Annotated in this window: 218 protein-coding genes, 2 tRNA genes and 2 pseudogenes (2 of these 222 only partly in view); 112 read left to right on the top strand and 110 right to left on the bottom strand. The window is 72.4% G+C overall.

The genetic code is table 11. The annotated features are described in order from the left end of the window. Positions 1–1,180, top strand: the end of a protein-coding gene (locus ACVW2K_RS08455) for a response regulator (RefSeq protein WP_457202206.1). The gene continues 1,334 nt to the left of window position 1, outside the view; 1,180 of the gene's 2,514 nt are visible here — the last part of the coding sequence; the start codon falls outside the window, past its left edge; the stop codon is at positions 1,178–1,180. A gap of 1 nt (position 1,181) precedes the next feature. Here the strand turns inward: ACVW2K_RS08455 and ACVW2K_RS08450 are convergent, their stop codons facing one another. Beyond that, a complete protein-coding gene (locus ACVW2K_RS08450; RefSeq protein ID WP_457202205.1) occupies positions 1,182–1,649 on the bottom strand; it encodes a DUF4383 domain-containing protein in 468 nt (155 codons plus the stop codon). A gap of 96 nt (positions 1,650–1,745) precedes the next feature. On the opposite strand from ACVW2K_RS08450, the gene ACVW2K_RS08445 reads away from it, so the two are divergent. Further along, positions 1,746–4,004, top strand: a complete 2,259-nt coding sequence (locus ACVW2K_RS08445) for a catalase (protein ID WP_457202204.1) — start codon at positions 1,746–1,748, stop codon at positions 4,002–4,004. On the opposite strand, the gene ACVW2K_RS08440 is transcribed toward ACVW2K_RS08445, so the two are convergent. Together ACVW2K_RS08440 and ACVW2K_RS08435 are read right to left on the bottom strand one after the other, a co-directional pair. Further along, a complete protein-coding gene (locus ACVW2K_RS08440; protein ID WP_457202203.1) occupies positions 3,994–4,455 on the bottom strand; it encodes a hypothetical protein in 462 nt (153 codons plus the stop codon). The two genes, ACVW2K_RS08445 and ACVW2K_RS08440, sit on opposite strands and share 11 nt — an antisense overlap. Continuing rightward, entirely contained in the window at positions 4,455–6,743 is a 2,289-nt protein-coding gene (locus ACVW2K_RS08435) for a molybdopterin oxidoreductase family protein (protein WP_457202202.1), read from the bottom strand. The genes ACVW2K_RS08440 and ACVW2K_RS08435 overlap by 1 nt, the downstream gene beginning before the upstream one ends. Positions 6,744–6,811: 68 nt before the next feature. Here ACVW2K_RS08435 and ACVW2K_RS08430 point away from each other — a divergent pair, with 68 nt between their 5' ends. After that, entirely contained in the window at positions 6,812–8,275 is a 1,464-nt protein-coding gene (locus tag ACVW2K_RS08430; protein ID WP_457202201.1) for an aminotransferase class I/II-fold pyridoxal phosphate-dependent enzyme, read from the top strand. Positions 8,276–8,381: 106 nt separating this feature from the next. On the opposite strand, the gene ACVW2K_RS08425 is transcribed toward ACVW2K_RS08430, so the two are convergent. Together ACVW2K_RS08425 and ACVW2K_RS08420 are read right to left on the bottom strand one after the other, a co-directional pair. Beyond that, the gene (locus ACVW2K_RS08425; protein ID WP_457202200.1) at positions 8,382–9,167 is read right to left on the bottom strand and encodes an SDR family NAD(P)-dependent oxidoreductase; all 786 of its coding nucleotides are present in this window, start codon (positions 9,165–9,167) and stop codon (positions 8,382–8,384) included. 51 nt (positions 9,168–9,218) lie between these two features. Continuing rightward, positions 9,219–9,806 carry a hemerythrin domain-containing protein gene (locus tag ACVW2K_RS08420; protein WP_028639117.1) on the bottom strand — a complete coding sequence of 196 codons (588 nt, stop codon included), beginning with the start codon at positions 9,804–9,806 and terminating at the stop codon, positions 9,219–9,221. 30 nt (positions 9,807–9,836) lie between these two features. On the opposite strand from ACVW2K_RS08420, the gene ACVW2K_RS08415 reads away from it, so the two are divergent. Further along, complete coding sequence (locus ACVW2K_RS08415) at positions 9,837–10,577, top strand: sulfotransferase family protein (protein WP_457202199.1); 741 nt, start codon at positions 9,837–9,839, stop codon at positions 10,575–10,577. Here ACVW2K_RS08415 and ACVW2K_RS08410 read toward each other — a convergent pair. From ACVW2K_RS08410 to ACVW2K_RS08400, 3 genes are read right to left on the bottom strand one after another with little or no spacing between them, the layout of a single operon-like run. Then, positions 10,574–11,407 (bottom strand): glycosyltransferase family 2 protein, encoded by an 834-nt coding sequence (locus tag ACVW2K_RS08410; protein WP_457202198.1) that lies wholly within the window; start codon positions 11,405–11,407, stop codon positions 10,574–10,576. The two genes, ACVW2K_RS08415 and ACVW2K_RS08410, sit on opposite strands and share 4 nt — an antisense overlap. After that, complete coding sequence (locus ACVW2K_RS08405; protein WP_457202197.1) at positions 11,404–12,351, bottom strand: glycosyltransferase; 948 nt, start codon at positions 12,349–12,351, stop codon at positions 11,404–11,406. The genes ACVW2K_RS08410 and ACVW2K_RS08405 overlap by 4 nt, the downstream gene beginning before the upstream one ends. Then, positions 12,351–13,634, bottom strand: coding sequence for a UDP-glucose dehydrogenase family protein (locus tag ACVW2K_RS08400; protein WP_457202196.1), 1,284 nt, complete (start codon positions 13,632–13,634; stop codon positions 12,351–12,353). The genes ACVW2K_RS08405 and ACVW2K_RS08400 overlap by 1 nt, the downstream gene beginning before the upstream one ends. Positions 13,635–13,746: 112 nt before the next feature. Here ACVW2K_RS08400 and ACVW2K_RS08395 point away from each other — a divergent pair, with 112 nt between their 5' ends. The 7 genes from ACVW2K_RS08395 to ACVW2K_RS08365 are packed head-to-tail and all read left to right on the top strand — an operon-like array spanning position 13,747 to position 22,055. Next, positions 13,747–15,393: a carbamoyltransferase family protein gene (locus tag ACVW2K_RS08395; protein WP_457202195.1), complete on the top strand. Its 1,647-nt coding sequence runs from the start codon at positions 13,747–13,749 to the stop codon at positions 15,391–15,393. Next, on the top strand, positions 15,390–16,877 hold the full coding sequence (locus tag ACVW2K_RS08390) for an HAD-IIIA family hydrolase (RefSeq protein ID WP_457202194.1): 1,488 nt from the start codon (positions 15,390–15,392) through the stop codon (positions 16,875–16,877). Before ACVW2K_RS08395 ends, ACVW2K_RS08390 begins: the two co-directional genes overlap by 4 nt. Further along, positions 16,877–17,896, top strand: a complete 1,020-nt coding sequence (locus ACVW2K_RS08385) for a glycosyltransferase family 9 protein (protein WP_036571754.1) — start codon at positions 16,877–16,879, stop codon at positions 17,894–17,896. Before ACVW2K_RS08390 ends, ACVW2K_RS08385 begins: the two co-directional genes overlap by 1 nt. A gap of 17 nt (positions 17,897–17,913) precedes the next feature. After that, positions 17,914–19,122 carry a glycosyltransferase gene (locus tag ACVW2K_RS08380; protein ID WP_457202193.1) on the top strand — a complete coding sequence of 403 codons (1,209 nt, stop codon included), beginning with the start codon at positions 17,914–17,916 and terminating at the stop codon, positions 19,120–19,122. After that, positions 19,119–19,742: a D-sedoheptulose-7-phosphate isomerase gene (locus ACVW2K_RS08375; RefSeq protein WP_457202192.1), complete on the top strand. Its 624-nt coding sequence runs from the start codon at positions 19,119–19,121 to the stop codon at positions 19,740–19,742. The genes ACVW2K_RS08380 and ACVW2K_RS08375 overlap by 4 nt, the downstream gene beginning before the upstream one ends. Before the next feature lies 1 nt (position 19,743). Continuing rightward, positions 19,744–21,105, top strand: a complete 1,362-nt coding sequence (rfaE2, locus tag ACVW2K_RS08370; RefSeq protein WP_028639126.1) for a D-glycero-beta-D-manno-heptose 1-phosphate adenylyltransferase — start codon at positions 19,744–19,746, stop codon at positions 21,103–21,105. Continuing rightward, positions 21,102–22,055, top strand: coding sequence for a glycosyltransferase family 9 protein (locus ACVW2K_RS08365; protein ID WP_036571758.1), 954 nt, complete (start codon positions 21,102–21,104; stop codon positions 22,053–22,055). Before rfaE2 ends, ACVW2K_RS08365 begins: the two co-directional genes overlap by 4 nt. Here the strand turns inward: ACVW2K_RS08365 and ACVW2K_RS08360 are convergent. From ACVW2K_RS08360 to ACVW2K_RS08335, 6 genes are all read right to left on the bottom strand, one after another. Further along, on the bottom strand, positions 21,997–22,968 hold the full coding sequence (locus ACVW2K_RS08360) for a UDP-glucuronic acid decarboxylase family protein (protein WP_028639127.1): 972 nt from the start codon (positions 22,966–22,968) through the stop codon (positions 21,997–21,999). The two genes, ACVW2K_RS08365 and ACVW2K_RS08360, sit on opposite strands and share 59 nt — an antisense overlap. A 1-nt stretch (position 22,969) precedes the next feature. Beyond that, positions 22,970–23,434 (bottom strand): DUF4383 domain-containing protein, encoded by a 465-nt coding sequence (locus tag ACVW2K_RS08355; protein WP_457202191.1) that lies wholly within the window; start codon positions 23,432–23,434, stop codon positions 22,970–22,972. 59 nt (positions 23,435–23,493) lie between these two features. Beyond that, positions 23,494–23,826: a YciI family protein gene (locus ACVW2K_RS08350; RefSeq protein ID WP_028639129.1), complete on the bottom strand. Its 333-nt coding sequence runs from the start codon at positions 23,824–23,826 to the stop codon at positions 23,494–23,496. A 67-nt stretch (positions 23,827–23,893) separates the two neighbouring features. Continuing rightward, complete coding sequence (locus ACVW2K_RS08345; RefSeq protein WP_457202190.1) at positions 23,894–25,567, bottom strand: SelB domain-containing protein; 1,674 nt, start codon at positions 25,565–25,567, stop codon at positions 23,894–23,896. Continuing rightward, entirely contained in the window at positions 25,567–26,847 is a 1,281-nt protein-coding gene (gene selA, locus ACVW2K_RS08340) for an L-seryl-tRNA(Sec) selenium transferase (protein ID WP_457202189.1), read from the bottom strand. The genes ACVW2K_RS08345 and selA overlap by 1 nt, the downstream gene beginning before the upstream one ends. Positions 26,848–26,879: 32 nt before the next feature. After that, a tRNA-Sec gene (locus ACVW2K_RS08335) sits at positions 26,880–26,975 on the bottom strand. A 27-nt stretch (positions 26,976–27,002) separates the two neighbouring features. Here ACVW2K_RS08335 and fdh point away from each other — a divergent pair. The 4 genes from fdh (at position 27,003) to selD (ending at position 33,508) form a co-directional block, all read left to right on the top strand. Beyond that, complete coding sequence (gene fdh, locus ACVW2K_RS08330) at positions 27,003–30,248, top strand: formate dehydrogenase (protein WP_457202188.1); 3,246 nt, start codon at positions 27,003–27,005, stop codon at positions 30,246–30,248. Then, a complete protein-coding gene (locus ACVW2K_RS08325; protein WP_457202187.1) occupies positions 30,248–31,123 on the top strand; it encodes a 4Fe-4S dicluster domain-containing protein in 876 nt (291 codons plus the stop codon). The genes fdh and ACVW2K_RS08325 overlap by 1 nt, the downstream gene beginning before the upstream one ends. Continuing rightward, positions 31,120–32,034, top strand: coding sequence for an NrfD/PsrC family molybdoenzyme membrane anchor subunit (gene nrfD, locus ACVW2K_RS08320; protein ID WP_457202186.1), 915 nt, complete (start codon positions 31,120–31,122; stop codon positions 32,032–32,034). Before ACVW2K_RS08325 ends, nrfD begins: the two co-directional genes overlap by 4 nt. A gap of 487 nt (positions 32,035–32,521) precedes the next feature. Then, positions 32,522–33,508 (top strand): selenide, water dikinase SelD, encoded by a 987-nt coding sequence (selD, locus tag ACVW2K_RS08315; RefSeq protein WP_457202185.1) that lies wholly within the window; start codon positions 32,522–32,524, stop codon positions 33,506–33,508. Here selD and ACVW2K_RS08310 read toward each other — a convergent pair. Continuing rightward, positions 33,451–33,735, bottom strand: coding sequence for a hypothetical protein (locus tag ACVW2K_RS08310; protein ID WP_457202184.1), 285 nt, complete (start codon positions 33,733–33,735; stop codon positions 33,451–33,453). The genes selD and ACVW2K_RS08310 overlap by 58 nt on opposite strands. A gap of 86 nt (positions 33,736–33,821) precedes the next feature. Between ACVW2K_RS08310 and ACVW2K_RS08305 the strand changes: the two genes are divergently transcribed. Further along, positions 33,822–34,595 (top strand): aldo/keto reductase, encoded by a 774-nt coding sequence (locus ACVW2K_RS08305; RefSeq protein ID WP_457204054.1) that lies wholly within the window; start codon positions 33,822–33,824, stop codon positions 34,593–34,595. 3 nt (positions 34,596–34,598) lie between these two features. On the opposite strand, the gene ACVW2K_RS08300 is transcribed toward ACVW2K_RS08305, so the two are convergent. Continuing rightward, positions 34,599–34,799 (bottom strand): hypothetical protein, encoded by a 201-nt coding sequence (locus ACVW2K_RS08300; protein WP_457202183.1) that lies wholly within the window; start codon positions 34,797–34,799, stop codon positions 34,599–34,601. A gap of 114 nt (positions 34,800–34,913) precedes the next feature. Between ACVW2K_RS08300 and ACVW2K_RS08295 the strand changes: the two genes are divergently transcribed. After that, entirely contained in the window at positions 34,914–35,060 is a 147-nt protein-coding gene (locus ACVW2K_RS08295) for a hypothetical protein (protein ID WP_155992409.1), read from the top strand. Continuing rightward, on the top strand, positions 35,057–35,827 hold the full coding sequence (locus ACVW2K_RS08290; protein ID WP_457202182.1) for a helix-turn-helix domain-containing protein: 771 nt from the start codon (positions 35,057–35,059) through the stop codon (positions 35,825–35,827). The genes ACVW2K_RS08295 and ACVW2K_RS08290 overlap by 4 nt, the downstream gene beginning before the upstream one ends. Before the next feature lie 307 nt (positions 35,828–36,134). Here the strand turns inward: ACVW2K_RS08290 and ACVW2K_RS08285 are convergent, their stop codons facing one another. Then, the gene (locus ACVW2K_RS08285) at positions 36,135–36,632 is read right to left on the bottom strand and encodes a hypothetical protein (RefSeq protein ID WP_028639139.1); all 498 of its coding nucleotides are present in this window, start codon (positions 36,630–36,632) and stop codon (positions 36,135–36,137) included. Between the two features lie 401 nt (positions 36,633–37,033). On the opposite strand from ACVW2K_RS08285, the gene ACVW2K_RS08280 reads away from it, so the two are divergent. Both ACVW2K_RS08280 and ACVW2K_RS08275 read left to right on the top strand, forming a co-directional pair. Beyond that, positions 37,034–38,701 carry an APC family permease gene (locus ACVW2K_RS08280; protein WP_457202181.1) on the top strand — a complete coding sequence of 556 codons (1,668 nt, stop codon included), beginning with the start codon at positions 37,034–37,036 and terminating at the stop codon, positions 38,699–38,701. A 961-nt stretch (positions 38,702–39,662) separates the two neighbouring features. Next, complete coding sequence (locus ACVW2K_RS08275) at positions 39,663–39,962, top strand: hypothetical protein (protein WP_457202180.1); 300 nt, start codon at positions 39,663–39,665, stop codon at positions 39,960–39,962. A gap of 170 nt (positions 39,963–40,132) precedes the next feature. Here ACVW2K_RS08275 and ACVW2K_RS08270 read toward each other — a convergent pair whose 3' ends face one another. Beyond that, on the bottom strand, positions 40,133–40,912 hold the full coding sequence (locus ACVW2K_RS08270) for a hypothetical protein (RefSeq protein WP_457202179.1): 780 nt from the start codon (positions 40,910–40,912) through the stop codon (positions 40,133–40,135). A 52-nt stretch (positions 40,913–40,964) separates the two neighbouring features. Beyond that, a complete protein-coding gene (locus tag ACVW2K_RS08265; protein WP_457202178.1) occupies positions 40,965–41,225 on the bottom strand; it encodes a hypothetical protein in 261 nt (86 codons plus the stop codon). Between the two features lie 59 nt (positions 41,226–41,284). Between ACVW2K_RS08265 and ACVW2K_RS08260 the strand changes: the two genes are divergently transcribed. From ACVW2K_RS08260 to ACVW2K_RS08250, 3 genes are all read left to right on the top strand, one after another. Beyond that, entirely contained in the window at positions 41,285–41,743 is a 459-nt protein-coding gene (locus ACVW2K_RS08260; RefSeq protein ID WP_457202177.1) for a hypothetical protein, read from the top strand. Then, positions 41,626–42,096 (top strand): tyrosine-type recombinase/integrase, encoded by a 471-nt coding sequence (locus ACVW2K_RS08255; RefSeq protein WP_457202176.1) that lies wholly within the window; start codon positions 41,626–41,628, stop codon positions 42,094–42,096. The genes ACVW2K_RS08260 and ACVW2K_RS08255 overlap by 118 nt, the downstream gene beginning before the upstream one ends. Positions 42,097–42,191: 95 nt before the next feature. Further along, positions 42,192–42,563, top strand: a complete 372-nt coding sequence (locus tag ACVW2K_RS08250) for an AAA family ATPase (RefSeq protein WP_457204053.1) — start codon at positions 42,192–42,194, stop codon at positions 42,561–42,563. A gap of 292 nt (positions 42,564–42,855) precedes the next feature. Here the strand turns inward: ACVW2K_RS08250 and ACVW2K_RS08245 are convergent, their stop codons facing one another. Next, a complete protein-coding gene (locus ACVW2K_RS08245; protein ID WP_457202175.1) occupies positions 42,856–43,482 on the bottom strand; it encodes a hypothetical protein in 627 nt (208 codons plus the stop codon). 83 nt (positions 43,483–43,565) lie between these two features. Between ACVW2K_RS08245 and ACVW2K_RS08240 the strand changes: the two genes are divergently transcribed. Next, positions 43,566–44,570: an ImmA/IrrE family metallo-endopeptidase gene (locus ACVW2K_RS08240; RefSeq protein WP_457202174.1), complete on the top strand. Its 1,005-nt coding sequence runs from the start codon at positions 43,566–43,568 to the stop codon at positions 44,568–44,570. After that, positions 44,563–45,240 (top strand): hypothetical protein, encoded by a 678-nt coding sequence (locus ACVW2K_RS08235; RefSeq protein ID WP_457202173.1) that lies wholly within the window; start codon positions 44,563–44,565, stop codon positions 45,238–45,240. Before ACVW2K_RS08240 ends, ACVW2K_RS08235 begins: the two co-directional genes overlap by 8 nt. Here the strand turns inward: ACVW2K_RS08235 and ACVW2K_RS08230 are convergent. From ACVW2K_RS08230 to ACVW2K_RS08200, 7 genes are all read right to left on the bottom strand, one after another. After that, complete coding sequence (locus ACVW2K_RS08230; RefSeq protein ID WP_457202172.1) at positions 45,229–45,777, bottom strand: hypothetical protein; 549 nt, start codon at positions 45,775–45,777, stop codon at positions 45,229–45,231. The two genes, ACVW2K_RS08235 and ACVW2K_RS08230, sit on opposite strands and share 12 nt — an antisense overlap. Position 45,778: 1 nt before the next feature. Then, positions 45,779–46,624 carry a bis-aminopropyl spermidine synthase family protein gene (locus ACVW2K_RS08225; RefSeq protein ID WP_457202171.1) on the bottom strand — a complete coding sequence of 282 codons (846 nt, stop codon included), beginning with the start codon at positions 46,622–46,624 and terminating at the stop codon, positions 45,779–45,781. Between the two features lie 258 nt (positions 46,625–46,882). Beyond that, positions 46,883–47,959, bottom strand: a complete 1,077-nt coding sequence (gene ychF, locus ACVW2K_RS08220; RefSeq protein WP_457202170.1) for a redox-regulated ATPase YchF — start codon at positions 47,957–47,959, stop codon at positions 46,883–46,885. 38 nt (positions 47,960–47,997) lie between these two features. Further along, on the bottom strand, positions 47,998–48,855 hold the full coding sequence (locus tag ACVW2K_RS08215; RefSeq protein WP_457202169.1) for an MOSC domain-containing protein: 858 nt from the start codon (positions 48,853–48,855) through the stop codon (positions 47,998–48,000). A 4-nt stretch (positions 48,856–48,859) separates the two neighbouring features. Further along, on the bottom strand, positions 48,860–49,093 hold the full coding sequence (locus tag ACVW2K_RS08210) for a hypothetical protein (RefSeq protein ID WP_457202168.1): 234 nt from the start codon (positions 49,091–49,093) through the stop codon (positions 48,860–48,862). Next, positions 49,039–49,260 carry a hypothetical protein gene (locus tag ACVW2K_RS08205; RefSeq protein WP_457202167.1) on the bottom strand — a complete coding sequence of 74 codons (222 nt, stop codon included), beginning with the start codon at positions 49,258–49,260 and terminating at the stop codon, positions 49,039–49,041. The genes ACVW2K_RS08210 and ACVW2K_RS08205 overlap by 55 nt, the downstream gene beginning before the upstream one ends. Positions 49,261–49,279: 19 nt before the next feature. Beyond that, positions 49,280–50,326: a WD40/YVTN/BNR-like repeat-containing protein gene (locus ACVW2K_RS08200; protein WP_457202166.1), complete on the bottom strand. Its 1,047-nt coding sequence runs from the start codon at positions 50,324–50,326 to the stop codon at positions 49,280–49,282. 40 nt (positions 50,327–50,366) lie between these two features. Between ACVW2K_RS08200 and ACVW2K_RS08195 the strand changes: the two genes are divergently transcribed. The 4 genes from ACVW2K_RS08195 to ACVW2K_RS08180 all read left to right on the top strand — a co-directional run bounded on the left by ACVW2K_RS08195 (position 50,367) and on the right by ACVW2K_RS08180 (position 52,980). Further along, positions 50,367–50,615, top strand: coding sequence for a multicopper oxidase domain-containing protein (locus tag ACVW2K_RS08195; protein WP_457202165.1), 249 nt, complete (start codon positions 50,367–50,369; stop codon positions 50,613–50,615). Positions 50,616–50,646: 31 nt separating this feature from the next. Then, positions 50,647–51,414: an exodeoxyribonuclease III gene (locus ACVW2K_RS08190; protein ID WP_457202164.1), complete on the top strand. Its 768-nt coding sequence runs from the start codon at positions 50,647–50,649 to the stop codon at positions 51,412–51,414. A gap of 103 nt (positions 51,415–51,517) precedes the next feature. After that, a complete protein-coding gene (locus ACVW2K_RS08185; protein WP_457202163.1) occupies positions 51,518–52,558 on the top strand; it encodes a DNA recombination protein RmuC in 1,041 nt (346 codons plus the stop codon). Continuing rightward, the gene (locus ACVW2K_RS08180) at positions 52,555–52,980 is read left to right on the top strand and encodes a DUF6542 domain-containing protein (RefSeq protein WP_028639147.1); all 426 of its coding nucleotides are present in this window, start codon (positions 52,555–52,557) and stop codon (positions 52,978–52,980) included. Before ACVW2K_RS08185 ends, ACVW2K_RS08180 begins: the two co-directional genes overlap by 4 nt. A 42-nt stretch (positions 52,981–53,022) precedes the next feature. On the opposite strand, the gene ACVW2K_RS08175 is transcribed toward ACVW2K_RS08180, so the two are convergent. Together ACVW2K_RS08175 and ACVW2K_RS08170 are read right to left on the bottom strand one after the other, a co-directional pair. After that, on the bottom strand, positions 53,023–53,649 hold the full coding sequence (locus ACVW2K_RS08175) for an L-threonylcarbamoyladenylate synthase (protein WP_028639148.1): 627 nt from the start codon (positions 53,647–53,649) through the stop codon (positions 53,023–53,025). Continuing rightward, entirely contained in the window at positions 53,649–54,650 is a 1,002-nt protein-coding gene (locus tag ACVW2K_RS08170) for a 4-hydroxy-3-methylbut-2-enyl diphosphate reductase (protein ID WP_457202162.1), read from the bottom strand. The genes ACVW2K_RS08175 and ACVW2K_RS08170 overlap by 1 nt, the downstream gene beginning before the upstream one ends. 45 nt (positions 54,651–54,695) lie before the next feature. Between ACVW2K_RS08170 and xseA the strand changes: the two genes are divergently transcribed. The 3 genes from xseA to ACVW2K_RS08155 all read left to right on the top strand — a co-directional run bounded on the left by xseA (position 54,696) and on the right by ACVW2K_RS08155 (position 59,918). Continuing rightward, positions 54,696–55,943, top strand: a complete 1,248-nt coding sequence (gene xseA, locus ACVW2K_RS08165) for an exodeoxyribonuclease VII large subunit (protein WP_457202161.1) — start codon at positions 54,696–54,698, stop codon at positions 55,941–55,943. Then, a complete protein-coding gene (locus ACVW2K_RS08160; RefSeq protein ID WP_457202160.1) occupies positions 55,924–56,142 on the top strand; it encodes an exodeoxyribonuclease VII small subunit in 219 nt (72 codons plus the stop codon). The genes xseA and ACVW2K_RS08160 overlap by 20 nt, the downstream gene beginning before the upstream one ends. Before the next feature lie 89 nt (positions 56,143–56,231). Beyond that, positions 56,232–59,918, top strand: coding sequence for an immune inhibitor A domain-containing protein (locus tag ACVW2K_RS08155; RefSeq protein ID WP_457202159.1), 3,687 nt, complete (start codon positions 56,232–56,234; stop codon positions 59,916–59,918). Positions 59,919–59,928: 10 nt separating this feature from the next. Here the strand turns inward: ACVW2K_RS08155 and ACVW2K_RS08150 are convergent, their stop codons facing one another. Then, positions 59,929–60,495 carry a DUF4245 family protein gene (locus tag ACVW2K_RS08150; protein ID WP_457202158.1) on the bottom strand — a complete coding sequence of 189 codons (567 nt, stop codon included), beginning with the start codon at positions 60,493–60,495 and terminating at the stop codon, positions 59,929–59,931. Positions 60,496–60,529: 34 nt separating this feature from the next. Here ACVW2K_RS08150 and ACVW2K_RS08145 point away from each other — a divergent pair, with 34 nt between their 5' ends. The 6 genes from ACVW2K_RS08145 to glpX are packed head-to-tail and all read left to right on the top strand — an operon-like array spanning position 60,530 to position 65,800. Further along, positions 60,530–61,771: an SLC13 family permease gene (locus ACVW2K_RS08145; RefSeq protein WP_457202157.1), complete on the top strand. Its 1,242-nt coding sequence runs from the start codon at positions 60,530–60,532 to the stop codon at positions 61,769–61,771. A 35-nt stretch (positions 61,772–61,806) separates the two neighbouring features. After that, on the top strand, positions 61,807–62,202 hold the full coding sequence (locus ACVW2K_RS08140) for a TOBE domain-containing protein (RefSeq protein ID WP_457202156.1): 396 nt from the start codon (positions 61,807–61,809) through the stop codon (positions 62,200–62,202). Then, a complete protein-coding gene (modA, locus tag ACVW2K_RS08135) occupies positions 62,199–62,972 on the top strand; it encodes a molybdate ABC transporter substrate-binding protein (protein ID WP_457202155.1) in 774 nt (257 codons plus the stop codon). Before ACVW2K_RS08140 ends, modA begins: the two co-directional genes overlap by 4 nt. Further along, positions 62,969–63,736, top strand: coding sequence for an ABC transporter permease (locus ACVW2K_RS08130; protein ID WP_457202154.1), 768 nt, complete (start codon positions 62,969–62,971; stop codon positions 63,734–63,736). The genes modA and ACVW2K_RS08130 overlap by 4 nt, the downstream gene beginning before the upstream one ends. Next, complete coding sequence (locus ACVW2K_RS08125) at positions 63,733–64,758, top strand: sulfate/molybdate ABC transporter ATP-binding protein (RefSeq protein ID WP_457202153.1); 1,026 nt, start codon at positions 63,733–63,735, stop codon at positions 64,756–64,758. The genes ACVW2K_RS08130 and ACVW2K_RS08125 overlap by 4 nt, the downstream gene beginning before the upstream one ends. A gap of 19 nt (positions 64,759–64,777) precedes the next feature. Continuing rightward, positions 64,778–65,800, top strand: coding sequence for a class II fructose-bisphosphatase (gene glpX / locus ACVW2K_RS08120; RefSeq protein WP_457202152.1), 1,023 nt, complete (start codon positions 64,778–64,780; stop codon positions 65,798–65,800). Here the strand turns inward: glpX and ACVW2K_RS08115 are convergent. Then, on the bottom strand, positions 65,765–66,595 hold the full coding sequence (locus ACVW2K_RS08115; protein WP_457202151.1) for an esterase/lipase family protein: 831 nt from the start codon (positions 66,593–66,595) through the stop codon (positions 65,765–65,767). The two genes, glpX and ACVW2K_RS08115, sit on opposite strands and share 36 nt — an antisense overlap. An 89-nt stretch (positions 66,596–66,684) precedes the next feature. Between ACVW2K_RS08115 and ACVW2K_RS08110 the strand changes: the two genes are divergently transcribed. Next, positions 66,685–67,593, top strand: coding sequence for an alpha/beta fold hydrolase (locus tag ACVW2K_RS08110; protein WP_457202150.1), 909 nt, complete (start codon positions 66,685–66,687; stop codon positions 67,591–67,593). Between the two features lie 82 nt (positions 67,594–67,675). Here the strand turns inward: ACVW2K_RS08110 and ACVW2K_RS08105 are convergent, their stop codons facing one another. Then, entirely contained in the window at positions 67,676–68,758 is a 1,083-nt protein-coding gene (locus tag ACVW2K_RS08105; RefSeq protein WP_028639161.1) for an ABC transporter ATP-binding protein, read from the bottom strand. A gap of 160 nt (positions 68,759–68,918) precedes the next feature. On the opposite strand from ACVW2K_RS08105, the gene ACVW2K_RS08100 reads away from it, so the two are divergent. The 4 genes from ACVW2K_RS08100 to ACVW2K_RS08085 are packed head-to-tail and all read left to right on the top strand — an operon-like array spanning position 68,919 to position 73,234. Further along, complete coding sequence (locus tag ACVW2K_RS08100) at positions 68,919–70,193, top strand: extracellular solute-binding protein (RefSeq protein ID WP_457202149.1); 1,275 nt, start codon at positions 68,919–68,921, stop codon at positions 70,191–70,193. Next, entirely contained in the window at positions 70,190–71,122 is a 933-nt protein-coding gene (locus ACVW2K_RS08095) for a carbohydrate ABC transporter permease (protein WP_028639163.1), read from the top strand. The genes ACVW2K_RS08100 and ACVW2K_RS08095 overlap by 4 nt, the downstream gene beginning before the upstream one ends. Beyond that, positions 71,122–71,994: a carbohydrate ABC transporter permease gene (locus ACVW2K_RS08090; protein ID WP_028639164.1), complete on the top strand. Its 873-nt coding sequence runs from the start codon at positions 71,122–71,124 to the stop codon at positions 71,992–71,994. Before ACVW2K_RS08095 ends, ACVW2K_RS08090 begins: the two co-directional genes overlap by 1 nt. A gap of 4 nt (positions 71,995–71,998) precedes the next feature. After that, positions 71,999–73,234, top strand: coding sequence for an ABC transporter ATP-binding protein (locus ACVW2K_RS08085; protein WP_051549553.1), 1,236 nt, complete (start codon positions 71,999–72,001; stop codon positions 73,232–73,234). Here ACVW2K_RS08085 and ACVW2K_RS08080 read toward each other — a convergent pair. Beyond that, a complete protein-coding gene (locus ACVW2K_RS08080) occupies positions 73,231–73,824 on the bottom strand; it encodes a DUF1707 SHOCT-like domain-containing protein (protein ID WP_051549554.1) in 594 nt (197 codons plus the stop codon). The two genes, ACVW2K_RS08085 and ACVW2K_RS08080, sit on opposite strands and share 4 nt — an antisense overlap. A 37-nt stretch (positions 73,825–73,861) precedes the next feature. Here ACVW2K_RS08080 and ACVW2K_RS08075 point away from each other — a divergent pair, with 37 nt between their 5' ends. Next, positions 73,862–75,556 carry a fumarate hydratase gene (locus tag ACVW2K_RS08075; protein ID WP_457202148.1) on the top strand — a complete coding sequence of 565 codons (1,695 nt, stop codon included), beginning with the start codon at positions 73,862–73,864 and terminating at the stop codon, positions 75,554–75,556. 10 nt (positions 75,557–75,566) lie between these two features. On the opposite strand, the gene ACVW2K_RS08070 is transcribed toward ACVW2K_RS08075, so the two are convergent. After that, entirely contained in the window at positions 75,567–75,779 is a 213-nt protein-coding gene (locus tag ACVW2K_RS08070) for a hypothetical protein (protein ID WP_457202147.1), read from the bottom strand. 41 nt (positions 75,780–75,820) lie between these two features. On the opposite strand from ACVW2K_RS08070, the gene ACVW2K_RS08065 reads away from it, so the two are divergent. Both ACVW2K_RS08065 and ACVW2K_RS08060 read left to right on the top strand, forming a co-directional pair. Beyond that, positions 75,821–76,504, top strand: a complete 684-nt coding sequence (locus ACVW2K_RS08065) for a spermidine synthase (RefSeq protein ID WP_457202146.1) — start codon at positions 75,821–75,823, stop codon at positions 76,502–76,504. Then, positions 76,501–77,892 (top strand): class II fumarate hydratase, encoded by a 1,392-nt coding sequence (locus tag ACVW2K_RS08060; RefSeq protein ID WP_457202145.1) that lies wholly within the window; start codon positions 76,501–76,503, stop codon positions 77,890–77,892. The genes ACVW2K_RS08065 and ACVW2K_RS08060 overlap by 4 nt, the downstream gene beginning before the upstream one ends. Positions 77,893–77,905: 13 nt before the next feature. Here the strand turns inward: ACVW2K_RS08060 and ACVW2K_RS08055 are convergent, their stop codons facing one another. The 3 genes from ACVW2K_RS08055 to ACVW2K_RS08045 all read right to left on the bottom strand — a co-directional run bounded on the left by ACVW2K_RS08055 (position 77,906) and on the right by ACVW2K_RS08045 (position 81,344). Beyond that, positions 77,906–78,568, bottom strand: coding sequence for an aggregation-promoting factor C-terminal-like domain-containing protein (locus tag ACVW2K_RS08055; protein WP_457202144.1), 663 nt, complete (start codon positions 78,566–78,568; stop codon positions 77,906–77,908). 255 nt (positions 78,569–78,823) lie between these two features. Continuing rightward, a complete protein-coding gene (locus ACVW2K_RS08050) occupies positions 78,824–80,116 on the bottom strand; it encodes a PhoH family protein (RefSeq protein WP_231496315.1) in 1,293 nt (430 codons plus the stop codon). A gap of 454 nt (positions 80,117–80,570) precedes the next feature. Beyond that, positions 80,571–81,344, bottom strand: a complete 774-nt coding sequence (locus ACVW2K_RS08045) for an isoprenyl transferase (protein WP_028639171.1) — start codon at positions 81,342–81,344, stop codon at positions 80,571–80,573. 97 nt (positions 81,345–81,441) lie between these two features. On the opposite strand from ACVW2K_RS08045, the gene trhA reads away from it, so the two are divergent. From trhA to ACVW2K_RS08030, 3 genes are all read left to right on the top strand, one after another. Beyond that, the gene (trhA, locus tag ACVW2K_RS08040) at positions 81,442–82,161 is read left to right on the top strand and encodes a PAQR family membrane homeostasis protein TrhA (RefSeq protein ID WP_028639172.1); all 720 of its coding nucleotides are present in this window, start codon (positions 81,442–81,444) and stop codon (positions 82,159–82,161) included. 58 nt (positions 82,162–82,219) lie between these two features. Next, positions 82,220–83,257 (top strand): serine hydrolase domain-containing protein, encoded by a 1,038-nt coding sequence (locus ACVW2K_RS08035; RefSeq protein WP_457202143.1) that lies wholly within the window; start codon positions 82,220–82,222, stop codon positions 83,255–83,257. An 82-nt stretch (positions 83,258–83,339) separates the two neighbouring features. Then, positions 83,340–84,692: a flavin-containing monooxygenase gene (locus ACVW2K_RS08030; protein ID WP_457202142.1), complete on the top strand. Its 1,353-nt coding sequence runs from the start codon at positions 83,340–83,342 to the stop codon at positions 84,690–84,692. Here the strand turns inward: ACVW2K_RS08030 and ACVW2K_RS08025 are convergent. Beyond that, entirely contained in the window at positions 84,668–85,900 is a 1,233-nt protein-coding gene (locus ACVW2K_RS08025) for an MFS transporter (protein WP_457202141.1), read from the bottom strand. The two genes, ACVW2K_RS08030 and ACVW2K_RS08025, sit on opposite strands and share 25 nt — an antisense overlap. Positions 85,901–85,955: 55 nt before the next feature. Between ACVW2K_RS08025 and ACVW2K_RS08020 the strand changes: the two genes are divergently transcribed. Beyond that, a complete protein-coding gene (locus ACVW2K_RS08020) occupies positions 85,956–86,933 on the top strand; it encodes a DUF5937 family protein (RefSeq protein WP_457202140.1) in 978 nt (325 codons plus the stop codon). Here ACVW2K_RS08020 and ACVW2K_RS08015 read toward each other — a convergent pair. Both ACVW2K_RS08015 and ACVW2K_RS08010 read right to left on the bottom strand, forming a co-directional pair. Continuing rightward, positions 86,911–88,845: a thioredoxin domain-containing protein gene (locus ACVW2K_RS08015; protein WP_457202139.1), complete on the bottom strand. Its 1,935-nt coding sequence runs from the start codon at positions 88,843–88,845 to the stop codon at positions 86,911–86,913. The two genes, ACVW2K_RS08020 and ACVW2K_RS08015, sit on opposite strands and share 23 nt — an antisense overlap. 52 nt (positions 88,846–88,897) lie before the next feature. Continuing rightward, complete coding sequence (locus ACVW2K_RS08010) at positions 88,898–89,341, bottom strand: hypothetical protein (RefSeq protein ID WP_457202138.1); 444 nt, start codon at positions 89,339–89,341, stop codon at positions 88,898–88,900. A gap of 186 nt (positions 89,342–89,527) precedes the next feature. On the opposite strand from ACVW2K_RS08010, the gene ACVW2K_RS08005 reads away from it, so the two are divergent. The 7 genes from ACVW2K_RS08005 to ACVW2K_RS07975 all read left to right on the top strand — a co-directional run bounded on the left by ACVW2K_RS08005 (position 89,528) and on the right by ACVW2K_RS07975 (position 95,387). Continuing rightward, positions 89,528–90,019, top strand: coding sequence for a DUF2231 domain-containing protein (locus ACVW2K_RS08005; RefSeq protein WP_028639178.1), 492 nt, complete (start codon positions 89,528–89,530; stop codon positions 90,017–90,019). A 46-nt stretch (positions 90,020–90,065) separates the two neighbouring features. After that, entirely contained in the window at positions 90,066–90,755 is a 690-nt protein-coding gene (locus tag ACVW2K_RS08000) for a response regulator transcription factor (RefSeq protein ID WP_028639179.1), read from the top strand. Then, entirely contained in the window at positions 90,752–92,101 is a 1,350-nt protein-coding gene (locus ACVW2K_RS07995; RefSeq protein ID WP_457202137.1) for a HAMP domain-containing sensor histidine kinase, read from the top strand. The genes ACVW2K_RS08000 and ACVW2K_RS07995 overlap by 4 nt, the downstream gene beginning before the upstream one ends. 79 nt (positions 92,102–92,180) lie before the next feature. Continuing rightward, positions 92,181–92,456: a hypothetical protein gene (locus ACVW2K_RS07990; protein WP_457202136.1), complete on the top strand. Its 276-nt coding sequence runs from the start codon at positions 92,181–92,183 to the stop codon at positions 92,454–92,456. Next, a complete protein-coding gene (locus ACVW2K_RS07985) occupies positions 92,453–93,352 on the top strand; it encodes an FAD:protein FMN transferase (RefSeq protein ID WP_457202135.1) in 900 nt (299 codons plus the stop codon). The genes ACVW2K_RS07990 and ACVW2K_RS07985 overlap by 4 nt, the downstream gene beginning before the upstream one ends. Further along, a complete protein-coding gene (locus tag ACVW2K_RS07980) occupies positions 93,349–95,193 on the top strand; it encodes an NADH-ubiquinone oxidoreductase-F iron-sulfur binding region domain-containing protein (protein WP_457202134.1) in 1,845 nt (614 codons plus the stop codon). The genes ACVW2K_RS07985 and ACVW2K_RS07980 overlap by 4 nt, the downstream gene beginning before the upstream one ends. Then, entirely contained in the window at positions 95,193–95,387 is a 195-nt protein-coding gene (locus tag ACVW2K_RS07975; RefSeq protein ID WP_028639184.1) for a ferredoxin, read from the top strand. The genes ACVW2K_RS07980 and ACVW2K_RS07975 overlap by 1 nt, the downstream gene beginning before the upstream one ends. 201 nt (positions 95,388–95,588) lie before the next feature. Here ACVW2K_RS07975 and ACVW2K_RS07970 read toward each other — a convergent pair whose 3' ends face one another. Beyond that, positions 95,589–96,062 carry a MarR family transcriptional regulator gene (locus ACVW2K_RS07970; protein ID WP_036571772.1) on the bottom strand — a complete coding sequence of 158 codons (474 nt, stop codon included), beginning with the start codon at positions 96,060–96,062 and terminating at the stop codon, positions 95,589–95,591. Positions 96,063–96,221: 159 nt separating this feature from the next. On the opposite strand from ACVW2K_RS07970, the gene ACVW2K_RS07965 reads away from it, so the two are divergent. From ACVW2K_RS07965 to ACVW2K_RS07940, 6 genes and pseudogenes are all read left to right on the top strand, one after another. Next, a complete protein-coding gene (locus tag ACVW2K_RS07965) occupies positions 96,222–97,967 on the top strand; it encodes a glycoside hydrolase family 15 protein (protein WP_457202133.1) in 1,746 nt (581 codons plus the stop codon). An 89-nt stretch (positions 97,968–98,056) separates the two neighbouring features. Continuing rightward, positions 98,057–99,058 (top strand): SDR family oxidoreductase, encoded by a 1,002-nt coding sequence (locus ACVW2K_RS07960; protein ID WP_457202132.1) that lies wholly within the window; start codon positions 98,057–98,059, stop codon positions 99,056–99,058. Next, positions 99,055–100,251 (top strand): annotated as a pseudogene (locus tag ACVW2K_RS07955) (FAD-binding oxidoreductase); the annotation flags it as partial. The gene ACVW2K_RS07960 and the pseudogene ACVW2K_RS07955, both read left to right, overlap by 4 nt. A gap of 115 nt (positions 100,252–100,366) precedes the next feature. After that, entirely contained in the window at positions 100,367–102,028 is a 1,662-nt protein-coding gene (locus ACVW2K_RS07950) for a (Fe-S)-binding protein (RefSeq protein WP_457202131.1), read from the top strand. Continuing rightward, positions 102,025–103,815, top strand: a complete 1,791-nt coding sequence (locus tag ACVW2K_RS07945; RefSeq protein WP_457202130.1) for a thiamine pyrophosphate-requiring protein — start codon at positions 102,025–102,027, stop codon at positions 103,813–103,815. The genes ACVW2K_RS07950 and ACVW2K_RS07945 overlap by 4 nt, the downstream gene beginning before the upstream one ends. After that, positions 103,812–104,906, top strand: coding sequence for an enolase C-terminal domain-like protein (locus ACVW2K_RS07940; protein ID WP_457202129.1), 1,095 nt, complete (start codon positions 103,812–103,814; stop codon positions 104,904–104,906). Before ACVW2K_RS07945 ends, ACVW2K_RS07940 begins: the two co-directional genes overlap by 4 nt. Positions 104,907–104,963: 57 nt before the next feature. Here ACVW2K_RS07940 and ACVW2K_RS07935 read toward each other — a convergent pair whose 3' ends face one another. The 6 genes and pseudogenes from ACVW2K_RS07935 to ACVW2K_RS07910 form a co-directional block, all read right to left on the bottom strand. Continuing rightward, positions 104,964–105,398 carry a hypothetical protein gene (locus tag ACVW2K_RS07935; RefSeq protein WP_457202128.1) on the bottom strand — a complete coding sequence of 145 codons (435 nt, stop codon included), beginning with the start codon at positions 105,396–105,398 and terminating at the stop codon, positions 104,964–104,966. Positions 105,399–105,418: 20 nt separating this feature from the next. Further along, positions 105,419–105,490: pseudogene (locus tag ACVW2K_RS07930) on the bottom strand (hypothetical protein); the annotation flags it as partial. Beyond that, positions 105,484–105,744 carry a hypothetical protein gene (locus ACVW2K_RS07925; RefSeq protein ID WP_457202127.1) on the bottom strand — a complete coding sequence of 87 codons (261 nt, stop codon included), beginning with the start codon at positions 105,742–105,744 and terminating at the stop codon, positions 105,484–105,486. The gene ACVW2K_RS07925 and the pseudogene ACVW2K_RS07930, both read right to left, overlap by 7 nt. Before the next feature lie 43 nt (positions 105,745–105,787). After that, a complete protein-coding gene (locus ACVW2K_RS07920; RefSeq protein WP_457202126.1) occupies positions 105,788–107,020 on the bottom strand; it encodes a sensor histidine kinase in 1,233 nt (410 codons plus the stop codon). A 65-nt stretch (positions 107,021–107,085) separates the two neighbouring features. Next, positions 107,086–107,751 (bottom strand): response regulator transcription factor, encoded by a 666-nt coding sequence (locus tag ACVW2K_RS07915; protein WP_457202125.1) that lies wholly within the window; start codon positions 107,749–107,751, stop codon positions 107,086–107,088. 74 nt (positions 107,752–107,825) lie between these two features. Further along, positions 107,826–108,239, bottom strand: coding sequence for a hypothetical protein (locus tag ACVW2K_RS07910; RefSeq protein WP_457202124.1), 414 nt, complete (start codon positions 108,237–108,239; stop codon positions 107,826–107,828). A 44-nt stretch (positions 108,240–108,283) separates the two neighbouring features. On the opposite strand from ACVW2K_RS07910, the gene ACVW2K_RS07905 reads away from it, so the two are divergent. Next, positions 108,284–109,237, top strand: a complete 954-nt coding sequence (locus ACVW2K_RS07905) for an alkaline phosphatase family protein (protein ID WP_457202123.1) — start codon at positions 108,284–108,286, stop codon at positions 109,235–109,237. A 10-nt stretch (positions 109,238–109,247) separates the two neighbouring features. On the opposite strand, the gene ACVW2K_RS07900 is transcribed toward ACVW2K_RS07905, so the two are convergent. Beyond that, positions 109,248–109,682: a hypothetical protein gene (locus tag ACVW2K_RS07900; RefSeq protein ID WP_028639192.1), complete on the bottom strand. Its 435-nt coding sequence runs from the start codon at positions 109,680–109,682 to the stop codon at positions 109,248–109,250. A gap of 63 nt (positions 109,683–109,745) precedes the next feature. Here ACVW2K_RS07900 and ACVW2K_RS07895 point away from each other — a divergent pair, with 63 nt between their 5' ends. After that, positions 109,746–110,333: a class I SAM-dependent methyltransferase gene (locus tag ACVW2K_RS07895; protein ID WP_457202122.1), complete on the top strand. Its 588-nt coding sequence runs from the start codon at positions 109,746–109,748 to the stop codon at positions 110,331–110,333. Here ACVW2K_RS07895 and ACVW2K_RS07890 read toward each other — a convergent pair. After that, positions 110,317–110,574 (bottom strand): hypothetical protein, encoded by a 258-nt coding sequence (locus ACVW2K_RS07890; RefSeq protein WP_028639194.1) that lies wholly within the window; start codon positions 110,572–110,574, stop codon positions 110,317–110,319. The two genes, ACVW2K_RS07895 and ACVW2K_RS07890, sit on opposite strands and share 17 nt — an antisense overlap. Positions 110,575–110,586: 12 nt before the next feature. After that, a complete protein-coding gene (gene mca / locus ACVW2K_RS07885; protein WP_457204052.1) occupies positions 110,587–111,438 on the bottom strand; it encodes a mycothiol conjugate amidase Mca in 852 nt (283 codons plus the stop codon). 65 nt (positions 111,439–111,503) lie between these two features. Here mca and ACVW2K_RS07880 point away from each other — a divergent pair, with 65 nt between their 5' ends. Together ACVW2K_RS07880 and greA are read left to right on the top strand one after the other, a co-directional pair. After that, positions 111,504–111,902 carry a DUF4307 domain-containing protein gene (locus ACVW2K_RS07880; protein ID WP_457202121.1) on the top strand — a complete coding sequence of 133 codons (399 nt, stop codon included), beginning with the start codon at positions 111,504–111,506 and terminating at the stop codon, positions 111,900–111,902. 179 nt (positions 111,903–112,081) lie between these two features. Next, positions 112,082–112,585, top strand: a complete 504-nt coding sequence (gene greA / locus ACVW2K_RS07875; protein ID WP_028639197.1) for a transcription elongation factor GreA — start codon at positions 112,082–112,084, stop codon at positions 112,583–112,585. A 110-nt stretch (positions 112,586–112,695) separates the two neighbouring features. On the opposite strand, the gene ilvA is transcribed toward greA, so the two are convergent. From ilvA to ACVW2K_RS07855, 4 genes are read right to left on the bottom strand one after another with little or no spacing between them, the layout of a single operon-like run. Further along, a complete protein-coding gene (ilvA, locus tag ACVW2K_RS07870) occupies positions 112,696–113,910 on the bottom strand; it encodes a threonine ammonia-lyase (RefSeq protein WP_028639198.1) in 1,215 nt (404 codons plus the stop codon). Next, entirely contained in the window at positions 113,903–115,228 is a 1,326-nt protein-coding gene (locus tag ACVW2K_RS07865) for an AI-2E family transporter (RefSeq protein WP_028639199.1), read from the bottom strand. The genes ilvA and ACVW2K_RS07865 overlap by 8 nt, the downstream gene beginning before the upstream one ends. A gap of 9 nt (positions 115,229–115,237) precedes the next feature. Further along, positions 115,238–116,563, bottom strand: a complete 1,326-nt coding sequence (locus ACVW2K_RS07860; RefSeq protein ID WP_457202120.1) for a glutamate mutase L — start codon at positions 116,561–116,563, stop codon at positions 115,238–115,240. Further along, positions 116,556–117,719 carry a cystathionine gamma-synthase gene (locus ACVW2K_RS07855; protein WP_457202119.1) on the bottom strand — a complete coding sequence of 388 codons (1,164 nt, stop codon included), beginning with the start codon at positions 117,717–117,719 and terminating at the stop codon, positions 116,556–116,558. Before ACVW2K_RS07855 ends, ACVW2K_RS07860 begins: the two co-directional genes overlap by 8 nt. Before the next feature lie 119 nt (positions 117,720–117,838). On the opposite strand from ACVW2K_RS07855, the gene ACVW2K_RS07850 reads away from it, so the two are divergent. Both ACVW2K_RS07850 and msrA read left to right on the top strand, forming a co-directional pair. Further along, a complete protein-coding gene (locus ACVW2K_RS07850) occupies positions 117,839–118,072 on the top strand; it encodes a hypothetical protein (RefSeq protein ID WP_457202118.1) in 234 nt (77 codons plus the stop codon). 68 nt (positions 118,073–118,140) lie between these two features. Then, positions 118,141–118,785 carry a peptide-methionine (S)-S-oxide reductase MsrA gene (gene msrA / locus ACVW2K_RS07845; RefSeq protein ID WP_457202117.1) on the top strand — a complete coding sequence of 215 codons (645 nt, stop codon included), beginning with the start codon at positions 118,141–118,143 and terminating at the stop codon, positions 118,783–118,785. A 187-nt stretch (positions 118,786–118,972) separates the two neighbouring features. On the opposite strand, the gene ACVW2K_RS07840 is transcribed toward msrA, so the two are convergent. Beyond that, positions 118,973–119,422, bottom strand: coding sequence for a hypothetical protein (locus tag ACVW2K_RS07840; RefSeq protein WP_028639203.1), 450 nt, complete (start codon positions 119,420–119,422; stop codon positions 118,973–118,975). Between the two features lie 503 nt (positions 119,423–119,925). Here ACVW2K_RS07840 and ACVW2K_RS07835 point away from each other — a divergent pair. From ACVW2K_RS07835 to ACVW2K_RS07820, 4 genes are all read left to right on the top strand, one after another. Further along, the gene (locus ACVW2K_RS07835; protein ID WP_457202116.1) at positions 119,926–120,678 is read left to right on the top strand and encodes a ZIP family metal transporter; all 753 of its coding nucleotides are present in this window, start codon (positions 119,926–119,928) and stop codon (positions 120,676–120,678) included. Between the two features lie 30 nt (positions 120,679–120,708). Beyond that, entirely contained in the window at positions 120,709–121,029 is a 321-nt protein-coding gene (locus ACVW2K_RS07830; protein WP_457202115.1) for a MarR family transcriptional regulator, read from the top strand. Between the two features lie 38 nt (positions 121,030–121,067). Further along, positions 121,068–121,427 carry a YciI family protein gene (locus tag ACVW2K_RS07825; RefSeq protein ID WP_028639205.1) on the top strand — a complete coding sequence of 120 codons (360 nt, stop codon included), beginning with the start codon at positions 121,068–121,070 and terminating at the stop codon, positions 121,425–121,427. Positions 121,428–121,554: 127 nt separating this feature from the next. After that, complete coding sequence (locus ACVW2K_RS07820; RefSeq protein WP_081790664.1) at positions 121,555–122,016, top strand: STAS domain-containing protein; 462 nt, start codon at positions 121,555–121,557, stop codon at positions 122,014–122,016. A 414-nt stretch (positions 122,017–122,430) separates the two neighbouring features. On the opposite strand, the gene ACVW2K_RS07815 is transcribed toward ACVW2K_RS07820, so the two are convergent. Together ACVW2K_RS07815 and ACVW2K_RS07810 are read right to left on the bottom strand one after the other, a co-directional pair. Then, positions 122,431–124,269 carry a CheR family methyltransferase gene (locus ACVW2K_RS07815; protein WP_028639207.1) on the bottom strand — a complete coding sequence of 613 codons (1,839 nt, stop codon included), beginning with the start codon at positions 124,267–124,269 and terminating at the stop codon, positions 122,431–122,433. 13 nt (positions 124,270–124,282) lie between these two features. Beyond that, a complete protein-coding gene (locus ACVW2K_RS07810; RefSeq protein ID WP_457202114.1) occupies positions 124,283–125,314 on the bottom strand; it encodes a chemotaxis protein CheB in 1,032 nt (343 codons plus the stop codon). A 111-nt stretch (positions 125,315–125,425) separates the two neighbouring features. Here ACVW2K_RS07810 and ACVW2K_RS07805 point away from each other — a divergent pair, with 111 nt between their 5' ends. Beyond that, entirely contained in the window at positions 125,426–126,685 is a 1,260-nt protein-coding gene (locus ACVW2K_RS07805) for an ANTAR domain-containing protein (protein WP_197025434.1), read from the top strand. An 8-nt stretch (positions 126,686–126,693) separates the two neighbouring features. On the opposite strand, the gene ACVW2K_RS07800 is transcribed toward ACVW2K_RS07805, so the two are convergent. Continuing rightward, positions 126,694–127,035, bottom strand: coding sequence for a hypothetical protein (locus tag ACVW2K_RS07800; protein ID WP_051549559.1), 342 nt, complete (start codon positions 127,033–127,035; stop codon positions 126,694–126,696). A 95-nt stretch (positions 127,036–127,130) separates the two neighbouring features. Between ACVW2K_RS07800 and ACVW2K_RS07795 the strand changes: the two genes are divergently transcribed. Then, a complete protein-coding gene (locus tag ACVW2K_RS07795; protein ID WP_457202113.1) occupies positions 127,131–128,498 on the top strand; it encodes an ABC1 kinase family protein in 1,368 nt (455 codons plus the stop codon). Here ACVW2K_RS07795 and ACVW2K_RS07790 read toward each other — a convergent pair. Next, a complete protein-coding gene (locus ACVW2K_RS07790) occupies positions 128,461–129,615 on the bottom strand; it encodes an MFS transporter (RefSeq protein WP_457202112.1) in 1,155 nt (384 codons plus the stop codon). The two genes, ACVW2K_RS07795 and ACVW2K_RS07790, sit on opposite strands and share 38 nt — an antisense overlap. Positions 129,616–129,668: 53 nt before the next feature. Between ACVW2K_RS07790 and ACVW2K_RS07785 the strand changes: the two genes are divergently transcribed. Further along, a complete protein-coding gene (locus ACVW2K_RS07785; RefSeq protein WP_457202111.1) occupies positions 129,669–130,496 on the top strand; it encodes a winged helix-turn-helix transcriptional regulator in 828 nt (275 codons plus the stop codon). Positions 130,497–130,548: 52 nt separating this feature from the next. Then, positions 130,549–130,935, top strand: coding sequence for a VOC family protein (locus tag ACVW2K_RS07780; protein WP_028639211.1), 387 nt, complete (start codon positions 130,549–130,551; stop codon positions 130,933–130,935). On the opposite strand, the gene ACVW2K_RS07775 is transcribed toward ACVW2K_RS07780, so the two are convergent. The 6 genes from ACVW2K_RS07775 to ACVW2K_RS07750 are packed head-to-tail and all read right to left on the bottom strand — an operon-like array spanning position 130,932 to position 134,400. Further along, complete coding sequence (locus ACVW2K_RS07775) at positions 130,932–131,402, bottom strand: GNAT family N-acetyltransferase (RefSeq protein WP_231496307.1); 471 nt, start codon at positions 131,400–131,402, stop codon at positions 130,932–130,934. The genes ACVW2K_RS07780 and ACVW2K_RS07775 overlap by 4 nt on opposite strands. Before the next feature lie 32 nt (positions 131,403–131,434). Next, entirely contained in the window at positions 131,435–131,947 is a 513-nt protein-coding gene (locus tag ACVW2K_RS07770) for a DinB family protein (protein WP_457202110.1), read from the bottom strand. Beyond that, a complete protein-coding gene (locus tag ACVW2K_RS07765) occupies positions 131,944–132,681 on the bottom strand; it encodes a VOC family protein (protein WP_028639214.1) in 738 nt (245 codons plus the stop codon). Before ACVW2K_RS07765 ends, ACVW2K_RS07770 begins: the two co-directional genes overlap by 4 nt. Continuing rightward, on the bottom strand, positions 132,678–132,992 hold the full coding sequence (locus tag ACVW2K_RS07760) for a pyridoxamine 5'-phosphate oxidase (protein ID WP_457202109.1): 315 nt from the start codon (positions 132,990–132,992) through the stop codon (positions 132,678–132,680). The genes ACVW2K_RS07765 and ACVW2K_RS07760 overlap by 4 nt, the downstream gene beginning before the upstream one ends. Continuing rightward, positions 132,989–133,621: a YigZ family protein gene (locus ACVW2K_RS07755; protein WP_197025435.1), complete on the bottom strand. Its 633-nt coding sequence runs from the start codon at positions 133,619–133,621 to the stop codon at positions 132,989–132,991. The genes ACVW2K_RS07760 and ACVW2K_RS07755 overlap by 4 nt, the downstream gene beginning before the upstream one ends. Further along, complete coding sequence (locus ACVW2K_RS07750) at positions 133,618–134,400, bottom strand: sulfite exporter TauE/SafE family protein (RefSeq protein WP_457202108.1); 783 nt, start codon at positions 134,398–134,400, stop codon at positions 133,618–133,620. Before ACVW2K_RS07750 ends, ACVW2K_RS07755 begins: the two co-directional genes overlap by 4 nt. 178 nt (positions 134,401–134,578) lie before the next feature. Here ACVW2K_RS07750 and ACVW2K_RS07745 point away from each other — a divergent pair, with 178 nt between their 5' ends. Genes ACVW2K_RS07745 through ACVW2K_RS07730 form a run of 4 tightly spaced genes read left to right on the top strand, consistent with a single transcriptional unit; the run spans position 134,579 to position 136,536 of the window. Continuing rightward, entirely contained in the window at positions 134,579–135,253 is a 675-nt protein-coding gene (locus tag ACVW2K_RS07745) for a hypothetical protein (protein WP_457202107.1), read from the top strand. Positions 135,254–135,273: 20 nt separating this feature from the next. After that, positions 135,274–135,621, top strand: a complete 348-nt coding sequence (locus ACVW2K_RS07740) for a hypothetical protein (RefSeq protein WP_457202106.1) — start codon at positions 135,274–135,276, stop codon at positions 135,619–135,621. After that, complete coding sequence (locus ACVW2K_RS07735) at positions 135,615–136,121, top strand: ABC transporter substrate-binding protein (RefSeq protein WP_457202105.1); 507 nt, start codon at positions 135,615–135,617, stop codon at positions 136,119–136,121. The genes ACVW2K_RS07740 and ACVW2K_RS07735 overlap by 7 nt, the downstream gene beginning before the upstream one ends. A 37-nt stretch (positions 136,122–136,158) precedes the next feature. Beyond that, positions 136,159–136,536 (top strand): DUF2695 domain-containing protein, encoded by a 378-nt coding sequence (locus tag ACVW2K_RS07730; RefSeq protein ID WP_028639219.1) that lies wholly within the window; start codon positions 136,159–136,161, stop codon positions 136,534–136,536. Here ACVW2K_RS07730 and ACVW2K_RS07725 read toward each other — a convergent pair. Genes ACVW2K_RS07725 through ACVW2K_RS07715 form a run of 3 tightly spaced genes read right to left on the bottom strand, consistent with a single transcriptional unit; the run spans position 136,533 to position 140,309 of the window. Continuing rightward, a complete protein-coding gene (locus ACVW2K_RS07725; protein WP_457202104.1) occupies positions 136,533–138,545 on the bottom strand; it encodes a vWA domain-containing protein in 2,013 nt (670 codons plus the stop codon). The genes ACVW2K_RS07730 and ACVW2K_RS07725 overlap by 4 nt on opposite strands. Beyond that, entirely contained in the window at positions 138,542–138,928 is a 387-nt protein-coding gene (locus ACVW2K_RS07720; RefSeq protein ID WP_457202103.1) for an OsmC family protein, read from the bottom strand. The genes ACVW2K_RS07725 and ACVW2K_RS07720 overlap by 4 nt, the downstream gene beginning before the upstream one ends. Further along, on the bottom strand, positions 138,921–140,309 hold the full coding sequence (locus ACVW2K_RS07715; protein ID WP_457202102.1) for a magnesium chelatase: 1,389 nt from the start codon (positions 140,307–140,309) through the stop codon (positions 138,921–138,923). The genes ACVW2K_RS07720 and ACVW2K_RS07715 overlap by 8 nt, the downstream gene beginning before the upstream one ends. A 176-nt stretch (positions 140,310–140,485) precedes the next feature. On the opposite strand from ACVW2K_RS07715, the gene ACVW2K_RS07710 reads away from it, so the two are divergent. Next, positions 140,486–140,848 carry a YchJ family protein gene (locus tag ACVW2K_RS07710; RefSeq protein ID WP_457202101.1) on the top strand — a complete coding sequence of 121 codons (363 nt, stop codon included), beginning with the start codon at positions 140,486–140,488 and terminating at the stop codon, positions 140,846–140,848. On the opposite strand, the gene ACVW2K_RS07705 is transcribed toward ACVW2K_RS07710, so the two are convergent. Beyond that, complete coding sequence (locus ACVW2K_RS07705; protein ID WP_457202100.1) at positions 140,832–141,635, bottom strand: enoyl-CoA hydratase; 804 nt, start codon at positions 141,633–141,635, stop codon at positions 140,832–140,834. The two genes, ACVW2K_RS07710 and ACVW2K_RS07705, sit on opposite strands and share 17 nt — an antisense overlap. Before the next feature lie 53 nt (positions 141,636–141,688). Between ACVW2K_RS07705 and ACVW2K_RS07700 the strand changes: the two genes are divergently transcribed. Next, on the top strand, positions 141,689–142,804 hold the full coding sequence (locus tag ACVW2K_RS07700) for an SGNH/GDSL hydrolase family protein (protein ID WP_457202099.1): 1,116 nt from the start codon (positions 141,689–141,691) through the stop codon (positions 142,802–142,804). A 7-nt stretch (positions 142,805–142,811) separates the two neighbouring features. Here ACVW2K_RS07700 and ACVW2K_RS07695 read toward each other — a convergent pair whose 3' ends face one another. From ACVW2K_RS07695 to ACVW2K_RS07685, 3 genes are read right to left on the bottom strand one after another with little or no spacing between them, the layout of a single operon-like run. Further along, complete coding sequence (locus ACVW2K_RS07695; RefSeq protein WP_457202098.1) at positions 142,812–143,126, bottom strand: universal stress protein; 315 nt, start codon at positions 143,124–143,126, stop codon at positions 142,812–142,814. After that, complete coding sequence (locus tag ACVW2K_RS07690; protein ID WP_457202097.1) at positions 143,092–143,691, bottom strand: universal stress protein; 600 nt, start codon at positions 143,689–143,691, stop codon at positions 143,092–143,094. Before ACVW2K_RS07690 ends, ACVW2K_RS07695 begins: the two co-directional genes overlap by 35 nt. Further along, complete coding sequence (locus ACVW2K_RS07685; RefSeq protein ID WP_051549561.1) at positions 143,688–144,416, bottom strand: universal stress protein; 729 nt, start codon at positions 144,414–144,416, stop codon at positions 143,688–143,690. The genes ACVW2K_RS07690 and ACVW2K_RS07685 overlap by 4 nt, the downstream gene beginning before the upstream one ends. Before the next feature lie 106 nt (positions 144,417–144,522). Here ACVW2K_RS07685 and ACVW2K_RS07680 point away from each other — a divergent pair, with 106 nt between their 5' ends. Both ACVW2K_RS07680 and ACVW2K_RS07675 read left to right on the top strand, forming a co-directional pair. Further along, complete coding sequence (locus ACVW2K_RS07680) at positions 144,523–144,963, top strand: pyridoxamine 5'-phosphate oxidase family protein (protein ID WP_051549562.1); 441 nt, start codon at positions 144,523–144,525, stop codon at positions 144,961–144,963. Between the two features lie 11 nt (positions 144,964–144,974). Continuing rightward, complete coding sequence (locus ACVW2K_RS07675) at positions 144,975–146,522, top strand: GAF domain-containing sensor histidine kinase (RefSeq protein WP_051549563.1); 1,548 nt, start codon at positions 144,975–144,977, stop codon at positions 146,520–146,522. A 67-nt stretch (positions 146,523–146,589) separates the two neighbouring features. On the opposite strand, the gene ACVW2K_RS07670 is transcribed toward ACVW2K_RS07675, so the two are convergent. Beyond that, the gene (locus ACVW2K_RS07670; protein ID WP_028639227.1) at positions 146,590–147,219 is read right to left on the bottom strand and encodes a response regulator; all 630 of its coding nucleotides are present in this window, start codon (positions 147,217–147,219) and stop codon (positions 146,590–146,592) included. A gap of 79 nt (positions 147,220–147,298) precedes the next feature. On the opposite strand from ACVW2K_RS07670, the gene ACVW2K_RS07665 reads away from it, so the two are divergent. After that, positions 147,299–147,469 carry a hypothetical protein gene (locus ACVW2K_RS07665; protein ID WP_457202096.1) on the top strand — a complete coding sequence of 57 codons (171 nt, stop codon included), beginning with the start codon at positions 147,299–147,301 and terminating at the stop codon, positions 147,467–147,469. Positions 147,470–147,474: 5 nt separating this feature from the next. Continuing rightward, on the top strand, positions 147,475–147,936 hold the full coding sequence (locus ACVW2K_RS07660; RefSeq protein WP_457202095.1) for an SHOCT domain-containing protein: 462 nt from the start codon (positions 147,475–147,477) through the stop codon (positions 147,934–147,936). Between the two features lie 4 nt (positions 147,937–147,940). Here the strand turns inward: ACVW2K_RS07660 and cydD are convergent, their stop codons facing one another. From cydD to ACVW2K_RS07630, 6 genes are all read right to left on the bottom strand, one after another. Further along, positions 147,941–151,120: a thiol reductant ABC exporter subunit CydD gene (cydD, locus tag ACVW2K_RS07655; protein ID WP_457202094.1), complete on the bottom strand. Its 3,180-nt coding sequence runs from the start codon at positions 151,118–151,120 to the stop codon at positions 147,941–147,943. Then, on the bottom strand, positions 151,117–152,133 hold the full coding sequence (cydB, locus tag ACVW2K_RS07650; RefSeq protein ID WP_028639230.1) for a cytochrome d ubiquinol oxidase subunit II: 1,017 nt from the start codon (positions 152,131–152,133) through the stop codon (positions 151,117–151,119). The genes cydD and cydB overlap by 4 nt, the downstream gene beginning before the upstream one ends. Before the next feature lie 15 nt (positions 152,134–152,148). Continuing rightward, entirely contained in the window at positions 152,149–153,606 is a 1,458-nt protein-coding gene (locus ACVW2K_RS07645; protein WP_457202093.1) for a cytochrome ubiquinol oxidase subunit I, read from the bottom strand. Positions 153,607–153,891: 285 nt separating this feature from the next. Then, positions 153,892–155,097 carry a lipid-transfer protein gene (locus tag ACVW2K_RS07640; protein ID WP_457202092.1) on the bottom strand — a complete coding sequence of 402 codons (1,206 nt, stop codon included), beginning with the start codon at positions 155,095–155,097 and terminating at the stop codon, positions 153,892–153,894. Next, positions 155,094–155,540, bottom strand: a complete 447-nt coding sequence (locus ACVW2K_RS07635; protein ID WP_457202091.1) for a Zn-ribbon domain-containing OB-fold protein — start codon at positions 155,538–155,540, stop codon at positions 155,094–155,096. Before ACVW2K_RS07635 ends, ACVW2K_RS07640 begins: the two co-directional genes overlap by 4 nt. 100 nt (positions 155,541–155,640) lie before the next feature. Then, positions 155,641–157,038 (bottom strand): cystathionine beta-synthase, encoded by a 1,398-nt coding sequence (locus tag ACVW2K_RS07630; RefSeq protein WP_457202090.1) that lies wholly within the window; start codon positions 157,036–157,038, stop codon positions 155,641–155,643. Between the two features lie 69 nt (positions 157,039–157,107). Between ACVW2K_RS07630 and ACVW2K_RS07625 the strand changes: the two genes are divergently transcribed. Continuing rightward, the gene (locus ACVW2K_RS07625) at positions 157,108–158,136 is read left to right on the top strand and encodes an SGNH/GDSL hydrolase family protein (RefSeq protein ID WP_028639235.1); all 1,029 of its coding nucleotides are present in this window, start codon (positions 157,108–157,110) and stop codon (positions 158,134–158,136) included. A 321-nt stretch (positions 158,137–158,457) separates the two neighbouring features. On the opposite strand, the gene ACVW2K_RS07620 is transcribed toward ACVW2K_RS07625, so the two are convergent. Beyond that, the gene (locus ACVW2K_RS07620) at positions 158,458–159,300 is read right to left on the bottom strand and encodes a Bax inhibitor-1/YccA family protein (protein ID WP_028639236.1); all 843 of its coding nucleotides are present in this window, start codon (positions 159,298–159,300) and stop codon (positions 158,458–158,460) included. A 100-nt stretch (positions 159,301–159,400) separates the two neighbouring features. Here ACVW2K_RS07620 and ACVW2K_RS07615 point away from each other — a divergent pair, with 100 nt between their 5' ends. Further along, positions 159,401–160,495 (top strand): hypothetical protein, encoded by a 1,095-nt coding sequence (locus ACVW2K_RS07615; RefSeq protein WP_036571782.1) that lies wholly within the window; start codon positions 159,401–159,403, stop codon positions 160,493–160,495. Here ACVW2K_RS07615 and ACVW2K_RS07610 read toward each other — a convergent pair. The 19 genes from ACVW2K_RS07610 to ACVW2K_RS07520 form a co-directional block, all read right to left on the bottom strand. Next, positions 160,435–161,250, bottom strand: a complete 816-nt coding sequence (locus ACVW2K_RS07610) for a class I SAM-dependent methyltransferase (RefSeq protein ID WP_028639237.1) — start codon at positions 161,248–161,250, stop codon at positions 160,435–160,437. The genes ACVW2K_RS07615 and ACVW2K_RS07610 overlap by 61 nt on opposite strands. An 18-nt stretch (positions 161,251–161,268) precedes the next feature. Further along, a tRNA-Leu gene (locus ACVW2K_RS07605) sits at positions 161,269–161,342 on the bottom strand. A gap of 59 nt (positions 161,343–161,401) precedes the next feature. Next, positions 161,402–162,241 (bottom strand): uracil-DNA glycosylase, encoded by an 840-nt coding sequence (locus ACVW2K_RS07600; protein ID WP_457202089.1) that lies wholly within the window; start codon positions 162,239–162,241, stop codon positions 161,402–161,404. Between the two features lie 34 nt (positions 162,242–162,275). Then, on the bottom strand, positions 162,276–162,578 hold the full coding sequence (locus ACVW2K_RS07595; protein ID WP_051549564.1) for a hypothetical protein: 303 nt from the start codon (positions 162,576–162,578) through the stop codon (positions 162,276–162,278). A gap of 8 nt (positions 162,579–162,586) precedes the next feature. Next, positions 162,587–162,790 (bottom strand): DUF3618 domain-containing protein, encoded by a 204-nt coding sequence (locus ACVW2K_RS07590; RefSeq protein ID WP_036571784.1) that lies wholly within the window; start codon positions 162,788–162,790, stop codon positions 162,587–162,589. After that, the gene (locus ACVW2K_RS07585; protein WP_028639239.1) at positions 162,787–163,182 is read right to left on the bottom strand and encodes a phage holin family protein; all 396 of its coding nucleotides are present in this window, start codon (positions 163,180–163,182) and stop codon (positions 162,787–162,789) included. Before ACVW2K_RS07585 ends, ACVW2K_RS07590 begins: the two co-directional genes overlap by 4 nt. Before the next feature lie 37 nt (positions 163,183–163,219). After that, positions 163,220–164,131, bottom strand: coding sequence for a Ppx/GppA phosphatase family protein (locus ACVW2K_RS07580; protein WP_457202088.1), 912 nt, complete (start codon positions 164,129–164,131; stop codon positions 163,220–163,222). Beyond that, positions 164,128–164,607 carry a DUF501 domain-containing protein gene (locus ACVW2K_RS07575; protein ID WP_457202087.1) on the bottom strand — a complete coding sequence of 160 codons (480 nt, stop codon included), beginning with the start codon at positions 164,605–164,607 and terminating at the stop codon, positions 164,128–164,130. The genes ACVW2K_RS07580 and ACVW2K_RS07575 overlap by 4 nt, the downstream gene beginning before the upstream one ends. Positions 164,608–164,723: 116 nt before the next feature. After that, positions 164,724–165,260 carry an FtsB family cell division protein gene (locus ACVW2K_RS07570; RefSeq protein ID WP_028639242.1) on the bottom strand — a complete coding sequence of 179 codons (537 nt, stop codon included), beginning with the start codon at positions 165,258–165,260 and terminating at the stop codon, positions 164,724–164,726. A 15-nt stretch (positions 165,261–165,275) separates the two neighbouring features. After that, positions 165,276–166,553 carry a phosphopyruvate hydratase gene (gene eno, locus ACVW2K_RS07565; protein WP_457202086.1) on the bottom strand — a complete coding sequence of 426 codons (1,278 nt, stop codon included), beginning with the start codon at positions 166,551–166,553 and terminating at the stop codon, positions 165,276–165,278. 101 nt (positions 166,554–166,654) lie between these two features. Further along, positions 166,655–166,834 (bottom strand): hypothetical protein, encoded by a 180-nt coding sequence (locus ACVW2K_RS07560; protein ID WP_457202085.1) that lies wholly within the window; start codon positions 166,832–166,834, stop codon positions 166,655–166,657. A 45-nt stretch (positions 166,835–166,879) separates the two neighbouring features. Next, the gene (locus ACVW2K_RS07555) at positions 166,880–167,464 is read right to left on the bottom strand and encodes a MazG family protein (protein ID WP_457202084.1); all 585 of its coding nucleotides are present in this window, start codon (positions 167,462–167,464) and stop codon (positions 166,880–166,882) included. Positions 167,465–167,475: 11 nt separating this feature from the next. Further along, positions 167,476–168,144: a hypothetical protein gene (locus tag ACVW2K_RS07550; RefSeq protein WP_457202083.1), complete on the bottom strand. Its 669-nt coding sequence runs from the start codon at positions 168,142–168,144 to the stop codon at positions 167,476–167,478. After that, a complete protein-coding gene (mfd, locus tag ACVW2K_RS07545) occupies positions 168,141–171,707 on the bottom strand; it encodes a transcription-repair coupling factor (RefSeq protein WP_457202082.1) in 3,567 nt (1,188 codons plus the stop codon). Before mfd ends, ACVW2K_RS07550 begins: the two co-directional genes overlap by 4 nt. Before the next feature lie 109 nt (positions 171,708–171,816). Then, positions 171,817–172,650: a sulfotransferase family protein gene (locus tag ACVW2K_RS07540; protein ID WP_457202081.1), complete on the bottom strand. Its 834-nt coding sequence runs from the start codon at positions 172,648–172,650 to the stop codon at positions 171,817–171,819. After that, positions 172,647–173,573 carry a glycosyltransferase family A protein gene (locus ACVW2K_RS07535; RefSeq protein ID WP_028639248.1) on the bottom strand — a complete coding sequence of 309 codons (927 nt, stop codon included), beginning with the start codon at positions 173,571–173,573 and terminating at the stop codon, positions 172,647–172,649. The genes ACVW2K_RS07540 and ACVW2K_RS07535 overlap by 4 nt, the downstream gene beginning before the upstream one ends. Then, positions 173,570–174,637: a sulfotransferase gene (locus tag ACVW2K_RS07530; RefSeq protein ID WP_457202080.1), complete on the bottom strand. Its 1,068-nt coding sequence runs from the start codon at positions 174,635–174,637 to the stop codon at positions 173,570–173,572. The genes ACVW2K_RS07535 and ACVW2K_RS07530 overlap by 4 nt, the downstream gene beginning before the upstream one ends. Next, positions 174,624–175,175: a glycosyltransferase gene (locus ACVW2K_RS07525; RefSeq protein WP_051549568.1), complete on the bottom strand. Its 552-nt coding sequence runs from the start codon at positions 175,173–175,175 to the stop codon at positions 174,624–174,626. The genes ACVW2K_RS07530 and ACVW2K_RS07525 overlap by 14 nt, the downstream gene beginning before the upstream one ends. Further along, positions 175,172–175,693, bottom strand: a complete 522-nt coding sequence (locus ACVW2K_RS07520) for a glycosyltransferase family protein (RefSeq protein WP_081790671.1) — start codon at positions 175,691–175,693, stop codon at positions 175,172–175,174. The genes ACVW2K_RS07525 and ACVW2K_RS07520 overlap by 4 nt, the downstream gene beginning before the upstream one ends. A 143-nt stretch (positions 175,694–175,836) precedes the next feature. On the opposite strand from ACVW2K_RS07520, the gene ACVW2K_RS07515 reads away from it, so the two are divergent. Next, positions 175,837–176,853, top strand: coding sequence for a hypothetical protein (locus ACVW2K_RS07515; protein ID WP_457202079.1), 1,017 nt, complete (start codon positions 175,837–175,839; stop codon positions 176,851–176,853). A 4-nt stretch (positions 176,854–176,857) separates the two neighbouring features. On the opposite strand, the gene ACVW2K_RS07510 is transcribed toward ACVW2K_RS07515, so the two are convergent. Beyond that, positions 176,858–177,661, bottom strand: coding sequence for a LamG-like jellyroll fold domain-containing protein (locus ACVW2K_RS07510; RefSeq protein ID WP_457202078.1), 804 nt, complete (start codon positions 177,659–177,661; stop codon positions 176,858–176,860). A 137-nt stretch (positions 177,662–177,798) separates the two neighbouring features. Here ACVW2K_RS07510 and ACVW2K_RS07505 point away from each other — a divergent pair, with 137 nt between their 5' ends. The 9 genes from ACVW2K_RS07505 to ACVW2K_RS07465 all read left to right on the top strand — a co-directional run bounded on the left by ACVW2K_RS07505 (position 177,799) and on the right by ACVW2K_RS07465 (position 192,508). Continuing rightward, entirely contained in the window at positions 177,799–178,755 is a 957-nt protein-coding gene (locus ACVW2K_RS07505; RefSeq protein ID WP_457202077.1) for a sulfotransferase, read from the top strand. Further along, complete coding sequence (locus ACVW2K_RS07500) at positions 178,752–180,122, top strand: hypothetical protein (RefSeq protein WP_457202076.1); 1,371 nt, start codon at positions 178,752–178,754, stop codon at positions 180,120–180,122. The genes ACVW2K_RS07505 and ACVW2K_RS07500 overlap by 4 nt, the downstream gene beginning before the upstream one ends. Next, complete coding sequence (locus ACVW2K_RS07495; protein WP_457202075.1) at positions 180,119–181,354, top strand: hypothetical protein; 1,236 nt, start codon at positions 180,119–180,121, stop codon at positions 181,352–181,354. The genes ACVW2K_RS07500 and ACVW2K_RS07495 overlap by 4 nt, the downstream gene beginning before the upstream one ends. Next, the gene (locus ACVW2K_RS07490) at positions 181,351–182,217 is read left to right on the top strand and encodes a sulfotransferase family protein (RefSeq protein ID WP_028639252.1); all 867 of its coding nucleotides are present in this window, start codon (positions 181,351–181,353) and stop codon (positions 182,215–182,217) included. Before ACVW2K_RS07495 ends, ACVW2K_RS07490 begins: the two co-directional genes overlap by 4 nt. Then, positions 182,214–183,068, top strand: coding sequence for a GumC domain-containing protein (locus ACVW2K_RS07485; protein ID WP_155992424.1), 855 nt, complete (start codon positions 182,214–182,216; stop codon positions 183,066–183,068). The genes ACVW2K_RS07490 and ACVW2K_RS07485 overlap by 4 nt, the downstream gene beginning before the upstream one ends. Further along, positions 183,058–184,623, top strand: coding sequence for a Wzz/FepE/Etk N-terminal domain-containing protein (locus ACVW2K_RS07480; protein ID WP_197025436.1), 1,566 nt, complete (start codon positions 183,058–183,060; stop codon positions 184,621–184,623). Before ACVW2K_RS07485 ends, ACVW2K_RS07480 begins: the two co-directional genes overlap by 11 nt. A gap of 213 nt (positions 184,624–184,836) precedes the next feature. Next, positions 184,837–186,246, top strand: coding sequence for an MATE family efflux transporter (locus tag ACVW2K_RS07475; RefSeq protein WP_457202074.1), 1,410 nt, complete (start codon positions 184,837–184,839; stop codon positions 186,244–186,246). Between the two features lie 55 nt (positions 186,247–186,301). Beyond that, the gene (locus ACVW2K_RS07470; RefSeq protein WP_457202073.1) at positions 186,302–189,361 is read left to right on the top strand and encodes a lamin tail domain-containing protein; all 3,060 of its coding nucleotides are present in this window, start codon (positions 186,302–186,304) and stop codon (positions 189,359–189,361) included. A gap of 84 nt (positions 189,362–189,445) precedes the next feature. Continuing rightward, positions 189,446–192,508 (top strand): lamin tail domain-containing protein, encoded by a 3,063-nt coding sequence (locus ACVW2K_RS07465; RefSeq protein WP_457202072.1) that lies wholly within the window; start codon positions 189,446–189,448, stop codon positions 192,506–192,508. Between the two features lie 36 nt (positions 192,509–192,544). Here ACVW2K_RS07465 and ACVW2K_RS07460 read toward each other — a convergent pair whose 3' ends face one another. Next, positions 192,545–193,504 carry a hypothetical protein gene (locus ACVW2K_RS07460; RefSeq protein ID WP_457202071.1) on the bottom strand — a complete coding sequence of 320 codons (960 nt, stop codon included), beginning with the start codon at positions 193,502–193,504 and terminating at the stop codon, positions 192,545–192,547. Between the two features lie 130 nt (positions 193,505–193,634). Then, positions 193,635–199,106: a PKD domain-containing protein gene (locus ACVW2K_RS07455; RefSeq protein ID WP_457202070.1), complete on the bottom strand. Its 5,472-nt coding sequence runs from the start codon at positions 199,104–199,106 to the stop codon at positions 193,635–193,637. A 221-nt stretch (positions 199,107–199,327) separates the two neighbouring features. Between ACVW2K_RS07455 and ACVW2K_RS07450 the strand changes: the two genes are divergently transcribed. From ACVW2K_RS07450 to ACVW2K_RS07435, 4 genes are read left to right on the top strand one after another with little or no spacing between them, the layout of a single operon-like run. Then, complete coding sequence (locus ACVW2K_RS07450; RefSeq protein WP_081790281.1) at positions 199,328–200,416, top strand: sulfite exporter TauE/SafE family protein; 1,089 nt, start codon at positions 199,328–199,330, stop codon at positions 200,414–200,416. A 40-nt stretch (positions 200,417–200,456) separates the two neighbouring features. Then, the gene (locus ACVW2K_RS07445; RefSeq protein ID WP_457202069.1) at positions 200,457–205,292 is read left to right on the top strand and encodes a PKD domain-containing protein; all 4,836 of its coding nucleotides are present in this window, start codon (positions 200,457–200,459) and stop codon (positions 205,290–205,292) included. A 36-nt stretch (positions 205,293–205,328) separates the two neighbouring features. Continuing rightward, a complete protein-coding gene (locus tag ACVW2K_RS07440) occupies positions 205,329–205,955 on the top strand; it encodes a DUF4956 domain-containing protein (RefSeq protein WP_231496134.1) in 627 nt (208 codons plus the stop codon). Between the two features lie 5 nt (positions 205,956–205,960). Further along, positions 205,961–206,914 (top strand): polyphosphate polymerase domain-containing protein, encoded by a 954-nt coding sequence (locus ACVW2K_RS07435; RefSeq protein ID WP_457202068.1) that lies wholly within the window; start codon positions 205,961–205,963, stop codon positions 206,912–206,914. On the opposite strand, the gene ACVW2K_RS07430 is transcribed toward ACVW2K_RS07435, so the two are convergent. After that, positions 206,880–207,605, bottom strand: a complete 726-nt coding sequence (locus tag ACVW2K_RS07430) for a LuxR C-terminal-related transcriptional regulator (RefSeq protein ID WP_457202067.1) — start codon at positions 207,603–207,605, stop codon at positions 206,880–206,882. The genes ACVW2K_RS07435 and ACVW2K_RS07430 overlap by 35 nt on opposite strands. Before the next feature lie 701 nt (positions 207,606–208,306). Between ACVW2K_RS07430 and ACVW2K_RS07425 the strand changes: the two genes are divergently transcribed. The 3 genes from ACVW2K_RS07425 (at position 208,307) to ACVW2K_RS07415 (ending at position 211,983) form a co-directional block, all read left to right on the top strand. Continuing rightward, a complete protein-coding gene (locus ACVW2K_RS07425; protein WP_457202066.1) occupies positions 208,307–209,662 on the top strand; it encodes a sensor histidine kinase in 1,356 nt (451 codons plus the stop codon). Beyond that, positions 209,659–210,357: a response regulator gene (locus ACVW2K_RS07420; RefSeq protein ID WP_457202065.1), complete on the top strand. Its 699-nt coding sequence runs from the start codon at positions 209,659–209,661 to the stop codon at positions 210,355–210,357. The genes ACVW2K_RS07425 and ACVW2K_RS07420 overlap by 4 nt, the downstream gene beginning before the upstream one ends. A gap of 270 nt (positions 210,358–210,627) precedes the next feature. Next, positions 210,628–211,983 carry an exopolysaccharide biosynthesis polyprenyl glycosylphosphotransferase gene (locus tag ACVW2K_RS07415; protein ID WP_457202064.1) on the top strand — a complete coding sequence of 452 codons (1,356 nt, stop codon included), beginning with the start codon at positions 210,628–210,630 and terminating at the stop codon, positions 211,981–211,983. Here the strand turns inward: ACVW2K_RS07415 and ACVW2K_RS07410 are convergent. Next, on the bottom strand, positions 211,980–212,396 hold the full coding sequence (locus ACVW2K_RS07410; protein WP_457202063.1) for a hypothetical protein: 417 nt from the start codon (positions 212,394–212,396) through the stop codon (positions 211,980–211,982). The two genes, ACVW2K_RS07415 and ACVW2K_RS07410, sit on opposite strands and share 4 nt — an antisense overlap. 434 nt (positions 212,397–212,830) lie before the next feature. On the opposite strand from ACVW2K_RS07410, the gene ACVW2K_RS07405 reads away from it, so the two are divergent. Then, the gene (locus ACVW2K_RS07405) at positions 212,831–213,547 is read left to right on the top strand and encodes a response regulator (RefSeq protein ID WP_081790285.1); all 717 of its coding nucleotides are present in this window, start codon (positions 212,831–212,833) and stop codon (positions 213,545–213,547) included. 33 nt (positions 213,548–213,580) lie between these two features. Here the strand turns inward: ACVW2K_RS07405 and ACVW2K_RS07400 are convergent, their stop codons facing one another. Next, positions 213,581–216,082, bottom strand: a complete 2,502-nt coding sequence (locus ACVW2K_RS07400) for a hypothetical protein (RefSeq protein WP_457202062.1) — start codon at positions 216,080–216,082, stop codon at positions 213,581–213,583. A 141-nt stretch (positions 216,083–216,223) separates the two neighbouring features. Beyond that, positions 216,224–216,970, bottom strand: a complete 747-nt coding sequence (locus tag ACVW2K_RS07395) for a lytic murein transglycosylase (RefSeq protein WP_028636308.1) — start codon at positions 216,968–216,970, stop codon at positions 216,224–216,226. Positions 216,971–217,250: 280 nt separating this feature from the next. Between ACVW2K_RS07395 and ACVW2K_RS07390 the strand changes: the two genes are divergently transcribed. The 5 genes from ACVW2K_RS07390 (at position 217,251) to ACVW2K_RS07370 (ending at position 221,612) form a co-directional block, all read left to right on the top strand. Next, the gene (locus ACVW2K_RS07390; protein ID WP_457202061.1) at positions 217,251–218,000 is read left to right on the top strand and encodes an ANTAR domain-containing protein; all 750 of its coding nucleotides are present in this window, start codon (positions 217,251–217,253) and stop codon (positions 217,998–218,000) included. Between the two features lie 326 nt (positions 218,001–218,326). Further along, a complete protein-coding gene (locus tag ACVW2K_RS07385; RefSeq protein WP_457202060.1) occupies positions 218,327–219,031 on the top strand; it encodes a LuxR C-terminal-related transcriptional regulator in 705 nt (234 codons plus the stop codon). Positions 219,032–219,254: 223 nt separating this feature from the next. Further along, entirely contained in the window at positions 219,255–219,968 is a 714-nt protein-coding gene (locus ACVW2K_RS07380; protein ID WP_457202059.1) for a GAF and ANTAR domain-containing protein, read from the top strand. A 40-nt stretch (positions 219,969–220,008) separates the two neighbouring features. Further along, on the top strand, positions 220,009–220,737 hold the full coding sequence (locus ACVW2K_RS07375; protein ID WP_036569508.1) for a GAF and ANTAR domain-containing protein: 729 nt from the start codon (positions 220,009–220,011) through the stop codon (positions 220,735–220,737). Positions 220,738–220,853: 116 nt separating this feature from the next. Next, positions 220,854–221,612 carry an AfsR/SARP family transcriptional regulator gene (locus tag ACVW2K_RS07370; protein WP_028636314.1) on the top strand — a complete coding sequence of 253 codons (759 nt, stop codon included), beginning with the start codon at positions 220,854–220,856 and terminating at the stop codon, positions 221,610–221,612. Between the two features lie 81 nt (positions 221,613–221,693). Here the strand turns inward: ACVW2K_RS07370 and ACVW2K_RS07365 are convergent, their stop codons facing one another. The 4 genes in view from ACVW2K_RS07365 to pstC are tightly spaced (at most 52 nt apart) and all read right to left on the bottom strand, a layout consistent with a single transcriptional unit that may run on beyond the window. After that, positions 221,694–222,089, bottom strand: a complete 396-nt coding sequence (locus ACVW2K_RS07365; RefSeq protein ID WP_028636315.1) for a VOC family protein — start codon at positions 222,087–222,089, stop codon at positions 221,694–221,696. Positions 222,090–222,141: 52 nt separating this feature from the next. Further along, a complete protein-coding gene (locus ACVW2K_RS07360; RefSeq protein WP_028636316.1) occupies positions 222,142–223,680 on the bottom strand; it encodes a phosphate ABC transporter substrate-binding protein PstS in 1,539 nt (512 codons plus the stop codon). Continuing rightward, positions 223,677–224,825: a phosphate ABC transporter permease PstA gene (pstA, locus tag ACVW2K_RS07355; RefSeq protein ID WP_081790287.1), complete on the bottom strand. Its 1,149-nt coding sequence runs from the start codon at positions 224,823–224,825 to the stop codon at positions 223,677–223,679. The genes ACVW2K_RS07360 and pstA overlap by 4 nt, the downstream gene beginning before the upstream one ends. Beyond that, positions 224,825–225,261 carry the 3' end of a phosphate ABC transporter permease subunit PstC gene (pstC, locus tag ACVW2K_RS07350; RefSeq protein ID WP_081790288.1) on the bottom strand. Its footprint extends 559 nt past the window's final position, so 437 of the gene's 996 nt are visible here — the last part of the coding sequence; its start codon lies off the right edge, out of view — the gene reads right to left on this strand; its stop codon occupies positions 224,825–224,827. Before pstC ends, pstA begins: the two co-directional genes overlap by 1 nt.

Genomic DNA, 225,261 nt, shown 5'->3' with positions numbered 1-225,261 from the left:
TCGGCTGCGCCAGGTCCTGCTCAACCTGGCCGCCAACGCGGTCAAGTTCACCCCGGCGGGCGAGGTCGTCATCCGGGCCCAGCTCGAGAGCCGGAACGGTGACGGCGTCGTCGTCCGCCTCGAGGTCGTCGACACCGGCATCGGCGTCCCCGACGAGCACCGGGCGCATCTCTTCGAGCCGTTCTCGCAGGCCGACTCGTCGACGACCCGGCAGTACGGCGGCACCGGGCTCGGCCTCGCGATCAGCCACCAGCTGGTGATCGCGATGGGCGGCGAGATCGGCGTGTCCAGCACCGTCGGGCGCGGCAGCACGTTCTGGGCGACGGTGCCGCTCCGCACGGCGGAGGAGCCGGAGGGCCTCGCGCGGCCGACGACCGAGGGCCTGGCCGGTCTCCGGGTCCTCGTCGTCGACGACAACCACACGAACCGCGTGATCCTGCACGACCAGCTGTCGGCCTGGGGCATGACCGTCGAGACCGTGGGCGGCGGCGACTTCGCGCTGGCGGTGCTGAAGGCCGCGGTGCTCGAGGGCCGCCGGTTCGACCTCGGGGTCCTCGACCTCTGCATGCCGGGCATGGACGGCCTCGAGCTCGGTCGCCGGGTCGCCGCGACGCCCGAGCTCGCCGGCACCCCGCTGGTGCTGCTCACCTCCGGGCCCGACGTCGGCCAGGGCGAGGCGCTGGCGGCCGGGATCGGTGCCTCCCTGACCAAGCCCGTGGCCCTGACCCGGCTGCGCACCACGCTCGCCGGACTCGTCGCTGCTCCGGCACCCGTGTCCGCCCCGCTTCCGCCGTCGCACGCCAAGGGCCGCGGCCGGGTGCTCGTCGTCGAGGACGGCGAGATCAACCAGCTGGTCGCCTTCGGCATCCTGGAGAGCCTGGGCTACGAGGCGGACGTGGCCGACGACGGGTACGGCGCGCTCGACGCCCTGAGCCGCGCGACGTACGACGCCGTGCTGATGGACGTGCAGATGCCGAACCTGGACGGCTACGCCGCCACGGCCGAGATCCGGAAGCGCGAAGGCACCGCCCGCCACACCCCGATCATCGCGATGACCGCGAGTGCGATCGAGGGTGATCGCGAGCGGTGCCTGGCGGCCGGTATGGACGACTACGTGTCGAAGCCGGTCGACCGCACCGCTGTCGACGCCGTGCTCGGCCGGTGGGTGCCGGCCCGATAGCTCAGGCGACCGGGTGCCGGTCGTCCCTCAGGGCCTTCAGGCCGATCGCACCGAGCGCGATCATGGCGACGGCGAGGACGAAGTGCAGCCAGTTGTCGGCGGTGTTGAGCGGCACGAAGTTCGCTGAGCTCTCGTCGCCCACCGCGATGCCGTACACCCACAGCACCGCGTAGACGATGCCGCCGATGAGCAGGAACTGCGCGGCCGCGGTGAGCGACGTCCGGGCCGCGAGCAGCCCGACCACGCCGAACAGCAGGTGGACGACGTTGTGCAGCACCGACACCTCGAAGATGCCCAGCAGCTTCGCGTCGCTGCTGTGGCCGGCGAAGGACAGGTCGTCGTAGCTCGTCGTGATGCCGGGGACGAACCCCAGGACGCCGACGAGGAGGAAGGTCGCGCCGACGACCATCGCTGCGGTTCGCAGCCAGGTCGGCAGCGCCTGGACGGATGGTTGGTTCCTGGTGGTCATGGCGCCCCGGTATCCGCGGGTGGGCGTCTCATGCGCGGGCGTGCAGCGGACTGTTCGGGGTACCGCACCGCGACCATCGGACACGGGAGGACGCACATGGATGCGAAGCAGCTCGCCAAGGAGACCTTCGAGAACGTCGTCGGCAAGATCGCCGAGAAGGCCGCGAAGCTCGCGGAGCCGCCGGTGCCGGGCGCGCCGGCTCCGGAGCCGCCGGCCCTCGAGGAGCCGACGGAGCCGCGCGAGCCGCTGCCGCCGCGACCCGACCAGGGCACGCCGGCGCCGCGAACGGCGACCGGCAACGACACCGGCGCGGACCCGAGCATGCGAGCCCAGCACCAGGCGTACCTGACGACGTCGACCGGCGCCCGGCTGCCGGACACCGACCACTCGCTCAAGGCCGGCGAGCGCGGGCCGACGCTGCTCCAGGACCACCACCTGCGCGAGAAGATCACGCACTTCGACCACGAGCGGATCCCGGAGCGGGTCGTGCACGCGCGCGGCGCCGGCGCCCACGGCGTGTTCGTCGGGTACGGCACCGCCGACACCGTGTGCAAGGCGGCGTTCCTGGGCGAGGGTGTCGAGACCCCGACGTTCGTGCGGTTCTCGACCGTGCTGGGCTCGCGCGGCTCCATGGACACCGCCCGCGACACCCGCGGCTTCGCCACGAAGTTCTACACGACCGAGGGCAACTTCGACCTGGTCGGCAACAACATCCCGGTCTTCTTCATCCAGGACGGCATCAAGTTCCCCGACGTCATCCACGCCGGGAAGCCGCACCCGGACCGGGAGATCCCACAGGCGCAGAGCGCCCACGACACGTTCTGGGACTTCGTCTCGCTGCACACCGAGGCTCAGCACCACACGCTGTGGAACATGTCCGACCGTGGCATCCCGCGCTCCTACCGGATGATGGAGGGCTTCGGCGTCCACACGTTCCGGGTCCAGAACGCCGAGGGCGCGACGTCGCTGGTGAAGTTCCACTGGAAGCCCCGACTGGGCGTGCACTCCCTCACCTGGGAGGAGGCGCAGCTGCTCGGCGGGCTCGACCCGGACTTCCACCGGCGCGACCTGTACGACGCGATCGAGTCGGGCGCGTACCCGGCCTGGGAGCTCGGTCTCCAGGTCTTCCCGGACGAGGAGGCGCAGCTCTTCGACGGCATCGACCTGCTGGACCCCACCAAGATCGTGCCGGAGGAGCTCGCGCCCGTGCAGCCGGTCGGGATGATGGTGCTCACCGCGAACCCGACCAACTTCTTCGCCGAGACCGAGCAGGTCGCCTTCCACGTGGGCCACCTGGTCCCGGGCATCGACGCCACCGACGACCCGCTGGTGCAGGCCCGGCTGTTCTCGTACGTCGACACGCAGCTCACCCGCCTCGGCGGGCCGAACTTCAACCAGATCCCCGTCAACCGGCCGCACACGGAGGTCAACGACATGCTCCGCGACGGCTTCCACCAGCACGCGGTGCACACCGGGGTGGCGCCGTACCGGCCGAACTCGCTGGACGGCGGCTGCCCGTTCCACGCGGACGGCGACCTCGAGGGAGTGTTCGAGCACCTGCCGGCGAAGGTGGCGGCGGGCTCAAAGGTCCGCGCCCAGCCCGCGTCGTACGACGACCACTTCAGCCAAGCCAGGCTGTTCTGGCTGAGCATGTCGCCGGTCGAGCAGGAGCACATCATCCGCGCCTACACCTTCGAGCTCGGCAAGTGCTACGAGCAGGCGATCAAGGAGCGCCAGCTCCTGTGCCTGGCGAACATCGACCCGCGCCTGTGCTCGGAGGTGGCGACCGGCCTCGGCCTGCCGGTGCCCGAGCCCACGCTCGAGCTGGTCGACAGCGAGCCCAGCCCGGCGCTGTCGCAGGTCGGCGAGGCCTGGCCGCCGGACGGCCGGATGGTCGGCATCGTCGTCGACCCCGACGGTGATCTGGCCGGCGTCGCCGAGGCGCGGACCGCGATCTTCGGGGCCGGCATGGTGCCGCTGCTGATCGGGCCGCACGGCGGCGAGGTGGGCGGGATGGCAGTGCAGCGGACCTTCGCGACCGCCCGGTCCGTCGAGTTCGACGTGGTCCTGGTCGCGGGGTGCCCCGTCCCGGCCCCGGACGCCCTGCCGGCGCGGGACGCCAAGGCCGGCGCCGCCGACACCACGGCGGTCGACCCCCGCGTGGTGCTGCTCGTCGAGGAGGCCTACCGGCACTGCAAGGTGATCGGCGCCTGGGGCGCCGGCACGTCGGTGCTCGACGCCGCCGCGGTGACCGGCACGCCGGGGGTGGTGCGCGGCGACAGCGCGGCCGAGGTCCTCGGGGGCGTGCAGGAGCAGATGGCGTTCCACCGGGTGTGGGAGCGCTTCACGGCGTGACGATGAGTGCCTGCGGCGCGGCGACCTTCAGCCGGGTCTCGAACCAAGCGATCTGGCGCGAGGTCTCCGCGTCGCAGTGCCGGGCGATCTCCAGCAGCTCCTCGTCGCGGAGGCCCTGGGCCCCCTGGGCGATCACCGTCCAGGTGGTGTGCACCAGGGTGGCCAGGAGGTGCAGGTCCTGCAGGTCGCGGAGCAGCCCGACCTCGCCCTCGCGGGCGGACTGCAGCACGTCGGCGCGCAGTCGCTCGGGCTGGGTGACGTCCTCCTCGCCGTACCGTCGCACGACGGGAGCCAGCCGCCCCCGGTGGTCGTCGGACCAGCCGGCGAGCTGCGAGCAGGTGTGGAAGACGTCGGCCAGGTGGGCATGGCCGTGCGCCACGGCCCGCAGCGAGTCGGCCAGCGTCTGCTCGCTGTGGTCGGCGAGCCCGACGTACGTCGCGAGGTGGGGCATCAGTCCTCCTCGAGGGGGACGACCCGACAGGCCGCCGTCTTGAACGTCGGCTGCTTCGAGACCGGGTCCCACACGGTCATCGTCAGCTCGTTGGCCTGCCCGGCGCCCGCGTAGTGGAACGGCGCGAACACGGCACCCTCGGTCACCGGGCCGATGCGCGCGGGCGCCTCGAGGGAGCCTCGCGGGGACTCGACCCGGACCCGTTGCCCGTCCGCGATCCCCAGGGCCCGCGCGTCCGCCTCCGACAGCTCGACCCACGGGTCCGGAGCGGCGTGGTGGAGGCGCCGCGACCGCCCGGTCTTGGTCCGGGTGTGGAACTGGTGGACGACCCGGCCGGTGGTGAAGATCAGGGGGTAGTCCTCGCTCGGCTCCTCGTGCGGCGGCGAGTACGCCGCGGCCTTGAGGAACGCCCGCCCCGCGGCAGCCGTGGCGCGGTGCTGCTGCTCGGTCGTCGTCGCTCCCGTGGCCAGGTCGTGCCCGTAGTCCTCGCAGTAGTCGGTGGACGTGGGGAACTCCGCGTCGGCGTACAGCCTGGTCGTGCCGAGCGGCCACTGGACGGCGCCCCGCTCCCGGAGCAGGTCGTAGGTGATCCCGCTGTAGTCACAGGGACGGCCCCTGCTCGCCTCCACCCAGGCGTCGTACGCCTCCTCGGGTGTGCGCCAGCCGACGAGCGGGGAACCGTCCCGGTCGGTGAGGCCCATCCCGTCGGCGTAGGCCAGGAAGATGTCGAGGTCGCTGCGGGCCTCCCCCGGCGGGTCGACCGCCTTCTCGGCGAGGTGCACGGTGCGATCGGCGTTCGTGAACGTGCCGGTCTTCTCGCCCCAGCCGGCTGCCGGGAGCACGACGTCCGCGAGCGCGGCGGTCTCGGTGAGGAACAGGTCCTGGACGACCACGAAGCACTGGTCGCCGCCGAGGATCCGCCGGATCCGCGCGGACTCGGGCATCGACACGGCCGGGTTGGTCCCGGAGATCCAGAGCAGGCCGATCGACCCGGTCTCGGCGTACCCGAAGACCTGCATGGCGTGGGTGGGCGGCGCCCAGTGCGGGATCGTCATCGGGTCCACGTTCCACAGCCGGGCGAGCTCCTCGACGTGCGCCGCGTTCTCCCAGTTGCGGAAGCCGGTCAGGTCGCCGTCGGCGCCGGTCTCGCGGGTGTTCTGGGCGGTGGGCTGGCCGTTCATCTGGAGCACGCCGCAGCCGGGACGGCCGAGCATGCCCCGGAGCAGGTGCAGGTTGTTGACGCCGCAGGCGGCCGCCGTCGCCTGGTGGGACTGGTAGAAACCCTGCAGCACCGTGGACAGCACCGCACCGGACTCGCCGAAGATCCGGGCGGCCCGGCGTACGTCGTCGGCATCGACCCCGCAGGTGCGCGCGGCCTCCTCCGGGGTGTACGGCTCCACCGTCGCGCGCAGCTCCCCGAGCCCGACCGTGTGGGCCTCCACCCAGTCGGCGTCGAGCCACTCGTGCGCGAGCAGCTCGCGGCTCAGCGCGTTCATGAGCGCCAGGTTGGTGCCGACGCGGGGAGCGAGGTGGACCCCGCCGGTGCGCTCGGCCGCGACCGCCACCTCGGTGCGGCGCGGGTCGACGCAGACCACCCGCGGCGGCTCGCTGCCCTCGATCCGGTCGAGGATCCGTGCCCAGAGCACCGTCTGCGTCTCCGGCATGTTGTGCCCGAAGAGGAAGAGGGCATCGCACTGCTCGATGTCGTCGTACGACGCCGGCTGCCCGTCGGCGCCGAACGACTCCTTGAGCGACGCCCCGGCGGTCGCGGTGCACAGCCGGGTGTTTCCGTCCATGTGAGGGGTCCCGAGGCCGGCCTTCCCGATCACCGCGAGCGTGTAGTACTCCTCCAGGAACAGCTGGCCGCTGGTGTAGAAGCCGTGGCTGAGCGGGCCCTTCTCGTCGAGCAGGGCCCGCGACCGCTCGACGATCCGGCCCATCGCCGTGTCCCAGTCGGTCTCGACCAGCCGGCCGTCCTCGCGGACCAGGGGTGTGGTCAGCCGGTCCGGCGACGACGCCCACGGGGTGCTGCCGTACAGGCCCTTCGGTCCCAGCCGACCGCGGTTGACCCGGTCCGCCGCGCGACCGCGGACGCCGACCATCCGGCCGTCCTTCACGGCGATCTCGCACCCGCAGCCGTTGCTGCACAGCACGCACGCTGCGCCGACCCACCGGTCGACCTCGTCCTCGCGGACCCCGTCGAGGTGGACGTCGACGCGCTCGGGCCACGCCGAGCCGCGGGCGGTCGGCGTACGGGCACCCCAGACGTGCACGGTGCGGTCCGCCATGCGGCGATGGTGCCCACCGGGGCATGCGCGCATGCATCGCCCGCGGTCTCTATGGGCACCGGGGCCGCATGGACCACTCCCGGACCCCTGTGCTCGATGCGCTCAGCGAGTTCCGCCACCGCGGCGACGTCGTCTTCGGGCCGCCGGGTCACCGGCAGGGCCGCGGTGTCGACCCACGCGTGCTCACGATCCTGGGCGAGGGTGTCTTCGCATCCGACGTGCTGGCGATGAACGGTCTCGACGACCGCCGCAACTCCCAGGGCGTGCTGCAGGACGCGCAGGATCTGATGGCCGACGCGGTCGGTGCCGAGCACGCCTTCTTCTCCACCTGCGGCAGCTCGCTCTCCGTGAAGTCGGCGATGCTCTCCGTCGCCGGCCCGGGCGAGAAGCTGCTGATCTCGCGCAATGCGCACAAGTCCGTCGTCAGCGGCGTCATCATCAACGGGACCGTCCCGGGCTGGGTGCACCCGAAGTTCGATGCCGAGCGGCACCTGGCCCACCCGCCCGAGCCCGACGACGTCCGTCGCGCCTTCCAGCAGCACCCGGACGCCAAGGGGATGCTGCTGATCACGCCGACCGACTGGGGCGTGTGCGCCGACATCCAGGGAGTCGCCGACGTCTGCCACGAGTTCGGCGTACCGCTCATCGTGGACGAGGCGTGGGGAGCCCACCTGCCGTTCCACGACGAGCTGCCCACCTGGGGCATGGACGCCGACGCCGACGTCGTGGTCACCAGCGTCCACAAGATGGGCGCGGCGGTCGAGCAGAGCTCGGTGTTCCACCTCCAGGGCGACCGCGTCGACCCGACCGTGCTCGCGCAGCGCGAGGACCTGCTGGCGACGACGAGCGCGTCGAGCCTCGTGTACGCATCACTGGACGGCTGGCGACGTCACATGGTCGAGCAGGGTCGCGAGCTGCTGACCCGGACGCTGGCGCTCGCCGCCCGCGCGCGGGAGGAGATCGGCGCCATCGACGGGATCGAGGTCTACGGCCAGGAGCTGGTCGAGGAGGGCTACGCGTTCGAAATCGATCCCCTGGTGCTGGCGATCGACGTGCGTGGCCTGGGCATCACCGGCTACCAGGTCACCGAGCTCGCACGGGCCCGCCACCACGTCGACTTCGGCGCGTCCGACACCTGCCGGATCAACGCCCGCCTCACGCACGCCGACGACGACGCGTCGGTCGACATCCTGGTCGCGACGCTCCGCAAGATCGTCGAGGACGCCCGCTCCGCCGAGACGCCTCCGCCGGTCGACTTCCCGAGCGCGGAGGGTCTCGAGCTCGAGACGGTGCTCCTGCCCCGCGACGCCTTCTTCGCCGAGGTCGAGCAGGTCCCCGCCGAGAAGGCCGTCGGCCGGGTCGCGGCCGAGATGGTCACGCCGTACCCGCCCGGCGTCCCGGTGCTCGCTCCCGGCGAGCGGATCAGCCAGGAGGCCGTCGACTACCTCCGCTCGGGCGTCGCCGCCGGGATGCTCATCCCGGAAGCGGCCGACCCGGAGGTGACGTCGCTGCGGGTGGTGCGCGAGTCCTGACACCGCAGTTCCACCATGGTCTCCAGGGACCTGCAGGTCCCATGGTGTGCTCGCCGTGGGAGGTGCAGGCTCAGCATCCCCTGGTGAAACCGGGACCGCCGGTCGCTCACTCCCCCTCGGGCCTGGTCATCCGCGCGAAGATCGGGTTCGCGATGGCGTCGGGCAGGTGCGTGCCCAGCTCGGCCTGGATGCGGTTCCTGAACGAGCCGGCCACCACGCTGGACCGTCCCGCCAGCATGGCGTCGACACCGTCGCGGGCCACCTCGCGCGGGTCGTCCTTGTCCTCCATCTGGCCGAGCTTCGTGTCGCCCATGTCCGCGCGGGAGAAGAACTCGGTGTCGGTCGGACCCGGCATCAGCGAGGTCACCGTGACGCCGGTGTCCTTGAGCTCCTCGCGGACGCCCTCGGCGAAGGAGTGCACGAACGCCTTCGAGGCGGCGTACGTCGCGTGGTAGGGCCCCGGCGCGACGGCGGCGATCGAGGACGTCACCAGGACGCGTCCCGCGCCGCGCGCGACCATCTCGCCGAGCACCAGGTGGGCGAGGTGGACGGTCGAGCGCACGTTGAGGTCGACCAGGCCGAGGTGCGACTCCAGCGGCGTCTTGTCGAAGCGCCCGCCGACGCCGACCCCGGCGTTCAGGACGAGCACGTCGAGCGGTCCGGCCGCGGTCGCCCGCTCGTGCAGGTGCTCGACGCCGGACGCGGTCGTGAGATCGACCTGGACGGCGAGGGCGCCGAGGTCGGCGGCTGCGGTCCGGATCGCCGGCTCCTCGGCCGCGACCACGACGTCGTACCCGCGCTCGACGAGCTCCTGCGCGATCGCGCGCCCGATGCCGGTCGAGGCGCCCGTGACGAGGGCGCGGCCGGCCTTGCTGGTCCCGGTCTGGGTCATGGCCCCCGGTAACCAGTAGCGGCCCGGGGATGCCTCGATCCGGTCGGTTCCCTACTGACCGGGCAGCACCTTCGACACCGCGTCGCGGGCGTGGTCGACGAGCGAGGCGATCGGGCCGACGGCGTACTGCGCCACCGGCGACCCCGCGGTCGACGGGTGCGGGCGCGTGGGCGCGATCGTCTCGACGACCTGGAACATCCGGCCCATGCCGAGCCGCCGTTCCTCGTCGCACGACCTCTCGATCAGCGGGAACTCGGCGGTCTCCTCGGCCTCCGCGTGCGCGTCGACCGACTTCTCGAGCGACGCCAGCAGCTTGTCGAAGTCCGCGTCGGTCGGCTCCAGACCGTCGAGCTCGTCGAGCACCTCGGTGGCCTCGGCCTCCTCCGCGTTGCGAGCGTCGGCGACCGCCTTGCCGCCGTTGTCGGTGACGACCGGACGGACGATCATCTCCTCGGCGGTCTCGTGCGCGACCAGTAGCGCGCGCAGCTCGGCGAAGAGCTCGGAGCGCTCGGCGCCCGCGGCCTCCCGCACCTCCGTGAACAGGTCCCGGATCCGTGCGTGCTGTGCGTACAGGACCCCCAGCACGTCGCCCTCGGGATACGTTGCGGCCTTCCTGCGGTCTTCGGTGGCGTCACCCATGAGCCACCGGTAACCGGGTACCGCCGCATCATGCCCCTGCCCACCCTGGTCGTGGTCGGTGCGATGAAGTGCGGCACGTCGGCGCTGCACCGGTACCTCGACCGGCACCCGGAGATCGCGATGGCACGGGGCAAGGAGCTCAACTTCTTCTACGGCCCGGAGCAGCCGCCGGACGACGACCCGGGCACGTGGTGGCGGTGGGGCCAGTGGCACCGCGGTCCGGAGTGGTACGCCTCCTGTTTCGACGGCCGCTACGCCGTCCGCGGCGAGGCGTCACCCGGGTACACCGACCCCGGCAACCCCGAGGTCGCCGCCCGGATGGCGGCGCTGGTCCCGGACGTGCGGCTCGTGTGCTTGGTGCGCGAGCCGCTGGACCGGGCGCTCTCGCAGTGGCGACACCACGTTCGCGACCGGACCGAGACCCGGCCCCTGGCCGCCGCGCTCCTCGACCCGGCCAGCCAGTACGTCGCGCGGAGCCGCTACCGCGCGTGCCTCGAGCCCTTCCTGCGGGAGTTCCCCCGACCCCAGCTGCTGGTGGTCGTCCAGGAGCGGCTGCTCGCCGACCGCCGACGGGAGCTCGCCCGGGTGTTCGCCCATGCGGGCGCGGATCCGGCGTTCTGGAGCAGCGACCTCGAGCCGCGTGTGCACGTCGGCGGGGGCCGGCCGGAGCCGGTGCCCGACGACCTGCGGACGGCGTTCGGCCAGCGGGTCGCCGCGGACCTCGCCGGGCTCCGTGAGCTGCTCGACGACGACCTGCCCGAGTGGCGCTAGCCGAGCAGCCGGCGACGCTGCTCCACCGAGCGGGGCACGACCCTGCGGTGCCGCAGCGCCTGCGGCGCCCGCCGCAGCCCCGCGAGGATGCCACGGCGCTCGGGCGAGCCGGTCCTCATGCCGCGCCGGGCGGTCTCCAGGACGGCCGGCCAGGGCAGCCGCATGACCGCGGTGAGCAGGTCGTTGCGCGCCAGCAGCGCGCGGCGCCCGGCGTGCGGCCCGCGCCGTGACGATGGGTGGTGGTGCGCGACGACGTCGTCGACGTACGACAACCCCCAGCCCCCGGCCGCCAGGTCGAGCGCGAGCCGCTGCTCCTCGCCGCCGAAGCCGATCACCCCGTCGAAGCCGCCGGCGAGCAGGAACGGCTCCCGGCGCACCACGGCCCCGCACGCGAGGAATCCGAGCACCGGGGTGCCGGGCAGGTCCGGCTCGTCCGGAAGGGGCGAGCCGGCCATCTCGGCGCTGGCCGGGTCGAGGTCCTCCTCCGGGCCCACCAGGATCCGGGCCGCGACGAGCGCCAGCCGCGGATGGGCGTCGAACAGCTCCGCCGCCCGGTCCAGCGCCCCGGGCTCCCACCACGAGTCGTCGTCCGCGAACGCGACGTACGGCGTGCTCGCCTCGGCGACGCCGAGGTTGCGGGCGACCGCCCCGAGGTTCTCCGGGAGCGCGAGGACACGCACGCCGGGGCAGGTCGCGCGGGCCCGCTCGGGCGTGCGGTCGGTCGAGCCGTTGTCGACGAGGATGACCGGCGGGCGGTGGCGCGGCAGGGACTGCACCAGGTCCGGCCAGCGGTTCCTGGTCGCGACGACGGTGGTGACCCGGTCGCTCATCGGGCCTGGGCGAGGAGCTCGTCCCAGTCGCGCAGGAACCGCTTCAGCCCGAACCGGTCCAGCGCGTGCTGCCGCGCGGCGCGGCCGGCCGCGGCCGCCCGGTCCGGGTCGTGGACGAACGCGGCGACGCCCTCCAGCAGCTGGTCGCGCCGGGTCGTCACGAGGCCGGCCTCGGGCGGTACCGCGAACGGCGCCTCGGTCGCCCCGACCGCCACGACCGGCATCCCCAGCAGCATCGCCTCGATCAGCGACAGCCCCAGCGACGTCCACCGCGCGGTGTGGACGTACACCCGCCGCCGCGGCAGCTCGGCGTGCATCGCGTCCTGCGACAGGTCCTCGTACGTCATCAGCCGCGGCGTCCGGTCGAGCAGGGAGACGCGCATGCCGAACACGTCCACCGGCGCCATGCCGGCGATCGGCGCGAGCAGGTCGGTGCCCACGAACCGGCCGCGGCGGACGGGGTCGTTGACGACGACCGCCGCGTGCGGCAGCTCGCCGGTGTAGCGGTGGCCGGGGTCGACGACGCCGTGCTCGACGACGGTGGTCGCAGCGGTCCCGCAGTCCCAGAAGAGCTCGTTGAACCCGGTGACGTGCACGACGGGGATCGCCCGCTGGTCGGCCATCGGGTGCCGTGTCTCGGGCACTTCGCCGGCCGGCGTGTTGTGCTCGACGTACAGCGCGGGCAGGTCCCGCCCGGGGCGGCGCCCGAGCCACCGCTCGGCGAGCTCGAGCTCGTGCGGCCGCTGGAGCACGACGACGTCGACGTCGAGGTCGCGCATCGCCGCCGGCTCCACCTCGCGCACGCTGGCCGGCCAGTCCCAGGTCCGGGCGCGCCCCAGGCCGTCCGGCCCGCGGTCCGGCGTGACCGGCAGGTGGTAGTCGTGGCCGCCCTGGACGAACGAGGTCGTCCACGAGCCGTGCACGTGCCAGAGCAGCACCCGCATCAGGCGCTCCGGCCGAGCGCGCGGAAGTCCCAGCCGGCCCCCACCCACTTCTCGGGGTCGAGCACCAGACGGGCGTCGAGGACGGTGCGCCGGCTGACCAGCTCGCCGACCTCGTGCGGATCGAGCGCGGCGAACTGCGGCCACTCGGTGAGCACCAGCACCAGGTCGGCGCCGCGGCAGGCGGAGGCGACGTCGTCGACGACGGTCAGCTCGGGCCGCTCGCGCCGGACGTTCGCTCCGGCGTACGGGTCGTGCAGCCGCACGGCAGCACCCGCACGGTGCAGCCGCACCGCGACGTCGAGCGCCGGCGAGTCTCGCACGTCGTCGGACTCCGCCTTGAACGCCCCGCCCAGCACAGCCACCGTCCCGGTGCCACCGGGCAGCAGGGACCGGGCCAGCTCGACGGTGCGGGACCGCTGCCGCAGGTTGACCCGGTCGACGGCGTCGAACAGCCCGGCCGACTCCACCACGCCGAGCTCGCGGGCCCGGGCGACGAACGCGCGGGTGTCCTTGGGCAGGCAGCCCCCGCCGTACCCCAGCCCCGGGGCCAGGAAGTCGCGGCCGATGCGCGGGTCGGCGCCGAGGATCGTCGTGAGGTCGCCGACGTCGGCGCCGGACGCCTCGCACACCTCGGCGAGCAGGTTGACCGTCGAGATCCGGGCGGCGAGCATCGCATTCGCCGACACCTTCGCGAGCTCGGCCGTCGGCAGGTCGGTGCGGATCACCGGCACTCCGGCGGCGACCAGGTCGGCGTACACCAGCAGCAGCGTCCGGTGGTCGTCGTCCGACTCCACGCCGAGGACGAGCCGGTCGGGGCTGAGCGTGTCGCGGACCGCGCGACCCTCGCGGAGGAACTCCGGGTTCCACGCGACGCGCGCCCCGAGCCGGTCACGCAGTCGGGCGGCGGTCCCGACAGGGACCGTCGACTTGCCCACGACCAGCGCCCGGTCGTCGAGGTACGGCGCCAGCGCGTCGGCGGCCGACCACAGCGCAGAGAGGTCCGCGCCGTCACCGTCGTCCGCCTGGGGGGTGCCCACGCAGAGGAAGTGCACCTCGGCGTCGGCGACATCGGCCGGGTCGTCGGTGAAGCGCAGCCGGCCCGACGTGACGCCGTCCCTGACCAGCTCGTCCAGTCCCGCCTCGTGGAACGGCGCCCGTCCGGACCGCAGCACCGCGAGCCGACCCGGGTCGCGGTCGACACCGATCACGTCGTGGCCCGAGGCCGCGAGGCAGGCGGCATGGGTCGCACCGAGGTACCCCGTGCCGAGGACGGAGATCAGCATGCGGCCCCGGTTCCCGCGACGGCACGGGTCATGCACACCGGAACGGGTGCGTTTGGGAAGCGGTGTCCGGGACACCGGAGGGCGAAGTCGCAACCGACCGAAGGGAGTACTGGTGGCGAAGGTCCTCGGGGTCAACGCGCTGTTCCACGACCCGGCGGCCGCCGTGGTCGTCGACGGCGTGACGGTCGCCGCAGCCGAGGAGGAGCGCTTCTCGCGCCGCAAGCACGGCCACCGGCCGGTGCCGTTCGCGGCCTGGGAGCTGCCGGAGCTCGCGGCGCGCTGGTGCCTGGCCGCGTCCGGCCTCGACGTGGCCGACCTCGATGCGGTCACGTACTCCTTCGACCCCGCGCTCGCGGCGCCGGCCGAGGAGCTCGGGCTCGACGATCCGTGGGACCACCTCCGCCAGACCTACGCCCGCGAGGCGGGCGGCTTCCTCGGCACCGCCCTGCCGGGCCTGGACCCGGCGGCCGTGCGGCACGTGCCGCACCACGTCGCGCACGGCGCCTCGGGCGCCCTGGCCTCGCCGTTCGTCGGCGGGGACGTCGACGTGCTCGTCCTCGACGGGCGCGGGGAGTGCGGCAGCCACCTGGCTGGCACCTACCGCGGCAGCGACCTGACGGTGCACGCCGCCCAGCGGCTCCCCCACTCGCTCGGCCTGCTCTACGAGGACCTCACCGATCACCTCGGCTTCCTGCGCTCGTCCGACGAGTACAAGGTGATGGCGATGGCGTCGTACGGGACGCCGAGGTTCCTGCCCGAGCTCCGGGACCGGGTGCACCACGACGGCGCCGGCGGGTTCCGCACCCTTCCGGTGCACTGGCAGGCACTGGCCAAGCGCCTCGAGCCCGGGGAGGAGTGGAGCGAGGACCACGCGGACCTGGCCGCCAGCGTCCAGGCGCGCCTGGAGGAGGTGCTCGTCGATCTCGCGCGCTGGCTGCGCGGCCGGACGGGCGGGACCCGGCTCGCGATGGCCGGCGGGGTGGCGCTCAACTGCGTCGCCAACACGCGGATCCTCGAGCTGAGCGGGTACGACGAGGTGTGGGTCCAGCCGGCCGCCGGGGACGCCGGGACCGCCCTGGGCGGCGCCCTCCACGTCGCCGGCGAGCTCGGCGACGAGCTGCGGCCGATGCCGGGCGCCGACCTGGGCCGGGGCTGGAGCGACGACGAGCTCGAGCGGTACCTCCGTACGGCGCAGGTGCCCTACGAGCGGCCGGCCGACGTGGCCGAGGAGGTCGCCGAGTGCCTCGCCGCCGACGGCGTCGTCGCCTGGTTCCAGGGGCGCAGCGAGTTCGGGCCCCGGGCCCTCGGCCACCGGTCGCTGCTGGCTCATCCGGGTCGCCGGGAGAACCTCGAGCGGCTCAACGACGTCAAGGGCCGCGAGCAGTTCCGCCCGGTCGCCCCGATGGTGCTGGCCGACCGCGCACCGGCCCTGTTCTCGCGCGGCCCGTTGCCCTCGCCGTACATGCTGTTCGTCCACGACGTGGCGGCGGAGTGGCGGGATCGGATCCCGGCGGTCGTGCACGTCGACGGCACGGCACGCGTGCAGACGGTGGACACCGCCGAGGAGCCGCTGGTGGCCCGGATGCTCGAGGCCTTCGAACGCCGGACCGGGCTCCCGGTCGTCGTGAACACCAGCCTCAACACGGCCGGCCGGCCGATGGTCGACGATCCCCGCGACGCGCTGGAGTGCTTCGGCTCGGCGCCGGTGTCGATGCTCGCGATCGGACCCTTCGCGGTCCGGAGGAGGGGCCGGCCTTGACCCCGATCCCCACGTCCATCGTCGTCCCGACGGTGGGCCGCCGAAGCCTCTCCGTGTTGTGTGACGCACTTGCCGAGCAGACCCGCCCTGTCGATGTCCCGGTGATCGTCGTCGACGACCGGCAGGACGGTCCCGACCTGCACCTCGACGCCGCCGGCCTCGACCTGCGCGTCGTCCGCTCCCGGGGCGGTGGCCCGGCGCGGGCGCGCAACGTGGGGTGGCGCATCGCGCGCTCGGAGTGGGTCTCGTTCCTCGACGACGACGTGGTCCCGGACCCGGACTGGTTCGAGGTGCTCGCCGGCGACCTGGAGCTCGCGGCCTCCGGTGTCGGCAGCACCGGCCGGGTGCGAGTACCGCTGCCCGCGGACCGCCGGCCGACCGACTGGGAGCGCGGGACCGCCGGGCTGGCGCACGCACGGTGGATCACCGCCGACCTGAGCTACCGCCGGGACGCGGTGTCCGCCGTCGGGGGATTCGACGAGCGGTTCCCCAGGGCGTTCCGCGAGGACGCCGACCTCGCGCTGCGGCTCGGGGCGGACCGCGGCACGGTCGTCGCCGGAGCGCGCAGGATCACCCACCCGGTGCGACCGGCCGACGACTGGGCCAGCCTGCGGCAGCAGGCGGGGAACGCCGACGACCGGCTGATGCGCGCTCTGCACGGGCCGGACTGGTGGACCCGTGCCGAGGCGCCGCGCGGGCGGATCCGCCGGCACGCCGCGATGACTGCCGCCGGGCTCGCGGGGCTGGCGGGCCTGGCCAGCCGGCGCCGTCGACTCGCGACGCTGGGTGCGGCCGGCTGGCTCGCCGGCACTGCGGAGCTGGCCTGGGCGCGGATCGCTCCGGGTCCGCGCGACGCCGCGGAGGTACGCCGGATGGTGCTGACCAGCGCCGCGATCCCGGCGGCCGCCTGCTGGCACTGGCTTCGCGGCGAGCTCGCCCACCGGCACGCCCCGCCGTGGCGCGGCCTGCCCGACCTGGTGCTGCTCGACCGCGACGGCACCATCGTCCACGACGTCCCGTACAACGGCGATCCGGCGCTGGTCGAGCCGGTCGCGGGTGCTCGCGCCGCACTCGACCGCCTGCGTGAGCGCGGCGTGCGCCTCGCGGTCGTCACGAACCAGTCGGCCGTCGGTTCCGGCCGGCTCGACCGCAATCAGGTCGACGCGGTCAACGCCCGGGTCGAGGAGCTGCTCGGACCCTTCGAGGCCTGGTACGTGTGCCCGCACGCCCCCGGCGAGGGCTGCTCCTGCCGCAAGCCGGCGCCCGGCCTGGTGAAGCAGGCGTGCGCCGAGCTCGGCGTCGACCCGGCGCGCTGCGTGCTGGTCGGCGACATCGGGTCCGACATCGAGGCGGCGGAGGCCGCGGGCGTGGCAGCCCATCTGGTGCCCACGCCGCAGACCCGGCCGGAGGAGGTCGCCGCGGCGCCGCGCGTCGCCGTGACCCTGTCCGCGGCCGTGGACCGGATCCTGCGGGGCGACTGGTGATGCGCACGCTCGCCGTCCGCCTCGACAGCCTCGGCGACGTGCTGGTCACCGGGCCGGCGATCCGGGCGCTCGCCGCCCGGTCGACGTCGCTGACCCTGCTGTGCGGACCCCGGGGCCGGGCGGCCGCGGAGCTGCTGCCGGGCGTCGACGAGCTGCACTGCTGGCGCAGCCCGTGGGTCGACCCCGAGCCCGGTCCGGTCGACCCCCGGGACATCGGCGACCTGACGGCCGCACTCGCGGCGGAGCGCTTCGACCGCGCGGTCGTGTTCACGTCGTTCCACCAGTCGCCGCTGCCCACGGCGCTCGTGTGCCGGATGGCCGGGATCCCCTGGGTCGGCGCGATCAGCGAGGACTATCCCGGCTCCCTCCTCGACGTCCGCCACCGGGTCGATGACGACCTGCCCGAGCCGGAGCGCGCGCTGTCGCTGGCCCGCGCCTGCGGCGCGACACTCCCCGCCGGCGACGACGGCCGCCTGGCACTCCGTCCGGGTGCGGTCCCATCGACGGACCTCGGCGAGGGGTACGTCGTCCTGCACCCCGGCACGTCGGTGCCCGCGCGGGCCTGGGTGCCGGCCGGCTTCCGGCGGGTGGCCGAGCTCCTCGGGCGCGACGGCCACCGCGTCGTCGTCACGGGCTCCCCGGACGAGCGGGACCTCACGGCCTACGTCACCGGCCGCTCGGAGGCCCGCGATCTCGGCGGGCGCACCGATCTCGCCGGGCTCGCCGGCGTGCTGGCGGGCGCCCGCGCCGTCGTGGTGGGCAACACCGGTCCGGCGCACCTGGCCGCCGCGGTCGGCACCCCGGTCGTGTCGCTGTTCGCGCCGACGGTCCCGCGCGTCCGCTGGGCGCCGTACGGCGTCCCGGTGGTCGTCCTCGGCGACCAGGACGCGCCCTGCCGCGACACCCGCGCCACCCGGTGCCCGGTGCCCGGCCATCCCTGTCTCGCGTCGGTCACGCCGGACGACGTGGTCGCGGCCATCGCGACGCTGAGCGGGCCAGCCCTCCGGCGGCTCGCATGACCAGAAAGGAGGATCCGATGAGACTGGCCCTGGTCTCCGAGCACGCGAACCCACTGGCCGTCCTGGGCGGCGCCGACGCGGGAGGACAGAACGTGCACGTGGCGGCCCTCGCCGCGGGGCTGGCGCGGCGCGGCCACGACGTCACCGTCTACACCCGTCGCGACACCCCGACCGGACCGGACCGCACGGAGACGGCCGACGGGTACGCCGTCGAGCTGGTCGCCGCCGGCCCGCGCGCCGAGGTGCCGAAGGACGAGCTGCTTCCCCATGTCGCCGACCTCGGCGACGGCCTCCGGGAGCGGTGGGACGACGAGCCCCCGGACCTCGTGCACGCGCACTTCTGGATGAGCGGGCTCGCGTCGCTGCGGGCGGCCCGGGGCACGCCCGTCCCGGTGGCCCAGACCTTCCACGCCCTCGGCTCGGTCAAGCGCCGGCAGCAGGGGCTGGCCGACACCAGCCCCCGCAGCCGGATCGACCACGAGCGGCGGCTATGCCGGGACGTCGACCACGTGATCGCCACCTGCTCCGACGAGGTCGCCGAGCTGCGGTCCCTGGGGCTGGCGCCGGGGCGCGCGAGCGTGATCCCGTGCGGCGTCGACACCGACCTGTTCCGGCCCGCCGAACGCCGTGACCCGGACGGGCCGCCCCGGTTGCTCGTGCTGGGCCGCATGGTTCCCCGGAAGGGCATCGGCAACGTCGTGGAGGCGCTCGCGCAGCTGCCCGGAGTCGAGCTCGTCGTCGCCGGCGGCCCCGCGGCGGACGCCCTCGACGCCGACCCGGACATCGCCCGGCTCCGCGAGATCGCCGACGGCGCCGGCGTGGCCGACCGGGTCCGCTTCCTCGGCGGTGTCGGTCGCGAGCAGGTCCCCGGCCTGATCACCGACAGCGACGTCGTGGTGACCGTGCCCTGGTACGAGCCGTTCGGCATCGTGCCGCTCGAGGCGATGGCCTGCGGCCGGCCGGTCGTCGGCGCCGCCGTCGGCGGCCTCCTCGACACGGTCGTCCCGGGCCGGACGGGCGAGCTCGTACCGCCCCGCGACCCGGATGCGCTCGCCGTCGCGGTACGTGACCTGCTGGCCGACCCGGACCGGCGGGCGGCGTACGGGTCGGCCGGGCGCGAGCGCGCGGTCGCCTGCTACGACTGGCGCCAGGTGGTCGAGCAGACCGAGACCACGTACCACGCCCTCGCGGCCAGCACCGACCGAGCGACGGAGGTGGCTCGATGACCTCGGCCCCGCAGTCCCTGGACACGCCGTGCGACCACGTCCACCTCGCCGAGCTGCGCGGCGCCCTCGACCGTTTCGAGGCGTGCGTCGACGTCGCCGACGACTGGGGCGAGCGACTGGCCGCGGTGCTCGACCGCGGCGGCCGGCTGCTGGCCGCCGGCAACGGCGGCAGCGCGGCCCAGGCCCAGCACCTGACCGCCGAGCTGGTCGGGCGCTACCGCGAGGACCGGCCGCCGTACTCGGCGATCTGCCTGACCGCGGAGACCTCCAGCCTCACCGCGATCTGCAACGACTACCCGGCCAGCGAGCTGTTCGCGCGCCAGGTGCAGGCCCACGGCCGGCCCGGCGACGTGCTGGTGCTGATGTCCACCAGCGGCACCAGCGAGAACATCGTCGCCGCCGCCCGCCGCGGCCGCGAGTGCGGGCTCGAGGTCTGGGCGATGACCGGGCCGGCGCCCAACCCCCTGGCGAGCGCGGCGACCGAGTGCTGCGCGGTCGAGGCGCCGTACACCGCCACCGTGCAGGAGCTGCACCTGGTCGCGCTGCACATCCTGTGCGCGGCACTGGACCGCACCCTCGACGTCGGCGTGTCCCGCACGCGGCGGCTGCGGAGGGCCTGAGGTGGACGGGCCCCTCGTCGTCCTCGGCGACGCACTGCTCGACGCGGACCTCGCGGGCCGCGCCGGCCGGATCGCGCCGGACGCGCCGGTCCCGGTGCTCGACGACCTCGAGGAGCGCCAACGGCCCGGAGGCGCGGCCCTCGCGGCCGCGCTCGCCGCGCGGGACGGCGCCGACGTCGTCCTCGTCGCCGCCGTCGGCGACGACGAGGGCGGTACGGCGCTGCGCGGACTGCTCGCCGAGGCCGGCGTCCGCCTGGTCGCGCTGCCGCTGCGCGGCGAGACGCCGGTCAAGCGCCGGGTGCGCGCGGGCGGCCAGTCGCTGCTCCGTCTCGACTCCGGCGGCGGCACGGCAGCCGACCCCGCGCCGGGCGCTCTGGACGTGCTGCACGACGCGTCGGCCGTGCTGGTCTCCGACTACGGCCGCGGCGCCACGTCGCTGCCCGCGGTGCGCGACGCGCTCACGGGGGTGCCGCTCGTCGTGTGGGACCCGCACCCCCGCGGCGCGGACCCCGTCCCCGGCGTCCGCCTCGCCACCCCGAACCGTGCCGAGGCCGCCGTCCTCGCGACCCGTCTCGGCGGCGGTTCACCGCGGCCCGGTCTGGGCGCCGTCGACGACGACGCGCGCACCTTGCTGGCCGGCTGGCGAGCACACGCGGTCGCGGTCACGCTCGGCCCGGGGGGCGCACTGCTCTCCCACGGCGGGTCCGCGCCCTCGGTCGTGCCCGCGCCGCCGGTGGCCGTCACCGACCCGTGCGGCGCCGGCGACCGGCTCGCGTCGGCCGCGGCCCTCGCGATCGCCGGCGGTGCCTTGCCCTCGGAGGCCGTGCAGGCCGGGGTGCTCGCGGCCTCGGAGTTCCTCGCCCGCGGCGGTGCCGCCGGGTACGCCGCCACGGACGTCACGACCGGCAGCGGGCTCGAGCGGGTCGACCGGGTCCGCGCGGCGGGCGGCACCGTGGTCGCCACCGGCGGCTGCTTCGACCTGCTGCACGCCGGCCACGTCGCGACCCTCCGGGCCGCCCGAGCCCTCGGCGACTGCCTGGTCGTGTGCCTGAACTCCGACGCCTCGGTGCGTCGGCTCAAGGGCGACACCCGGCCGCTCGTACCCGAGGCCGACCGGGCCCGCGTCCTCGAGGCGCTCGAGCCGGTCGACGCCGTCGTCGTGTTCGAGGAGGACACGCCGCTCGCGGCGATCCGCTCGCTGCGACCGGACGTGTGGGCGAAGGGCGGCGACTACGCGGGGGCGGACCTGCCGGAGGCCCCGCTGCTCGAGCAGTGGGGCGGGCAGACCGTGGTGCTGCCGTACCTCGACGGGCGCTCGACGACCGCCCTGCTCGCCACCGCCGCGGAGCGGAGCCGCCGTTGACCGGACGGGCCCTCTTCCTGCGGGCGCTGGGGCTGGGCGACTTCCTGACCGGCGTTCCCGCGCTGCGGGCGGCGCGCCGTGCCCTGCCCGGGCACGAGATCGTGCTGGCCGCTCCCGAGGTCCTGCGGCCACTCGTCGAGGGGTGCGGCGCCGTCGACACCCTGCTGCCGACCGGCGAGCTCGAGCCCGTCCCGTGGACGCCACCACCGCCCGAGCTCGCCGTCGACCTGCACGGCAACGGCCCTGCGAGCCGTCGGCTGCTCGACGTCCTCGGCGCGGATCGGGTCGTGGCCTACGCCGGTGACGGGCCCGCCTGGGACCCCGACGAGCACGAGCGGGCGCGCTGGTGCCGGCTCGTGTCCTGGGCGCTCGGCGTCGAGCCGGACCCGGACGACCTGCGTCTGCCGGCTCCGGGGCCGACCGCCGACGCGGGTGCGGTCGTCGTCCACGCCGGCGCCGCGTCGGCGAGCCGTCGGTGGCCGGCGGACCGGTACGCCGCGGTCGCGCACTGGGCGGCGGCGGCCGGGGAACGGGTGGTGCTCACCGGCGGTGCGAGCGAGGTCGGTGTCGCCGAGCAGGTCCGCTCGCTCGCCGGCCTGCCCGCCGACGCGGTGCTGGCCGGCCGCACGGACCTCGGTGGGTTGGCCGCCGTCGTCGCCCACGCCCGGCTCGTCGTCTGCGGCGACACCGGCGTCGCGCACCTCGCGTCGGCGTACGGTACGCCGTCGGTGGTGCTGTTCGGCCCGACCCCGCCGCACCGGTGGGGACCGCCGAGCAGTGGCCCGCACTCCGCGCTGTGGCACGGGTCCACGGTCGGCGATCCCCACGCGGGGCGGCCCGACCCGGCGCTGCTGCAGATCGGCGTGGGCGAGGTCGTCGACGTCGCGTCGGTCAGGCTGGAACGCGCTCGGGACGCCCTCGGGCGGCCATCCACTCGATCGTCCGCGTGAGGCCGTCGTCGAGCGGCGTGCGCGGCCGCCAGCCGAGCAGGCCCTCGGCCTGGGTCAGGTCGGGGCGCCGCACCTGCGGGTCGTCCTGCGGCAGCGGCACGTGCTCGATGGTCGACGAAGACCGGGTGATCTGGATGACGCGGCGGGCCAGGTCGAGCACGGTGATCTCGACGTCACCGCCGATGTTGACCGGGCCGGCTTCGCCCGATGCGGCGAGCCGCACCAACCCGTCGACGGTGTCGCCGACCCAGCACAGCGACCGGGTCTGGCTGCCGTCGCCGGCGACCGTCAGCGGCTCACCGGCCAGCGCCTGCTGGACGAACGCCGGCACGACGCGCCCGTCGGCCAGGGCCATCCGCGGCCCGTAGGTGTTGAAGATCCGGGCGATCGTGGTGTCCGTACCCCGGGCCCGGCGGTACGCCGCGGTGCTCGCCTCGGCGAACCGCTTCGCCTCGTCGTACACGCTGCGCGGGCCGATCGGGTTGACGTTGCCCCAGTAGCTCTCGTGCTGCGGGTGCTCGAGCGGGTCGCCGTACACCTCCGACGTGGAGCCGAGCAGGAACCGGGCACCGGTCCGCGCAGCCAGGTCGAGCGCGTGGGTCGTGCCGACGCTGCCGGTCCGCAGCGTCTCGAGCGGGAGCCGCAGGTAGTGCACCGGCGAGGCGACCGAGGCGAGGTGGAAGACCATGTCGACGTGGCCGTCGACGGGGATGCCGTCGCACACGTCGGCCCGCACGACCGTGAACCGCGGATGGGCTTCCAGCGATGCGACGTTCTCGCGCGACCCGGTGACGAGCGAGTCGACGCAGACGACGGTGGCGCCCTCCCCGACCAGCCGCTCGCAGAGCCAGGAGCCGAGGAAGCCGGCGCCGCCGGTGACGACGATCCGCGCGCCGTCGGCCTCAGCGACCACGTCAGACGCTCGTGGCGGTGCCGACGCTGCGGCGCACCTGCTGCAGCCCGACGGCGCCCAGCACGACCATGCCGACCGCGAGCACGAAGTGCAGCCAGTCGTCGGCGGTGTTCAGCGGCACGAAGTTCGCGCTGCTCCCCTTGTCGACCACGAGCCCGTAGATCCAGAGCACGGCGTACACGAGTCCGCCGATCAGCAGGTACCAGCCCGCCGAGGCGGCCGCGCGGGCGGCGGCCAGGCCGACCACGCCGAACGCGAGGTGCACGATGTTGTGGAGGATCGACACCTCGAAGATGCCGAACAGCTTGGCCTCGCTCTCGTGGCCCGCGAACGTCATGTCGCCGTAGTTCGTGGTGATCCCCGGGATGAACCCCAAGATGCCCACGAGCAGGAACGTCGCGCCGACGACCATGGCGGCGGTGGGCAGCCAGGTCGGCGGGTTCGTCAGGTGGTGGGAACTGCTCATGCCGTCCGGTAACCGCCGCCGGACATGCCATGCACACCCGGCCGGGTGGTGTGGCCCGGCTACTCCCAGAACGCCCGGAGCTCCAAGCGACCGGCCGCCGCCATCGGGTGCCGGGACGCGACCTCGACCGCCTCGTCGAGGTCGGCGCACTCGAGGACGTCGAAGCCCGCGATCCACTCGTTGGTCTCGGCGAACGGCCCCTCGGTGACGAGGAGCGAGCCCTCCCGGCGTCGTACGACGCGGGCCTCGGCCGCCGGGCGCAGCCGTTCTCCGATCACCCGGATGCCGGCCGCGTCGTTCTTCTCCACCCACTCCTCCACCGGCACGGTGCCGGTCGGGTCGGGGTTCTCGGGGCGGTCGGGATCCATGGCGACGAGCATCAGGAACTTCATCTGTCCTCCAGGGGTGTGTCGGTTGTACCTCGATGACGTGCGGGCCGACCGCGAATCGACAGCGGACTCAGCGCAGTCTCCGCCGGTCGTCCGCCAGCCGGACCGTCCGGCCGGTCGCATCGAGATGGGCGAGCAGCGGGAGCGCCACCCGGCGGCTGGTGCCCAGGGCCAGGCGGGCCTCGCTCGCCGTGAACGGCTGCTCGAGCTCCGCGAGCACGGCGACCGCGCGGTCGTCGGCGCCGGGCAGGAGCACCACGCGCTCGTCGACGCGCAGCAGCCGGCCCGCGCGGTGCAGGGTGGCCAGGGCGACGTGGTCGAGACCGAGCTCGTCGAGGCGACCGGCCTCGGGAGCAGCGAACCCGGACAGCTCCTCCGCGAGCACCGCCGCGGCCTTCGCGAGGTGCTCGGGCAGCCCACCGGGACCGACGACCCGTCCCCCGTCGATCCTCAGCGGGGGCGCGACCAGGGCGGTCACGATCGCGGAGTCCGGCAGGCCGAGCGCGTTCGCGGCCTCGCCGGGAGCGACCGGGCGATCGGCGAGCGCGGCCAGCCGGCCCCGCAGGTCGGCGACCAGGTGCGGCGCGACCAGCCAGTCCCCCGCGACGAGCGTGCCCGCCGGCAGCGGCTCCGCGGGCGCACCGATGCGCCGCAGCAGCGAGCGACGCACCACGCCGCGCAGCCGCAGCTCCGCGTCCGGCGTGCCGTCGTGGGTCGCGAGGTCGCGGGGCCGCCGCTCCGGCACGGGGTCGAGGACCTCGACACCCCACACCTGCCGGTTGCCGGGGTCGCGCAGGATGGCGCGGTCGGCGTACCGCAACGGCAACGGACGGTCGAGGACCAGCCGGGCCAGGCCGGAGCCGATGGACCGGGCGCGGGTGCCGACGTGCGTGGACCCGGCGTGCAGGACCGGGCGCTCCGGCGGCTCCCCGTCGCCGGTGAGGCGTACGTCGACCCGCGCCGCCGCCACGAAGGCCCCCGGCGTCACCAGCGCGTCGCCACGGGCGATCTCGGGTGCGTGGCCGCCGAGGTCGAGGGCGACCCGGGCGACCCCGGAGACACGCTCGCGCGGCGCTCCGAGCGCCTCGACCCCGCGGACCCGGGCCTCGGCGCCGTCGACCGCGAGCACGGTCCCCGGCGCGACCGTCCCTGCCGGCAGGGTGCCGGTGACCACGGTGCCCGCGCCGCGCACGTGGAACCTACGGTCGACCCAGAGCCGCACGTCGGCCGCCGGATCAGGGGCGCGCACCGACGCCAGGACCGTGCCCAGTGCCGACCGCAGCTCCGCGATCCCGGCACCGGTCCGGCCGCTCACCACCACCGCTGGGACGCCGGCGAGCGACGTCCTCTCCACCTCTGCGCGGGCCCGGGCGAGCGCGGGCGCGGGGTCGGCGAGGTCGGCCCGGGTCACCACCAGCACGCCGTGCGAGACCCCCAGCGCGTCCAGCGCGGCGAGGTGCTCGGCCGCCTGCGGCATCCAGGGGTCGTCGGCGGCGACGACCAGCATCGCGACGGGCACCGGCCCGACCCCGGACAGCATCGTGGTCACGAACCGCTCGTGGCCCGGCACGTCGACGAAGGCCACCTCGCCGACCGGGTCGACCGTGGTCCAGCAGTAGCCGAGCTCGATGGTCAGGCCGCGCCGCTTCTCCTCCGCGAGCCGGTCCGGGTCCTGCCCGGTCAGTGCCCGCACCAGCGTGGACTTCCCGTGGTCCACGTGCCCGGCGGTGGCGACGACGTGCATCAGCCCATCACCCGGCGGACCGCCTCCACGAGCACGTCGTCGAGGTCGACCGGGACGGTCAGCAGGTCGAGCAGCAGCCGCCCGTCGTGCACGTGCCCGACGACCGCCGGGTCGCCCAGCCGCAGCGCCTTCGCGAGGTCGGGAGGGAGCGCGACGGCCGCGGAGGAGAGGGGTACGCCGGGCGCGCCGCCGCCCCCGACCCGTCCCTCCGAGGCGATCGCGACGCCACCGAGCGCCTCCGCGATCCGCCGCGCCCGGGCGAGCAGCTCCCCGGGTCGGGTGGCGAGCGCGGCCGCGACGGGCGGCGGGGGTCCGGTGAGCGTGGCCTCGAGGGCCGCCAGCGTGAGCTTGTCGACGCGGAGCGCGCGGGCGAACGGGTGCCGGCGCAGCCGCTGCACCAGCTCCGCCTCCCCGAGGAGCAGGCCGCACTGCGGCCCGCCGAGGAGCTTGTCGCCCGACGAGGTGACGAGCGACGCACCGTCGCGCAGGACCGTGGCGGCGTCCGGCTCGTCGGGGAGCCGCGGGTGCGGGGCGAGCAGCCCCGAGCCGATGTCCACGACGACCGGGACGCCGAGCGCGGTCAGCTCGGCCACGGGCACCGAGGACGTGAAGCCCTCGACGCGGAAGTTGGAGGGGTGCACCTTGAGCACCAACGCCGTGTCCGGCCCGACCGCGGCCTCGTAGTCGGCGAGCCGCACCCGGTTCGTCGTACCGACCTCGCGCAACCGCACGCCCAGCGACTCCAGCAGCTCCGGGATCCGGAAGCCGTCGCCGATCTCGACCAGCTCGCCCCGCGCGATCACCACCTCGCGACCCTGCGCGAGCGCGCACGCGACCAGCGCCAGTGCGGCCGCGCCGTTGTTGACGACGTGCACACCGCCGGCACCGGGTACGGCGGCCGCCAGGGCCGCCAGGGCACCGGACCCGCGCGGGCCGCGGCGCCCGGTCGCGAGGTCGAGCTCGACGTCGGTCGCACCCGCGGCCACGCCGACCGCCTCGACCGCGGCGGCGGAGAGCGGCGCCCGGCCGAGGTTGGTGTGGACGACGATGCCGGTCGCGTTGATCACCGGACGCAGCGACGTGGGCGCCGCGGGCAGCCGGGCGAGCACGGCCGGTACCACGTCGGCGGGTGCGAGCGCGCCGTTCCGGCAGTCCTCCAGCACCGCGACGACGACCGCCTTCACGCGCCCCCGGCCGAGACGGCCGACGGCCGCGGCGACCCCGGGCTCGGCGAGCACCGCGTCCGTGCGCGGCGTGCTCCGGCGCGGGTCCTCGGACACGGGCGGCTCCCCAGGAGTGGGCACGGTTGACTTGGCGGAGGCGGACGGGAATCGAACCCGCCTGACCGGGAGTGCCCGGCCACTACGGTTTTGAGGACCGCGCCCGTCACCAGACGGGAAACGCCTCCGTGTAGAACCCTAGTCGGCTGGTTACTGTGGGCCTCGTGGAGTTCCTGGGCTGGCCGCTGGTGCGGCAGGTCACCGGTCGTGACCGGCTCGGCCGCGGTCACGCGGCGATGTCGCGCCGCAGCGAGACGCTGGAGCCCCGCACCGTCCAGGCCGACCGGGTCGTCGACTCGGTGTGCCCGTTCTGCGCCGTCGGCTGCGCGCAGAAGGTCTTCGTCAAGGACGGCGAGGTCACCCAGATCGAGGGCAGCCCGGCCAGCCCGATCTCGCGGGGCCGGCTGTGCCCGAAGGGCAGCGCGAGCAAGCAGTTGGTGACGAGCCCGACCCGCGTCACGAAGGTGCGCTACCGGCGCCCGTTCGCCACGGAGTGGGAGGACCTCGACCTCGACACCGCGGTCGACATGATCGCGGACCGCGTGATCAAGACCCGCAAGGAGTTCTGGGAGTGGGAGGCGGACGGCCGCCGCACCCGCCGCACGCTCGGCATCGCCAGCCTCGGAGGAGCGACCCTCGACAACGAGGAGAACTACCTCATGAAGAAGCTCTACACGGCGATGGGCGCGATCCAGATCGAGAACCAGGCGCGGATATGACACTCCTCCACGGTGCCCGGTCTGGGTACCTCGTTCGGCCGTGGTGGGGCCACCACCTTCCTGCAGGACCTGAGCAACGCTGACTGCATCCTCATCGAGGGCTCCAACATGGCCGAGGCCCATCCCGTGGGCTTCCAGTGGGTCATGGAGGCGAAGCGCCGCGGCGCGACGGTGATCCACGTCGACCCGCGGTTCACGCGGACGTCGGCCGTCGCCGACCTGCACGTGCCGATCCGCGCGGGCTCGGACATCGCGTTCCTCGGCGGGCTCGTCAACCAGGTCCTGAGCAACGACCTGGACTTCCGCGAGTACGTCGTGGCGTACACCAACGCCGCCAACATCATCGAGGACGACTTCCGGGACACCGAGGACCTCGACGGACTGTTCTCCGGGTTCGACCCCGAGACCGGCCAGTACGACCCGGACTCCTGGTCCTACGTCCCGGACAGCCGGCGCGACGTCGAGGACGAGGAGCGCCGGGACCAGGCGTACTCCGGCGGGAGCAGCCACGGGGAGTCCCACCAGGCCGCGCGCTCGGAGTCCCACGGCTCCGGTGGTGCGCCGGTCAAATGGAAGGGCCGGCGCGACGAGACCCTGCAGGATCCGAGCTGCGTCTTCCAGATCCTCAAGCGCCACTTCGCGCGCTACACGCCCGAGGTCGTGCAGGAGGTCTGCGGGATCGAGCCCGACCAGCTCCGCCGGGTCGCGGAGGCGCTGACGAGCAACAGCGGCCGCGAGCGCACGTCGGCGTTCTGCTACGCGGTCGGCTGGACCCAGCACAGCGTGGGCGCCCAGATGATCCGCACGGCGTCGATCCTCCAGCTGCTGCTCGGCAACATCGGCCGGCCGGGCGGCGGGATCATGGCGCTGCGCGGCCACGCGAGCATCCAGGGCTCGACCGACATCCCGACCCTGTTCAACATCCTGCCCGGCTACCTCCCGATGCCGAACGCCAAGCAGCACCAGTCGCTGGACGAGTGGGTCCGCGACGACGAGGGCAAGGCCGGCTTCTGGGGCAACATCCGGTCGTACGCCGTCAGCCTGCTCAAGTCCTACTGGGGCGACGCCGCCACGCCGGACAACGACTTCTGCTTCGACTACCTGCCGCGGATCACCGGCGACCACTCGACGTACTCCACCGTGCTGGCGATGATCGAGGGCCGTTGCAAGGGCTACTTCCTCGTCGGCGAGAACCCCGCCGTCGGCTCCAGCAACGGCAAGATGCAGCGGCTCGGGATGGCGGCGCTGGACTGGCTGGTCGTCCGCGACCTCCAGATGATCGAGTCGGCGACGTTCTGGAAGGACGGGCCGGAGATCGAGACCGGCGAGCTGGTCACCGAGGAGATCGGCACCGAGGTGTTCTTCCTGCCGGCGGCGACGCACGTCGAGAAGGCCGGCTCGTTCACGCAGACGCAGCGGATGCTCCAGTGGCGGGACAAGGCCGTCGAGCCACCCGGCGACTGCCGCAGCGACCTCCAGTTCTACTACGAGCTCGGCACCCGGATCCGGCAGAAGCTCGAGGGGTCCTCCGACGAGATGGACCGGCCGCTGCTCGACCTGGCGTGGGACTACCCGCTCGACGACGAGGGCGACCCGGACGCGGAGGCGGTGCTGCGCGAGATCAACGGCACCGGGCCGGACGGCGAGGTGCTGTCGGCCTACACGCAGCTGAAGCCGGACGGCTCGACCAGGTGCGGGTGCTGGATCTACTGCGGCGTGTACGCCGACGACGTCAACCAGGCGCGGCGCCGCAAGCCGCACTGGGAGCAGGACCAGGTGGCCGCGGAGTGGGGCTGGGTCTGGCCCGCGAACCGGCGGATCCTCTACAACCGCGCGTCCGCCGCCCCGGACGGCACGCCGTGGAGCGAGCGGAAGCGCTACGTCTGGTGGGACGCGGAGGCCGACGACGGCAAGGGGAGGTGGACCGGTGCCGACGTGCCGGACTTCGTGCCGGACCGGGCGCCGGACTTCGTGCCCGAGGAGGGCGCGAAGGGCCCGGACGCGATCGGCGGCCGGGACCCGTTCATCATGCAGACCGACGGCAAGGCCTGGCTGTTCGCCCCGCTCGGGCTGGCCGACGGTCCGATGCCGACGCACTACGAGCCGGCCGAGTCGCCGGTGCGCAACCCGCTCTACGGCCAGCAGAACAACCCGACCCGCAAGAGGATGGAGGTCCCGCAGAACCCGCTCAACCCCAGCTGGAGCGACGTGTTCCCGTACGTCTTCACGACGTACCGGCTCACCGAGCACCACACCGCCGGCGGCATGAGCCGGACCCTCCCCTACCTCGCCGAGCTCCAGCCCGAGCCGTTCTGCGAGGTGTCGCCGCGGCTCGCGGCCGAGCGCGGCCTGGAGAACGGCGGCTGGGCGACGATCGTCACCGGGCGTACGGCGATCGAGGCGCGGGTGCTGGTGACCAGGCGGCTCCGGTCGCTGCGGCTCGGGGACCGGTTCGTCGAACAGGTCGGGCTGCCCTACCACTGGGGGCCCAACGGCATCACCACCGGCGACTCCGCCAACGACCTGGTCAACCTGACCCTGGACCCGAACGTCTACATCCAGGACAAGGTCGGCACCTGCGACATCCGCCCGGGTCGCCGGCCGCGCGGCTCGGCGCTCACCGAGTACGTCGCGGAGTACCGTCGCCGCGCGGCCATGGACGTGCAGAGGGAGGAGACCTGATGGGCAGTCTGTGGGGCCGGCTCGACGACGTCCAGGGCGACGCGGGCTACGGGTCGCCGTCCGACCACCCGCCGCGGATGGGCTTCTTCACCGACACCTCCGTCTGCATCGGCTGCAAGGCCTGCGAGGTCGCGTGCAAGGAGTGGAACTCCGTCCCGGAGGACGGCTACCTACTGACCGGGATGTCCTACGACAACACCCAGGAGCTCGGGGCCTCGACCTGGCGGCACGTCGCGTTCGTCGAGAAGCCGCTCGACGTCCCCGCCGTCGACCTCGGCATGCCCGCGATGGGTGCCCCGGACGCCGAGGGCGTGACGTGGCTGATGTCCTCGGACGTCTGCAAGCACTGCACCCACGCGGCCTGCCTCGACGTGTGCCCGACCGGTGCGCTGTTCCGGACCGAGTTCGGCACGGTCGTCGTACAGCCGGACGTCTGCAACGGGTGCGGCTACTGCGTCCCCGCGTGCCCGTACGGCGTGATCGACCTCCGCAAGGACGACGGCCGCGCGTTCAAGTGCACGCTCTGCTACGACCGGCTCAAGGAGGGCCAGACCCCTGCGTGCGCGCAGGCCTGCCCGACCGAGTCGATCCAGTTCGGCGAGCTGACCGAGCTGCGCGAGCGCGCGGCCCGGCGCGTCGAGGAGCTGCACGACCGGGGCGTCGACGTGGCCCGGCTGTACGGCGCCGACCCGGACGACGGCGTCGGCGGCGACGGCGCGTTCTTCCTGCTGCTCGACGAGCCGGAGGTCTACGGGCTGCCGCCGGACCCGATCGTCACCACGCGCGACCTGGGGTCGATGTGGCGGCACGTCGGTGCGGCCGCCGCGACGCTGGTCGGCCTCGGCGTCGCCTCGTTCCTGGGGAGGCGCCGGTGAGGGAGCAGTCGATGGTCCCCGAGCCGGAGTTCGAGTCCTACTACGGCCGGCCGATCCTCAAGCAGCCGACCTGGAAGACGCCGGACGTCCCGCTGTACCTGTTCCTCGGCGGCCTGGCCGGCTGCTCCGCGCTGCTGGCTGAGGGCGCTGCCGCCACCGGCCGGCCGGACCTCGAGCGCGTGGCTCGGCTGACGGCCGCGGGCGGCGCGGCCGCGGGCACCGTCGCCCTGGTGCACGACCTGGGCCGGCCCGAGCGGTTCCTCAACATGCTGCGGGTGTTCAAGCCGACCTCGCCGCTCTCGGTCGGCTCGTTCATCCTCGCGCCGTTCAGCGCGCTCTCCGGAGCCGCGGCCGCGACCGAGGTCACGGGCCGGTTCCCCCGGCTCGGCCGGCTCGCGGGAGCCGGCGCCGCCGCGTTCGGGCCGCCGCTGGCGACGTACACGGCCGCGCTGCTCGCCAACACCGCGATCCCCGCCTGGCACGAGGCGCACCGGGAGCTCCCGTTCGTGTTCGGCGGGTCCGGCGCCCAGGCCGCCGGCGGCCTGGCGATGCTGCTGGTGCCCTGCGACCAGGCCGCCCCGGCCCGCCGGATGGCGCTCGCGGGCGCCGCGGTCGAGGTCGTCGCGGCCGAGACCATCCTGAAGAAGGGACTGGTCGCCGAGCCCTACCGGATCGGCCGGCCGGGCCGGTTGATGAAGGTCGCCCGCAACGCCACCACGGTCGCGTCCGCGATCACGGTGCTGGCGGGCCGGCGCTCGCGGCTGCTGTCGGCCGTCGCCGGTGCGACGTACGTCGGCGCCTCGCTCGCCACCCGGTTCGGGATCTTCGAGGCCGGGCTCGAGTCCGCGCGTGACCCGAAGTACGTCGTGGTCCCCCAGCGTGAGCGGATGCGCGCCCGCGCCGCGCACTGACGCCCGCGGCCGCCACTTCCCGGGCACTCCTGTCGCTTGGCGGGCGTTGCAACGGCCCATAAGCGCCGGGATCCCCGGCTCACCGGGTATCCATCCCGCGAGCGCCCGCGCCGCGCCCTGACCCCCCGGCGGCCGCCACTTCCCGGGCACTCCTGTCGCTTGGCGGGCGTTGCAACGGCCCATAAGCGCCGGGATCCCCGGCTCACCGGGGTATCCATCCCGCGAGCGCCCGCGCCGCGCACTGACGCCCGCGGCCGCCCCTTCCCGGGCACTCCTGTCGCTTGGCGGGCGTTGCAACGGGCCATAAGCGCCGGGATCCCCGGCTCACCGGGTATCCATCCCGAGAGCGCCCGCGCCGCGCACTGACGCCCGCGGCCGCCCCTTCCCGGGCGCTCCTGTCGCTTGGCGGGCGTTGCAACGGGCCATAAGCGCCGGGATCCCCGGCTCACCGGGTATCCATCCCGCGAGCGCCCGGCACAATGGCGCAGTGACGACTCACGCGCTCAGACTCACCCAGTTCGCGTCCGGCGGCGGCTGCGCCTGCAAGGTCCCGCCCGGTGAGCTCGAGCGGGTGCTCGGTGGCCTCACGCCGGCCGCCGGCGCCGACCTGCTGGTCGGGGTCGAGAACGGCGACGACGGCGCGGTGGTCCGCCTGGACGGGTCTCGTGCCGTGGTCCTCACGGCGGACTTCTTCACCCCGGTCGTCGACGACGCCTACGACTGGGGCCGGATCGCGGCGGCGAACGCGCTCTCCGACGTGTACGCGATGGGCGGCGATCCGCTGGTGGCGGTGAACCTGCTGGCCTGGCCGCGTGACCGGATCCCGTTCGAGCTCGCTGCAGAGGTGCTGCGTGGTGGCGCCGACGTCGCCGTCCTCGCCGGCTGCCACCTCGCCGGTGGGCACACCATCGACGACCCCGAGCCCAAGTACGGGCTGGCCGTCACGGGCATCGCCGACCCGGCCCGGCTGCTGCGCAACGACGCTGGCTCCCCCGGCGTACCACTCACGCTGACCAAGCCGCTCGGCCTCGGCGTCCTCAACAACCGGCACAAGGCCACGGGAGAGGTGTTCCCGGACGCCGTCGACGTGATGACGACCCTCAACCGCGACGCCTCCCGCGCCGCCCTCGCCGCCGGCGCCGTGTGCGCGACGGACGTCACCGGCTTCGGGCTGCTCGGCCACCTCCACAAGCTGTGCCGCGCCTCGGGGGTCTCCGCGGTGGTGGACTCCGCAGCGGTGCCGTACCTGGAGCCGGTGCGGGCGTCGTACGCCGCCGGCTACGTCCCCGGCGGCAGCCGGCGCAACCTGGAGTGGGTGCGCGCGCACCTCGACACCGCGGTGCCGGAGGACGAGCTGGTGCTGCTCGCCGACGCCCAGACGTCCGGCGGCCTGCTCGTCGCCGGCGAGGTGCCCGGCTACCCGGTGATCGGCGAGCTGGTGCCGGCGGGCGACGCCTCGATCGTGGTGCGCTGACGTAGCCAGGTGTTCGTCCCGGCAGCGAGGCCCTTGGCCTTCGGCCGCCCGGCGACCGGGGCGACGGCCAGCGCAGAGCCCTCGGGAAGCGACCACTTCAGCTCGTGGTAGACCCGCGACAGCGTCTCGTCGCTGTCGACGAACAGGAGGCCCGGCGCGGCGACGACCACCTCCCACCACGGGCCGGGCAGGTCCGCGCCGGTCAGGTCGGCGTCGGTCCACGCCATGAAGACGGCCATATCCGGCGGTTCCCCGATGCTCCGCTTGGGCAAACCGGGTACAAACTCGGGACATGACCGACATCGCACCCGCCCTGCCCGCCGACGCCGCCAAGCTCCCCGGCGGGAGCTCGATGCCGTTGCTGGGCTTCGGCACCTGGCAGATCACCGGCGGGGACGCGGTCCGCGCCACGGCCGCCGCGCTGGAGGTGGGCTACCGCCACCTCGACACCGCCACCGTGTACGGCAACGAGGCAGAGGTCGGGCGCGCCCTGGCCGAGAGCGGCGTCGCGCGTGACGACGTGTTCATCACGACCAAGTGCCCGCCCAACCGGGCCGGACGGGAGCGGGAGACGCTCGAGCAGAGCCTGGAGGCGCTGCGCACCGACCACGTCGACCTGTGGCTCATCCACTGGCCGGGTGACGGGGCCGTCAACAGTGACATCTGGCGGGCGTTCGTCGAGGCGCGCGACGCGGGCCTCGCCCGGGAGATCGGCGTCAGCAACTTCGACGTCACTCTGCTCGACGAGGTCACCGGCGCGACCGACGTCGTGCCGGCGGTGAACCAGATCGAGTGGAGCCCCTTCCTCTTCGACAGCGCGACGCTGGACGCGCACCGCGAGCGCGGGATCGTCCTCGAGGGCTACAGCGCCCTGCGGGGCGGCACCCTCGACGACCCCGCCATCGGCGCGATCGCCGAGCGCCTGGGGCGCACGCCGGCGCAGGTGATCATCCGCTGGCACCTCCAGCACGGCGTCGTCGTGATCCCGAAGTCGGTCCACGCGGACCGGATCCGCTCGAACGCCGACGTCGCCGGGTTCAGCCTGAGCGACGAGGACATGGCGGCGATCGACGCCCTGCGTCGCTGACGCTCAGCCGCCGGAAGGATCGCTGGACGGGTCGCTGGACGGGCGCCGCCGCAGGTACGCCGCGGTCTCGGCGTCCTCGACCCGCAGCCGGTCGACGATCTCCCCGCCGTCGCAGCGGCACAGGGCGACCTCGGTCGTGCCGACGGCGTACCAGGTCCCGCCGGACTCCTCCCACCGGATCAGCTGGTCGACCACACTGCCCATGGATCCACCCTAGACTTCGGGTGTCCTGGAGAACGATGCACACGGGGGTGCCTCACGGTGGACGTCCTTGGCGACCGACCGCGTCGCGTCATCACCGCTGAGCAGCGTCAAGCAGTGCTGGACGCCGCCGCCGTGCTCCAGGTGCGGCGTGAGCAGATCGCCGCGGAGCCGGCAGCGGACCGTGTCGCCGTCGACGTGCGGTCCCGGTCTGCCGCGGGCCAGCGGCTGCGGGAGTGGTCGGCGGAGAAGGTGCAACTGTGACGGACCTCGGATTCCCGCCGCGGCAGCTGCTCACCGAGTCCGAGAAGCAGGTTGTCCTCGACGCCGCGGCGCTGCTCCAGGTACGCCGCAGCGAGGTGGCGACGGCGCTGGAGGCGGGTCCGGTGCGGGATGCCGAGATCCTGGCCAGCAGCCAGGATCAGGTGGAGCTGAACCGACTCGTCATCGACCAGTCGTCGCGCTGGCGGGAGCTGCACTCGGTGCGCGCTTGGGCGAACGTCTCCCAGCTGCGGCGCAGCTTGCCGAACAACCGCAGGGTCCTCGAGGGCGGCCTCCGCATGGAGAGCGTCTTCGATGCCCAGGGCACCGGCGTCGGCGCGCTGCTGCTGCTGGCGAACGAGCCGATCGGCAGCTACCTGATGAGCTTCGCACCCGTCACGATGAAGATCGTCGACCGCACCGAGGTCATGCTCCAGGGGCCTGAGCTCGACGGGACCGCCTCGGTCATGGTCGTGCGGTCAGGGGCCTGCCTCGAGGCCGCCTGGCGTTACTGGGAAGCCGTCCGGCGGTTCGCGGTCCCGGCTTCGGACTGGGTCGGTGGTGTCGTCGACCTGACGCCTCGACAACGGCAGGTCGTGGCGCTCATGGCGAGCGGTCTCGGGGACGACGCCATCGCGACGTGGCTTGGCGTCAGCGTGCGGACCGTCCGTGCGGACGTGGCCACGCTGCTCGACCTGCTCGGCGTGCGAACGCGCTTCGCGGCCGGCGTGCGGCTCCAGTTCTGGTCCGACGCTGACGCCGACACCTGATTGCAGGATCCTGCAACGCGCGTGACATGCCGCGGGCGACGCGGTCTCATGACTGCGCAGCGGACCGGTCGACATTCGGGGGAGCCGACCGGGCCGCTGCGCCCTCGGGCGGCCGTCGGGCGGACTGGTCCACGGAACCGGTCCGCGCGACGTCTGCGGCCTGGGCGATCTCCCCACCCACCATGTCCCGAAAACGTGGGAGCCACGGACGGCGGCCTCGGCATCGGGCGCGAGGTGTCCGAGCCTGCGGTACGGCGACCTGCCCGACCACCTTCACGCGAGCCGCAAGCACTGCCGCGGTTGCCCCTCAGACGAGGACGCTCCTGGTGACGCAGTCGTTACCCGGGAAGTCGTCGGGAACCCCTGCCTCGTTCGAGGCGCAGACCCGGACCCTGACGTAGGCTGAGGCCACGTTGTCCGGTTGCACGATCACGACCATGCGGGTGTGCTCCCCTGGCGCCAGGTCGCCGAACTCGCACGCGGGCGAGTCGGGGTTGAAGCTGCTGCCGCTGGTGTTGATGCAGTATTGATCGACCACGGTGCCGTTCCGGACGGCGGTGTAGCCGATGTCGGCGGAGTTGTCGACGATGGCGGCAGGCCCGCGGTTACGCAGCGTGAAGACGAAGACCGCCAGGTGCCCGTACTCCAAGGTGCGCGCGCCACCGGCGACCGCGCCGCTGACTGCCAGATCGGCTGACTCGGGCGACCCGCTGGTGTGTCCCCGGGCACTGACCGCGCCAGCTGTGCTGGCGCTGAGCGCGACGGCGCACGTGGCGGACAAGATGATGTTGATGGACCGGCGCATAGAGCTCAACTCCCGGACGGAGGGTGGGCATCGGACGGTCGCCCGATCCCGGGCACTCGCGAGCACGCACGAAGGCGGCGCCTGAGTTCGGTCGCGAACGGGAAGTCGTCGGGGACGCCACGCACTCATTGCCAGCATCTTCGCCGGCCACCGGGGGCGCATCATCAATATGCGCGAGGCACGGGGCGCGGGCTCGGTCGGTGTCGTTGATTGCTGCTGGAGCTCGGAGAGCCCGCGTCAGGACGCGTCAGAGCGGGCATACACGCGCGGGATCATTCCGGATGCGCGCTCGTGACGCCATGGGAGAGCGCGCGTTTCGAGGTGACCCGTGCGGGGGACATACGTCAAATGGGCACCGGCGCGGGCCGGTCCGGGGGGCCCCCCGAACGAAGGGGACGTCAATGTCCGTGGATGCCACTTCGTCACAGCCCGGTCGGAGGCGCGACTTCGCGCTGAAGCGGGAAGTCGGTCTGATCGGCCTGATGTGGGCCTCGATGGGGTCCATCATCGGCTCGGGCTGGCTGTTCGGGGCCCAGGAGGGCCTCATCGCCGCTGGACCGGCGGTGATCTTCGCCTGGATCATCGGTGCGGTCTGCATGTTGCTCCTGGCGCTGGTCCATGCCGAGCTCGGGGCGATGTTCCCCGTCTCTGGAGGCACCGCGCGTTTCCCGCACTACGCGTTCGGAGGGGCGGTCGGTGCTTCCTTCGGCTGGTTCTCGTGGCTGCAGGCGGCGACGGTCGCGCCGATCGAGGTCTCGGCGATGATCACCTACGCCCAGCACTACAGCTGGGCGCAGAGCTGGGTGAAGCCCGAGAACGGCGTCCTCACCACCACCGGCATCATCGTCGCCGTGATCTTGATGGCGATCTTCACGGCCATCAACTTCCTGGGTGTCCGGCTACTGGCGACGACGAACAGTGCGATGACGTGGTGGAAGGTCGCCGTTCCGTTGCTGGTGATCATCGTGCTGTCGTTCAACAACTTCGACACCGGCAATCTCCACGCCGCGGACGGGTTCGCTCCGAGCGGACTCAAGGGCGTGCTCGAGGCGGTGTCGACCGGCGGCATCATCTTCAGCTATCTGGGCTTCGAGCAGGCCGACCAGCTAGCGGGCGAGGCGCGGAACCCCAAGCGCGACATCCCGTTCGCGATCATCGGCTCCATGCTCATCGGCACGGTCATCTACGTGCTGCTGCAGGTCGCCTTCCTGTTCGCGCTGCCCGACAGCGCGATCGGCAACACGTGGACCTCCACCAGCCAGGAGACGTACTACACGCTGTTCACCAGCCCCTTCGCGGAGATCGCCACGCTGCTCAGCCTCGGCTGGCTGGCGGCGATCATCTACGCCGACGCGATCATCAGCCCGGCCGGGACCGGCATCATCTACACGACCGGGTCATCCCGGGTGGCCTACGGGCTGTCGCGCAACGGCTACGTCCCTTCGATCTTCGAGTGGACCAACAAGCGCGCCGTCCCCTGGGTCGGGCTCATCGCCGCATTCATCACCGGCTGCATCTGCTTCCTGCCGTTCCCGTCGTGGCAGTCGTTGGTGGGTCTGATCACCAGCGCCTCGGTGCTCATGTACGCCGGGGCGCCGCTGTCCCTGAGCGCCTTCCGCAAGCGGCTGCCCGACCAGGAACGGCCCTTCCGACTGCCGGCCGCTGAGATCCTCTCGCCGGTCGCGTTCGCCGTGGCCAGCCTGATCATCCTCTGGACGACGTGGAACACCGACTGGAAACTCGGCGTCGCGATCCTGATCGGCTACGTGATCCTGATCGGCAACCGGCTGCTGCACCTCAACGAGCACCGGCCGATGATCAACTGGCGAGCCGCGGCCTGGCTGCCGGCGTACCTCGTCGGGCTGGGGATCATCATCTACGTCAGCTCGTTCGGTCCCCTCGACGACCCGCCCCTGCCGTTCCTGTGGGACATGCTGGTGACGGTGCTGTTCAGCTTCGCGATCTTCTACTGGGCGATGCAGGTCTGCCTGCCCCAGGAAGAGATCGAGGAGATGATGCGCGAGGTCGTGCTGCCCGAAGAGGAGGGTCTCGAGATCCCGGCCCACTGACCGGCCTTCTCCGGCCGGACGCGGGCGCGACCAACACCGCGCTGGCGGTGAACCGCACACCGCTGAGTCACCACCTCCACAGCGTGTCCACGCGCCCGGGCTCCGCCTCCCCCGGTCACCGCGGGTGAATGGGAGGATGCGGACCCCACGCGCGGCCCCGTCATGCCCGCGCGATTCCCACGGCGCGCCTCTGAAACCACCCGATCGGGCCTGGGTCACCAAATCTTTTTGCGGACTGGTGCGGACCTTGAGGGGTCACAGCCCATCTGGCCTGCGCAAACGCGTCGATTCACACGTTGAAGCGGAACGAAACCAGGGGTTTTGGTAGTCGTTGGTCGCTGCCGGTCGAGACCGAAAAATACGGTCTGACCTGCGAAAACGCGCTCGCGGGACCGTTGGACGTCGTCGGCAAGAATCGGCCTCGGCTGGACTTCTTGCGGACTATTTGCGGACCGCTGGGGTCACCTGAGCGTCTCGGGCAGGAGGGTGAAGGCCCTGGATGTGACTGGGCCGGACCGCAGTGAAGTGACGGCGGTCAAGGCTGGCCATCTCGCGGCCGCCGAACCGCTTGACCGCGCGGCGACGACCGGAGCATCTGTCGCCGACAAGGGCAGGTCGTTGAGCGCGGCGGCTCCGCACGCTCGCGGACTTCGACCTGGTCGCCGCGCGGCCGCCATCACAGCCCTGCCTCTGAGGCTCTGGGGCCGACTCACGGAGTTTAGGAACCTTTCGCTTCCTCGGTTTGACATTAGGTACCTTTAGGGTAACCTAGGCATGTTCCTAACAACCAGCCTTCGAAAGGAGCATCCCAATGAACGCCACTACTACAATCACAGTCACCGTGCCCACGAAACGCCTGTCGGACCTCTATGAGTACGTTGCCACGCTCTTCGCGACGAGTTCGCCAGAGGGTTCCTCTGAGGACGCGACGGTACCTTCAGCCGACCTGACCTACGACGACGTGAAGGACGCCTACCTCGGCGGGACCAACAATCAGCCGTGGAAGGACCTCCTGCTGGAGCTGTCGCTCCACCCCGGCGAGGAGGTCTTCTGGCCCGACCTCTGCGAGGCGGTGGGCTACAACCGCAAGGTGATGTCGGGCGTCATCGGAGCCGGCGAGCGGCGCACGAAGGACAAGCGGCCCTACAGCAAGCGCTACGTCGGGGACGACACCTACTTCCTGATGAGCGCTGAGGTCGCGAAGATGATCCACCAGGTCGCGACCATGGAGAAGGAGTCGCCGCCCGACATCGAGGAGTAGTAGCAGAGGAAGAAGCCTCGGACACCGGCACGGGTGTCCGGGGCTTTGACGTTGCCCTCCTTGGTTGGGGAAGGGGTCGCCTTCGTGGCGATGACCTACCTGCCCATCTCGCATGTGGCGGCGCGTGCACCCGCGAGAGTTCCAGCGGACTAGTTGCGAACCGCCGGCCGTCAGCTATCGGTCTCCACGTCGAGGATCGCGTTTGCGACCTCGGACGGGAAGAGCGTCGACCAGATGATCTCGCCCGAGCCAGGGCTCATCTCCACCACGGGCGACGGTTCGGGCTGCCAGTCTTCAGGCGCGACACCCGGGACGCAGTCGAGGAGCAGCGCGAACATCTGCGGGTCCGGCACTCCCTCGGCAATGATCGCGAGGTAGGCCTCGTGCCCGTTCTCTGCCCGGACGAGGGCCTTGATCCGATGGTTTCGGAACTCGGCGACGGCGAGATGGCCGCTCTTCAGCGACATCGCGACGAGCCGGATGACCATGCTCTTCATCTCGCGCCGCCACGCGACAGCCTGTTCTGCAGCGAGGCGCTTCCAGTCCCACTCGGCCGGGAGCAGGTGATCCGAGGAGACGGTCTTCCCCGTCGTGCACTCTCGCTGCAGCGTGGCGTAGAAGTCGCGCTGGGCGCTGTCCGCTTGGCGCCGGCCAGCGGCCCCGATCCACCATGCCCCTCGGTTCGGGCGCACCCATTCCGGGAGATCAGTGCCGCGGAGCTCGGTCACGGCAGCGCGGTGGTCGCTGGTCTTGACCTTGAACCAGACGCGATCGGTGAGCGCGACGACGCGCTCGGCGCCGCCTGCGTCCCGCTGCTCGGGGACCGCCTGGGCGCTCACGATGACCGGCTGATCGATCTCTTCCAGGCGGACCCCAAGGTCCGGCAGTTCAAGCCCAACATCACCGAGGCAGCGCTTCGTTGGGCGCACGCCGACCGGTTCCGAGACCATGTGGCGAATCTAGCGGTCAGGTCGGACGGTCCAGCGGAAGGCGATGCGTCGGTTACTTCGGCATGCCGCCGAGGTCGTCGAGCTCTTCGCCGCTGAGGCCGGTCATGAGCGACACAGCAGCGGCGTCGGTGCCATTGAGCTGGCCGAGCGCAGCCTTGATCCCGGCGTTGATCTCATCGCGGTGGGCGTCGATGTACTCGCGCACGGCAGCGTCAACGATGTCCTTCTTCGAACGGGACATGAAGTGAGCTGCGTGCGACACGAGTTCGTCGGTAGCGGCGTCAACCTTGATCGGCGCAGTAGCGGTAACCATAGGGCTGCCCTCCTTCTCGGGTACCAAAGTACCAACAACTACCGTCTAGGCAAATCCAAATGCCCAAGGTGAATGCCGGGCGATCGGGTGCATCATCGATCCGCCCGTACGCGCAGGCCCGCACCGATAACCTAGGAGGCACCATGAATCTCGGGGGCGACGCCAACCGCCTTGCCGCGGAGGCGCGCGCCCGCGTATTGATAGACCGCCAGCTCACCGACGCGGGCTGGTCGGTGCAGGACAGCAGGTCGCTCAACCTGTTCGCGGCCCAGGGCGTCGCGCGCCGCGAGGCAACCATGGCGACCGGGCACGGTCGAGCCGACTACCTGCTCTACGTCGACCAACGGGTCGTCGGGGTGATCGAAGCCAAGCCGGAGGGCACTCCTCTGTCGGGTGTCGAGTGGCAGTCGGCGATGTACGCCGACGGCCTCCCGCCCGACGTAAAGCTCGCAGCGCTGACGAAGGACGGTCGGCTCCCCTTCGTCTTCGAGGCCAGCGGCACCGAGACCCACACGTAACCGCTCACGGCACCACCGGCAAGAATCGGTGGCTCTTCGCCGGGGAGGGCGACGAACCACCGCACCAGAACACCGTCGGCTACTGGTGGCGCAAGACGCTGCGGGACGCCGGCCTGTCAGGAATAAAGCTCCACAACCTCCGCCACTTCTACGCCTCCGGTCTCATCGCCGCCGGTTGCGACGTCGTGACCGTCCAACGGTCGCTCGGCCATGCGAAGGCAACCACGACCCTCAACACCTACGCACACCTCTGGCCTACCGCCGAGGACCGTACGAGGAAGGCAGCGGAGTCGATCATGTCTTCGTCGCTCGGGCAGCAGGGAACGGGAGCCGCTCGCAGACTAGGCCCCTGAACTCCGACCCGAGCAAGATCCGCGCCCTGAAGGTGGTCCACGACGCGCAAGTTTCACCGCGCGACGTCGCGACAATCGATTTCGAGCAGAGTTGACTGCCGAACCGCCCTCCCCGCGAACCCACGGTCATCGCCAAGGCTCAAGCCCATGCGGCACCCGCGACCGGCAAGACCTCGGTGGCCGACTACCTTCGCGCGACCTACGGGGCGCGTGCATTCAGCTACGGACAGGCGCTGCGAGATCACGCCAGCTTGCACGGCATCAGCCATCAGGAGCTTCGAGATCAGTCATCGAACGTTGTGACCGCGGACCTTATCGCGGAGCTCGACGCCAGCTTGCCGATGCTGCTCGCCGGATGGCGTGAGGACGGTCCGGTGGTCATCGACTCGCACGCGGTCACCAGTGAAGTGTCGGGACTCAGGGCGCTTCCGTATAGCATCGACGCGCTCACTGCAATCGGCACATAACGCAGATCGTCTGCGTCATCGCAGACGGAGAGACCCTACTCGGACGCATCCGTGCGACGCCCGAAGGCAGGCGAGCCGACGATCGGTGGAAGCTGGAGCAGTTGAACAACACCCAACTGGCATTCTCTGCCGCGTACGCTCGCACACTCAGGATCGGGCTATCGGTAATTGACGCGCGCTCGTCCCGGGAGGACGTCTGTCGCGCGGTGGCCTCGCGCTGCAATCTCGTACCTTGAGCTGCGGGTCGGTAGGGAGCTTGGCGTGCACAGGATGCGGACAGTTGGCTCGGCGATCACGATGCGTCCATGAGTGAATGTTCAGTTAGTCGGACGAAGTACGGCGCCACAAGGTCGGCCGTGAACGAAACCGTGTAGCTCGAGGGGATCAGACCAAGGGCGCAGGCAATCCGACGCACCACTGACGTGACCTGCGAGGCGCCAACCTTGGAACCTGACCGCAAGTTCTGGACGTGGGTGGATGCGAAGGATTGACGTGGACGGACGCTGACACCAAGTGGCTGCTCGCTGCGACAGACCAGGGCATAGTGGTGGCTCTTGCTTGGACTGATCCGGCTCGTGACACGCCAAGAGTCCTGAAGCTCGAAAGGCTCGCCGTCGAGGCCGACCCCGCGATGCCACACCGCGACCTGCGCGGGTGCGACGTCGCGCGCTGCCGGTCGTGATCGCATCGGCGTAAAGACGACCTGAGGTTCGATGGCGTGCGCGAGGAGGGCTTCAACGGACGGGCCGATGGCGTTGCCAACTCCCCAGAGGAACGTGCCGCCGCTGGCCAACCGCTCGGATTCCTTACGCTCAAGGATCGCGCCAATGTCCTCACCGGCCTCGGTGCCGTACTTCGTCCAACAGAACAGATCGGGGAGGAGCTCTGCCGTACTATCCGTGTCGACATCGTGGAGCATGCCCCGACAATAGAGGTGTACCCGGGGTCACCGAGGCACCGGGACGGGTGTGTCCGGTCGTCGAGTACCGGGGAGGAGTAGTTGTGGCGCTTACTCCCAAAGCCCTACGCGTCGAGCTCAGTCGCGCCGGCATCGCCAACGCCGCTGTCGACGCCGCCTGGCCACAGTGGTGGAGCTCCGAGGCGGAGTCGTCGCTGTCAGCCACTGCCGAACTGACGTTCACAGTGGCCCGTCGCCTGGGCCTCTCGCCCCAGGACCTGCTTGACGGCGAAGCGCGCTTTGTCTGGCGCGACGAGACCAAATTCAAGCGTCTAACGGCGGCCGCATCCGCCGAGGAGCAAGCCCTCTCTTCCTTTGGCTGCGCCGTGGCACGGACGGCCGTCGCCGGCGCAGTTCCGGGTGACTCGAGCGCGACATACAGCGCCCACGAGATTCGTGATGCGGTTCTGCATGAGGCCCCGTTCGTTCACGCCGAGGCGCTGCTCGCGTTTGCTTGGGGCATCGGTATTCCGGTGCTGCAACTGCGCATCTTCCCGCTGGCGCAGAAGCGGATGCACGCGATGACCGCGGCAGTTGGTGGTCGGGCGGCCGTCCTGCTGGCCCGCGACTCGTCCTACCTCGCACCAATGACGTTCACGCTGGCCCACGAAATCGGTCACGTGATGCTCAACCACTTGATTGGCGCGACTGCTGTGGTGGACTTCGAGGACCCGCTGGTCTCTCCCGAGCCGGGTGACGACGAAGAAGCCGAGGCCGATCGATTCGCACTGGAGCTGCTGACCGGTCAGCCGGAACCCGTAGTGCTGACCGACATCGAGCGTTTCTCGGCGACTCAGCTCGCCAACGCAGTCGAGCAACAAGGCCCGCGCCTCGGCATCGAGCCGGGGGTGTTGGCCATGTGCGCCGGGCACACCACCAAGCAGTGGGACAAGGTCTACGGCTCACTGAAGATCATCGCCCCTGGCCAACAGGACGTGCCGCGTTGGCTCAACTCGATTGCAGAGCGGCAGCTGGACTGGCCAGCGATTCCGGAGGACAGCCAGGACTACCTCCGAGTCGTGATGGGGTTGCCACGCGACGATGTGTGAACTTCTGCTCGACGTCGACGTCGTCATGAAATTGGCCGCCTACGACCTTCTTGACGTGATCGCACACCCTGGATGTGCGCCGGACTGCAGCGGCCGTCGCGGGGTGATCGCCACAACTCGGTTTGTGGCACGGAAGCGCTTGAGACGGAAGACCGCCGATACAGAATCAGCCCAAGCCCGGCTCGCGGCCTTCCTAGGGGACGCTGTCGAGCTCGAGCCAACCGACGATGAACTGGGGCTGGCTGCCGACATCGAGGCGGAGGCGGCCATAGCTGGGTTGGAACTCGACTCTGGCGAGAGTCAGCTGTGCGCGATCGCCATCGCGCGAAGTATCCCTGCCCTGCTGACCGGCGACAAGCGGGCCATCGCAGCAGCCGAGGCACTCCTCGAGACAGTTGCCGAGTTGGCAGCGCTGACGGAGCGCATCGCGTGCCTCGAACAAGCCATGACCTTGGCGGTGCAGCGGCTCGGGGCGCTGCCGGTGCGTGCCCTGGTAATGGCCGAGCTGGGCATGGACACAGCGATCAACATCTGCTTCCAGTTCACGAACCCGGCGGTCGACGAGACCTTCGAGCCTTCTGGCTTGTCGAGCTATATCAACAGCGTTCGTGCAAGCGCACCGACGCTGCTGATCCCGGGGGACATGTTGGAACTGCCGTCAGTTGCGTAGGAACACCGCGTAGGGCGCGACGACGTTGGCCCGCAACCTAATCTGGACCATCTTGGGCTCACCGGCCGGCTCATCCGTAACCTCCAAGCACGCCTTGTCGACCCGGCCCTGGATGTAAGTCGCGCCGACCTTGCCTCGACTCGGGCCGATGGCAACGCGTGTCCGTGACAGATCAACCAGTTCATCGACCTCGTCGAGCGAGTCGACCAGCAGGGCGTACCGCGACCCGACGCAGTTGATGCCCTTGGGGACCGGCTTCCACCTGACGCCGTCCTCCGAGTACTCGTCAGCGCGCACGGGCTCAGCGAAGTGGTTCGATGTCATCGGCTGCATTGCCAGCACGATCGGCCCCACGCTTCCCATGGCGAAGGGCCGCACCATGGACGACGGGTGACAGGTGTTGCCGCCATAGCCCCAGAAGGCCATGCCTTCGGCCTCGATCTCGGCTCGCTTGCGGCCGATGATGTCGGACAGCTCCTCGCTGGCGTGGGTGCCGACCTTCATGTACAAGATGTTGTCGCCGGGCTCGATGGTCATCTCACTCCTCCTCGTCGAGCAGCTCGAACTCGTACTCGTTGGTGTTGGCCCGGCCGTAATCGACGCGCTGGCGCTCGCGGACGTAACGAACATAGGGGCTGGCCGACTTCCCATAGAAGTGGTCCAGCTGTTCGCGGCCACGGATTGCTTCGCTCTGCGGCACATGTCCGCTGTCGGGCAGGGATGCGATCATCAGGTTGCAGGACTTCAGATCGGGGGCGTCGTCCAGGTGATACGCGTGCAGCCGAGGCATCATGCGGCTGACAAAAAACTGCTGCTCGACGGCGAACTGCTGGACGCGGTGCAGCACCTGTTTGGGCCACGGCAGTTCGAGGTCGTCGGCGATCACGATCATGCCCTCGCCGCTGTAGTGCATCGCCTCCATGCCGCGCTGGGCGAAGACCTTGACGCTCTCGCCGGCGTTGCTCGCACCCCACGGCGGGTTGGTGTAGAAGCGGTCGTAGGGCTCGACGTCCGGGAAGGCGTCGAGGCAGTTGTAGAGCACGGCGTCAAGGTTGTCGAGGCGCTCCTTGTCGGCGAAGCGGGTCACCGCCTTGACGATGCGCTCGTCGAAATCGAACACGGTGATGTGCGCCGGCCCGGTGTCGAGGATCCCCTTGGCCGACAAGTAGGCCGTGCAGACACTGATGGCGTCGCCGTCGCCGATGAAGGCGAGCCGATTGCCGTCGGCCCAGCGGGAGACGAACTCGCTCTGCATGACCATGTCGCCGGTCTTCATGTAGATCTGATCGAACTCGCGCAAGGGCCGAGGGCGGTTCTGCACCACGTCGGAGACCGCATTGATGGCAGCCTTCAGGTCAATCTCGACCACCACTGCAATCACCACCTAGGTCGGACGCTCATTCTGGGCGCAGCAAGATCAGGCGAGCGCCACGTGGATCGCCCAGAAGATTACGCGGCGGATGGGTGTCCTCGCTGCGCAATTTCGCCATAGAGCCGCCCAAACGGACTCCGGCCATCCGCGCTCTCAGCCCCTGAGGGGCTCCTTCCGGCGGGGCCGCGTGAGCCATCCTGCTGAAATTCTTGCGGACTCTGTGCGGACTGGGAGGGGTCATACCCGTCTGACCTGCGCGAACGCGCCGACTCACACGTTGAAGCGGAACTCCACGACGTCGCCGTCCTGCATGACGTAGTCCTTGCCCTCCATGCGGACCCTGCCACTCTCGCGTGCCTTCAGCAGCGAGCCGGCCTCGAGCAGGTCGTCGAAGGAGACGATCTCGGCCTTGATGAAGCCGCGCTGGAAGTCGGTGTGGATCACGCCGGCGGCCTCGGGGGCGGTCGCGCCCTTCGGGATCGTCCAGGCGCGCGTCTCCTTGGGGCCCGCCGTCAGGTAGGTCTGCAGGCCGAGGGTCTCGAACCCGACCCGGGCGAGCACCTCGAGGCCAGGCTCCTCGACGCCCATCTCGCGCAGCATCTCGCGGGCCTCCTCGTCGTCGTCGAGCTCGACCAGCTCCGCCTCGAACTTCGCGTCCAGGAAGATCGCCTCGGACGGCGCCACGAGCTCCTGCATCCGCGCCTTGAGAGCCTCGTCGGCGAGCTCGTCGGCGTCGCAGTTGAAGACGTAGATGAACGGCTTGGCCGTGAGCAGCGACAGCTCCCGGACCAGCGTCCGGTCGACCTTCGTCGCGGTGATCGGAGTGCCGGCCTCCAGGTGGCCGAGCGCCTCCTTCGCGGCGTCCAGGTTGGCGACGAGCGACTTGTTGCCGCGGGCCTCCTTCTCCAGCCGGGGGATCGCCTTCTCGACGGTCTGGAGGTCCGCGAGGATCAGCTCGGTCTGGATCGTGGAGATGTCGTTGGCGGGGTTGACCTCGCCGTCGACGTGGGTGACGTCCTCGTCGCGGAACACCCGCGTCACCTGGCAGATGGCCGCGGACTCGCGGATGTGCGCGAGGAACTTGTTGCCGAGGCCCTCGCCCTCGGAGGCGCCGCGCACGATGCCCGCGATGTCCACGAACTCCACCGTCGCGGGCAGGATCCGGGCGGACCCGAACAGCTCCGCGAGCCTCGGCAGCCGGTCGTCCGGCACCCCCACGACGCCGACGTTCGGCTCGATCGTCGCGAACGGGTAGTTCGCCGCGAGGACGTCGTTCTTGGTCAGGGCGTTGAAGAGGGTCGACTTCCCCGCGTTGGGGAGTCCGACGATGCCGATGGTGAGAGCCACGGGCGGCAACTCTACGGCGCGGACGGACCGCGCCCGAATCAGCGCGGCGGCCGGATCGGGCCGCCGCCCGGCGGCACGGCCTCGAGCACCTCGAGGTCGTCACCGACCCGGATGGTCACTCCGGGGGTGTCCGGCACGAGGTTGATCCCGAACCAGGTGGCGCCGTCCCAGCGGCGGATCCTCGCGAGCGAGCGGATCGGCTCCTTCTCGCGTGCGGCGGTGTCGGGATCGATCGTGGTGAGCACGCATCGGTCGCAGCCCTTGACGGCCCGGAACACCGCGTCTCCGATCCGGATCCGGCGCCAGTCGTCCTCGGCCCACGCCCCGACGCCGCTGACGACGACGTTCGGCCGGAACCGCGTCATCGGCAGCGGCTCGCGGTCGAACGGCGACGACGCGAGCACCTCGTCGTTCACCGCGCCCAGCGAGGCCTCGGTCGCCAGCAGCAGCGGGTACCCGTCCGCGAACGACACCCGGTCGCCCGGCTCACTGAACTCGATGTTCGTCGGCCTGCGCATCGGGTCGTCGAGGTGCACGAGTCGCACGGCCCTGCCGAGGGCCTTGCTGAACCACGCATCGGCCTCCGGTCCGGCTGCGGCCGCGGTCAGCCGCGAGGACCAGATCTCCACCGGCACCTGGCCGGCGGGGTCCGGGACGCCCACCTCGAGGGCGGGCAGGTCGGGCGCGGTCAGGCGGAGTCCGTACGCCGTGATCTCGGGCGCGACGAGCACCAACCTGTTGACCTCTCGCGCGGTGACCACGACGCCCCGGTCGTCGACGACCATCCAGCGCCGGTCCCCCGCGAGGCCCCACGGGTCGACGGTCGCGACCTCGACGGCCGCACCCCGGCACGACTTGACCGGGAACCGGTGGATCGACGTCAGGCGGGCAGTCACGTCCTCACGCTACGGCGGGCTGCCGGGTCCAGGCGAACCGCAGCACGGTCACGGAGAACACCAGCGTGAGCGCCACGATCACGGCCTCGACGGCGCCACCCCCGCCGGAGGTGAAGATGCCGTGCTCGACGTCGTACAGGAAGTCCATCCCGAACAGGTACATCCCCGCCGAACCGGCACAGGTCAGCCAGAACGTCGCCGACCCGTTGTCCCGCACGAGCGCCACCAGGGCGAGCACGCACGCGAGGCCCAGCCAGAGGTCGGCGAGCGGGAGGCGTTCTCGAAGTCGTAGTACGCCTGGGTGTGCTCGCTGGCGAGCGCGTCGCGATCGGTGAACCAGATCGACCAGTACGCGACGTCGATCAGGATCGCGATGGCGAGCATCGCCTGCACGGTGCGCCTCATGGGCGCATCGTGGCAGACGTCAGTGCTTGACGAGGCGCACCACGACGCCCTCGGGTCCACTGCCCCAGCACGTGCCGGGCACGCACTGCACCGCGTCGAGGTCGAGCCGGCTGAAGCGCGTCCAGTGCTTCCCGCCGTTGCGGGTCAGGTCGCTGCCGGACGGCCCGACCGCGACGGCGACGTCGTCGGTCCGCCAGTCGACGCCGGAGCGGTAGCCGGAGAGATCGCCGCCGTTGCGCCAGTGGCGGCCGTGTGAGTGGGAGTACGCCGAGGCATGGGCCCCGCGGTTCTCGTGCTCGAAGTCGCCGCCCACGGCGAGACCGACACCGGAGCGGAACGCCAGCGAGAACACCCCGCCCGCGGCCGAGGCCGGGATCGTCGAATCCGTGGCGGTCCAGTGCTTGCCCCGGTCGTGGCTGGCGAAGACGCGCGCCACGGACCCGCCCGAGGCGAGGTAGGCGTCGTGCGCCCCGGCCGTGACCAGGCAGGTGCCGCTCGCGGCGAACCCGAACTCGCCCTTCTTCGCCCGCGGCATCCCGGCCGGGTCGACCCGCCGCCACGAGGCGCCGCCGTCGTGGGTGGCGATGATCCGGAACCTGCCGTTCACCGGGTCGCTCATCGCGAGCCCGTTCTTGCCGCCGGGGTACATCGCCATGCAGTCGTAGAACGCCTTCCTGTCCCGGTTGACGAAGGCCTTCGTCCAGGTCCGCCCGCCGTTGGTGGTGCGGTAGATCCGGCTGTCGCGGCCGTTGCCGATCGACATCACGAGCGCGACGTGAGCGCTTCGGGCCTCGACGTCGCGGAACAGCAACCCCTTCGCACCCGCCGGCGAGACGTTCTGCCAGGTGCGGCCGGCGTCCGTCGTACGCCAGACGCCACCGGCGCTGCCGCCGACCCAGGCGGTGCGCGCGTCGACCGCGTCGAGGCCGCGGAACTGCTGGTCGGTGTGGACGTCGACGTGCCTCCAGTGCGGCAGCGGCGCGGCGGCGTGTGCCGAGCCTGCGAGCGAGACGGCGAGGGAGACGGCGAGGAAGGCGACTGACAGGATGCCGAGAAGTCTGCGCATTCCAGCACTGTAAGCCCGATCGTCGCGTCAAGATGCCGGGGTGAGGCTCGCAAATCGACGAGACCACCAGGTGCACCTCCACGAGGAGCAGTGGCGCACCGCGAACCGCGACGGGCAGCCGCCGCCGGCCTGGGAACGAGGGCACGACGACACCTGGAAGCTGGACCCGGGCCAGGAGGTCGTGGTCGCCGCCCGGTTCGCCGACTACACGGTGCCGTTCAGGATCCACTGCCACATGCTGGAGCACGAGGACCACGGGATGACAACGACGTTCGAGGTCGTCCCGTAGCCGGTCGGCCTGCCTCACTAGGGTGGCCCGCGTGCGCATCGCCACCTGGAACGTCAACTCCCTCCGCTCCCGCATCGACCGCGTCGAGGCCTTCCTGGACCGGCACGAGATCGACGTGCTCGCGCTCCAGGAGACCAAGGCCCGCGAGGACCAGCTGCCGCTGATGGGCATCGAGGCGCGCGGGTACGACGTCGCGGTCGCCGGGGTGAACCAGTGGAACGGGGTCGCGATCATCAGCCGGGTCGGGCTCGACGACGTCGAGACCGGGTTCCCGGGACAGCCGGGATGGGGCGAGGTGGCCGAGCCGGAGTCGCGGGCGATCGGCGCGACCTGCGGCGGCGTACGCCTGTGGTCGTTGTACGTGCCCAACGGCCGCAAGCCCGACGACCCCCACTACGTCTACAAGCTCGACTGGCTGGCCAAGCTGCGGACCGCCGCCCACGAGTGGCGCGACGGCGCCACCGCGCTGGTCGGCGACTGGAACATCGCACCCCGCGACGAGGACGTCTTCGACATCGCGCAGTTCGCGACGTCGACCCACGTCACCCCGCGCGAGCGGGCGGCGTTCCAGGCGCTCCTCGACGACGGGTACGTCGAGGTGACCCGCGCCCACGCGCCGGGCTACACGTACTGGGACTACTACCGCCAGCGGTTCGAGCGCGACCGCGGCCTCAAGATCGACTTCGTGCTCGGCTCGCCGTCGTTCGCCGCCCGGGTGACCGGCGCCTTCATCGACCGCGAGGAGCGCGCCGGCACCGGCGCCTCCGACCACGCGCCGGTGGTCGTCGACCTCGACTGACGGGTCGGTCGACCTGGACCTCGACCTCGCGCTCGACCGCCTCAGGTTCACCGCGGACCCGAACAACGACCCCACTGTCGGTGGCCCCCGCCATGCTGGCGCCATGACCGCAGTGACGCTCTTCCTCACCCTGCTCGTCGGGCTCGGCCTGGGTGGCCTGCTCGGCGTGCTGTGGTCGCGTTCGCGCACCCCGTACGTCGCCGGCCTGGTCGACCAGGCCGAGGTGATGCAGGGGCTGGACCGCCTCAGCGACCAGATGCAGCACCTCGACCGGGCCCGCGCGACCTGGCAGGGCCAGTTCGACACCCAGGTCGAGCAGCTCCAGCGCGAGACGCGCTCGCTGTCGACCGCGCTGCGCAAGCCGCAGGTGCGCGGGCGGTGGGGCGAGCTGCACCTGCGCCGCGCCGTGGAGCTCGCCGGGCTCGTCGACCGGTGTGACTTCGCCGAGCAGGTGCGGCTCGACGACGGCGCCCGCCGGCCCGACCTGGTCGTCCACCTGGTCGGTGGTCGCAGCGTGATCGTGGACGCCAAGGTGCCGCTCGACGCCTACCTCGACGCCACCTCGACCGACGACGACGACCAGCGCGAGCACCACCTCCGCCGCCACGCCGGGCAGCTGCGCACCCACGTCGACGCGCTCGGCTCCAAGCAGTACTGGCGCTCGCTCACCGAGACCCCGGAGTTCGTGGTGCTGTTCGTGCCGGCCGAGTCCTTCCTCGCGGCGGCGCTGGAGACCGACGGGTCGCTCATCGAGTACGCCGCCGCGCGGCAGGTCGTGCTCGCGACCCCGACCACGCTGATCGCCCTGCTGCGCACGGTCGCCCACGGCTGGAGCCACGAGGCCCTCGCCGACCAGGCCCGCGAGATCCACCGGGCGGGCCGCGAGCTGCACGGCCGGCTGGCCGGCCTGAACGCCCACCTCGACCAGCTGGGCCGGTCCATCAACGCCGCGGTCGGCCACTACAACCAGACAGTGGGCTCGCTGGAGTCGCGGGTGCTGGTCAGCGCCCGGCGGTTCGGCGACCTGCCCGCACCCCGCCAGGTGGAGTCGCAGACCCGGTCGATGGCACCGGTCGACCTGCGGGTCGTGGACCGGCGCGCCGCCGACGGCGAGGAGGGCACGGACCATACCGTGGCCCTGTGAGCCAGCGCCGGACTCTCTGGGAGGAGGGGCGCGAGCCAGGCCGTCAGGTCGTCGCGCTCGGGCTGGCGCTCGCCCTCACCGCGGTGGTGCTGGACCAGGCGGTCTTCGGGCACGTCGGGCCGTTCTTCGACGTCTGCTACGTGCTGATCTGCATCGCGATGGCGCTCGCCGTCCGGCCGAGCGACTTCTTCACCGTCGGCGTGCTGCCACCGCTGCTCATGGTCGCGGTGTTCACGCTGCTCGGCCTCACCCGCCCCGACGTGATCGCGGACCAGGGCGACGGCGTGATCCAGGCCGTCGTCTCCGGGCTCGGCCACCACGCGGCCGCGCTGGTCACCGGCTACGCCCTGTGCCTGGGGATCCTCGCGGTCCGGCAGCGGGTGCTCACGCAGTCGCGGCCTCCGGCCCGCAGCGCCCACTGACAGCGACCACTGACGGCGCCCAAGTGACAGCGCCCACCGGCGTCAGGCGGCCTCGAAGCGCGCGGGGTCCCCGGCGCCGAGGCGCACCACCTCGGGGTAACCCTCCGACCAGTCGATCACCGTCGTCGGCTCGGCGAGCGTCTCGCCCGCCTCGACGACGACGTCGACGGCGTGGTCGAGCTCCTCCTTGATCTCCCAGCCCAGGCTGCGCGGCTCCGTCTCGCCGGGCAGGATCAGGGTGCTGGTGAGCAGCGGCTCGCCGAGGGTGTCCAGCAGCGCCTGCACGAAGACGTGGTCGGGGATGCGGACGCCGACCGTGCGCTTCTTCGGGTGCATCAGCCGGCGCGGCACGTCCTGGGTCGCGGGGAGCACGAACGTGTACGGCCCGGGCGTCGCCGCCTTGATCGCGCGGAACGCCGAGTTGTCGAGCTTCACGAACTGCCCGAGCTGGGCGAAGTCCTTGCACATCAGCGTGAAGTGGTGCTTGTCGTCGAGCCCGCGGATCCGCAGGATCCGGTCCCGTCCGTCGCGGTTGCCCAGCTGGCAGCCGAGGGCGTAGCCGGAGTCGGTCGGGTAGGCGATGAGCTGGTCCTCGCGCAGCGCGTCCGCGATCTGCTGGACCAGCCTGGGCTGCGGATTGTCGGGGTGTACGTCGATGAAGCGGGCCATCAGACTCGGCCGGCCGCCTTGAGGTCGCGGCGCAGCTCCGGTGGCAGCGCGAAGATCAGCGACTCCTCGGCACTGTGCACGGCCCGGGCGTCCGGGTAGCCCCGGTCGGAGAGGAACGACAGCACACCGTTCACGAGCTCCTCCGGCACGCTCGCCCCCGAGGTGACGCTGACGGTGCTCACACCCTCGAGCCAGGCCTCGTCGATCTCCGAGGCGTCGTCGACGCGGTACGCCGCGTGCGCGCCGGCCTCGAGCGCGACCTCGACCAGGCGCACCGAGTTCGAGGAGTTGCCGGAGCCCACGACGATGACGAGATCGGTGCCGGCGGAGATCTCCTTGACCGCGAGCTGGCGGTTCTGGGTGGCGTAGCAGATGTCGTCGCTCGGGGGGTCCAGCAGCTCGGGGAACCGCTCCCGGATCGCGGCCACGGTCTCCAGCGTCTCGTCGACCGAGAGCGTGGTCTGCGACAGCCACGCCACGCGAGAGGGGTCACGCACCACGATGCCGGCGACGTCGTCGGGTCCTTGCACCAGCTGGATGTGCTCGGGCGCCTCCCCCGCGGTGCCCTCGACCTCCTCGTGGCCAGCGTGGCCGATCAGGAGGATGTCGTAGTCCTCGTTCGCGAAGCGCTTGGCCTCGTGGTGCACCTTGGTCACCAGCGGGCAGGTGGCGTCGATGGTCTTGAGCGAGCGGGCCTCCGCCTGGCGGTGCACCTCGGGCGAGACGCCGTGCGCGGAGAACACCACGGTCTCCCCCGCCGGCACCTCGTCGAGCTCCTCCACGAAGATCGCCCCGCGACCCTCGAGGTCGGCGACGACGTGCTTGTTGTGGACGATCTGCTTGCGCACGTAGACGGGGGCGCCGTACAGGTCCAGCGCCTTCTCGACGGTGATCACGGCGCGGTCGACACCGGCGCAGTAGCCGCGCGGCGCCGCCAGCAGGACGGCCCGGTCGGCGTCCTCCGGCGACAGGATCGGCGGCATGCCCATGTCGGTCGTCATGTGGCCAGTCTAGGAGCGTCGGCGCTATCCCCTAATCTCGCCCGCATGGCCCTGGAGACCTCGCTCGAGTCGCCGGCCCCGGTCCGGCAGGTCGCGAACGCGATCGCGGGCTGGGTCGACCGGCTCGGCGCCGTCTGGGTCGAGGGCCAGGTCGCGCAGGTCAGCCGCCGTCCCGGCATGAACACCGTCTTCCTCACGCTCCGCGACGCGGTCGCGGACATCTCGGTCCCGGTGACCTGCTCGCGCACCCTCTTCGACGGGCTCAACCCGCCCCTGGTCGAGGGCGCCAGCGTGGTCGTGCACGCGAAGCCGTCGTACTACGCCAACCGCGGCACGCTCTCCCTCTACGCCCGCGACATCCGGATGGTCGGCCTCGGCGAGCTGCTCGCGCGCCTCGAGCGGCGCCGCCAGCTGCTCGCCGCGGAGGGGCTCTTCGCGACCGAGCTGAAGCGTGCCCTGCCGTTCCTGCCCGGCACCGTCGGCCTGGTCACCGCACCCAACAGCGCCGCCGAGCGCGACGTGCTGGAGAACGCTCGCCGCCGCTGGCCGGCGGTCCGCTTCGAGGTCGCGTACGCCGCGATGCAGGGTCCACGCTCCGCCGCCGAGGTCATCGAGGCGGTCGAGCGGCTGGACCGGCACGCCGACGTCGAGGTCATCGTGGTCGCCCGCGGCGGCGGCTCGGTGGAGGACCTGCTGCCGTTCTCCGACGAGGCGCTGGTCCGCGCGGTCGCGAAGGTCCGCACGCCGGTCGTCTCGGCGATCGGCCACGAGCCCGACCAGCCGCTCCTCGACCTGGTCGCGGACGTCCGGGCGTCCACGCCGACCGACGCCGCGAAGCTCGTCGTACCCGACGTCGCCGAGGAGGCCCGCAACGTCGTGCACGCCCGCCAGCGGATCCGCGCCGCCCTCACCGGCTGGCTGGCCCGCGAGCAGGCCGGCCTCGACGCGCTGCGGTCGCGCCCGGCGCTCGCCGATCCGCGGACCCTGCTCGACGCGCGCCTCGAGGAGGTCCACCGGCTCCGCGACCGGGCCCGCCGCACCCTCGGCCACGCCCTCGACCGCGCCGCGGACGACGTCGGCCACCAGCGCGCCCGCGCGCGCGCCCTGTCGCCGCTCGCGACGCTGCAGCGCGGGTACGCCGTGCTCCAGGACGCCGACGGCCACGTCATCACCTCCGTCGCCGGCGTCGCCGCGAAGCAGAAGATCAGCGTCCGGGTCGCCGACGGCCGCATCCACGCCACCACCACCAGGACCGAGCAGCTCGAGGAGACCGATGGCCGAGAAGAAGACTGAGACGCCGTCGTACGAAGAGGCGCGCGAGGAGCTGGTCGAGGTGGTCCGCGCGCTCGAGGCCGGCGGCACCACCCTCGAGGAGTCGCTCGCGCTGTGGGAACGCGGCGAGAAGCTCGCCACGATCTGCCAGGACTGGCTCGACGGCGCCCGCAAGCGCCTCGACGCGGCCGTGGAGAAGGACGCCGGCCCGGACGTCTAGACCTTCCCGCGTAACCCGGTGCGGACAGGAGTCGTTGCGGCGTCGGCGGGAAACCCCCGTACACCTGTCGTTTCGCCCCTGGAGCCACCATGCCCCTGCGCGCCCGCATCGCCGCCCTCGCCGCCCTCGCGCTGATCGGGAGCGCCGCCGGCGCCGCGGTCCCCGCGACCGCGGCCCGCCACCACTCTCACCCGGTGGCCGACCCGGGCGTGACCGTCCCGTACTCCCAGGTGCTGCGGCAGCCCGGTGGCTACCAGTTCCGGGCCGTGCTCACGGACGCGAGGGCAGGCGGTCTCTTCGAGGTCGACGGCTACAGCGTGAGCCGCGACCGGGCCGGCACCTGGCACTACGTGTCCGGCCGGGACGCGCACGGCCGGGTCCAGCTCGCCCGCGCGGTCGGCACCGCCGGCCCGCCCGCGTCCGTCGCACCGCACGCCGGCCGGCAGCAGACGCGGGTGAGCGCGAAGGAGGAGGCGGCCCGCGCCAGCATCCTGCGCCAGCTCCAGGTCGCGTCCTACCGGGCCCAGCTCGCGGCCGCCGCCGAGGGCGAGGAGCGGGTCTTCCACGTGCCCGCGCTGATGCTGGCGACCTGGTACGACGAGGACGCCGGCGAGACGACGCCGCAGTTCCACGACGGCCACGACGCCGCGTACTTCAAGAAGATCCTCGACGGCTTCGGCGGCAACCCGAACGGCTCGGTCACGCAGTTCTACTACGAGGCGTCGTTCGGCCAGTTCCTGGTGGAGATCGACGTGTTCGGCCCGTACACCTCGGCCGAGTCGATCGGCGACCCGTGCCACTACGGCACGCCCGACGACGGCGACCTCAAGGTCACCGACCCGGCCGGCTCGGTGCTCGGCGTGGGCGGCGCGGGCGCCCTCGGCATGGCGGTCGAGGCGGTCCCGCAGACGTTCGCCGACCCGGGCATGGACTGGTCGAAGTACGACAACGACGGCGACGGCCAGGTCGACTTCACGATCATCATCCACTCCGGCTCCGACCACGCGTTCACCAGCGACCCGTGCGACACGCACTCCCACGCGCTGCAGGCGACCCTCGGCCTGCCATCGACCGCGGAGAGCACGCTCGGCCTGCCGGCGGGCACCCTCAAGGCCGGCATCCCGACCAACAGCCCGGGCGTCTTCGTCGACCGCGTGGTGACCATCCCCGAGCGCGGCTCGCTCAAGGACCCGCTCACGATCGGCGTCGCCGCCCACGAGATGGCGCACGCCCTCGGGGAGCCGGACTACTACGACACGGCGTACACCTCGAACGGCACCGGCGACTTCGACATCATGGCCGGCGGCTCGTACATGGGTGACCCGGCGGGCTCGAACCCGACGATGTTCAACCCCGCCACCCGGGTCTTCCAGGGGTGGGTCACGCCGACCGTCGTGCACGGCGACCTGCCCGGCTACACCCTGGCGCCTCGCACCGCGCTGCCGGCGAAGGGCTACCACGTCGGCATGGTCGACCCGAACCTGCTGCTCGTCCCGACCTACGAGGTAGCAGTCGGCGACACCGACTCCCTGGGCCACACCTGGACCCAGGAGGACGTCTACGGCCTCGCGACGGACCCGAAGACCGGCAAGTTCGTCGTCGAGGGCTACTACGTGGAGAACGTCAGCCGCGACGCGGTGACGACGAAGCTGTCCCCGCAGAACCCGTCCGGCTCGATGTTCGACCACCGGCAGCACGCCTCGGGCCTGCTGGTGTGGCACTTCGACTACTGGCGGCAGTCCACGACGTACTTCGGGCACGGGAACGACGCGCAGAGCGACCCGAACCGCTACCAGATGGACGTCGAGGAGTTCGACCAGAACGACAACACCCAGGAGCTCCAGCTGAACTACAGCCGCGGCAACCCGGCCGACTTCCTGGTCGGCGCCGCGACCGGCATCACCTCCGGCACCCACGAGGCGCCGCCCGGCGTACCGACCACGTCCGGTGAGCCGCAGGACCCGGTCGAGCTGACCGGCACATCCGCGCCGGTCGCGGGCGGCTCGGTCCAGTTCGACGTCGAGGACAACCCGAACAACCAGGTGATGACGGTGACGGTCGCGAGCGACAACATGGGCGACTGCAAGCTGTCGCTCACCGACCCGTCGGGCACGACGACCGCCGAGTCCGACGCGGGCAGCTTCGGCGATCCCGAGTCGATCACGGTCAAGAAGCCGGCCGCCGGGACGTGGACCGCCAACGTCGGCGACTTCGCGGCCTGCCTCCAGTTCTCCGGCCGCGCCGTCTTCACCGGGGCCAGTGCGTTCAACACCCAGGGCGCGGCCGACACCTGGTCGAGCTGGACCGAGAAGCCGACGGGCTGGGCGTTCACCAACGTGTCCGGCTACGGCAACGGCATCGACAACAGCCCGGAGTCCGGCGACACGAGCACGATCACGCTCGACGTGCTCGACCTGTCCGGCGACAAGGACGTCTCCCCCGGCTTCGTCACCGGCCGCCTGAACGCCGGCCGCGACAACGTCCTCACCGTCCCGGTCTTCTCCAACGGCGGCAAGGCGCCCGGCAAGGTCGACGTCGTCGTCCACTCCCGGACCGTCAACGGCCCGGTGGTCGCCCGCAAGCAGGTCGGCCTCGGCGCCTACGAGCGCAAGGACGTCCGCTTCACCTACCGGCCGGCGCGCGAGGGCGTCACGAAGCTGGTGACCGTCGTGGATCCGGCCGACCGGATCAGCGAGGGCAGCGAGCGCAACCAGGCGCAGGTCACGACGCTGTGGTCCGGCCCGAAGGACCCGAGCGTCCTGGTCGTCGACGACGACCAGACCCTGGCCCACGAGCGTGCGATCGCCGGCGCCCTGGCGGCGCTCGGCGTGCCGTACGCGATCACCGCCGAGTCCCCCAGCGCCACCGAGATGGGCAGGTACGGCGCGGTGATCTGGGAGAACGGCACGGACCGCGGACCCGGCGTCCTGGCGCCCGGTGACGTGGCCGCGCTGAAGCGCTACCTCGACGGTGGCGGCCGGCTGCTGCTCAGCACGAACCGCCCGGACGGCGTGTCGAGCGTGGTCGACCCGACGTTCGCGGGCCAGTACCTCGGCATCCGCACGCCGGAGGGCAACGCGTCGTACGTCGCCTCGCAGTCCGGAGCCCTCACGTTCAGCGGTGCCGGCCTGCTGAAGGGCACCCAGGTGACCAGCCTGCAGGCCCCGGCGCGGCCGTTCTTCGGCCTCTCCGGGCTCTCCTCGGCCGGCAACGGCGCCCTCGGCACCGCGATCGACCCGCTGGGCACGGCGACCGGGATCCTCACCGCGCCGGAGTCGGCCCTGGCCGCGGTCGTCCCCGCCGAGGACCCGCCGTACGTCGGCATCGCGGTCGACGGAGACGCGGCGCACCACTCGTTCCGGACCGTGACGCTCGGGTGGAACCTCGGCGACGACGCGAAGGCGGCCGACACCGTCGACCTGCTCGGCACCGTGCTCAAGCACTTCGGGGTGAGGACCGGCCGGTACCACCCGGCCGGCAAGCCGGTCGTCTACACGACCGCGGTCCGCGACGACATCGTCGGCCGGGCGATCCCGGTGACCGCGGTGGTGCTCGGGGGGCGGGCGGCGCCGGTGGTGCTGCACTACCGGACGCACGACGGCGTGTGGAGGTCCGCGCCGATGAGGTCCACCGGGTACGGCACCTACCAGGGGAGGATCCCGGGCAGCGTCGTCACCTTCCACGGCGTCGACTACTACCTGACGGTCCGTGGTCGCTCCGACCTGCCCGGCTATCCCGGACCCCTGTTCCACGGAGTCGGTGTCGCCATCGGCTAGGCCGACAGGGCTAGGGCTTCAGCGGCTCGGTCGTCAAGGACTCGACCAGTGTCTGCAGCTCCGTCTGGGGGGCGGAGCCATAGACGAGGACGGTCTGGCCACCGACCTCGGCGGCGTACCCATGGTCGCCGCCGGGGTCGGAGAACGTCAGCCACCGGGACGCGACCGCGCTGTCGAGCGTGACCGGGTCGCCCTCGATGGCGTCGGTGCCGACGTAGGTGTCGACCAGCTCGGCGACGTCCTCGTCCTCCTCGTGCAGCCCCGCGAAGTGGTCGTCGGACGTGGTCATCGCGAGGTCCAGCACCGGGCGGTCGCCGGTGTCGAACGTCGCGTCCTTGACGAACCAGCCGTCCGGCAGCTCGGCGGGGTACGCCGGGGTGATGCCGGCCTGCTGGATGCTGACGACCAGGGACCGGTAGTCCACCGGCTGCGGGTCGTACTCCGGGGTGTCCCGGAAGGCGGCGCGGAAGACGACGATGCCGAGCACGACGAGCACGAGCACGATCATCGAGCCGGCGAGCCCGCCGAAGCTCCGCTGGTACCGGCTCGGCTGACCGGTGTCTGACGCCTGGGTCACCGGCCCATCCTCGCAAGTCCTCTAGGGTCGCCGCGTGCCGCCCCTCGACGCGATCCCGCTGGCGGCGCTCCTCGTGCTGCTCGTGACCGCGTACGTCCACCCCTCGGCGCGCACCGAGCTCGCTGTCGGCCTCGCCGCCGCCGCGGCCACCCTCGCGACCGGCATCCTCGACGCCGGCGACGTCGAGGCGGTGCTGCGCCACCTCGGGCCGGTGGTGCTCTTCCTCGTCACGATCCTCGTGGTCGCGGACGTCTGCGCGCGGGCCGGGCTGTTCGCGGCCGCCGCCGCCCGGATCCGGCACGCCAGCTCGGGCCGCCCGGTCCGGCTGTTCACGGGCGTCTTCCTGCTCGCCGCCGTCGTGACCTCGGTGCTGAGCCTGGACGCGACCGTCGTGCTGCTCACCCCGGTCGTGGTCGCAGCCGCCGCGGCCGCGGGGACGTCGGTCTGGCCGGGCTCGCACGCGTGCCTGCGGATGGCCAACTCCGCCTCGTTGCTGCTCCCGGTCTCGAACCTGACCAACCTGCTCGCGATGCCGCACCTCGACCTCACCTTCGGGGGATTCGCCGTCGTGATGGCGCCGGTGCTGCTCGCGGTCCTCGTGGTGGAGTACGTCGTCCTGCGGCTGCTGTTCCGCCGCGAGCTCGCCACCCCCGGCGAGCCGGCGGACGACGGCCCGGACCCGAGGCTGGAGCCGGTGCCGCTGGTCGTCGTCGCGCTGATGCTGGCCGGCTTCGCGGTCGGGTCGCCGCTCGGCGTCGACCCGTGCTGGATCTCGGCGGCAGCCGCCGTGGCTCTCGTCGCCTGGGCGCGACACCGTGGGCTGGTCACCCCGAGCCAGGCGGGTCACGCCGCGCACCCGGCCTTCGCGGTGTTCGTGCTCTGCCTCGGGATCGTCGTCGCGGCCCTGTCGACGGGGTTCCTCGGCGACCTGGTCGCCGACCTGGTGCCCGGCGGGACGTCGTACGCCGACCTGCTGGCGATCGCCGTCCTCGCCACCGTGCTCGCGAACCTGCTCACGAACCTCTCGGCCACGCTGCTGCTGGTGCCGCTGGTCGCCCCGCTCGGCGACACGGCGGTGCTCGCCGCCCTGCTCGGGCTGAACATCGGGTCCGGCCTCACCTACACGGGCTCGCTCGCGAACCTGCTGTGGCGGCGCACCCTGGTCCGCCTCGACACCCGGCCGTCCCTCGGCCGGCTGCACCGCGTGTCGATCGTCGCGACCCCGCTCAGCCTGCTCGCCGCCGTGACGGTGCTCTCCGCAGTTGCGGGCAACTAGATCCATACTCTCCGCAGATGCGGCATGATGGCAGCATGAACACCTTCCGGGTCGCGGAGGCAGCAGAGCTGCTCGGCGTCAGCGACGACACGATGCGGCGCTGGATCGACGCCGGCCGGGTCCCGAGCGCCCGGCACGACGGGCGCACGGTCGTGCGCGGCACCGACCTGGCGGCGCTCGCCGAGTCGCTCGCCGACCAGCCCGACCGCGAGGCGACCCGGGCCGCCTCGGTCAGCGCGCGGAACCGGCTGGCCGGCATCGTCACGAAGGTCACCAAGGACACGGTCATGGCCCAGGTCGAGATGATCTGCGGGCCGTACCGGATGGTCTCGCTGATGAGCTCCGAGGCCGCCCAGGAGCTCGGGCTCGAGCCCGGCGTCCGCGCGATCGCGTCCGTGAAGTCCACCAACGTCGTCGTGGAGCGTCCGTGACCCGGCGCGCCCGCGGGGTCCTGCTCGGGATATCCCTGGCCGTCCTGGTGCTGCCGAGCGCGTCCTGCGGGAGCGACGACGAGACCGGCGGGGGCACGACCACGCTCACCGTGTACGCCGCCGCGTCGCTCACCTCGACGTTCGAGGAGATCGGCAGGCGCTTCGAGGCGGAGCACGACGGCGTCCAGGTGAAGTTCAGCTTCGGCGGCTCCTCCGACCTCGTCGCCCAGATCCAGAACGGCGCCCCGGCCGACGTCTTCGCCTCTGCCGACACCGCGAACATGGACAAGCTCGTCGCTGCGGGGCTGGACGGCGGCGACCCCCAGGACTTCGCGACCAACGTCCTCGAGATCGCGGTGCCGCCCGGCAACCCGGCGGACGTGCACTCCTTCCAGGACCTCGCCGGACCCGACGTCAAGGTCGTCGTCTGTGCCCCCGAGGTGCCGTGCGGAGCGGCGACCAGCCAGGTCGCGCAGCGGGCGGGCGTCACCGTGCACCCGGTGAGCGAGGAGCAGTCGGTGACCGACGTCCTCGGCAAGGTCACCTCGGGTGAGGCCGACGCTGGCGTCGTCTACGTCACCGACGTCCTCGCGGCCGGCGACAGCGTCGACGGCATCGAGTTCCCCGAGTCGGCCGAGGTCGTGAACACCTACCCGATCGCGCCGGTCGAGGGCACCGACGACGCCGACCTGGCGCGCGAGTTCATCGAGCTGGTGCTCGGCGACGCCGGCCAGCAGATCCTCCAGGACGCGGGCTTCGGACAGCCGTGATCCCCCGCTGGCTCTACGCCCCTGCCGCCGTCGGTGCCGCCTTCGTGCTGCTGCCGCTCGTCGCGATCGCGGCGCGGGTGGAGTGGACCGACCTCTTCGACCTGGTCACGTCCCAGGCGTCGAAGGACGCCCTCTGGCTGAGCCTGCGCACCTCGGCGACCGCCACCCTGCTCTGCCTGCTGTTCGGTACGCCGATGGCCGTGGTGCTCGCCCGCACCTCGTTCCCGGGGCAGGGCGTGGTGCGGTCCCTGGTCCTGCTCCCGCTGGTGCTGCCGCCGGTGGTCGGCGGGATCGCCCTTCTCTACACCTTCGGCCGGCGCGGGCTGCTCGGCCACGAGCTCGACGTCCTGGGCCTCCAGGTCGCGTTCTCGACGACCGCAGTCGTGCTGGCGCAGACGTTCGTGGCGATGCCGTTCCTCGTCGTCAGCATCGAGGGCGCTCTCCGCACGGCCGGCCAGCGCTACGAAGTGGCAGCCGCGTCCCTGGGCGCGCGCCCGACGACGGTGTTCCGCCGGGTCACGCTGCCGCTCGTGCTGCCCGGGCTGGTGTCGGGAGCGGTGCTCGCGTTCGCGCGCTCACTGGGCGAGTTCGGCGCGACGATCACGTTCGCCGGCAGCCTGCAGGGCGTGACCCGGACGCTTCCGCTGGAGATCTACCAGCTCCGCGAGACCGACGTGGACGCCGCCGTCGCGCTCTCGCTGGTGCTCGTCGTCGTGGCCGTGCTGGTGATCGGCCTCGCCCGACAGGGCCGGAGCGCGGCGTGAGCCTGCGGTTCGAGGCAGTCGTGGCGGACCGCGGCGTCGACGTCACGCTCGACGTCGCGGATGGCGAGACGCTGGCGGTGCTCGGGCCGAACGGTGCGGGGAAGTCGACCCTGCTCGAGGTGGCCGCGGGCCTGCTGCGGCCCGATCGCGGTCGGGTCACGCTCGACGACCGGGAGCTCACCGCGCCGGGCACCTTCGTCCCGACGCACGACCGCCGGATCGCGATGCTCGCGCAGGACCCACTGCTGTTCCCTCACCTGACCGTGCTGGAGAACGTCGCCTTCGGCCCGCGCAGCCGCGGCGCCGGCCGCCGGGACGCGCACGCCGCTGCCCGGCACTGGCTCGGCGAGGTGGGCGCCGCGGACCTCGCCGATCGCCGGCCCGGCCAGGTGTCCGGCGGCCAGGCCCAGCGGGTGGCGCTCGCCCGCGCCCTCGCCGCCGACCCGGTCCTGCTGCTGCTCGACGAGCCGATGGCGGCGCTCGACGTGGCCGTGCTCCCGGCGCTCCGGCAGACGCTGCGCCGGGTGCTCGCCGGCCGCACCGTCGTCCTGGTGACCCACGACGTGCTCGACGCCCTGCTGCTCGCCGACCGGGTGGTCGTCCTCGAGGGCGGCCGGGTCGTCGAGGCCGGCCCGACGTCCGCGGTGCTGGAGCGGCCGCGGAGCGCGTTCGCCGCCCGGATCGCCGGCCTGAACCTCGTGTCCGGCAGCTGGCGCGACGGCGCCGTCGGCGGCGTGCGCGGCATCCCGGTCGGTCCGGAGCCCGCGTCCGGCGCCCCGGCGGTCGCGGTGTTCCGGCCCAGTGCGGTCTCGGTGTTCCGCGAGGCACCGGGAGGGAGCCCGCGCAACAGCCTGCCGGTGACCGTGACCGACCTCGAGCCGCGCGGCGACCAGGTCCGGATCCGGGCGGACCACCTGGCGGCCGACGTCACCGTGCAGTCGGCCGCCGAGCTCGACCTCGCTCCGGGGACGCCGGTCGTCTTCGCGGTGAAGGCGAGCGAGGTGGCGGTCTACGGGACCTGAGGCTCGGTACAGTCACCCCATGACCGAGCCCGACAGCCTCTCCGTCGCCCCCGAGTCACCCGACCGCAACCTGGCGCTGGAGCTGGTGCGGGTCACCGAGGCGGCGGCGATGGCCGCCGGCCGCTGGGTGGGCCGCGGCGACAAGAACGGCGCCGACGGCGTCGCGGTCAACGCGATGCGGGTGATGATCTCCACGATCGGCATGAACGGCACCGTCGTGATCGGCGAGGGCGAGAAGGACAACGCCCCGATGCTCTACAACGGCGAGGCGGTCGGTGACGGCACCGGTCCCGAGTGCGACGTCGCCGTCGACCCGATCGACGGCACCACGCTCACCGCGAAGGGCATGACGAACGCCGTCTCGGTGATGGCCGTCGCGCCGCGCGGCTCGATGTACGACCCGTCCGCGGTCTTCTACATGGAGAAGCTGGTGACCGGTCCGGAGGCCGCCGGGGTCGTCGACATCCGCTACCCGGTCGCCGAGAACATCCAGCAGGTCGCCAAGGCGAAGGGGAAGCGGCCCACCGACGTCACCGTCGTACTGCTCGACCGTCCCCGGCACGCGCAGCTCGTGGACGAGATCCGCGCGACCGGGGCGATGATCAAGTTCATCACCGACGGCGACGTCGCCGGCGCAATCATGGCGGCGCGCCCGGAGACCGGCATCGACCTGCTGCTCGGCGTCGGAGGCACGCCGGAGGGCATCATCACCGCCTGCGCGATGAAGTCGCTCGGCGGCACCATCCAGGGCCGCCTCTGGCCGCTGGACGACGAGGAGCGGCAGAAGGCCCTCGACGCCGGGCACGACCTGGACCCCGACAACGTGCTCACCACCGACGAGCTCGTCACCGGCGACGACTGCTTCTTCGTCGCCACCGGCATCACCGACGGCGAGCTCCTTCGCGGGGTGCGCTACCGCGCCGGGGGCGCCACCACGCACTCGCTGGTGATGCGGTCGCGCAGCGGCACGATCCGCTCGATCACCTCGGAGCACCAGCTCCAGAAGCTACGCGCTTTTGCCGCGATCGACTTCGACAGCTGAGGTGTCGGTGCGCAGCAGCGCACCCACCACCACGTCGATCACCCGCGGGTCGAAGGCCATGCCCAGGTGCGAGGCGCTCACCTCCACCGCGACCGCGGCCGGGTCGATGCACGCCCGCCAGTCGACGATGCCGTCGCGCCTGCTGTAGATCGTCGTGAGGCCGACGCCCACGGGCACCGGCTGCCGGCTCTCCCCGAAGCTCTGCCGAGCACAGTGGCCGCGCACGCAGTCGGCGGACATCAGGCCCGGGATCCCTGCTCTGCTGAGCCGCACGAGCAGGTCGACGCTGGCCGCCAGCGAGACGTGGTGCGCGCCCGGCGCCAGCATCGGGCTGCCCATCGTCACGACGTTGGACACCAGGTCGGGCCGGCGTACGGCGATGCCGCGCGCGAGCATGCCGCCCAGGGAGTGCCCGACGAGCTGCACCCGCGAGCCGCGCCGCGTCGCGATCGACTCCAGCCGCGCCTCGAGCTGTGCGGCGGCGTTCAGCGTGCAGCCGATGTTCGAGTGGATGTGCGAGCGGTAGGTCCGGAAGCCCTGCGCCCGCAGCGACCGCGCCATCAGGGCGAGGGTGCCGTCCCCGGCGAGGAAGCCGGGCATCAGCAGCACCGGGTCACCCAGCCGTGAGCCGGGGCGGGCGGCGTACGGCGTGCTGCGGCGGGCCCGGCGGTCGGCGGCGGCCCGCAGGGCGTACCGGCCGAACTCGGTGGCCGCGCTCCCCTCGCGCAGCACGGCGGCCGGGTGCGGGGCCGCGAACCCCTGCGGGAGCAGGAAGTCCGCCAGCGTGGACGACATGTGACTCACGTTACGTCCTGTACCCGAACGGCGGCCGGTGAATCGGGGGTGTCGCGTCCCTTTCTCGCCCGGCTGGTTCACTGGGGGGCATGCCAGCCCCCGCCGCCGTCCCGGTCTCCGAGGAGCTGTTCGCCCCCGTCGGCCGCGGCATCGAGCTCTGCTACCAGACCTTCGGCGACCCCGACGGCGACCCGCTGCTCCTGGTGATGGGGCTGGGCGGGCCGATGACCTGGTGGGACCCCGAGCTCTGCGCTGCCCTGGCCCGGGCGGGGTTCTACGTGGTCCGCTACGACAACCGTGACGTCGGGCGGTCCACGGTCCTGGACGCCCGGGTGAGCCGGTCCACGCTGGTGCGGGCCTTCGCCGGCGCGCGGGCTCGCACGCCGTACTCGATGGCGGACCTGGCCGGTGACGCGTTCGGCCTCCTCGACCACCTCGGGCTCGAGTCGGCGCACGTCGTGGGCGTGTCGATGGGCGGCATGATCGCCCAGACCATGGCGATCATCCGGCCCGACCGGGTCCGGTCGCTGACCAGCATCATGTCGACGACCGGGAAGCGCACCGTCGGCTGGCAGCACCCCTCGCTCATCCCCGGCCTGATCGGTGGCCGCAAGCCCGGCCGGGAGGCCTACGTCCGCGCGAGCGCGGAATTCTGGAAGCTGATCGGCTCGCCCGGCTACCCGCAGACCCGGGCGCAGGTCGAGAAGCGTGCGGGCGACACCTTCGACCGGGGCGTCAGCGCGAGCGGTGTGACCCGCCAGATGCTGGCGGTCCTCACCCAGCCGAACCGCGGCGAACGGCTGCGCTCGGTGCGCGTCCCGACCCTGGTCGTGCACGGCCTCGCGGACCGGATGGTGCACGTCTCCGGCGGCCGGGCCACCGCCGCGGCCGTCCCCGGCGCGGAGCTGCTGCTGATCGCCGGCATGGGCCACGACCTCCCGCCCGCGCTGTTCGAGACCTTCGTGGCGGCCATCCGCCGCACTGCCGATCGATCCTGAACTGCCGAGTCGGCGCAGTCTCAGCTGAGACTGCGCCGACTCGGCGTCTGGTCAGGCTGAGACTGCGCCGACTCGGCGTTGGTCACTCGGAGAGGCGGTGACCGGTGTCGCTGTCGAACACGTGCACGTTGCGGGGGTCCGTGGTCACGTACATCGTCTCGCCCTTCATCGGGTGGTCACGACCCGCGACCCGGATGATGATGTTGTTCGGCGTCCCCTCGACACCGCAGGTGCCGTAGACGAACGCGTCGGCGCCGAGGTCCTCGACCACGGTGACCTTCACCGGCAGGCCGTCCTCACTGTTGCCGACCACGCGCCAGGCCTCCGGGCGTACGCCGACGGTGATGTTGCCCGTCATCTTCTTGGCGGCGGTCGGGTCGACCGGGACCAGGTAGTCGCCGATCTTGGCCTGGCCGTTGTCGGCCTTGGCCTCGATCAGGTTCATCTGCGGCGAGCCGATGAAGCCGGCGACGAACAGGTTGACCGGCCGGTCGTAGAGCGCCAGCGGGGTGTCGACCTGCTGCAGGTAGCCGTCCTTCATCACCGCGACCCGGTCGCCCATCGTCATGGCCTCGATCTGGTCGTGGGTGACGTAGACGGTGGTGACGCCGAGGTCGGACTGGAGCTTCGCGATGTCGGTGCGGGTGTGCACGCGCATCTTCGCGTCCAGGTTCGACAGCGGCTCGTCCATGCAGAACACCTGTGGCTGGCGCACGATCGCGCGGCCCATCGCGACCCGCTGCCGCTGGCCGCCCGACAGCGCCTTCGGCTTGCGGTCGAGGTACTCGGTGAGGCCGAGGATCTTGGCGGCGTCCGCCACCCGCCGCTGCCGCTCGTCGTGCGGCACCTTCGCCATCTTCAGCGCGAACGCCATGTTGTCCGCGACCGACATGTGGGGGTAGAGCGCGTAGTTCTGGAACACCATCGCGATGTCCCGGTCCTTCGGCGGGGTGTGGGTGATCTCGCGGTCACCGATGAAGATCTTCCCCTTGTTGACCTCCTCCAGCCCCGCGAGCATCCGCAGGGTGGTGGACTTGCCGCAACCGGAGGGGCCCACGAGGACCATGAACTCTCCGTCGCCGATCTCCAGGCTGATCCCTGGTACGGCGGGCTTGTCCGCGCCGGGATACCAGCGCTGTGCCTCTTCGAACCTGACTGTGGCCATGCTTCGACAACTCCTTCACCGGCAGGTACGTGCCGGACGATCCGTAGTAAAGGTGAGCGCGGTCACAGTACCTCGCGGTGCCAGTTGGTGGCCGGCGTGGGGTTTACAGACCCCCCTCAGGGGGCTAAGTGTGAGGTAGACCACAAGGGAGGGAGAGCGCATGTCTCGGGTTCGCGCACTGGCCGCGACCGCGGCCCTCGTGACCGCCGCCGGTCTGCTCGCCGCCTGCTCGGCCAGTGCGAACGACGGGAAGACGCAGCTGATCTGGTACATCAACCCGGACTCGGGCGGCCAGGCGAAGGTGGCTGCGAACTGCAGCACCGACGACTACACGATCACCACTCAGGTCCTCCCGCAGGACGCCAACGAGCAGCGCATCCAGCTGGCCCGGCGGCTTGCCGCCGGGGACTCCGGCATCGACATCATGAGCATCGACCCGCCCTTCACCGCGGAGTTCTCGAACGCCGGGTTCCTGGCGCCGATCCCCCAGGACCTCCAGGACAAGCTGAAGCAGCAGTCCTTCCAGGGCGCGACCGATGCGGCCACCTGGAACGACCAGCTGGTGGTGGCGCCGTTCTGGTCGAACACCCAGGTGCTCTGGTACCGGAAGTCCTTCGTGCAGAAGGCCGGCATCGACATGAACCAGCCGGTCACCTGGGACCAGATCATCGACGCCGCGGCCAAGAACGGCGGCAAGGTCGCCGTCCAGGCGAACAAGTACGAGGGCTACGTCGTCTGGATCAACGCCCTCATCGCCGGCGCTGGGGGCGAGCTCGCCACCGACACCGACAAGGGCATCGACCTCAAGCTCGAGATCGACTCGGACGCGGGCGACAAGGCCGCCGCGGTGATCCAGAAGCTCGCCCACTCCGCGGCCGCACCGGCCGACCTGTCGGTCGCCCAGGAAGGTCAGGCCGGCAGCACGTTCGGCGGCCCGCAGGGCGCCTTCATGGTCAACTGGACCTACATCTTCAACAGCTACGAGGCGACCAACCCGGGCTTCAACAAGGACATCGGCTACACGCGCTACCCGCAGACGGTCCAGGGCCAGGAGTCGCACCCGCCGTACGGCGGGATCGGGCTGGGCGTGAGCGCCTACTCCAACCACGTCGACGAGGCGATGCAGGCCATCGAGTGCCTCACGAGCCCGGAGAACCAGGAGGTCAACGCCGAGATCACCGGCAACATGCCGGCGAGCCAAGCGGGCTACGGGGCCAACGACAACGCGCTGCAGAAGATCTACCCGGCCGACCTCCTCAAGCTGTTCCAGGACAGCCTCGACGGCGCGGCGCCGCGCACCGTCACGCCGTACTGGAGCGACATCTCCGGCGGCCTCCAGTCGACGTGGCACCCGCCCTCGGGCGTGAACGCCGGCACCCCGGCGGAGTCGCAGAGCTTCGTCGACGACGTCCTCCACGGAAGGAGCCTGCTGTGAGTGCCATCGCGAAGGCACCGGGCAAGCCGGTGGTGAGCGACCGGGCGAGGGCCGAGAACCGGCTCGGGCAGAAGCTCGTGCTGCCCGCCGTGATCATCATGCTGCTCGTCACGGCGTGGCCGATGATCCAGGCGATCTACCTGTCGCTGTTCCGCTACCGGCTGACCACGCCGGACGACAAGGCGTTCGTCGGCCTGTCCAACTACGGGACCGTCCTGACCGACTCGCTGTTCTGGCAGGACACCCTCAACACCGTGATCATCATGGTGTTGACCGTGGCCGTCGAGCTCGTCATCGGCTTCGCGTTCGCGATGGTGATGCACCGCATCGTGTTCGCCCGGGGCGCGATCCGGACCTCGATCCTCATCCCCTACGGCATCATCACGGTGGTCTCGGCGTACGCCTGGCAGTTCGCGTTCAGCCTCAACAACGGCTTCGTGAACGCGTGGTTCGCCTGGCTGCCGTGGATCACGCCCGACACCAACTGGTTCGGCAGCCACTGGCCGGCGATGTTCGCGATCATGGTCTCGGAGATCTGGAAGACGACGCCGTTCATGGCCCTGCTCCTGCTCGCGGGTCTCTCGCAGGTGTCGGAAGACATGATCGAGGCGGCCGAGGTCGACGGCGCGACCTGGTGGCAACGGCTCTGGAAGGTGATCCTCCCCAACATGCGGGCCGCGATCATGGTCGCGGTGCTCTTCCGGGCGCTCGACGCGTTCCGGATCTTCGACAACATCTACGTGATGACCCGAGGCGCCCAGGACACCGAGTCGTCGTCGTTCCTGACCTATCGCCAGGTGATCCAGCAGTTCCAGCTCGGCCTGGGCTCCGCGCTCTCGGTGCTGCTCTTCCTCACCGTGCTCCTGCTGGCGTACCTGATCGTCAGGCTCTTCCGCGTCGACCTGGCGCAGGCGAGGGGTGAGGCGTGATGGCGGCCCGTAGCACGCGCACCCAGGTCGGCACCGGGGTCGGCTTCGTCCTCGTCCTGGTGTGGTGCCTGCTCCCGGTGGCGTGGATCCTCTCGCTGTCGTTCAAGGGGCCGGGCGAGACCGCCGCCGGCAGCCCGCAGTTCCTGCCCAAGGTCTGGACGCTCCAGAACTACCGGGACATCCTCGGCTTCGGCACGGTCACCCCGGGCCAGGAGAACACCCACAGCGACTTCCTCGACGCGCTGCGCAACTCGTTCGGCATCGCGGCGATCTCCACTCTGCTGGCGGTGCTCTTCGCGACGCTGGCGGCGTACGCCATCGCCCGCCTGGAGTTCAAGGGCAAGCGGCTGGTGCTCTCCCTGGCGCTCGCGATCGCCATGTTCCCGGTCGTCGCCCTGGTCGGCCCGCTCTTCGACCTCTGGCGGACGCTGCACCTGTTCAACACCTGGCCCGGGCTGATCATCCCGTACATGTCGTTCACGCTCCCGCTGGCGATCTGGACGCTCTCGGCGTTCTTCCGGGAGATCCCGTGGGAGATGGAGCAGGCGGCGCAGGTCGACGGCGCGACGTCCTGGCAGGCCTTCCGCAAGGTGATCGTGCCGCTCGCGGCGCCCGGGGTGTTCACCGCCGCGATCCTGACGTTCTTCTTCGCGTGGAACGAGTTCGTGCTCGCGATCTCGCTCACCTCGACCACGCAATCCCGGACGGTGCCCGCGCAGCTGTCCTTCTTCGTGGGACCCGACCCGTTCAACCCGCCGTACGGACTGCTGGCCGCCGCCTCCGTGGTGGTCACCGTCCCGATCATCATCATCGTCCTGCTGTTCCAGCGAAAGATCGTCGCCGGGCTCACCTCCGGCGCCGTGAAGGGGTGACCTCGTGGCTGCCATCGACATGAAGAACATCGTCAAGAAGTACGGCGACGGCTTCCCGGCCGTCAACGACGTCAGCATCGACGTGCAGGACGGCGAGTTCATGATCCTCGTCGGCCCGTCCGGCTGCGGGAAGTCCACGCTGCTGCGGATGATCGTCGGCCTGGAGGACATCACCTCGGGCGACATGATCATCGGCGACCGGCGGGTCAACGACCTGGCGCCGCGCGACCGGCACCTGGCGATGGTGTTCCAGAACTACGCGTTGTACCCGCACCTGACCGTCTACGAGAACATCGCGTTCCCGCTGCGCCTCGCCAAGGTGCCGGACGCCGAGGTCGACGAGAAGGTCCGCGCGGCGTCGAAGACCCTCGAGCTCGACGAGCACCTCGAGCGCAAGCCCGGCAACCTCTCCGGTGGCCAGCGGCAGCGGGTCGCGATGGGCCGGGCGATCGTGCGCGAGGCCGACGCCTTCCTCTTCGACGAGCCACTGTCGAACCTGGACGCCAAGCTGCGCGGTCAGATGCGGACCGTGATCGCCCGGCTGCAGAAGAGTCTCGGCATCACCACCGTCTACGTCACCCACGACCAGACCGAGGCCATGACCCTCGGTGACCGGGTCGCCGTGCTCAAGCGCGGCATCCTGCAGCAGCTCGCGACGCCGCGCGAGCTCTACGACCACCCGGGCAACCTCTTCGTCGCCGGGTTCATCGGCTCGCCGCCGATGAACTTCCTCCCCGTGACCGTCGAGGGCACGTCCGCGAAGCTGCCGTTCGGCACCGTCCAGCTGCCCCCCGACAAGGCGAGCAAGGCGGACGGCAAGGGGCTGCTGATCGCCGGCATCCGGCCCGAGCACTTCGAGGACGCCTCGGTGAAGACCGACCAGGGCAGCGGCTCGACGTTCCGCGCCACGGTCGACGTGGTCGAGTGGCTCGGCAACGAGACGTACGCCTACATCCCGTTCGAGGCGCCCCCGGAGGTCGACGCGCAGCTGCGCGAGCTCGAGCGCGACCTGGACGGCGAGCCGATGGGCACCCAGCTCGTGGTGTCGCTGGACGGCGCCAGCCGGATCCGCGAGGGCGAGGAGGCGGAGATCTGGGTGGACGGCTCGAAGATCCACCTCTTCGAACCCGCCACCGGCGAGAACCTCACCGTCGACCGCGAGCGCTGCGGCCGGATCCCCCCACCGGTCGCGGAGGCGGAGGCCGTGTCGCGGGCGCAGGCCGAGCCGGAGGCCGTCTAGGCCTTCCGCTCGACCGAGACGCCGCCCCAGACGGCGACGCCGCGGACCCGCACGGTCGGGGAGCTGTCGTCGACCTCGGCCGGCGTACGCCGCCCCGGGCCGGAGTAGCCGCCCATGATGCCGGTCCCCTCCATCACCACGTTCACGTGCGGGCCGACGGTGATCTGGGCGCCGCCCATGAAGCAGTTGACGGTGATCGTCACCTCCTGGGCGGCGAACTTCGCCTCGCGCAGGTCGAGGTCCGCACCGCCCATCATCGCGAAGATCGAGAGGTGCTGCGGGACGATCCACGCGCCCTTCCGGTCGAAGCCGCCGAGGATCGCGACGTGCCGCTCCCCCACCGGTCCAGGCACCACCGGGGACGGCCGGCGTGCCGGCTGCGGCGGCGAGCCCTGGACCGGCAGGTCGTGGGTGATCGGGACCAGGTCGGCATAGGTGCGCGCCGCGTACGTCGCCTCGAGGCGCTCGTCGAGCTCGGTGAGCTCGAGCCGGCCCTCGCCGGCGGCCTCGCGGAGGATCTCCGCGACGCGGTGCCGGTCGGCGTCCGAGATGCGCATCCGGGCGGGGTCGGGCTCGAGCGGTCCCTCCATGCCGGTCAGCGTAGTCGGGCCGATATTCTCGACGCTCGTGAGCGAACCCCAGAGCCAGCCGGAGTTCCGGTACAGCGACCTCCTCCCGACCGGGACCGACGAGACGCCGTACCGGCTGGTCACGACCGAGGGCGTGTCGACGTTCGAGGCGAACGGCCGGACCTTCCTGCAGGTCTCGCCCGAGGCGATCCAGCGGCTGACCGCCGAGGCGATGCACGACATCTCCCACTACCTCCGACCGGCGCACCTGGCCCAGCTGCGCAAGATCATCGACGACCCGGAGGCGTCCGGGAACGACCGCTTCGTCGCGCTCGACCTGCTCAAGAACGTCAACATCTCCGCCGGCGGCGTGCTGCCGATGTGCCAGGACACCGGAACCGCGATCGTGATGGGCAAGAAGTCCGAGGGCGTGCTCACCGGGGCCGACGACGGCGAGGCGATCTCGCGCGGCGTGTACGACGCCTACACGAAGCTGAACCTGCGCTACTCGCAGCTCGCGCCGCTGACGACGTACGACGAGAAGAACACCGGGACCAACCTGCCGGCGCAGATCGAGATCTACTCGACGCCCTCGCACGGGTCGCCGGAGTACAAGTTCCTGTTCATGGCCAAGGGTGGGGGCTCGGCGAACAAGTCGTTCCTGTTCCAGGAGACGAAGGCGATCCTGAACCCGCAGCGGCTGCTGCAGTTCCTCGACGAGAAGATCCGCTCGCTCGGCACGGCCGCCTGCCCGCCGTACCACCTGGCCGTGGTCATCGGCGGCACCTCGGCGGAGTTCGCGCTGAAGACCGCGAAGTACGCCTCCGCGCACTACCTCGACACCCTGCCGACCTCGGGATCGATGTCCGCGCACGGCTTCCGCGACGTGGAGCTCGAGCAGCGGGTCTTCGAGCTGACCCAGTCGTTCGGCATCGGCGCGCAGTTCGGCGGCAAGTACTTCTGCCACGACGTGCGCGTGGTGCGGCTGCCGCGCCACGGCGCCTCCTGCCCCGTGGCCATCGCGGTGTCCTGCTCGGCGGACCGGCAGGCGCTCGGCAAGATCACGGCCGAGGGCGTCTTCCTCGAGCAGCTCGAGACGGACCCTGCGCACTACATGCCGTCCGCCGGCGTCGCGGAGGACATCGCCGGGGGTGAGGTCGTCTCGATCGACCTCAACCAGCCGATGCCCGAGATCCTCGCCGAGCTGTCGAGGCACCCCGTCAAGACCCGGCTCTCGCTCACCGGCCCGCTGGTGGTCGCGCGCGACATCGCGCACGCCAAGATCAAGGAGCGGCTGGACGCGGGCGAGGAGATGCCGGCGTACCTCCGCGACCACCCGGTGTACTACGCCGGCCCCGCGAAGACGCCCGCCGGCATGGCGTCCGGATCGTTCGGCCCGACCACCGCCGGCCGGATGGACTCGTACGTCGAGCAGTTCCAGGCCGCCGGTGGCTCGATGGTGATGCTCGCGAAGGGCAACCGGTCCAAGGTGGTGACCGAGGCGTGCGGGAGCCACGGCGGCTTCTACCTGGGGTCGATCGGCGGCCCCGCGGCCCGCCTCGCCCAGGACTGCATCAGGAGCCAGGAGGTCATCGAGTACCCCGAGCTCGGCATGGAGGCGGTCTGGAAGATCGAGGTCGAGGACTTCCCCGCGTTCATCGTCGTCGACGACAAGGGCAACGACTTCTTCACCGACCCGTCCGGAACCGTCACCGTCCCCGTCTCCGGACTCCGGGTGCGCTCGGCGGAGTAGGCGCCGCGCGTCAGCCGGTCGTCTCGACGTCGTCCTGGTCCGGGTGGCGGTGCTGGTCCGCCGCGAACGTCGGCGCGTCCGGACCGGTGGGGCCGTCGTCGACCTTCCCGCTCTCGCCCTCGGGCTGCCCCGAGACCGCGTCGCCGTCGGAGATCGACTCACCCGGGGCCTTCATCCCGCTGACCTCGGAGACCTGACCCTCGTCCTGCGTGTTCTCAGCCATGGCGGGCAGGTACCCACTTCGCGGTTCCGTACGGTTGCCCCGTGGAGTACGTCGAGATCGCGCGGGCCGAGTCGGAGCGGGGCGAGCTGGTGCTGCGCGAGCGCCGGAACGGCGCCGGGCCGACCACCCTCGAGCTGCGGGCGAACGGCGTGTTCGTGATGGACACCCTCGAGACCGCCACCGAGCAGGCGCTGGCCGAGTCGGCGCTCGCCCAGGTGGCCGACCCGCGGGCGGTGGTCGTCGGCGGGCTCGGCCTCGGGTTCACGATGCACGCGGTGCTCGCCGACAGCCGGGTCCAGAAGTGCGCGGTCGTCGAGATCGAGCAGGCACTGGTCGACTGGATGCGCGACGGGACGGTTCCCCACGGCCCGTCGCTGCTCGCCGACGAGCGGGTCACGGTCGTCGTCGCCGACATCGCGGTGGCACTCGCCGAGGCACCACCCGCGTCGTACGACCTGGTCCTGCTGGACGTCGACAACGGGCCCGGCTACCTGGTGCACGAGGTCAACGCAGAGCTCTACCGCGAGCCGTTCCTCCGGTCCGCGCGCCGGGCGCTGCGTCCCGGGGGCGCCCTCGCGATCTGGTCGGCCGCCGAGACCCCGGAGCTCCTCGACGTCCTGACCGCGGTCTTCGACGACGCACACGGGCACGGGCATCGGGTGCAGCTCCAGGACCGCGACGAGCGGTACTGGCTGTATGTCGCGCGGGTACCGTCCCGGACATGAGCGATGAGGGCGAGTTCAGGACCGAGCACGACAGCATGGGCGAGGTCCGGGTGCCTGTGGACGCGCTGTGGCGGGCGCAGACCCAGCGCGCGGTGGAGAACTTCCCCATCAGCGGTACGCCGATCGAGCCGGCCCTCGTGCACGCGATCGGCCGGGTGAAGGCCGCGGCCGCCACCGTGAACGGCGAGCTCGGCATCCTCGACGCCGACCGGGCCGCCGCCATCGTCGCGGCGGCGACCGAGGTGGTCGAGGGCCGGCACGACGACGGCTTCCCGATCGACGTCTTCCAGACCGGCTCCGGCACCAGCTCGAACATGAACGCCAACGAGGTGATCGCCACCCTCGCGCAGCGCGCCGGCCACGAGGTGCACCCCAACGACCACGTCAACGCGAGCCAGTCCAGCAACGACACGTTCCCCACGGCGATCCACGTCGCGGCCGCGCTCGCGGTCACCGACGACCTGCTGCCCGCGCTCGACATGCTGGCGAGCAGCTTCGAGCGCAAGGCCGAGGAGTTCGCCGGCCTCGTGAAGTCCGGCCGCACGCACCTGATGGACGCGACGCCGGTGATGCTCGGCCAGGAGCTCGGCGGGTACGCCGCCACGGTCCGGTACGCCGCCGAGCGGCTGGAGTCGGTCCTCCCCCGGGTCCGGGAGCTGCCGCTCGGCGGTACGGCGGTCGGCACCGGCATCAACACCCCACCCGGCTTCGCGGAGCGGGTGATCGCCGTGCTCTCCGAGACGGCGGGGCAGCCCTTCACCGAGGCGCGCAACCACTTCGAGGCCCAGGGCACCCGGGACTCGCTGGTCGAGCTGAGCGGCGTGCTGCGGACCTACGCGGTGGGGCTCATCAAGGTCTGCAACGACCTGCGCTGGATGTCATCCGGTCCCACGACCGGGCTCGCGGAGATCCACCTGCCCGACCTCCAGCCGGGGTCGAGCATCATGCCCGGGAAGGTGAACCCGGTGCTGCCGGAGGCGACCCTGATGGTCTGCTTCCAGGTGATCGGCAACGACGCGGCGGTCACCGCCGCCGGCGCCAGCGGCGCGTTCGAGCTGAACGTCGCGATGCCGGTGATGGCGCGCAACGTGCTGGAGTCCGTGCGGCTGCTCGCCGCCTCCTCACGGCTGCTGGCCGAGCGCTGCGTCGACGGCATCACCGCGAACGCCGAGCGGATGCGGCAGTACGCCGAGTCCTCGCCATCGGTCGTGACGCCGCTGAACAGGTTCATCGGCTACGAGGCCGCGGCGAAGGTCGCCAAGCAGGCGCTGGCCGACGGCGCGACGATCCGGGAGACCGTGCTCGCGCTGGGGTACGTCGAGCGCGGCGAGCTCACGGAGGCGCAGCTCGACGAGGCGCTGGACGTGGAGTCGATGACGCACCCGTGACTGCGTCGTACCCCTAGTACCAGCCGTAGGACTCGGAGTGACCCCAGGCGCCGCACGGGCTGCCGTACCGGTCCCGGATGTAGCCGAGGCCCCACTCGATCTGGGTGGCGGGGTTGGTCGCCCAGTCGGCGCCCGCCGACGCCATCTTGGAGCCGGGCAGGGACTGCGGGATGCCGTACGCACCGGACGAGGCGTTCTGCGCGGCGGGATTCCAGCCGCTCTCGCGCATCCAGAGTGAGTCGAGGCAGCCGAACTGGTCGGACGAGAAGCCGAACTGCGGCAGCAGCGCCCGGGCGATGTCGCGCGGGTCGCCGTCGGAGAGCTCGACCCGCTCGGTGACGGCCGGGCCGCCCTCCACCGACAGCGCCGCCTCCTTGGCCGGGTCGGCGGCGTCGCGCCGGTCGCCAGAGCGGGACACGACCGGGGCGCGGTCGCTGTCGGGGACGGATCCGCCCTGCAGGGGCGCCGCGGTGGTCGGCGAGCCGACCTGCTCCGCCGCCGTCGGCGAGAGGCCCGTGGCGTCCTTCAGGACGCCCCCGGACACGGCGACGCCGGTGACGGCCACCGCCACCGAGGACAGGACCACGGTGTTCTTGATGGCCTTCCTCGGCGCTTCGACGAGGGTCCGCTCAGGGACGTGCCGGTGCTTCGGAACGTACTTGGTGCGTTTCGACAAGGGCTCGTATTCGGGTAGACGACTCGGGCGTTCCGCTGTCCCCCGGCGCGCTGTCCCCGATGACGCTCGGCCGGAAGGTCACGAAAAGATCACGGGCCACCCTGCCTGACGAGGGAGGAGGTTGCAAACCGAACGGCCGGATCCGACCTCTGGTCTGCCAGAAGTTCCCGCCTCCCCCGTCACAGCAGTCACACTGGTCTCAGGAGTGGGGAGTTTTCCCCGGCCGACCGGGGAAACCCGCCACTGTCGCCGGCCTCACAGCGTGACGTTCTCCAGCATCTCGGTGACGAGAGCGGCGATCGGGGAGCGCTCGGACCGGGTGAGGGTGACGTGGGCGAACAGCGGGTGCCCCTTGAGCTTCTCGATCACCGCGACGATGCCGTCGTGGCGTCCCACCCGCAGGTTGTCTCGCTGGGCCACGTCGTGCGTGAGCACCACCTTGGAGTTCGCGCCGATCCGGGAGAGCACGGTGAGCAGCACGTTGCGCTCGAGCGACTGCGCCTCGTCGACGATCACGAACGCGTCGTGCAGCGACCGTCCGCGGATGTGGGTGAGCGGCAGCACCTCGAGCATGCCGCGGTCGAGCACCTCGTCGATGACGTCGCGGGACGTGATCGCACCGAGGGTGTCGAAGACGGCCTGGCCCCAGGGCGACATCTTCTCCGACTCCGAGCCGGGCAGGTAGCCGAGCTCCTGGCCCCCGACGGCGAACAGGGGCCGGAACACCACGACCTTCTTGTGCTGGCGGCGCTCCATCACCGCCTCGAGGCCGGCGCACAGCGCGAGCGCCGACTTGCCGGTGCCGGCCCGGCCGCCGAGGGAGACGATGCCGACCTCGGGATCCAGCAGCATCTCCAGCGCGATCCGCTGCTCCGCGGAGCGGCCGTGGATCCCGAAGGCCTCGCGGTCGCCGCGCACCAGGTGGACCTGCTTGTCCGGCCCCACCCGGCCCAGCGCCGTACCGCGGTCGGAGAGCAGCACCAGGCCCTGGTGGCAGGGCATGTCCCGCGCCTCCTCGAGGTCGACGACACCGTCGTCGTACAGCTGGTCCACGTCGACGGAGGCGACCTCGAGCTCGGCCATGCCGGAGTAGCCGCTGTCGGAGTCGCTGATCGCCTCGGCGCGGTACTCCTGCGCGTCCAACCCGACCGCGGACGCCTTGATCCGCAGCGGCAGGTCCTTCGAGACCAGCGTGACGTCGTACCCCTCGTTCGCGAGGTTGCACGCGACCGCCAGGATCCGGGTGTCGTTGTCGCCGAGCCGGAAGCCGGACGGGAGGGACTCCGGGTCGGTGTGGTTGAGCTCGACCCGGACGGTGCCGCCGAGGTCACCGACCGGCACCGGCTCGTCGAGCCGGCCGTTGGTGATGCGGAGCTCGTCGAGCATCCGCAGCGCCGTGCGCGCGAAGAAGCCCAGCTCGGGGTGGTGCCGCTTGCCCTCCAGCTCCGTGATCACCACGACCGGAAGCACGACCTCGTGCTCCTCGAAGCGCTTGAGCGCGCCCGGGTCGGCGAGCAGCACGCTGGTGTCGAGGACGTAGGTGCGCACGGTCGGCGCGGTTCTCGCGGGGGTCCGGGTCTTCGCGGTGGCGGAGGCGGAGCGCTGGGTCTTCGGAGCCTGGTTCGGCACGGTGACACCCCTTCGCAGGCCGACACGTGCACTCGCGCACCGGCCGTGTGGTCAAGCAGACGGACCGGTTCCGACCCGAGCGCCGGAGTGCCGGCTCCCGGTCGCGCGGCAGCGGAGCCACCGTGCTGTGCAGTCGCGATTTCTCACGAACGGGCCTCCCGATACGGAGAGCTTCCCCACTCCCCGATGTTTGGAAAGTACGCCGGTACCCGGTCGGTTCCCGGTCGACACGCCAGAACGCGTGATGAACCGTGGATGAGGCCCCGGACCCCGCCCGAGGAGGGGGTTGTCCGCCGAAACCCGACCGACACGCCGGGGGGCGCCGGCGTGTCGCGCGAGTTTCACCGGCTGACCGGAGAAACCCGACGTGTCGTCACGCCCCGAACCGCCGCTCCCGCAGCGCGTAGGCGCGGATCGCACGGAGGAAGTCGACCCGGCGGAAGTCCGGCCAGTACGCCTCGCAGAAGTAGAACTCCGACTTCGCGCTCTGCCAGAGCAGGAAGCCGCCGAGCCGCTGCTCGCCGGACGTGCGGATCACCAGGTCCGGGTCGGGCTGGCCCTTGGTGTAGAGGTGCTCGGAGATGTGCTCGACGTCGATGATCCCGGCCAGCTCCTCCATGGAGGTGCCCTGGGCCGCGGCCTCGGTGAGCAGCGAGCGGACGGCGTCGGCGATCTCGCGCCGGCCGCCGTACCCGACGGCGACGTTGACGAGCATCCCGTCGACCTCGCGGGTGGCCTCCTCGGCGGCCTTGAGCTTCTCGGCGACCGGGGCCGGCAGCAGGTCGAGCGCGCCGACCGGGTGGATCCGCCACTTCTGCTGGTCGGCCAGCGAGGCGACGGCCTCGCCGATGATGTCGAGCAGCGGCGCCAGCTCGCGCTCGGGCCGGTTGAGGTTGTCGGTCGAGAGCAGCCACAGGGTGACCACCTCGATGCCGACCTCGTCGCACCAGCCGAGCAGCGGCTCGATGTTCGCGGCGCCCGCCTGGTGCCCGTGCGCGGTGTCGCGGCCGACGGCCTTCGCCCAGCGGCGGTTGCCGTCCAGCATCACGCCGACGTGCTTGGGGACCGAGTCCGGCATCCGGCGCAGCATCCGCGCCTCGTACGCCGGGTAGAGCACCCGCCGGAGTCCGCGTTTCCAGTCCGCCACCCCCCGATCCTACCGGCGCGACGTTGCTCACAGGGTGACTCCGGCGATCCCCCGGCGTGGGGTTTCTCGTGACCGACCCGCCGGTAGGGTCGAGGACATGAACCAGTCGATGCGGGCCGGCGTCGACGCGCTCCAGGACGCCGTTGCCGACCTCCGGGCCGACATCAAGCCCCGGCTCCGCGGCTGGCTGCACCTCGGTACGGCGCCGCTCACGCTGGTCGCCGGGATCGTGCTGGTCTCCCTCGCCCCGACGACCGCCGCACGCCTCGGGTCGGCGGTCTTCATCGGATCCGCGCTGGTGCTGTTCACCGTCTCGGCGATCTACCACACCGGCACGTGGTCGCCGCGGGTGTGGGCGTTCCTCCGCCGCTTCGACCACGCGAACATCTTCCTGTTGATCGCCGGCTCCTACACGCCGTTCAGCCTGCTGCTCCTCGAGGGCACGCAGCGCACGGTGCTGCTCGCGACCGTCTGGGCCGGCGCGATCCTCGGCGTCGGCTTCCGGGTGTTCTGGACCGACGCCCCGCGGTGGCTCTACGTGCCGATCTACATCGGGCTGGGCTGGGCCGCGGTCTTCTTCATGCCGAGCCTGTTCGACGGGGCCACCCGGCTCGGCGTCGGCATCGGCATCGCGACGTTCACGATGATCTGCGTCGGCGGCGCGCTCTACACGTTCGGCGGCGTCGTCTACGGCTTCCGGCGGCCGGACCCGTGGCCGCGCTGGTTCGGCTTCCACGAGGTGTTCCACACGTTCACGATCCTCGCGTTCGTCGCGCACTACGTCGGCGTCTCGATGGCGGTCTACGCGCTCCGCTGACGAGCCGGGGCGACGGCAGGCCGTTGCCCGGACTAGAACATGTTCTTAGAGTGCGGGGGTGCCCGGAACCGCCCACTCCGCCTTCGCGCCCCTCGCCGAGCTCTTCGAGGCCAACCTCGCCGACGGCACCGACACCGGCGCCTCCCTCGCGGTGGTGCACGACGGTGAGCTGCTCGCCGACCTGTGGGGCGGCCAGGCGGCGCCCGGGCGGGCCTGGGACCGCGACACGCTCGTCCACACCTGGTCGATCACCAAGACCATGTCGGCGCTCACCATGCTCGTGCTCGCCGACCGCGGCGTCGTCGACCTGGACGCGCCGGTCGCGACGTACTGGCCCGAGCTCGCCCGCGACGACGTGCTGGTCCGCCACGTCCTCTCCCACACGTCCGGGTACGCCGGGTGGACCGAGCCGCTCGACGCCGCCGGGCTGATGGACCTGCCGTACGCCGAGGCGATGCTGGCGGCCCAGCAGCCCTGGTGGGAGCCGGGCACCGCGTCCGGGTACCACATGCTCAGCCACGGGCACCTGCTCGACGGGATCGTGCGCGGCGCCACGGGGTCGACGCTGGCCGAGCAGTTCCGCACGCTGGTCGCCGAGCCCTTGGGCGCTGACTTCCACCTCGGCGTGCCCGAGGACGCGCTCGGTCGTTGCGCGGATCTCGTCGCACCGCCGCAGGGCACCATCGACGTCGCAGCCCTGCCGGAGGGCAACCTGCTGGTGCCGACGCTGGCGAACCCCTTGATCGACGTCGGCGGCTTCTGCAACACCGCGCCGTGGCGCCGGGTGTCGGTGGCGGCCGCCAACGGCCACGGCAACGCCCGCTCGGTCGCGCGGATCCAGAGCGTCGTCTCCCACGGCGGCGAGGTGGACGGCGTACGCCTGCTGTCGAAGGAGATGCTGGACCGGATCTTCGAGGTCCAGGCCGACGGCCCCGACCTGGTGCTGCTGGTCCCGCTGCGGTGGGGCATCGGCTACGCGCTCCCCCACCCGACGGCGCCGGCGGTCCCGGAGGGCCGGTCTGCTGGTGGACCGGGTACGGCGGGTCGATCGTCGTCAACGACCTGGACCGCCGCACCACCGTCGCCTACGCGATGAACCGGATGGTCGGCCACTTCACGTCGTCGCCGCGCACGGACGGCTACCTGCGCACCGCGTTCGCCTGTCTCGAGGGGGTCCTGTGACCGTCAGCCCGCCCCTGGTCTGCATCATCGGCGCCGGCTGCTCCGGCATCACGACGGCCAAGCGGCTCAAGGAGCACGGGATCGACTACGACCAGTTCGAGCTGTCCGACGACGTGGGCGGCAACTGGTACTTCCGCAACCCCAACGGCCACTCCGCCGTCTACGAGTCGCTGCACATCGACACCTCCACGACGCGGCTGCAGTTCGAGGACTTCCCCGCGCCCGAGGACTGGCCGCACTTCCCGCACCACACCCTGATCCACCAGTACTTCCGCGACTACGTCGACCACTTCATGCTGCGCGACCGGATCGCGTTCAACACCGGGGTCGAGCGCGCCCGCCGCTCCACCAGTTCAACCGGGGCGGACGGGTGGGACGTGCAGCTCAGCACCGGCGAGACGCGGCAGTACACGGACCTGGTCGTCGCGAACGGCCACCACTGGCAGCCGCGGCTGCCCGACTACCCCGGCACCTTCGACGGGGTCCTCATGCACAGCCACGCCTACGTCTCGCCGTTCGAGCCGGTGGAGATGCGCGGCAAGCGGGTGATCGTGGTGGGGATGGGCAACTCGGCGATGGACATCGCCAGCGAGCTGTCCGCGCCCTGGATGGCGGAGAAGCTCTACGTGTCCGCGCGACGCGGCGTGTGGGTGCTGCCGAAGTACCGCAACGGCCAGCCCGCCGACAAGGTGATGGCGCCGCCGGACATCCCCAAGGAGCAGGCCCTGGCGGCCGCGCGCACGCTGATCCGCGAGCTGGTCGGCAGCATGAGCACCTACGGCCTGCCCGAGCCGGATCACGAGCCGCTCGCCGCGCACCCGTCGGTGAGCGCGGACTTCCTCACCAAGGCCGGCTCGGGCGACATCCACATGCTGCCGGCCATCGACCGGCTGGACGGGCACACCGTGCACCTCGCCGACGGCAACACCGTGGACGCCGACGTGATCGTCTGCGCGACGGGCTACGAGATGCGGTTCCCGTTCTTCGAGGACACCGAGCCGGACCTGCACCCCGACGACGAGCACCGCTACCCGCTGTTCAAGCGGATGATCAAGCCCGGCGTCGACCACCTCTTCTACCTCGGCCTCGCGCAGTCGTCGCCGACGATCGTCAACCTCGCCGAGCAGCAGTCGAAGCTGCTGGCGAGGCTGCTCGACGGGAGCTACGTGCTGCCGAGCGCCGCGGAGCAGGAGCGGATCATGCGCGCCGACGAGGCCGCGCACCTCGAGCAGTACTACTCAGCCCCACGGCACACGATCCAGATCGACTTCGGCCGCTACTGCCTGGACCTGATGGCCGAGATCGCGGCCGGCGAGGAGCGCGCTCAGGCGGCGAGCCCGACCGCCTGAGGGGTACGCCGCGCGGCCCGCGACGCCAGGACGCCGACGGCGGCTCCGGCGGCGGCGAACAGGACGGCGAGGAAGGCCCAGCCCGGGAACCCGTGGTCGACCGCGGTGGCCGTCACCAGCGCCGGCGCGACCATGCTCGCCAGCGCGTACCCGGTCTGCGTCAGCCCCTGGTAGGCGCCGGCGCTCGCGGCGTCGGCCAGCTCGAAGGCGAGCCCCCACCCGCCGGCCTCGCACCAGATCTCCGCCCAGGTCCCGAGCAGCTCCGCGGACACCAGCAGCGCGACGGCGGCCACGGCGCCGACGCTGCCGGCCGCGGCGTACAGCAGGCAGCCGGCCGCCAGCAGCAGGCTCCCCCGCCGGACCGTGCGGCCCGCAATCGCGATGTCGTGGGTGCCGCGCGCGGCGCGCACCTGGAACAGCGCGACCACGACCGTGTTGAGGACGAGCAGCACCGAGATGACGACGGTCGGCGCCTCGGTGCGCGTCACGATCCACAGCGGGACGCCGACGCTGGTCATCGAGAACTGCATCGCGATCACCGAGTTCAGCGCGACCGAGGTGACGTAGGTGCGGTCGCGCAGCGGTGACCGTCCCCGGACCCGGTCGGGGTCGAGGTGGACGTCCATCACCGCCGCGAAACCCGGGACCGTGCGCAGTGCGAGCAGCGGGACCGTCGACGCAGCGAGGAGCACGGCGACGACGACCATCGTGGTGCGGTACGCCGCCGCGGTGTCGACCAGCAGGGCGAGGGCGGCGAGGACCGTGCCGAGACCGATGAAGACGTTGGTGACGACGCGCAGCCGCGCGCGCACCTCCACCCGGTCGGCACCGGTGAACCACCGTGCCTGGAGCGCCGCCTTGGCGGAGCCCTGGAGGCTCCGGCTGCCCACGGCGACGCACGCCACGACGGTGAAGGCGAGCGCCGAGCCGGCGAACACGTAGGCGAGCATCGCCAACCCCTGCACGGCGTTGGCGACCAGCTGGAGCCGGTCGGCCCCGACCCGGTCGGCGGCGTACCCGCCGAGGAACGACGCCAGCACGCCGACCGCGCCGGCGACGGTGAGGCCGAGTCCGACCGTCGTCGCCTCGAGCCCGATGACGCGGGTGAAGTACAACGCGCTGACGCTGTAGAACAGGCCGGTCGCGAGCGACGCGGAGGCGGTCGTCAGGGTCAGCGAGCGGTGCACGGGTTCGTCGGGCAGGAGCACGGGACAGTTCTGTCACGGCCGACGGCAGCGCACCAACGATGTAGCGTATGGCTTCATGGCCGGGCTGATCGAGTACGAGCTGGCCGGTGCCGACCTCGGCGAGGTGCGCTTCGCGCTGTCGCCGATGAACGAGCTGGCACTGTCCCTGCGGACCTGGCGCGAGCCGGGCCGCTACCCGCTCATGCTGCCGTGGCTGCACCTGACCGAGCCCGCCCGCGCGGGCCTCGATCGCGAGCTGCTGCTCGCGCTCACCAACGAGAAGCTCTGGACGCCGGACTTCCTCACCCCGCGGCCCCGCTCGCCGCTGACCCGCTTCGACGACGAGCTCGCGGCCGTGGCGGCCACGCCGCTGGACGTGGTGCGCGACGACCTCGACGAGGTGCACCCCGGCGCCCGGCCGGCGGCGCTCACCGGGCGGCGGGACCGGCTGCTGAAGCGGATCGTCAGCGAGCTGGCGGCGTACTGGGAGGCCTGCTTCGAGCCGTGGTGGCCGCGGATGCGGACCGTGCTCGAGGCCGACATCGTGTTCCGCGGCCGAACCATCGCGCGCGAGGGCCTGGCCGCGATGTTCGCGGACCTGTCGCCGCGGATCCGGCTCGTCGACGACGTGGTGCGGGTGGAGATGACCTCGAAGGTCGGGTTCCGCCGGTCGACCGCCGGCGAGGGGCTCACGCTGGCGCCGTCGCTGTTCACCCGGAACGCGACCGCGCCGATCTCGGCGCAGGAGGCGCCGCTGATCATGTACGGCGCCCGCGGGGTCGGCACGCTCTGGGAGAGCGAGCCACCCGGCGCACGGGACGCGCTGGCGGACCTGCTCGGCGGCGTCCGGGCGCGGCTGGTCGGGCTGCTCGAGTCACCGGCGTCGTCGACCGAGCTCGCGGTGCGGCTCGGCGTGACCACGAGCGCCGTGAACCAGCACCTCCGCGCCCTGCGCGACGGCGGGCTGCTGACCTCGGCCCGGCACGGTCGGTCGGTGCTCTACCTGCGCTCCGACCTCGGCGACCGGCTGGTCAGCGCCTCAGCGCAGCGCTGAGCTCCTCGACCGTCGTCACCGGGCGCTCGCAGACGAGGTGGCGGCAGACGTACGCCGCCGGCCGTCCGTCGACCCGGTCCCGCCCGACCAGGAGCGGGACGTCGTCACGGGGACCCTCGGCGACGACCACCACGGCGTTCGGGTCGCGACGGGCGACCTTCTCCAGCGCGTCGCGGTCCTTCCCCGGCGCACCGACGATCGCCACCTCGACCGGGCCGTCGAGCATCGACTGCGCGGCCGCCAGGGACCAGCCGGCGAACCGTGGTGCCTGTTCGGCGAGCTGCGCGACCGTCGCCAGCGCGGCCTCGGCGGCGTCGCGGTGCCGCCCCGAGCCGGTGATCGCGGCGTACGCCGCCAGGGCGTGCACCATCGACGAGAGCCCGGACGGGTAGGCGTTGTCGGACGGATCCCGCGGGCGCGCCACCAGCACCTCGGCGTCGTCGGCGGTGTCGAAGAACCCACCGTCCTCGGCCGCGAAGTGCGTCAGCGCGACCTCGAGGATCGTCCCCGCGCGCTGCAACCAGTCCACGTCACCGGTCACCTGGAACAGGTCGAGGAACCCGGCCGCGACGCAGCCGTGGTCCTCGAGCACCCCGGCCGGCGTACCGACGACGCCGTCGCGGGAGACGCGGCGCAGGCGGCCGTCGACGACGTGCACCTCCCAGATCAGCTCGGCCGCCCGCTCGGCCTCCTCGACATACCCCGCCCTGCAGAGGCCGCTGATCGCGAGGCCGTTCCAGGAGGCGACGACCTTGTCGTCGCGAGCCGGCCTCTCGCGGCGCTCGCGGGCGGCGAGCAGCTTGATCCGACACTGCAGCCAGCGGTTCCAGTCGTCGGGATCGCGACGCAGCTGGAGCGTCGAGGCACCGCGCTCGAAGGTGCCGGCGTCGGTCACCGAGAGCAGGTCCGCGACCCAGGCCCCGTCCTCGGGACCGAGCACCTCGACGAGCTGCGCCGGCGTCCAGACGTAGTACGTGCCCTCCTCGCCCTCGGAGTCGGCGTCCAGGGCCGAGGCGAACCCGCCGTCCTCGGTCAGCAGCTCCTCGAGCAGGAAGTCGGCGATCTCGCTGGCGACGATGTCACCGAGCCGGGTCCCCCACCCGGCGTAGACCCGCATCAGCAGGGCGTTGTCGTACAGCATCTTCTCGAAGTGCGGCACCACCCAGTCGCCGTCGACGGAGTAGCGCGCGAACCCACCGGCGAGCTGGTCGTTGATGCCGCCGCGGGCCATCGCCTCCAGGGTCGCGCCGAGCATCCGGCGCTCGCCGTACCGGAGCAGGAACTCCAGGACCATCGACGGCGGGAACTTCGGGGCGCCGCCGAAGCCAGCCGACCGCGGGTCGAACTCCCGGGCCAGCGTGGCCACGGCCCCGTCGAGGACCTCGGCGGTGATCGGGCCCGCGGCGAGCACGGCGTGCTGGTTCAGGTGCTCGCGCAGCGTCGCGCCGACCCGGGCCACCTCGTCGGCCCGGTTGGCCCAGGCGTCGGTCAGCGCCTCGAGCACCTGCCGGAACGACGGCTGCCCGTGCCGCGGCTGGTCCGGGAAGTAGGTGCCGGCGAAGAACGGGTTGCCGTCGTGGTCGAGCACGACCGTCATCGGCCAGCCGCCGTGCCCGGTCATGGACGTGGTCGCCTGCATGTAGACCGCGTCCACGTCGGGTCGTTCCTCGCGGTCCACCTTGACGCTCACGAAGTGCTCGTTGAGGTACGCCGCGGTCGCCTCGTCCTCGAACGACTCGTGCGCCATCACGTGGCACCAGTGGCAGGCGGCGTACCCGACGGACAGCAGCACCGGCAGGTGCCGCCGGCGGGCCTCCTCGAACGGTTCCGGTCCCCACTCCCACCAGTCGACCGGGTTGTCGGCGTGCTGGAGCAGGTACGGCGAGGTCGCGTCCTTCAGGCGGTTGACCATGGACCCAGCATGGCTCAGCCGTGGTCGGGCGAGGGCCCCGCCGCCGCGCCGTTCAGGCGGCGGAGGTCTCCGTCGGCCCGTCGGTGGGCACGTCCGTCGGGTCGTCCGTCGGGTCGTCCGTCGGCTGCTCGCCCGCCTGGCAGTCGGCGAGGCGCTTCTCGGCGTGGGCGAGTCGCTGCTGCTGCGCCTTCTTGACGCCCTTCGCGGCCGCCTCGGCGGCCTTGGCGCGGGCGAGTGCCTTCCGGGCTGCCGCCTTCTCGCTGCCCGTGGCGGCGGCCACCGCCTCCTCGGCGTCGTCGGTCGCCTGCTGCTTGCGCTCGAACACCGCGGTGACGCGCGCCAGGGCGTCCTCGGCCTTCGCGACCTGGGCCTCCTGCCGGGCGCAGGTCTTGCCCGAGCCGCTCTCGTGCGCATCGGCCGTGGCGACGGCGGTGAGGCCGCCGACGAGGACGAGACCGGCGAAGGACGCGCAGAGCGTCCGGGTGATGGTGTGCATACAGGTTCCCTTTCCGAGTGTGCCCCCGATGTCTGCACATCGGTCGGTAGGACCGCGCACTTGAGCCCTCGACGTACCCGCGGGAGCCTCTCGGCCGCATTTGAGCCGATTTTGACGTTGCGTTGGGGACGGAATGAGTCTGGATGCCCCATCGTGCAGGTGCCACCCACCTCGAGGAGGAACTTCATGCCGTCCACGTTCTTCGGCCTCCCGCTGCACCCGCTGATCGTCCACGCGACCGTCGTGATGGTGCCGCTCGCGGTCCTGGCCGTGCTCGGCGCCGTGCTCGTGCCGCGGTTCCGGCGCTGGGCGGGCCCGTTGCCGATGGGGCTGAGCCTGGTGGCGCTGGTGCTCACCCCGCTGTCGACGGCGAGCGGGGAGAACCTCGAGCACTCCCTGCCCGAGACCCGGTTGATCGAGCAGCACGCAGAGCTCGGCGACCAGCTCATCTGGTTCACGGTCGCGCTATTCGTGTTCGCGGCGGCGTACTGGTGGCTCGACCGGCGGCGTACGGCGACGCCGGAGGCGGAGCAGTCGCGGGACCGGATGCGCACGCTGACCGCGGTCGTCGCCGTCCTCGCGGTCCTGACCGCGCTCGGCACCGGCGTGCAGGTCGCCCGGATCGGCCACAGCGGCGCCAAGGCGGCCTGGTCCGGGACCGGCAGCGCCGGCGGCTGACCGGACGAGCCGACCGCCCCGGCCGACCGGCAGTACGGTGACGTCCATGGTGCGCCTCCTGCTCGTCGAGGACGACCCGGACATCCGCCGCACCCTGACCCGCGGGCTCACGGAGCAGGGCGCGACCGTCGTCCCCGTCGAGACCGCGGTCGAGGCGATCAAGGCCGTCGGGACCGAGCGCCCGGACGCCGTGGTGCTCGACCTCGGCCTGCCCGACCTCGACGGCGCCGACGTGCTCGCGCTGATCCGCGCCAGCAGCGACCTGCCCGTCGTGGTCGCGACCGCCCGCGACGACGAGCGCGAGATCGTCCGGCTGCTGGACGCGGGCGCCGACGACTACCTGATCAAGCCCTTCTCCGCGGCGCAGGTGATGGCGCGGGTGCGGGCGGTGCTCCGGCGTACGACGCCCGCGGTCCGCGAGGACCCGCGGGTGGTGGTCGGCGACCTGGTCGTCGACCCCGTGTCACGGACCGCCGAGCTCGAGGGTCGGGAGCTGACGCTGAACCGCAAGGAGTTCGACCTGCTCCTCGCGCTCGCCTCCCGCTCCGGCGAGGTCGTCACCAAGCGGCAGCTGCTGGCGGAGGTCTGGCAGATGCCGTGGGGCGGTGCGGACCGGACCGTCGACGTGCACCTGTCGTGGCTGCGCCGCAAGCTCGGCGAGACGGCCGCGCAGCCGAGGTACCTGGTCAGCGTCCGCGGGGTCGGCGTCAAGCTCGTCGACCCGGGCACGGGATGAGCCTCCGGCAGCGGATCCTGGTGCTGGCGGTGGGCGCCACCGCCAGCGTGCTCATCCTCTTCGCGATCCCGCTGTGGCTGCTGCTCGACCGGGCGGCGACCGAGGAGAGCCGCGAGGGCGCCGTGGACGTCGCCCGCGGGGTGGCCGACTACGTGAGCACCGGCCCGACCGGGCACCAGCTGACGGCGTACGTCGACCGCCTCAACGGCCGCGACGACCGCGCGACCGTGACCGTGCTGCTGCCCGACGGGACCCGGCTGGGCGCCGAGCTGCCGGAGGGGCTGCACGGGGACACCGACCTCCGCGGGCCCCAGGGGGACGACGTCGGGCCGAGCGGGGACCCCGAGGGCGACGGCCTGATGCCGGTGTCCGAGCCGGAGATCCACGAGGTGGCCGGCGGCCAGCTCGTCGGCGTGCGCGCCACGACCGCGGACGGACCGGTCGTCGTCCTCGCCCACACCACCGCCACCGACGCCCGGGCCCGGATGACCGACCGGCTGCTGCTGCTCGGCGCTGCGGCCGTCGTCATCCTGCTCCTGGTGGCCGCTGCCGCCGAGCTGGTGGCGCGTCGCCTGGTCCGTGACCTGGACCGGACCGCCGCCGTCGCCGACCGGCTCGGCGACGGCGACCTCACCGCCCGCGCGCCGGAGGACGGGCCCTCGGAGGTGCGCCGCGTGTCCGCGGCCCTGAACCGGCTCGCGGGCCGGATCGACGACCTGCTCGCCGCCGAGCGGGAGACGGTCGCCGACCTGTCCCACCGCCTCCGGACGCCGCTCACCGCGGTGCGCCTGGACGTCGAGGCGCTGCCGGCGTCGGAGCGGACCGAGGAGCTCGAGTCCCACCTCGACCACCTCGAGCGGACCCTGACGGCGGTCATCCGCGCCGCGCGCCGGCCCGAGCGGGAGGGCGTCCGCCCGCGCTGCGAGGCCACGGAGGTGCTGCGCGCGCAGGTCGACTTCTGGCGCCCGCTCGCCGAGGACCAGGACCGCCCGGTCCGGCTCGACCTGCCCGCCTGCCCCGTCCCGGTGCGCTGCGCGGCCGACGACCTGCGGGCCGCGCTCGACGCCCTGATCGAGAACTGCATCGCGCACACCGCGGACGGGGTGGCGATCGCCGTCGTCCTCACCGACCCCGATCCGGACCACCCCGAGCTGGTGCGGGTCGACGTCCGCGACCGTGGTCCAGGGATCCCGTCGGGCGCCGTGCACCGGGGGCGCAGCGACCGCGGTTCGACCGGCCTGGGGCTCGACATCGCGCGCGTGTGCGCGGAGACCAGTGGAGGGCGGTTCGACGTGCTCCGGGAGGACGGCTGGTCCGTCGTCCGGCTGCGGCTCGGCCGGCCCTGACCCGGGTCACAGGATGATTTGACCTCGATTTGACCGGCTGTTCCGGCCCGCCTGAGCAGCCGCGAGCGACCGTGGTGCCATGAACGAGAACCCGCGTCGCCGGCTCCTCCGCCGGGCCCGCCTGACCACTGCTGGGATCGCGGTCACCGCGGTCGCCGGCACCGCGGCACTGACGGCCGTCGCCTCGAACGCCACCACCACCGGCGACGGCACGGGTGGCGGCAGCACCGGCGGCAACGGCGGACAGCGACAGGCCCCCGACCAGCAGGGCCGGGCGCGCTCGTCCCAGGGCGGCACCGGCGTCGTCCAGGCGCCCGCGAGCAGCCAGCCCCAGGCCGGGACCAACGCGTCATGAGCACCACCACCTGGCAGGACTGGTCGTGCACCGTCCGCGTCGTCACGCCCGGCCCCCCGCTCGACGGTGCGGCTGGGATCGTCCGGGAGCTGATGGCCGACGTCGACCGGGCCGTCAGCCGGTTCCGCTCCGACTCCGAGACCGAGCGGGTCAACAAGCTGGCCCCGCGGATCGTCCCGGTCAGCGGGCTGGCCCTCGGCCTGGTCGCAGCCGCGGTCGAGGCGGCCCGCGGCACCGACGGTGCCGTGGACCCGACGGTCGGGGCACACGTGGCGGCGTGGGGGTACGACGCCGACATCGCCGTCGTGCGGGCCCGTCGTGCGGACGTGCCGGAGCCGGGTCCGCCCGCCGACTGGCGCCGGGTCGTCGTCGACCGTGACCTGGGGCGGGTCGGCGTCGCCCGCGGCCTCCGGCTGGACCTCGGCGCGACCGCGAAGGCGTGGACCGCGGACGAGGCGGCCCGGAGGGTGGCGGCCCGCTACCGGCGTCCCGTGCTGGTCGAGATCGGCGGCGACGTCGCCGTGGCCGGAGCCGCCGACGAGCCGTGGCTGGTCCGGGTCGCCGAGGTCGCCGACGGCGCCGGGGGGGTCGTGGGCCTCACGCACGGCGGGCTGGCGACGTCCTCGGAGTCGGCACGACGCTGGCGCACCGGGTCCGGATCGGCGCACCACCTGATCGACCCGCGCACCGGAGCGCCGACCGACGGCGCCGTACGGACCGCCACCGTGTGGGCGCGGACCTGCGTCGAGGCGAACACGTTCAGCACCGCCGCCCTGGTCTGGGGGTGCTCGGCGGCCGCGCGGCTCGAGCTCGCCGGCGTCGCGGCCCGGCTCGTCGAGCGCGGCGGCGCGGTGCGGCCGATCGGCGCCTGGCCCGGCGAGGTGCGAGCGGCATGACGCTCTGGTTCCTCGCCCGCGCCGCCGGTTTCATGGCGCTGATCGGCGCGACCGCGGCCGTCTCCCTCGGCGCGATCGCGTCGGGCTCCTCCCCCGCGACCCGGCTGCGCCGCCGCGAGTCCCGGCTCCTCCTCCAGCTCGCCCACCGCTCCGCCGCCGTCGTCACCCTCGCGCTGCTCGGCCTCCACGGCGTGCTGCTGGTCGCGGACCGTCATGTCGCGATCTCGCTGCCCGGCGCGCTGGTGGCGTTCACCGCCGGCTACCGGGGCTGGGCCGTCGGCCTCGGCACCCTCGCGCTCTACTGCTTCGCGGTCGTCGCCCTCACCGGCGCCGTGCGCGGTCGGCTGGCGGGGTCGGCGGCGGCCGCCCGCTGGTGGCGGCCGGTCCACACGCTCGCCTATGTCGCCTGGCCGCTGGCGATGGCACACGGCCTGTTCTCTGGGCACCGACACCGCGACCTGGTGGGCGTGGCTGCTGTACGGCGGCTCGGCGCTCACCGTGGTCTGGGCGGTCTGGGTCCGGCTCGGCGCCGAGGAGGAGCACGTCTCCGGCGCGCTGGCCGCGACCCGCCACACCCAGCGCCGCCTGGCCGGGAGGGCCTGATGACGACCCTGCACCGGCCGGCCGCGCCGACGGCGTACGGTTCCGCACGGCTGCTCGCGGGAGCCACCCACGGCGTCCGGGCCGACCTCGCCGCGCACCGCGCGGTGCACGGCGCCCAGCAGCACCGCACCCGGGCGACCCTGGTCGAGGAGACGGGGGCCGTCCGGCTGCTCGGACGAGGCGGCGCGGCGTTCCCGGTGTCCACGAAGCTGGCCGCGATGCCCACCGGGTCCTCGGTCGAGGTCGTCGTCAACGGCTCGGAGAGCGAGCCGGCCAGCCGCAAGGACCGCACGCTGATGACCCTGGTGCCGCACCTGGTGGTCGACGGCGCCCTGGTCGTCGCGCGGGCGCTGCGCACCCGGCGGGTGACGATCGCCGTCCACGACACTGCCGCGCACGCCTCGCTCACGCTCGCGCTGGAGGAACGACGCGGGAGCGAGCCGCACCCCGAGCGCGTGTCGGTCCGGCTCCAGCCCGCCCGGTTCGTGTCCGGCGAGGTGCGCGCCGTGCTGCGCGGCCTCGACGGCCGGCCCGCCGTACCGCCGGGGCACCGGGTGCTGCCCACCCGGCACGGCCTCGGCGGTGCGCCCACGTTCGCGAGCAACGTCGAGACGTTCGCCCAGATCGCGGTCCTCGTCTCGCTCGGCGCACGGCGGTACGCCGAGGTCGGCGACCGGGCCGAGCCCGGGACCACGCTCGTCACCCTCCTCGGCGACGTCCCGGCCCCCGGCGTTGCGGAGGTGCCGACCGGCCTGCCGCTCGACGCGCTGCTGCCGGCTGCCGGCGGCCCGGTCCTGGTCGGCGGCTACCACGGGCACTGGGTCGCGGACGCCCGTGGTCTGCGCGTCACCCGCCCGTCGCTGCGCGAGGCCGGCGTCCCCCTGAACGCCGGCGTCGTCGCCCGGCTGCCGGAGTCGGGCTGCGCACTCGCGGAGGTGGCCGCCGTGGCTGCCTGGCTGGCCCGGCAGTCCGCCGGGCAGTGCGGCCCGTGCCTGTTCGGCACCGCCGCGGTCGCCCGCGACGTCTCGACGCTGCTGTACGGCCGCCCCGCGCCGGACGTGAGCGCCCGGCTCCACGGGCTGGTCCGGCGCGGCGCCTGCGCCCACCCGGACGGCACCGCAGCGTTCGTCGCCAGCGCGCTGACCACCATGACCGCCGAGCTCGACGCGCACGTCGACCGAGGCGGCTGCGGCCGGCCGTACCTCGCCGTCCTCCCGCTCGACGACGGAGTCCGTTGATGAGGATCGAGGTCGACTGGACGCGGTGCGACGGCCACGGCCTGTGCGCCCTGCTGCTGGCCGAGAACCTCGGCTCCGACCCCGACGGCTATCCGGTCGTCCACGACACCGCCGTGGCCCGGGACTCGGTACGTCACGCCCGCCGCGCTGTGGCGGCGTGTCCGGCGCTCGCGCTCCGCCTCGTGCGGGACTGACTCGGCGGCGCTCCCGGGCCGGCCGGACCCCCACGGGGGTTGGGGCCCGACCGGCGGTCGGAGGACTGCCCGATCCCGGGCGGCGCCAGTAGGGCCAGATCCTCCGCGGGCGAACCTGCCACCAACCTGACTGCGTCGGTGCCGATCAGCGCTGGCGCGTACCGGGCCCGTCCTACGGTCCCTCCGTGGCGACGCTGGGCGCTAGGACGGCTCGCGCCACTGGTCCCTACTGAGCTCCTGGGCGGCGTCGTTGAACGCCCGGAAGGCTGCGGTGAGGGCCGCCGCGTCGGCCAGACCCATCCGCTCGAGCACCTGCACGATGTCCTCGCGCCGCCGGGCCATGACCGCGTCCAGGAGGCGGGTACCGGCGCCCGAGATCTCCACGCGGACCACGCGCGCGTCCTCGGGCGAGCGACGGCGGGCGAGCAGCCCGAGGCGCTCGAGCCGGTCGCAGTGCCGGGTCGCGTTGGAGGGGTTCACCCCCATCCGGGCGGCGATCGCGCCGATGCTCTGCGGTCCGTGCGCCGCCAGGAGGACGAGGAGGCGGTGCTGGGCGACGGTGACCTCGACCGGCGCCGCTCCGACCGAGTCGATGGCGATCGCCACGAGGGCACGGCTCGTGGTGCCCAGCTCCTCGGCGAGCTCGCTGAGCGCCGATCCGGCCACGTGTCCCATCGTTCCTCACTCTCCTGGGCCGGCGTCGCCGCCCGCTTGTCCCTCACGACGTGCCGCGCTGTGGTTGCACCAGCGCATATTTGCGCAAGCGCATGGATACAGGGAGCGTAGCGCGGTTCGCGCTGCTGCGTGCGCATCACATCACGAACGGAGGACCAGGTGACCCGTCCGATCACGCATCCCGTGACGCTGCGCCAGTACGCGCTGGTGGCCGACGGCGAGCGGGGCGCCCTGATCGGCCCCCGCGGCGACCTCGCGTTCATGTGCGCACCCCGGTGGCACGACGACGCTGTCTTCAGCAGCCTGCTCGGGGGCCGCGGGGAGTACACCGTCTCGCCGATCGACCGCCGGTTCGTGTGGGGCGGGCACTACGAGCAGGACAGCCTGGTCTGGCGCAGCAGGTGGGTCACCACCCGCTCGGTGATCGAGTCCCGCGAGGCACTCGCGTTCCCGGGAGATCCGGGCCACGCCGTGCTGATGCGCCGGGTGGAGGCCCACGAGGGCGACGCGTACGTGCACGTCACACTGGACTGCCGCGCCGGGTTCGGGACCCGGGCGATGACCGTCTGCCGGCGCTCGAGCGGGGCCTGGGAGGGCCGCACCGGCGACCTCAGCTACCGCTGGTCGGGCGCGACCGAGCACGCCCGGCTCGACGACGACCGGCTCGCACTGGAGCTGGTGGTCCCGGCGGACGAGAGCCGCGACCTGGTCCTCGAGCTGGGCACCGGGCTCGCGGACGAGCTCCCCGACCCCGACCACCTGTGGGCGCGGACCGAGCAGGCGTGGCGCGACACCGCCCCTGACCTGACGAGCTCCGCCGCGCCGGGCGACGCCCGGCACTCGTGGGCGGTGCTGCGCGGGCTCACCAGCGGCGACGGCGGGATGGTCGCCGCGGCGACCACGTCCCTGCCGGAGCGCGCCGAGGCCGGGCGGAACTACGACTACCGCTACGCGTGGATCCGCGACCAGTGCTACACCGGCCAGGCGGCCGCCGTCGCCGGCGCGCACGACCTGCTGGACGCCGCGGTCCGCTTCGTCACCGAACGGGTGCTGGCCGACGGGCCCGACCTGAAGCCGGCGTACCGGGTGGCGGGCGGGCGCGTCCCGGACCAGCGCCGGCTGCCGCTTCCCGGCTACCCCGGCGCGCCGGTCCAGGTCGGCAACCACGTCAACGAGCAGTTCCAGCTGGACGCGCTCGGCGAGGCGCTGCTGCTGTTCGCCGCCGCCGACCGGGTCGACCGCCTCGACCGCGACGCCCACGACGCCGTCCAGCAGGTCGTGGCCGCGATCGAGAAGCGGCACACCGAGCCGGATGCCGGCATCTGGGAGCTCGAGGACCGGCGCTGGGCCCACTCGCGGCTGATCTGCGCCGCCGGACTGCGTGCGGTCGGGCGCGGCGAGGAGGCCGACCGGCTGGTCGCGTCCGTGGACGCCGACTGCCTGCACTCCAGCGGCCGCTGGCAGCGCTCCCCCGACGACCCGCTCGTCGACGCCGCGCTCCTGCTGCCGGGGATCCGCGGCGCCGTCCCGGCCGACGACCCTCGCCACGTGCGGACGTGGCGGGCCGTCGTCGACGAGCTGACCGACGACGGCTACGTCTACCGGTTCCGGCACGACCCGGAGCTCCCGATGCACCAGGCGGAGGGCGCGTTCGTCCTCAGCGGCTTCCACCTGAGCCTGGCCAGCCTGGGTCAGGGCCGGGTGACCGAGGCGGCCCGCTGGTTCGAGCGGAACCGCGGCTCGCTGGGTCCCCCCGGCCTGTTCACCGAGGAGTTCGACGTCGTGGAGCGACAGCTCCGCGGGAACCTCCCCCAGGCATTCGTGCACGCGCTGCTGCTCGAGACCGCGCACGAGCTCGGCCGCGCCGGCGTCGGCGTCGAGGGCTTCGCGGCCGAGGACAGGTGACACCAGCACCACACCCAGCACCACACCCGGCGGGACACCCGGCAGGACACCCGGCAGGACACCCGGCAGGACAGGAGGAAGGAGACCCCATGAGCAAGCGAGTGGTCGTGGTGACCGGCGCGTCCGGCGGGATCGGACGGGCGTCGGCGCGGGAGTTCGCCCGGCAGGGGGACGCCGTCGCGCTGCTCGCCCGCGGCGACGCCGGCCTGGAGGCCGCCGCCGAGGAGGTGCGGGCCGCCGGGGTGCGGACCCTGGCGATCCCGGTGGACGTCGCCGACCACGAGGCGCTCGATGCGGCCGCCGACCGGGTGGAGGTCGAGCTCGGCGAGATCGACGTCTGGGTGAACGTCGCCTTCACCTCGGTGTTCGCGCGCTTCGTGGACATCGGGCCCGAGGAGTTCCGGCGGGTCACGGAGGTCAGCTACCTGGGCTACGCGAACGGCACCCGCAGCGCGCTGCGCCGGATGCTGCCCCGCGACCGCGGCGTCGTCGTCCAGGTCGGCTCCGCGCTGGCGTACCGGGGCATCCCGCTGCAGTCGGCGTACTGCGGCGCCAAGCACGCGATCCAGGGCTTCAACGAGGCGGTGCGCACCGAGCTGCTCCACGACAAGAGCTCGGTCCGCGTGACGATGGTGCAGATGCCGGCGGTGAACACGCCCCAGTTCGGGTGGGTGCTGTCGCGCCTGCCCCGGCACGCGCAACCGGTCCCGCCGATCTACCAGCCCGAGGTCGCGGCCCGCGCCGTCGCGTACGCCGCCGACCACCCCCGCCGACGGGAGTACTGGGTCGGCGAGACCACGGCGGCGACGCTGATCGCCAACGCGGTCGCGCCCGGGCTGCTCGACCGCTACCTCGCGCGGACCGGGTTCGACTCCCAGCAGACCGACCAGCCGCGTGATCCCGACCAGCCCGAGAACCTGTGGGAGCCGGCCGACACGCGACGTGACTTCGGTGCCCACGGCGCCTTCGACGACCGCTCCCACCGCGGCTCGCCGCAGGTGTGGGCGTCGCAGCACCACGGCCTCCTGGCCGCCGTCGGGGGCACGGCCCTGGCGGCCGGCGCCCTCGCCTGGCTCAGGAGCGCGGCATGAGGGACCTGGGCGGGGCCGAGCGGCTGCTGCGCGAGCGGGTGGACGGCGAGGTCCGCTTCGACGCCGGCAGCCGGGCGGCGTACTCCACGGACGCGTCGAACTTCCGCCAGGTCCCGTACGGCGTGGTCGTCCCGCGCACGACCGACGCCGCGGCCGAGGCCGTCGCCGTCTGCCACGAGCTGGGACTGCCGATCGTCTCCCGCGGTGGCGGCACCAGCCTCGCCGGGCAGTGCACCAACGAGGCCGTGGTCCTCGACTTCTCCAAGTACTGCCACCGGTTGATCTCCGTCGATGTCGAGAACCGCCGCTGCGTCGTCGAGCCCGGGATCGTCCTCGACGACCTCAACCGGCAGCTCGCGCCGACCGGGCTGCGGTTCGGACCCGAGCCCGCGACCCACCCGAACTGCACCCTCGGCGGGATGATCGGCAACAACTCCTGCGGCGCCACGGCGCAGCGGACCGGCAAGGTCGTCGACAACGTCACCTCCCTGGACGCGCTGCTCCACGACGGGACCCGATTCGTGGCCGCGCAGCTCACCGACGAGCGGTACGCCGAGGTCGCGTCCCGCACCGACCGGGTGGGCGAGATCCACCGGGCGCTGCGGCGGCTCCGGGACGATCACGCCGACCTGCTGCGGGAGCGCTACCCCCAGATCCCGCGGCGGGTGTCCGGCTACAACCTCGACTCGCTGCTGCCCGAGCACGGGTTCGACGTCGCCGGCATGCTGGTCGGCAGCGAGGCGACCCTGGTGACGGTGCTCGCCGCCGAGCTCGAGCTGGTGCCGGTCGTCCGCGCCCGGACCCTGGTCGTCCTGGGGTACCCGGACATCGCGGCGGCCGCGGACGCCGTGCCGGCGATCGTGCGGCACGAGCCGATCGCGCTCGAGGGCGTCGACCACTACCTCGTCCGCGACCAGCAGCTCAAGGGCATGAACCCCGATGCGCTCGAGGAGCTGCCCGACGGCACCGGGTTCCTGATGGTGCAGTTCGGCGGCGACGACACCGAGGAGGCCGACCGGCACGCCGAGGACATGCTCGACGACGTCGGGAAGGGCGACCACTCCCCGGACGTCGCCTTCTACGACGACCCGCAGAAGGAGCACGAGCTCTGGCTGGTGCGCGAGTCCGGGCTCGGGGCCACGGCACACGTCCCCCACCGGCCGGACACGTTCGAGGGCTGGGAGGACTCGGCGGTGCCGGTCGACCGGCTCGGCGACTACCTGCGCGACCTGCGCCGGGCTGTACGAGGAGTTCGGCTACGCCAGCGACACCGGACCCAGCCTCTACGGCCACTTCGGGCAGGGGTGCGTGCACACGCGGATCCCGTTCGACCTCTACTCCACCGAGGGCGTCGCGACCTATCGCCGCTTCCTGGAGCGGGCGGCCGATCTCGTCGTCTCGTACGGCGGTTCGCTCTCGGGCGAGCACGGCGACGGCCAGACCCGCGGCGAGCTGCTGCCGAAGATGTTCGGCGACGAGGTCGTCGGCCTGTTCGAGGTCGTGAAGGGGCTGTTCGACCCCGACGACCTGATGAACCCGGGCAAGGTCGTCCACCCGGCGCGTCTCGACGAGCACCTGCGGCTCGGCGGTCACTGGGAGCCGAAGCGGCTGCTGCCGGTCGCCTTCGGCTACCCCGAGGACGGTCACTCCTTCGCCCAAGCGGCCAACCGCTGCGTCGGCGTCGGCAAGTGCCGCCAGCTCGAGCACACCGGCGGCACGGTGATGTGCCCGTCGTACCAGGTGACGCACGAGGAGGAGCACTCCACGCGGGGCCGCGCCCGGCTGCTGTTCGAGATGCTCGATGGCCACGGCGACGGCACGATCACCGACGGGTGGCGGTCCACCGAGGTCCGCGACGCGCTCGACCTCTGCCTGTCGTGCAAGGGCTGCAAGTCCGACTGCCCGGCGCACGTGGACATGGCGACGTACAAGGCCGAGTTCCTGCACCAGCACTACCGGCACCGGCTGCGGCCCCGGGCCGACTACGCCACCGGCTTCCTGCCGTCGGCCGCGATGGTGATCGACCGGCTCCGGATCGCACCGGCCGTGAACCGGCTCGCGGCGATGCCGAGACTGCGCCGGCTCGGCACCCGTGCCGCAGGCCTCGAGGACCGTGAGGTGCCGCGGTTCGCCCACCGGTCGTTGCAGCGCTGGCTGCGCGACCACCGGCCGGCGCCCGGGGCGGGCCGTCGCGGCACCGTCCTGCTCTGGCCGGACACGTTCACCAACCACTTCCACCCCGAGGTCGGCATCGCCGCCGTCCGGGTGCTCGAGGACGCGGGCTGGGCGGTCACCATGCCGAGCCGGCCGGTCTGCTGCGGGCTGACCTGGATCTCGACCGGTCAGCTCGGCGTGGCCCGGTTCCGGGTGCGCCACACGATCCGCGAGCTCGCGCCGCACGTGCGGGCCGGCGGCCTGGTGGTCGGCCTCGAGCCGAGCTGCACGACCGTGCTCCGCTCGGACGCCGTGGACCTGATGCCCGACGACCTCGACACCCGCCGGGTCCGCGACCACACCGTCACCCTGGCGGAGCTGCTCGGCGAGCACACCGACGGATGGGAGCCGCCGTCCGCCGCCGGGGTGACCGCCCTCGCCCAGGTGCACTGCCACCAGCACGCCGTCCTCGGGTGGGACGCCGACCGCACGCTCCTCGAGCGGGCGGGCGCGGACATCGAGCAGCTCGAGTCGGGCTGCTGCGGCCTGGCCGGCAACTTCGGCTTCACCGCCGGGCACGGCGAGGTCAGCGAGGCGTGCGCCGAGCAGGTGCTGCTGCCCCGGCTCCGCGAGGCCGACCCCCACGACCCCTCGACGGTGGTGCTGGCCGACGGGTTCTCCTGCCGGACCCAGATTCATGAGCTCGACAGCGGCGGGCACCGGGCATTGCACCTCGCGCAGCTCCTCGACGACCTCCGCACCGGGACGATCCGCGCGAACCACACGACCGACCCACGAGAAAGGAGCACCACATGACGACCACGACCGTGGCCGACCAGCTGCTCGCGCGACTGCGCGAATGGGGCGTGAAGCAGGTCTTCGGCTACCCCGGCGACGGCATCAACGGCATCCTGGGCGCGTTCTCCCGTGCCGACGACCAGCCGCGGTTCATCCAGTCGCGACACGAGGAGATGAGCGCCTTCGAGGCGGTCGGGCATGCCAAGTTCAGCGGTCGCCAGGGCCTGCCCGGCGTGTGCATGGCGACGTCGGGTCCGGGCGCGATCCACCTGCTCAACGGGCTCTACGACGCCAAGCTCGACCATGTCCCGGTCGTCGCGATCGTCGGGCAGACCAACCGCACGGCGATGGGCGGCAGCTACCAGCAGGAGGTGGACCTGCTGAGCCTGTTCAAGGACGTCGCGAGCGACTACGTCCAGATGGTCACCGTGCCCCAGCAGCTGCCGAACGTGCTCGACCGGGCCATCCGCGTCGCGATGGCCCGGCGCGCGCCGACCGCGATCATCATCCCCAACGACGTGCAGGAGCTGGAGTACGCGCCGCCCGAGCACGCGTTCAAGATGGTCCCGTCGAGCCTGGGCATCAGCTGGCCGACGGTCGACCCGGACGGTGAGGGCGTCCGGCGCGCCGCCGACGTGCTGAACGCCGGCTCGAAGGTCGCGATCCTTGTCGGCCAGGGCGCCCGGGGCGCGGCCGCCGAGGTCAGCCAGGTCGCCGAGCTCCTCGGCGCCGGTGTCGCCAAGGCCCTGCTCGGCAAGGACGTGCTGAGCGACGAGCTGCCCTGGGTCACGGGCTCCATCGGTCTCCTCGGCACCCGCCCCAGCTACGAGATGATGCGCGACTGCGACACGCTGCTGACCGTCGGCTCGAGCTTCCCCTACACCCAGTTCCTCCCGGCGCTGGACCAGGCCCGCGCGGTCCAGATCGACCTGGACGGCTCGATGATCGGGATGCGCTACCCGTACGAGGTCAACCTGGTCGGCGACGCCGCCTCGACGCTGCGCGCGCTGATCCCGCTGCTCGAGCGCAAGGACGACCGCGGCTGGCAGGAAGGCCTGTGCGCCAAGGTCGACGAGTGGTGGCGGACGATGGAGGCCGAGGCGCTCGTCGAGGCCGACCCGATCAACCCGATGCGGATCTTCCACGAGTTCTCCCGGATCGCCCCCGAGAACGCGATCCTCACCTCCGACAGCGGCTCGGCCGCGAACTGGTACGCCCGCCAGGTCCGGATGCGGGGCACCATGCGCGGCTCGCTGTCCGGCACGCTCGCGACGATGGGGCCCGCGGTGCCGTACGCGATCGGTGCGAAGTTCGCCCACCCGGATCGGCCGGTGATCGCCTTCGAGGGCGACGGCGCCATGCAGATGAACGGCATGGCCGAGCTCCTCACGATCTCCCGCTACTGGCAGGAGTGGGACGACCCGCGGCTCGTCGTCGTGGTGCTGCACAACAACGACCTCAACCAGGTCACCTGGGAGCTGCGCGCGATGGGCGGTACGCCGAAGTTCGTCGAGTCCCAGGCGCTGCCCGACGTCTCGTACGCCGACTTCGCGCGCTCGGCCGGGCTGGGTGCGACCGTCGTGACCGATCCCGACCAGCTGGCCGGGGCGTGGGAGACCGCACTCGGCGCCGACCGGCCGTACCTCCTGGATGTGCACTGCGACCCCGACGTACCCCCGATCCCGCCGCACGCGACCCTCGAGCAGATGACCGACATGGCCAAGGCACTGATCAAGGGCGACACCAGTCGCTGGGGCGTGATCAAGGAGGGGCTGAAGACCAAGGCCCAGGAGCTGCTGACGTGACCGACCCGCCGATCGTCGCGGTCGAGGCGCGCGCCTACACCGTCCCGACCGATCGGCCGGAGGCCGACGGGACGCTGGCCTGGGACTCGACCACGCTGGTGGCGGTCGAGGTCCGTGCCGGCGGGGGGACCGGCACCGGCTGGACGTACGCGCCCGCGGCGGCCGTCGGCGTGGTCGACGGCCTGCTCGCGCCCACGCTGGTCGGGCACCACTCGCCGCTGGCCCCGGTCGACGCACACGCCGCGATGGTGCGGGCGGTGCGCAACGCGGGGCGTGCGGGCCTGGTCGGCATGGCGCTCTCCGCGGTCGACATCGCCGTGTGGGACCTCGGTGCCCGGCTCCTCGGCGTACCACTGACGCGCTGGTTCGGGGCCGCCCCCGCGCCGGTGCCGGTCTACGGCAGCGGCGGCTTCACGACGTACGGCGACGACGAGCTCACCACGGAGCTCGAGGGCTGGCTCGCGCGCGGGCTCCGACGCGTGAAGATCAAGATCGGCGAGTCGTGGGGTCGCGCCGAGGACCGCGACCTGCACCGCGTCGAGCTCGCCCGCTCGGTCGTGGGCGACGGCACCGACCTGTTCGTGGACGCGAACGGCGGGTACGACGTGGGACAGGCCCGCCGGGTCGGACGGCGGCTCGACGAGCTCGGCGTCACCTGGTTCGAGGAGCCGGTGAGCTCCGAGGACCTGCACGGGCTCGGCGTGCTGCGCGACGCGCTGGACGCCGACGTCGTGGCCGGCGAGTACGGGCACGACCTCGCCTACTTCCACCGGATGGCCCCGGCCGTCGACTGCCTGCAGGTCGACGTCACCCGCTGCGGCGGCTACACCGAGTGGCTCCGGATCTCCGCGGTCGCGGCCGCACACGGGCTCGACGTCTCCGGTCACTGCGCGCCGTACCTCACGGCTCCGGTCGCCGCGGCGACCCCCCGGCTGCGCCACCTGGAGTGGTTCCACGACCACGTCCGCATCGTCCGCGAGCTCGTGGACGGCTACACGGCCCCGGTCGACGGCGCACTGCCGGTGGGCGACGGGGCCGGCCACGGGCTGCGGCTCGACGCCGGGCTCGCGGCGCGCTTCCGCGTGGCGTGACGGAGCGCCGGGTCCCTGCGGGCGGACCTGCCACCGACCGGACCGCGTCGGTGCGGATCAGGCGCCGGCCGGCACGCGCCGGTCCTGGACGGTGAACCAGCCGACGCACGCCAGGATGACCAGGAGGAACACCGCGCTCACGGTGTTCGTGCCGAGGCCGAGCCCGCCGTCGCCGGGGTCGGCGGTCAGCAGGTCGCCGATCGAGGCGCCGAACGGGCGGGTCAGGACGTAGCCGACCCACAAGGTGAGCACGGCGTTCGCACCGGCGTAGTAGGCCAGCGTCACCGCGCCGATCACAGCGCCGAAGATCACGGCGGCCGTCAGGTAGCCGAGCGCGAGCTGCTCGGAGACCAGGTCGCCGGCCGAGGTGCCGAGCGCGAACGTGAAGAGGATCGCCAGCCAGTAGAAGGTCTCCCGCCGCCGGGTGACGATCGTGTGGATCGAGAGCGTGGCTGGGAGCGGTACCAGGTCACGAACGTCACCGCGAGGCACATTGCGAAGACGATCGTCGTCGTCCAGAGGCTGACCCCGAGGTTGTCGACCAGGTTGTCGGAGATGAGGGTGCCGACGATCGAGATCAGCACCACCGAGAGCCAGTAGACCAGGGCACGTAGCGGCGGGTGCGGAACTGGATCACGAGCGCGTCCCCGAGCAGCACCGCCATCAGCAGCGAGGTGGTCGTCAGGCCGAGCCCGACGTTGTCGGCGAGGAAGTCCGCAGCGGTCTCCCCCACCGTCGTGGACAGGATCTTCACGACCCAGAACAGCAGGGTGACCTCGGGCACCTTGTTGAGCAGCGTGACCGCGTCGCGGCGGCGGACCGTGGTGGCGTTGTCCATGGCCGCACCCTCACTGCCGCAACCTGCAGCCGACCTGACCGGCTCAGGCGCGCGGCAGCCGGACGCCGAACTCCGCCCCGGCCCCGGGCGTCCCGACCACGATCTCCCCGCCGAGCGAGCGGGCCACCCGCTGGGCGATGCCGAGGCCGAGGCCGGTGCCGCCGGTCCCCGAGGCGCCCACGTCGAAGAGGTGCTCGCGCAGCCGGTCGTCGACCCCGGGCCCGTCGTCGGCGACGGTGATCACCACGGCGTGCGGCAGGTCCACGGCGGTGAGCGTGATCTGCGAGCGCGCGTGGGAGACCGCGTTGTCCAGCACCGGCGCCAGGGCTCGCAGCACGAGGCTGCGCGGCCCGGCGATCCGCGCGGACGACGTACCGGTCCCGTCCACGAGGTCGAGGTGGGCCGGAACGGCGGGGCGCAGGGCGTCGACCAGCTCCGCGACGTGGCAGGTCGCGGCGGCGTCCGTCGCGGCCGCGTCACGGGCCACGTCGACCAGGGTGGTGATCACCTCGGCCATGGTGCGCGCCGCGCGCGAGATCTCGACGAGGTCGGCGCGCGTCTCCGCGTCGGCGCCGCCACGCATCAGCGCCAGGTCGGCCGATCCCTGGATCGCGGTCAGCGGAGTGCGCAGCTCGTGCGCGAGCTCTGAGGTCAGCCGCTGCTCGGACCGGATCGCCATCGCGACGCGGTCCAGCAGCCGGTCCAGCGTCTCGCCGAGCTGCGCCAGCTCGTCGTCGGCCGGGTCCAGGTCGAACCGGTGCGCGAGGTCGTGCTCGCTCCAGTCCGCCGCGCGCTCGGCCATCTGGGTCACCGGCGCGAGCGCCTGGGCGGTCACCCGGCGCGCGATCCACGCGGCGGCCGCGATCACCAGGATCCCGATGAGGACGGTCGCGAGCAGCGCGTACTTCTCCGAGCGCTCGTACGCCGCGGTGTCCTGGCTGACCACCACCACCCCGGACCGGCCGTCCGTCGTCGTGAAGGGGCGGGCGAGCAGCCGCAGGGCCTCGTCGACGTCGACGCTCGTCGGAGTCGTCACCGTCGAGAGGTCGTCGGCCTCGTCCCGGGCGCCCTGCTCGATCGAGCCGGCCACGAGGTCGCCGTTCTCGTCGTAGACCCGCACGCCGGGGTCGAGGTCGCGTGAGGAGACGGGCCCGGCCTCGAGGACGCTCACGACCGCGTCCGCGCGGTCCGCCAGCACCCGGTCGACGTCGCGCTGAGCGGTGTACCCGAGCAGCAGCTGGAGGCCGACGCCGACGACCAGCATCACCGCGGTCATCAGCGCGACGGTGGACGCGGTGATCCGGCCTCGGAAGGTCCGGGGTGCGAACCTGCGCTGCGCACTCACCGCAGCGCGAGCCCCACGCCGCGGACCGTCTTGAGGTGCAGCGGCGACTCGACCTCGGCGAGCTTCACGCGGATCCGCCGGACGTAGGAGTCGACCGTGTTCTCGCTGACGACCGCGCCGTCCGGCCACGCGGCGGCGACGACCGCGCGGCGGCGCACGACCTCCCCCGGACGGGACGTGATCGCCGCGAGCATCCGGAACTCCGTCGGCGTCAGCAGCACCTCGCGGCCGCGGCAGACGAGCGCGTGCCGGGCCGGGTCGAGGAGCAGGTCGGCGTCCGATCCACCCGTGACCAGGCGTCCGCGCCGGGCCAGCGCCTCGACGCGGGCGATCAGCTCCTTCACGTCGAACGGCTTGGGCAGGTAGTCGTCGGCGCCCGCGCTGAAGCCCGCCAGCCGGTCGTGGACATCGCCCAGCGCGGAGAGGAACAGCACCGGGGCCGGCTGCCCGGCCGAGCGCAGCGCCTGGCAGACGTCGCGGCCGTCCGCGTCGGGCAGCCCGATGTCGAGCACGACCACGTCGAGGTCGTCGTCGTCGGCGAACAGCCGCAGGGCCTCGCGCCCGTCGTGCGCGGCCACCCCGTCGTGGCCGGCGTGCCGCAGCGCGGCCAGCACGACCCGGCGGATCGCGGGGTCGTCCTCGCACAGCCCGATCCTGGCCACCAGGGACCCCCTCTCGGCGCGAGGATGCGCCGACGAACCTGCAAGGTACCTGACCGCGACCTGACCCCACCCGGTCAGCGGCCGAGCAGCAGCACCCCCGCGGTGACGAGCGCGGCGACCTTGACCAGCTCGAGCCCGACGTACCAGAGGTGGGCGCGGGAGCGCGGCCCGTCGTCGCCCGCGAGCACCGCGTCGGACCGGCGCGAGACGAACGGTCGTACGGCGAGGACCTGCACGACCAGCGCGGCGGCCGCCACCAGGAACGCGACGACCGCCGCCCGGCCCGGCGACCCCGCGAGCAGGCCGACGACCACCAGCACCGCGAGCACGGCCTCGACGGCGTTGAGCGCCCGGAAGACCAGCCGCCCGATGCCGAGCCCGATGGGCAGGGTGACCCCGGGTGCCCGGAACTTCAGCGGCGCCTCGAGGAACGAGACGCCCACAACCATGCCGAGCCAGACGAACGTTGCCGCGACTGCGAGGTCCACCCCGTCAGGTTAGGCGACCCTCGGTCCCGGTTACCCTCGGTCGCATGCGACGACCAGCAGATGCTCGGACACGTCGGTGGACCGCGCTGGCCACACGACTGGTGCCGGTCCTGATCGCGCTGGCCGCGGCCGCCGCGCTGGACGACTGCGCGTCGGCGACCACGACCGACGCGGCTCCGGCCGCCCCCACCACCGCCCGGGCCGCCGGCCGGGACGCGCCCGCAGCCACGTCCGTCACCAAGCTCCTGGTCTTCGTGGTCGAGAACCACTCCCTCCACCAGATGCGGGCGGGCATGCCCTGGCTGAGCGACCTGGCGGACCAGTACGGCTACGCCACGCGGTACGGCGCCATCACGCACCCCTCGCTGCCGAACTACCTCGCGATCGCCGGCGGTGACACCTTCGGCATCGCCGACGACAGCCGGCCGGCCGACCACCCGATCCGCAGGCCGAGCGTCTTCGGCCGCGCCGTGCGCGCCGGGAGCACCGCCACGACGTACGCCGAGGGCATGACGTCGAGGTGCCAGCAGGCTGACGGCGGGGAGTACGCCGTCCGGCACAACCCGTGGGCGTACTTCCGCTCCGAGCGCCGGCTCTGCCGCCAGCACGACGTCCCGCTGCGCGCGCTGCAAGGCGACATCGACGCCGGGACCCTGCCCCAGGTCGGCCTGGTCGTGCCCGACGTGTGCAACGACGCGCACGACTGCACGCTGGCGACCGCGGACGTGTGGCTGCAGCGGCACGTCGGCCGGGTGCTCGACGGCCCCGACTTCACCTCCGGGCGGCTCGCGGTCGTGGTCACCGCCGACGAGGACGACCGGCACCACGGCAACCGGGTGCTCACGGTCGTCGCCCATCCCAGCCTGGACGGCGTGATCGTCGGTCGCGCCCTCACCCACTACGCCCTGTCGCGCTCCTATGCCGAGGTGGCTGGAGTCGACCCGGTCGGCCACGCGGCCGACGCCCGCTCGCTGCTGCGGGTGTTCGGGCTGGAGTAGGCCGGCGGGCTCAGCCGGCCGCGGGAGCCCTCCCGATCCTGACCAGGACCCACCCCAGCAGCATCAGCACGACGCCCATGACGGACACGAACGCCGCCACCCCGAACGCCACGACCGAGGTGAACAGGCTCGCCTGGAGGAACGACGCCGTCATCACCGTGTCGCGGTTCGGGTCGTCCTGGGGCAGCTCCGCGTAGGTCTTGCCGCCGCCGATCTCGAGCGCGTGCTTGTTGATGATGTCTGCCTGCGCGTAGGCCGTGAACGGGCCCTTCACGTCCTTGCCGGCGAAGTGCGCAGCGTCGTCCGACACGGTGATGTGCTGGTCGGCGAGCGTCGAGGAGACGGTGGCGTAGGTCACGACACCGGCGACCAGGAACACGACGCCCAGGACGGCGATGATGATCCCGACGACGCGGATGCCGCGGTTCGCAGAGGTGGTGGCCATGCGGTCACGCAACCATCGCTCCGGCGTCGACGGGTCACCCGGAATGCGTGATTGACTCGGTCCGTGGACGCACACGCGTGGGACGAGAGGTACGCCGCCAGCGACCTGGTCTGGTCGGCGGAGCCAAACGTCTTCGTGGCGTCCGAGCTGGCCGACCTCGAGCCCGGCCGGGCCCTGGACCTGGCGGCCGGCGAGGGCCGGAACGCGATCTGGCTGGCCCGCCGGGGCTGGGAGGTCACCGCCGCCGACTTCTCCCAGGTCGCGCTCGACAAGGGCCGGCGGCTCGCCGGCGAGACCCCGGTGCGCTGGGTCCGCGCGGACGCGACCCGGTGGGACGAGCCCGCGGCGTACGACCTCGCCGTCGTGGCCTACCTCCAGCTCGCGGCGCCCGAGCGCCGGGCCGCGCTGCGGGCGGCGTACGACTCGTTGGTCGAGGGCGGCACGCTGCTGCTGGTCGCGCACGACTCCTCGAACCTCGACGAGGGCACCGGCGGCCCGCAGGATCCGCGGGTGCTGATGACGGCCGCGGACGTGCTCGAGGACCTCGACGACCTGCCCTTCGACGTGCTGCACGCGGGCCGGGTCGGCCGGAGCGTCGGCGACCTGACGGCCTGGGACTGCCTGGTCCGGCTGGTCAGGCGCCCGGGGTAGGCGGCTGCTCGCTCGGTTGGTCCACGGGGAGCTCGACGGGCTTCTTCTTGTCCGAGGGGTCGTAGAGCCCGGCGTCCTCGGCGGCCTGTGCCTTGCGCAGCTGCTTGACCAGGCTGAACCCGAGGAACGCGACCGCGAGGATCAGGCCGATGAAGATCGCGAACGCGAGCCAACCGGCCTTCACGTCCTCGTCCTTCGGCACCTCGTCGGCGAAGGAGACCACGAGCGTCAGGAACTGCATGCGACCAGTGTGTCAGGCGGGGTCGTGGATGCCGGCGAAGAGGTCGTCCTCGGGCAACGGGCTGGTGACCTTGCTCTCCACGAGCTCGAAGTCCTCGGTCGGCCAGACCCGCTCCTGGAGCTCCCGCGGGATCGCGAACCAGAAGCCGTCCGGGTCGATCTGGGTCGCGTGCGCCAGCAGTGCCTGGTCGCGCACGCCGAAGTAGTCGGCGCACGGCACCCGGGTGGTGATCCGGGCGTCCCACTCCGGCTCCTCCTTCCACTCCTTGAGCCGCTCGGCCCACGGCGACTCGAGACCGTGCTCGAGCATCGCGTCGTGGATCGCCTGCATCCGGGGGCGGTTGAACGAGTGGTGGTAGTAGAGCTTGAGGACCTGCCACGCCGGGCCGAGCTCGGGGTGCCAGTCCGGGTCGGCGGCCGCCTCGAACGCGAAGACGCTGATCTCGTGGCACTTGATGTGGTCCGGGTGCGGGTAGCCGCCGCGCTCGTCGTACGTCGTCATCACGTGCGGCCGGAACTGCCGGATCAGCCGCACCAGCGGTGCGGCCGCCTCGTCCAGCGGGATCAGCGCGAAGCAGCCCTCGGGCAGCGGCGGCTTCGGGTCGCCCTCCGGCCAGCCGGAGTCGACCCAGCCCAGCCAGTCCTGCCGGATGCCGAGGATGTCGCGGGCGCGCTCCATCTCCTGGCGGCGGATCTCGGTGATGTTCGCCAGGACGTCCGGGCGGTCCATCTTGGGGTTGAGGATCGAGCCGCGCTCGCCGCCGGTGCAGGTGGCGACGTGCACGTCGACCCCCTGCGCGACGTACATGGCGGTGCTCGCCGCACCCTTGCTCGACTCGTCGTCGGGGTGGGCGTGCACGTGCATGAGGCGGAGGCCGGCGCGGGAGGGGTGCTGCTTCACCCGGACATCCTAGGTGGGACCATTTCGCGGTGACCTCGACCGACCTCGACGACCGCTACGGCGCGCCGTCCGCCTGGCGCACCCGGGCGCTGCTCGGCGTTGTCGTCGTGGTGGTCGCGGCGTTCCTCGGCTGGCTCGGCTGGACGATCTGGTCGCAGTCGACGCCCCAGGTCACCTCCGACCTGCTCGGCTGGCACGTCACGGACGAGCACGCCGCGACCGCGACCGTGCAGGTCCGGCTGACCGACGAGGACGTGCGAGCGACCTGCACGCTGCGGGCGTACGCCGAGGACCACTCGGTCGTCGGCGAGCTCAGCTTCACCCCCGACGCGAGCGGCCGCACCGACCAGACGGTCCGGACCGAGCGCGAGGCGACGTCGGTCGAGCTGGTCGGCTGCACCGCGCCGGGCCAGAACCGACCGCGCTGACCGATCTGCGTCCCGGCGGCACCTGTGGTTAGACTTGTCGATCCGACTGTCCCGCAGGGCCGTCCCGAAACCGGCCCCGCGCACTGACGCACACCCGTTTCGGACGGTGCCGCGCTGGGCACCACCCGACGACCGGCGGACGGATCCGTCGCACCTCGAAGCAATGCAGGAGTAACCCCATGACGCAGTCGACCGAGCAGGGCACGATCTGGCTCACCCAGGAGGCCCACGACAAGCTGACGGCGGAGCTGGAGCACCTCAAGGGCCCCGCCCGCCAGGAGGTCATCGCCCGGATCAGCGCCGCTCGCGACGAGGGCGACCTCAAGGAGAACGGCGGCTACCACGCCGCCCGCGAGGAGCAGGGGAAGCTCGAAGGCCGGGTCCGCCAGCTCGAGGACATGTTGCGGCGCGCCGAGGTCGGCGAGACCCCGCCGGACGACGGCATCGTCGAGCCGGGCATGAAGGTCACCTACAAGTTCGTCGGCGACGCTGACGACGAGGCCGAGACCTTCCTGCTCGGTGCCCGGGAGATCGAGCCCGAGGGCCTCACCGTGTACTCCCCCGAGTCGCCGCTGGGCGCGGCCATCAACGGCCGCAGCAAGGGCGACACCGTGAGCTACCTGGCGCCGAACGGCAAGGAGCTCAAGGTCGTCATCCTCGACGCGGTGCCGTACACCGGCTGACCCACCGCCGAGTCGGCGCAGTCTCAGCCGACCCACCGCCGAGTCGGCGCAGTCTCACCCGACCCACCGCCGAGTCGGCGCAGTCTCAGCTGAGACTGCGCCGACTCGCGCTACTCGTAGACCCGGTAGCCGCGCTCGCGGAGCCGGGCCAGCAGCTGCTGGGTGTGCGGCTCGCCGCGGGTCTCCAGCTGGAGCTGCACCTCCACCTCGTGGAGGTGCAGCGACGGGGAGATCCGCTCGTGGACGACCTCGAGCACGTTGGCGCCGACGGCCGAGATGTCGCCGAGCAGCTGCGCGAGGCCGCCGGGCAGGTCGGGGATGCAGACGCGGAGGTTCAGGTAGCGACCGGCCGCGGCCATGCCGTGGGTGATCACCTTGCCGAGCAGCAGCGGGTCGATGTTGCCGCCCGAGAGCACCGCGACGGCCGGCGTCTCGAACGCGTCGGGGCGCTCGAGGATCGCGGCCACGGCAGCGGCTCCGGCCGGCTCGACCAGCATCTTCGCTCGCTCGAGCACGGCGAGGACGGCCCGCGAGAGCGACTCCTCCGAGACCGTGACGACCTCGTCGACGTGGTCGCGGACCGCCGCGAACGTGATCTGGCCCGGCAGCCCGACCGCGATCCCGTCGGCCATCGTGCTCATCGACGCCAGGGGCACCGGGCAGCCCGCCGCCAGGGACGCGGGGTACGCCGCCGCCTCGGCCGCCTGCACGCCGACGACCCGGATGTCCGGGCGCAGCGCCTTGACCGCGATCGCGATGCCGCCGAGCAGCCCGCCGCCGCCGAGCGACACGAGCACCGTCCGGACGTCGGGGGCCTGCTCGAGGATCTCCAGCCCGCAGGTGCCCTGGCCGGCCACGATGTCGACGTGGTCGAAGGGGTGGATCAGCACCGCGCCGGTGCGCTCGGCGAACGCCTTCGCCTCCACCATCGCGTCCTCCAGGTAGCGGCCGTGGAACGACACCTCGGCGCCGTACCCGCGGGTGGCCTTCTCCTTCGGGATCGGAGCACCCTCGGGCATGAAGATGGTGGCGCGGATGCCGAGCATCTGGGCGGCCAGCGCGACGCCCTGCGCGTGGTTGCCCGCGGACGCCGCGACGACCCCGTGCGCGCGCTCCTCCGGTGAGAGCCGGGAGATCCGCACGTAGGCGCCGCGCGCCTTGAACGAGCCGGTGCGCTGGAGGTTCTCGCACTTGAGCTGCACCGGCCCGCCGGCGAGCTGGGAGAGCCAGCGCGACTCCTCCATCGGTGTCTCGATCGCCACCCCCCGGAGCAGCTCGCGGGCGGCCTCGATCTCGGCCAGCCCGACGGTCTCCACGTCAGTCATCGTCACCCTCCTCGGGAGCCTCGACGGTCGCACCGGTCTCGACGTAGTCCTCCTCCAGCTCCTCGACAGGATCGTCCCCCGGCTCGGTGTTCGCCGCCAGGTGCTGCACGACGGCGTTCAGCGCCGCGGCCAGGGGCACGGCGACCAGCGCGCCCGCGATGCCGGCCACGATCACGCCGCAGCCGATCGCCACGATCACGCCGAGCGGGTGCAGCGAGACCCAGCGGCCCATGAGGAAGGGCTGGAGCACGTGCGCCTCGAGCTGCTGGACGCCGATCACCACGGCGAGCATCAGCAGCGCGGTGAACGGCCCCTGCGCGACCAGGGCGACCAGGACCGCGATGGTGCCGGCGACGGTGGCACCGACCAGCGGCACGAACGCGCCGAGGAACACCAGCACGCCGATCGCCAGGACGAACGGCACGCCGAGGATCGCCGCGCCGATCATGATCCCGATCGCGTCGACGGCGGCCACGATGACCGTGGCTCGCACGAACTGGGTCAGCGAGATCCAGGCCACCCGGCCCGAGCTGTCGACGTGCGGACGAGCCGCGCGGGGGGCGATGCGGACCGCCCATGCCCAGATCCGCTCGCCGTCGGCGAGGAAGAAGTACGTCGAGAACAGCACGATGAAGAGGCCGGCGAAGACGTGGCCGACCGCGGTGCCGACCTCGGTGACGTTCCCGAGGTCGACGTGCGTGCCGGCGTTCTTGAGGGCGTCCTGGGCGCGCTGGATGTAGTCGTTGATCTGCGAGTCGCTCGCGTGCAGCGGACCGGTCTTGAGCCAGTTCTTGATCTCCTCGAGGCCGGCCGACGCCTGGTCGGCGAGGTCCTGCGCCCCGGTCGCGACCTGCTGGCCGGCGAAGGTCAGCAGCGCCGCGACGAACGCGAGGCCGAGGATGACCACCAGCAGCGCGGCCACCCCGCGGGGCAGGCCGACGCGGTGCAGGCCGTCGACGACGGGGACCGCCAGCGCGGAGATGAGCAGGGCGACCGCGACCGGGATCGCCACCACCGCGAAGAACGCGACCAGCCAGAGGATGACGTACGCCGCGGCCGCGATGACCAGGAACCGCCACGCCCACGAGGCGGCGAGGTCGATGCCCCACGGCACCTGCGCCCGCTCCGAGCGGGCGACCACGATCGGGACCGGCGCCGGCATGCGCTCGTCGCGCCGGGTCGCCCACTGGTGCGCCAGCCGCGCGGCGATGCCCTCGCTGGACTCGTCCGAGGCGGGTCGCGGCCGCAGATGGATGATCGGGAGCCGACGCCTGGTCTCGGGGGTGCCCTCGGAGGGGTCGTCAGCGCCGTTGCTCACCGCGACAGGCTATCCGGCGTCCGGCCGGATGAGCGTCATGGCCAGCCGGTACGCCGCATCGGGGTGGGCGTCCGCGAGCAGTCCGACGGCGGCCAGCACGTACGCGGTGTCGACGACGACGCGCGGCGACCGGGGCAGCTGCCAGCCGCCGCCGACCTCGCCGGTGCTGCCGGCCAGCACCCGGTCGGCGACACCCGGCCGGCCGTTGCGCAGGACGCCGCCGGAGCCGACCAGCAGGTCGACCTCGCGGAGATCCTTGCCGGTGCGCTCGACGACCCGGCCGTCGGGTCCGACCACGACCTTCGCGCGGCCGGCGTGGCGGCGCAGCGCGGTGCCGACCGCGGCCCGGGCGATCGCCTCGTCGGCGTCCCGCTCGTCGTCGGTGTCCGGCAGGAAGCCGGGGTCGTCGTGCCGGCGGGCGGCGGCCTCCGCGAGCTCGGGCAGGTCGGCGACGGTCGTGACCGCGGACCAGCGCATCCCGAGGTCGCCCTCCACCGTGCGGGTCACCCGGGTGGTCGCGACCACCTCGCGGCCCACCGAGTCAGGGTCGACGTCGACCACCGAGTGCACGTCGGTGGTCGCGCCGCCGACGTCGACGACCACCACGTCGCCGGCGCCGCGGGCGAGCAGCTCGACACCGGTGAGGACGACGTCCGGGGTGGCGCCGCGGACCATGGCGGTGAAGTCGGCTCGCGTGCTGAGGTGCTTGCCGCCGATGACGTGCGCCAGGAACATCTCGCGGATCGCGGCCCGGGCCGACTCGGGTGCGAGCACGCCGATGCGCGGCACGACGTTGTCGGCCAGCACGTGCGGGTTGCCGGCCAGGATCGCCGCGACGTCCTCCTGCGCCGCCACGTTGCCGGCGACGACGACCGGTCCGTGCCAGGTCGTCGCGAGCTCGCGGGCGGCCGCGAGGAGCACCTCGCTGTTGCCGCCGTCGGTGCCGCCGGTCAGCAGCACGACGTCGGGGTCGCCGAGGTCGCTCAGGCCCCCGCCGGCCATCGCGACGACGCTGACGACCTTGCCCCCGCTGGACAGCGCGACCCGGCGGCCGGCCTCGGCGGTCACGAGCTCCTCGTTGCCGACGACGGCGATCCGGAGCCCGCCGCCGGCGCTGGAGCAGGCCAGCACCTCGGCGGTCGCGGCGCGCGGATCCTGCTCGGTGAGCACGGCCAGGCAGGCGTCGTACCCGTCGAGCACGTCGCCGGCCCCTCCCGGTGTGGGGAGCGTGGTCGGGTGGCCGGCCTGCGCCGTGATGCGGCCCCGGTCGAGGTCGACGAGCACCGCCTTCGTGAACGTCGACCCGAAGTCGACGCAGACCGCGACGTCAGTCAAGCGCGCGCTCGAGGTCGGCGATCAGGTCCTCCGCACTCTCGATGCCGACGCTGAGGCGGACCAGGTCGCCGGGCACCTCGAGGTCGGTGCCGGCGACGCTGGCGTGGGTCATCCGGCCGGGGTGCTCGATCAGCGACTCCACGCCGCCGAGCGACTCGCCGAGCGTGAAGACCTCGGTGCGCTCGCACACCTGGAGGGCGTGCTGCTCACCGTCGGTGACGCGGAAGGACACCATCCCGCCGTACCGCTTCATCTGGCGCTGGGCGACCTCGTGGCCGGGGTGCGTCTCAAGGCCGGGGTAGATCACGTCGCCGACCTTGGGGTGGGCGGTGAGGAAGTCCACGACCTTCTCGGCGTTGTCGCAGTGCCGGTCCATCCGCACGGCCAGGGTCCTCAGGCCGCGCAGGGTCAGCCAGGAGTCGAACGGGCCGGCCACCGCGCCCATCGCGTTCTGGTGGAAGGCGACCTTCTCGGCGAGCTCGAGGTCCTTGACGACCAGCGCGCCGCCGACGACGTCGGAGTGGCCGCCGCAGTACTTCGTGGTCGAGTGCACCACCACGTCCGCGCCGAGGGTCAGCGGCTGCTGGAGGTACGGCGAGGCGAAGGTGTTGTCGACGACCAGCAGGGCGCCCGCCGCGTGGGCGAGGTTCGCGAGCGCGGCGATGTCGCCGATGTTGAGCAGCGGGTTGGTCGGGGTCTCGACCCAGACCAGCTTCGTCCGGCCCGGCTGGATCGCGGCGGCGACCTTCTCGACGTCGGAGACGGGCGCCGGGCTGTGCTCGAGGCCCCAGACCTGCTCGACCTTGTCGAAGAGCCGGAACGTGCCGCCGTACGCGTCGTCCGGGATCACCACGTGGTCGCCCGGCTTGCAGAGGCTGCGGACCAGGGTGTCCTCCGCGGCCAGGCCGGACGCGAACGCGAAGCCCCGCTCGCCCTCCTCCAGCGCCGCGATGTTGCCCTCGAGCGCGGTGCGGGTGGGGTTCGCCGAGCGGCTGTACTCGTAGCCGCCGCGCAGCCCGCCCACCCCGTCCTGCTTGTAGGTGCTGGTCGCGTAGATCGGCGGGATGACCGCCCCCGTCGCCGCGTCCGGCTCGTACCCCGCGTGGATCGCACGGGTCTCGAAGCCTGACTTGTTCCGGTGCTGCTGCTCGCTCATGCGGTCGAGGCTAGCGGGGGCGGGTTTCTCCGGCTGACCGGGGAAACCCGCGCGACACGCCGGGCCACAACGGCGTGTCGGTCGGGTTTCGCACGACAACCCCGGGGAAATCGACCGAGGTGAGTGACCGCGCCTGCACCGCCTGCCGCTCCGTCGCGCTCGAGGCAGGGTTCCTCGAGGACATGGGCGAGAGCTCCCAGGGCTACTCGCGCTGGATCGCGGGTCCTCTGGAGCGGGGGCTGTTCGGCGGCGCCAAGCGGATGGGCAGGAAGAGGTACCCGGTCGAGGCGCTGCGGTGCACGGTCTGCGGGCACCTCGAGCTGTACGTCGGCAAGCCCGACCGGGAGGCCTGAGCCGGGAACGCCACGGGCTCCGCCGGTGTTACAGACTGTGCAACATCACTCCGAGAGAAGGAGACCCCGTGTTCCTCACCCGCAAGGCCCAGATGGTCGCCCCGGAGCAGACGCTCCCGGGCCGCGACGAGCGCCGCTTCGCGCTCACCGACAAGCACCTCGTGCTCGGCACGCCGCTCGTCACCGACGAGGTGCCCGAGGGCTACGAGGTCGCGCTGTTCGGCCTGGGCTGCTTCTGGGGTGCCGAGGAGATCTACTGGCAGGTCCCCGGCGTCTGGTCGACCTCCGTCGGGTACGCCGGCGGCACGACCCCGCACCCGACGTACGAGGAGGTCTGCAGTGGCGCCACGAACCACACCGAGGCGGTGCGGATCGTGTTCGACCCCCAGCAGGTCTCCTACGCCGACCTCGTCAAGACGTTCTTCGAGGTCCACGACCCGACCCAGGGCTACCGCCAGGGCAATGACGTCGGCACCCAGTACCGCTCCGCGATCTACTACACGACGCCCGAGCAGGAGCAGGTCGCCCGCGAGCTGACCAAGGTCTACGGCGACGAGCTCACGCGCCGGCGCCTCGGTGACATCACCACCGAGATCCGGCCGGCCGCCGACACGCCGTACTTCTACGCGGAGGACCACCACCAGCAGTACCTGGCGAAGAACCCGTTCGGGTACCGCTGCCACGCCAACACCGGCGTGAAGTTCCCCGCCTGACCCCGACGCCTGACTTCAACGACGGGCCCCGTGTCGAACGACGCGGGGCCCGTCGTCGTCTCCTACCCGCCTGTCGGCTCGCGCCTGGAACTTCGAACGCCCGGACAGCGGCCATGTCCGGGTGGGTTGTGCTCGGGGGAATGGTCCATGGCCGCGCAGCGGTCGCCCTCGCGGTCGCTGCCGCGCCTCAGGAAGAAGGCAAGGCGTCGGCGAGGGCCGGCCTGGTCCAGCTCCCGTTCACGAGGCGAAGAATGACCCAGGGCTGGAGCAGGACGACCGCCGCCAGACCCGCCACGCAAGCGCCGAGCCCCAACTGGTGGAGGGCCGTGAGGCCGTTCGCGTTCGTCACCTCCTGGATGCCGATGCTGGTCGTGAAGAACCCGAGCATCAGCGTGCCCAATGCTCCCGCGGCGAGCCGGGCGCCCCGGCGCGACGTCAACTTCGCCGTCACGCCTAGCGGCACCGCCGTGATCGAGAAGATGAGCATGATTCCGAGAGTGGCCTCGACACTGAACGCCGGGACCTGCTCGGTGGCCAGAGCCACCCCCCGCATCAGCAACCGGGCCATGCCCCCGTCGAGAACGCCGGCGACGACCGCCACAACAAGACCGAGACCGATCCGCATGGCCACGGTCATGTGGCACCTCCCTGGAGTCGAGTCACCACCGCAGAAATCGTCCCACCGGTCGCCCACGTGCGGGAATAGCACCCTTGGGCTGGGTTGCCGACCGCCCCGCTACTGTGCCGCGAACACCCAGCCGGCCGGGCACCGATGCGTCCGACCGTCGGCTGCCAGATGCGTGCGCTCCTCGTCCCGGTGCCGTCCGCGAGTTCTACGTGGGGAGAGCTACCAGCAGTACCTGGCAAAGCACGTAAATGGCTACCGCTGCCGCGCCAACACCGGCGTGAAGTTCCCCGCCTGACCTCAACGCCTGACCCCAACGCCTGACCTCAACGACGGGCCCCGTGTCGAACGACGCGGGGCCCGTTGCGTCGGTGCGAGTACGGCGAGGCCGACCGTCGAGGCGGCGTGCGCCTGGTCGAGCTTCGGCGACCTCCACCACCTGTCGCTGCGCATATATGCTCATGCGCAAACACGTTGGGACGGGCTGGCAGCCCCGGATCGGAAGGAGCGGGCCCGTGCCGATCTGGCTCCAGGCCGGCCTGTGGGGGTTGCTGGCGGGAGGCGCGCTGGTCGTGGGCGCACTGGTCGCCTGGTTCGTCCGCGTGCCGCGCCCGGTCGTGGCGTCGGTGATGTCCTTCGGCGCGGGCGTGCTCATCTCGGCGCTGGCCTTCGACCTCGTGGCGGAGGCCGAGTCGACCGGCGGGCTGACGGCCACCCTGATCGGCTTCCTCGGGGGCGCCTTGGTGTACGTCGTCGCCAACGTCGCGCTCGCGCGGCACGGCGCGCGGCACCGGAAGCGCTCGGAGGACCAGCAGCCCTCCGAGAGCGAGCAGGCAGGGAGCGGGACCGCGATCGCGATCGGCGCGCTGCTGGACGGAGTCCCGGAGTCCATCGTGCTGGGACTCACGCTCCTCACCGGTCAGGGCATCGGGATCCCGGTCCTGGCGGCGGTCTTCATCTCCAACCTGCCCGAGGGCCTCTCCAGTGCCGCGGGCATGAAGCGGGCCGACCGACGACCGCTCTACGTCTTCGGCGTGTGGGGCGGGATCGCCGTCCTGAGCGGCGCCGCCGGCGCGCTCGGGGTCCTGCTGCTGGCCGGTGCGTCACCGGCGCTGGTGGCCGTGATCACCGCCGTCGCCGCCGGGGCGATCCTCGCGATGGTCGCGGACACGATGATCCCCGAGGCGTTCGAGCAGACGCACCTCTACGCGGGGCTGGTGGCGACCGTCGGGTTCGCGCTGTCCTTCACCCTGGAGCACCTGGGCTGAGGGGCCGCCCAGCCACGCCGGCCCAAGCACGTGGCGTCCGGACCTCGACCAGGACGGAGGAATCTCACCGCGGCAGATTCCCAGGAGCTGGCAGACGCGTTCGTCACCGAGAGTCGCGCGCTGATCAGCGTCGCCGTGCGCCCGATCCTCGACGCTCCCGTCGATGTCACCGTCGCCCAGCACCGCGTGCTCGTCCTCCTCGCCGCGCGCGGCGACCTCACCGTCGGAGACATCGCCGGGGGTCTCGGGGTCAACCCCTCCAACGCCACCCGGTACTGCGACAGCCTGCAGCCGCGAAGTCCTCGGCCCGACGCTGTCGTACCGGGCGCCCCCCGTTCGTGGATAGGTTGAAGCGGGCGCCAGGTCCGCGGCCGAGACGAGGAGCAGACATGACGGAGTACCTCATCTACTTCAACCAGCAGTGGGTCGGCGACCACACCGAGGAGTGGTTCCGGGAGCGGGGTCCGCTCTCCCGGGCGGTGGTCGACGAGATCGAGGCCGCGGGCCAGCTCGTGTACGCCGGCGGGCTCGAAGAGGAGCTCGACGTGGCCTTCAGCGCCGACGCCACCAGCGGGACGCTGATCCTGACCGACGGGCCGTTCGTCGAGACCAAGGAGTTCCTCGGTGGCCTGACCATCGTGGACGTGCCGGACCTGGAGACCGCCCGGACGTGGGCCGGCAAGATCGCCGAGGGGTGCGGCTGGCCCCAGGAGGTCCGCCCGTTCAAGCCGTTCTCCCGCCGGGCCTGAGTGGTCGTCGGGGCACGACTTTCACCCGTTCGGGCGCATCGGCCGACGATGCGACGGGGGTAGCCTCGAAGACAGGTGCCGCCACTGAGACCAGGTGTATGCGCACCGTTCTCGGAAGCGACCTGTCATGGGAGCAACCTTCAGGGCGACGTACGTCGACCGAACGGCGTTCTTCAGCGTCCAGGGTGAGCTGGATCTCGCGGTCCGCGAGCAGCTGCGGTGGTGGCTGACCGATCTGACGGACATCGGCCTGGACGCGCTCCTCGTCGACGTCTCCGGCGTCACCTTCGTGGACTGCTCGTGCCTGCGGACCCTCGACGAGGCTCGGCGTCGACTGGAGCGCGGGCACGCACGGCTCGAGATCGTGGCGTCGTCCTACAGCTTCGGACTGGTGAGCGGCCTGGCGGGCTACGGATGGCCGGCGCCTCCTGTTCCCGCTCGGTCCGCCGCGTCCCCGCCGTCACACCGGGCGGTGCAGGATCGCCAGGATCACGTCGAAGGCGTCCGCCGCACTGATCGCGTCGACGTCGAGCGGGTAGCCGGCCGCGGCGGTCTCGACGGCGAGGCCGCGCACGGCGTCGCCCACTGACAGGCCGTGGTCGTCGACGAGCATCACGAACAGGTCCGTGATCGGTACCGGCCCGAGACAGGGAACCTCATCCTCCACGTCGACCTCCTGGGCCGCGGGCAGCGGGGGGAGCGCGGGCGGGGCGCCGAGGTCCGACAGTGGCGGCCGACGACCTCGGGCAACCCGCCGCGAGGCCTGCGACCTGGCGCGCGCAGCTCGGCTCCAGGCCCGCAGGGTGGTTGCGTGCTGGCGGAGCGACTCGCTCCTGAGCGCGATCTGTCCGCCGGTGCCGCTCGGGATGTCGATGGATGTCATTGGCGTGCCTCGCTGGGAGTTGGCTGACTGCCCGACCTCCTGGCGGTACCCAGGTGGCGACGGGCCATGAGCGCGACGACCGGTCCGGTGACCGGTCCGGTGACTGGTGCGGTGACTGGTCTAGTCGACCGCATCCATGACGTCCATCGCCAGCATCGCCGCCGGCGCCAGCTGCCCGTGGTCGCGGATGCGCGTGAGCGTCACCTGGACCTGCAGGGATCGGCCCCGCCGGTTGACGGCGTCGAGCACGAGCTGTGCGGGTTCGGTCTCCTCGTCGTTCAGCTGGACCCGGATCGGCTGTCGCAGCTGCTCCACCGGTAGCCCGATGTCGAGGTTCATCAGGTGCGCGCCCACGGCCTCGTCGCTCCGGACCCCCCACAGGTCCTCCGCCCGGGTGTTCCATGCCAGGACCTGCATGTCACTGTCCACGACGGCGACCCCGGAGTTCATGCTGCCGAGCACGGCCCTCATGAACCGGTTCAGGCGCTCCACCTCGTCCTGGCCGTCGCGCAGCGCGTCGTTGGTGAACTGCAGCTCGTCGTTCATCGACTGGAGCTCCTCGTTCATGGTCTCGAGCTCCTCGTTGGTGCTCTGGAGCTCCTCGTTCGTGGTCTCCAGCTCCTCGACCGTGCTCTGCAGCTCCTCGTTGGTCGTCTCGAGCTCCTCGTTGGTGCTCTGCAGCTCCTCGTAGGCGACCTCCAGCTGCCGGTTCGCGTAGGTGAGCTCCTGCTGCAGCTTGCGGTACTGGGTGACGTCGTTGAAGATCACCGTCAGCCCGAGGTCGTTGCCCGCGTCGTCGGCCAGCGGGACGAACTGGATGTCCAGGGAGCTCGTCTCCCCCGGACCGCGCACCTGGTCGACGTCGCGGACCCAGACCGCTCGGCGCTCCTGCTGCGCCTGCTCCAGGTGCGCACGGAGCTCGACCGGACGGTAGGACACCTCCAGGTCCTGGATCGGCCGTCCCACGTCCCGGGCAGTCAGGCCGAACAGGTGCATCGCCCGGTTGTTGCTCAAAACCAGCCGACCCTCGGTGTCGAGGACGATCTGCGCGGCGGCCGACGACATCAGGGCGGCGTGCGCGAGCCCGACCTCCGCCCGCTCCTCGACCGCCGGGCCGGCGGCACCGGGCGTGGACAGCGAGCGGCGGTCACGCGGCTCGACCGGGATCTTCTTGAAGAAGCGGCGCTTCAGCTCGATCGGACGGAAGTACGCCGCGTGGGTCAGCAGCATCTCCGCCTTGCCGAGGAACAGCACCCCGTCGGGGCGGAGCGCGAAGTGCATCCGGTTCAGGACCTGCGCCTGGGTCTCGGCGTTGAAGTACATCAGGGTGTTGCGGCAGGTCAGCACGTCGACGTGCGAGATCGGAGCATCCTGGACCAGATCGTTGCGGCCGAAGATGACCGACCTCCGGAGCTCCTTGCGGAACGCGAAGAGGTCGCCGGCGGGCTCGAAGTACTTCTCCCGGTGCCCCGCGGGCAGCGCCTCCAGCTCGCGCGCGGGGTACATCGCCTGGCGCGCCTGGGCGAGCGCCTCCTCGTCCACGTCGGTCGCGTAGATCTTGACCCGCTCGCGGAACTCCTCGATGCCCAGGAGCTCGGCGAGGACCATGGCGAGGGTGTACGCCTCCTGGCCGGACGCACAGCCCGCGCTCCACGCGCGGATCGGCTGGTTCTCGCGGCGGTGCAGCAGCGCCGGCAGCAGGTCGTCCTGGAGGTGGCGCCACGAGTCGGGGTCCCGGTAGAAGGCGGTGACGTTGATGAGGATCGTGTTGAACAGCTGGGTGAACTCGTCGGGGTGGAGGATCAGGTGGTCGAGGTACTCGTCGTACCCGGACAGTCCGACCGCCTCCATCCGCCGCTGGATCCGCCGAGCGAGGCTCGCCCGCTTGTAGCCCGTGAAGTCGAATCCGCGCTGCTCCTTGATGTGGCGGAGCAACGCCTCGAAGCCGGCATCGGTCATCCTCGGCCTCCCTTCACGCCTCGCGCTCCTCCTCGATCGCCCGACCGACGTCGGCGATCAGCTGACGCACCAGCTCGGCCGCACGCCGTGCGTCGTCGGCGCTCTCCGCGAAGCGCGCCGCGGTGCGGACCCGGCTGTCCCTCCGGGCCCGCTCGGCGAGGTCGGTGTTCAGCACGGCCTTCTCCTCCAGGCTGCGCAGCGCCATCCACAGCGCGCTCTCCATGGCCACGGTCTGCCGCGCCGCCAGGCTCTCGGGCGACCAGGCGTGGCCGACCCGGCACCGGTACCGGTGCAGCACCCCCTCGCTGATCTCGAAGAGCGCACCCGCGCAGTCGGGACACCCGAACCCGGACGGAGTGCCCGGCCGCTCGGCGTCGTGCAGCGCATCGGGATCCAGCTCCGCCATCTCGACCTCCATCTCCAGCGCGACCAGCACGCCCTCGCCCGCCGGCTCCGCCGGCAGCTCCTCGCACCAACGCACCAGCAGCCCCGCCATCGCAGCGACCGGCGACCGGACCGCGTCCGGCACCGCCCTCGCGGCGGATCGCGGCATGCTGTCGTAGAGGGCCTCGTCGAAGTCCTGGACCACGACCCGGCCGCCCCGCGACGCCACCGCCAAGGCTCCCGCGGCGCCGTCGTCGAGCGCCCCGGACAGGACGACGCCCACGACCCGGGGGCCGGCTGCGCGGGCAGCCGAGCGGAAGAGGACGTCGATCGCGGGGCGGTGTCCGCTCTCCGTGGGGCCACGCGTGAGTGCGACGGTCCCGTCGATCACCACGACATGGTGGTCCGGAGGGGCGACCAGCACCTCCCCTGCCCGGACCCGATCGCCGTCGGATGCCTGACGGACCGGGAGGGGGGCGACGCGCCGCAGGATCGACGGGAGCGCGCTCGCGGCGTCCGGCGGCATGTGCAGGACGATCAGGACGCAGGCAGGGAGGTCCGACGGAAGGGTGGCGACCAGGTCACGCAGCGCCTCCACGCCTCCCGCCGAGGCACCCACGACGACGAGTGCGGGCGGGGAGGGCATCCCGGGCGTCGTCATGGGAACACTCTCGCGTACCGCCTCGCGCCTGTCACCGACGTGCGCGACAATGGACCGGTACCCGGGGTGAAGCAGACGCCCCTCACGGGTGCTCGAGCTGGAATGTCCGAGATGGAATCACTCTCCTCATCATCGCCCGACGAGCTGGCCTACCTGCGCGGGCTCGGGGACCAGCTGCGCCAGCTGGAGTCGCGGCTGGACCGCGCCCGCTCGTCCTCCGATCCGGAGCTCGTCGCCGACCTGGAGACCGCCTACGAGGAACTCCGGGTCGCCGACGAGGAGGTGCGTACCCAGCAGGAGACGATCGCCCGCCTGGTGCGGTCGACCCAGGACCTCCGGCTGCGGCAGGAGCAGGCGCTGGCCACGCTGCCGGTGCCCATCCTGGTCACCGACATGCACGGCGTCATCCGGTCGGCCAGCGCCGCGGCCGCCCAGCTCGCCGGCGCGCCGTTGGCGCGACTGCTCGGCAAGCCGGTGTTCGCCCTCATCGCCCTGGACGACCGGCCGGCCCTGCGTCGGCTGGTCTCGGATCTCGGGCGAGGTGGCGCACCGATCCGGTACGCCGCCACCCTCGTGCCGCGCACGGGCGAGCCGGTCGGCGTCGAGCTGATCGCCTCTGCCCAGGTGCCGGGCGCGGGCACGGAGGAGATCAGCTGGCTGCTCCTGCAGCCGGGCCCGCGGTCGGACCGGCTCGACGGGTCGTTGACCGGGGCGCTGACCGAGCTGGCCCTGCTGCCCTGGCGGGGCGGGGACCGCGCCCGCGTGCTGTCCGCCGCGGCGGACATCTGCGCCCGGCTCACCGCGGCCGAGGTCACGATCGCGCTCGGCCCACCGGCCGAGCCCGCTGCCGTCGCGTCCGCGTCGGCGGTCGCCCAGGAGTGCGACGGCGTCCAGGTGGCCGCCGGCACAGGTCCTGCCGTCACCGCCCACGAGGAGCGGGCAACGGTGACCAGCCCGTCGGTCGGCGACGACGACCGGTGGCCGGCACTCCATGGTCTGTGGCCGAGCTCCGCGCCGGCGGCCACGGTGACGTCGATCGAGACGGGTGGGAAGGTGCTCGGGACGCTCGCGGCCTACGGGCACCCGGAGCCCGGCGTCCCGGTGGAGATGCTCGAGGTGCTTGCCGTCGCCCTCGGGGGCGTGCTGCACGAGGTGGAGCTGGTCGAGGAAGTGGAACGACTGGAGCTCGACATGCAGCAGGCGTTGAGCTCGCGCGCGGTGATCGACCAGGCGAAGGGCGTGCTGATGGCCGCCCGCGGCATGGACGCCGACCAGGCGTGGGCGCACCTGGTCGCGATCAGCAGCTCGGAGCAGCGCAAGGTCCGGGACGTGGCCCGGGACATCGTCGCCCGAGTCACCGGCACGTCGTGACCGCCGGGTCAGGCCTCATCGGCCTCGGCGGCGGACAGGTTGCGGACCGCGGCCTCGTCGTGCTCGACCGCCTTGGCCCGGTGGAGCTCCGCCGAGGACGCGTCGCCGAGGTCGTCGGCGCGGGTCGCGGCCCGGCGGTGGAGGAGGGCGGCCTGCCGATGAGCTGCGGCCGCACCTCTGTGCGCGTACGCGGCGCGCGCCCTGGCGTCCCTGGCGGCCCCCCGCGCGTGCTCCAGGCCGGCGCCGGTGGCGGGGCTGCCGGCCCGCAGCTCGGTGAGCCGCTGGTGGAGCGCAGCGAGTCGTGGCGAGACCGGGTCGTCCCATCGGTCCTGGGAACCTGCGCTGCCCATGGGACAGTCCTACACCCGGCCCGGCAGCAGGGCGGCGCCCGGCCGGTCGCCGGGCCCGACCACGGTCTCCTGGGTCGAGCCGTCACAATGGCTTCGTGACCGAGGAGCCCCGGAAGGCCCCACCCAGCACCGCCCTGCCCCGCAAGGCGGCAGCACGGACGGCGAAGCTGGCCGCGCTGCCACTGGGGTACGCCGGGCGCAGCGCCCTCGGGCTCGGCAAGCGGATCGGCGGCAAGCCCGCCGAGGCGGTGCTCTCGGAGATCCAGCAGCGCACCGCCGAGCAGCTGTTCCGCACGCTCGGGGAACTCAAGGGCGGGGCGATGAAGTTCGGCCAGATGCTGTCCGTGCTGGAGGCGGCGTTCCCGGAGGAGCTGGCCGGGCCGTACCGCGATCAGCTCACCCGGCTCCAGGACGCCGCTCCCCCGATGCCGACCCAGACCGTGCGCGAGATCCTCGAGCACGACCTCGGGCCGGACTGGAAGGAACGGCTGGTCTGGCTCGACGGCGGTCCCACCGCGGCCGCGTCGATCGGCCAGGTGCACCAGGGGCACTGGGCGGACGGCCGGGAGGTCGCGGTCAAGGTGCAGTACCCCGGCGCCGGCGAGGCGCTGATGTCGGACCTGCGCCAGCTCTCGCGGCTGGCGCGCACCGCGGCCCCGCTGGTGCCCGGCGTCGACCTGAAGCCGCTGGTCGCCGAGCTCCAGGCACGGGCGGCCGACGAGCTGGACTACCACCTCGAGGCGGAGGCGCAGCACACCTTCGCCGAGGCGTTCCGCGACGACCCGGACATGGTCGTGCCCGACGTGGTCGAGGTCGGCGACACCGTGCTGGTCACCGAGTGGCTCGAGAGCCCCGCGTCGATGGCGAGCGTCATCGCCGACGGCACCCACGAGGAGCGCAACCACTACGGCGAGCTGTTCGTGCGGTTCCTGTTCTCCGGCCCGGCCCGCACCGGGATGCTGCACGCCGACCCGCACCCCGGCAACTACCGGATCCTGCCCACCCCCGACGGCGCGCCCGGTCGCCTCGGCGTCCTCGACTTCGGGGCGGTCGCCCGCCTGCCGGAGCGCGGCCTGCCCGAGGCGATGGGCCGGCTGCTGCGCATCGCCGCGGACGAGGACGAGGCCGAGCTGGTCGAGGGGCTGCGCCGCGAGGGGTTCATCAAGGACCGGATCACGGTCGACCCCGCCCAGGTCCTCGACTACCTCGCGCCGTTCGTCGAGCCGACCAAGGTCGAGCGGTTCCGGTTCAGCCGGGCCTGGATGCGCACGCAGTTCGCGCGCGTCAACGACCCGCGCAGCCCGGCGTACACGGTCGGCATGAAGCTGAACCTGCCGCCGTCGTACCTGCTCATCCACCGGACCTGGCTCGCCGGCGTCGGGGTGCTGTGCCAGCTCGAGTGCGAGGCGCCGTTCCGGCAGATCCTCACGGAGTCGCTACCGGGCTTCGCCGAGCGGAGCTGAGCACGAGGCCGGCAGCGACGACGCAGAGCACGCCGCACAACGGCCACAGCGCTGCCGGGGCGACCGCGTAGACGATGCCGCCGACCGGCCCCGCGAGCAGCGAGCCGCTCGTGGACGCGCCCGTGTAGAGGCCCTGGTACTGCCCGACCAGGTGGTCCGGGGCCGCGTCCAGCACGTGCGCGGTCGCGGTGGTCTTGTAGAGGATCTCGCCCGCCGTCAGCACCACCATCGCGAGACCCGCGCTCAGCACGGAGACCGGCAGCCCGAACATCGCCGTGCCGACTCCGACCAGGGCGTAGCCCGCCGCGATGATCGGGTACGACGACCGCCGCCGGAGCGCGAGGGCGACCGGCACCTCCAGCACCAGGATCAGCCCGGACCCGAGCGCGATGAGGGTCGTGTAGAGCACGACCGGCTGGCCCTCGTCGCGCAGGTGCACCGGCAGCGTCGTGTACAGCTGCCGGTAGACCAGGTCGACGAGCACGACCCCGGTGAGGAGGGTCATCAGCGCGCGGTCGCCGCGCAGCGCCCCCCACAGCCCGGAGGGGCCGTCCACCGCACCGGCCGGCTCGTCGCGAGGCAGCACCGTGCGGACCGCGAGCGCGACCAGCGCCGTCAGCGCGCCGTCGAGGACGAACAGCGCCGGCCAGCTGTGCGCCACCACCAGCGCGCCGAGCGGCGGGCCGATGACGAAGCCGGCGTTCGACGCCGCCCTCCCGATCGCCACGGAGGTACGCCGGTCGCCGCGCGGAACCGCCAGGGCCACGAGTGCCCCCGTCGAGACGCCGGCCGTCGCGGACACGTAGGAGAAGGCCGGCAGCCCGAGGACCAGTGCCCAGACGGGCAGCCACGGCACGGACACCACGCCCAGCCCGGCGACGGTCGAGGCCGCGAGCAGCACCCGCCGGTGGCCATGCCGGTCACCCCAGCGGCCACCGGTGAAGTTGCCGAGCAATAGCCCGACCCCCGACGCGCCGGCGACCAGGCCCGCCCCGGCGACCGGCAGCTCGCGGGGGCCGGTGAGGTACAGCGTCAGGAACAGCATCAGGAACGCGCTCATCGAGCTCACGAACCGGCCCGCCGCCAGCGCCCACACCACCCGGGGCACGTTCCGCACGTCCGCCTCCTCACCGGTCAGTTTCTTTTCGAAACGCACTCTAGGATGTCGGCATGGCCGTGCGCATCCCGGACGACGACTGCGGGGTCGCGCACGCGCTCGGCGTCCTGGGTGACGCGTGGTCGGTGCTCGTGCTCCGCGACGTCGCCCGTGGCCGCGGCCGCTTCGAGCGGCTGCTCGCCGAGAGCGGCATCTCCCGCAAGGTCCTGGCGCAGCGGCTGGCGTCGCTCGTCGCGGCCGAGGTGCTGGCGAAGGAGCGCTACCAGGAGCGACCGGACCGGTTCGAGTACCACCTCACCGAGCGCGGCCACGCCCTCCTCCCCGTGCTCGCCGCACTCCAGGAGTGGGGCGACACCTGGGTCCTCGGCGACGGCACGACGACCGCGACAGCAGGCACCGACGGGGCCGAGGCGCACCGGGTGGCGGCGCTCACCGGCACCCGGGTCCCGCCGCTGCGGACCGACCCGGTGTCGGCGGCGGCGTACACGGTCGTCTACTGCTACCCCGGCACCGCACTGCCGGCCATCGACGCCGTACCGGGTGGGCCGGGCTGCTCGCTGGAGTCGTGCACCTACCGCGACCGGCTCGACGAGTTCGCAGGCCTGGGCGCCGCGGTCGTCGGCGTCAGCACCCAACGCCCCGAGGAGCAGGCGGCCTTCGCGTCGGCGAACGGCATCCCGTTCCCGCTGCTCTCCGACGCCGACCTGGAGCTCGCGACCGCCCTGCGGCTGCCGACGTTCCGACACTCGGGCGCCACCCGGCTCAAGCGGCTGACGCTGGTCGTGGACGCCGACCGGGTCGTGCGCGGGACGCTGTTCCCGATCCGCGACGTCACCGGCAGCGTCGAGGACGCGCTCGCCCTGGTGCGGTCGATGGGGTGACCGGCCCGTTGGTGCCATTGCCGACACGGCACGGCGGGCGCACGCTGGGGAGATGGCACTGACCGAGAGCGCCGTTGCGGTGATGCTCCCCACCCGGGACGCCGCGCGAGCACAGGAGTTCTACGAAGGCCGTCTCGGGCTCGCCTTCGACGGGACGAACGAAGCGAGCGGCGAGACGATGTTCGGTCTCGCCGGAGACAACAAGCTGGTGCTGCGGCTGCTGCCGGACGCCCAGCCCTCACCCAACACCGCGATGAGCTTCGAGGTGCACGACATCGCCGCCGAGATCGCCGCCCTGAAGTCGAAGGGCGTCGCGTTCGAGGACTACGACCAGCCCGGGTTCACGACCGTCGACCACGTCTTCGACGACGGCGGCATCAAGGCGGCGTGGTTCCTCGACCCCGACGGGAACGTCCTCTGCCTGCACCAGCCGGGCTAGAGGCGCAGGAACATCACGTGCAGGCCGACCCGGCCGTGCGCGCGGGAGTCGAACGCCTCGGGCACGGTGCCGACGACCTCGAAGCCCAGTGACTGCCACAGGCGTACGGCGGCGGTGTTGGTCTCCACCACGGCGTTGAACTGGATCGCGTGGAAGCCGGCCTCGCGGTGCCACTCCACGACGTACTCCCCCAGGGCGCGGCCGACGCCGCGGCCGCGGGCCAGCGGCGCGACCATGAACGAGCCGGTGCCGACATGACTGCCCCGGCCGGGCCGGTTCGGCCCCATCGTCGCGCTGCCGAGGACCGTCCCGGACTCCTCGAGGACCACGGTCTGCCCGGGTGGGCGCATGGTCCAGAGCTCGCGCGCCTGCCCGGACGTCAGGTCGAGCGGGTAGGCGTAAGACTCGCCGGCCTGCACGGTCTCGTCGAAGAACTCCCAGACCTGCGGCCAGTCGGCCTCGGTCATCGGCCGGATCGTCCCTGGGGCCATGCGCCGGGTCACTCGCCGGTCGTGCCGTCCACGGACTCGCGGATCAGGTCCGCGTGCCCGTTGTGGCGGGCGTACTCCTCGATCAGGTGCAGCAGGATCCAGCGCAGGCTGAACGGCTCGCCCGTACGCCGGGACGGCTTCGCGGACGGGTCGTCGAGCCCGGCGGCGGCCACGACCGCGTCGGAGTCGGCGACCATCGCGTCGTACAGCGCCCAGAGCTGCTCGGGAGTGTCGTCCTTCGCGCTGTGCCAGTCCCAGTCGTGGTCGGCGTCCCAGTCGACCGACGCCCAGGGCTCGCTCATCGGCTCGCCGAGAAACACTTCGCGGAACCAGCTGTTCTCGACCAGCGCCAGGTGCTTCACCATCCCGCCGAGCGTCATCCCCGAGGGCGGCAGCGCGGTGCCGAGCTGGCCTGCGTCGAGCCCGCCGGCCTTCTGGCGCAGGGTCTCGCGGTGGTAGTCGAGGTACGCCAGCAGCAGCGTCCGCTCGTCGCCCTGCGTCGGCGGGTCGACCCTGGTCATCGAGGCTTCCTCTCGGTGATGCAGTACGTCGTCCCGACCGGGTCGGTCAGCACCGTCCACTCGCCGTTCGCCGGCCCGACGGTCGCGCCGAGCGCGGCGTGCCGGTCGGTCTCGGCGGCGCGGTCGGTGCAGCTCAGGTCGAGGTGCGCACGCACCTCGGGCTCCTCGTCGTCGAGCAGCTGGACCAGCCACCGCAGCGGCTGCTCGTCCGGTGGGAGCAGTCGCGCGAACTCCCGGGAGACGTCGGGGTTCCAGTCCCAGCCGGTGAGCGCCTGCCAGAAGGCCACCTCCGCGTCGTACGCCGAGGGCGGTACGTCGAGGCAGACCTGGTCCACCTGCGACCGGCTGCCGTCCGGCCAGGTCGCCGCCGGTGGCCGCCGCGACGCCTGCGCGCGGACGAAGCAGAAGACGAAGCCCCCGGGCGAGCGGAGCACGACGTACCCGAGCTCGTGCCGCACCAGCACGTGCGCGCCGAGCTCGATGGCGGCCTCGGCGGCGACGGTCGGGTTCTCGACGTGGAGGTCGAGGTGGACCCGCCCGGGCCCGCCGCCGAGCGCCTGGACGCGCAGGTAGTCGTCACCCTCGGGAGGGACCAGCGTGGCGAACTCGCCGTCGACCCCGCGGCGGGGCGACAGCGCGTAGCCGGTGACGCCCTGCCAGAACGCCACCCCGCGGTCGAAGCCGCCGGGCGGGAGGTCGAGGAAGGCACTGACCCAGAACGGCGAGGTGCTCATGCGACCGGCCTGTGCAGGACGGCGCCGGTCGGGGTGACCCGGACGTCCTCACCCTCGGCCGTCGCGGTCCCGTCGACGAGCAGCGTCATGGCGTCGCCGTGCTCCGGCGGGAACAGCAGCGTGACGGTGGGGTTGAGCCCGACGTTCGCGACCGAGCCGCGGCCGGGCGTGGGGACCAGCACGGTGCCGTCGTCGGGCACCGCGCGCACCGAGACCGCCTTGACCGTGCCGTCCCGCGAGGTCAGCAGGTAGCCGCGGCCGAACTCCGCGAGCCGTTGCTCGAGGTCGGCGACCTCCACGGGGATGCTCATGGGTCGAGGCTATCGACCCAGCGCTCGCCCGCCACCCGCGTCTCCGCGGCGCCGGACGTCAGCTCGGCGACGACCGCCGCGAGCCGCTCCTCCTGGCCGGGCGGTACGCCGAGGCGCAGCGTGACGCGTGCGCCGTACGCGCTGTCGAGGACCGCGATCCCGCGCGAGCGCAGCTCGCTCTCGACCCGGCCGGCGTCGGCGTGGCCGAGGTCGAGCAGGTGCTCGCGCACCAGCGAGCGGCGCAGGGTGCCCGCGGGCACGAGGGCCGCGCGGACCGCGTCGCCGTACGCCCGGACGAGCCCACCGGCGCCGAGGAGGGTGCCCCCGAACCAGCGGGTGACGACCGCGACCACGTCGCTGAGCTGCTGGCCCCGGAGCACCTCGAGCATCGGGGCCCCGGCCGTCCCGGCCGGCTCGCCGTCGTCGGAGGATCGCTCGAGGTCGCGGCCGGGACCCAGGACGAACGCGGAGCAGTGGTGGCGGGCGTCCCAGTGCTCGCGGCGCAGCCGTTCGACGACCGCGCGGGCGGCGGGCTCGTCGCCGACCCGCTCGAGCGTGCAGAGGAACCGCGAGCGCTTGACCTCGATCTCGGCCTCCGCGGACCGCGCGATCGTCAGGTAGCTGCTCACGACCACAGCCCGAGGACCTCCCCGCCGATCCGCACGATGAACGCGGAGACGACGACGATGAAGAAGATCCGGACGAACCTGGTGCCGCGATTGACGGCGGTCCGGGCGCCGACGTACCCGCCGAGGACGTTGCATCCGCCCATCACCACCGCGACGTGCCAGACGACCGCTCCTTGCGGCGCGAAGACGAGGATCGCGGCGAGGTTGGTGGCCCAGTTCGCCAGCCTGGCCTTGGCCGAGGCCTCGAGGAAGCTGTAGCCCATCAGGCCGACCAGCGTGAAGACGAAGAAGCTGCCGGTGCCGGGGCCGAGCGCACCGTCGTAGAAGCCGATCGCGAGGCCGGTCGCCATCGCCGCGAGCAGGTGCCGGTGGCCCTGGAACCGCAGCGCGGTCAGCTCGCCGAGCTGCGGCTTGAGCAGGACGTAGGCCCCGACGACGACCAGCGCGACCAGCACGATCGGCTCGAACGCGTCCCGCGGGATCCGGCTGGCCACCGCGGCGCCGCAGGCGGAGCCGATGAACGCCAGCGCCATCAGGGGCAGGAACGTCCTCGGGTCCGGCCTGATCCGGCGGTAGTACGTCGAGGCGCTGACGGTCGTGCCGCAGATCGAGGAGACCTTGTTGGTGGCGAGGATCTGCACCGGTGCGGCGGTGGGCATCCCCAGCAGCAGCGCCGGCAGCTGGATCAGCCCGCCGCCACCGACGACGGCGTCGACGAAGCCCGCCGCGAGCGCTGCGAGTCCGAGCAGGGCCAGCACGGTCGCGGTGGGGTCGTCCATCCGCCCTCTGCTTTCGGTGGTCGGGGCTTTCGGTGGTCGGGCCTTTCGGTGGTCGGGTCGCGAGTCGGCGCCGCAGGCGCTGGCGAGCGTATCGAGACTCCAAGTCGGCTCCCAGCGGACCCCAAGTGCCCCGCGGCACGGTGCTCCCACCAAACTCCCGAACGGAAGAGAGAACACCATGCACCGCCGCTGGCTGACCCGGGCGCTGATCGCGCTCGCCGTCCCCGCCCTGATCGTCCCCGCCGCCTCGGCCGCCACCGCGGCCGCGTCGTACCCGGACGTCCCGACCATCGACGCCGTCGCGAAGATCTACCCGCACCTCGACGGTGGCTCCGCGAGCGAGAGCACCAGCAAGGTCTACGGACCGGGCAAGAAGTGCAAGCCGGGCAAGGCCATCAACCACGCCGGTGCGCGCTCCGCGTCGTACTCCCCCGACTACACCTCCGGGGACCCGGACGTGTACGTCATCGACGGCGAGCACCCGATGTTGTCGGTCACCGCGATGCGGTTCCCGACCACCAAGGCAGCGATCGCGTACCTGCACGGCTACAGCAAGACCGCCAAGGACTGCCCCTCCGGCGGTGGCGGCGGTGGCAACGGCGGCGGCAGCGGCGGCGTGACCTGCAAGACGTCGATGAAGAAGATCAAGTTCAGCCTCGGCGACGAGCGGTGGGGCTACCAGTACCGGTCGACCTGCAAGAACGGCGACCAGACCACCTCGTCGGTGTTCAACATGCTGTTCGCCCGCAAGGGCAAGTTCATCGTCTACGCGACCGCGATGTCGATGGACTCCTCGGCCCCGTCGATCCCGAAGTCGATCGACCTCACCGGCCTGGCCCTGAAGAGCGTCTGACCCCTCCCTAGGGTGGAGGGGTGCGGATCGTCTCCCTGCTCCCCTCCACCACGGAGATCCTGTTCGCCATCGGCGCCGGTGACGACGTCGTCGGCGTGACGTTCGAGTGCGACTTCCCCGCCGAGGCCCGGACCCGGCGGATCGTGTCGACCTCGGCGATGCCGCACGGACTGACCCCCGCCGAGATCGACGCGTACGTCGTGGGTGCGATGTCCCGGGGCGAGGACCTCTACCACCTCGCCGCCGACGCGCTCGTCGAGCTGGACGCCGACCTGGTGGTCACCCAGGACCTCACGCGGTCTGCGCGGTCGACGTCTCCGTCGTCGACGACGCCCTGTCCTACCTCGGCTGCCGGGCCGAGGTGCTGACCATCGACCCGCACACGATGGACGAGGTGTTCGCCTCGATCCTCGTGCTCGGCCGGGCGACCGGCCACCTGGCGTCGGCCGAGGCCCTGGTGTCGGCGCTGCGCGCCCGGCTCGAGGCCGTCCGGGCCCGGGTGGCCGGCCGGCCGCGGCCGAGGGTGATGCTGCTCGAGTGGACGGACCCGCCGTACGCCCCCGGCCACTGGGTGCCCGAGATGATCGAGGCCGCCGGCGGCGAGTGCCTGCTCGGCAAGCCCGGCGTGAAGTCCGAGCGGGTGCCGTGGGAGTCGGTCCACGAGGCCGCACCCGACGTCGTCGTCGTGGCACCCTGCGGCTACGACCTCGCCGGCGCGCGCGTGCTCGCGTCCGAGCTGGTCGCCTCCGGCGTGCTGCCGCGCGGCGTACCCGTGCACGCCGTCGACGCCAACGCAGCCTGGGCGCGGCCCGGCACCCGCCTGGTCGACGGGGTCGAGGAGCTGGCGGCGCTCCTGCACCCGCGGTGACCGCTTCACTGTCGGTGGCGGCCGGTAGACACGGGGCATGAGTGAGACGTCGGTGGCCGCGGGGGCCGAGCACTACCTCCGGGCGGTGGTCGAGGAGGAGCCGCAGGAGGGCGAGTGCCTGGTCTGCTTCGTCGCCCGGATGACCGGGGAGCACGGGTGTGACTCGACGTTCCTGTGGGCCCGCCGGTTCCGCGACCTGCGCTCGCCGACCGCGACCGCGCTGGAGAAGAGGTTCGGGCAGCGGCTGGTCGTCTGCGACTGCCTGATCGTGCACAAGGCGCACCGGCCCGTGCGCGAGCTGATGGTCCGCGACGTGCACACCGACGAGCTCGAGCGGCCGGACCCCCTGCCCCCGTGCGCCGGCGTGCGGCGGACGAGCACCCGTGCCTGCGCGAACTGGGAGCGTGCCTGCTAGTCGCCGACCCAGAAGCCGCGGCCGCCGAACCAGTCGCCGTACCCGCCGTACCCGCCGCCACGGGGACCCCGCGAGCCGAGGTAGGACCCGACGACCGCGGCGCCGAGATCGTCGAGCTCGGGCGCGACGACCCGGCCGCCGACCCGCTGGGCCATCGAGTCGATGAACCGGGCCAGGCCGGGGTCCTCGCCGAGGCGGAAGAAGGTCGTCTGCGCGCCGAGCCGCCCGGCGTTGTCGAGCTCCCGCACGGCGTACGCCACGGTCAGCGGGTGCGGCGGGTAGGAGAAGTAGACCTCGCCGTCCGGCTCGAGGTGGGACGTCGGCTCACCGTCGGTGACGATCAGCAGCACCGGCTGGGCGTTGGGGTGCTTGCGGAAGTGCCGGTTCGCGAGCAGCAGCGCGTGGTGCAGGTTGGTGCCCTTGTCCCACATCGCGTCCAGCGCCGTGAGCTCATCGATCTCCATCACCTCGGCGTGCCGGCCGAAGCCGATCAGCTGCAGCGCGTCGCCGCGGAACCGGGACCGGATCAGCGTGTGCAGCGCGAGAGCCGTGCGCTTCATCGGGACCCAGCGGCCGTCCATCGCCATCGAGAACGACGTGTCGACGAGCAGCGCGACCGCAGCCTGGGTGCGGGCCTCGGTCTCCTGGACCTCGACGTCCTCGATGGAGAGCATCGGCCCGGCCGGGTCCCCTGCTCGCCGGAGCACCCCGTTGAGCATGGTCCGCGGCACGTGCCACGGCTCGGTGTCGCCGAACGCCCACTCCCGGGTCGCGCCGGACAGGTCGCCCGCGGCACCGGCCTTCTGGAGCTCGCGCTGGCCCTGGCGGCCCGACATCCGCTCGGCGACGTCGCGGAGCAGCGCCTTGCCGAGCTGCCGCATCGCCTTCGGGGAGAGCCGGTACTGCCCGTCGGTGCCGCGCTTCATGTAGCCCGAGTCGCGCAGCGCCTGCTCGAGCCGCTGCAGGGTCCGGGCGTCGACCGCGGCCTGGTCGCCGAGCTGGCGCGCGAGCGCGTCGAGGTCGACGTCGTCCATGCGGGCGCCGCCGTAGGACTGCGAGAGCTGGTCGGCGAGGGTGTCGAGGTCCGCGATGTCCTGGAACACGCCGGTGCCGTCGCCGAGCCCGAGCCCCTCCTCGCCGCCCATCTGCTCCGAGCCGCCCCAGTCCTCGCCGGGACGCAGCGACTGGAGGTTCGCGTCCATCCGCGCGAGCTGCTCCATCAGCTCGGGCGAGCCGAACGCCTGCTGGGAGAGCTGCATCAGCTCCTCGCGCTGCTCCGGCGACATCGAGTTCAGCATCCGCTGCGCGGCCGCGGCCCGTTGCGCGAGGGAGTCGAGCAGCTCGTCGATGTTCGACGGGTTCTCGGGGAAGAAGTCGCCGTGCCGCCGCATGAACTCCTCGAAGTCCTCCTGGCTGTCCTCGCCGCGCTGGTGCTTCTCGAGCAGCTGGTTGAGGTCCTGGAGCATCGCGTTGACGGCCGCGCGGTCGGCGTCGGTGGCCCCCTCGAGCGCCTCCTTCATCCCCGCGAACCGCTGGTCGAGCAGCTCGCGCCCGAGCAGGTCCCTGATCTTCTCGTAGTCCTCGCGCGCCTCCCGGCTCTGCCAGTCGTACGACGACAGCTCGCTCACGGCGGCGGCGGTGTTCGGCGGCAGGTTCTCCAGCTGGAGCTCGCGGAACGCCCGCTCGCCGTCGTCCATCATCGCGTCGCGGGCGAGCTGCTTGCGCTCCTCCAGCAGTGCGTGGTCGAGCAGCTCACGGACCTCCTGGAGGGTGCCGTCCAGGTGGTGGCGCTGCACGAGGTCGCGCCGCCGTTCGGCGACCCGGCGGGCCAGGTCGTCGAGGCCGGTCTGGTCCCGGCCGCCACGGCGCAGGAACTCGCGCATCGCGCGCTCCGGCGAGTAGCCGGCCATCACGTCCTCGCCGATCGCGTCCAGCGCCTCGGCGATGTCGACCGGCGCCGCGAGCGGGTCACCGCCGTCGTACCGCCGGAAGCGGGTCCGGTCCTTCATCGTCGACTCACCGTGACCTCCCCGCGCACGACCCGCGGGATCTCCGCGAGCGCATCCACCTGCTCGAGGACCCGGGCGACGACGTCACCGGCCTCGGGCGAGTCGACGGCCACGTCGTAGGTGATGCGCGTGGTCGACCACGTCTCGTCGTCGAACCTGCCGTCCACGTCGACGAGCACGCCGTGCACCGGGATGTCGGCCTCGCGGTAGACGTCGTTGAGCAGGCAGCACGCGACCGCGGTGAGCAGCAGGTGCGCGCCCGTGCCGCCGCCCTCGACGGCGATGCCGCCATCGGTCCAGCGATGTGGGACGACGTACGACGGCTCCAGGCCGCCGGCCCGGGTGCCGGCCGCGACCCTGACGTCGACGGGAACCTCAGCCATACACGGTCTCCGAGCCGTCGGTGTCCTTCCCGATCTTCCGGCCCAGGTAGAGCCCCTCGAGCGCGAGCTCGATGGCGCCGGCCCGCTGCCCGTCGTTGGCGGCGTCGAGCCGGTCGCAGATGTCGTCGTACAACTCGGACTCGCCGAGCACCGGCAGCCCGGTCAGGAACTCGCGCGCGGTCACCCGCTCTCCGGTGGTCACCATCGCGCCGTTCTCGATCGCCTCCACCAGCAGTCCCAGGTCGAGGCCGCGGAAGTGGCTGCGGACCGTCTCGGCGGTCGCGGTGCGGAGCAGGTGGGTGAGGATCTCCGTCTCGCGGCCCTCCTCGCCGGACTCGAACTCGACCTTCCCGCCGAGGACGTCGATCGCGGTCTCCAGGTCGACCGGCCGGGCCACGGCCTCGTCCTCGCCCTGCGCGGTCGCCCGGTGCAGCGCGGCGGCGGCGATCGTCTCGGCGCCGGCGATCGAGAACCGGGCGGAGACGCCGGACCGCTGGTCGACCGCGGAGGACTCCCGCAGCTGGCGCGTGAACCGGGCCAGGATCTCGACGAGGTGGTCGGGCACGTCGGCGACGAGGTGCGCCTCCTGCCGGATCACCGCGACCTCGTCCTCGAGCTCGGTCGGGTAGTGCGTGCGGATCTCCGCGCCGAAGCGGTCCTTGAGGGGCGTGATGATCCGGCCGCGGTTCGTGTAGTCCTCGGGGTTCGCGCTGGCGACCACGAGCACGTCGAGCGGCAGGCGGAGGACGTAGCCGCGGATCTGGATGTCCCGCTCCTCCATCACGTTGAGCATCGCCACCTGGATCCGCTCGGCGAGGTCGGGCAGCTCGTTGATCGCGACGATGCCGCGATGGCTGCGCGGGATCAGCCCGAAGTGGATCGTCTCCGGGTCGCCCAGCGACCGGCCCTCGGCGACCTTCATCGGGTCCACGTCGCCGATCAGGTCCGCGACGCTCGTGTCCGGCGTGGCGAGCTTCTCGGCGTACCGCTCGTCGCGGTGCCGCCACGAGACCCGCAGGTCATCGCCGTACGTCGCGGCGGCCACCCGGGACGCGTGGGTGACCGGGTCGTACGGGTGCTCCCCGAGCTCGGAGCCGGAGATCACCGGCGTCCACTCGTCCAGCAGTCCGACCATGGTGCGCAGCAGCCGGGTCTTGCCCTGGCCGCGCTCGCCGAGGAGCACGATGTCGTGGCCGGCGATCAGGGCCCGCTCGAGCTGGGGGATGACGGTGTCCTCGAAGCCGTGCAGCCCCGGCCACGGGTCGCGGCCCTCCCGCAGGGCGTCGAGGAGGTTGTCGCGGACCTCCTCGCGCAGGGACTTCTGGACGTGGCCGGAGGCGCGGAGCTCGCCGACCGTGGAGACCGTGGGGGCGGAAGTCACCCCTTCACGCTACCCACGCCCCCAACAGATGGGGATCGTCTCCGTTTCCGGGACTTGGCGCGGGCGGGATACCCGGCTCGCCGGGTATCCCGTCGCTTCACAGGCGTAGCAACGGCCGGGAAGCGACAGGAGTGCCCGTGGAGTAGGCGGTCCCGACCGCGTCCTAGGCTCACGCCATGCAGCTCCAGCGGCCCTGCCCGTGCGGCTCCGGCACGTCGTACGACGCCTGCTGTGGTCGCCTGCACCGGGGTGCCGCGCGGGCGGAGACCGCCGAGGAGCTGATGCGCTCGCGCTACTCGGCGTACGCCGTCGGCGACCTCGACCACGTGTTCCGGACCTGGCACCCCGGCACCCGCCCGGACGACCTCGCTCCGGATCCTGCGCTCACCTGGACCGGGCTGCGGATCCTGGCCGCCGGCGAGGACTGGGTGGAGTTCGTGGCGTCCTACGAGCGGGACGGACAGCCCGGCGCGCTGCGCGAGTACAGCCTCTTCGAGCGGCGCGGCGGCCGGTGGGTGTACGTCAGCGCTCGTCCGTGAACCGCGGCGGCCGCCCCTCGCGACGGGCCAGCGTGGCCTCCTCGAAGTTGCCCGTCAACAGCCGGAGGTAGAGCTGCCCGATCCCCTCCGAGGACAGGTACGTCTCCAGCGACGTGGCCGACTGGCCGGCATGCAGCGACTTCTTGGTCAGCTCGACGCCCGGCTGGGAGAACCCTGCGATCCGCTGCCCGATCCCGACCGCGGCGGCGACCACGTCGTCGTGCACCGAGGACACGAGGCCGATCCGCTCGGCCTCCTCGGCGCCCACGTCCCGGCCGGTCAGCATGAAGTCGGCCGCCCGCGTCGAGCCGACCGCGCGTGGCAGCAGGAACGACAACCCGAGCTCGCTCGCGGTCAGCCCGTTGTTGATCCCGGCGGCGCGGAAGTACGCCGCGGGTGCCGCGATCCTCAGGTCGCACGCCAGCGCCAGGCAGAGGCCGCCGCCGATCGCCGCACCGTTGACGGCCGCGACGACCGGCTGGTGCAGACGCCGGATCGTGAGCACGATCTCCTCCAGTGCCTCCATCGCCCGGAGCGCGTACGTCGGCCGGGTGACCCCGGCGACGCCGGGCGGCAGGCCCGCCGACTCCTGGTCCGCTCCCGAGCAGAAGCCGCTCCCCGCGCCGGTGACGACCACCGCGCGCACCGCGTTGTCCTGGCCGAGGCCGAGGAGGGCCTCGCGGAACGGCACCATGACGTCGTACGCCATCGCGTTCATCCGCTCCGGCCGGTTCAGGGTCACCACCGCGACGGCGGGGTCCGGCCGGTCGACGAGCACGAAGGGCATGGCGACGCAGTCTGCCAGCGTTCCGGGCCGTTCCCTAGGGTCGGGACACGTCCGTGCCGATCACCGCCGACCTGGTCCGCGGCGCACTCGAGCTCGAGCCGACCGGTGCGGGGCTGCTCCCCCACCGGCTGCCCGCCCGGGCCCGCGCGCAGTGCGCCGACCCGCAGCTGGCGATGGCCGAGGCGCAGCCCTCCGGCGTACGCCTCGCGCTCCGCACCCGGGCCACGGTCGTCGAGCTCGACGTGCTGCCGACGCGGCGGGAGTACGCCGGAGCACCGGCTCGCCCCGACGGCGTCTACGACCTCGTGGTCGACGGCCGGCTCGCCGCCCAGCTGACCGCGCCCGGTGGCAGCACCGTGGTCGTCGACCTGATGACCGGGGCGGGCGAGCTGCGGCCGGGCCCGGTCGGCACGCTCCGATTCGGCGACCTGCCGGCCGGCGAGAAGACCGTCGAGGTGTGGCTGCCGCACGATGAGCAGACCGAGCTGGTGGCGCTGCGCACCGACGCACCGGTGACGCCGGCGCCTGCCGCGGACCGGGTCTGGGTCCACCACGGCAGCTCGATCAGCCACGGCTCGGTCGCGGCGAGCCCGACGTCCACCTGGCCGGCGTACGCCGCCCGGCGGGCCGGCGTGGACCTCGTCAACCTCGGGCTCGCGGGCAGCGCGCTGCTCGACCAGTTCACCGCCCGCACGATCCGGGACACCGCCGCCGACCTGATCAGCCTGAAGCTCGGCATCAACGTCGTGAACCACGACCTGATGCGGCGCCGGGCGTTCGGGCCGGCGGTGCACGGGTTCGTGGACACGATCCGCGACGGGCACCCGGACACGCCCCTCGTCGTCGTCTCCCCGATCCACTGCCCGATCCACGAGGACACGCCGGGACCTGCCACACCCGACCTGTCCGAGATGGCGGAGGGGCGGATCCGGTTCGTCGCGGTCGGCGACCCCGCCGAGGTCGCCGCGGGCAAGCTGACCCTCACCGTGATCCGCGAGGAGCTCGCCCGGGTCGTCGCCGAGCGGGACGACCCCCGGCTGTCCTACCTCGACGGCCGGGAGCTGTACGGCGCGGCCGACCACGACGAGCTGCCACTGCCCGACGGACTGCACCCGGACGCGGCGACGCACATCCGGATGGGCGAGCGCTTCGCGGCGCTGGTGCTGTAGCGGCTCGCTAGGGCTCCGGGACCACCGCGACGGTGCCGGACGACTGCTCGACGACGATCGACGCGGTGCGCCCGCGCACCAGCCCGGCGATGCCGCCACGGCTCCGGCGGCCGACGACCACGAGCTCGGCCTCCTCGGCGAGCCGCACCAGCACGCGGTCGACCAGCCCGCGGGCGAGCACGGTCTCGACCTCGACGTCGGGGTACTGCTCGGCCATCCCGGCGACGGTCTGGGCGAGGCGCAGCCGCTCGGCGTCGTACCCCTCCTCGTCCGGGCCGACCGGCTCCTCACCCTGGTGGGCGTCCCAGATCGCGTGCACCACGGAGCGGTCGTCGGCGCAGCGACGCCAGGCGGTAGGCGAAGGCCAGCGCCGCGGTCGAGGTGCCCTGCGCGTCGACGCCCACCACGATGCCGCGGCGTACGACGGACTCGGCCACCGGCCGCAGCACCACGACCGGGCAGGCGCCGTCGCGGCTGACCGCGTGCGCGACCGATCCGAGCAGGAGGCTCTTCACCGGGCCGCGGCCGCGCGAGCCGAGGACGACCATGACCGCGGACCGTGCCGTCTCGCGCAGGGCGTCGCGCGGGTCGAGCTCGGCGACCACGCCGTGCGCCGGCACGTCCGGAGCGAGCGCGGCGACCCGCTCGCCCGCCGCGGCGAGCAGCTGTTCGGCGTTCCGGCGCACCGCCTCGCGGGTGACCTCGCTGTCGACGCCGGCCTGGTCGAGCCACACCAGGGCCGCCGTGCCCATCGCGCCGGTGGCCTGGACCAGCGTCAGCGCGCGGCCCTCGAGCCGGGCCTGCTCCGCCGCCCAGTCGACCGCCCGGTCCGACGTCTCGGAGCCGTCGACCCCGACCACGACCGTGTTCGCCGGTACCTCGGTCATGCAGGCGACCCTGCCACGCCGATCGGTACCACCGCCACCGGGCACTCGGCGTGGTTGACGACGCCGCCCTCACCCGGTCCGACCACGAGCAGGTCCAGGTGCCGCGACCCGGCGGTGAGGTCACCGGCCGCGGTGCGCGACCGGACCTCCGGGAACTTCTCGGCCAGCCCGGCCACTGCCTCGGCGACCGCGAGCTCGTCGTCGGTCGTCCGCACGATGGTCAGTGGGAGGTCCCGCAGCGAGGCCTGGCGGTAGGCGAACTCGACCACCGGCCGCGACCGCTCGTCCGCCGCGACCAGCACCCCGTTGCGCACCGCGCCGGGGTGCTGCGGCCGCACCACGACGACCGGGCACGGGGCGTGCCTGGTCACCGACAGCCCGACCGAGCCGAGCAGCACGCTGCTCACCGGTCCGCGGCCGTGCGAGCCGACGACCACGGTCGCCGCGCTGTGTCCGAGGTCGAGGAGCGCGACCCTCGGGTCCGCCATCCAGAGGGCCACGTGCACGGCGAGGTCCGGTGCGACCTCGAGGCAGTGCAGACGGGCGCGGTCGAGCATGGCCAGCGCCTCCGCCCGCTCGTGCATCGGCTCCAGTCCGTGCACGAGGGTGAGCTGCCGGCGCTCACGCCGGGCGTGGTCGATGGCCCAGTCCAGGGCACGGTCGGCGGACGGGGAACCGTCGAGGCCGACGACGATGGTGCCAGCGGGGATCACGGTGTTGTCCATGTCCCCACCGTCCTCGCCCGCCGGCCCGCCGAGTACCGCCGAACGCCCCCACGTTCGGGACCATCGGCCCTGCACCGGGGCCGGACGGACACGCACCATGGAGTGCATGAACGAGGCAATCGACCTGACCCGCGACGAGTGCGAGCGGCTGCTGCGTTCCGGCGTCGGCGGCCGGGTCGCCCTGGCCTCGCCGAACGGACCGCACATCGTGCCGGTCAACCACTCCGTCGTCGACGACGCGATCATCATCCGGACCTCGCCGTACAGCGTGCTGGGGACCTATGGCCGGGACAGCATGCTGGCCTTCGAGGTCGACCAGTTCGACCACGAGCGGCAGCACGGCTGGAGCGTCGTCGCGCGCGGCCGCGCCGAGGCCGTCGTCCGCCCGGACGAGCTCGACCACATCCGCGAGACCTGGGAGCCGCGACCGTGGGCGTCCGGTGCCCGCACGCTCCACCTGCGCCTGCGTTGGACGGAGATCTCCGGGCGCAGGATCGGGGGCGGCTGGGACCTCACGGCAGCGCTGCCGGTCCGGCGCACCGTGTGAGACTGGCCCGCGTGCTGCCTGCTGCCACCCGCTCCCTGCTCGATGCCGTCACCGCGATCTCGTCCGACCTCGACCTGCGGGCGGTGCTGACCCGGATCGTCGAGGCCGCGACCGAGCTCACCGACGCGCAGTACGGCGCGCTCGGCGTGATCGGCAACGACGCGTTCCTGGTCGAGTTCGTGACGACCGGTCTCGACGACGACACGCGGGCGCAGATCGGCGACCTGCCGCACGGCCGCGGCATCCTCGGCCTGCTGATCCACCATCCGGAGCCGATCCGTCTCGACGACCTGACCCAGCACCCGCAGTCGGCGGGGTTCCCGCCGAACCACCCGCCGATGGGCACGTTCCTCGGCGTACCGGTGCGGATCCGGGGCACGGTGTTCGGCAACCTCTACCTCACCGAGAAGGTGGGCGGTGCGTCCTTCACCCAGGAGGACCAGGAGCTCGTCGAGGCCCTCGCGAGCGCCGCCGGCTTCGTGATCGACAACGCGCGCGCCTACGGCCTGAGCGAGCGCCGGCGCCAGTGGCTGGAGGCGTCGGCGACCCTCTCGGAGGCGCTGCAGCCGCCGATCCAGCTGGGTCCGGGCCTCGCCGAGGTCGCCCGGGTCGCGCGGTGGGCGACCGGCGCGGCCGCGACCGCCGTCCTGCACCTCGAGGAGGGCAACCCGGTCCGCACCGTCGACGCCCTCGACACCGCGGCCGCCGAGCTGGCCCTGTCCGGCCTCGAGGACCAGCCCTGGCCGCGGCTGGACTCCGAGCCCCTGGACACCCGGCTCGGCGAGTTCGCCGCGACCCTGGTGCCGCTGCGCACCCACCTGGTGAGCGCCGGGCTGCTGGTGATCCTGGTCGACCCCGAGACGACCCCGCTGCCGTACGACGAGCGCGTGCTGCTCGCGTCCTTCGCCGACCAGGCGGGCCTGGCGCTGGACCGGGCGCAGGCGATCGAGGACCGTGCCGAGCTCGCGGTCACCTCCGACCGCGAGCGGATCGCGCGCGACCTGCACGACGTGGTGATCCAGCGGCTGTTCGCCACCGGGCTGCAGCTCCAGGGCGCCGGCGCCATGTCACGCGTCCCCGAGGTCGCCGACCGGATCGACAAGGCGGTCGAGGCGCTGGACGTGACGATCCGCGACATCCGCAGCACGATCTTCGAGCTCCAGCACGTCGGCCGCGGACCGTCCCTGCGAGCCGACCTGCGCAAGCTGGCGACCGAGTACGCGCCGCTGCTGAAGTTCGACCCCGTCGTGCACACCGTCGGGCCGGTGGACACCGCCGTACCGGCCGAGGTGCGGGAGCAGGTGCTGCCGGTGCTCCGCGAGGCGCTCTCGAACCTGGCCCGCCACGCCGCCGCCGACCACGGCGAGATCACCCTCGAGACCGACAACCGGGAGGTGCGGCTGACCGTGCTCGACGACGGCGTCGGGATCGCCGCCGACGTCGCCGAGAGCGGGCTGCGCAACGCCCGCCGCCGCGCCCGGGCCCTCGGCGGCTCGCTCGAGCTGACCCCTCGGCACCCGCGCGGCACGTCGTTCGTCTGGCGGGTGCCGTTGCGCTGAGGTGCCGCTCGAGCCAACCGGCCAGCCGGCCATCCAGCCAGCCACCCGGCCAGCCGGCCAGCCGGCCTCAGCGCAGCAGCTTGCTCGCCAGCACCGCGGCCTGCGTACGCCGCTCGAGGCCGAGCTTGGCGAGGATGCTGGAGACGTAGTTCTTGACGGTCTTCTCGGCGAGGAACATCTGCTCGCCGATCTGCCGGTTCGTCATCCCCTCCGCGATGTAGCCGAGCAGCTTGAGCTCCTGCTCGGTGAGCTGCGCGAGCTCCGGTGCGGTGGTGGGTGGGTTGCGCACCCGTTCGAGCACCTTGGCCATCAGGCTCGGGTCGATGAGCGAGTTGCCCGCCGCCACCTGGCGGATCGCGTCGACCAGGTCGTTGCCGCGGATCTCCTTGAGCACGTAGCCCGCGGCGCCGGCCATGATCGCGGCGAACAACGCCTCGTCGTCGTCGTACGACGTCAGGATCAGCGCGCCGATCGACGGGTCGACGGCGCGGACGGCGCGACAGACCTCGATCCCGGAGCCGTCCGGGAGGCGGGCGTCGAGGACGGCGACGTCGGGCCGCAGGGCGGGGATGCGGCTGGTGGCCTCGGTGGCAGTCCCGGACTCGCCGACCACCTCGATGTCGCCAGCGCTCTCGAGCAGGGCGCGCAGGCCCTGGCGGACGACTTCGTGGTCGTCGAGGAGGTACACGCGGATCATGGGCCATTCCTATCAACGAACGGTGCCCTCCGGCAGGGACTGGGTGCCTCCGGTGCGGAATCCGGCCTAGAGTGCCGCCATGGTCCCGCTCGCCGCCCTCGAGTCGAACTTCCTGGTGCCCAACGGCACCTTCCTCGTCGTAGCCCTCGTCGTGCTCGGTCTGGTCGCCCTGCTGGTCGTGGTCGGCGTCCTCGTCATCGTCCGGTCGAACGCGCGGGCGCGCCGCACGGACCTCCAGCACCGGAACTGACCGCCGTGGCACACCTCGTGGCCGGGCCGGACAACCCACCCGACTGGTGCTTCCAGGCGAACGCCGACGGCCAGCTGCCGACCTGCACGTGGGACGGCGACAGCTGGCACCGCAGCTACGACGACGGCTCGATGGGGAGCGGGAACGGCATGGGCGGGTTCGCGGTGATCTTCGTCCTCGCCCTGCTCGTCGGCGTCGGCGTGACGGTCTGGAAGGTGTCGACCGCGCGCCGGATGGCCCGCAGCTCGGGCATGGACGAGGGGGACGCGACCGCGATGACGCTGCTCAGCGACGACGGGTTCGAGGCGACGTACCTGGCGTCGAACCTGCGCCCCCAGGTCCCCGCCCCGCAGCCGAGCGCGAGTACGGCGGACCGGTTGCGCAACCTCCGGTCGCTGCTCGACCAGGGGCTGATCACCCAGGAGGAGTACGACACGCGCCGCCGGGCCGTCATCGACGGCCTGTAGCGGCCTACAGGGCCAGGACCCGGTCCACGCGGTCCAGGCCCGCCTCGGCGTGGGTGATCCAGACGACCGTGCGCCCGTCTGCGCCGTTGAGCACCTCGGCGGCGAGCTCCTCGGCGGTGGCGCCGTCCAGGTGCGCCGCCGGCTCGTCGAGCACCAGCACCGGCTGGTCCGCCAGGAGGGACCGCGCGATCGCGATCCGCGCGCGCTCGCCACCGGACACCTGCGCGTGCCCGTCGCCGAGCCAGCTGTCCAGGCCGTCGGGCAGCGAGTCCAGCCACCCGCCGAGCCGCGCCTGGCGCAGGGCCGCGTCCACGTCTCCGTCGGAGGCGCCGGGCCGGGCGAGCCGGACGTTCTCGACGAGCGTGGTCGCGAAGACGTGCGGGTCGTCGTCGACCAGCCCCACGGTGCGGCGTACGTCGTCGAGCGCCAGGTCGGGGAGTGCGTGGCCGCCGAGCCGGATCACGCCCCGGGCCGGGTCCACGAAGCGCAGCAGGAGGGACGCGAGCGTGCTCTTGCCGGCCCCCGTGGGCCCGACGACCGCGACCCGGTCGCCCGGAGCGAGCGTCAGGTCGAGGCCGCGGAGCACGACCCGGTCGCCCCAGGCCGCGTCGACGTGGTCGACGGTGATCGCGTCCCCGTCGGCCAGCATCGGGGCGGCGGGTGTGGACACCACCGGCGTCCGCGCCGCCAGCTCGTCGAGCCGGTCCTCGGCGGCACGGGTCCGCGCGGCGACCGCGCCGGCGTCGGCGAGCGAGCTCGCGACCTCACCGAGCGCGAGCGGCAGCAGCACCAGCAGAGCGAGCACCGGCCCGGAGACCTGGCCGGCGAGCAGCATCGCAGCGACCGCGACACCGATCCCGGAGCACAGGAGCACCACCGCCCGGCCGGTCGCCAGCCAGGTCGCCGAGGCGGTGGTACGCCGGCCGAGCTCGGCGCCCACGGCCGCGACCGCACCGACCGCGCGCTCCTCGGCCTGCCACATCGCCAGCTCGCCGGCGGTCTGGGTCGCCTCGACGACCGCGTCAGACAGCCGGGCCCGGGCGTCGACCGCACCGCGCTCGGCACGGGCGGCGCCGGTCCGCGAGAGGAGGTAGCCGGCGCCGCCGGCGAGGCAGACGCCGGCGACCACGAGGGCCGCCGGCGGCTCGACCAGTGCGGCGACGAGCACCGCGAGGCCGCCGGTGATCGCGAACCCGTGCACGGGCATCCGCACCCGCAGCTGCCGGTCGAGCACGCTGTCGACGTCGTCGACGATCGCCGCGAGCACGTCGCCACGCCGCCGGCCCAGCGCCCCGGGCGTGAGCGGCACCACGGCGTCGTACACCTCGACCCTCCGGTCGGCGAGCAGGCGGAGGACGACGTCGTGGGAGCGGAGGCGCTCGACGTACCGCAGCACCGGGCGGGCGATCCCGAAGGTCCGCACCGCCACGATCGCGACGAGGAGCGTGAGGATCGCGGGCCGGTACGACGCCTGGACGATCAGCCAGCCGGCGGTGGCCGTGAGCGCGACGCCCGAGGCCGAGGCGAGGCCGCCGAGGATCGTCGGCAGCGCGAGGCCTCGTCGCCGCTCGTCGGCCGGCTCCGCGGGTGGGGCCGGGCGGGCCGCCACGGACACCGGCCGGACCGGGACGGCCGGCACCGGCGCGCTCAGCTCGACCACCCGGTCGGCGACGGCGGCCAGCGCGGGCCGGTGGGCGACCACGACGACGCCGCTCGTGCCCCCGAGCTCCCGCACCGTCGCGGCGATCACCCGCTCGGTCGCCGCGTCGAGGTGCGCGGTCGGCTCGTCGAGCAGCACGTACGGCCTGCCGGCCAGCACCACCCGCGCCAGGGCGAGCCGGGCGCGCTCCCCCGCGGACAGGGTGCCGCCGTCCTCGCCGAGCACGGTGTCGAGGTCGACGCCGAGCGCCACCTTCGCCAGGGCCGCCCGCAGCCGATCGTCGCTCGCGTCCGGGACGGCCAGCCGCAGGTTGTCGGCCACCGTGCCGGACACGAACACCGGCCGCTGCGGCAGCCACGCGATCCGGTCCCGGGCCGGACCTCGGACCGTGCCGCCGGTCGGCTCGAGCAGGCCGGCGAGCACGGCGAGCAACGTGGACTTGCCGCTGCCCGACGGCCCGGTGATGGCGAGCACGCCGCGGTCCGGGACGTCGAGGGAGACGTCCTCGAGGGCGGGTACGGCGCGGCCGGGGCGCAGCACCGTCACGTGCTCGACGCGCAGCGCGCCGGGGCGGCGTACCGGACCCTCGCCGGCGGCGTCGACGAGGTCGCTCGCGGCCTCGAACGTCGCCACCCCTTCGGCGGCGGCGTGGAACTCGGTGCCCACCCGGCGCAGCGGCCAGTACGCCTCCGGTGCGAGGAGCAGCACGACCAGCGCGGTCCGGAGGTCGAGGCTGCCCCCCGCGAGCCGGATGCCGACCGTCACCGCGACCAGCGCGACCGACAGCGTCGCCACCAGCTCGAGGACCGCCGAGGAGGCGAATGCGATGCGCAGGGTCTCGACGGTGCGGCGGCGGTAACGCTCGGTGATCGCCCGGATCGTCGCCGACTGCGCCTCGGCCCGCCGGAACGCGACCAGCGTCGGCAGTCCCCGCATCACGTCGAGGAAGTGGCCCGACAGCGAGGCCAGCGCCCGCCACTGGGAGCGCGCGCGGTCCTGGGTCGCGAGGCCGACCACGATGCCGAAGACCGGGATCAGCGGCAGCGTGCAGAGCACGACCAGCGCGCTGATCGGCTCCTGGGTGGCGATCGCGACGAGGGTGACGAGCGGCAGCACGGCCGCCAGCACCAGCGCGGGGACGTAGCGGGTGAGGTACGGCTCGGCCGCCGAGGCGCCGCGGGTCGCGAGCCCGGCGAGCTCACCGGTCGACCGGCCAGCGCCGCCGTCGCGGAGGATCGCGCCGACGACCCGGCGGCGGAGGTCGGCGCCGACCAGCGACGCCGCCCGGGCGGCGCTGGTGTCCGACGCCCACCCGGTGGCGGCCCGGACCGCGAAGACCGCGACCACGACCGCGGCCCAGGTGCCGACCGCGTCGTCGTGCAGCGCGGCCAGGATCAGCTCGGTGACCGCCCACGCCTGGCCGACCAGGAGCAGGCTGCCGAGCGCGCCGGCGCCGAGCACCACCGCGAGCGGACGGTGGGCCGGGACGAGGTGGCGGCGTACCCGGGGGTCGGTCGGCCTCATGCGACCGCCTCGAGCTCCTCGTCGGGGATGTGGTGGGTGGAGATCCGGCGGCGGAAGACCCAGTAGGTCCAGGCCTGGTAGGCCAGCACGATCGGCGTGAAGATCGCAGCCACGATCGTCATCACCGTCAGCGTGTAGTCGGTCGCGGAGGCGTTGGTCGTGGTGAGCGAGTACGCCGCGTCCGTGCTCGACGGCATCACGTCCGGGAACAGCGCGACGAACAGGCCGGCGACGGCCAGCGCGATGGTCGCGAAGGTGCCGATGAACGCCCAGCCCTCGCGTCCGGTCCGGGCCATCAGCACCCCGCCCACGAGCGCGAGCGCGGCCACCACGAAGAGGATCGCGGAGCCGGCGTTCCCGGTCAGGGACTGCGCCCAGACGAGGAAGACCACGGCGGCGACGGCCGCGAGGAGGCCGAGCTGGACGGCCGCGGCCCGGGCCCGGTGCCGGATCTCGCCGTCGGTCTTCAGCGCCAGGAACATCGCCCCGTGGGTGAGGAACAGCAGCAGGGTGACGAGCCCGCCCAGCAGGCCGAACGGGTTGAGCAGCGTGAAGATCGTGCCGGTGAAGTCCTTGGTCTCGTCGATCGGCACGCCGCGGACCAGGTTCGCGAACGCGACGCCCCACAGCACGGCGGGGACGTACGAGCCGACGATGATCGCCCGGTCCCACCAGGAGTGCCAGGCGGCCTCCGGGCGCTGGTGGCGGTACTCGAACGCGAGGCCGCGCACGATCAGCGCCAGCAGGATCAGCAGCAGCGGCAGGTAGAACCCGCTGAACAGCGTCGCGTACCACTCCGGGAACGCCGCGAACGTGGCGCCGCCGGCGGTGATGACCCAGACCTCGTTGCCGTCCCAGACCGGCCCGATGGTGTTGATCATGATCCGGCGCTCGCGGTCGTCGCGCGCCAGCCAGGGCAGCAGCATGCCGACCCCGAAGTCGAAGCCCTCGAGGCAGAAGTAGCCCATCCAGAGGACGGCGATCAGGATGAACCAGACGGTGGTGAGTTCCATGTCTCCGCTCCTCTCTCAGTAGGCGAACGCCAGCGGGCGGTCTTGGTCGTCGTCGCTGCCGCGCAGCGTCGGATCCGGTGGCTCCTCGAAGGGGTCGGCCCCCTTCTTCACGAACCGCACGATCAGGCCGACCTCGATCACCGCGAGGACGGCGTACAGCAGCGTCAGGCTGAGCACGGAGATCCACGCCTCCGTCGTGCTGACCCCGGGCGAGACCCCGTGTGCGGTGGTCATCAGGCCGAACACCACCCACGGCTGGCGGCCCATCTCGGTGAAGATCCAGCCGAAGGAGTTCGCGAAGATGACGAGGAGCGGCGTCGCCACCGCCATCCGCGCGAACCACCGCGACGTGGGCGCGCGACCCCGGCGGGTCAGGAACAGGATCAGCGCGGAGAACAGGGCGGCCAGCATGCCCAGCCCGATCATGTAGCGGAACGTCCAGTAGGTGACCGGGATGATCGGCGAGTACTTGCCGGACGGGTCGTAGTACGTCGAGCCCGGGTCCTGGCCGTACTTCTCCTGGTACTCCGCGCGCAGGTCGTTGATGCCCTGCACCTGGCCGTCGAAGCTGCCGGTCGCGAGGAAGGACAGCAGGCACGGGACCGTGATGGAGAACTTCTCCGAGCTGCCGTCCGGCGTACCGATGGTGAAGATCGAGAACGGCGCGCACGAGTCCTGCGTGTCGTACAACGCCTCGGCCGCCGCCATCTTCATCGGCTGGACCTCGGTCATGATCTTGCCCTGGTAGTCACCCGAGACCGAGACCACGACAGCGGCGAACAGCGTGACCCACGCGCCGAGGCGGATGCCCTTGCGGTAGAGCAGCCGGTCGTGCTGGTGCCGCTTGGAGACGTAGAGCCAGGCGCTGACGCCGAGCACGAACGCGCCGGCGGTCATGTACGCCGCGCTGATCACGTGCGGGAAGGTCGCGAGCTGGACCTTGTTGAACATCACGTCCCCGAAGTGGTGCAGCTCGGCGCGGCCGGTGTCGGGGTTGTACTCGTAGCCGACCGGGTGCTGCATCCAGGAGTTCGCGGCGAGGATGAACCAAGCGCTCGCGAGCGTGCCGAGGTGCACCAGCCACATGCAGCCGGCGTGCAGGCCGCGGGGCAGCTTGTCCCAGCCGAAGATCCACAGGCCGAGGAACGTCGACTCCAGGAAGAACGCCAGCAGCGCCTCGACCGCCAGCGGGGCGCCGAAGATGTCGCCGACGAAGCGGGAGTAGTCCGACCAGTTCATCCCGAACTGGAACTCCTGCACGATGCCGGTCACCACGCCGATCGCGAAGTTGATCAGCATCAGCTTGCCGAAGAACTTCGTGAGCCGGAGCCAGTCGGGCTGCTTGGTCCGCAGCCAGAGGGTCTCCATCACCGCGACCAGGGCGGTCAGGCCGATCGTGATCGGCACGAACAGGAAGTGGTAGACGGTCGTGATGCCGAACTGCCACCGTGCGATGTCGAGGATGCTGTCCAACGTGGTCTCCGCTCCGGACGTCGTGTGACGACGAGGAAACGCTAGGGAGGACTGTGCCTCCGCGACCCGGGCCGGGGGTCCCCCGGTTCGGGCCAAAGGTCCCGTCCCAGCGCTTGTGAAAACTTTCTCAAAGTCTCCATCGGGCAGAACAGGGCCGAATCGCGGGGTCTTCCCGACCCTCCGAAAAGGTGTCCCGGGTCTCACCAGCACGCCGAGTCGGCGCAGTCTCAGTCGAGAAGCCCGCCGAGTCGGCGCAGTCTCAGCTGAGACTGCGCCGACTCGGCGTCAGCGGGTGAGGAGGACCGACGAGCCGTGGCCGAACAGGCCCTGGTTGGCGGTGATGCCGACCCGGGCGCCCTCGACCTGGCGACCGGTGGCCTGGCCGCGGAGCTGCCAGGTGACCTCGCAGACCTGCGCGAGGGCCTGGGCGGGGACGGCCTCGCCGAAGCAGGCGAGCCCGCCGGAGGGGTTGACCGGGATCCGGCCGCCGAGCGTGGTCTCGCCGGCGCGCAGCAGCGCCTCGGCCTCGCCGCGCTTGCAGAGCTGGAGGTCCTCCATCCAGTCGAGCTCGAGCGCCGTCGACAGGTCGTAGACCTCGGCGAGGGAGACGTCGGCCGGGTCGATGCCCGCTTCCTCGTACGCCGCCTGGCCGATCGACTCCTTGAACGTCAGCTCGGGTGCGGCCACCGCCGTACTCGCGTCGGTGGAGAGGTTCGGCATGTCGAGCACGGTGTTGGGGAAGGTCGGCGTGACCGTCGAGATCGCGTCGATCCGCACCGGGTCGGCGAGGCCGTGGCGCGCGGCGTACTCCGTGCTGGTGAGCACGACCGCGGCCGCACCGTCGGAGGTCGCGCAGATGTCGAGCAGGTGCAGCGGGTCCGAGACGACCGCGGACGTCAGCACGTCCTCGACGCTGACCTCCTTGCGGTAGCGGGCATGGGGGTTCGCCAGCCCGTGCCGGGCGTTCTTGACCTTCACCCGCGCGAAGTCCTCGGCCGTGGCGCCGTAGAGGTCCATCCGGCGGCGCGCGTACATCGCGAAGTACGCCGGGTTGGTCATGCCGAGCAGCCGGAACCGCAGCCAGTCCGGGTCGTCCCAGCGCTCGCCCGCGTTGGGCGCGAGGAAGCCTTTCGGGGTCGTGTCCGCGCCCACCACGAGGGCCACCTCGGACAGGCCGGCCAGGATCCGGGCCCGTGCGGTGTCCAGGGCCTGCGCGCCGGTGGCGCAGGCGGCGTACGACGTCGCGACCCTGGCGCCGTTCCACCCGAGCGCCTGGGCGAAGGTCGCGCCGGCGACGTACCCGCCGTAGCCGTTGCGGACCGTCTCGCCGCCGACGACGAGGTCGACGTCCTGCCAGTCGATGCCCGAGTCGGCCAGTGCGGCCCGGGCCGCGTGCACGCCGTACTCGACGAAGTTGCGGCCCCACTTGCCCCACGGGTGCATGCCGACACCCGCGACGGCGACGCTCCCCTTGCTCCTGAGCGCGCTCACTGGTCGGCCTCCTCGCCCATCTCGGTGACCGGCTTCCAGCGCCAGATGGACCGGTCGCCGGACTCGTCGGCGTAGAGCGTCTCGACGACGAGCTCGACCTCGCCGCCCACGCGCAGGTCCACCACGCCGTACCCGTCGGCGACCTGGCCGACCACGACCAGGCCCTCGGCCAGCTCGACGGCGGCGAGCGCGAACGGCTCGTACGGCTTGGTGCGCGGGACGTACGGCGCGGGCGGCTGGTACTGCGCGTCCGTGTACGACCAGACGGTCCCGCGGCGGGACAGCTCCACCTGCTCGAAGTCCTCACCCGCGCAGCCGGGGTTGCGGCAGAAGCCGCTCGCCCTCGGGAAGAAGACCGTGCCGCAGGTCGAGCAGCGGTTGCCGAGCAGCGCCGGATCCGCACCGGTCGTGAACCAGCCCTCGATCGCAGGCGTCGCCGTCATGAACCCTCCGGAGAACTAGAACGTGTTCTCATCTTAACCGCATCGACCGGAGTCGTCCGCCTGAGGGCGGCGTATCGAGGTGCGGGAGGCGGACGACCCGTCAGCCGCGCGCCAGGTACGCCAGCAGGTCGTGGCGGGTGACGACGCCGACCGGCTTGCCGTCCTCGTGCACGAGCAGTGCGTCGGCGCCTTCGAGCGCACCGACCGCCTCCGAGGCCGGCTCGGTGGAGCCGATCGTCGGCAGCGGGGGCGACATGTGCTCGCTGACCGGGTCGGTCAGCCGCGCCGTACCGGTGAAGAGCAGGTCGAGCAGGGTGCGTTCGGAGACCGACCCGACGACCTCGGCCGCGACCACGGGCGGCTCGGCGCGGACGACCGGCATCTGCGAGACGTTGTACTCCTGCAGGATCGCGACGGCCTCCGCGATGGTCTCGTTCGGGTGCGTGTGGACGAGGTCGGGCAGCCGGCCGTCCTTGCCGCGCAGCACCTCGCCGACGTTGCGCGCCGGCCGCTCGAGGCCGTCGACCGGGAAGCCGTACTGCGCCAGCCACTCGTCGTTGAAGACCTTGGTGAGGTAGCCGCGCCCCGAGTCCGGGAGCAGAACGACGATGACCGCGTCCTCGCCCTCAGGCGTGCCCTCGAGCTCGTGCGCGAGCTGGATCGCGGCGTACGCCGCCATGCCGGACGAGCCGCCGACCAGCAGGGCCTCCTCGCGGGCCAGCTGCCGGGTCATCGCGAACGAGTCGGCGTCGGTGACCTCGATGATGCGGTCGGCGACCGACCGGTCGTAGGCGTCCGGCCAGAAGTCCTCGCCCACGCCCTCGACGAGGTACGGGCGCCCGCTGCCGCCGGAGTACACCGAACCGGCGGGGTCCGCGCCGACCACCTGCACGGACGGGTTCTGCTCCTTGAGGTAGCGCCCGGTGCCGCTGATCGTGCCGCCGGTGCCGACGCCTGTGACGAAGTGCGTGATCCGGCCCTCGGTCTGCGCCCAGATCTCGGGGCCGGTGGTCTCGTAGTGCGAGCGCGGGTTGTGCGGATTGGAGTACTGGTCGGGCTTCCAGGCGCCGGGCTGCGACGCGAGCCGGTCCGACACGTTGTAGTAGGAGTCGGGGTGCTCCGGCTCCACGGCGGTCGGGCAGACGACCACCTCCGCGCCGTACGCCTTGAGCACGTTGCGCTTGTCCTCGCTGACCTTGTCCGGGCAGACGAAGACGCACCTGTAGCCCTTCTGCTGGGCGACCATCGCCAGCCCGACGCCGGTGTTCCCGGACGTCGGCTCCACGATCGTGCCGCCCGGCTGGAGCTCGCCGGAGGCCTCGGCCGCCTCGATCATGCGGGTGGCGATGCGGTCCTTCACGGACCCGCCGGGATTGAGGTACTCCACCTTGGCGAGGACGATCGGTCCCTTCGCGCCGTCGAGGGAACCGGTGGACCTGGTGAGCCTGAGCAGCGGGGTGTTGCCGATCAGCTCGAGGAGGGAGTTCACGTACTGCATCCGCACAATCTAGAGGCGGTCGCGGCCATCGCCGCAAACGCCGTTGAGGCCCTCCGTAGAGTGAGCCGCGTGGGGAAAGCCGGTGCCGCTCGGAAGCTGGCCTCCGCCGCTGCGTACGGCGGGGGCGGGCTGTCCCTGCTCGGAGGCGCTCTGTACGGCGTGCTGCGCGTCGAGGCGGGCGTCGCCCGCAAGACGATCGGGCGCCTCGACCACGATCCGCCGGACGCGAGTGGCTGGTACGGCCGCGGCCGGCCGGGTCCCGCGATCAAGGTGGCGCTGCTGGGCGACTCCAGCGCCGCCGGGTACGGCGTGGACCGGGTCGAGCAGACCACCGGAGCCCTGCTCGCGAGCGGCGTCTCCGAGCGAGCCGGCCGCCGGGTCTACCTCCGCGAGGTCGCCGTCGTCGGGGCGATGTCGTCGGACCTCAGCAGCCAGATCGACAAGGTGCTGCCGACCGAGCCGGACGTCGCGGTCGTCCTGGTCGGCGCGAACGACGTCACCCACACGGTGCTCCCCTCCGCGTCGGTGCGGCACCTCTCCGAGGGCGTCCAGCGGCTCCAGGACGCCGGCGTCGCCGTCCTCGTCGGCACCTGTCCCGACCTCGGCACCGTCAAGCCGATCGCGCCGCCGCTGAAGCAGGTCGCCCGGGCCTGGTCGCGGCGGCTCGCGGCCGCGCAGACGATCGCCGTCGTCGAGCAGGGCGGCCGCACCGTGTCGCTCGGCTCGATCCTCGGACCGGAGTTCGCGGCCGCTCCCGCCGTGCTCTTCGGCCCGGACCAGTTCCACCCCTCCGTGGACGGCTACCGCTCGCTGGTGCAGGTGCTGCTGCCCTCGACGCTCGCCGCGCTCGGGCTGATCCCCGACGACGAGGCCGAGCCCGAGGCCTACCGCGGCGAGGGCGTCCTGCCGATCGCCGCCGCCGCCGTCCAGGCGGTCAACCAGCCCGGCACCGAGCTCGGCGGCACCGAGGTGGGCGGCTCGCGGCGCGGCGTACGCGGCCTCTGGGTCGAGATGCGGCACCGCCGCCGGCACCCGGGCGCCGAGGGCGAGGCTCCCGACGAGCACGACGAGGACTCGCTGGAACCGGTGGACGGATAGGGGAAACCCCACCCCCGCCGGCGGCCCAGGCCCCCGAGTCGACGTGACGGCATGGTGGTGCCCCCACGGCATTCGGGCGAACGACGCGCCGGAATCTGCGAGCCCTGTCCAGACGGCTTGGCACGTCGGCACGCGGGCCCGCACCTGCCACCGCGAGGCCCTCCCGTACCGACCTTGTCGGGGGAAACCCGACGGACACGCCGATCCCGCCCGGCGTGTCCGTCGGGTTTCTCCGGTCAGCCGGAGAAACCCGCCGGCGTGTCGCACCGAAACGACGACGGGGCCCGGATCGCTCCGGGCCCCGTCGTACGTCGTGCCTGGTCAGTCGCCCCGCATGATCGCGAGGATGCGCAGCAGGTTGGTGTAGATCCAGACCAGGCTGACGGTCATCGCGAACGCCGCGCGCCACCCCTCGCGGTCCGGCAGCCGGTTGGCGACGCCCTGCTCGACGAAGTCGAAGTCGAGCACCAGCATGAAGACGCCGAGCGCGAGGCCGACGACGGCGAAGAGCAGGCCGAGCTTGCCGTCGCCGAAGAGGCCCAGCTGGGCGCCGAACGCGCTCAGCACGACCTCGATGAGGCTGATCGCGACCACGCCGAGCATGGCGGCGATGACCATCCGGCGGAACTTGTCGCTGACCTTGATGTTGAAGAACTTGTAGACGGCGAGCGTGCCGGCGAAGGCGCCGAACGTGCCGATCACCGCGCTGGTCACGACGCCCGGGTAGGCCAGGTCGAAGACCTTGCTGATGGCACCCAAAGCGACGCCCTCGGCCGCGCAGAAGAGCAGCACGAGCGCGGGGCTGATCACGCGCTTGAACGAGTTGACCATCGACAGCACGAACGCCAGCAGGGAGCCGATCGTCGCGGCGGCGATGAGGCCGCTGATCGCGGACGCGTCGGTGTTCTGGTCGACGTCGGGGCTCAGCACCCAGGTGATCGCCGCGGTGATGATGACGACCGCCAGCGAGATGCCGGTCTTCATGACGACCGAGTCGATCGTCATCGGCTGCTGGACGGTGGTGGGCGGCGTGCCCGGCGTGCCCTGCGCGCCACCGGTGCTCCACGTCGAGGGGTCGGTGTAGCCCTGGTCGGCGTACGCGGCGGTGCCTCCGGGCCGGTTGAACTCCTCGGAACGCCGGAAGACCGGGTTGTTGCTCTGCATGGGTCTCTCCTCGAGGCCGCGACTGTGGAACCCATCCTAGGCGGGTTCACCCGGTTCAACGGAGGCCGGGACCGGAACGTTCCCGGCAGAATCGCTGGCCATGGACCAGTTCGTGTTCCTCCTGGTCGTCGGCGGGCGCTTCGTGCTGCCGCTGCTGATCCCGCGCTTCCCGCTGCCGGCGGTGATCGCCTGCCTGGTGCTCGACGGCGTCGACCAGACGATCTTCCAGCTGTTCGGGTACGACCCGCCGAACTACCAGTCCTACGACAAGGCGATGGACATCTTCTACCTGTCCCTCGCCTACCTGGCGGCGATGCGGAACTGGGACAACCTGCACGCCTTCGCGATCGCGCGGTTCCTCTTCTACTACCGGCTCTTCGGAGCGTTCCTCTTCGAGATGACCCACGAGCGCGCGGTGCTGCTGATCTTCCCGAACACCTTCGAGTACTTCTTCATCGCCTACGAGCTGGTCCGCACCCGCTGGGCGACCCGTCCGGTGCGCACCAGGGCGTGGCTGATCACCGCCGCGGCGATCTGGATCTTCGTCAAGCTGCCGCAGGAGTACTGGCTGCACGTCGCCCAGCTCGACGTCACCGACACGCTGCGCGACTACCCCTGGACGCGCTGGGTGCTGGCGATCGCGATCGTCGGCGGTACGGCGGTCCTCTGGTTCGTCGTCCGGCCCCGGCTGCCCGAGCCCGACCACCGCCTGCAGCTCGGCGCCGGACCGGTCCCGGACGCCGTCAGCAACGAGACGGCGGTCGCGTCGCTGCGGGTCGGCAACGGCTGGGTGTGGTCCTGGATGACGCTGGAGAAGGTCGTGCTCGTCGGCCTGGTCTCCGTGATCTACGCGCAGATCCTGCCCGGCATCGACGACTCCAACTTCCGGGTCTTCGTCTCCGTCGGGGTCCTGGTCGTCGTGAACGCCGGCATCACCCTGCTGGCATCGCGCCGCGAGTGGACGATCGAGTCGGCGAGCCTCGCGGTCGCGGAGCGGATCGTCGCGAACGTCGTGCTGGTCTTCGCCGCCGACCAGTTCTTCGGGCACAACGCCGCCGGGTGGGACACGTTCTTCTTCCTGTGCCTGATCAGCCTGATCACCACGCTGCACGACCGGTACCAGCCGGTCTACGCCTACCGGGAGCGGCTCTCCGACGTGGACAGCAGCAACGTGGCCCGGCGGCCGATCCGGTAGTCGCGGACCTGGTCCGCGTCCGGGTTGTCGCGGAGCAGTCCGTCCCAGTCCGAGAGCCGCTCGACGGCGTACCCCTGGGTCCGCGCGATCAGCTCCAGCGCGGCCAGCGTGGGCCGGCCGGTCAGCACCGTGTCGCCGTACGAGAACGCGTCGGCGACGGCGTTGCCCTCGCGCTCGACGTGCTCGTCGGCCAGGCGTACGACGGCCTCCGGGCTGCGGTGCAGCTCGGTGTCGATGACGACGTGGCGGGCCCCGGTCTGGCGGATCCTCGTGAGCAGCTCGGTGTGGCGGAGCGTGTGGTAGAGGAACCCCAGGCACAGCACCACGTCGACCGCGGGCCGGTCCCGCTCGAGGACCTCGAACACGTCACCGGCCACGAACTCCGCCCGTTCCGCGAGGTCGTACGCCGCGAGGTTCGCCGTCGCGTTCGCCACCAGCTCGGGCCGCGCCTCGACGCCGACGACCGATGCGGCTCCGGCCTGCAGCGCGGCCAGCGACCACCGGCCGTCGTGGCTGGCGATGTCGAGGACCCGGGCGCCGGGGAAGAGGTCGGCGTACTCGGTGAAGATCGCCTCGTGCCGCAGGTGCAGGCGCCACGGGAACGAGGAGGTCTCGCTGGTCTCGAAGAACCGCGGGTAGTCCTCGAAGAACCCCCGCTCGACCCGCCGGCTCCCGGCCGGCGCTCCGGACGGCGGCCCGGCGGGGCGGTCGCGCGGATCGGCAGCGGCGCGGTCGCGGGACCTGGTCCAGGGCATGCCTCAACCTAACGGTCGTGCCCCCGCTGGGACTCGAACCCAGACTGGGCCGCTTTTAAGGCGGCTTCCTCTGCCGATTGGGATACAGGGGCGCGGTCGCCGCGAGACCGACGACCACCGGGACATTCTGCCCAGTCGGCAGCCGCGCAGGTCAGCGCAGCGCGGCGGCGCGGGCGAGGACGTCGTCGAGCATCTGCTCGGTGAGCTTCCCGGTGAACGTGTTCTGCTGGCTGGGGTGGTAGCAGCCGAGCAGCGTGATCGAGCGGTCGCCCGAGACCAGGGTGGCCTCCGAGCCGTGGGTGAAGCGCGGCTTCGGGCGGGCCACGGTCCAGCCCAGGGCGGCGAACGTACGCAGGGCGGCGTCCCACCCGATCGAGCCGAGGGCGACGACCACCCGCACGTGCGGAGCGAGGAGCCCGACCTCGGCCTCCACCCAGGGCGCGCACGTGTCCCGCTCCACGGTCGTGGGCCTGTTCTGCGGCGGCGCGCACCGGACCGTCGCCACCACCCGGGTGTCGATCAGCTCCAGGCCGTCCGCGGCGTGCACGCTCGTGGGCTGCGTCGCGAGCCCGACCCGGTGCAGCGAGGCGAACAGCCAGTCGCCGCTGCGGTCACCGGTGAAGACCCGGCCGGTGCGGTTGCCGCCGTTCGCGGCGGGGGCCAGGCCGACCACGAGGATCCGCGGCGTCGGCGACCCCCAGCCCGGGATCGGCCGGCCCCAGTACGGCTGGTCGGCGAACGACGCCCGCTTCGCGTGCGCCACGTCCTCGCGCCAGCGGACCAGCCGGGGACAGGCGCGACAGACCGAGACGCGGGCGTCCAGGTCCTCCAGCGGGACGGACCGGGCAAGGCGTCGTACCTGCGCGGGGGTACCCGCGACGGGGGTCGAGGCGTCCGCGGGGTCACCCGGCCAGCCGGTGCCAGGCGGCACGGGTGAGGGGAAGAGCTCTCCGGTCAGGGGGTGCGGGAGGAGGTCGCTCACGCGGACCATCCTCCCGGCGCTCCCCCACGAGAGGTCGAGGGGATCAGGACCGTGCGGTCGAGGTACCCATCGTGGACGGGTCGCCGAGGTGGTCGCCGCCGTCGCGGTGCACCTTGTCGGCGACCGCGGAGGCCGCCGAGGTCGCCTTCTCCTTGACCGCCCCCGCGACGGCCGGCGCCTGCGTGGCGACGGTCTCCTGGGCCTTGCTCGCCGCCGACTGCACGGTCGGGTTCCCGGCGAGCCTGGTCGCGCCGGACTTGATCTGCTCGTAGCGCTCGCGGCCCGCGCGGGAGCCGAGCACGTAGCCGGCTGCGAAGCCGACCAGCAGGCTGGACTTGCTGAACATGGTTCCTCCTAGGAGTGATGGGTACGGCGCCACACGGTCAGCCCGACCAGCCCGACGAGGGCGGTGGCGGCGACGACCGCGGCGATCCTCGCGGTCGACCTGGCCTTCGACTCGAGCCGGCCATGGAGCTCGTCGATGGTGGCGGCGAGCTGCTCGCGCTGCCGCTCGATGTCGGCCTCGATCTGCTCCGGTGTCGTGCCGTTGGTGCTCATACGTGGGCCTTCACGGTGGCGACGTCCTGCTTGACGCCCGCGAGCGCCTGCTCCGGCACCGGCGGCACGGCCTGCTCGAGCTCCTTCCGGCCGCCGAGGGCAGCGCCCAGGGCGCCGATCAGCAGCACACCGGCCACGATCAGGCCGGCGGCCCACAGCGGCAGCACGAGCGCGAGCGCGATGATTGCCGTCGCGATCAGCACGCCGGCCGCGAAGAACGCCAGCAGGCCGGCGAGGCTGAACATGCCGATGCCCAGCCCGGCCCGTCTGCCCTTCTGGCTGAGCTCGGCCTGCGCCAGCCTGATCTCGCTGCGGACCAGCTCGGGGATCTGCTCCGACAGCCGGTGCACGATCGCCCCGAGTGGCTCGTCCGTGGTGGTCGGGTCGCTCATAGGGAGCCGGTGCCCAGCGGACCGGGACCGGAAACCGTCAGCTCTCGAGGAGTGACCAGGCGATCCCGTCCAGGATGTCCGCCTCGGACACGACGAGCGAGGGGACACCGGCGCGTCGAAGCACCCGCGAGAGGATCAGCACCCCCGCGTCGATGACGTCGGCACGGCCGGGATGCATCGACGGCAGCGCCCGACGCTCGTCGACGGTCATCGCGACCAGCCGGTCCACGGTCGCCTGGATCGTCTCGACCGGGAACACCGCTTGGTCCACGGCCGTCCGGTCGTAGGCCGGCAGGTCGAGCGCCACGGCCGCCAGCTGCGTCACGGTGCCGGCGACGCCGACCGCCGTCGCGGCGTCGGCGGGCGTCACCGGGCAGGCGTCGAGGTGCGCGTCGATGTCGGCGATGCACGCCTCGACCTCGGACCGCGTCGGCGGGTCGGAGTGCAGGTGCCGCTCGTGCAGCCGCACCGAGCCGATGTTCATGGAGTACGCCGCGTCCGGGGCGGAGCCGCCGAGGATCAGCTCGGTCGAGCCGCCGCCGATGTCGATCACGAGCACCGGCTCGGCGGGGGGCGTGCGGAGGTTGCGCACCGCGCCGTCGAAGGACAGCGCCGCCTCCTCGCTGCCGCTGACCACCTCGGGCTCGACGCCCAGCCGGGAGCGGACACCCGCCACGAACACGTCCGAGTTCGACGCGTCCCGGGTCGCGGACGTCGCCACGAACCGGACGCGGGACGGTGGCACGGCGTACGACCGGATGATCTCGGCGTACTCGTCGATGGCGGAGAACGCCCGCTCCAGGGCCTCGTCGGCGATCCGCCCCGTGCGGTCCAGGTCCTGTCCGAGCCGCACCATCCGCTGCTCGCGGACGTCGACCTCGGGCAGGGCGCCCACGAGCAGCTTGATGGTGTTGGTGCCGCAGTCGATCGCGGCCACGCGCCCGGTCATACGCAGGGCCCGGAGTCCCACCAGGCGCCGAGCCGGTCGAGCACTTCGTCGCCGAGCGGGTTCACGCCCCGGCCCTGCGCGAGCGCCTGCCCGGCCAGCACGTGCAGGCACTTGACGCGGTCCGGCATCCCGCCGGCGGAGATCCCCTCGATCTCGGGCACCTCGCCGAGGGTGGCCCGGTACGACAGGTAGGCCTGGTGCGCGTCCCGGTACGACGTTGCGAGCGCCTCGTCCTCGGACAGCCGGTCCTGCATCTCCTTCATCAGGCCCGAGCCCTCGAGGGTGCCGATCCGGGACGCCGCCCGGGGGCAGGTGAGGTAGAACGTCGTCGGGAACGGCGTGCCGTTCGGAAGCCGCGGCTCGGTGGTGACCACGTCGGGGTTGCCGCACGGGCACCGGTGGCCGATGTCGTGGACGGCTCGCGGCTCGCGGCCGAGCTGGGCCTCGATGGCGGCGACGTCCTCGGGCTCGATCACCCCTCGATCATGCCAGCACCCGCTGGCCGAGCAGCGAGCGCCGGCGAGTGCCGGCGAGCGCCGCTACTCGACCTGGCTGCCGCCTCCCGGCCTTCGCAGGCTCGGTCCGGGGCCGCTCACTTCTCGTCGATCTTCGACGGCGGCGGGGGCTCGGGCCGGGGCGGGTTCCCGGCCAGCTCGACGGACTGCCACGCCGTCGACCACCAGGCCGTGGGCGGCTTCCGCGCGACCGTCGAGGGGTCGGTGAGCTCGCTGCTCCGCTCGATCGGGTCCCCGTTCTCGTCGAGGACGACGTAGGACGTCTCGCCGGGCATCACGTAGTTCAGCTCCCGCGCCTGCTGCCGGACGTACGCCGGGTCCTCCCAGCGGGCCTTCTCCCGCTCGAGGTCCTCGATGCTGGCCTGGCGCAGCGCGATCTGGTCCTTGAGGTCGCTGATGTGCTCCCGCTGCTGCAGGTAGGCCCGCAGCGAGGACGCGTAGCTCACCGTGAGGACCGCGACCACGAGCACCAGGATCGCTGCCCGGCCGGTGAAACGCGGCCGGCGCGCCTCGACGGCGGCGGCCGGTCCGGCGGCGACCCGCGGTGCCGGTCGTCGGGGCACGCTCCGGCCACGGGGTCCGCGCGACGGCGTACGTCGGGACTCGGAGGGCATGCCTCCTAGGTTCGCTCAGGCACCGTACCGAGGGAACGCCGACGCGCCGGAGTAGCGCGCGGCATCTCCCAGCTCGTCCTCGATCCGCAGCAGCTGGTTGTACTTCGCGACCCGGTCGGAGCGCGCCGGGGCACCGGTCTTGATCTGGCCGCAGTTCACCGCCACGGCCAGGTCGGCGATCGTGGTGTCCTCCGTCTCGCCGGAGCGGTGGCTCATCATGCAGCGGAAGCCGTTGCGGTGCGCGAGCTCGACGGAGTCCAGGGTCTCGGTGAGCGAGCCGATCTGGTTGACCTTGACCAGCAGCGCGTTGGCCTGCCCGCCGCTGATGCCGCGCTGCAGCCGCTCGACGTTGGTGACGAACAGGTCGTCGCCGACGATCTGGGTCCTGGTGCCGAGCTGGTCGGTGATCGCCTTCCAGCCCTCCCAGTCGTCCTCGTCGAGCGGGTCCTCGATGGAGACGATCGGGTACGACGCGACCAGGTCGGCGTAGTAGGCGGTCATCTCCTCGGCGGACTTCGTGCCGCCCTCGAAGGCGTAGGCGCCGTTCTCGTAGAACTCCGAGGCTGCGACGTCCATCGCCAGCGCGATGTCCTTGCCCAGGTTGAGGCCGGCAGCAGCGACGGCCTCGGCGATCAGGTCGAGCGCGGCCCGGTTGCTGTCCAGGTTCGGCGCGAACCCACCCTCGTCGCCGAGGCCGGTCGAGAGGCCCTTCTTCTTCAGCACCGACTTGAGCGCGTGGTAGACCTCGGCGCCCGCGCGCAGCGCCTCGCGGAACGACGCGGCCCCGATCGGCGCGATCATGAACTCCTGGACGTCGACGTTCGAGTCGGCGTGCGAGCCGCCGTTGAGGATGTTCATCATCGGCACCGGGAGCAGGTGTGCGTTCGGCCCGCCGACGTAGCGGTACAGCGGCAGCTGCGCCGAGTCGGCCGCGGCCCGCGCGACCGCGAGCGAGACGCCGAGGATCGCGTTGGCGCCCAGCTTGGCCTTGTTGGGCGTGCCGTCGAGCTCGAGCATCGTCTGGTCGACCAGCCGCTGGTCGTCGGCGGCGAGTCCCTCCACCGCCGGCGCGATCGTCTGGATGACGGCGTTGACGGCCTTCTGGACGCCCTTGCCGGCGTACCGGTCGCCGCCGTCGCGGAGCTCGACCGCCTCGAAGGCGCCGGTGGAGGCGCCGCTCGGGACCATGGCGCGGGCGAACGCACCGTCGTCGAGGAGCACCTCGACCTCGACGGTGGGGTTGCCGCGCGAGTCGAGGATCTCGCGAGCGCCGACAGCTTCGATGGATGCCACGTCATTGCTCCTGGGATGAGACTGGGGAGTCGTTCAGGCCGTGGTTCAGCCTAGCGGCGGGGAACGACACGGTCATCGTCGTCCCAGCGCCGTCGCCGTTGTCACGCGCGGAGGCGGTGCCACCGTGGCGCGTCGGTGTCCGGCAGCGCGTAGTCCATGAGGACCAGGTCCGGCCGGTGGCCGGGCTCGGCGTCGCGCAGCGTGCGCAGCCGCGTCCGGTCCGGCACCCCGCCGCGCTCGTGGCCGTCGCGCAGCAGGCAGTGGGCGATCCGGTCGCGCACGTCGGAGTCGTCCTCGACGATGAGTACCCGAGCCGCGGACGAACCCTAGAGCAGTGCGCGGACGGCGTCCCGCAGCGCCTGCTCGGGGTCGACGCCCTGCTCCCGCGCCTCCGCGACGAGGGCGAGCAGCCGGCCGCCGAGGTCGGTCCCGTGCGGCTCGACGGTGCGCCCCGCCCGCTCGAGCCGGTCGAGCACCTTGTCGGCGTACAGCAGCGCGGGCAGGCCGGGCGGGAGCCCCTCGGTGACCGAGCCGCGCTGCTTCTCCGCCGCCTTGATCGACTCCCAGACCTCGTTGATCTCCTCGGGGCTACCGCCGCGCGCGGACCCGAAGACGTGCGGGTTGCGACGCCGCATCTTGGCGACGATGTCGGCGGCCACGTCGTCGATCGTGAACTCGCCGCCCTCCTCCGCGATCACCGCGTGGAAGTAGACCTGCAGCAGCAGGTCGCCGAGCTCCTCGCGCAGGTGAGCGGCGTCGCCCGTGTCGATCGCCTCGAGGGTCTCGTGGGTCTCCTCCAGGAGGTAGCGCGCCAGGGAGCGGTGCGTCTGGCCGGCCTTCCACGCGCACTCGGCGCGCAGGCGGCGCATCACCTCGAGGAACTCCAGGAGCGGCTCGCCCGACGCCGTCATCAGCCCGCCGGCTATCCGCAGCGCTGGTTGTCCGGCAGGGCCCCGGCGTACTCGGTGTCGGGCTGGTCGGCGTCGGCCTTGGTCGCGGTGTCGGACACCGCGAAGGAGAGACCGGTGTCGGTGAGCTTCGACGCGCCGTCGTCGATCGAGACGCCGTACAGCGGGTCGATCCGCACGTCGTGCGCGTCGAGCCAGTCCTGGAACGCCTTCTGCCCGGCGGCGAGGTTCGCCTTCGCGCCGCTGCCGCCGAGGGCCGCGCCGACGGCGGTCTCGACCGCCTGGACGTAGGTCGCGGCGCCCTGCACGTCGATGATCGCCTGCCGCTGGGAGTCGCTGAGGTCGGCCAGCGACTGCTCGGCCTGCTGCACCGCCTGGTCGTACGACGGGCCGGCCGTGACGTCGTGGTCGGCGGCGAACTGGTCGGCGGCCGCCCGCAGCGCGAGGCTGCCGGCCACCTGGGCGCGCAGGTAGTGCTGCGGCAGCGCCTGGTCCTCCTGCAGCTGCTTCTCGGCGGCCTGGCAGTACGCGACCGACACGTCGTCGACCTGGCTGGTCGAGATCGTGTCGTCCCCGACCCGGGCGGCGACGCCCGGGCTGAAGGCCGGCACGTCGTCGCAGCCGGTGAGCAGCACGGCGGCGGCGAGGACCAGCGCGAGGCCACCAAGACGGGTCGGGGTCACGGGTTCTCCTTGTGGTGTGCAGCGGGTTCGGCGGCGGGGTCGATGACGGCGTCGATCACCTGCCGGGCCCATTCAAGCAGGGCGATGCCGGCGATCGGCTTCCCCCCGACCACCGCGGTCTGGGGTCGGGGCACCAGGATCGTGCGGACCGGTGCCTTGACGATCGACTTCGGGTAGAGGCGGTTGAGGCGCACGACCCGGGAGTCGGGGAGCTCGACGGGTGCGAACCGCACGTTCCGACCGGCGATGGTGACCTCGCCGATGCCGGCCTGTCGCGCCCGGGCGCGGAACCGCGCCACCAGCAGCAGCGAGACCACCTCGACCGGCGGCTCGCCGTACCGGTCCAGGAGCTCCTCGTTGATCAGGTCGACGTCGTCGTCGGAGCGGACCTCGGCGAGGCGCTTGTACATCTCCAGCCGGAGCCGCTCGCTCGGGATGTAGTCGTGCGGCAGGTGCGCGTCGACGGGCAGCTCGACGCGGACCTCGTCGAGCTCCGGCTCCGCGTCGCCGCGGAACTCGTGCACGGCCTCGCCGACCAGCCGGACGTAGAGGTCGAAGCCCACGTCGGCGATGTGGCCGGACTGCTCGCCGCCGAGGAGGTTGCCCGCGCCGCGGATCTCGAGGTCCTTCATCGCGATCGCCATGCCGCCGCCGAGGTCGGAGTGCTGCGCGAGCGTCGCGAGCCGCTCGTGCGCGGTCTCCGTCAGCGGCTTCTCGGCCGGGTAGAGGAAGTAGGCGTAGGCGCGCTCCCGGCTGCGCCCCACCCGCCCACGGAGCTGGTGCAGCTGGGAGAGCCCGAGGGTGTCGGCCCGCTCGATGATCATCGTGTTCGCGTTCGAGACGTCGAGGCCGGACTCGACGATCGTGGTGCACACGAGCACGTCGAAGCGCTTCTCCCAGAAGTCCAGCATCACCTGCTCGAGCTGGTGCTCCCCCATCTGGCCGTGCGCGGTGGCCACCCGGGCCTCGGGCACCAGCTCGCGGATCCTGGCCGCGGCCTTCTCGATCGAGTTCACCCGGTTGTGGATGTAGAAGACCTGGCCCTCGCGCAGCAGCTCGCGGCGTACGGCGGCGACGACCTGGCGGTCCTCGTAGGCGCCGACGTACGTCAGGACCGGGTGCCGCTCCTCGGGCGGGGTGGTGATCGTGGACATCTCGCGGATGCCGGTGATCGCCATCTCGAGGGTGCGCGGGATCGGCGTCGCCGACATGGACAGCACGTCGACCGAGGTCCGGAGCCGCTTCATCTGCTCCTTGTGCTCGACGCCGAAGCGCTGCTCCTCGTCGACGATGATCAGGCCGAGGTCCTTGACCCGGATGTCGGGGTTCAGCAGCCGGTGCGTGCCGACCACGATGTCCACCGAGCCCTCCGCGAGGCCCGCGATCACATCGCGGGCCTCGGAGTCGGTCTGGAAGCGGCTCAGGCCCTTGAGCACGACGGGGAAGCCGCTCATCCGCTCGGAGAACGTGCTCAGGTGCTGGGTCACCAGCAGCGTCGTCGGGACCAGGACCGCGACCTGCTTGCCGTCCTGCACGGCCTTGAAGGCCGCGCGCACCGCGATCTCGGTCTTGCCGTAGCCGACGTCGCCGCAGACCAGCCGGTCCATCGGCACCTGGCGCATCATGTCGCCCTTGACCTCGTCGACCGTGCTGAGCTGGTCGGGGGTCTCCTGGAACGGGAAGGCGTCCTCGAGCTCGCGCTGCCACGGGGTGTCCGGGCCGAACGCGTAGCCCTGGGTGGCCTGGCGGGCGGCGTACAGCTTGATCAGCTCGGCGGCGATCTCGCGGACGGCCTTGCGGGCCCGGTTCTTGCGCTTGCTCCAGTCGGCGCCGCCGAGCCGGTCGAGGGACGGCTGCTCGCCGCCGACGTACCGCGTCACCTGGTCGAGCGCGTCGGCCGGGACGTAGAGCCGGTCCGGCGGGCCGCCACGCTTCGAGGCGCCGTACTCGAGGACGAGGTACTCGCGCACCGCCCCCCCGACCTCGCGCTGCTTCATCTCGACGAAGCGGCCGACGCCGTGCTGCTCGTGCACGACGTAGTCGCCGGCGGTGAGCTCGAGCGGGTCGATCTGGCGCTTGCGCCGGGCCGGCATCCGCCGCATGTCCCGGGTCGACGCCCGCTGGCCGGAGAGGTCCTCGCCGGTCAGGACGGCGAGCCGGTTGGCGTCGTCCACGAAGCCGTGGAACATCGAGCCGCAGGTGATCGTCACGACGTCCGGTCTGAGGTCGGCGGCCTCCTGGACGTCCTCCGCGATCCGCGCCGGCACGTCGTGCTCGGCGAGCACCTCGCGCATCCGCTCGGCGGGGCCGTGGCCGGCGTGCAGCACCACGACGCGGTAGCCCTCCTGGCGCCAGCGGTCGACGTCGCCGATCGCGCGGTCGATCTCACCGCGGTAGGCGTCGGCCGGCTTCGCCGGCAGCGCCCGGCTGGGCACGGCGTGCGCGTCCACCTCGCCGTCGTCGGCGATGCCGAACGGGCTGACCGTCCACCAGGGCTTGCCTGACTCGATGGTGTGCTCGCGGACGTCGGCGATGGAGCGGTACGACGCGGCGCCCAGGTCGATCGGCGCCGTACCGCCGCCCGCGGCGGCCGCCCAGCTGGCGTCGAGGAACTCCTCACTGGTCGCGACCAGGTCGTGCGCCCGGGTCCGGGCCCGCTCGGGGTCGAGGACCAGCACGTGGGTGTCGTCGGGCATCAGGTCGACCAGCAGCTCCATCTCGTCGACGAGCACCGGCGCGAGCGACTCCATGCCCTCGACCGCGATGCCCGCCGCGATCTTGTCGGTGAGCTCGAGCAGCACGGGATGACGGCGGCCGAGCTCGGCGGCCCGCTCCCGCACCTCGTCGGTCAGCAGCAGCTCGCGGCAGGGCGGCGCCCAGAGCCGGTCGACCTTCTCCAGCGTGCGCTGGTCGGCGACGGAGAACGACCGGATCTCCTCGACGTCGTCGCCCCAGAACTCGACGCGCAGCGGGTGCTCCTCGGTCGGCGGGAACACGTCGACGATGCCGCCGCGGACCGCGAACTCGCCGCGCCTCTCGACGAGGTCGACGCGGGAGTACGCCGCCCCGGAGAGCCGGCGCACGACGTCCTCGAGCGGCGCACTGTCGCCCGGGGCGAGCTCGACCGGCTCGAGGTCGCCGAGGCCCTTGACCTGCGGCTGGAGCACCGAGCGCACCGGTGCGACCACCACCTTCAACGGGCCGTTGGCGGCGTCGTCGCCCGGGTGGCGCAACCGGCGGAGCACCGCGAGCCGGCGGCCGACCGTGTCGTTGCGCGGGCTCAGCCGCTCGTGCGGCAGCGTCTCCCAGCTCGGGTAGTACGCGACCAGCGCCGGGTCGACGAGGTCCCCGAGCGAGGCGACCAGGTCCTCGGCCTCCCGCGCGGTGGCGGTGACCGCGAGGACGGATCGGCCGGCGCGGACCAGTCCCGCCACGACGTACGGCCGCATCGCCTCGGGCCCGGTGAGGTCGAGCGCACGCACCGCACCGTCGCGGGCGTCGGCCATCGCCTCGTCGAGGGTGGGGTCGGCGAGGACGGCGTCGGCCAGGCCGGAGAGGTGCACAGCTTGTCCCTTCGGAGCAACACGAGAGCCCCCGGTCAGCAGCTGACAGGGGGTGACTTGATTCTACGGGCTGCCTCGCGGGGCTCCTGCCCGGGCGGGACCTGCGGAGCTACCAGCCCCAGGACTCGCGCAGGGGCAGCGCGAAGGCCCGCTCGAGCGCCTCGACCTCCGGCGACAGCGCGGTGCGGACCGCGAGCACGTCGGCCTCGTCGGGTCGCACCGTCCCGCGGTCGATGGGCCGGTAGAGCGTCCGCTGGACCAGCGCCGAGCGCTTGACGCGACCCACCAGGACGGCGCCGTCGTGCTCGCGCACCCAGTCCGCGCTGCGGCGCGCTGCCGAGGCCAGCCGGACCGAGCGGGCGCGGGCCGCCGGCAGGCGGGCCGCGAGGTCGTCCTCGGCCAGCGGCAGCCGGTCGATCCCGAGGAACTCGGTCACCCCGTCTAGGAAGCGCTGGGGGTCGGCCACCAGGTCGTCGAAGAGCGCCACGTGCACGTGGTCGCGCGGGAACAGCATGAGGAACCGGTCGAGACCGGTGGCGTACCGCCCGTGCTCGAGCAGCTCGGGACGCGCCCGCAGGGCCTCGGCGAACGTGTCGGGTCCGATGCCGTGCTTGCGCATGTAGAGGTACGACGACCACGCCCGCTCCACGGGGTCGCGGAGCGACACCATGATCCGGACGGGGCCCAGCGTGTCCCGGATCCGGCCCGCCGCCTCCGGGTGGAACAGGTAGTCCTGGCAGACCTCCCCGACGATCGCCTCGTCCCGGGCGTCGCGGAACTGCGCGGCGTACCACGGGAGTCCCCGGTCGTAGTAGCGGTCGAAGAAGTACAGGTCCTTCGCCGGGGTCAGGTAGACGTCCGGGTGCTTGAGCAGCATCTCGTGGAGCCAGGAGGACCCGGCCTTGTCGGGACCGACGTACAGGAAGTTGGGCAGCCTGCTCACGAGAGCCCCCGTCCCATCCGGCGCGCCGCCGACAGCATCCGCTGCGGTTCGATGCCCGGCCCCGCGACCGCGAGCGCCAGCCAGGCGTGGGGCGCCGCCGGGTATCGGCAGAGCGCCCGGCCGGCGATGCGCGCGCCCCGGGCACGCTGTCCGGCCGCGGCGCGCGCGTAGGCGATCTGGCCGAGGATGCGGGCGTGGCTGCGGCGCCGGTCCCGGAAGTCCGGGTGCTTGTCGAGGAGGTACTCCAGGGCGGTGGCCGTGTTCAGCGACCGCCCGCGGAACCACGACGGGATGTCCTTGCGGATGTCGGCGAGGATCTCCTGGACCGCCCCGATCCGGCCGGCGCGGCTCGCGCGGAGCAGCCAGTCGTAGTCCTCGCCGTAGCCGTGCGGCAGGTCCTCGTCGTACAGCCCCGCGACGTCGAACGAGCTGCGCCGCATCATCAGCGTCGAGCTGTGCAGCTCCTTGACCCGGTTCTCGAGAAGCCTCTCGTGGCTCACCACCGACTCGCGCGCCGGCCACTCGACGTCGCCCCGCTCGCCCATCAGCAGCCGGATCCCGGCGCCGACCGCCAGGAGCGTCGGATCGGACTGCAACCGTTCGACCTGGAGGCGCACCTTGCTCGGGTGCCACATGTCGTCGTCGTCGCACGAGGCGACGAACTCCCCGTCGCTGGCGAGCACCCCGGTGTTGCGCGCGCCGCACAGCCCGGCGGTGCGGGTGTTGACGATCGAGCGCACCGTCCGGTCCGGGAGCGAGCGCAGCTCGAGCATCAGGTCGGCCTCCTCGCGGTCGTGGACCACGAGGACCTCGATGGGGCCGTCGTAGTCCTGCGACAGCACCGAGGTGAGGGTCTCGCCGAGCAGCGTCGGGCGGCCGCGGGTGGGGATCACCACGTTCACGGTGGGGAGGTGTGCAGTCATCTCGGGTCTCTCGTCCTGTCTCGTTCCGCTGGGCGGGGTGTGGTGGGTCGGGGTCGCCGCTGCGTCGCCGGGTATCCGTACGCGGCGAGCAGGGGAAGCGTCAGTGCGGTCACGACCCTGCGTGAGCCCAACGGCATCTCGCGGGTCCAGCTGTCGTCGCGCCGCAGCGGGATCTCACCGGAGCGGAACCGCGACGGGTTCCCGGACAGGCCGTGGCTCGGTCCGAGCCGGAGCGCGCCGCCGTGCAAGGCGGGCAGGTCGTCGGCGGAGAGCGGCACTCCCAGGTCCGTGGTGGCCGACACCAGGGTGCGGACCGGGTCGGCGACGAAGTCCTCGTAGCGGATCCTCGCCGCGCGCGGGCCGCCGATCCCGGCGATCGCCTGGACCTCCAGCTGCAGCGCGGACCACTGCGCGGCGGCGCGCGGCGCCGCGATGCGCCACATCCTGGCCTCGCCGTCCGTGGCGTGCGGGCGGGTGACCTCCCGGTTCCACGACCATGCCACCGCGCGGGGGTCCCGGACGACGTTCAGCACCCGCACGTCCAGGTCGGGCGAACCGGCGAGCGCCTGGCCCAGTGCCGGACCCTTCGAGGCGTCGACGACGACGTAGGCGCCCGTCACCTCGGCCACGGCGCAGTAGATCCGGTCATAGGCCGTGCGCAGGTTCGTGAGCTGGTCCGACGGAACGCCACGCGCGAGCATCCGGGGCAGGTGTCGCTGCCGCGCGGCGGCCCGGTGCAGACCGACCAGGCGATCGAGAACCTCGTCGGACCACCCGCCGAACGCGAGCTCGCCGACGCTCGTCCACACGGGGCAGCGTGAGAACCTGGCCCCGCACCCGCAGAGCTCGTCCGCGCGCGCCACCGCGCGCGCCAGGTCCACGAGCTCGCCGACGTTCGTCCAGCCCGGCGCGGCGCCGAGCATCCGCTCCACGAGGGTGGATCCCGACCGGCCGAATCCGGCGAGGTACACGACCACGGGCCGGTCGACTGCAGGCCCGGGGGGCCCGGCCGGCGACGGTCCCGGTGCGGCGCCGAGGTGGGGTGAGTGCTCAGGCAGGGGCATGTCGTCGGCGCCTGGGTCGACCCGTCGGGCTGCGGAGCATCACCGCGGCCAGCTCGGCCGCTGCCCTCGTGCGCGCCAGGTCCCGGGCCTCGTGCACGGACGCGTTCGAGCCGGGGTCCGGCGGGCCTTCGCGGAGGGCCCGGGCCAGCTCGCTCTCGAACGCGGCCTGGCTCCTGATGTCGACCACGACGCCGACCCGGCCGACCAGCTCGGCGAACCGCTGCTGGTGGTCGTCGACGTGCTCCCCGAGGACCGGGTCACGCGGCACGCAGAGCGGGACGTGCCCTGCCTCTCGAGCATCCATGACCAGGGCCGGCCCGCCGTGGCAGACGACCGCCGTGGCTTCCTCGAGCAGCCCGTCGAGCACGCCACGGGCGAGGAAGTCGTGACCCTCGGCCCGGGACGGTGCTCGGGTCACGCCGTGCTGGACCACGAACCGGACGTCGCCGTGACGAGCCGCCGCGTCGTCGATCCATCCCACGAGCCGGTCGAAGGGATGGTGGTCGGTGCCGACGAGAGCGACCACGAGCGCGTTCACAGCAGCGGTCCCACGAGCCGGGCGTCGGGGTAGAACGCGAGCTGGCTCTGCCACTGCACCATCCGGAGCGTCGTGAAGGGACCGCAGAGGCGACCGGTCATCGTCGGCGTGTCCACCCGGTCGTAGACCTCGATGAACACCGTCGGGATGCCGAGCAACCAGGCTCCGACGAAGAAGGGCACGGCGACGCCGGCTCCTGCGCTCACGAGCAAGGAGGGGCGTTCGCGACGCAGGATCCGCATCGCCAGGACGGCGTTCCGCAGCAGGTTGGGCAGGTTCCGGGTCGTCGGGGAGTAGGACCGGACCACCCGCTCACCCACCAACCGGTCGCGCACGTCCGGGGCGTCGGGACAGACCCATACCCGGGAGTGCCCCTGCCACCAGCCGCGTAGCGCCAGCAGGTGGGCGAGGTGACCGCCCTGGGTGCTGACGAGCAGCACCGGGCCGGTCGCCGCACCGTCGGCAGCCCGCGGTGAACGGCGACGCCGTGCTCGCGGAGGATCGGTCCGGTTGTCCATGGCCGTGATCCTCGGGAGGTCTCGCGCAGGGTGGTCGGCTTCACCGACGCCTATCCCCAAGATTGGGGCCGGGCCATCCCCGAATTGGGGGACGGCTCACCAGCGCTGGGGGACGCGAGCCGATCCGGACCTACGTTCGCGCCATGCCGATCGCCCGACGCAGGCTGCTCGGGCTCGGAGCGGCGGCAGCGCTGTCCGTCGCCGTCTCCGGGTGCAGCAGCCCCTCCCGTCCGTCCGGTCCCCGGCGCGCGACCTCCCCCACGACCACGCGACCCCGGGAAACCGAGGCTGCCAGCAGGCCGGCGAGCGCGGAGCCGGCGTTCGCCGGCTGCCCCGCCCCCACCCAGGTCTACTTCGGGGCGTCCCTGCCCGCCGACCGGTCCGTGGCGGACTGGGAGGCGACGCTGGGTGCCAGCCTGGCGGTGCACCGGTCGTACTTCACGCCCGACCAGAACGAGATCGCGCAGCTGGCGCACCAGTGTGCCGACGACCTCGCCCACGACCGCCTGCCGCACGTCTCGATGAAGCCGCCCGGGACGTGGGCCGACGTCGCGAGCGGAGGTTTCGACGCGTGGCTCACCGAGCTGCTCGGAGCCCTGAGGCAGCAGGCGGGACCGGTCTTCCTGACCATCCACCACGAACCCGAGAACGACGTCGGGCCGGCAGGCATGGCCGCGCCCGACTACGTGGCGATGCAGCGGCACGTGATCCGCCTGGCCGGCGACCTGGCTCCGTCGGTCACGACGGTGCCCGTCCTCCAGCACTGGACCTTCGATCCCCTGCAGCGCGGCACCGATCCGCGGTCCTGGATCGTCCCCGAGGCCGCGGTGCTGGGCGTGGACGTCTACAACCCGTGGTCGCCGACGAACGGCAAGCCGTGGCGAACCTTCGGGAGCCGCATCGACGAGGTGCTCCCGTGGATCGACGACACCCCCCTGGCGATCGGCGAGTACGGATGCCGCGAGGATCCCAGCGACCCCGGGAGCGCAGCCGCCTGGCTGCGCGACGCGGCAGAGTACGCGCGGACGCACGGGATCGTCTCCATGTCGTACTTCAACTCCGGGGTCCACGCCCCCGACGGCTCGCTGGAGCTGCACGGGCCCGGCGAGCGCGCGTTCGCCGAGCTGCTCGGCTCCCCCTGGGTGGCCCGCCCGACCTGATCGCTCACCCGTCCTCCAGGATGCGCAGGAAGACGTCATCGACCCGCCCGTGGTACTGGTCGTCGTCGTCGCCGACGCCGGGGCTGCCGACCCGGACCGGCCACGGGTTGCTCACGGAGCCGGTGCGGCCGGCCCGACGGGTCACGGTGCCGTCCACGGTGATCGACAGCCCGTGAGCGTCTCGCCGGCAGACCACGTGGTGCCACCGGGAGTCCGCGATCGTGGTAGTCGAGCGCACGACCAGCTCGCCCTCGGGGGAGCGCACCATGCAGCTGGGCTTGCCCGCGGTGTCGTCGACCTGGAGCTTCCACTGGCCACCCTCGGTCCCGAAGCGGCCCTTCTGGACGATGTTCGAGCCCGTGGTCGTCTGGTCGGGCGCGAGCCAGACGGCAGCGCCGTACTCGAAGGGGGCGCGGGCGGGATCGAGACCGTCGGCGGACATGACCTCCACCATCGCCCGGGGGCACCCACGCGGGCTCGTGCACGCCGGAGGGAAGGCGACCGCCGCCGATGACCCGTCCGCCCCGCCCACCCGGGTGACCCGGCCCCCGTTGGCCGAGACGAGGTCACCGACGTAGGGACCCCCCGCCGCGTCCGGGTAGGCCGTCGTCCCGTCGTACGCCATCGTCGTCCTCTCGAAGGACAGCCACAGGTCGGCGTCCGGGTGGCCGACGACGGCGGTCGAGGAGCGCTCGGGTACCGGCGCCCGCCGGGTGGTCGCCCCCTCCCCTCCGCACCCGGCCGTCACCAGGGCGGCGACGGCGGTCACGGTGGCGGCGAGACGCAGCTTCGCTGGTCGGCCCGTCACGCATCCTCCTCGTCCAGATACCCGATTTGGGGGAGCCCACCGACGAAAACCCCTCCCCGTCCGGCATCGCCCCTAGCGTCCGACGCGGATCCGCCACGAGGGCGGTGGCACGAGAAACCAGGACGTCGGGGGATGTCGTGAAGGTGCTGTACATCGCAGGTGTGGGTCGTTCCGGCAGCACCCTGCTCGAACGCATGCTCGGCGCGCTGCCCGGCTGTGTCAACACCGGTGAGCTCAACGCGATCTTCTCCCGCGTCATCAGCCAGGACCAGCGGTGCGGGTGCGGCGAGCCCTTCTCCGCGTGCCCGTTCTGGACCGCCGTCGGGGAGCAGGCGTTCGGCGGGTGGGAGTCGGTGACCGACCGCATGTGCCGGCTCCAGCAGCACCTGGTCCGCCAGCGCCGGGTGCCGCAGCTGGCCGCCGGCGTCGCGGGTCCGGACTTCCGGCACCAGCTCGCGGACTACCTCGACGGTTACCAACGCCTCTACCGGGCGATCGCCCAGGTCTCCGGCGCCGACGTCGTCGTGGACGCCAGCAAGTCCGCGGCCCAGCTCGTGGCGCTGCGCCGGCTCCGCGGGCTGGACCTGCGCGTGCTCCACCTGGTGCGCGACCCGCGCGGGGTCGCCCACTCCTGGACCAAGTCGGGGATCCGCAAGCCGCAGTCCCGCGACGGCGACACGATGGCGACCTACCCGCCGCACCGCCTCGCCGTGCTCTGGACGACGCTCGAGATCGAGTGCGGCGCGGTCGCCGCGTCCGTCCCGCACGCCGCCCGCGTGCGGTACGAGGACCTGGTCGCCCGGCCGCGGCCGACGCTCGAGCGGGCCGTGGCCGCCCTCGGCCTCTCCACCGACCCGGCGGCGCTCGACCACGTCGGGGAGCGCAGCGTCGTCCTGGAGCCCAGCCACGGCATCGCCGGCAGCCGGAGCCGGTTCGTCTCCGGACGCGTCGAGCTGCGCCTCGACGACGCATGGCGGTCGTCGCTCCCGGTGGGTGCCCGCCGCATGGTCACCGCGGTGACCCTTCCCCACCTCCTCGGCTACGGCTACGTGGGCCGGCGGTCCGACCTCGTGGCCCCGGGGGCGGGCTCGTGACGCAGGAGGTCGTCCGCCCGGCGTACGGGACCGACACCGGGACCCCCGTGCCCCCGCGCACCGGGCTGTTCGGGCCCGGATGGCCCCTCTCGGTCCTGTACCTCGGCTTCCCGCTCTGGTGGGCGCTCGGCCTGGCGCAGGTCATCTTCTTCGCGATGGCCGCGGTGATGGTGGTGCACCTGCGCCGCGGAGGTCCGCTGCGGGTCCCGCGCGGCTTCACGCCGTGGCTGCTCTTCCTCGTCTGGATGTTCGCCGGCGTCCTCCTCGTGCACGCGACCGCACCGCACACGGTGCCGGGCGGCGGACTCGGACGCGTCGCCAACTTCGGCGTCTGGGCGCTGTGGTACCTGGCGATCACGGTCGTGATGCTGTACGTCGTCAACACCGCGCGCGAGGTGTCGACACAACGGATCGTGCGGCTCCTCGGCTGGATGTTCGTCGTGACAGCGGGCTTCGGCGTCCTGGCCGTCCTGGCGCCCAGCCTCGAGTTCGAGTCGCCCATGGAGCTGATGCTCCCCCACAGCCTGGTCTCGACGAACTTCGTCCGCACGCTGGTGCACCCGTCGCTCTCCTCGAGCAGCGACTTCCTGGGCTACGTGCAGCCCCGGCCGACGGCGCCCTTCCCCTACTCGAACGCGTGGGGCAACAACCTGGCCCTCTACCTCCCCTTCTTCTTCCTGGCGTGGCTGGGGCGCGACGCCGGCTGGCGCCGGAAGCTCGCGCCGGTCGTGCTGGTCGCCGCCGTCTTCCCGATCATCTTCTCCCTGAACCGCGGCCTGTGGATCTCCCTCGCCCTCGCCGGCGGGTACGCCGCGGTCCGGCTCGCCGTCAACGGGCGCACCCGGGCTCTGCAGGTGCTCGTGGCCGCGGTCGTGATCGGCGGCATCGCGTTCACGGCGTCCCCGCTCTACGACACGCTGGTCCTGCGCGTCGAGACCCCGCACAGCAACGATCGCCGGGCCGGCACGGCGGAGACCGTGGTGTCCACCACCGCCCAGGGCTCGCCCGTGCTCGGGTACGGCACCACGCGCACCATGGCGGGGAGCTTCAGCTCCCTCGCCGGTGGCGAGACGGAGTCGTGCCACCAGTGCGCCGCTCCGCCGCTCGGGACGCAGGGCTTCATGTGGCGCCTGGTGCTCACCACCGGCTTCGGCGGGACCCTCCTGTGCCTGTGGTTCTTCGGGGCGCAGTTCCTGCGCCGGGCCCGCGGTCCGGCGCCCCTGGACGTCGCGACCTGCACAGTGCTCCTGATCGCCGTCGTCTGCTTCTTCGTCTACGACTCGCTCGGGTCGGCGCTGTTCACCGTGATGATCGCGGTGGGGCTGATGGCCAGGTCGGACATCACTGAGCCGGAGGTGGCGCCGTGACGACGGCCGACGGGTCGGCGTCGTACGCCGCGGACGTGGCGCGGCTGCTCTGGCCGCCGCCGTGGGCCGCACCCTGCGTCACGCGGGGGCGCACCGGTGACGCCGCCGACCGCAACGCGTACCTGTTCCCCAGCTCGCGCCGGCCCCGCCTCCTGGTGCCGGTCGACGTGCCCGGCTCCGCGCGGATGCTCGACCGGCTGGGACCCGACTCGCTGGTGAGCCGTCCGGTCCGCGGCGCTCTCGAGCGCTCGGTCCGCTCGGGCGTGCTCGGGCTCACCCCGTGGCCGGTCCTGCGGGTCTCCGCCACGGACCCCGACGCGGACTCGATCGAGCGCCACCTCTCCGCGTGCCTCGGAACCGCCGTCCGGGTCGGGGTCATGCTGGGGACCCGCCGCGCCAACCAGAAGCCGGTGCTGCCGGTGTTCGAGGTGCACGGTGGCCGGCTCCTGGCCTACGCCAAGGTCGGGCACAACGAGCTCACCCGGCGCCTGGTGGACCAGGAGGCCCGCGCGCTGCTGCGGCTCGCCGATCACGAGCTCCGCCACTTCCGGGTGCCGGCCGTCCTGCACCACGGCCCGTGGGCCGGACTCCAGGTGCTGGCGGTGTCCCCGCTGGCGTCCGACCGGGACCGGGTCGTCACTGCCGGCGCGCGGACCGCTGCCACGTGGGAGCTGTCGCACCTGGGCGGGGTCAGCTGCGCGCCGCTGACGGAGTCCACCTTCTGGCGCCGGCTGCACGAGGCGATCAGCGCGCTGCCGGCACGTCCCGACCGGGACCACCTCGGCGCGGCGGCGCACGCCGTCGCGGCCGACCACGGGACCGACCGGGTGCGGCTGGGCGGCTGGCACGGCGACTGGGGGCACTGGAACATGGGCATGAGCGGCTCCGTCGTCGATGTCTGGGACTGGGAGCGCTACGAGCCCGACGTGCCGCTCGGGTTCGACGGCCTGCACTTCGCGGCCCAGCTCGTGCGCCCGGGCGAGCGCGACCAGCGCCGGCAGGAGCAGCAGTTCTTCGCGTCGGTGCCCGAGCTGCTCGTCGACCTCGGCATCCCGACAGCGGACCACGAGCTCACCCTCCGGCTGTACCTCCTCCACATCGGCGTCCGGTACGCCGACGCCCTCCGCCACGGCTCGACCCCGGCGCTGGTCCGGCGTACGGCGTGGGTCCTGGCCCAGCTCGACCGGCTCGGCGAGACGGCTCGTCCGGTCTCCACGAAAGGCATCTCATGAGCGTCCGCGCAGCGGCACCCCACACCGTCAAGACCGCCGGCCGGACCCTCTCCGTCCGGCTGGGCACCGCGACGGCGACCCGGCGCCGGCTGCCCTCGTTCCTCCTCGTAGGGGCCCAGCGGGCCGGCACGACCTCCCTGTTCCGAGCACTGTCGTCACACCCGCTCGTGCACGGCGCGAACTACCACAAGGGCGTCAACTACTTCGACGTGAACTACCACCGGGGTCTCGCCTGGTACCAGGGACACTTCCCGACCGGGACCCGGCTGGAGCGCCGCGCCCAGGAGGGCCGCACCCCGGTGACCTTCGAGGCGAGCGGCTACTACATGTTCCACCCGTGCGCCCCTGAGCGGATCGCCCGCGACCTGCCCGGGGTCAAGGTCGTGGCGATGCTGCGCGACCCCGTCGAGCGCGCCTACTCCGCGTGGAAGCACGAGCTCGCACGCGGGTACGAGACGGAGGCCTTCGAGCGCGCCCTCGAGCTGGAGGACGAGCGGCTGTCCGGCCAGACGGAGCGGATGGTCGCGGATCCGGCCTACCAGAGCTTCAGCCACCGGCACCACGCCTACGTCCGGCGCGGCCACTACGACGACCAGCTGCACCGGCTGCAAGGGCTGTTCGGTCCGGAGCGGGTGCACGTCGTGGAGAGCGAGCTGTTCTTCACCGAGCCGGAGGCGACGTACGGGCGCCTGCTCGAGTTCCTGGAGCTGCCCCCCGTGATGCCCGCCCGGTTCGACCGGTGGAACGCGCGACCCAGCGCGCCGATGGACCCGGCGACGCGAGCCGGCCTCCGCGAGCACTTCTCCAGCCACGACCAGGGCCTGTCGACCCTGCTCGGTCGCGACCCCGCGTGGACGGCATGACCGGGCCGGGCGACCTGCCCCTGTGGTCGGCCTATCCGGCGTTCGTCCGCCGGCGGCTGGTCTCCCTCGCCACGCTGACCGTGCTCGGGCTGCTCGTGGGCATCGCCCTCGCGGCGATGACCCCGACCACCTACTCGGCCACCGCATCGGTCGTGCTGACCCCGGTCCCGAAGTACCTGACGCCGTCGACGACGACGCTGGTGCCGCCCGCGGTCACCATCGACACCGACGCCCAGCTCCTGCAGAGCCCCGAGGTCCTCGCAGCGGTGGCGGACGTGCTCGGCGGCTCAGCCGCAGGGGCGCTCAGCCACCTCTCCGTCGGGGCCTCTGCGCACTCGCGGGTGCTCCACATCACGGTGACGGCGCAGTCGCCGGCCGCGGCCGCCGCGGCCGCCAATGCCGCTGCGTCTGCACTGGGCGACGTGCGGCGGACCACGCTGGGTTCCCTGCGCGCGGACCAGGTGCGCGAGCTGCGGCTGCTCATCGACCAGCAGGAGCAGCTCCTCGCGAAGGAACGGGTCAAGCAGGTCGTGGTGCCCGAGTACGAGCCGCTCGAGAGCGACGTGCTCCAGCTCCAGAGCGACCTCGACGCACTCGAGGAGGCGCAGCTGCGCCCGCTGGACATCATCGACACGGCGAGCCCGCCGGCCCGCGCCGACTACCGCAACGCCGAGGTGCCGGCGGTCTCGGGCGCCATGGTCGGACTCCTCTGCGGCTGCCTCCTGGGAGCCGCCCGCGATCGCTCACCCCGTCCGGTCCACCTGCCGGTGCGACTGGTGCGGGGCACCGCGGCACTGGGCCGCACACTGCCGACCACCCGACTGGGAAGGGACTACCACCATGTCTCCTGACGCTCCGTCCACGCCTCCGCGTCCGTCCGCCTCGGTGGTCGTGCGCCGACATCTGGTGCTGGTGGGCGTGTTCGTCGTGCTCGGCGCGATCGGTGGCTGGTTCTACGGCTCGTCCGCACCGCCGACGTACACCTCCACGGCACGGGTGCTGGTCAACCCGTCGGTCGGCAACCCGTTCGTCCCGTCGGCGTCAGCCGTGCGGCAGGACGAGCTCACGAGCATGGAGACCGAGGCGCAGGTCGCCCGCTCGGCCGAGGTGCTGCGGACCGTCGCGGTGGACCACCCGCTGACGACGGCGGCCCTGCAGGCCGGCCTGCAGATCGTCGTACCGCCGAACACCCAGGTCCTGGAGATCTCCTGGACCGGGGCCGACGGAGTGCTCGCCCAGGAGGTCACGGCGGCGGTCGCCAAGTCCTACCTCGAGAACCGGGTCCGCCGGTTCGACGCGGTCAACACGCATCGCATCGACCAGGTGGACACCCAGACGGCGCGCGTGGTGGCGGACCTCGAGGCGGCCACCGCTGCCTCGCACAGCGGTACGCCGGCCGCCCGGTCCTTCCAGTCGGAGCTCGCGACGGCCCTGCGCAACGAGCTGGTGGGCCTCCGTGCCCAGCGCACGGCGCTGGAGACGAGCGCGGCTCCGGCGGGATCCGTGATCGCGCCGGCAACCTCGCCCAAGGCGGCCCGCGATCTCGTCGCCACGGCGGCACCGGTCCTGGGTGCGCTGGGCGGGCTCCTGATCGGCTACCTGTGCGCGTTGCTCCGGGAGCGTCTCGGCCGTGCGGTCGGTTCGGTCGCCGAGGTCGAGGCGGCCGGCCTGCACGTGACCGCGGTCCCGCGTCCGGGCCTGCGCGACCGGGTGCTCCGCCGCGACAACGCCGCTGCCGTCGACGCCACGATCCGTCACCTCCGTGCCGCCATCCTCGACGCCGAGCCGTCGCCGGCATCCATCGCCATCGCCGCGCCGTCGGCCAAGCGAGCCGGCGCCGACGCCGTGGCGGTCTCGGAGGCCCTGGCGGCCTCGATCGCGCGCTCCGGCCACGCGGCCGTCCTGGTGCGCACGACGTCGGGTCCCGCGACCAACGGCCTGGTGCTCGACGACGGGCTCACCGAGCTCCTGCAGCACGAGCGGCTCGACGTGCGCGAGCTCCTCCACTCCACCGTCGAGCCACTGCTGTGCGTGCTCCCCAGCGGTGCCGCTGGTCCGCACCTCGCGGACCTCCTCCTGACCGACCGGGTCCGACCGGTGCTGGAGACCCTCGCGGAGGCCGGGAACGTCGTCGTGGTCCAGTCGCCGGGTCTCGACACCCCGGAGGGCGAGGCGGTGGCCCGAGCCGCCGCGACCGTCATCGTGGTCGTCACCCTCGGCCGGACACCCCGTTCCGCGCTCGAGCGCGCCGTCCGCGACGCTGCCGGGCACGGCCCGGTCGCCGGTCTCGTGCTCAACCGGCACGACGCGATCCTGCGTCCGCCCGCGATCGCCGACGAGCCCGGCGCGGCCCACGGCCAGGTGAGCACGGACCGGCTCGGGCAACGACTCCGCGCACGCAGATGACCGGAGGTACCTCGCCCCCGGCGCCGAGCCCCGACCCACCGGTCTCCAGCGAGGCGCGTCACCTCACCCGGCTGGCCCGACGGGGGACCGCGAGCGTGGTGGGAGCCGGCTTCAGCGCGGTCTTCGGCGTGCTGCTGGTGGTCATCGTCACCAACGGCTTCTCGCCCCGCGGACGCCGGCACCCTGTTCGCGGCGACCTCCACCTTCCTGATCGTGGAGTCGGTGACCCTGCTCGGCACCGACACGGGGCTCGTGCGATGGCTCCCGGAGCAGCTCGCCTCGGGCCGGGCCGCAGACGTACGGCGGACCCTCGCGGTCGCGGCGGTGCCGGTGCTCGCGCTGTCCCTGGCCGTCGCGGCGCTGATGGCCGTGACGGCGTCCGCGCTCGCGCCGGTCCTCGTCGGGACGGACTCCGCCGCCACCATGACGGTCATGCTCCGCACCCTGGCGCTCGTGCTCCCCGTGGCCGCGCTGCACGACCTGGTCGTCACGGCGACCCGTGGGTGCGGATCGATGCGCCCGACGGTCCTGGTCGAGAACGTCGGCCGGCTCGGGCTCCAGGCGCTCGCGGTCCTGGCCGTCTTCGCGACCGGGGGCGGACCGCTGGCGCTGGCCGCCGCCTGGTCGGCACCGTACGCGCTGGGCCTGGTGGCCGGCTGCTGGTGGCTGCACCGCCTGGTCCGTCGCTCGACGGACCGGGCCGGTGCCGCGGGAGATCGCGTGCCGACCCCGTGGGTGCCCCTCGCCCGCGAGTTCTGGGCCTACACGACCCCACGGGCGGCCGCCCGAGTCACCCAGACCGCGCTGAAACGGTCCGACATCGTGATGGTCGCCGCGCTGGCCTCCCCCACGGCGGCTGCCCTCTACGCCGCGGCGACCCGGTTCATCGTGCTCGGCCAGCTGTTCGTCCAGGCGGTGCAGCAGGCCCTCTCGCCGCACCTCAGTGCCGTGTTCGCCAAGGGCGACAAGCCGGCAGCCGACGCCCTGTTCCAGGCGGCCACCCGGTGGAGCGTGCTCGCGGCGTGGCCGTTCTACCTGGTGCTCGCGGGTTTCTCGCCGACGCTGATGGGGGTGTTCGGTCACGGCTACCACGTGGCCTCCGACGTCGTGGTGATCCTGTCGCTGACGATGCTCCTGGCCACCGCCTGCGGTCCCGTGGACTCGGTCCTGCTGATGGCCGGACGCAGCTGGCTGAGCCTGCGCAACAGCACGATCGCCCTGGCGGTCAACGTCGGGCTGAACCTGGTCCTCGTCCCCCGCCTGGGGATCCGGGGGGCGGCGATCTCGTGGGCGGTGGCGATCGTCGTGCGGAACCTGCTGCCGCTCGGTCAGGTACGCCGCCAGCTCGGCATGTGGCCCGGCACCCGGGCCACGATGCTGGTGTCGGCCTCGGCCCTGGTGTGCTTCGGCGCCGTCGACCTCGTAGCGCTCGCTCTCGGCCCCGACCACCTTGCGGCGACGCTGGCGCTCCTGGCCGCGTCGTGCGCCTACCTCGTCAGCGTCTGGAGCTGGCGCGAGCGCCTGGGACTGGACGCTTTCCGGACCGCCCTGGGGTCACGGCGACGTCGGGGTTTCCCGGTGTCCCCGAAATCGGCGATGAGGGTGGGCGGGCCCGGAGCCTAGCGTCCCGTTGCGAGGGGCTGCACGCGCCGCCCACGCTCCGGAACCGGGAGAGGCAATGACCTCACGTCGCATGCTCGCCATCCTCGCCACTGCCACGGCCACTGTTGCTGCCATGCTCCAGCTGGGCACGGCATCACCGGCCTCGGCCGCGCCGAGCGACGTGGTGATCAACGAGATGATGTACCACGCCGTCTCCGATCTGGACGGCGATGACTACCTCGAGCTGTACAACCGGGGCACCACCGCGGTCGACCTGTCCGGGTGGGTCTTCAGCGGCATCACCCTGACCCTCCCGGCCGGGTCCTCCATCCCCGCAGGGGGCTACTTCGTGGTCGCCAAGGACGTCACGCAGTACCAGACCACCTACGGCCGCGCCGCCAACGCCGGCTACGGCGGGAACCTGTCCAACAGCGGCGAGACGATCTCGCTCAAGGACAACACCGGCACCATCATCGACACCGTCGCCTACGGCACCGACGACCCCTGGCCGGTCACGGCCGACGGCACCGGCCCCTCCCTGGAGCTGATCGACCCCACCCTGGAGAACAACGACTTCCTCAACTGGGCCGCCGCCACCAACACCGCCGGCCGCACCCCCGGCGCCGCCAACTCCGTGCGCCGCACCGGCCTGGGTCCCCGCATCACCGGCGTCACCCCCAGCACCACCAGCCCCGCCGCGAACCAGGCCGTCACCATCACCGCGACCGTCACCGGCCAGACCAGCGCCCCGGCGTTGCGCTACCGCGCCGACTTCAACGCCGAGCAGACCATCGCGATGACCAACACCAGCGGCGACACCTTCACCGCCACCATCCCCGGCGTCGCCGCCGGCCACCTGATCCGATACCGCGTCGAAGCCACCAACGCCGTCACCACCAGCCGCGTCCCCCGCGCCGACGACACCATCAACTACCGCGGCGTCGTCGTCCCCAGCGGGGTCTCCAGCCCGATCCCGGTCCTCGAGTGGTTCATCGCCGACGCGGACTACAACGCGATGGTCAACGCGCCCACCACCGACATCACCCGCACGGCTGCGCTGGCGTACGGCGGCACCGTCTACGACAACGTCCAGGTCAACATCAAGGGCCACGCGTCGCAGAGCGACCCGAAGGTCAGCTGGAAGTTCCACCTCCCGAAGAACCACGACCTCGACATGCCCGGCGTCATCACCGAGCCGGTCGACGAGTTCGACATGCAGGCCGACTGGAGCGACAAGTCCCACGGCCGGTCGATCCTCTCGTGGGAGGCCTACCAGCGCGCCGGGATCGTCAACCACCAGATGTTCCCCGTCCGAACCCAGCGCAACGGCGCCTTCCAGGGCCTCTACAACTTCAACGAGGTCTTCGACGGCACTTGGCGCAAGCGTGAGGGGTACGACGACAAGGAGGTCTACTCCGCGGATACCAGCGCCTTCACCGCCTCCCGTCCGGTCAACGTGCGGTTCACAAAGGAGAACCCCGACGACGGCAACTACGCGTCGCTCCAGGCGTTCCTGAACGGCGTGAACCTCACGGGCAACGCCCAGCGTGACTTCCTGCTGGCCAACGCCGACATCCCGAAGATGCTCAACTACGCGGCCGTGACCGCCATCGTCGAGCACGTCGACTCGGCGACCAAGAACTTCGACCTCGTCTTCAACCCGAACACCGGACGCTGGAAGATCATCCCCTGGGACCTCGACCACACGCTCGGCAACGGCTGCTGCAACGTGAACAGCAACTTCGTCACCCCGGCCGAGCCGGGCGACAACACCAGCGCGCTGATGCGGGCCCTGCTCGCGGTGCCGCAGTGGAAGGACATGTACTTCCGGCGGCTGCGCACGCTGGTCAACGACATCCTCGCGCCGAACCGGATGGAGTCCCTCTACGACACCGTCGTCGGCCCCGCCCAGCCGGTCGGGACCCTCGACATCGGCGCCTGGCCCTACCCCTCCGGCACCACGTTCGCGACGTTCCGCACCCGGCTGTTCAACGCCATCCAGGACCGGCGCAACGCCTTCGCGTCGGACTCGCGGGTGCCGGGGAACCAGCCGGCCGCGCCGGACATGGTCATCGACGAGATCCAGCACTCCCCCACCGCCGGTGACGACGCCGAGTTCGTCGAGCTCTACAACCCCGGCAACCAGGCCATCGACCTGTCCGGCTGGAACCTGGCCGGCGGCATCGCCCTGACCATCCAGCCCGGCACCGTGATCCTGCCGCACGCCACGATGACCTTCATCAGCGACGACCCGACCTTCCGCAGCACCTACGGCTCCACCGTCTTCGTCGGCGACCGCTACGACAACAACCTCGCCCCCAGCGGCACCCTGACCCTGACCCGCCCCGACGGCACCACCGCCGACACCGTCAGCTACGGCGGCACCGGCTGGCCGACCTCCACCACCGGCCAGTCCCTGGAGCTGACCAACCTCACCGCCGACAACAACGACCCCGCCAACTGGCAGCTCTCCACCGGCTCCGGCACCCCCGGCTCCACCACCGGCGCCCCCACGGTCACCGCCCCCGGCACCCCCACCATCGGCACCGCCACCGCCGGCAGCGCCTCGGCCACCGTCCGCTGGACCGCCCCGACCGACGACGGCGGCTCGGCCATCACCGGCTACTCGGTCAAGGTCCTCAACAGCGCCGAGCAGCAGGTCGGCGTCCTGCGCCCCACCGGCGGCAGCGCCACCAGCCTGACCGTCACCGGCCTCACCAACGGCACCGCCTACCACTTCCAGGTCGCCGCCACCAACAGCGCCGGCACCGGCACCTACTCCAGCTCCTCCAACACCGTCACCCCGGCCGCCACCACCGTCCCCAGCGCCCCGATCATCGGCACCCCCAGCCAGGGCGCCGCCGGCGGCTCCCTGACCGCCATCGCCCGATGGTCCGCCCCGACCAGCACCGGCGGCTCACCCATCACCGGCTACCAGGTCTACGCCCTGCGCATGAGCTCCTCCGCCGCCGACGCCACCGTCGTGTCCACCACGACCTCACCCATCCTCGGCGCCAGCGTCCGGCAACGCTCCTTCACCCTCACCGCCGGCAACTACCGCTTCGAAGTCGTCGCCATCAACGCCGTCGGCACCAGCCCACGATCCGCCCGCTCCACCAACATCGTCCCCCGCTGACGCCAGGCGGCTCTGAACCGTCCCCGCTGAGCCCGACTCCCGCTGAGCCCGTCCCCCGCTGAACCGTCCCCACTGAGGTGAACCATGCGCAGGAACTCCACCGTCCTGGCGGCGCTCGCCGCCACGGCCACTGTTGCTGCCATGCTCCAGCTGGGCACGGCATCACCGGCCTCGGCCGCGCCGAGCGACGTGGTGATCAACGAGATGATGTACCACGCCGTCTCCGATCTGGACGGCGATGACTACCTCGAGCTGTACAACCGGGGCACCACCGCGGTCGACCTGTCCGGGTGGGTCTTCAGCGGCATCACCCTGACCCTCCCGGCCGGGTCCTCCATCCCCGCAGGGGGCTACTTCGTGGTCGCCAAGGACGTCACGCAGTACCAGACCACCTACGGCCGCGCCGCCAACGCCGGCTACGGCGGGAACCTGTCCAACAGCGGCGAGACGATCTCGCTCAAGGACAACACCGGCACCATCATCGACACCGTCGCCTACGGCACCGACGACCCCTGGCCGGTCACGGCCGACGGCACCGGCCCCTCCCTGGAGCTGATCGACCCCACCCTGGAGAACAACGACTTCCTCAACTGGGCCGCCGCCACCAACACCGCCGGCCGCACCCCCGGCGCCGCCAACTCCGTGCGCCGCACCGGCCTGGGTCCCCGCATCACCGGCGTCACCCCCAGCACCACCAGCCCCGCCGCGAACCAGGCCGTCACCATCACCGCGACCGTCACCGGCCAGACCAGCGCCCCGGCGTTGCGCTACCGCGCCGACTTCAACGCCGAGCAGACCATCGCGATGACCAACACCAGCGGCGACACCTTCACCGCCACCATCCCCGGCGTCGCCGCCGGCCACCTGATCCGATACCGCGTCGAAGCCACCAACGCCGTCACCACCAGCCGCGTCCCCCGCGCCGACGACACCATCAACTACCGCGGCGTCGTGGCCCAGGACAACGTGACGTCCGCACTCCCGGTCTTCCGCTGGTTCATCGCCGACGCCGACTACACCGCCATCACCGGCAACCCCACCGCCGACATCACCCGCTCCGCAGTGCTCGCCTACGGCGACACCGTCTACGACAACGTCCAGGTCAACATCCGCGGCCAGGGCTCGCAGGACACGCCGAAGCCCAACTGGGCCTTCCAGATGCCGAAGAACCACGACCTCGACATGGGCAGCCTCCTGGCCGAGCCGGTCGACGAGTTCGCCATGCAGGCCGACTACAGCGACGTCTCCCACGGCCGCTCACTCCTCAGCTTCGACGCGTTCCGGCGTGCCGGCGTGATCAACACGCAGGTGTTCCCCGTCCGGACGCAGCGCAACGGCGCGTTCCAGGGCGTCTACAACTACCTGGACCTGTACGACGGGACCTGGCGCAAGCGCGAGGGCTACGACGACAACCAGTTCTTCAAGGCCAACATCAACGCCTTCGACAGCACCGTGCCGCTCGCGAACCGGCGCTTCGAGAAGAAGGCGCCGGACGACAACGACTACGCACCGCTGCAGAGCTTCCTGAACGGCGTGAACCTCACCGGCACGGCCGAGCGCGACTACATGCTGGCCAACGCGGACCTGCCCCAGATGGTCAACTACGCGGCCGTGACCGCCATCCTCAAGCACGTCGACTCGTCGACCAAGAACTTCTACCTCGCCCAGGACCCGGACACCGGCCGGTGGTCGATGCTGCCCTGGGACCTCGACCACACCCTGGGCAACATGTGCTGCTTCGTCACCAGCAACTTCGTGACTCCGGCCGAACCCGGGGACCGGATCAACCCGATCATGGAGGCGCTGCTGGCCACCCCCCAACTGAAGGACATGTACTTCCGGCGGCTGCGCACGCTGGTCAACGACATCCTGGCCCCGAATCGGATGGAGTCGCTGTACGACACCGTCGTCGGCGTCGCCCAGCCGGACATCGCGCAGGACTTCGCCACCTGGGTCTACGACGAGACGGAGAGCTACACCACGCAGCGCAGCAGGCTGTTCAAGGGGATCGCTGATCGCCGGACGGTGTTCGCGTCGGACTCGCGGGTGCCGGGGAACCAGCCGGCCGCGCCGGACATGGTCATCGACGAGATCCAGCACTCCCCCACCGCCGGTGACGACGCCGAGTTCGTCGAGCTCTACAACCCCGGCAACCAGGCCATCGACCTGTCCGGCTGGAACCTGGCCGGCGGCATCGCCCTGACCATCCAGCCCGGCACCGTGATCCTGCCGCACGCCACGATGACCTTCATCAGCGACGACCCGACCTTCCGCAGCACCTACGGCTCCACCGTCTTCGTCGGCGACCGCTACGACAACAACCTCGCCCCCAGCGGCACCCTGACCCTGACCCGCCCCGACGGCACCACCGCCGACACCGTCAGCTACGGCGGCACCGGCTGGCCGACCTCCACCACCGGCCAGTCCCTGGAGCTGACCAACCTCACCGCCGACAACAACGACCCCGCCAACTGGCAGCTCTCCACCGGCTCCGGCACCCCCGGCTCCACCACCGGCGCCCCCACGGTCACCGCCCCCGGCACCCCCACCATCGGCACCGCCACCGCCGGCAGCGCCTCGGCCACCGTCCGCTGGACCGCCCCGACCGACGACGGCGGCTCGGCCATCACCGGCTACTCGGTCAAGGTCCTCAACAGCGCCGAGCAGCAGGTCGGCGTCCTGCGCCCCACCGGCGGCAGCGCCACCAGCCTGACCGTCACCGGCCTCACCAACGGCACCGCCTACCACTTCCAGGTCGCCGCCACCAACAGCGCCGGCACCGGCACCTACTCCAGCTCCTCCAACACCGTCACCCCGGCCGCCACCACCGTCCCCAGCGCCCCGATCATCGGCACCCCCAGCCAGGGCGCCGCCGGCGGCTCCCTGACCGCCATCGCCCGATGGTCCGCCCCGACCAGCACCGGCGGCTCACCCATCACCGGCTACCAGGTCTACGCCCTGCGCATGAGCTCCTCCGCCGCCGACGCCACCGTCGTGTCCACCACGACCTCACCCATCCTCGGCGCCAGCGTCCGGCAACGCTCCTTCACCCTCACCGCCGGCAACTACCGCTTCGAAGTCGTCGCCATCAACGCCGTCGGCACCAGCCCACGATCCGCCCGCTCCACCAACATCGTCCCCCGCTGACGCCAGGCCGACCGGGCCGGGACTCCGGCCCGGCGGTCAGGCGCAGCGGGGGTCGGCCAGCGTGTCGCGGAACGCGGCGAGCCGGTCGCCGCTGAGCGTCCAGCCCCGGCCCCCGGTCGAGTTCCACACGCAGCCGAACCACACGTTCCGCGTCGCCAGGAGCGCCTCGCCCATGTCCGCGATCGACCGGGCGCTGTAGCCGTTGTACTCGGCGACACCGAGGGGCATCCTCCGGTGGCCGCGCGCAGCCAGGTAGTCCGATAGCGCGGCGACGCGCTCGGCAGGCTTCCGGTCGCCGGGACTCGTCCGGGTACCCGACTCGTAGGTGTCGATGCCGAACCAGTCCCAGAGGTGGAACAGGTCGTCGGGGCAGTACGACGCGAACACGCCCTTCTGGTTGTCCAGCAACCAGCCGTTGAGGATCGGCCCGACCTTGAGCCGGCCCCGCCGGAAGGCGGGCAGCAGCTGCTTGCTGGCGGCGGCGTACTCGGCGCCGGTCAGGTCGCCGTACGGCTCGTGCCAGAACGACACGGCCGTCGCCAGGTCGTACGACGCCAGTCGGGCCGCGGCGCGCTCGGCCACGGCGTTGTACCTGCCGCTCACCGCCCCCGCGGCGTCACCGCCGACCTTGTAGGAGATGACCGGGAGCAGGCCGGCGTCGTGGGCCTGCTCGACGAGCTTGAGCTGGCTGTCCGCACCGTCCGCGAGGTCGGCGTAGATCCGCCGGGCACCGAGGCCGTGGCCGACCTCCCGGACCCGCCGGTGCCAGGCATCGGCCGGTGCACTCATCCCGATGAGGGTCGTCCCGGACCGGATGACAGGCCGGGGACCGAGTCGGCGCGGCCGGCCCTGCCGCTGCCGGGTGGCGGTCGCCGCCGCCGCCGGGGGCAGCGGTCCGGACGTCGTCGCGGCGGTCAGCGTGCCGGCGGCGCCCAGGAGGGCGCCGAGGCGAAGGGCGTTGCGGCGGTCGAGGGGGCTCCGAGAAATCGTCTCCACGGGCGCTCACCGTAGCGAAGTCGGCTCCGCGGACGTCGGAGGGTCGCCCCGGCGTGTGACGTGGCGCACGGTGCGGGCACTGACGAGGGGCCGCGGCCGGTCGGCCGCGACCCCTCGCGCGCGCGTTCCCTCAGGTCACCGTCACCTGCCGGGTGGCCGAGCTCGTCCGGCCCCAGTTGTCGGTCACGACGAGCGTGATCGTGTAGGTCCCGGCGGCGGTGTAGCTGTGCGACGACGTGGTGCCGGTGCCGACCGTGTCGGCCGACCCGTCACCCCACTTCCAGGTGTAGCTGCGGATGCCGCCGTCGCTGTCGGTCGTGCCCGCGGCGCTCACCGAGCAGGTGCGCCCGGTGCAGGTCGGCGTCGCGAACACCACCGTCGGCGGGTTGTTGCCGGCCGGCTCGGCCAGCGTCGTCACGCTCTGCGTGACCGGCGCACTGCTCCGGCCCCACTTGTCGAGCACCTTCAGCGTCACCGTGTAGGTGCCCGCGACGGGGAAGACGTGCGACTGGCTGGCCGACGTACCCGTCGTGTCGGCGGTGCCGTCGCTCCAGCTCCACACGTAGTTGCGGATGCCGTCGCCCGTGTCGGGGTCGCTGCTCCCGGTGGCGCTCATCACGCAGGTGGTGAGGGTCGAGCACGTCCCCGAGGCGATGACCGCGGTCGGCGCGTTGTTGCTCGCCGGCTCGGTGATGGTCACGTCGTGCGACACCGTGGTGGCCTTGCCCCACACGTCGGTGACGGTGAGGGCGACCGTGTAGGTCCCCGCCGTCGCGTAGGTGTGGGCCGGGCTCGCCGTGGTGGTCGGCGTCGTGCCGTCTCCCCAGTTCCAGGAGTACGTGATCGCATCGCCCTCGGCGTCCGCGGTCCCCGAGCTGTTCATCTGGCACACGGTGAACGACGTGCAGCTCGTCGTGAACTCCACGTGCGGCGCGCTGTTGCCCGCCGGCTCGGAGAGGGTGAAGGTCTTCGAGGTGGACGCGGCCTTGCCCCAGCCGTCCGTCGTCGTCAGCGTGATCGTGTAGGTACCGGCGCCGGCGTAGACGTGCGCGGCCGGCGAGGCGCCGGTGCTCGGCGTCGTGTTGTCACCCCAGTTCCACGAGTAGTTGATGACGTCGCCGGTGTTCGGGTCCGTGGTGCCCTGGCTGCTCACCGCGCAGGTGAGGCCCTGGCAGCTCTGGGCGAACGTCGGCACCGGAGCGCTGTTGCCCGAGGGCTCGGTGATCGTGACGTTCTGCGCCGCCGAGGTGTTGGTCGCCTTCCACTCGTCGGTCACGGTGAGGGTGACCGGGAAGGTGCCCGGGGCGGTGAACGTCTTGGTCGGGAGCGGCCCGGTGGCGGTCCCCTGGGAGCCGAAGTTCCAGGAGTACGTCAGTGACGCGGTGTTCTCGTCCGTCGACCCGCGGCCGTCGAACGTGCACACGTTCTTGTTGCAGGTGTAGGTGAAGCTGGCCACCGGCGGGTTGTTCGAGGGCTGGCTGACCACGATCCCGGTGGAGATCCGCTCCGTGCCGATCTGGTTGTGGACGTCGACCGGGCGGACCCGCACCGTGTAGGTGCCGGCCGGGATGACCGGCGTCGTGTACGAGTAGTTCGACCCGGCGCTGCCCGGGCTGTTGAGGAACGCGGTGCGGTAGCTCGCGGTCGTGCTGGTGAACGTGCCCGTCGAGCTCATCCACTGGCCGGCGGCGTTCACGACGCCGACCTGGACCGACGCGATGCTCGCGTAGGCGTCCGCCGCGTCCTCCGCCCGGCCGGTGACCACGATCGTGCCGCTGTTGAAGGTCGCGCCGCTCTGCGGCTGCCCGAGCGTGTCGCTCAGCGCGGGAGCACCGTCGTTCGGGTAGGCCGCGTAGGTCGCGGTGGCGCCGGTGGTCGACGGGTCCTGCTGGCCGGCCGAGTCGACGGCCACGGCCGTGAACGTCCAGTTGCCCTGGGTGGGCAGGGTCCGGGCGAGCGTCCAGCTGGTGCTGGTCGCACCCGGGTTCGCCAGGGTCGCGTTGAGCGACGCCACAGCTGCGGCCATGGATCCGTCCGGCTGCAGGTAGCGACCGGTGTCGCGGTCCTGCAGGGACACCTTGACGCTGGCCACGCCCCTGTCGTCGGTGGCGGTGCCCGAGAGGCTGATTCCCAGGGACTCGTCGGTCGGCGCGGTGAACGCCATGGTCGTGTCCGGGGGCAGGTCACCGGAGATCTGGGCGTTGACCGTCAGCCTGCCCTGGTTCGCCGAGGCCGTCGTGAGGTCGCTGTCGTCGGTCGCCCGCACGGTGAACGAGTAGCTGCCCGGCGACAGGTTGAACGGCGTCGTGTAGCTCCAGTTGTACGTCGAGCCACTGATGTCCACCGGCGAGATGCGGTAGCTGCCGGCCGTGACCGACGTGCCCCACGTCCCGTCGTTGCTCAGCCGCTCGCCGGTGCTGTTGTTGCGCAGCGTGATCTCGACGTTCTTCAGCCCCTCGTCGTCGGCGGCCGTGCCGGCGAAGGTGAGCTTGCCGCCGGGCTCGACCGTCACGGGCGGGACCGTGAACGGCGGGGTCATCGCCGCCGGCTGGTTGATCGTCACGCTCGGGGCGACGGCGTTGGAGTCGACGGTCCAGTCACGGGTCGCGCTGCGCAGGTCGGACTGTCCCGTCGTGTCGATCGCGGTCGCGCTGCCACGCCAGACGCCCTCGTGCGGCAGCGTCACCTCGTAGGACCACGTCGCGTTGGTCGCCCCGATCACGTCCGGCGTGCCGCGGAAGGTGTTGTAGATCGGGCTCACGGTCCCGTCGTCCTGGAGGTAGCGCTCCTGGTCGTCGCGGAACCAGTACGTCAGCGAGTTGACGCCCTTGTCGTCGACCGCGGTGCCGGTCACGGTGAAGGTGGTCGACGTCTGGACACCCGACGGTCCGGTGATGTTGGTGGTCGGGGTCTGGTCGTCGACACCGAACGACTCGAACTTCTTGGTCGCCTTCGTGCTGTCGCCCGTGCCGCCAGTCGCCGCGGTGAACGCCTGCGCGGAGACCAGCATGTTGCGGTTGGTCGTCACGAGCCGGTTGTCGAGGTGCCAGCTCCGGGTCGTGCCGGTGCCCGGGTCGAGCGTGGCGTTGACCGTGGTCGCCGTCCTGGTCCAGGTGTTGTCCGCCGCGAGGTACTGGCTGCTGTCCCGGTCCTGGATCTGGACCTGGACGCGACCGACCGTGCCGCTGGTCACCCGGGCGGTGCCGGTGATGGTGAACGGCGTGTTGTTGGCGACGACACGTCCCTCGATCGGCGCCGTGATGGTGGTGTCCGGCAGTGCCGGCGGGTACGTCACGCTGTTGAAGTCGTAGAAGCCCACCCGGCCGGTGCGGACGCCGCCCTGGAACATGCCGTCACCGCCGATGAACAGGCCGCGCGGCGTGGCCTCCATGGCCTTGTTGCCCTCGAACGAGTTCGACCCGCCGGTGGGGTTCCACTCGAGCGCCCGACCCGTGGCGGGCGAGACAGCGGCGATGTGGTCCCGCCGTACGACCTGGTCGCCGAGCCCGTAGCCGGCCAGCCCCTGGCCGGTGCCGTAGCCGACGTTCTGCAGGCCCGGGTACGGCAGGTCCGCCGACGGGGAGTCGATGAACTGGAAGTGCCCGCCGAGGTAGACGGCCTGCTCGGTGATCGCCACCGAGTAGATGCTGTCGAAGTGCCGGGCGATCCAGAGCGGCTGCACGTCGGAGTTCTGCAGCGCGCTGCCCGTGAGCGGGAAGGCGATGGCCGTGTCGCTGATCGGCGGCGCGTCACCTCCGGACCCGCTGGTCACCACGAAGTAGGAGTCGTCCGGCGAGATGTCGCCGTTGTAGATGCGCGTGACGCCACCCACTCGAGCCAGGTTGTCGTCCCAGAGGCGGCTGCGCCAGGGCAGCAGCTGCTTGGTCGCGGTGTCGATGATGCCCATGCCGTAGCGGTCCTGGCCGTTGATCTGCCGGCCGGTGTGCACGACGAGCAGCTTGCTGCCGTCATGGGTGAGCTTGAGCTGCGGCACGCCGAGGGCCCCGTTGACGCCGATCCCCCCGGTGATGTCGTTGGTGAAGCCGGCGTCGACCGCGCCCGATGCCGTGTTGACCGCCGCGAGCGCGCTCTTGACCGCGCCGTTGATGCGGGTGAACCGGCCGCCGACGTACAGCGTCGAGTTGCTGGCGGCCAGGGCGGTGACCTGGTTGTTCGTGTTCTTGGTGAAGTCGAAGCTCGCGAGGGGCGCACCGGTCGTCAGGTTGAGGCTGGCCACCTTCTGCGCGGCCGCGCCACCGACGGTGTTGAAGTCGCCGCCCACGAACAGCTTGCTGCCGTCCGGCGTCGCCTCGACCGCGGCGACGCCGCCGTTGAACGTCGGGCGGAACGACGCGTCGACCAGGCCGGTCTGGTAGTTGTAGCTCGCCAGGCCCGCCTGGTTGTACGTCTGGGTGTTGGTCCCCGAGTTGTTCTGGATGGACGTGAAGCTGCCGGCGATGAAGACCCGGTTCAGGCTCGGCACGACCTCGATGTCCCAGATCTCGCCGTTGGCGATGATCGGCGTGTTGGTGCGGGGCTTGTCCGGGACCAGGTGGGTGTGTCCCGGGACCCCCGTGCTCGTCGACGCGGTGACCGTGACCGTGTGGCTCACCGTGGTCGACTGCGCGCCCTGGTCGTCGGTGACCACGAGGGAGATCGTCTGGGTGCCCGAGGTGGCGTAGGTGTGCGTCGTCGTCCGGCCGGTGCCCGTCGCGCCGTCACCGAAGTCCCACGCGTAGGAGGCGATGGTGCCGGGAGCGGTGTCCGTGGAGGTGGACGCGTCGACCGTGCACGTGGCCTGGGGGCAGCTGGTGGTGAAGGCGGCGACCGGCGCCACGTTCGGGTCGGCGTTCGGGTCCGGCCGCAGCATGACCGTCCACATGGTCGCCTTGGCGCTGGCGACGGCGGCGGTCGCGGTGACCCCGGCGCTCGACCCGACAGCCGAGGGAGCGCCCGGGTCGGTCGTCATCGAGGTGATCCGGCCGGCGCCGGTGCCGAGGGCGATGCTGCGCTGGGTCTGACCGGAGGGGGTCGTCCAGCCGGTGGTGAGCGAGGACGACTTGTCCGCCCAGTACGACACGACGTAGGAGCCGGCCGAGGCGACCGACCCGCCGGGCGTGGTGTGCGTCGCCCGGCTGACGGTCTCCGCCGCGGACGCGAAGGCCGGTGACTCGGGGGCGGCACCGTCGTACGCGACCAGGCTGATCGCCGACTTGGTGGTCGCCGAGAAGGCGACGGCGGCGTTCTTGCCGGCGTCGCTCGCCACGGCGACCCGGGTGTAGAGGATCGTCTCGGTGTCCGTGCTGGCGAGCCTGGTCCCCAGCCGGGTCCAGCCGGCGGGGTCCGTCGTGACCGACGCCAGCGCCTTGTTGCTGGTGACGAAGAGCAGCATGACGTCGCCCGCCCGCACGGTCGCCGGGATCGTCACCCGGGCCGTGGGCTGGTTGAACGTCGCCTGGGTCCCCGCGCGGAACGAGATGGTGTCCACCGCCGTCGCGGGGGCGGCTGCGAAGCCGACCACCAGGAGGGCGGCAGTCACGGCGAGCGCGACCAGGGCCGCGATCCTGCTCCGGATCCGGCGGCTGCTTGTTGAACCCATCATCACTGCGCTCCCTCGGGACGTGCTCGTGGCGCGCTCCCCGTCCGGGGGGTGGCGCCTGTGGCCTGCGATGGAACCTAGGCAACTTCGCGGAGGGGTTCGGGGGTTGTCGGCGGGCTATCCCCGAATTCGGGGAATTGCCCCGGAGGCCCACGGTGAGCGCCCGCCCGACGGGTCTGATGGCGTCCGATCCGGCCGGACGGCTGGGGAGACGGGAGGCAGCCATGGGAGACGTAGCCACGACCTCGGGCGCCGTGCTCGCGGCCGGCTTCCTGGTCGGCGTCGTCGTCGGGCTCACCGGCATGGGCGGCGGCGCCCTGATGACGCCGGCGCTGATCTTCCTCGGCGTCGGCAACGCTCCGACGGTGGTGACGGCCGACCTCACGGCCGCCGCGCTCTACAAGACCGGCGGCGCCGTCGTCCACCACCGGACGGGGTCGCCCGACCTGGCCCTGGCGGGCTGGCTCGTGCTCGGCTCGGTCCCGATGGCGCTCGCCGGGCCGTTCCTCATCAATTGGGCGGCGCCGCCGGGCGAGCTGGACCGGGTGCTCAAGCTCTGCATCGGGTTCGCGCTGCTCCTCGCGGCGCTGACCTACGCGCTGCGCCTCTACCTCAACCTGCGACAGATCCGCAGCGGACGAAGCGTCGCCACGGCGGCCCCGCGGCCCCGGCCGCTCCCCACCGTGCTGGTCGGCGCCGCCGGCGGCCTGCTGGTCGGCATCACGAGCGTCGGCTCCGGCTCCGTCATCATGATCGCGCTCCTGATGCTGTACCCGGGACTGTCCGCGGTCCGCCTGGTCGGGACCGACCTCGTCCAGGCGGTGCCCCTGGTGATGGCCGCCGCGATCTCGAACATCGCGCTGCACGGCCTCACCTGGAGCATCACGATCCCGCTGGTCCTGGGATCCGTGCCCGGCACCGTGCTCGGCAGCCTCATCGCACCACGGGTGCCGCAGTCACTGATCCGGCGCGGCATCGTCGTCGTGCTGACGATGTCGGGCGTCGCCCTGCTGGACAAGGCGGGCTGGGCACCGCTGGGCGCCGGCGAGGACGACACCCACCCGGTCGCCGTGGTGGTCGTCGGCGCCCTGGTCGCACTCGCCCTCCCGGTCGTCTGGGGCGCCCTGCGGCGGTCGACCGGGCTGCCGGCGTTCGGGTCGCCGACGGCCGAGCAGGTGGCGGACCCGGCGTACCGGCCGGGCGGCTGGCGGGCACCCCGAGGTCCGCTGGCCGCCCTCACCGAGGCCCCGGACATCCCCAAAGTCGGGGCAGTCCGGCTCGTGGAGCCCCCGACAGAGGGCGAAGCGGTCTGAGATGTCAGGAAGTCGCCGTCCGCGTCAACTGGGAGTCACCATGCGTTCACGCACCGTTCTCGTCCTCGTGGCTGCCTTCGCGCTCGCCCTGTCGATCTGCTCGATCGGCGTGCGCCCGGCCGACGCGGCGACGGCACGGGTGGCGCCTGCAGCGACGGCCGCCGCGGCGACGGCGGCACCGTCCGCCGACCGGATGCCGGGCGACGTTCCCACCAAGAAGACGCCCTGGGTGCTCGACGGCGAGGTCACCAAGATCGTCCAGGTCGGGACCACGATGGTCGCCGGCGGCCTGTTCACGCAGGTGACCGACCCGATGAACGGCACGCCGTACACGCGGCAGAACCTCTTCGCGTTCGATGCCACCACCGGACTCGTCAGCCAGACCTTCAACCCGACCGTGGACGGCCAGGTCCAGCAGCTGCTGCCCGGACCCACCGACTCCACCGTGTACGTCGCGGGCGACTTCGACAAGATCAACGGCAAGGGTCCCAGCCACCTCCAGCTGCTCGACATCAACACCGGCCAGGCCGTGTCGACCTTCAAGCCGCCGAGCACGAACGGCGGCATCGAGACGATGGAGCTGCTCCCCGGCAACCGGCTGTTCATCGGCGGGTTCTTCAACCGGATCGGCGGCGTGGCCCACGGACAGCTGGCGACCCTGAGCGCGACCACGGGCGCCTTCGACCCGTTCCTGGACATCGCGGTGGCCGGCCACCACAACAACTCCGGATCCGGCGCGCAGGCACCGGTCGGTCCTCGCGAGTCGGGTGTCACCCCGGCGGGCGACCGGTTGATCGTCGTCGGAAACTTCCGGACGGTCGGCGGGCTGGCCCGCGACCAGGTGGTCATGATCGACCTGACCGGCGCCACGGCCGCGGTGTCGGCGACCTGGAACACGACGCTCTACACCCCCATCTGCTCCCCGTCGGCCTTCGACAGCTACGTGCGCGACGTGGAGATGTCACCGGACGGGTCCTTCTTCGTGATCGCAGCGACCGGCGGGCCCCACAGCGGCACCCTGTGCGACACCGCCGCGCGGTTCGAGACCTACGCGAGCGGCACCGCGCTCACCCCGACGTGGACCGACACCTCAGGCGGCGACACGCTCTGGGGCGTCGAGGTGACCCAGTCGGCGGTGTACGTCGGCGGGCACGAGCGCTGGATGAACAACCCCAACGGCTCCGACAGGGCCGCACAGGGCGCCGTTCCCCGGCCCGGCCTGGTGGCGCTGGACCCGCAGACCGGGATCCCGCTGCGGTGGAACCCGGGCCGCAACCCGCGCGGCGAGGCGGCGTACGAGATCTACGAGACCGACGCCGGCGTGTGGATCGTGAGCGACACCGACTGGGTCGGGAACCGCCGCTACCAGCGCCCGCGCTTGGCCTTCTTCCCCTACAGCGAGGGGTACAACACCGCGTCGAAGAGCACGGGCACGCTGCCCGGCAACGTGTACGTCGGCGCCCCCCTGGCGTCCAGCAACGTGCTCTACCGGGTCGACGCCGGCGGCGCAGCGATCGCCTCGACCGACAACGGGCCGGACTGGAGCGCGGACACGACCGCGGCCCCCAGCTCGCTCCACAACACCGGCAGCACGGCGGCGACGCAGACCGCGCTGACCGCCGCGAGCCTGGTCAACGTCCCGGCGTCGACACCCCTGGGGATCTGGACGTCCGAGCGGAACGACCCAACGGGCGGCAACGAGATGCAGTGGAGCTTCCCGGTCGCCGCAGGGACCAGCACGCAGGTGCACCTGTTCTTCGCCAGCCGGTCGAGCGCCACCCGCCGGTTCAACGTCCTGATCGACGGGGTCACCAAGCTCGCGAACTACGACCCGAACGCCGACCCCGGCGTCAACAAGGGCACCATGAAGTCGTTCGACATCACCAGCGACGGCACGGTGAACGTCGACTTCACCCACGTCACGGGCAACCCCGTGGTCAACGCGATCGAGATCGTCAACACCACGGCCGGGTCCAACGCGACCCGGGCCAGCGTGGTCGACTTCGACGGGACCACGGTGCGGTCGCGCGGCGACGTCAGCACCGGCACCTTCGACTGGAGCAACGTGCGCAACGCCGCGATGATCGGCCGCACGCTGTACTACGGCCAGACCGACGGGATGCTCTACCGGCGGTCGTTCAACGGCACCAGCTTCGGCGACCCGACACCGGTGAACCCGTACATCGACCCGTTGTGGAACACCGTCGAGACGGGCAGCGGGCCGGCCGGCCAGACCTACACCGGCGTGCTGCCCACCTGGTACACCCAGCTCAGCAGCGTCACCGGGATGTTCTACGCCAACGGCCGGATGTACTACACCCGGAGCGGCCAGAACTCGCTGTTCTGGCGGTGGTTCTCGCCCGACAGCGGCATCGTCGGCGGCATCGAGAACACCGTCTCCGGCGGCAACATCACCTGGAGCAGCGCGAAGGGGATGTTCCTCGACGGCAGCACGCTGTACGTGGTCAACGGCACCAACGGACAGCTGCTCCGGATCCCCTTCACCGCCGGCGCACCGAGCGGGACGTCCTCGGTCGCGAACGCGACGACCGACTGGCGTGGCCGGGCGACGTTCCTCGCGTCGGTGCTCCCGAACGTGGCGCCCTCGGCCGCCTTCACCTCGAGCTGCGCCGCGCTGTCGTGCACGTTCGACGCCGGCGGCTCGCGCGACGGCGACGGCACGATCACGTCGTACGAGTGGACGTTCGGCGACGGCGGGGAGGGCGGCGGGCCGAGCCCGCAGGAGGACTTCCCGGCCACCGGCTCGTACGACGTGACGCTCACCGTCACCGACGACGGTGGCCTGACCTCCTCGGTCACCCACCAGGTGTCGGTCGTCAAGCCCAACGAGCCGCCGACGGCCGCCTTCACGACCCACTGCGACTACCTCGACTGCCACGTCGACGCATCCTCATCGAGCGACGTCGACGGCACCGTGACCGACTATGCCTGGGACTTCGGCGACGGGACGACCGGGACCGGCAGCACGGCGGACCACCGCTACGCCGTGCCCGGCACGTACACCATCACGCTCGTGGTCACCGACGACCAGCACGCGACGGACGACGCGTCGTCGCGCCAGGACGTCGTCGCCGCCCCCGAAGCCAGCACCGTCTCGTACGTCGGCGGAGCGGTCACCCAGGGCAACACCACCACCCCGAACGTCACGACCCCGGCGGCGACCGCCGCCGGCGACCGACTCGTGCTGGTGCTGTCCCTCAACGCGAGCAACCGGGTTCTGGCGGCGCCCACCGGCGTGACGGACTGGACGGTGCTCGGCACCACGACGTCGGGCAGCATGCAGACGCGCGTCTACACGAAGATCGCGACGGCCGGCGACGCCGGGAAGAAGGTCACCGTCGGGCTCGACCTCGCCGCCAAGTACACGATGACGGTGGCCGACTACTCCGGCGTCCGGCCCGGTGCGCTGGTCCACGCCGACCTCGCCGAGACCGTGAACCGGGCCTCCCACACCACCCCGACGGTCGACGCACCGGCGGGCTCGTGGGTGCTGTCGTACTGGGCGGACAAGTCCGCGGCGACCACCGGCTTCATCCTGCCTGCCGGGGTGACCCCCCGCAACGCCGGCTGTGGAACGTCCTCCGGGCACATCTGCAGCACGTTCGCCGACTCCGGAGGCGCCGTGCCCACCGGGTCGTACGGCGGTCTCACGGCGACCGCGGACACCGCGAACGCCACCGCGACGACCTGGTCGATCGTGCTCCGGACGGTCGCCCCCGACCAGGCACCGACCGCCGCCTGGACCTCCAGCTGCGACGGCACCGTCTGCGACTTCGACGGCCGGACGTCGGCGGACCCGGACGGCTCGATCGTCTCCTACCACTGGGACTTCGGCGATGGACAGGCAGCGGACGGGTCGACCGCCACGCACGACTTCGGAACCTCGGGGTCGCGCGACGTCGTCCTCACCGTCACCGACGACGAGGGCGTCACCGGGTCGTCGACCCGCACGGTGGTGGTGGTGCGGAACAACGCCGCGCCCACCGCGGCGTTCACCGTGGACTGCACATTCGTCCGGTGCCACTTCGACGCGAGCGGGTCGTCCGACAGTGACGGGACCCTGTCGTCCTACGCCTGGGACTTCGGTGATGGTGCGACCGACGGCAGCGGTGCCTCGGTCGACCACGCCTACGCGGCGGGGGGAAGCGTCACCGTGACGCTCACCGTGACCGACAACGACGGAGGCCAGGGGTCCGCGACCCGGGCGGTCGCGCCGGTCGCGGCCAGACCGATCGCGGCCGTGGGGTCGACCGCCAACCAGGGCAACGTCTCCACGCCGAACGCCGTCGTGCCTGCCGGGACCCAGGCGGGCGACCGTCTCCTGATGGTCCTGAGTCTGAACGACGCGACGCGGGTCGTGGGGGACCCGACCGGCGTGACCGGCTGGACCCTGGTCGACGGCGTGACCTCGGGGACGATGCGGACGCTGATGTACTCCCGGACCGCACAGGCCGGCGACGCGGGGCGGACCGTCCGGTTCTCGATGGACGCCGCGGCCAAGTACACCCTGACGGTCGCTGCCTACTCCGGCGACACCCTGGAGCCCAGGATCGACCGGGCGGCCGAGACGGCGGTCCGTACCGCTCACACCACGCCCGCACTCGATGCGGCCTCCGGCGACTGGGTGGTGTCGTACTGGGCGGACAAGTCCTCGGCGACCACGGCCTTCGCGCTGCCGCCGACGGTCACGTCGCGCCAGACCTCGTGCGGAGCCAATGCCGGGCACGTCTGCAGCGTCCTGGCCGACTCCGCGGGTCCGGTGCCGGGCGGTACTTACGCCGGCGTGACCGCGACCGCGGACGCGGCGTCGGGCGCCGCGACCATGTGGACGATCGTGCTGCGGCAGGCGTCCTGATCCATCGACCCGGGAACCAGAGAGAGGCGGACACCCGTGCCACAACAGATCGTGCTCATCGCCTGCGACGTCGTCGCCATCGTCCTCGTGACGACGATGTACTTCCGACGACACCAACGCCGGGACCTCGTGCTCGCCTACCTCGCGCTGAACGTCGGCATCCTCAGCGTGACGACGACCCTGACGTCCGCCTCGGTCGGTGCAGGTCTCGGCCTCGGGCTGTTCGGCATCCTCTCCATCATCCGGCTGCGCTCGGACAGCATCACCCAGGAGGAGATCGCGTACTACTTCGTGGCGCTGGCGCTCGGCCTCCTCGCGGGCGTCCCGACGAGCCCGTCCTACGTGGCACCGCTCCTCATCGGGCTCCTCGTCCTCGTCATGTACGTCGCGGACCACCCTCGGCTCCTCCCCCGCAGTCGGCGCCAGCTGCTGACGCTGGACTCGGCCATCGCCGACGAGGCCGTCCTGCGGGCCCACATCGAGACCCGGCTGGGGTACGACGTGCGCCACCTCATCGTGCAGGAGGTCGACCTCGTGCGGGACGTCACCCTCGTCGACGTCCGCTACCGGCCGGGCGGCCACCACGCGGCGGTCAGGAACGGGGTGGCCACGTTGATCACCCCCGACCACGTCGGGACGACGCTCTCCGGCGAGCGACGGTGACGGGCATGTCCACCCGGGGCGGCGTGGAGGAGACCCTCGCGCGGCTGGCCCCCGTCACCCTCGAGGAGGTGCTGGCCAGCGCAGCGCTGCAGACACGCGTCGACCGCAAGTACCTGGTCCCGCTCGACGTGTTCGCGGCGGTGCTCGAGCAGGTGGCCGGCCACTTCTCGGTGCTCGAGATCGGAGGGCGTCGCCTGTTCCGGTACGAGTCGATCTACTTCGACACGCCGGACCGGGCGACGTACCACCAGCACGCGCACGACCGGCCCGGACGGGTGAAGGTGCGCACCCGGGCCTACCTGGACACCGGCGACTGCCAGCTGGAGTTCAAGCGCGTCGGCAGGCGCGGCGAGACCGTGAAGGAGCGCTACCCGTACCCCCTCGACGACCGTCACCGTCTGGATCGCTCTGCCCGGGTGCTGGCCGGCGACTGGGTCGGCGAGGCCGTCAGCGCGGCACTCCTGGAACCGGTGCTGACGACGACCTACCTCCGGACGACGCTGGTCGACGGCGACGCGCGGATGACCTGCGACCTCGACCTGCGCTTCGAGGACCGACGCGGATGTTCCTACGGTCCGCTTGACCGGCTGGTGGTCGTGGAGTCGAAGACCCGCGGCGCGCTGTCCCGGCTCGACCGCTTGCTCATCGCGGAAGGACGCCGCCCGGTACGGCTCAGCAAGTACTGCGTCGGCATGGCGGTGCTGGATCCCGCACTGCCGGCGAACCGCTGGAACCGCGAGCTGCGCACCTGGTTCGACTGGACGCCCCGGCGGCCCTGGGAGTCCGCCCCGCCGGTCTGCCCGGCGCCGCCGCCCCGCCCGCGGTGGGCCCGGCTGCACGGCGGAGCGTCCGCAACGCAACCCGCGCTCCCGGGTGGTGGTGTGCAGCAGGCGGAGATCGCCGGCGGCAGGCTGAGGACCAGGCTCAGTGCCCCTCACCGGCCTGCCGGAGCTCCCTGAGGGCCGCGACGGCCGCCAGCTGGGAGTCGACGCCGAGCTTGCGGAGCACGGCCCGCACCTGGCTGCGTACGGTGGTCTCGGAGACGGCGAGGCGACCGGCGATCTCACTGACGGTCGTGCCTTCGTAGAGCATCCCCAGCACCTGTTCCTCGCGAGGACTGAGACTCTGCAGCCGATCACGCAGCTCGTGGCGCCGCTCGTCCAGCCTGCGCCAGCTGTGGACGAGGTCGGCGCGCTTCCGGGCGGTGAGCGGCGTTCCTCCACGGGCCACGACCTGGAGCGCCTCCACCATGCCGGCCAACGAGGTCGAGCCCGGGAGCACGGCGCGCGCACCGGCTTCGAGGGCGCCGCCCCACTCCGGCCCCTCGGCCGCGTCGGACATCACCACCCACGGCCGCCGACAGGCGGGCCCCAGCTCGCGCATGTCGCGCAGCACGGACCCCGAGGCGAGGTCGCCGATGAGCAGGACGACGTCGGCACGCCGGAGCAGCGCGGGGTCCACGAGGTCGTTCCTGCCGGTGCGCAGCGAAGCCGCGAGCATCCACCACGGGACCGACGTGGTCGGGACGCCGCGATGCCCCAGGGCGGCGGCGACCGTCTGCGCGACGAGCGTGAGCTCGCAGGTGACCACGACCGACGGCGCGGCCGAGGGCGCGGCCGACCGCCCCGAGCGGTGGTCGCGAGTGCGCACGGCTCCGGGTGAGGCTGACGTGGGGCGCCCGCCGGGGCGCCCTTCTGACTGGACCATCGAGGTGGATCGTGACGGTGAATCGACATCCGATGCGTTCCGGGGCGCTAATCCGCCCATAATTGGGGATCCGACCCGGCAAACGGGCGGACTGCATTCGTCTTTAATTGACTCCTCCACACTTTCGGCGGCGCCTCATACTTTCGGGTGAAGTCCCTCCCCCGGCTATCCCGGGAATGCAGTTCTTTTGGAGTTTCGAGCCCCTGACCTCGGGGAACTGCGAGACTAAGGGGACCATGGACGACGCACGAATGCCGGGATCACAGTCATGTCATTAACTCGACAATTCAACTCTTCCGGACGATTCGGTCCGGATTCTCCCTCACCAAATTGGGGTAAAGAACCCCGAACTGCCCAGACGGTCGCGGTGGGCGCAAAATACTCCGGCTGTGGGTATGGGACGAATCTCGACAAGTGCGCAAGGCCAGGGTCCGGGGGTAAGGCTCCGGGCCTCGGCGGCCGCTGAGCAGGGCTGGGAGCGATCGGGGCGTCGTCGCGCCGAGGCGCCGCGTCGGCAGGACGTACGCATGCAGGGCCGTCGCCCGTGGGGGGCTCGGGACAAGGGGGAGCGGGGAAGTATGGAGCGTGGTTGGCGGTTGCGGTTCGTCCGCGGGGGCGACTGGTTCGCCCCCGCGCTTGCGACGGTGGTGACACCACTGCTGGTCCTCCCCCTGGTGGTGGGGGGCTACCAGGACGCGAGCGACTTCGCCGCGGCGGCGGTGGTCGTCACCGCGGCCGTGGAGGTGCTCGCCGCGCTCCTCCTCTACCTGCACTGGAGGCTGACCGGCGGCCGAGCGAGCTGGCTGGTCCTGGCGCTCGTCGCCGTCGCCGTCCAGTCCCTCGCTCTGGCAGGCTCGATCGTGGCCCACCCGAAGGTGGTCGAGAGCCACCCGGTCCGGCTCCTCCTCAGCCAGATCCTGCTCGCGGCGATCCTGCTCGCGGTCGCGCTCCTCGCCCGCCACCACCGGCTCCGCGTGGATCCCCTGCTCGCCGGGACGGTGCTGGGCGGCGTGGTCGTCGTGACCCGCTACGTGCTGGTCAACTACACGGCGCCCGCGCACCTCTCGCCCACAGCGGTCAACGCCCTCACCGCCGTCGTGCTGGTCGTGGACGTGGCGATCGTGGTGGCGGTCTTCACCCTGGCCGTCGCGCCCCGGTGGGTGCGGGTCCGGCTGACCATCGCGCTGACACTCCTGGGCGTGGGTCACGTCGCCGCCTACCCTGCCCCGCGCGGCGTGGTCGAGAGCAGCGTCGCCATCTTCGCGACCCTGCTCGGCGCGACCACCCTGCTGACGCTGGCCCTCGCGCTGCTCCGGTCCTCGTGGTCGGACAACCGCGCGGCGCTCGAGACGCTCCGGAGCAAGCTCGAGGAGGCCGAGGCCGGCGCCCGCGTCGAGCAGGCTCGGCTGCACGAGCTGCGCGCCACGATCTCCGGCCTGGGAGCCGCCTCCCGGCTCCTCCATCACGAGTCGTCGGTGTCGCCGACCCATCGGCGCAAGCTCGAGAGCATGGTCGACGCCGAGATGGGACGCCTGCAACGACTCCTCACCGACGGTGCCACGGGCCCAGTCGCGCCTGTGGACATCGATGCGACGATCGAACCCATCGTGCTGCGCCACCGGACCCGCGGATACCCGATCCGGTGGAGTCCGGGCGGCGACCGGGCGATCGCCCGCTCCGACCAGGTCGCAGAGGTGGTCAACGTCCTTCTCGAGAACGCCATCCAGCACGCGGGCGGCGCGGGCGCGTCCGTCGAGACGCGTCGTGTCGACCACGTCATCGAGGTCGTGGTCTCCGACACCGGACCGGGGGTGTCGAGCGCGGTCCGCTCCCGGATCTTCGAGTGGGGGGCGCGTGGTCAGGGATCGCACGGCCAGGGGATCGGCCTGAACGTCGCCCAGCAGCTGATCCAGGACCTGGGCGGCTACCTCAGGCTGATCGACTCCGAAGCCCCCGGTGCGACGTTCGTGCTGGGCCTGCCCGCGGAGGAGCGGTCGTGACGCAGACGATGGCACGCAGCGAGGTCCGCGTCCTGATCATCGACGACCACGCCCTGTTCGCGGAGTCGATGGAGCTCGCCCTCTCCCTGGAGGGGTACGACGTGCGACGCCTGCCCCAGCCGCAGACAGCGGGATCGCTCAACGGGCTGCTGGCAGCGGCGATCAGGACCCGGCCGCGGATCGTGCTGCTCGACCTGGACCTCGGCGAGCACAACGACGGGACCCGGTTGATCGCGCCGCTGGCGACCGCCGGCGCCCAGGTGGTGGTCGTCACCGGGTCCGCTGACCGGTCGCGCTGGGGCGAGTGCCTGCGGTACGGAGCGCGCAAGGCGATGCCGAAGACGATGGCGCTCAACGACGTCCTGTCCGTCGTCCGCCGCATCAACCAGGGCCTTCCCGTGATGGACAGGACCGAGCGCGAGGAGCTGCTCCGGCTCTGGCACGAGCAGCGGCAGGAGCGCGAGGCGATGGTCGCCCGGCTGATGTTGCTGACCAAGCGCGAGCAGGAGGTCCTCGTGCACCTGATGAAGGGTCGTCAGGTGCGCGAGATCGCGGCGCTGAGCGTCGTCTCGGAGGCGACCGTGCGCACCCAGGTCAAGTCGATCCTCGCCAAGCTGGAGGTGTCCTCGCAGCTGGCAGCGGTGGGCCTGGCGAACCGCGTGGGATGGCACGCCGTCTCGCGACTGTCGGCCTGACGGCCCAGGCCGGCTCCTCGCCGCCTCCGCGATCGGTCACCGAATCGCGAACTGCTCGTGGACGTGCCTCATTTCAGGCATGTAGAACCCCCTGCGTCCCTCCTAGTTTGGGCTCATCCCGGAGCCAAGGAGCGCCGCATCGTGACGACCACCGCACCTCTCGCAGATCCACTCCTCGCTGCCCCTCTCGAGCTTCTCGAGTCGGCGCCGGACACTGCCTTCCGGCCCACGGAGATCCGGCGGCGAGCGAGTAGGTCCAAGGTCGTCCCGTTGTGCGCGCTCGCCCTCCTGGACAGCGTCTCGGTCGCCATCGCGGTCCTGATCGTCGGCCCGAGCGGCCCTCTCCCCTCCACCGGCCGGGAGGCCGGAAACGTGGTGACGCTCGGCCTGCTGTGGCTCATCCTGCTGATGTGTTGCGCGGCCTTCGCGCAGTCCCGGGGGCATCGCGGCCCGGCCGTCGTGCGCGCCGGCGTCGTCCTCGCCCTCCTGTGCTGGTCGCTTCCCACGGTGGTCGCGGTGACGGCAACCCCCGAGCAGCTGATCGTGCTCACGGCGCTCCTGACGCTGTTCGGCCTGGTGACCAGGTCGGTCGCCGACGCGCCGTGGAGTCGCGCGCTCCTGTCGTCCGCCGGAGCCCGGGTCGTGGTCGCCGGCGAGCCGGACGAGGTCGATCGGGCCGTCTCGGAGCTGCGCCGGGTTCCGGGCGAGCGCTGGGACGTCGTGGGCACCTGCGTCGTCGGACCGTCCACCTCGCCTTGCGACGATGATGGGGGTGGCGGCCTGGGGCTGCCCGCCCCGGACAACATCGTGCGGGCGATCGTCGCCGCGGACGCGGACGCCGTCGTCGTCCTCCCGTGCCGCGAGCTGGACCCCGCTCGGCTGCGCCGGCTGGGGTGGCAGCTCGAGGCCACCGGCACCCGCGTCTACGTGGGCACCGGACTCCTCGACGTCGCTCCGTCCCGCGCGGCGCTCGTCTCGGCGGGCGACCTCAGCCTCCTGCAGCTGCGGGCGCCGTCCGGACGACTGGCGCGGCTGGTGAAGGCCACCATGGACCGGGCGGGTGCCGCGCTGCTGGTCGTCCTCCTCGGCCCGCTCCTGCTGTGCGTCGCGGCGGCCGTGCGCCTGGACAGTGCCGGGCCCGCCATCTTCCGTCAGGTCAGGGTGGGCCGCGACGGACGCGAGTTCACGTTGTACAAGTTCCGCACGATGACCGTCGGCGCCGACGCCGTCGTCGACGAGCTCGCCGAGCGCAACGAGTCCGAGGGCGCGGTGCTGTTCAAGATCCGCCAGGACCCGCGGATCACCCGCACCGGCCGCCTCCTCCGCCGCTACTCGATCGACGAGCTGCCCCAGCTGGCCAACGTGCTGCGCGGCCAGATGGCGCTCGTCGGGCCGCGTCCGGCACTTCCGGGGGAGGTGGCGCGCTACGACATCGATCCACGCCGGCGGCTCGCCGTCCGCCCCGGGCTCACCGGTCTCTGGCAGGTCTCCGGCCGCTCGGACCTGTCCTGGGAGGACACCGTCCGGCTCGATCTCCACTACGTGGACAACTGGTCCCTCGGGACCGATCTCCGGATCCTGCGCCGCACGCTGCACGCGGTCTTGGCCCACGACGGCGCGTACTAGCGCCTGGTGCCTTCCGGGCGCGGCCACGGGCAGCTGACGTCACCGGCGACCGCGGCATGCTCCACGGCGTCGTGCAGCGCATCCGCGAGCTCGGCGAGCCGGACCGAGGCGGGCAGCACCCGCACGTGGACCGGGGCGAACCCCTCGAGCCACGTCGCGGGCGGAGGCGTCGCGGTGACGACCACCCACGGCATGGCGGAACCGGCCAGCACGCCGTCGGCGTACGCACGGCAGTCGGGACTGGCCAGGTCGGTCACCAACAGGCCGGCGTGGGCGTCCGGGGCCACGGGATCTGCGCCCTGATGCCAGCTCACGAGCTCGAAGCCGAAGTCGCCGAGCGACGCGCACAGGACGTCCGCGACGAGGGCCTGGTCCGATGCGACGACGATCCGGGGCACGGACGGCTCGTTCACCACGCGATCACCTGTTCAAGCAAGAGGGCGGTCGCGACCAACCCGGGCGAATGACCCCGATCTTGATGATGCCCGCGTCCCCGTCGCTCGACCATCGTAGTTCAAGAAGATCCAGATTGCGCCCCCCGAGAACCGCTCACCAGCCGCTGCACGCTCCTGGGAGGGAGCGGGCGGTTCTTCCACCCGGGAATGTCCCCCGTCCCGGCTGGACACCGCCCGGAGCTCGAACGCCGGTCCAACGACCGGCCTCGTGGCCCGCTGCGGCTGGTGAGCCTCGGCGCTCGTCGTCGGCGTGCAGGAATGATTGACGTTTCGACGGGGCACGCACAGGGTGTCGCTCGGCGGCGAGCGACGCGTGCCTCGGACGTCCTGACCCGGTCGTTCTGCCCAGGAGGCCTCGAGTCCCGGAAGGAGCGAGCCCCCATGACCGACGCGTGCGACAGACGGCTCCCGGTCGCGCCGCGACCATGACCAGCCGCGGTCGACCACTCCGCGTGCTCGTGATCGACGACCACGAGCTGTTCGCCGAGGCCCTCCGCAAGGCGCTGGAGTCCGAGAGCCCCACGGTGCACCGGCTCCTGCCCACCGACATCGCGAAGATGATGGCGGCAGCTCCCGCCGACGTCCGTCGGACCGGCGGCGACTACGACCTCGCCCTGCTCGACGTCGACCTGGACGGGTTCGGGGACGGCTCGAGGCTCATCGCACCGCTGGCCGAGGCGGGCACCGTGGTGGTGGTCCTGACGGGATCCGCCGACCGGGCCCGCTGGGGTGAGAGCGTTCACCTCGGCGCAGCGAAGGTGATCTCGAAGTCCGCATCGCTCGACGAGGTCAACGCCATCGTGCGTGGAGTCCGCGACGGCGCCCCCTTGGCGACTCGGTCCGAGCACGAACAGCTGCTGCGGGCCTGGTACGAACGCAAGCTGCGCGAGGAGCAACTCTGCCCGCGGCTCGAGAAGCTCTCGCCAGCCGAACGCGACCTGCTGCGCCAGCTCACGCTCGGCCGGACCTTCAGCGAGATCGCCGCGGCTCAGGACCTGTCGCCCGCGAGCGTGCGGACGCAGCTGAACGCCATCCTCAGCAAGCTGGAGGTCTCCTCGCAGATCGCGGCCGCGGGCCTCCGCAACGGGGCGGTACGGCGTCGGACCTGACTCCCCCGGGGTCCCAGGGTCGGGTCCACGGTCCTACTCGTCGGTCTCCACGCCGCCGGCGTCCTCGTTGCACTCGATCTGCGGTGGCTCCTCGCCGGGGAAGGCGAGCACGCTCATCGCGGGGAGGTGGTCGCCCCGCATGTCGAAGGAGAGTGCCGCGCGCCGGGACGATCGGGCGTGGGCGTCCAGGAACCGGTAGCCCGGCGTCGACCTGACGCCGACCGTGTACAGGCACTGGTCGAACCTGCTGATCTCCTCGACCGGCTCGCCGAGGTCGGCCACGTCCTCGCGGAGGTCGCGCACCTGCTGCAGGAGCGACCCGCGGGCAGCGACGGCGGGCCGGTCGACGCCTTCACCCGGGTCCGTGCCGCACGGTCCGGGCCCGAACGGGTGCTCGCCGCCGCGGAACGCGAGCACCATGTAGTCGGGGTCGTCCCACTCGCTGTGGTCGAGGTCGAGGGCCGGGTAGTGCACCCGCTCGTAGGGCCACAGGCCCTCGTCGACCAGGTAGCCGAGGTCTTGGTCCGCGTCCCCCGCCTCGGTGACCGGCAGCCAGGACAGGCAAGACTCCCAGTCGTCGAACCGCTCGGTCCGGTCCTCGACCCGCTGTTCGAGCCGCTCGAGCCGGTGCAGCCACCGGGCGAGTCGGGCGCGGGCGGGACGGGCGTCGTCGCCGGCGCCGTTGGGGTCGGCCGCCGCACTGAGGCACCGGCGCTCGGTCGCGAGCCGCAGCAGGTCCCACCGGGCGGCGGCGCGGCCCGGGCGGTGCCGCACCAGCGCCGGCCGCAGGTCGAGGTCGGTCCCGTCGCGCTCGTCGTACTCGAAGCCGAAGCGGTGCCGCGGGTCCCCCGCCCGGTCGACGCCGACACGGGTCGTGCAGCCGAGCAGCACGTCGAAACGGCGGGCCTGCACGTCGAGCACCCGCAGCCGGCGGGCGGTGCGGGCCAGCAGCGTCCGGACTGTCGTGGGCCCCGCTCGCTGGCGGGACGGCGGCGCGCCGGCGACCCGCCTCGCGGGTGGCGCCGCAGCCGGGTCCGCCGGCACCTGCGGTGGTGGCCGGAGCGCTCCCGCGGCGGTGCCGTCCTCGACCGCGCCGATGTCACAGGGACCGGGGCCGCGGGGCACGCCCCGGGCGTCGTGGGTGAGTACGTCGCCCCAGTCGACGTACGCCTCGAGCAGCTGCCCGGCGGGGAGCGGGTCGGGCAGAGCGGTGCGACAGGACCCTGCGGGGATCCGGTCCTCCAGCGGGCTGCCGGCGAGGGGCACGAGGACGAAGCCGTTCGGGTCGTCCTCGAGCTGGGCCAGCTCCGGGTCCTCCCCCAGCACGTCGGTGGCGTCCGCGAGGCCGCAGCTGGTGTCGGTGAGGAAGTTCCAGCCGCGCGACTGCGCGGCGTACACCCGGCAGGATCTCCGGGTGGGGATCGTGTCCCCGGTGACGCCTTCGTAGGACGGCGGCCCCAGCACGGAGCCGAAGCTGGTTATCGGTCCCGACGGGCCCAGGTTGCCGCCGACCGAGGCGATGTTGTCGACGACCGTGGACGACAGCAGCCAGAGCCGTCCGGCGGAGAGCAGCCCCCCGCCCTCGCCCTCGGCGTAGTTGTTGGTGACCGTCGAGTTGACCAGCACCAGGTTGCCGCGCGCCCAGACGCCGCCGCCGGCGTGCGCGACGGCGAGGTTCCGCGCGACCGTGGAGTTCACGAGGAGCACGTCGGCCTCGCCCGAGATCGCGCCACCACGGTCGTCGGCACGGTTCCCGGTCAGGGTGGAGTCGAAGACCGCGACGTCGCCGTCGAGCGTGAAGATCGCTCCACCCGGTCCGTCGGCGTCGCTGCCGTCGATGAGCGACTCGATGACCGTGACGTCGCCGTCCTCGTCGGCGTACAGCGCTCCGCCGTCGCCGTCGGTGGTGTTCCCGTCGACGTAGGAACGCACCACCAGGATGTCCCCGGTGGAGCCGATCGCGCCGCCGGACCCGTCGACGAGGTTGGTGCTGAGGACCGAGTCGTACACCTGGACGCCGCCGCGACGGGCGTAGATCCCGCCCCCGTCGTCGTTCGCCAGGTTGCCGTTGATCAGGCACCGGTGCACGGTCACCCGGCGCATCGAGAACACGCCACCGCCGGGCTCCTCGGCGAGGTTCTGCTTGATGACGCAGTCGGAGAGCATGATCTCCCCGCGCGACGTCAGGGCGGCGCCGGGGCCGTCCGAGCCGCCGCGCGTCAGGACCACGTTCCGCACGTCGAGCCAGCCGGTGCCGTCCTGGCGCAGCACCCGCTTCTCGAAGCAGGTCTGCCGGATCGTGTGCCCGCGCCCGTCGAGCACCATCGGGTACGGCGACTCCCGGATCGGGTCGCCGAGGTGGCAGTCACGCAGCGCAATGTCGGCACCCAGGTCGATCCGCGTGCGGGTCGGATCGGCCCATGCCCGGCGCAGCCCGACCTCGGAGGTGACGTCGTCGTCCCCCTGCGCGGGCGCGGGTCCACCGGCCACGACCAGCGCAGCCGACATGCCCACCACCGCGATCCGCCAGCGCATCCCGCTCCCACTCCCGGCGTCCCGGTCAGCCTAGGAGCGGGGCGGCGGATCCTCGGGGAGCCGCGCGGTGTCGGGTGTGGGCTGGTAGTCCCTGGCGAAAATGTCGTGATTCCGCCCCGAGATGCGCAGAAACGTCAGGGACTACCCGGCCGTGCGGTCCGCGTAGGCCTTCGCGGCGGTGTAGACCGAGTCCACGTAGGACTGGGCGTGGTTGTAGGAGAACACCGCGTCGGCCCATCCCGAGCCGGTGGTCAGGTCGTGGCCGTCGGCGCAGAGGTAGAGGACGGCGGCGTACGCCGCGTCGTCGAGGTCGTTCGGGTCGGCGGCGCCGTCCCCGTCGCCGTCGGCGCCCCAGGTCTCCCAGGTCGAGGGGATGAACTGCAGCGGTCCGACCGCGTGGTCCCAGTGCGGGTCGCCGTGCCAGGCGGTCGTCTCGGGCGTGGCCGGGATCGCGGCGTACCGGTGGCCGTCGAGCGCGGGGCCGAGGATCGGCGTGGACGAGTGCCCGTCGTCGCCCAGGGTGCGGCCGCCGATGGTGCCGTGCTGCGACTCCACCCAGCCGATGCCGGCCAGCGTCGTCCAGCCGACGTCGCAGCCGCGCGGCTCGGCGAGCTGTGCGTTCGCATAGGAGCGTACGGCGGTTGCCGGGATGCCCGCACGGGCGGCGGTGTCGGCCACCCACTGCGGGTCGACCCGCTGCGGCCCGACCGGCTTGCCCGGCTGCACCTCACCGTGGGCCTGCGCCGCCGGAACGGGTGCTTGGACGTACTGCCGGTCGGACACCACGTACGACGGCGCGGACAGCACGGTCTGCGAAGCGAGGTACCCGAGTCCCGCGACGACCACCAGACCGGTCGACAGGGACGCGATGGTGCGGGCAGGACTCATCCGAAGCGGCCGTGCACGTAGTCGCTCGTCCGGGGGTCCCGCGGGCTCTGGAGCATCGCACCAGTATCCCCGTGCTCGACGATGGTGCCGGGGGTGCCCTGCGATGCGAGATGACGATGACGATCGAGGTGCCGGGACGCCACGAGCCCGACTCCGTCCGCACACCTTCGCGTGCACACTAGGGTCGGAGGGCAGGCGGCATGGGGATCGGAGGACCGGTTCCACGGTGGTCCCGGGCGTGGAAGGCTCGCTGACGGACAGCGGGGCCGGAGAGGTGGCGATGACCGAGCAGCGACCGGCGGAGCCCGCCCGCGAAGGGACCGAGCTGACCCTGCTCCGGCTGACTGCGGACATCGCCGAGGAGCTGGTCGGGATCGACGGGCTGGACCGTGCAGCGCAGCACACGGCGGACCTCGTCGCGCGCCGCGGCGTCGCTGACGTCGTCGGGCTCTCGGTCCACTCCCGTCACGGCCCGGCGCGCCGACTCGGGTCCAGCGACGCCGGCCTCGCTGCCCTCGACCGTGTCGCATCCGCGTCCCTGATGACTCCCCGGGACGTGCTCCTGGCCGACGGCGAGGTGCTCGTCCTCCCGGCCACCCGCGAGGAGGCGCGATGGCCGGAGTGGGCGGCGGCAACGGCCACCGCCGGCCTGCACTCGGCGCTCTTCGTCGGCATGCCCCCAGCAAGGACCGACGTGACGGTGCTGGAGCTGTACGGGCGCCGGCCCGGGGCGTTTCCCCCCGCCGCCACGAGGGCGGCGAGCCACCTCGCCCACCAGATCGGCCTCCTGCTCCGACACGTCGATCGCGCCACGAACCTGACGGCCGCGCTGAACTCGCGCGGCGTGGTCGGGCAGGCCCAGGGCATGCTGATGGAGAGGTACGAGCTGGACGGCGACCAGGCGATGGCCGTGCTGCGCCGACACTCCCAGGAGACGCAGCTGAAGCTGCACACCGTGGCCGAGCTGGTCGTCGCCGGTCGCCGGCTCCACGCCGGGCGCGCCGACGACCCTTCCGCACCGCCACGCTGACGACGGATTCCACAGCAGATCAAGGGTCAGCCAGCGATCCCGGTAGCGCCGTTGCGGGGAACGCCTGATTTGACGCGCCTTTCACGATTTTTTTGCACAGGGGTGGCGTCATGGACCCGACCAAGGGAGCACTCGATGCACGCTCAGGCCACGATGCCGACGACGCTCCACGCCGCGGTCGCCGCGCGACGCGCGCTGCGGTCCCTTCTCCGCCCTCGCTGGGGAGCCCCAGCCGTCGCCGGGCTCATGGCCGGGTGGCCCCTCGGAACCGTCGATGGAGCCGCCTTCACGCTCACCCCGTCCGCCGCCGACGAGGGAGCACGACCGTGCCTGGCGATGCCGGACTGATCCGGATCGCGCTGGTGGAGGACCAGCCGCTGTTCGCGGAGGCCTTCGACATCGTCCTGACGCACGCAGGCCATGTCGTGCGCCGGGTGTCGCCGAGGTCGTCCTCGGTCGACCGCGTCGCCGCCGAGGTGCTGCGCCAGAAGCCACACGTCGCGCTGCTCGACCTGCCCCTGGAGCCCACGGACGGGGCGCACCTCGTCTGTCCCCTGGCGCTCGCCGGTGTCGCCGTGATCGTCGTGACCGCCGCCACCGACCCGGCGCGGCACGGCGAGTGCCTCCACCTCGGCGCGCGGGCGGTCGTGACCAAGTCCGCGCACCTGGAGACGGTCCTGAGCCGGATCCGCGACGTCGGGGCGGGTCGGCCGGCAGTGTCGCACGAGCAGCGCACGACCCTGCTCACCTGCTACCGGAACGAGCAGGCTCGCGACGCGAGGTCAGCCGCGCTGCTCCAGACGCTGAGCCCTCGCGAGAGCGAGGTCCTCGGGGAACTGATGCGAGGCACCAGTGTCGTGGAGATCGCCCGGGCTGCGTTCGTGGCCGAGGCCACGGTCCGGGCGCAGGTCCGCGCGATTCGGGTGAAGCTCGGCGTACCTTCCCAGCTCGGAGCCGTCGGTCTCGCGTTCCGGGCCGGATGGCGACCGCCAGGACCCTCGCACCCATGGCCCGTGTCCGCACATCCGTGACCCGGCACGGGTCGGTCGCGTCTGCCGGGCCTGCCGGTGGGGCCACGGATCCGCTACGGTGTGGCGGGAGCCCCTGAGCGTCGCGTCATGGCAGCCACCTCAGCGGAGGGAACGCCGGAGTGCACGGTCGCCGGCCGAGTTGAGGAAGCATCATGGAGCGGTGCGGCGCGAACGTCGGTCCGTCGGCACGCGGTCCGCGATCGACCTCGTTCCGGATGTCGCCGTGACGCCCGCCGCCGAGATCCTGATCTCGCTAGTGGACGAGGTCAGGTCCGAGCTGAGCCTGCCGGAGCTGCTGTGCCGGGATGCGTGCCGGCGCCTCCCCATCTCGGCAGCGGGTATCGCTCTGATGAACCGCGACGGCGTCATCGAGCTCGTCGTGGGTTCCGACGAGCGGGCCACCGAGCTCGAGGATCTCCAGCTCACCCTGGGTGAGGGTCCGTGCGTCGACTCCTTCGCGACAGGACGCCTCGTGCTGCATGCAGACCTGTCGGCCCCGGGTTCCGACCGGTGGCCGGCCTACACCCCCGCTGCCCTCCAGAAGGGGGTCCGCGGGCTGTTCTCGTACCCGCTGCGGATCGGTGGCATCCGCCTCGGCGTGCTCGACCTGTACCGCGACCAGCCCGGCCTGCTCGACGATGCCGACCTGAGCCTCGCGCTGCACTACGCAGACGCCGCGGTCATGCTCGTGCTCTACCTCCAGACCGGGGACCACGACGGCACCGGCGGCGAGCCGGACGCCCTGGCGATCGGCCGGCTGGAAGTGGAGTTCGAAGGACATCCCGAGGTCCACCAGGCGACCGGCATGGTGTCGGTGCAGGCAGGCGTCGGGTTGACCGAGGCGCTCCTGCTGCTCCGCGCGCGAGCCTTCGCCGACGGCCGATCGGTCGCCGAGACCGCTCGCGGTGTCGTCGACAGAGTGATTGTCTTCTACTGAGCAAACCGTCGGCCACCACCGACACGGAGAGGAGAACGCGTTGTCCCGAGAACAGCTGTTGGCCGCGACGTTCGTCGAGCTGGCGGACACGATCGGCGACGACTTCGAGGTCCTGGACTTCCTCCAGAACCTGGCGACCAGATGCACCGAGATCCTGGGCGCCACGGCTGTCGGGGTGATCCTGGCCGACCAGCGCGGCACCTTGCAGTTGGTCGCGTCGACCACCCACACCTCCCAGGTGCTGGAGCTGGTCGCGATCGCGATCTCGGAGGGGCCGTGCCTGGATGCCTGGCGCTCGGGTGCTCCGGTCGTCAACGTGGGCTCCGAGGAGGCGGCGCTGCGCTGGCCCCGCTTCACCCGGGAGGCTCGCAGCCTGGGGTTCGCGTCCGCCCAGGTGGTGCCGATGCGGATGCGGTCAGACGTGCTGGGCGCCCTGAACCTGCTGTACCACGAGCCGACCGTGTTGGGCCCCGACGACGTGGCGGTCGCGCAGGCGCTGGCAGGGGTGGCCACGATCGGCCTGCTCCAGGAGCGGACGCCACGGCAGAAGGAGATCCTCGCCGAGCAGCTCCAGACGGCCCTGGCCCTGCGGGTGGTGGTCGAGCAGGCCAAGGGTGTGGTGGCCGAGCGCACCGGCCTCTCCGTCGAGGACAGCTTCGACCGCCTCGCAGTGCTCGCGCGGCGGCAGGGACGACCGTTGAGCGACGTCGCCACCGACGTGCTGGCCGGGCTCGTGGAGGTCCTCGCCCTGGACGAGGAGCGCAATTGACTCCTCCGTCGAGCCCGCGGTGACGGGCCGGCCGGGCTGCCGCGCGTTATCCTGAACGAGCGGTCAGAGAGGTGCTGCGCCCGGGTTTTGTCGAGCAAGGGGGCCCAGGCCAACGCATGACGCAGCATCGAGAGGTCTCCATCAGCCTGCTGGGCGAGCTCGAGGTGGTCCGCCTCGACGGCACCACCGTCCCGGCTGACGAGTGGCGCACCGGCAAGACCATGGACCTGCTCCGGCTGCTCGCTCTCAGCAATGCGCGGCCCGTACGCGTCGACAGCCTGATCGGCAAGCTCTGGCCCGACGCCGCGCCCGAGCGGGCCGGCGCGAGCCTGCGCACCGCATCCAGCCAGATCCGACGCGCGATCCAGCACCAGTGCATCGAACGCTCACCGGACGGCCTCGTGCTGCGCGACGCGTGGGTCGACGTCGGGGCGTTCGAGGAGGCCGCCCAGCGCGTCAAGGCCGCGGACCACCTCGGTCAGCACGCCCGGGTCCTCGAGGAGGCGCGGGTCGCTGAGCGCCTCTACCGCGCGGACTTCCACGCCAACGACGACGACAGCGACTGGGCGCGCGCCGAGCGGGAGCACCTGGTCCTGATCCGGCTGGAGCTCGTCGCTGACGCTGCGGCGGCCGCGATCGAGCTGGGCTCGTTCCGCGAGGCGCTGGAGCTGGCCGGGACGGCCGCGCGGATCGACCGGGTGTCGGAGTCCGCCCACCGGACCCTCATGCGTGCGTACGCCGAGCTCGGTGACATCGGCAGCGCCCTACGCGTGTTCGAGACCTACCGCGCCTACCTGGCCGACGAGTTCGGCGCGGATCCGTCGTACCAGACCCGCGACCTGCACCTGAGGTTGCTGCGGGGCGGCACCTCCTGACCACGACGACCCCGCCGACGGGTGTCTCGCGGCCCGGGCGTCGTGCTCACCGGGGCCCGACACGCCCGTCAGGCAGGACCGTCACGACGCCGTGACCTCCGCATCCGACCTCAGGATGCAGAACTCGTTGCCCTCCGGGTCTGCGAGCGTGACCCAGCCGGACCCGGGCCCGTGGATCCCGCGGTGGTCCTCCACGACCGAGGCGCCGTGGCCGACCAGGGTCTCGAGCTCCTCGTCCCGGGTGGCGGCGCGCGGGCGGAGGTCGAGGTGCAGCCTGTTCTTCACCGACTTCTGGTCCGGCACCTCGATGAAGAGCAGCCGGTGACCGGTCTCGGGGTCGCGGATCATGCACTCCACGTGACCGGGCAGGTTCGGGTCCCCCTCGAGGTCGACGTAGCCGAGCACCGGCTTCCACCACTCCGAGAGCTCGTAGGCGTTGCGACAGTCGATGGTCGTGTGCGCGATGAAGGTCGTCATGCCGCCAGCCTCGCGGTGACCGCGGCTCGCCTCAACCGGTTTGGGGCGCGACCTACCGCCTCGTCCTCGACCGCCGCAGCAGGAACGGCGGCACCATCACCGTGAGCGCCAGCGCGATCGCGGCGACCCAGGCCGCCGCGGTCGCCTGGCCGGAACGCCCACCGGTCAGCTGCAACGGTGTCGCCGTCGCGCCAGCTGCCGTGCCCGTCGCAGGATCGACGGCACCACCCGTCGTACCGCCGGTCAGTGGATCGATCGCGCCGGGCGCGTCACCACCGGCCCCGGTGCCGCCACTCCCCCCGGTCGCACCGGGTCCGCCTGCTCCTCCGGTGCCGCCGCTGGTGCCGGTCCCCCCGCTCGCGCCGGTGCCGCCCCCGCTGTTGGTGGTGGTGCAGTCCGACCCGATCCTGTCGCACTTGCTCGGCATGGGCGCCGACTGGAGGATGTCGAGCGCCGGGTTGTCGCAGTCGCTGATCGACGGCGACCTCACCGCTCCCGGGATCCGCTTCACCTGGTCGAACCCGGCCAGCACCAGGTTCTTGGGAAGCGGCGAGTAGCCCAGGATGTCGGCCTTCTGCTGCCCCGCACACAGGAAGTAGTTGATGAACGTCGAGAGGGTCTTGCCCTTGTCGGCGTTGAACGGCGAGTCCGTCGACGTCGGCACGACCATGTAGCTGTAGCTCGACATCGGGTACGTGCGCGGGTCCCGGTTCGTGTACACCGACTCGAGGTTCTGGGTCAGGTCGCTGTTGATCTTCGCGCCGGTGAGCGCGACCGCGACGTTGCCGGCCGTGGGCTGCGAGTAGTAGCCCGCCTTGTTCAGCAGCGACACGACGGGGAAGTCGATGCGCTTGGCGTAGGCGTACTCGACGTACCCGATCGAGCCGGCGCCGTACGACGCGGAGACGTAGTTCGCGACGCCGTTCGAGCCGACCTGGGCCTTGGAGCTGCCGAACGACGGGTAGAACGACACGCTCGGGCAGTCGCTGCCCGACAGGTGCAGCTCGGACCGGATGAACGGGCAGTAGATGCTGTTGGCCTGGCTGCGCATGTACAGCGAGAACTGCGCGGACGCGCCGGCGCCGTCCGACCGCACGACCGGAATGATCGGGATGTCGGGCAGCGGCTTGCCGTAGTCCTTCTCGATGGCCGGGTCGCTCCACCGCGTGATCGCTCCGGTGAAGATCTTGGCGAGGGTGGTGCCCGACAGCCGCAGGTCGCGGACCCGCTGGCCGCCGACCGTCAGGTTGTACATGAACGAGGTGCCGCCGGCGACGATCGGCAGGTAGGCGAAGTCGCGGCTGGGCACCTCGGCCTGCTGCCCCGGCTCGGGCGGGTTCTGGAACGGGATCTCGGTGTTGGCGAAGTCCACGGTGCCCTGGATGAACTGCGACCGGCCGTCGGTCGACCCGGTGCCGGCGAAGTTCACGACGACGCCGGAGGCGCGGACGTCGGCGCGCCAGGCGTCGACGGCGACCTGGCTCCAGGTCGAGCCGGCGCCGGAGATCGGCACGTAGCTCTCGGACGCCTGGGCGGGCACGGGGGCGAGGAGCGCGCCGACGAACAGCACGACGGCGATGATGCGCTTCACGACATGTCTCCTTCGAGGGAACCGACGTTCACGGCGTTCGGCGCGGGTGCGAGCCCCGCGGTGACGGCCAGGCGGCGCTGCTGGCGCCGACTCAGGTGGCCCGGCGGCTTGCCGCCGATGACGCGGGCGAGGCCGAACAGCACGACGACCAGCACCAGCAGGACGACGGCGGCGCCGAACGCCCGGGCGATGGCCTGGTCCAGCGGCAGCCGCATCTCGTTGAACACGAACAGCGGCAGCGAGACCTGCGGCCCGTGGAAGGCGTCGTAGTTGAGCTCGGAGGTCGACCCGGCCACCAGCAGCACCGGCGACGTCTCCCCGATCACCCGCGCGACGCCCAGCAGCACCGCGGTGACGAGTCCCGACCGCGCGGTGGGGAGGACGACGCGGCGCACCGTCTGCCACTGGGTGGTGCCGAGGGCGAGCGACGCTTCCCGCAGGCCTCCCGGCACCAGCCGGAGCACGACCTCGGCGGTCGTGACGACGACCGGGATCATGCTGACGCATAGCGCGAGCGAGGCGGCGAAGCCGCTGCGCTCCTGGCCGAACTTGAGGATCAGCATCGAGTAGATGAACAGGCCGGCGACGATCGTCGGCACCGCACTCATCGCCTCGACCACGGTCCGGACCACCCGGGCGAGCCGGCCGCGCACCTCGCTGAGGTAGACCGCGGTCGCGATCCCGAGCGGCACGCTGGCGATCATCGAGATCGCGACCTGCTCGAGGGTCCCGACCATCGCGGCCCAGATGCCGCCCTGGTCGAGCGACGCGTCCGGGCCGATGTACGCCGTCGTGTCGTGGTAGAAGTTCACGTGCTTCAGGGCCGTCCAGCCCCGCACCGCCGTGAACACCACGATGCCGGCCAGGCAGGCGACCAGGATCGCGCCCGCCGTCGTGACCAGCGCCCCGACGATCCGGTCGACGACCGCGATCCGGTCCAAGGTGGTCGCGCTCGCGGCGGCGAGCAGGACGAGGAAGACGGCGTACCAGCTGAGCCAGAAGCCGATGGTCCCCGTGATCGGGAGCAGCTGCTGGTACATCAGCCACACCAGCGCGAGGGCGCCGAACGCGGCCGAGCCGACGTGCAGCACCAGCTCGGTCGAGACGCCGCCGACCTTGACCTTGCGGGGAGCCGTGGCAGCCATCAGATCTCCGTCGCCGAGCCGGAGCGGGACCGGCTCACCACGATGCCGGCGAGCGTGTTGATCACCAGGGTGAACAGGAACAGCACGAGGCCGGCGCCGAGCAGGCCGGACAGCGCGACGCCGCCGGACTCGGAGTAGCGCGACGCGATGTGCGAGGCGATCGTGTTGGTGCCGCTCTGCAGCGGGTGCGTGGTGAACTCGAACATCGGCGAGATCACGGCGTACACGACGATCGTCTCGCCGAGCGCCCGCCCCAGGCCGAGCATGATGCCGCCGACGATGCCGCTGCGGCCGAACGGGATCACGACGGTCCGGATCATCCCCCACCGGGTGGCGCCCAGGGCGATGGCGCCCTCGCGCTCGCCGATCGGCGCCTGCGCGAAGACCTCGCGCATGATCGAGGTGACCGTGGGCAGCACGACCACGCCGACGGCGA

This window comes from Nocardioides sp. HB32, assembly GCF_054058995.1.
This window is presented reverse-complemented; position numbering and strand designations above follow the sequence as displayed.

Coding starts and splice junctions, on each gene's coding strand:
- ACVW2K_RS08160 (WP_457202160.1), top strand. CDS start 55,924: ATGGCCGAGAAGAAGACTGAGACGCCGTCGTACGAAGAGGCGCGCGAG.
- ACVW2K_RS08425 (WP_457202200.1), bottom strand. CDS start 9,167: ATGACCCAGACCGGGACCAGCAAGGCCGGCCGCGCCCTCGTCACGGGC.
- ACVW2K_RS07585 (WP_028639239.1), bottom strand. CDS start 163,182: ATGAGCGACCCGACCACCACGGACGAGCCACTCGGGGCGATCGTGCAC.
- ACVW2K_RS07980 (WP_457202134.1), top strand. CDS start 93,349: ATGACGCTCTGGTTCCTCGCCCGCGCCGCCGGTTTCATGGCGCTGATC.
- ACVW2K_RS08205 (WP_457202167.1), bottom strand. CDS start 49,260: ATGAGGCGCACCGTGCAGGCGATGCTCGCCATCGCGATCCTGATCGAC.
- ACVW2K_RS07455 (WP_457202070.1), bottom strand. CDS start 199,106: ATGATGGGTTCAACAAGCAGCCGCCGGATCCGGAGCAGGATCGCGGCC.
- ACVW2K_RS08430 (WP_457202201.1), top strand. CDS start 6,812: ATGGACCACTCCCGGACCCCTGTGCTCGATGCGCTCAGCGAGTTCCGC.
- ACVW2K_RS07485 (WP_155992424.1), top strand. CDS start 182,214: ATGACCGGGCCGGGCGACCTGCCCCTGTGGTCGGCCTATCCGGCGTTC.
- ACVW2K_RS07635 (WP_457202091.1), bottom strand. CDS start 155,540: ATGACGGCGACGCCTGCGATCGAGGGCTGGTTCACGACCGGTGCGGAT.
- ACVW2K_RS07725 (WP_457202104.1), bottom strand. CDS start 138,545: ATGAAGGACCGGACCCGCTTCCGGCGGTACGACGGCGGTGACCCGCTC.
- ACVW2K_RS07530 (WP_457202080.1), bottom strand. CDS start 174,637: ATGCCCCTGCCTGAGCACTCACCCCACCTCGGCGCCGCACCGGGACCG.
- ACVW2K_RS08260 (WP_457202177.1), top strand. CDS start 41,285: ATGCCCAAGGTGAATGCCGGGCGATCGGGTGCATCATCGATCCGCCCG.
- ACVW2K_RS08000 (WP_028639179.1), top strand. CDS start 90,066: ATGGTGCGCCTCCTGCTCGTCGAGGACGACCCGGACATCCGCCGCACC.
- ACVW2K_RS08230 (WP_457202172.1), bottom strand. CDS start 45,777: ATGACCATCGAGCCCGGCGACAACATCTTGTACATGAAGGTCGGCACC.
- ACVW2K_RS08445 (WP_457202204.1), top strand. CDS start 1,746: ATGGATGCGAAGCAGCTCGCCAAGGAGACCTTCGAGAACGTCGTCGGC.
- trhA (WP_028639172.1), top strand. CDS start 81,442: ATGAACCAGTCGATGCGGGCCGGCGTCGACGCGCTCCAGGACGCCGTT.
- ACVW2K_RS08280 (WP_457202181.1), top strand. CDS start 37,034: ATGTCCGTGGATGCCACTTCGTCACAGCCCGGTCGGAGGCGCGACTTC.
- ACVW2K_RS08405 (WP_457202197.1), bottom strand. CDS start 12,351: ATGCGGGTGCTGCTCTGGCACGTGCACGGCTCGTGGACGACCTCGTTC.
- ACVW2K_RS07820 (WP_081790664.1), top strand. CDS start 121,555: ATGGGAGCAACCTTCAGGGCGACGTACGTCGACCGAACGGCGTTCTTC.
- ACVW2K_RS07390 (WP_457202061.1), top strand. CDS start 217,251: ATGACCGAGCAGCGACCGGCGGAGCCCGCCCGCGAAGGGACCGAGCTG.
- ACVW2K_RS07800 (WP_051549559.1), bottom strand. CDS start 127,035: ATGGGCAGCGCAGGTTCCCAGGACCGATGGGACGACCCGGTCTCGCCA.
- ACVW2K_RS08070 (WP_457202147.1), bottom strand. CDS start 75,779: ATGGCTGAGAACACGCAGGACGAGGGTCAGGTCTCCGAGGTCAGCGGG.
- ACVW2K_RS08175 (WP_028639148.1), bottom strand. CDS start 53,649: ATGGCCCGCTTCATCGACGTACACCCCGACAATCCGCAGCCCAGGCTG.
- ACVW2K_RS07665 (WP_457202096.1), top strand. CDS start 147,299: ATGGTCCCGCTCGCCGCCCTCGAGTCGAACTTCCTGGTGCCCAACGGC.
- ACVW2K_RS08440 (WP_457202203.1), bottom strand. CDS start 4,455: ATGCCCCACCTCGCGACGTACGTCGGGCTCGCCGACCACAGCGAGCAG.
- ACVW2K_RS07535 (WP_028639248.1), bottom strand. CDS start 173,573: ATGACTGCACACCTCCCCACCGTGAACGTGGTGATCCCCACCCGCGGC.
- ACVW2K_RS07900 (WP_028639192.1), bottom strand. CDS start 109,682: ATGGCCACCACCTCTGCGAACCGCGGCATCCGCGTCGTCGGGATCATC.
- ACVW2K_RS07595 (WP_051549564.1), bottom strand. CDS start 162,578: ATGTTCAGCAAGTCCAGCCTGCTGGTCGGCTTCGCAGCCGGCTACGTG.
- pstA (WP_081790287.1), bottom strand. CDS start 224,825: ATGGCTGCCACGGCTCCCCGCAAGGTCAAGGTCGGCGGCGTCTCGACC.
- ACVW2K_RS07580 (WP_457202088.1), bottom strand. CDS start 164,131: ATGACCGGGCGCGTGGCCGCGATCGACTGCGGCACCAACACCATCAAG.
- ACVW2K_RS07590 (WP_036571784.1), bottom strand. CDS start 162,790: ATGAGCACCAACGGCACGACACCGGAGCAGATCGAGGCCGACATCGAG.
- ACVW2K_RS07770 (WP_457202110.1), bottom strand. CDS start 131,947: ATGACCAGGGTCGACCCGCCGACGCAGGGCGACGAGCGGACGCTGCTG.
- ACVW2K_RS08420 (WP_028639117.1), bottom strand. CDS start 9,806: ATGGGTGACGCCACCGAAGACCGCAGGAAGGCCGCAACGTATCCCGAG.
- ACVW2K_RS07395 (WP_028636308.1), bottom strand. CDS start 216,970: ATGAGTCCTGCCCGCACCATCGCGTCCCTGTCGACCGGTCTGGTGGTC.
- ACVW2K_RS07480 (WP_197025436.1), top strand. CDS start 183,058: ATGTCTCCTGACGCTCCGTCCACGCCTCCGCGTCCGTCCGCCTCGGTG.
- ACVW2K_RS07470 (WP_457202073.1), top strand. CDS start 186,302: ATGACCTCACGTCGCATGCTCGCCATCCTCGCCACTGCCACGGCCACT.
- ACVW2K_RS07670 (WP_028639227.1), bottom strand. CDS start 147,219: ATGATCCGCGTGTACCTCCTCGACGACCACGAAGTCGTCCGCCAGGGC.
- ACVW2K_RS08015 (WP_457202139.1), bottom strand. CDS start 88,845: ATGGTCAACCGCCTGAAGGACGCGACCTCGCCGTACCTGCTCCAGCAC.
- ACVW2K_RS08450 (WP_457202205.1), bottom strand. CDS start 1,649: ATGACCACCAGGAACCAACCATCCGTCCAGGCGCTGCCGACCTGGCTG.
- ACVW2K_RS07775 (WP_231496307.1), bottom strand. CDS start 131,402: ATGACCGAGGCCGACTGGCCGCAGGTCTGGGAGTTCTTCGACGAGACC.
- ACVW2K_RS08385 (WP_036571754.1), top strand. CDS start 16,877: ATGCGCACGCTCGCCGTCCGCCTCGACAGCCTCGGCGACGTGCTGGTC.
- ACVW2K_RS08380 (WP_457202193.1), top strand. CDS start 17,914: ATGAGACTGGCCCTGGTCTCCGAGCACGCGAACCCACTGGCCGTCCTG.
- ACVW2K_RS07730 (WP_028639219.1), top strand. CDS start 136,159: ATGAGTGAGACGTCGGTGGCCGCGGGGGCCGAGCACTACCTCCGGGCG.
- ACVW2K_RS07630 (WP_457202090.1), bottom strand. CDS start 157,038: ATGCAGTACGTGAACTCCCTCCTCGAGCTGATCGGCAACACCCCGCTG.
- ACVW2K_RS07450 (WP_081790281.1), top strand. CDS start 199,328: ATGGGAGACGTAGCCACGACCTCGGGCGCCGTGCTCGCGGCCGGCTTC.
- ACVW2K_RS08310 (WP_457202184.1), bottom strand. CDS start 33,735: ATGGCGTGGACCGACGCCGACCTGACCGGCGCGGACCTGCCCGGCCCG.
- ACVW2K_RS07465 (WP_457202072.1), top strand. CDS start 189,446: ATGCGCAGGAACTCCACCGTCCTGGCGGCGCTCGCCGCCACGGCCACT.
- ilvA (WP_028639198.1), bottom strand. CDS start 113,910: ATGACTGACGTGGAGACCGTCGGGCTGGCCGAGATCGAGGCCGCCCGC.
- ACVW2K_RS07620 (WP_028639236.1), bottom strand. CDS start 159,300: ATGCAGAGCAACAACCCGGTCTTCCGGCGTTCCGAGGAGTTCAACCGG.
- ACVW2K_RS07780 (WP_028639211.1), top strand. CDS start 130,549: ATGGCACTGACCGAGAGCGCCGTTGCGGTGATGCTCCCCACCCGGGAC.
- ACVW2K_RS07570 (WP_028639242.1), bottom strand. CDS start 165,260: ATGCCCTCCGAGTCCCGACGTACGCCGTCGCGCGGACCCCGTGGCCGG.
- ACVW2K_RS07975 (WP_028639184.1), top strand. CDS start 95,193: ATGAGGATCGAGGTCGACTGGACGCGGTGCGACGGCCACGGCCTGTGC.
- ACVW2K_RS07765 (WP_028639214.1), bottom strand. CDS start 132,681: ATGAGCACCTCGCCGTTCTGGGTCAGTGCCTTCCTCGACCTCCCGCCC.
- ACVW2K_RS07710 (WP_457202101.1), top strand. CDS start 140,486: ATGCAGCTCCAGCGGCCCTGCCCGTGCGGCTCCGGCACGTCGTACGAC.
- ACVW2K_RS07960 (WP_457202132.1), top strand. CDS start 98,057: ATGAGCAAGCGAGTGGTCGTGGTGACCGGCGCGTCCGGCGGGATCGGA.
- ACVW2K_RS07615 (WP_036571782.1), top strand. CDS start 159,401: ATGGACCAGTTCGTGTTCCTCCTGGTCGTCGGCGGGCGCTTCGTGCTG.
- ACVW2K_RS07745 (WP_457202107.1), top strand. CDS start 134,579: ATGCACCGCCGCTGGCTGACCCGGGCGCTGATCGCGCTCGCCGTCCCC.
- ACVW2K_RS08235 (WP_457202173.1), top strand. CDS start 44,563: ATGTGTGAACTTCTGCTCGACGTCGACGTCGTCATGAAATTGGCCGCC.
- ACVW2K_RS08345 (WP_457202190.1), bottom strand. CDS start 25,567: ATGCACGTCGTCGCCACCGCCGGGCACGTGGACCACGGGAAGTCCACG.
- ACVW2K_RS08090 (WP_028639164.1), top strand. CDS start 71,122: ATGGCGGCCCGTAGCACGCGCACCCAGGTCGGCACCGGGGTCGGCTTC.
- ACVW2K_RS07995 (WP_457202137.1), top strand. CDS start 90,752: ATGAGCCTCCGGCAGCGGATCCTGGTGCTGGCGGTGGGCGCCACCGCC.
- cydB (WP_028639230.1), bottom strand. CDS start 152,133: ATGGAACTCACCACCGTCTGGTTCATCCTGATCGCCGTCCTCTGGATG.
- ACVW2K_RS07400 (WP_457202062.1), bottom strand. CDS start 216,082: ATGCGCTGGCGGATCGCGGTGGTGGGCATGTCGGCTGCGCTGGTCGTG.
- ACVW2K_RS07905 (WP_457202123.1), top strand. CDS start 108,284: ATGCGACGACCAGCAGATGCTCGGACACGTCGGTGGACCGCGCTGGCC.
- cydD (WP_457202094.1), bottom strand. CDS start 151,120: ATGAGGCCGACCGACCCCCGGGTACGCCGCCACCTCGTCCCGGCCCAC.
- ACVW2K_RS08080 (WP_051549554.1), bottom strand. CDS start 73,824: ATGGAGGGACCGCTCGAGCCCGACCCCGCCCGGATGCGCATCTCGGAC.
- ACVW2K_RS08265 (WP_457202178.1), bottom strand. CDS start 41,225: ATGGTTACCGCTACTGCGCCGATCAAGGTTGACGCCGCTACCGACGAA.
- ACVW2K_RS08100 (WP_457202149.1), top strand. CDS start 68,919: ATGTCTCGGGTTCGCGCACTGGCCGCGACCGCGGCCCTCGTGACCGCC.
- ACVW2K_RS07750 (WP_457202108.1), bottom strand. CDS start 134,400: ATGGACGACCCCACCGCGACCGTGCTGGCCCTGCTCGGACTCGCAGCG.
- ACVW2K_RS07680 (WP_051549562.1), top strand. CDS start 144,523: ATGAACGAGGCAATCGACCTGACCCGCGACGAGTGCGAGCGGCTGCTG.
- ACVW2K_RS07825 (WP_028639205.1), top strand. CDS start 121,068: ATGACGGAGTACCTCATCTACTTCAACCAGCAGTGGGTCGGCGACCAC.
- ACVW2K_RS07685 (WP_051549561.1), bottom strand. CDS start 144,416: ATGGACAACACCGTGATCCCCGCTGGCACCATCGTCGTCGGCCTCGAC.
- ACVW2K_RS07365 (WP_028636315.1), bottom strand. CDS start 222,089: ATGACGACCTTCATCGCGCACACGACCATCGACTGTCGCAACGCCTAC.
- ACVW2K_RS07855 (WP_457202119.1), bottom strand. CDS start 117,719: ATGAGCGAGCAGCAGCACCGGAACAAGTCAGGCTTCGAGACCCGTGCG.
- ACVW2K_RS07920 (WP_457202126.1), bottom strand. CDS start 107,020: ATGACCGCGGTGATGCTGGTCGTCGGCGTCGGCCTCCAGCTGCTGCTC.
- ACVW2K_RS07435 (WP_457202068.1), top strand. CDS start 205,961: ATGTCCACCCGGGGCGGCGTGGAGGAGACCCTCGCGCGGCTGGCCCCC.
- ACVW2K_RS07610 (WP_028639237.1), bottom strand. CDS start 161,250: ATGCCCTGGACCAGGTCCCGCGACCGCGCCGCTGCCGATCCGCGCGAC.
- ACVW2K_RS07490 (WP_028639252.1), top strand. CDS start 181,351: ATGAGCGTCCGCGCAGCGGCACCCCACACCGTCAAGACCGCCGGCCGG.
- ACVW2K_RS08170 (WP_457202162.1), bottom strand. CDS start 54,650: ATGACGACCGACATGGGCATGCCGCCGATCCTGTCGCCGGAGGACGCC.
- ACVW2K_RS08400 (WP_457202196.1), bottom strand. CDS start 13,634: ATGCTGATCTCCGTCCTCGGCACGGGGTACCTCGGTGCGACCCATGCC.
- ACVW2K_RS07690 (WP_457202097.1), bottom strand. CDS start 143,691: ATGACCGAGGTACCGGCGAACACGGTCGTGGTCGGGGTCGACGGCTCC.
- ACVW2K_RS07600 (WP_457202089.1), bottom strand. CDS start 162,241: ATGGTCCGCGTGAGCGACCTCCTCCCGCACCCCCTGACCGGAGAGCTC.
- ACVW2K_RS08110 (WP_457202150.1), top strand. CDS start 66,685: ATGCCAGCCCCCGCCGCCGTCCCGGTCTCCGAGGAGCTGTTCGCCCCC.
- ACVW2K_RS07945 (WP_457202130.1), top strand. CDS start 102,025: ATGACGACCACGACCGTGGCCGACCAGCTGCTCGCGCGACTGCGCGAA.
- ACVW2K_RS08285 (WP_028639139.1), bottom strand. CDS start 36,632: ATGCGCCGGTCCATCAACATCATCTTGTCCGCCACGTGCGCCGTCGCG.
- ACVW2K_RS07760 (WP_457202109.1), bottom strand. CDS start 132,992: ATGAGCATCCCCGTGGAGGTCGCCGACCTCGAGCAACGGCTCGCGGAG.
- ACVW2K_RS08010 (WP_457202138.1), bottom strand. CDS start 89,341: ATGCACACCATCACCCGGACGCTCTGCGCGTCCTTCGCCGGTCTCGTC.
- ACVW2K_RS08245 (WP_457202175.1), bottom strand. CDS start 43,482: ATGCTCCACGATGTCGACACGGATAGTACGGCAGAGCTCCTCCCCGAT.
- ACVW2K_RS08410 (WP_457202198.1), bottom strand. CDS start 11,407: ATGAGCGACCGGGTCACCACCGTCGTCGCGACCAGGAACCGCTGGCCG.
- ACVW2K_RS07445 (WP_457202069.1), top strand. CDS start 200,457: ATGCGTTCACGCACCGTTCTCGTCCTCGTGGCTGCCTTCGCGCTCGCC.
- ACVW2K_RS08060 (WP_457202145.1), top strand. CDS start 76,501: ATGAGCGATGAGGGCGAGTTCAGGACCGAGCACGACAGCATGGGCGAG.
- ACVW2K_RS07985 (WP_457202135.1), top strand. CDS start 92,453: ATGAGCACCACCACCTGGCAGGACTGGTCGTGCACCGTCCGCGTCGTC.
- ACVW2K_RS07840 (WP_028639203.1), bottom strand. CDS start 119,422: ATGACCGTGGCCATGCGGATCGGTCTCGGTCTTGTTGTGGCGGTCGTC.
- ACVW2K_RS08300 (WP_457202183.1), bottom strand. CDS start 34,799: ATGGGCAGTGTGGTCGACCAGCTGATCCGGTGGGAGGAGTCCGGCGGG.
- ACVW2K_RS07705 (WP_457202100.1), bottom strand. CDS start 141,635: ATGCCCTTCGTGCTCGTCGACCGGCCGGACCCCGCCGTCGCGGTGGTG.
- ACVW2K_RS08115 (WP_457202151.1), bottom strand. CDS start 66,595: ATGTCGTCCACGCTGGCGGACTTCCTGCTCCCGCAGGGGTTCGCGGCC.
- ACVW2K_RS08200 (WP_457202166.1), bottom strand. CDS start 50,326: ATGCGCAGACTTCTCGGCATCCTGTCAGTCGCCTTCCTCGCCGTCTCC.
- ACVW2K_RS07520 (WP_081790671.1), bottom strand. CDS start 175,693: ATGGACAACCGGACCGATCCTCCGCGAGCACGGCGTCGCCGTTCACCG.
- ACVW2K_RS08375 (WP_457202192.1), top strand. CDS start 19,119: ATGACCTCGGCCCCGCAGTCCCTGGACACGCCGTGCGACCACGTCCAC.
- ACVW2K_RS08355 (WP_457202191.1), bottom strand. CDS start 23,434: ATGAGCAGTTCCCACCACCTGACGAACCCGCCGACCTGGCTGCCCACC.
- ACVW2K_RS07925 (WP_457202127.1), bottom strand. CDS start 105,744: ATGGACAACGCCACCACGGTCCGCCGCCGCGACGCGGTCACGCTGCTC.
- ACVW2K_RS07970 (WP_036571772.1), bottom strand. CDS start 96,062: ATGGGACACGTGGCCGGATCGGCGCTCAGCGAGCTCGCCGAGGAGCTG.
- ACVW2K_RS07890 (WP_028639194.1), bottom strand. CDS start 110,574: ATGCAGTTCCTGACGCTCGTGGTCTCCTTCGCCGACGAGGTGCCGAAG.
- ACVW2K_RS08350 (WP_028639129.1), bottom strand. CDS start 23,826: ATGAAGTTCCTGATGCTCGTCGCCATGGATCCCGACCGCCCCGAGAAC.
- ACVW2K_RS07810 (WP_457202114.1), bottom strand. CDS start 125,314: ATGACGACGCCCGGGATGCCCTCCCCGCCCGCACTCGTCGTCGTGGGT.
- ACVW2K_RS07555 (WP_457202084.1), bottom strand. CDS start 167,464: ATGACGGCGTCGGGCGAGCCGCTCCTGGAGTTCCTCGAGGTGATGCGC.
- ACVW2K_RS07515 (WP_457202079.1), top strand. CDS start 175,837: ATGCCGATCGCCCGACGCAGGCTGCTCGGGCTCGGAGCGGCGGCAGCG.
- ACVW2K_RS08005 (WP_028639178.1), top strand. CDS start 89,528: ATGCCGTCCACGTTCTTCGGCCTCCCGCTGCACCCGCTGATCGTCCAC.
- greA (WP_028639197.1), top strand. CDS start 112,082: ATGACGCAGTCGACCGAGCAGGGCACGATCTGGCTCACCCAGGAGGCC.
- ACVW2K_RS08105 (WP_028639161.1), bottom strand. CDS start 68,758: ATGGCCACAGTCAGGTTCGAAGAGGCACAGCGCTGGTATCCCGGCGCG.
- ACVW2K_RS08155 (WP_457202159.1), top strand. CDS start 56,232: ATGCCCCTGCGCGCCCGCATCGCCGCCCTCGCCGCCCTCGCGCTGATC.
- ACVW2K_RS08020 (WP_457202140.1), top strand. CDS start 85,956: ATGGCCGGGCTGATCGAGTACGAGCTGGCCGGTGCCGACCTCGGCGAG.
- ACVW2K_RS08435 (WP_457202202.1), bottom strand. CDS start 6,743: ATGGCGGACCGCACCGTGCACGTCTGGGGTGCCCGTACGCCGACCGCC.
- ACVW2K_RS07370 (WP_028636314.1), top strand. CDS start 220,854: ATGACGCAGCATCGAGAGGTCTCCATCAGCCTGCTGGGCGAGCTCGAG.
- mca (WP_457204052.1), bottom strand. CDS start 111,438: ATGCACGTGCACGCCCACCCCGACGACGAGTCGAGCAAGGGTGCGGCG.
- ACVW2K_RS07805 (WP_197025434.1), top strand. CDS start 125,426: ATGGAATCACTCTCCTCATCATCGCCCGACGAGCTGGCCTACCTGCGC.
- ACVW2K_RS08140 (WP_457202156.1), top strand. CDS start 61,807: ATGAACACCTTCCGGGTCGCGGAGGCAGCAGAGCTGCTCGGCGTCAGC.
- ACVW2K_RS08325 (WP_457202187.1), top strand. CDS start 30,248: ATGGGCAGTCTGTGGGGCCGGCTCGACGACGTCCAGGGCGACGCGGGC.
- ACVW2K_RS08270 (WP_457202179.1), bottom strand. CDS start 40,912: ATGGTCTCGGAACCGGTCGGCGTGCGCCCAACGAAGCGCTGCCTCGGT.
- ACVW2K_RS07815 (WP_028639207.1), bottom strand. CDS start 124,269: ATGACCGATGCCGGCTTCGAGGCGTTGCTCCGCCACATCAAGGAGCAG.
- glpX (WP_457202152.1), top strand. CDS start 64,778: ATGACCGAGCCCGACAGCCTCTCCGTCGCCCCCGAGTCACCCGACCGC.
- ACVW2K_RS07785 (WP_457202111.1), top strand. CDS start 129,669: ATGGCCGTGCGCATCCCGGACGACGACTGCGGGGTCGCGCACGCGCTC.
- xseA (WP_457202161.1), top strand. CDS start 54,696: ATGGCCCTGGAGACCTCGCTCGAGTCGCCGGCCCCGGTCCGGCAGGTC.
- ACVW2K_RS08415 (WP_457202199.1), top strand. CDS start 9,837: ATGCCCCTGCCCACCCTGGTCGTGGTCGGTGCGATGAAGTGCGGCACG.
- ACVW2K_RS07990 (WP_457202136.1), top strand. CDS start 92,181: ATGAACGAGAACCCGCGTCGCCGGCTCCTCCGCCGGGCCCGCCTGACC.
- ACVW2K_RS08185 (WP_457202163.1), top strand. CDS start 51,518: ATGACCGCAGTGACGCTCTTCCTCACCCTGCTCGTCGGGCTCGGCCTG.
- ACVW2K_RS07720 (WP_457202103.1), bottom strand. CDS start 138,928: ATGGCTGAGGTTCCCGTCGACGTCAGGGTCGCGGCCGGCACCCGGGCC.